This is a genomic window from Bosea sp. RAC05 (assembly GCF_001713455.1).
In the GTDB taxonomy this organism is placed as follows: Bacteria; Pseudomonadota; Alphaproteobacteria; order Rhizobiales; family Beijerinckiaceae; genus Allobosea.
Genome location: NZ_CP016464.1, coordinates 4,594,049 through 4,819,405, shown reverse-complemented (window position 1 = coordinate 4,819,405; position 225,357 = coordinate 4,594,049). Strand labels below are relative to the sequence as shown.

The 225,357-nt window shown below is 68.5% G+C and carries 210 protein-coding genes, 3 tRNA genes, 3 pseudogenes and 1 riboswitch (2 of these 217 only partly in view); of the genes and pseudogenes, 106 read left to right on the top strand and 110 right to left on the bottom strand.

What is annotated here, in order from left to right:
• Together BSY19_RS26300 and BSY19_RS26295 are read right to left on the bottom strand one after the other, a co-directional pair.
• Positions 1-1,428, bottom strand: partial view of an ABC transporter substrate-binding protein gene (locus tag BSY19_RS26300; RefSeq protein ID WP_083247855.1) — the 5' portion only. The gene continues 546 nt to the left of window position 1, outside the view; 1,428 of the gene's 1,974 nt are visible here — the first part of the coding sequence; it begins with the start codon at positions 1,426-1,428; its stop codon lies beyond the left edge, outside the window.
• Complete coding sequence (locus BSY19_RS26295; RefSeq protein ID WP_069056747.1) at positions 1,428-3,305, bottom strand: ABC transporter ATP-binding protein; 1,878 nt, start codon at positions 3,303-3,305, stop codon at positions 1,428-1,430. Before BSY19_RS26295 ends, BSY19_RS26300 begins: the two co-directional genes overlap by 1 nt.
• A gap of 317 nt (positions 3,306-3,622) precedes the next feature.
• Here BSY19_RS26295 and BSY19_RS26290 point away from each other — a divergent pair, with 317 nt between their 5' ends.
• The 3 genes from BSY19_RS26290 to BSY19_RS26280 are packed head-to-tail and all read left to right on the top strand — an operon-like array spanning position 3,623 to position 8,701.
• Positions 3,623-6,358, top strand: a complete 2,736-nt coding sequence (locus tag BSY19_RS26290) for an ABC transporter ATP-binding protein/permease (RefSeq protein ID WP_069056746.1) — start codon at positions 3,623-3,625, stop codon at positions 6,356-6,358.
• Positions 6,355-6,804, top strand: coding sequence for a Crp/Fnr family transcriptional regulator (locus tag BSY19_RS26285; protein WP_069056745.1), 450 nt, complete (start codon positions 6,355-6,357; stop codon positions 6,802-6,804). The genes BSY19_RS26290 and BSY19_RS26285 overlap by 4 nt, the downstream gene beginning before the upstream one ends.
• A gap of 16 nt (positions 6,805-6,820) precedes the next feature.
• Positions 6,821-8,701 carry an adenylate/guanylate cyclase domain-containing protein gene (locus BSY19_RS26280; protein ID WP_069056744.1) on the top strand — a complete coding sequence of 627 codons (1,881 nt, stop codon included), beginning with the start codon at positions 6,821-6,823 and terminating at the stop codon, positions 8,699-8,701.
• A gap of 5 nt (positions 8,702-8,706) precedes the next feature.
• Here the strand turns inward: BSY19_RS26280 and BSY19_RS26275 are convergent, their stop codons facing one another.
• On the bottom strand, positions 8,707-9,309 hold the full coding sequence (locus BSY19_RS26275; RefSeq protein ID WP_069056743.1) for a hypothetical protein: 603 nt from the start codon (positions 9,307-9,309) through the stop codon (positions 8,707-8,709).
• Between the two features lie 26 nt (positions 9,310-9,335).
• Here BSY19_RS26275 and BSY19_RS26270 point away from each other — a divergent pair, with 26 nt between their 5' ends.
• The 7 genes from BSY19_RS26270 (at position 9,336) to BSY19_RS26240 (ending at position 17,002) form a co-directional block, all read left to right on the top strand.
• A complete protein-coding gene (locus BSY19_RS26270; protein WP_069056742.1) occupies positions 9,336-9,998 on the top strand; it encodes an SAM-dependent methyltransferase in 663 nt (220 codons plus the stop codon).
• Between the two features lie 83 nt (positions 9,999-10,081).
• Positions 10,082-11,296 (top strand): glycosyltransferase, encoded by a 1,215-nt coding sequence (locus BSY19_RS26265; RefSeq protein WP_069057409.1) that lies wholly within the window; start codon positions 10,082-10,084, stop codon positions 11,294-11,296.
• Positions 11,293-12,474 carry a glycosyltransferase family protein gene (locus BSY19_RS26260; RefSeq protein ID WP_150129744.1) on the top strand — a complete coding sequence of 394 codons (1,182 nt, stop codon included), beginning with the start codon at positions 11,293-11,295 and terminating at the stop codon, positions 12,472-12,474. The genes BSY19_RS26265 and BSY19_RS26260 overlap by 4 nt, the downstream gene beginning before the upstream one ends.
• Positions 12,475-12,653: 179 nt before the next feature.
• Positions 12,654-13,640 (top strand): cobaltochelatase subunit CobS, encoded by a 987-nt coding sequence (gene cobS, locus BSY19_RS26255; RefSeq protein ID WP_069056740.1) that lies wholly within the window; start codon positions 12,654-12,656, stop codon positions 13,638-13,640.
• A gap of 14 nt (positions 13,641-13,654) precedes the next feature.
• Entirely contained in the window at positions 13,655-14,071 is a 417-nt protein-coding gene (locus BSY19_RS26250) for a GNAT family N-acetyltransferase (protein WP_069056739.1), read from the top strand.
• Positions 14,068-15,969: a cobaltochelatase subunit CobT gene (cobT, locus tag BSY19_RS26245; protein WP_069056738.1), complete on the top strand. Its 1,902-nt coding sequence runs from the start codon at positions 14,068-14,070 to the stop codon at positions 15,967-15,969. The genes BSY19_RS26250 and cobT overlap by 4 nt, the downstream gene beginning before the upstream one ends.
• Positions 15,970-16,000: 31 nt before the next feature.
• Positions 16,001-17,002 carry an esterase-like activity of phytase family protein gene (locus tag BSY19_RS26240; RefSeq protein WP_069056737.1) on the top strand — a complete coding sequence of 334 codons (1,002 nt, stop codon included), beginning with the start codon at positions 16,001-16,003 and terminating at the stop codon, positions 17,000-17,002.
• A 158-nt stretch (positions 17,003-17,160) separates the two neighbouring features.
• On the opposite strand, the gene rpmB is transcribed toward BSY19_RS26240, so the two are convergent.
• Complete coding sequence (gene rpmB, locus BSY19_RS26235; protein ID WP_069056736.1) at positions 17,161-17,448, bottom strand: 50S ribosomal protein L28; 288 nt, start codon at positions 17,446-17,448, stop codon at positions 17,161-17,163.
• 277 nt (positions 17,449-17,725) lie between these two features.
• Between rpmB and BSY19_RS26230 the strand changes: the two genes are divergently transcribed.
• Positions 17,726-18,547: a DUF3108 domain-containing protein gene (locus BSY19_RS26230; RefSeq protein ID WP_171905210.1), complete on the top strand. Its 822-nt coding sequence runs from the start codon at positions 17,726-17,728 to the stop codon at positions 18,545-18,547.
• Between the two features lie 169 nt (positions 18,548-18,716).
• Here the strand turns inward: BSY19_RS26230 and BSY19_RS26225 are convergent, their stop codons facing one another.
• Entirely contained in the window at positions 18,717-19,061 is a 345-nt protein-coding gene (locus tag BSY19_RS26225) for a DMT family transporter (RefSeq protein ID WP_069056734.1), read from the bottom strand.
• A complete protein-coding gene (locus BSY19_RS26220; protein WP_069056733.1) occupies positions 19,058-20,242 on the bottom strand; it encodes a pyridoxal phosphate-dependent aminotransferase in 1,185 nt (394 codons plus the stop codon). The genes BSY19_RS26225 and BSY19_RS26220 overlap by 4 nt, the downstream gene beginning before the upstream one ends.
• A 285-nt stretch (positions 20,243-20,527) precedes the next feature.
• On the opposite strand from BSY19_RS26220, the gene BSY19_RS26215 reads away from it, so the two are divergent.
• From BSY19_RS26215 to denD, 6 genes are all read left to right on the top strand, one after another.
• Entirely contained in the window at positions 20,528-22,390 is a 1,863-nt protein-coding gene (locus BSY19_RS26215) for an IlvD/Edd family dehydratase (RefSeq protein ID WP_083247852.1), read from the top strand.
• Positions 22,391-22,604: 214 nt separating this feature from the next.
• Positions 22,605-23,444 carry an isocitrate lyase/PEP mutase family protein gene (locus BSY19_RS26210; RefSeq protein ID WP_069056732.1) on the top strand — a complete coding sequence of 280 codons (840 nt, stop codon included), beginning with the start codon at positions 22,605-22,607 and terminating at the stop codon, positions 23,442-23,444.
• Complete coding sequence (locus BSY19_RS26205) at positions 23,441-23,767, top strand: hypothetical protein (protein ID WP_069056731.1); 327 nt, start codon at positions 23,441-23,443, stop codon at positions 23,765-23,767. The genes BSY19_RS26210 and BSY19_RS26205 overlap by 4 nt, the downstream gene beginning before the upstream one ends.
• Positions 23,764-24,462, top strand: coding sequence for a GNAT family N-acetyltransferase (locus tag BSY19_RS26200; RefSeq protein WP_069056730.1), 699 nt, complete (start codon positions 23,764-23,766; stop codon positions 24,460-24,462). Before BSY19_RS26205 ends, BSY19_RS26200 begins: the two co-directional genes overlap by 4 nt.
• Positions 24,463-24,499: 37 nt before the next feature.
• A complete protein-coding gene (locus BSY19_RS26195; RefSeq protein WP_069056729.1) occupies positions 24,500-25,246 on the top strand; it encodes an SDR family oxidoreductase in 747 nt (248 codons plus the stop codon).
• Positions 25,247-25,277: 31 nt separating this feature from the next.
• Positions 25,278-26,261 (top strand): D-erythronate dehydrogenase, encoded by a 984-nt coding sequence (denD, locus tag BSY19_RS26190; RefSeq protein ID WP_069056728.1) that lies wholly within the window; start codon positions 25,278-25,280, stop codon positions 26,259-26,261.
• Positions 26,262-26,357: 96 nt separating this feature from the next.
• Here the strand turns inward: denD and BSY19_RS26185 are convergent, their stop codons facing one another.
• The 3 genes from BSY19_RS26185 to rplU all read right to left on the bottom strand — a co-directional run bounded on the left by BSY19_RS26185 (position 26,358) and on the right by rplU (position 28,222).
• Positions 26,358-27,011, bottom strand: coding sequence for a GNAT family N-acetyltransferase (locus BSY19_RS26185; protein ID WP_069056727.1), 654 nt, complete (start codon positions 27,009-27,011; stop codon positions 26,358-26,360).
• Positions 27,012-27,162: 151 nt separating this feature from the next.
• On the bottom strand, positions 27,163-27,429 hold the full coding sequence (rpmA, locus tag BSY19_RS26180; RefSeq protein ID WP_066723575.1) for a 50S ribosomal protein L27: 267 nt from the start codon (positions 27,427-27,429) through the stop codon (positions 27,163-27,165).
• 100 nt (positions 27,430-27,529) lie between these two features.
• Entirely contained in the window at positions 27,530-28,222 is a 693-nt protein-coding gene (gene rplU / locus BSY19_RS26175) for a 50S ribosomal protein L21 (protein ID WP_069056726.1), read from the bottom strand.
• Between the two features lie 339 nt (positions 28,223-28,561).
• Between rplU and BSY19_RS26170 the strand changes: the two genes are divergently transcribed.
• A tRNA-Ser gene (locus BSY19_RS26170) sits at positions 28,562-28,651 on the top strand.
• Positions 28,652-28,738: 87 nt separating this feature from the next.
• A complete protein-coding gene (locus BSY19_RS28545; protein ID WP_257785733.1) occupies positions 28,739-28,861 on the top strand; it encodes a hypothetical protein in 123 nt (40 codons plus the stop codon).
• Positions 28,862-29,021: 160 nt separating this feature from the next.
• On the opposite strand, the gene BSY19_RS26165 is transcribed toward BSY19_RS28545, so the two are convergent.
• Positions 29,022-29,927, bottom strand: coding sequence for a dihydrodipicolinate synthase family protein (locus BSY19_RS26165; protein ID WP_069056725.1), 906 nt, complete (start codon positions 29,925-29,927; stop codon positions 29,022-29,024).
• 525 nt (positions 29,928-30,452) lie between these two features.
• On the opposite strand from BSY19_RS26165, the gene BSY19_RS26160 reads away from it, so the two are divergent.
• The 7 genes from BSY19_RS26160 to BSY19_RS26130 all read left to right on the top strand — a co-directional run bounded on the left by BSY19_RS26160 (position 30,453) and on the right by BSY19_RS26130 (position 37,376).
• Positions 30,453-31,133, top strand: coding sequence for a DUF2161 domain-containing phosphodiesterase (locus tag BSY19_RS26160; protein WP_069056724.1), 681 nt, complete (start codon positions 30,453-30,455; stop codon positions 31,131-31,133).
• A gap of 85 nt (positions 31,134-31,218) precedes the next feature.
• A riboswitch (TPP riboswitch) is annotated at positions 31,219-31,344 on the top strand.
• Between the two features lie 106 nt (positions 31,345-31,450).
• Positions 31,451-32,530, top strand: coding sequence for a LuxE/PaaK family acyltransferase (locus BSY19_RS26155; RefSeq protein ID WP_210184402.1), 1,080 nt, complete (start codon positions 31,451-31,453; stop codon positions 32,528-32,530).
• 4 nt (positions 32,531-32,534) lie between these two features.
• Positions 32,535-33,986, top strand: coding sequence for an acyl-CoA reductase (locus tag BSY19_RS26150; RefSeq protein WP_069056722.1), 1,452 nt, complete (start codon positions 32,535-32,537; stop codon positions 33,984-33,986).
• Complete coding sequence (locus tag BSY19_RS26145; protein ID WP_069056721.1) at positions 33,976-34,737, top strand: ABC transporter ATP-binding protein; 762 nt, start codon at positions 33,976-33,978, stop codon at positions 34,735-34,737. Before BSY19_RS26150 ends, BSY19_RS26145 begins: the two co-directional genes overlap by 11 nt.
• The gene (locus tag BSY19_RS26140) at positions 34,734-35,483 is read left to right on the top strand and encodes an ABC transporter permease (protein WP_069056720.1); all 750 of its coding nucleotides are present in this window, start codon (positions 34,734-34,736) and stop codon (positions 35,481-35,483) included. The genes BSY19_RS26145 and BSY19_RS26140 overlap by 4 nt, the downstream gene beginning before the upstream one ends.
• 5 nt (positions 35,484-35,488) lie before the next feature.
• Positions 35,489-36,481, top strand: a complete 993-nt coding sequence (locus tag BSY19_RS26135; RefSeq protein ID WP_069056719.1) for an ABC transporter substrate-binding protein — start codon at positions 35,489-35,491, stop codon at positions 36,479-36,481.
• Between the two features lie 130 nt (positions 36,482-36,611).
• Complete coding sequence (locus tag BSY19_RS26130) at positions 36,612-37,376, top strand: SDR family oxidoreductase (RefSeq protein WP_210184401.1); 765 nt, start codon at positions 36,612-36,614, stop codon at positions 37,374-37,376.
• On the opposite strand, the gene BSY19_RS26125 is transcribed toward BSY19_RS26130, so the two are convergent.
• Positions 37,373-39,727: a xanthine dehydrogenase family protein molybdopterin-binding subunit gene (locus BSY19_RS26125; RefSeq protein WP_069056717.1), complete on the bottom strand. Its 2,355-nt coding sequence runs from the start codon at positions 39,725-39,727 to the stop codon at positions 37,373-37,375. The two genes, BSY19_RS26130 and BSY19_RS26125, sit on opposite strands and share 4 nt — an antisense overlap.
• A 398-nt stretch (positions 39,728-40,125) precedes the next feature.
• Between BSY19_RS26125 and BSY19_RS26120 the strand changes: the two genes are divergently transcribed.
• From BSY19_RS26120 to BSY19_RS26105, 4 genes are all read left to right on the top strand, one after another.
• The gene (locus BSY19_RS26120) at positions 40,126-42,324 is read left to right on the top strand and encodes a TonB-dependent hemoglobin/transferrin/lactoferrin family receptor (protein WP_171905209.1); all 2,199 of its coding nucleotides are present in this window, start codon (positions 40,126-40,128) and stop codon (positions 42,322-42,324) included.
• 108 nt (positions 42,325-42,432) lie between these two features.
• Positions 42,433-43,188 (top strand): hypothetical protein, encoded by a 756-nt coding sequence (locus tag BSY19_RS26115; protein ID WP_069056715.1) that lies wholly within the window; start codon positions 42,433-42,435, stop codon positions 43,186-43,188.
• Positions 43,181-44,053: a ChaN family lipoprotein gene (locus tag BSY19_RS26110; RefSeq protein ID WP_069056714.1), complete on the top strand. Its 873-nt coding sequence runs from the start codon at positions 43,181-43,183 to the stop codon at positions 44,051-44,053. The genes BSY19_RS26115 and BSY19_RS26110 overlap by 8 nt, the downstream gene beginning before the upstream one ends.
• A 9-nt stretch (positions 44,054-44,062) precedes the next feature.
• On the top strand, positions 44,063-45,793 hold the full coding sequence (locus tag BSY19_RS26105; RefSeq protein WP_069056713.1) for an ABC transporter ATP-binding protein/permease: 1,731 nt from the start codon (positions 44,063-44,065) through the stop codon (positions 45,791-45,793).
• Here the strand turns inward: BSY19_RS26105 and pgi are convergent.
• The 11 genes from pgi to proB all read right to left on the bottom strand — a co-directional run bounded on the left by pgi (position 45,772) and on the right by proB (position 56,944).
• Positions 45,772-47,400, bottom strand: coding sequence for a glucose-6-phosphate isomerase (pgi, locus tag BSY19_RS26100; RefSeq protein ID WP_083247851.1), 1,629 nt, complete (start codon positions 47,398-47,400; stop codon positions 45,772-45,774). The genes BSY19_RS26105 and pgi overlap by 22 nt on opposite strands.
• A gap of 121 nt (positions 47,401-47,521) precedes the next feature.
• Positions 47,522-48,277 carry a transporter substrate-binding domain-containing protein gene (locus tag BSY19_RS26095; protein WP_069056712.1) on the bottom strand — a complete coding sequence of 252 codons (756 nt, stop codon included), beginning with the start codon at positions 48,275-48,277 and terminating at the stop codon, positions 47,522-47,524.
• Between the two features lie 22 nt (positions 48,278-48,299).
• Entirely contained in the window at positions 48,300-48,812 is a 513-nt protein-coding gene (locus BSY19_RS26090; protein ID WP_069056711.1) for an RNA pyrophosphohydrolase, read from the bottom strand.
• Positions 48,809-50,032, bottom strand: coding sequence for a divergent polysaccharide deacetylase family protein (locus tag BSY19_RS26085; RefSeq protein WP_069056710.1), 1,224 nt, complete (start codon positions 50,030-50,032; stop codon positions 48,809-48,811). Before BSY19_RS26085 ends, BSY19_RS26090 begins: the two co-directional genes overlap by 4 nt.
• A 119-nt stretch (positions 50,033-50,151) precedes the next feature.
• Positions 50,152-51,480 (bottom strand): S41 family peptidase, encoded by a 1,329-nt coding sequence (locus BSY19_RS26080; protein ID WP_069057405.1) that lies wholly within the window; start codon positions 51,478-51,480, stop codon positions 50,152-50,154.
• Positions 51,480-52,808 carry a murein hydrolase activator EnvC family protein gene (locus BSY19_RS26075; RefSeq protein WP_236840455.1) on the bottom strand — a complete coding sequence of 443 codons (1,329 nt, stop codon included), beginning with the start codon at positions 52,806-52,808 and terminating at the stop codon, positions 51,480-51,482. Before BSY19_RS26075 ends, BSY19_RS26080 begins: the two co-directional genes overlap by 1 nt.
• Positions 52,809-52,843: 35 nt before the next feature.
• Complete coding sequence (gene rlmH / locus BSY19_RS26070; RefSeq protein ID WP_069056709.1) at positions 52,844-53,323, bottom strand: 23S rRNA (pseudouridine(1915)-N(3))-methyltransferase RlmH; 480 nt, start codon at positions 53,321-53,323, stop codon at positions 52,844-52,846.
• Positions 53,324-53,338: 15 nt separating this feature from the next.
• A complete protein-coding gene (gene rsfS / locus BSY19_RS27765; RefSeq protein ID WP_150129743.1) occupies positions 53,339-53,656 on the bottom strand; it encodes a ribosome silencing factor in 318 nt (105 codons plus the stop codon).
• A 163-nt stretch (positions 53,657-53,819) separates the two neighbouring features.
• Positions 53,820-54,425: a nicotinate-nucleotide adenylyltransferase gene (locus tag BSY19_RS26060; protein ID WP_069056708.1), complete on the bottom strand. Its 606-nt coding sequence runs from the start codon at positions 54,423-54,425 to the stop codon at positions 53,820-53,822.
• A gap of 35 nt (positions 54,426-54,460) precedes the next feature.
• Positions 54,461-55,702, bottom strand: coding sequence for a glutamate-5-semialdehyde dehydrogenase (locus tag BSY19_RS26055; RefSeq protein ID WP_069057403.1), 1,242 nt, complete (start codon positions 55,700-55,702; stop codon positions 54,461-54,463).
• A 117-nt stretch (positions 55,703-55,819) separates the two neighbouring features.
• Entirely contained in the window at positions 55,820-56,944 is a 1,125-nt protein-coding gene (gene proB / locus BSY19_RS26050; protein ID WP_442856680.1) for a glutamate 5-kinase, read from the bottom strand.
• 287 nt (positions 56,945-57,231) lie between these two features.
• Between proB and BSY19_RS26045 the strand changes: the two genes are divergently transcribed.
• The 7 genes from BSY19_RS26045 (at position 57,232) to BSY19_RS26015 (ending at position 61,998) form a co-directional block, all read left to right on the top strand.
• Positions 57,232-57,441, top strand: a complete 210-nt coding sequence (locus BSY19_RS26045) for a cold-shock protein (protein ID WP_069056707.1) — start codon at positions 57,232-57,234, stop codon at positions 57,439-57,441.
• Between the two features lie 151 nt (positions 57,442-57,592).
• On the top strand, positions 57,593-57,856 hold the full coding sequence (gene rpsU / locus BSY19_RS26040) for a 30S ribosomal protein S21 (RefSeq protein ID WP_066723523.1): 264 nt from the start codon (positions 57,593-57,595) through the stop codon (positions 57,854-57,856).
• 84 nt (positions 57,857-57,940) lie between these two features.
• Positions 57,941-58,321, top strand: a complete 381-nt coding sequence (locus tag BSY19_RS26035; protein WP_210184400.1) for a DUF6481 family protein — start codon at positions 57,941-57,943, stop codon at positions 58,319-58,321.
• 203 nt (positions 58,322-58,524) lie between these two features.
• Positions 58,525-58,842, top strand: coding sequence for a hypothetical protein (locus BSY19_RS26030; protein WP_069056705.1), 318 nt, complete (start codon positions 58,525-58,527; stop codon positions 58,840-58,842).
• Between the two features lie 288 nt (positions 58,843-59,130).
• Positions 59,131-59,691 carry a sigma-70 family RNA polymerase sigma factor gene (locus BSY19_RS26025; RefSeq protein WP_069056704.1) on the top strand — a complete coding sequence of 187 codons (561 nt, stop codon included), beginning with the start codon at positions 59,131-59,133 and terminating at the stop codon, positions 59,689-59,691.
• Positions 59,692-59,790: 99 nt separating this feature from the next.
• Positions 59,791-60,468, top strand: a complete 678-nt coding sequence (locus BSY19_RS26020) for a hypothetical protein (RefSeq protein ID WP_069056703.1) — start codon at positions 59,791-59,793, stop codon at positions 60,466-60,468.
• Positions 60,469-60,543: 75 nt separating this feature from the next.
• Positions 60,544-61,998, top strand: coding sequence for a S8 family serine peptidase (locus BSY19_RS26015; protein ID WP_069056702.1), 1,455 nt, complete (start codon positions 60,544-60,546; stop codon positions 61,996-61,998).
• Here the strand turns inward: BSY19_RS26015 and BSY19_RS26010 are convergent.
• Positions 61,987-62,448, bottom strand: a complete 462-nt coding sequence (locus BSY19_RS26010) for a YybH family protein (protein WP_083247846.1) — start codon at positions 62,446-62,448, stop codon at positions 61,987-61,989. The two genes, BSY19_RS26015 and BSY19_RS26010, sit on opposite strands and share 12 nt — an antisense overlap.
• A gap of 122 nt (positions 62,449-62,570) precedes the next feature.
• Here BSY19_RS26010 and BSY19_RS26005 point away from each other — a divergent pair, with 122 nt between their 5' ends.
• Both BSY19_RS26005 and BSY19_RS26000 read left to right on the top strand, forming a co-directional pair.
• Positions 62,571-63,725 carry a glycosyltransferase family 4 protein gene (locus tag BSY19_RS26005; protein WP_069056701.1) on the top strand — a complete coding sequence of 385 codons (1,155 nt, stop codon included), beginning with the start codon at positions 62,571-62,573 and terminating at the stop codon, positions 63,723-63,725.
• Complete coding sequence (locus BSY19_RS26000; protein ID WP_083247845.1) at positions 63,722-64,378, top strand: class I SAM-dependent methyltransferase; 657 nt, start codon at positions 63,722-63,724, stop codon at positions 64,376-64,378. Before BSY19_RS26005 ends, BSY19_RS26000 begins: the two co-directional genes overlap by 4 nt.
• Before the next feature lie 32 nt (positions 64,379-64,410).
• Here BSY19_RS26000 and BSY19_RS25995 read toward each other — a convergent pair whose 3' ends face one another.
• The 11 genes from BSY19_RS25995 to phnG all read right to left on the bottom strand — a co-directional run bounded on the left by BSY19_RS25995 (position 64,411) and on the right by phnG (position 73,410).
• Complete coding sequence (locus tag BSY19_RS25995; protein ID WP_069056700.1) at positions 64,411-65,925, bottom strand: globin-coupled sensor protein; 1,515 nt, start codon at positions 65,923-65,925, stop codon at positions 64,411-64,413.
• Between the two features lie 154 nt (positions 65,926-66,079).
• Positions 66,080-66,709 (bottom strand): transferase hexapeptide repeat family protein, encoded by a 630-nt coding sequence (locus BSY19_RS25990; RefSeq protein ID WP_069056699.1) that lies wholly within the window; start codon positions 66,707-66,709, stop codon positions 66,080-66,082.
• A 38-nt stretch (positions 66,710-66,747) separates the two neighbouring features.
• Positions 66,748-67,446: a DUF1045 domain-containing protein gene (locus tag BSY19_RS25985; protein WP_069056698.1), complete on the bottom strand. Its 699-nt coding sequence runs from the start codon at positions 67,444-67,446 to the stop codon at positions 66,748-66,750.
• Positions 67,443-68,582: an alpha-D-ribose 1-methylphosphonate 5-triphosphate diphosphatase gene (locus BSY19_RS25980; RefSeq protein WP_069056697.1), complete on the bottom strand. Its 1,140-nt coding sequence runs from the start codon at positions 68,580-68,582 to the stop codon at positions 67,443-67,445. Before BSY19_RS25980 ends, BSY19_RS25985 begins: the two co-directional genes overlap by 4 nt.
• On the bottom strand, positions 68,582-69,280 hold the full coding sequence (gene phnL, locus BSY19_RS25975; RefSeq protein WP_069056696.1) for a phosphonate C-P lyase system protein PhnL: 699 nt from the start codon (positions 69,278-69,280) through the stop codon (positions 68,582-68,584). Before phnL ends, BSY19_RS25980 begins: the two co-directional genes overlap by 1 nt.
• Positions 69,281-69,284: 4 nt before the next feature.
• Complete coding sequence (locus tag BSY19_RS25970; RefSeq protein WP_069056695.1) at positions 69,285-69,494, bottom strand: hypothetical protein; 210 nt, start codon at positions 69,492-69,494, stop codon at positions 69,285-69,287.
• Positions 69,491-70,297, bottom strand: a complete 807-nt coding sequence (phnK, locus tag BSY19_RS25965) for a phosphonate C-P lyase system protein PhnK (protein WP_069056694.1) — start codon at positions 70,295-70,297, stop codon at positions 69,491-69,493. The genes BSY19_RS25970 and phnK overlap by 4 nt, the downstream gene beginning before the upstream one ends.
• A complete protein-coding gene (locus BSY19_RS25960) occupies positions 70,294-71,226 on the bottom strand; it encodes an alpha-D-ribose 1-methylphosphonate 5-phosphate C-P-lyase PhnJ (RefSeq protein ID WP_069056693.1) in 933 nt (310 codons plus the stop codon). The genes phnK and BSY19_RS25960 overlap by 4 nt, the downstream gene beginning before the upstream one ends.
• Entirely contained in the window at positions 71,223-72,371 is a 1,149-nt protein-coding gene (locus BSY19_RS25955; protein WP_069056692.1) for a carbon-phosphorus lyase complex subunit, read from the bottom strand. The genes BSY19_RS25960 and BSY19_RS25955 overlap by 4 nt, the downstream gene beginning before the upstream one ends.
• Positions 72,371-72,973 carry a phosphonate C-P lyase system protein PhnH gene (gene phnH, locus BSY19_RS25950; RefSeq protein ID WP_069056691.1) on the bottom strand — a complete coding sequence of 201 codons (603 nt, stop codon included), beginning with the start codon at positions 72,971-72,973 and terminating at the stop codon, positions 72,371-72,373. The genes BSY19_RS25955 and phnH overlap by 1 nt, the downstream gene beginning before the upstream one ends.
• Positions 72,973-73,410: a phosphonate C-P lyase system protein PhnG gene (gene phnG / locus BSY19_RS25945; protein ID WP_069056690.1), complete on the bottom strand. Its 438-nt coding sequence runs from the start codon at positions 73,408-73,410 to the stop codon at positions 72,973-72,975. Before phnG ends, phnH begins: the two co-directional genes overlap by 1 nt.
• 88 nt (positions 73,411-73,498) lie before the next feature.
• Between phnG and phnF the strand changes: the two genes are divergently transcribed.
• Positions 73,499-74,251: a phosphonate metabolism transcriptional regulator PhnF gene (phnF, locus tag BSY19_RS25940; protein WP_069056689.1), complete on the top strand. Its 753-nt coding sequence runs from the start codon at positions 73,499-73,501 to the stop codon at positions 74,249-74,251.
• 142 nt (positions 74,252-74,393) lie between these two features.
• Here the strand turns inward: phnF and phnE (BSY19_RS25935) are convergent, their stop codons facing one another.
• The 5 genes from phnE (BSY19_RS25935) to BSY19_RS25915 form a co-directional block, all read right to left on the bottom strand.
• Positions 74,394-75,248, bottom strand: coding sequence for a phosphonate ABC transporter, permease protein PhnE (gene phnE, locus BSY19_RS25935; protein ID WP_069056688.1), 855 nt, complete (start codon positions 75,246-75,248; stop codon positions 74,394-74,396).
• The gene (phnE, locus tag BSY19_RS25930) at positions 75,245-76,126 is read right to left on the bottom strand and encodes a phosphonate ABC transporter, permease protein PhnE (RefSeq protein ID WP_069056687.1); all 882 of its coding nucleotides are present in this window, start codon (positions 76,124-76,126) and stop codon (positions 75,245-75,247) included. Before phnE (BSY19_RS25930) ends, phnE (BSY19_RS25935) begins: the two co-directional genes overlap by 4 nt.
• 75 nt (positions 76,127-76,201) lie before the next feature.
• Positions 76,202-77,119, bottom strand: a complete 918-nt coding sequence (gene phnD, locus BSY19_RS25925) for a phosphonate ABC transporter substrate-binding protein (protein WP_069056686.1) — start codon at positions 77,117-77,119, stop codon at positions 76,202-76,204.
• Positions 77,120-77,183: 64 nt separating this feature from the next.
• A complete protein-coding gene (gene phnC / locus BSY19_RS25920; protein WP_069057399.1) occupies positions 77,184-78,023 on the bottom strand; it encodes a phosphonate ABC transporter ATP-binding protein in 840 nt (279 codons plus the stop codon).
• A gap of 129 nt (positions 78,024-78,152) precedes the next feature.
• Positions 78,153-78,761 carry a TetR/AcrR family transcriptional regulator gene (locus BSY19_RS25915; protein WP_069056685.1) on the bottom strand — a complete coding sequence of 203 codons (609 nt, stop codon included), beginning with the start codon at positions 78,759-78,761 and terminating at the stop codon, positions 78,153-78,155.
• Positions 78,762-78,896: 135 nt separating this feature from the next.
• On the opposite strand from BSY19_RS25915, the gene BSY19_RS25910 reads away from it, so the two are divergent.
• Both BSY19_RS25910 and BSY19_RS25905 read left to right on the top strand, forming a co-directional pair.
• Positions 78,897-80,006, top strand: a complete 1,110-nt coding sequence (locus BSY19_RS25910; RefSeq protein WP_069056684.1) for an efflux RND transporter periplasmic adaptor subunit — start codon at positions 78,897-78,899, stop codon at positions 80,004-80,006.
• Positions 80,007-80,022: 16 nt separating this feature from the next.
• Entirely contained in the window at positions 80,023-83,109 is a 3,087-nt protein-coding gene (locus BSY19_RS25905) for an efflux RND transporter permease subunit (protein ID WP_069056683.1), read from the top strand.
• 125 nt (positions 83,110-83,234) lie between these two features.
• Here the strand turns inward: BSY19_RS25905 and pbpC are convergent, their stop codons facing one another.
• Complete coding sequence (pbpC, locus tag BSY19_RS25900) at positions 83,235-85,295, bottom strand: penicillin-binding protein 1C (protein ID WP_069057398.1); 2,061 nt, start codon at positions 85,293-85,295, stop codon at positions 83,235-83,237.
• Between the two features lie 214 nt (positions 85,296-85,509).
• Positions 85,510-90,771, bottom strand: coding sequence for an alpha-2-macroglobulin family protein (locus BSY19_RS25895; RefSeq protein ID WP_069056682.1), 5,262 nt, complete (start codon positions 90,769-90,771; stop codon positions 85,510-85,512).
• 224 nt (positions 90,772-90,995) lie between these two features.
• On the opposite strand from BSY19_RS25895, the gene BSY19_RS25890 reads away from it, so the two are divergent.
• From BSY19_RS25890 to BSY19_RS25875, 4 genes are all read left to right on the top strand, one after another.
• Positions 90,996-92,420, top strand: coding sequence for a serine protease family protein (locus tag BSY19_RS25890; protein ID WP_069056681.1), 1,425 nt, complete (start codon positions 90,996-90,998; stop codon positions 92,418-92,420).
• 124 nt (positions 92,421-92,544) lie between these two features.
• Complete coding sequence (locus BSY19_RS25885; RefSeq protein ID WP_069056680.1) at positions 92,545-93,546, top strand: tripartite tricarboxylate transporter substrate binding protein; 1,002 nt, start codon at positions 92,545-92,547, stop codon at positions 93,544-93,546.
• 107 nt (positions 93,547-93,653) lie between these two features.
• On the top strand, positions 93,654-94,121 hold the full coding sequence (locus BSY19_RS25880) for a tripartite tricarboxylate transporter TctB family protein (RefSeq protein WP_069056679.1): 468 nt from the start codon (positions 93,654-93,656) through the stop codon (positions 94,119-94,121).
• Between the two features lie 10 nt (positions 94,122-94,131).
• On the top strand, positions 94,132-95,637 hold the full coding sequence (locus BSY19_RS25875; protein WP_069056678.1) for a tripartite tricarboxylate transporter permease: 1,506 nt from the start codon (positions 94,132-94,134) through the stop codon (positions 95,635-95,637).
• Positions 95,638-95,685: 48 nt separating this feature from the next.
• Here the strand turns inward: BSY19_RS25875 and BSY19_RS25870 are convergent, their stop codons facing one another.
• Complete coding sequence (locus BSY19_RS25870; RefSeq protein ID WP_069056677.1) at positions 95,686-96,429, bottom strand: enoyl-CoA hydratase-related protein; 744 nt, start codon at positions 96,427-96,429, stop codon at positions 95,686-95,688.
• A gap of 191 nt (positions 96,430-96,620) precedes the next feature.
• On the opposite strand from BSY19_RS25870, the gene BSY19_RS25865 reads away from it, so the two are divergent.
• From BSY19_RS25865 to BSY19_RS25855, 3 genes are all read left to right on the top strand, one after another.
• On the top strand, positions 96,621-98,708 hold the full coding sequence (locus tag BSY19_RS25865) for a 3-hydroxyacyl-CoA dehydrogenase NAD-binding domain-containing protein (RefSeq protein ID WP_069056676.1): 2,088 nt from the start codon (positions 96,621-96,623) through the stop codon (positions 98,706-98,708).
• A gap of 47 nt (positions 98,709-98,755) precedes the next feature.
• On the top strand, positions 98,756-99,943 hold the full coding sequence (locus tag BSY19_RS25860) for an acetyl-CoA C-acyltransferase (RefSeq protein WP_069056675.1): 1,188 nt from the start codon (positions 98,756-98,758) through the stop codon (positions 99,941-99,943).
• An 84-nt stretch (positions 99,944-100,027) separates the two neighbouring features.
• Positions 100,028-100,996: a DUF808 domain-containing protein gene (locus BSY19_RS25855; RefSeq protein WP_069056674.1), complete on the top strand. Its 969-nt coding sequence runs from the start codon at positions 100,028-100,030 to the stop codon at positions 100,994-100,996.
• A gap of 15 nt (positions 100,997-101,011) precedes the next feature.
• Here the strand turns inward: BSY19_RS25855 and BSY19_RS25850 are convergent, their stop codons facing one another.
• A complete protein-coding gene (locus BSY19_RS25850; protein ID WP_069056673.1) occupies positions 101,012-101,701 on the bottom strand; it encodes a nitroreductase in 690 nt (229 codons plus the stop codon).
• A 118-nt stretch (positions 101,702-101,819) separates the two neighbouring features.
• On the bottom strand, positions 101,820-103,526 hold the full coding sequence (locus BSY19_RS25845; protein WP_069056672.1) for a lysine--tRNA ligase: 1,707 nt from the start codon (positions 103,524-103,526) through the stop codon (positions 101,820-101,822).
• A 165-nt stretch (positions 103,527-103,691) separates the two neighbouring features.
• Here BSY19_RS25845 and BSY19_RS25840 point away from each other — a divergent pair, with 165 nt between their 5' ends.
• Complete coding sequence (locus BSY19_RS25840) at positions 103,692-104,849, top strand: amidohydrolase (protein WP_069056671.1); 1,158 nt, start codon at positions 103,692-103,694, stop codon at positions 104,847-104,849.
• Between the two features lie 138 nt (positions 104,850-104,987).
• On the opposite strand, the gene BSY19_RS25835 is transcribed toward BSY19_RS25840, so the two are convergent.
• The 9 genes from BSY19_RS25835 to uxaC form a co-directional block, all read right to left on the bottom strand.
• Positions 104,988-105,818 (bottom strand): transporter substrate-binding domain-containing protein, encoded by an 831-nt coding sequence (locus BSY19_RS25835; RefSeq protein ID WP_069056670.1) that lies wholly within the window; start codon positions 105,816-105,818, stop codon positions 104,988-104,990.
• 55 nt (positions 105,819-105,873) lie between these two features.
• Positions 105,874-107,340: a mannitol dehydrogenase family protein gene (locus BSY19_RS25830; protein WP_069056669.1), complete on the bottom strand. Its 1,467-nt coding sequence runs from the start codon at positions 107,338-107,340 to the stop codon at positions 105,874-105,876.
• The gene (locus tag BSY19_RS25825; protein ID WP_069056668.1) at positions 107,337-108,617 is read right to left on the bottom strand and encodes a TRAP transporter large permease; all 1,281 of its coding nucleotides are present in this window, start codon (positions 108,615-108,617) and stop codon (positions 107,337-107,339) included. Before BSY19_RS25825 ends, BSY19_RS25830 begins: the two co-directional genes overlap by 4 nt.
• 3 nt (positions 108,618-108,620) lie before the next feature.
• Positions 108,621-109,154 carry a TRAP transporter small permease gene (locus BSY19_RS25820; RefSeq protein WP_069056667.1) on the bottom strand — a complete coding sequence of 178 codons (534 nt, stop codon included), beginning with the start codon at positions 109,152-109,154 and terminating at the stop codon, positions 108,621-108,623.
• A gap of 76 nt (positions 109,155-109,230) precedes the next feature.
• The gene (locus BSY19_RS25815) at positions 109,231-110,214 is read right to left on the bottom strand and encodes a TRAP transporter substrate-binding protein (RefSeq protein ID WP_150129741.1); all 984 of its coding nucleotides are present in this window, start codon (positions 110,212-110,214) and stop codon (positions 109,231-109,233) included.
• Between the two features lie 92 nt (positions 110,215-110,306).
• Complete coding sequence (locus BSY19_RS25810) at positions 110,307-110,648, bottom strand: cupin domain-containing protein (protein WP_069056665.1); 342 nt, start codon at positions 110,646-110,648, stop codon at positions 110,307-110,309.
• Entirely contained in the window at positions 110,645-111,403 is a 759-nt protein-coding gene (gene kduD, locus BSY19_RS25805) for a 2-dehydro-3-deoxy-D-gluconate 5-dehydrogenase KduD (RefSeq protein WP_069056664.1), read from the bottom strand. Before kduD ends, BSY19_RS25810 begins: the two co-directional genes overlap by 4 nt.
• Positions 111,403-112,251 (bottom strand): 5-dehydro-4-deoxy-D-glucuronate isomerase, encoded by an 849-nt coding sequence (gene kduI, locus BSY19_RS25800; RefSeq protein ID WP_069056663.1) that lies wholly within the window; start codon positions 112,249-112,251, stop codon positions 111,403-111,405. Before kduI ends, kduD begins: the two co-directional genes overlap by 1 nt.
• Positions 112,248-113,651, bottom strand: coding sequence for a glucuronate isomerase (gene uxaC / locus BSY19_RS25795; RefSeq protein ID WP_069056662.1), 1,404 nt, complete (start codon positions 113,649-113,651; stop codon positions 112,248-112,250). Before uxaC ends, kduI begins: the two co-directional genes overlap by 4 nt.
• A gap of 185 nt (positions 113,652-113,836) precedes the next feature.
• Here uxaC and BSY19_RS25790 point away from each other — a divergent pair, with 185 nt between their 5' ends.
• On the top strand, positions 113,837-114,580 hold the full coding sequence (locus tag BSY19_RS25790; protein ID WP_236840453.1) for a GntR family transcriptional regulator: 744 nt from the start codon (positions 113,837-113,839) through the stop codon (positions 114,578-114,580).
• 144 nt (positions 114,581-114,724) lie between these two features.
• Positions 114,725-116,113: an amidase gene (locus BSY19_RS25785; RefSeq protein ID WP_069057396.1), complete on the top strand. Its 1,389-nt coding sequence runs from the start codon at positions 114,725-114,727 to the stop codon at positions 116,111-116,113.
• Here the strand turns inward: BSY19_RS25785 and BSY19_RS25780 are convergent, their stop codons facing one another.
• The 3 genes from BSY19_RS25780 to BSY19_RS25770 all read right to left on the bottom strand — a co-directional run bounded on the left by BSY19_RS25780 (position 116,114) and on the right by BSY19_RS25770 (position 118,098).
• A complete protein-coding gene (locus BSY19_RS25780) occupies positions 116,114-116,674 on the bottom strand; it encodes a DUF4337 domain-containing protein (RefSeq protein WP_069056661.1) in 561 nt (186 codons plus the stop codon).
• A 76-nt stretch (positions 116,675-116,750) separates the two neighbouring features.
• Entirely contained in the window at positions 116,751-117,677 is a 927-nt protein-coding gene (locus BSY19_RS25775; protein ID WP_069056660.1) for a tyrosine recombinase XerC, read from the bottom strand.
• 70 nt (positions 117,678-117,747) lie between these two features.
• Entirely contained in the window at positions 117,748-118,098 is a 351-nt protein-coding gene (locus BSY19_RS25770; RefSeq protein ID WP_069056659.1) for a hypothetical protein, read from the bottom strand.
• 105 nt (positions 118,099-118,203) lie between these two features.
• Here BSY19_RS25770 and BSY19_RS25765 point away from each other — a divergent pair, with 105 nt between their 5' ends.
• The 7 genes from BSY19_RS25765 to BSY19_RS25740 all read left to right on the top strand — a co-directional run bounded on the left by BSY19_RS25765 (position 118,204) and on the right by BSY19_RS25740 (position 126,104).
• Entirely contained in the window at positions 118,204-120,390 is a 2,187-nt protein-coding gene (locus tag BSY19_RS25765) for a primosomal protein N' (RefSeq protein WP_069056658.1), read from the top strand.
• A gap of 239 nt (positions 120,391-120,629) precedes the next feature.
• The gene (locus BSY19_RS25760) at positions 120,630-121,199 is read left to right on the top strand and encodes a F0F1 ATP synthase subunit delta (RefSeq protein ID WP_069056657.1); all 570 of its coding nucleotides are present in this window, start codon (positions 120,630-120,632) and stop codon (positions 121,197-121,199) included.
• Entirely contained in the window at positions 121,199-122,728 is a 1,530-nt protein-coding gene (atpA, locus tag BSY19_RS25755; RefSeq protein ID WP_069056656.1) for a F0F1 ATP synthase subunit alpha, read from the top strand. Before BSY19_RS25760 ends, atpA begins: the two co-directional genes overlap by 1 nt.
• Positions 122,729-122,831: 103 nt before the next feature.
• Positions 122,832-123,701, top strand: coding sequence for a F0F1 ATP synthase subunit gamma (locus tag BSY19_RS25750; protein ID WP_069056655.1), 870 nt, complete (start codon positions 122,832-122,834; stop codon positions 123,699-123,701).
• 66 nt (positions 123,702-123,767) lie between these two features.
• Positions 123,768-125,234 carry a F0F1 ATP synthase subunit beta gene (gene atpD / locus BSY19_RS25745; RefSeq protein WP_069056654.1) on the top strand — a complete coding sequence of 489 codons (1,467 nt, stop codon included), beginning with the start codon at positions 123,768-123,770 and terminating at the stop codon, positions 125,232-125,234.
• A 69-nt stretch (positions 125,235-125,303) separates the two neighbouring features.
• On the top strand, positions 125,304-125,681 hold the full coding sequence (locus tag BSY19_RS27760; protein WP_150129740.1) for a hypothetical protein: 378 nt from the start codon (positions 125,304-125,306) through the stop codon (positions 125,679-125,681).
• Between the two features lie 9 nt (positions 125,682-125,690).
• Positions 125,691-126,104 carry a F0F1 ATP synthase subunit epsilon gene (locus tag BSY19_RS25740; RefSeq protein WP_069056653.1) on the top strand — a complete coding sequence of 138 codons (414 nt, stop codon included), beginning with the start codon at positions 125,691-125,693 and terminating at the stop codon, positions 126,102-126,104.
• Between the two features lie 56 nt (positions 126,105-126,160).
• Here the strand turns inward: BSY19_RS25740 and BSY19_RS25735 are convergent, their stop codons facing one another.
• Together BSY19_RS25735 and putA are read right to left on the bottom strand one after the other, a co-directional pair.
• Positions 126,161-126,541, bottom strand: coding sequence for a VOC family protein (locus tag BSY19_RS25735; protein ID WP_150129739.1), 381 nt, complete (start codon positions 126,539-126,541; stop codon positions 126,161-126,163).
• Between the two features lie 46 nt (positions 126,542-126,587).
• Complete coding sequence (gene putA, locus BSY19_RS25730; RefSeq protein ID WP_069056651.1) at positions 126,588-129,680, bottom strand: bifunctional proline dehydrogenase/L-glutamate gamma-semialdehyde dehydrogenase PutA; 3,093 nt, start codon at positions 129,678-129,680, stop codon at positions 126,588-126,590.
• Between the two features lie 130 nt (positions 129,681-129,810).
• Here putA and BSY19_RS25725 point away from each other — a divergent pair, with 130 nt between their 5' ends.
• On the top strand, positions 129,811-130,266 hold the full coding sequence (locus tag BSY19_RS25725) for an Lrp/AsnC ligand binding domain-containing protein (protein ID WP_257785732.1): 456 nt from the start codon (positions 129,811-129,813) through the stop codon (positions 130,264-130,266).
• Between the two features lie 22 nt (positions 130,267-130,288).
• Here the strand turns inward: BSY19_RS25725 and BSY19_RS25720 are convergent, their stop codons facing one another.
• Positions 130,289-131,296, bottom strand: a complete 1,008-nt coding sequence (locus BSY19_RS25720) for a TerC family protein (protein ID WP_069056650.1) — start codon at positions 131,294-131,296, stop codon at positions 130,289-130,291.
• Positions 131,297-131,590: 294 nt separating this feature from the next.
• On the opposite strand from BSY19_RS25720, the gene BSY19_RS25715 reads away from it, so the two are divergent.
• From BSY19_RS25715 to BSY19_RS25705, 3 genes are all read left to right on the top strand, one after another.
• Complete coding sequence (locus BSY19_RS25715) at positions 131,591-132,652, top strand: ABC transporter substrate-binding protein (protein ID WP_069056649.1); 1,062 nt, start codon at positions 131,591-131,593, stop codon at positions 132,650-132,652.
• A gap of 198 nt (positions 132,653-132,850) precedes the next feature.
• Positions 132,851-133,639, top strand: a complete 789-nt coding sequence (locus tag BSY19_RS25710; RefSeq protein WP_069056648.1) for an ABC transporter ATP-binding protein — start codon at positions 132,851-132,853, stop codon at positions 133,637-133,639.
• Positions 133,636-134,406, top strand: coding sequence for an ABC transporter permease (locus tag BSY19_RS25705; protein ID WP_069056647.1), 771 nt, complete (start codon positions 133,636-133,638; stop codon positions 134,404-134,406). The genes BSY19_RS25710 and BSY19_RS25705 overlap by 4 nt, the downstream gene beginning before the upstream one ends.
• A gap of 162 nt (positions 134,407-134,568) precedes the next feature.
• Here the strand turns inward: BSY19_RS25705 and BSY19_RS25700 are convergent, their stop codons facing one another.
• Complete coding sequence (locus BSY19_RS25700) at positions 134,569-135,186, bottom strand: J domain-containing protein (RefSeq protein WP_069056646.1); 618 nt, start codon at positions 135,184-135,186, stop codon at positions 134,569-134,571.
• Positions 135,187-135,316: 130 nt separating this feature from the next.
• Between BSY19_RS25700 and BSY19_RS25695 the strand changes: the two genes are divergently transcribed.
• A complete protein-coding gene (locus tag BSY19_RS25695) occupies positions 135,317-135,589 on the top strand; it encodes a BolA family protein (RefSeq protein WP_069056645.1) in 273 nt (90 codons plus the stop codon).
• 26 nt (positions 135,590-135,615) lie between these two features.
• Here the strand turns inward: BSY19_RS25695 and BSY19_RS25690 are convergent, their stop codons facing one another.
• From BSY19_RS25690 to BSY19_RS25680, 3 genes are all read right to left on the bottom strand, one after another.
• Positions 135,616-136,809 (bottom strand): MFS transporter, encoded by a 1,194-nt coding sequence (locus BSY19_RS25690; protein WP_069056644.1) that lies wholly within the window; start codon positions 136,807-136,809, stop codon positions 135,616-135,618.
• A gap of 40 nt (positions 136,810-136,849) precedes the next feature.
• Entirely contained in the window at positions 136,850-138,019 is a 1,170-nt protein-coding gene (locus tag BSY19_RS25685) for an acetyl-CoA acetyltransferase (protein WP_069056643.1), read from the bottom strand.
• Between the two features lie 140 nt (positions 138,020-138,159).
• Positions 138,160-139,062 (bottom strand): DMT family transporter, encoded by a 903-nt coding sequence (locus BSY19_RS25680; RefSeq protein WP_069056642.1) that lies wholly within the window; start codon positions 139,060-139,062, stop codon positions 138,160-138,162.
• A gap of 191 nt (positions 139,063-139,253) precedes the next feature.
• Between BSY19_RS25680 and BSY19_RS25675 the strand changes: the two genes are divergently transcribed.
• The 4 genes from BSY19_RS25675 to BSY19_RS25660 all read left to right on the top strand — a co-directional run bounded on the left by BSY19_RS25675 (position 139,254) and on the right by BSY19_RS25660 (position 144,220).
• Positions 139,254-140,843 (top strand): D-alanyl-D-alanine carboxypeptidase family protein, encoded by a 1,590-nt coding sequence (locus BSY19_RS25675; RefSeq protein WP_069056641.1) that lies wholly within the window; start codon positions 139,254-139,256, stop codon positions 140,841-140,843.
• Positions 140,844-140,898: 55 nt separating this feature from the next.
• The gene (locus BSY19_RS25670; protein ID WP_171905207.1) at positions 140,899-141,756 is read left to right on the top strand and encodes a DMT family transporter; all 858 of its coding nucleotides are present in this window, start codon (positions 140,899-140,901) and stop codon (positions 141,754-141,756) included.
• 30 nt (positions 141,757-141,786) lie between these two features.
• The gene (locus BSY19_RS25665; RefSeq protein WP_069056639.1) at positions 141,787-142,935 is read left to right on the top strand and encodes a CobW family GTP-binding protein; all 1,149 of its coding nucleotides are present in this window, start codon (positions 141,787-141,789) and stop codon (positions 142,933-142,935) included.
• Between the two features lie 133 nt (positions 142,936-143,068).
• A complete protein-coding gene (locus BSY19_RS25660) occupies positions 143,069-144,220 on the top strand; it encodes a GNAT family N-acetyltransferase (RefSeq protein ID WP_210184399.1) in 1,152 nt (383 codons plus the stop codon).
• On the opposite strand, the gene BSY19_RS25655 is transcribed toward BSY19_RS25660, so the two are convergent.
• Positions 144,192-145,808 carry an AMP-binding protein gene (locus tag BSY19_RS25655; protein ID WP_069057394.1) on the bottom strand — a complete coding sequence of 539 codons (1,617 nt, stop codon included), beginning with the start codon at positions 145,806-145,808 and terminating at the stop codon, positions 144,192-144,194. The two genes, BSY19_RS25660 and BSY19_RS25655, sit on opposite strands and share 29 nt — an antisense overlap.
• Before the next feature lie 153 nt (positions 145,809-145,961).
• Between BSY19_RS25655 and BSY19_RS28105 the strand changes: the two genes are divergently transcribed.
• Complete coding sequence (locus BSY19_RS28105; protein WP_171905205.1) at positions 145,962-146,135, top strand: hypothetical protein; 174 nt, start codon at positions 145,962-145,964, stop codon at positions 146,133-146,135.
• A 14-nt stretch (positions 146,136-146,149) separates the two neighbouring features.
• On the opposite strand, the gene BSY19_RS25650 is transcribed toward BSY19_RS28105, so the two are convergent.
• From BSY19_RS25650 to BSY19_RS25630, 5 genes are all read right to left on the bottom strand, one after another.
• Positions 146,150-148,138 (bottom strand): protein meaA, encoded by a 1,989-nt coding sequence (locus BSY19_RS25650; RefSeq protein ID WP_069056637.1) that lies wholly within the window; start codon positions 148,136-148,138, stop codon positions 146,150-146,152.
• 108 nt (positions 148,139-148,246) lie between these two features.
• Complete coding sequence (locus tag BSY19_RS25645; protein WP_171905204.1) at positions 148,247-149,122, bottom strand: aldose 1-epimerase family protein; 876 nt, start codon at positions 149,120-149,122, stop codon at positions 148,247-148,249.
• A 7-nt stretch (positions 149,123-149,129) separates the two neighbouring features.
• Positions 149,130-149,618 carry a DUF1178 family protein gene (locus tag BSY19_RS25640; RefSeq protein WP_069056635.1) on the bottom strand — a complete coding sequence of 163 codons (489 nt, stop codon included), beginning with the start codon at positions 149,616-149,618 and terminating at the stop codon, positions 149,130-149,132.
• Positions 149,619-149,682: 64 nt separating this feature from the next.
• Positions 149,683-149,940, bottom strand: a complete 258-nt coding sequence (grxC, locus tag BSY19_RS25635) for a glutaredoxin 3 (protein ID WP_066722841.1) — start codon at positions 149,938-149,940, stop codon at positions 149,683-149,685.
• A 77-nt stretch (positions 149,941-150,017) separates the two neighbouring features.
• Positions 150,018-150,782, bottom strand: a complete 765-nt coding sequence (locus BSY19_RS25630) for a ComF family protein (protein WP_069056634.1) — start codon at positions 150,780-150,782, stop codon at positions 150,018-150,020.
• Positions 150,783-151,021: 239 nt separating this feature from the next.
• On the opposite strand from BSY19_RS25630, the gene BSY19_RS25625 reads away from it, so the two are divergent.
• The 3 genes from BSY19_RS25625 (at position 151,022) to BSY19_RS25615 (ending at position 152,762) form a co-directional block, all read left to right on the top strand.
• Entirely contained in the window at positions 151,022-152,131 is a 1,110-nt protein-coding gene (locus tag BSY19_RS25625; RefSeq protein WP_069056633.1) for an alkene reductase, read from the top strand.
• A 137-nt stretch (positions 152,132-152,268) separates the two neighbouring features.
• Positions 152,269-152,343, top strand: a tRNA-Glu gene (locus tag BSY19_RS25620).
• Positions 152,344-152,450: 107 nt separating this feature from the next.
• Complete coding sequence (locus tag BSY19_RS25615; protein WP_069056632.1) at positions 152,451-152,762, top strand: hypothetical protein; 312 nt, start codon at positions 152,451-152,453, stop codon at positions 152,760-152,762.
• Between the two features lie 289 nt (positions 152,763-153,051).
• On the opposite strand, the pseudogene BSY19_RS28670 reads toward BSY19_RS25615, so the two are convergent.
• A pseudogene (locus tag BSY19_RS28670) lies at positions 153,052-153,146 on the bottom strand (HNH endonuclease); the annotation flags it as partial.
• Between BSY19_RS28670 and BSY19_RS27750 the strand changes: the two are divergent.
• The 10 genes and pseudogenes from BSY19_RS27750 to BSY19_RS25570 form a co-directional block, all read left to right on the top strand.
• Positions 153,128-153,265 (top strand): annotated as a pseudogene (locus BSY19_RS27750) (IS256 family transposase); the annotation flags it as partial. The pseudogenes BSY19_RS28670 and BSY19_RS27750 overlap by 19 nt on opposite strands.
• Before the next feature lie 395 nt (positions 153,266-153,660).
• Positions 153,661-155,172: an FAD-dependent oxidoreductase gene (locus tag BSY19_RS25610; protein WP_150129737.1), complete on the top strand. Its 1,512-nt coding sequence runs from the start codon at positions 153,661-153,663 to the stop codon at positions 155,170-155,172.
• A 72-nt stretch (positions 155,173-155,244) separates the two neighbouring features.
• Entirely contained in the window at positions 155,245-156,303 is a 1,059-nt protein-coding gene (gene dctP / locus BSY19_RS25605; protein WP_069056599.1) for a TRAP transporter substrate-binding protein DctP, read from the top strand.
• A 62-nt stretch (positions 156,304-156,365) separates the two neighbouring features.
• Positions 156,366-156,878, top strand: a complete 513-nt coding sequence (locus BSY19_RS25600; RefSeq protein ID WP_069056598.1) for a TRAP transporter small permease subunit — start codon at positions 156,366-156,368, stop codon at positions 156,876-156,878.
• Entirely contained in the window at positions 156,875-158,188 is a 1,314-nt protein-coding gene (locus BSY19_RS25595; RefSeq protein WP_069056631.1) for a TRAP transporter large permease, read from the top strand. The genes BSY19_RS25600 and BSY19_RS25595 overlap by 4 nt, the downstream gene beginning before the upstream one ends.
• A gap of 123 nt (positions 158,189-158,311) precedes the next feature.
• A complete protein-coding gene (locus tag BSY19_RS25590; RefSeq protein ID WP_069057392.1) occupies positions 158,312-159,097 on the top strand; it encodes an SDR family oxidoreductase in 786 nt (261 codons plus the stop codon).
• A gap of 19 nt (positions 159,098-159,116) precedes the next feature.
• Positions 159,117-159,887: an SDR family NAD(P)-dependent oxidoreductase gene (locus BSY19_RS25585; protein WP_069057391.1), complete on the top strand. Its 771-nt coding sequence runs from the start codon at positions 159,117-159,119 to the stop codon at positions 159,885-159,887.
• A 27-nt stretch (positions 159,888-159,914) separates the two neighbouring features.
• On the top strand, positions 159,915-160,877 hold the full coding sequence (locus BSY19_RS25580) for a dihydrodipicolinate synthase family protein (RefSeq protein WP_069056630.1): 963 nt from the start codon (positions 159,915-159,917) through the stop codon (positions 160,875-160,877).
• Between the two features lie 25 nt (positions 160,878-160,902).
• A complete protein-coding gene (locus BSY19_RS25575; protein ID WP_150129736.1) occupies positions 160,903-162,657 on the top strand; it encodes an oxidoreductase in 1,755 nt (584 codons plus the stop codon).
• Between the two features lie 35 nt (positions 162,658-162,692).
• Positions 162,693-163,295: a TetR/AcrR family transcriptional regulator gene (locus BSY19_RS25570; RefSeq protein WP_069056628.1), complete on the top strand. Its 603-nt coding sequence runs from the start codon at positions 162,693-162,695 to the stop codon at positions 163,293-163,295.
• Between the two features lie 110 nt (positions 163,296-163,405).
• On the opposite strand, the gene BSY19_RS25565 is transcribed toward BSY19_RS25570, so the two are convergent.
• The 9 genes from BSY19_RS25565 to BSY19_RS25525 form a co-directional block, all read right to left on the bottom strand.
• Entirely contained in the window at positions 163,406-164,278 is an 873-nt protein-coding gene (locus BSY19_RS25565; RefSeq protein WP_069056627.1) for a DMT family transporter, read from the bottom strand.
• Positions 164,279-164,705: 427 nt separating this feature from the next.
• A complete protein-coding gene (locus tag BSY19_RS25560) occupies positions 164,706-165,980 on the bottom strand; it encodes a TRAP transporter large permease (RefSeq protein WP_069056626.1) in 1,275 nt (424 codons plus the stop codon).
• Between the two features lie 12 nt (positions 165,981-165,992).
• Complete coding sequence (locus BSY19_RS25555; RefSeq protein WP_069056625.1) at positions 165,993-166,556, bottom strand: TRAP transporter small permease; 564 nt, start codon at positions 166,554-166,556, stop codon at positions 165,993-165,995.
• Positions 166,557-166,698: 142 nt separating this feature from the next.
• Entirely contained in the window at positions 166,699-167,706 is a 1,008-nt protein-coding gene (locus tag BSY19_RS25550; protein WP_236840451.1) for a TRAP transporter substrate-binding protein, read from the bottom strand.
• Positions 167,707-167,752: 46 nt separating this feature from the next.
• Positions 167,753-168,676: an amidohydrolase family protein gene (locus BSY19_RS25545; protein WP_069056624.1), complete on the bottom strand. Its 924-nt coding sequence runs from the start codon at positions 168,674-168,676 to the stop codon at positions 167,753-167,755.
• On the bottom strand, positions 168,673-169,590 hold the full coding sequence (locus BSY19_RS25540; RefSeq protein ID WP_069056623.1) for an NAD(P)-dependent oxidoreductase: 918 nt from the start codon (positions 169,588-169,590) through the stop codon (positions 168,673-168,675). Before BSY19_RS25540 ends, BSY19_RS25545 begins: the two co-directional genes overlap by 4 nt.
• Positions 169,591-169,799: 209 nt before the next feature.
• Positions 169,800-170,582, bottom strand: coding sequence for an enoyl-CoA hydratase (locus BSY19_RS25535; RefSeq protein WP_069056622.1), 783 nt, complete (start codon positions 170,580-170,582; stop codon positions 169,800-169,802).
• A complete protein-coding gene (locus tag BSY19_RS25530) occupies positions 170,579-171,772 on the bottom strand; it encodes a CaiB/BaiF CoA transferase family protein (RefSeq protein WP_069056621.1) in 1,194 nt (397 codons plus the stop codon). The genes BSY19_RS25535 and BSY19_RS25530 overlap by 4 nt, the downstream gene beginning before the upstream one ends.
• A 129-nt stretch (positions 171,773-171,901) precedes the next feature.
• On the bottom strand, positions 171,902-172,681 hold the full coding sequence (locus BSY19_RS25525) for a GntR family transcriptional regulator (protein ID WP_083247833.1): 780 nt from the start codon (positions 172,679-172,681) through the stop codon (positions 171,902-171,904).
• Positions 172,682-172,834: 153 nt separating this feature from the next.
• On the opposite strand from BSY19_RS25525, the gene BSY19_RS28455 reads away from it, so the two are divergent.
• Positions 172,835-173,284: a hypothetical protein gene (locus BSY19_RS28455; protein ID WP_069056620.1), complete on the top strand. Its 450-nt coding sequence runs from the start codon at positions 172,835-172,837 to the stop codon at positions 173,282-173,284.
• 19 nt (positions 173,285-173,303) lie between these two features.
• Here BSY19_RS28455 and BSY19_RS28665 read toward each other — a convergent pair.
• The 9 genes and pseudogenes from BSY19_RS28665 to BSY19_RS28610 all read right to left on the bottom strand — a co-directional run.
• Positions 173,304-173,504: pseudogene (locus BSY19_RS28665) on the bottom strand (ester cyclase); the annotation flags it as partial.
• A gap of 343 nt (positions 173,505-173,847) precedes the next feature.
• Positions 173,848-175,347, bottom strand: coding sequence for a hypothetical protein (locus BSY19_RS25515; protein WP_150129735.1), 1,500 nt, complete (start codon positions 175,345-175,347; stop codon positions 173,848-173,850).
• A 34-nt stretch (positions 175,348-175,381) separates the two neighbouring features.
• A complete protein-coding gene (locus BSY19_RS25510) occupies positions 175,382-176,131 on the bottom strand; it encodes an ABC transporter ATP-binding protein (RefSeq protein WP_069056618.1) in 750 nt (249 codons plus the stop codon).
• Positions 176,132-176,292: 161 nt separating this feature from the next.
• A complete protein-coding gene (locus BSY19_RS25505) occupies positions 176,293-177,648 on the bottom strand; it encodes a dihydroorotase (RefSeq protein ID WP_069056617.1) in 1,356 nt (451 codons plus the stop codon).
• Between the two features lie 13 nt (positions 177,649-177,661).
• A complete protein-coding gene (locus BSY19_RS25500; RefSeq protein ID WP_069056616.1) occupies positions 177,662-179,110 on the bottom strand; it encodes an amidohydrolase family protein in 1,449 nt (482 codons plus the stop codon).
• A complete protein-coding gene (locus BSY19_RS25495; protein ID WP_069056615.1) occupies positions 179,107-180,099 on the bottom strand; it encodes an ornithine cyclodeaminase family protein in 993 nt (330 codons plus the stop codon). The genes BSY19_RS25500 and BSY19_RS25495 overlap by 4 nt, the downstream gene beginning before the upstream one ends.
• Before the next feature lie 100 nt (positions 180,100-180,199).
• The gene (locus tag BSY19_RS25490) at positions 180,200-181,243 is read right to left on the bottom strand and encodes an ABC transporter substrate-binding protein (protein WP_069056614.1); all 1,044 of its coding nucleotides are present in this window, start codon (positions 181,241-181,243) and stop codon (positions 180,200-180,202) included.
• Between the two features lie 165 nt (positions 181,244-181,408).
• A complete protein-coding gene (locus tag BSY19_RS25485; protein ID WP_069056613.1) occupies positions 181,409-182,110 on the bottom strand; it encodes a class I SAM-dependent methyltransferase in 702 nt (233 codons plus the stop codon).
• Positions 182,111-182,168: 58 nt separating this feature from the next.
• Entirely contained in the window at positions 182,169-183,875 is a 1,707-nt protein-coding gene (locus BSY19_RS28610) for a serine/threonine dehydratase (RefSeq protein WP_335622315.1), read from the bottom strand.
• Positions 183,876-183,990: 115 nt separating this feature from the next.
• Here BSY19_RS28610 and BSY19_RS25475 point away from each other — a divergent pair, with 115 nt between their 5' ends.
• Positions 183,991-184,866, top strand: coding sequence for an HpcH/HpaI aldolase/citrate lyase family protein (locus BSY19_RS25475; RefSeq protein WP_069056612.1), 876 nt, complete (start codon positions 183,991-183,993; stop codon positions 184,864-184,866).
• Positions 184,867-184,991: 125 nt separating this feature from the next.
• On the opposite strand, the gene ppa is transcribed toward BSY19_RS25475, so the two are convergent.
• Positions 184,992-185,531: an inorganic diphosphatase gene (ppa, locus tag BSY19_RS25470; RefSeq protein WP_069056611.1), complete on the bottom strand. Its 540-nt coding sequence runs from the start codon at positions 185,529-185,531 to the stop codon at positions 184,992-184,994.
• 177 nt (positions 185,532-185,708) lie between these two features.
• Between ppa and BSY19_RS25465 the strand changes: the two genes are divergently transcribed.
• Positions 185,709-186,431, top strand: a complete 723-nt coding sequence (locus tag BSY19_RS25465) for a fused DSP-PTPase phosphatase/NAD kinase-like protein (protein ID WP_069056610.1) — start codon at positions 185,709-185,711, stop codon at positions 186,429-186,431.
• A 3-nt stretch (positions 186,432-186,434) separates the two neighbouring features.
• Here the strand turns inward: BSY19_RS25465 and BSY19_RS25460 are convergent, their stop codons facing one another.
• From BSY19_RS25460 to hmuQ, 3 genes are all read right to left on the bottom strand, one after another.
• Entirely contained in the window at positions 186,435-187,889 is a 1,455-nt protein-coding gene (locus tag BSY19_RS25460) for a hypothetical protein (protein WP_150129734.1), read from the bottom strand.
• Between the two features lie 135 nt (positions 187,890-188,024).
• Positions 188,025-188,558, bottom strand: a complete 534-nt coding sequence (gene hutX / locus BSY19_RS25455; RefSeq protein ID WP_069056608.1) for a heme utilization cystosolic carrier protein HutX — start codon at positions 188,556-188,558, stop codon at positions 188,025-188,027.
• Positions 188,559-188,568: 10 nt separating this feature from the next.
• Complete coding sequence (gene hmuQ, locus BSY19_RS25450) at positions 188,569-188,916, bottom strand: heme-degrading protein HmuQ (protein ID WP_069056607.1); 348 nt, start codon at positions 188,914-188,916, stop codon at positions 188,569-188,571.
• A 280-nt stretch (positions 188,917-189,196) separates the two neighbouring features.
• On the opposite strand from hmuQ, the gene BSY19_RS25445 reads away from it, so the two are divergent.
• The 5 genes from BSY19_RS25445 (at position 189,197) to BSY19_RS25425 (ending at position 193,966) form a co-directional block, all read left to right on the top strand.
• Positions 189,197-190,153 (top strand): heme/hemin ABC transporter substrate-binding protein, encoded by a 957-nt coding sequence (locus BSY19_RS25445; protein WP_150129733.1) that lies wholly within the window; start codon positions 189,197-189,199, stop codon positions 190,151-190,153.
• 163 nt (positions 190,154-190,316) lie between these two features.
• The gene (locus BSY19_RS25440; RefSeq protein ID WP_442856677.1) at positions 190,317-191,255 is read left to right on the top strand and encodes a FecCD family ABC transporter permease; all 939 of its coding nucleotides are present in this window, start codon (positions 190,317-190,319) and stop codon (positions 191,253-191,255) included.
• Positions 191,248-192,081, top strand: coding sequence for a heme ABC transporter ATP-binding protein (locus BSY19_RS25435; protein WP_069056604.1), 834 nt, complete (start codon positions 191,248-191,250; stop codon positions 192,079-192,081). The genes BSY19_RS25440 and BSY19_RS25435 overlap by 8 nt, the downstream gene beginning before the upstream one ends.
• Before the next feature lie 117 nt (positions 192,082-192,198).
• Complete coding sequence (locus BSY19_RS25430; RefSeq protein ID WP_236840450.1) at positions 192,199-192,729, top strand: L,D-transpeptidase; 531 nt, start codon at positions 192,199-192,201, stop codon at positions 192,727-192,729.
• A 229-nt stretch (positions 192,730-192,958) separates the two neighbouring features.
• The gene (locus tag BSY19_RS25425; RefSeq protein ID WP_150129732.1) at positions 192,959-193,966 is read left to right on the top strand and encodes a hypothetical protein; all 1,008 of its coding nucleotides are present in this window, start codon (positions 192,959-192,961) and stop codon (positions 193,964-193,966) included.
• Here BSY19_RS25425 and BSY19_RS25420 read toward each other — a convergent pair.
• Positions 193,963-194,910 (bottom strand): NAD(P)-dependent oxidoreductase, encoded by a 948-nt coding sequence (locus BSY19_RS25420; RefSeq protein WP_069057388.1) that lies wholly within the window; start codon positions 194,908-194,910, stop codon positions 193,963-193,965. The genes BSY19_RS25425 and BSY19_RS25420 overlap by 4 nt on opposite strands.
• 233 nt (positions 194,911-195,143) lie before the next feature.
• Between BSY19_RS25420 and BSY19_RS25415 the strand changes: the two genes are divergently transcribed.
• Complete coding sequence (locus tag BSY19_RS25415) at positions 195,144-195,461, top strand: DUF2853 family protein (RefSeq protein WP_069056601.1); 318 nt, start codon at positions 195,144-195,146, stop codon at positions 195,459-195,461.
• A gap of 95 nt (positions 195,462-195,556) precedes the next feature.
• On the opposite strand, the gene BSY19_RS25410 is transcribed toward BSY19_RS25415, so the two are convergent.
• Entirely contained in the window at positions 195,557-196,858 is a 1,302-nt protein-coding gene (locus BSY19_RS25410) for an SAM-dependent methyltransferase (protein WP_069056600.1), read from the bottom strand.
• A gap of 536 nt (positions 196,859-197,394) precedes the next feature.
• Between BSY19_RS25410 and dctP (BSY19_RS25405) the strand changes: the two genes are divergently transcribed.
• The 9 genes from dctP (BSY19_RS25405) (at position 197,395) to BSY19_RS25365 (ending at position 204,983) form a co-directional block, all read left to right on the top strand.
• On the top strand, positions 197,395-198,453 hold the full coding sequence (dctP, locus tag BSY19_RS25405; RefSeq protein ID WP_069056599.1) for a TRAP transporter substrate-binding protein DctP: 1,059 nt from the start codon (positions 197,395-197,397) through the stop codon (positions 198,451-198,453).
• Between the two features lie 62 nt (positions 198,454-198,515).
• The gene (locus BSY19_RS25400) at positions 198,516-199,028 is read left to right on the top strand and encodes a TRAP transporter small permease subunit (RefSeq protein WP_069056598.1); all 513 of its coding nucleotides are present in this window, start codon (positions 198,516-198,518) and stop codon (positions 199,026-199,028) included.
• On the top strand, positions 199,025-200,338 hold the full coding sequence (locus BSY19_RS25395) for a TRAP transporter large permease (RefSeq protein ID WP_069056597.1): 1,314 nt from the start codon (positions 199,025-199,027) through the stop codon (positions 200,336-200,338). Before BSY19_RS25400 ends, BSY19_RS25395 begins: the two co-directional genes overlap by 4 nt.
• A 90-nt stretch (positions 200,339-200,428) precedes the next feature.
• Positions 200,429-200,743: an NIPSNAP family protein gene (locus tag BSY19_RS25390; protein WP_069056596.1), complete on the top strand. Its 315-nt coding sequence runs from the start codon at positions 200,429-200,431 to the stop codon at positions 200,741-200,743.
• A complete protein-coding gene (locus BSY19_RS25385) occupies positions 200,740-201,567 on the top strand; it encodes an alpha/beta fold hydrolase (RefSeq protein WP_069056595.1) in 828 nt (275 codons plus the stop codon). The genes BSY19_RS25390 and BSY19_RS25385 overlap by 4 nt, the downstream gene beginning before the upstream one ends.
• The gene (locus BSY19_RS25380; RefSeq protein ID WP_069056594.1) at positions 201,564-202,370 is read left to right on the top strand and encodes an aspartate dehydrogenase; all 807 of its coding nucleotides are present in this window, start codon (positions 201,564-201,566) and stop codon (positions 202,368-202,370) included. Before BSY19_RS25385 ends, BSY19_RS25380 begins: the two co-directional genes overlap by 4 nt.
• A 49-nt stretch (positions 202,371-202,419) precedes the next feature.
• Complete coding sequence (locus BSY19_RS25375; protein ID WP_069056593.1) at positions 202,420-203,205, top strand: SDR family oxidoreductase; 786 nt, start codon at positions 202,420-202,422, stop codon at positions 203,203-203,205.
• Positions 203,206-203,226: 21 nt separating this feature from the next.
• A complete protein-coding gene (locus BSY19_RS25370; RefSeq protein WP_069056592.1) occupies positions 203,227-203,997 on the top strand; it encodes an SDR family NAD(P)-dependent oxidoreductase in 771 nt (256 codons plus the stop codon).
• A 23-nt stretch (positions 203,998-204,020) separates the two neighbouring features.
• A complete protein-coding gene (locus BSY19_RS25365) occupies positions 204,021-204,983 on the top strand; it encodes a dihydrodipicolinate synthase family protein (RefSeq protein ID WP_069056591.1) in 963 nt (320 codons plus the stop codon).
• Between the two features lie 46 nt (positions 204,984-205,029).
• On the opposite strand, the gene BSY19_RS25360 is transcribed toward BSY19_RS25365, so the two are convergent.
• The 6 genes from BSY19_RS25360 to BSY19_RS25335 all read right to left on the bottom strand — a co-directional run bounded on the left by BSY19_RS25360 (position 205,030) and on the right by BSY19_RS25335 (position 209,913).
• On the bottom strand, positions 205,030-205,761 hold the full coding sequence (locus BSY19_RS25360) for an amino acid ABC transporter ATP-binding protein (RefSeq protein ID WP_069056590.1): 732 nt from the start codon (positions 205,759-205,761) through the stop codon (positions 205,030-205,032).
• Positions 205,742-206,395: an amino acid ABC transporter permease gene (locus BSY19_RS25355; protein ID WP_069056589.1), complete on the bottom strand. Its 654-nt coding sequence runs from the start codon at positions 206,393-206,395 to the stop codon at positions 205,742-205,744. Before BSY19_RS25355 ends, BSY19_RS25360 begins: the two co-directional genes overlap by 20 nt.
• Complete coding sequence (locus tag BSY19_RS25350) at positions 206,395-207,102, bottom strand: amino acid ABC transporter permease (RefSeq protein WP_069056588.1); 708 nt, start codon at positions 207,100-207,102, stop codon at positions 206,395-206,397. Before BSY19_RS25350 ends, BSY19_RS25355 begins: the two co-directional genes overlap by 1 nt.
• 100 nt (positions 207,103-207,202) lie before the next feature.
• Positions 207,203-208,006 (bottom strand): transporter substrate-binding domain-containing protein, encoded by an 804-nt coding sequence (locus BSY19_RS25345; RefSeq protein ID WP_069056587.1) that lies wholly within the window; start codon positions 208,004-208,006, stop codon positions 207,203-207,205.
• A gap of 133 nt (positions 208,007-208,139) precedes the next feature.
• Entirely contained in the window at positions 208,140-209,120 is a 981-nt protein-coding gene (locus BSY19_RS25340) for a 2-hydroxyacid dehydrogenase (RefSeq protein ID WP_069056586.1), read from the bottom strand.
• Positions 209,121-209,154: 34 nt separating this feature from the next.
• Complete coding sequence (locus BSY19_RS25335) at positions 209,155-209,913, bottom strand: GntR family transcriptional regulator (protein ID WP_069056585.1); 759 nt, start codon at positions 209,911-209,913, stop codon at positions 209,155-209,157.
• A 199-nt stretch (positions 209,914-210,112) separates the two neighbouring features.
• Here BSY19_RS25335 and BSY19_RS25330 point away from each other — a divergent pair, with 199 nt between their 5' ends.
• Both BSY19_RS25330 and BSY19_RS25325 read left to right on the top strand, forming a co-directional pair.
• Positions 210,113-211,312 carry a mandelate racemase/muconate lactonizing enzyme family protein gene (locus BSY19_RS25330; protein WP_069056584.1) on the top strand — a complete coding sequence of 400 codons (1,200 nt, stop codon included), beginning with the start codon at positions 210,113-210,115 and terminating at the stop codon, positions 211,310-211,312.
• A gap of 7 nt (positions 211,313-211,319) precedes the next feature.
• A complete protein-coding gene (locus BSY19_RS25325; protein ID WP_069056583.1) occupies positions 211,320-212,087 on the top strand; it encodes an SDR family oxidoreductase in 768 nt (255 codons plus the stop codon).
• 100 nt (positions 212,088-212,187) lie between these two features.
• On the opposite strand, the gene BSY19_RS25320 is transcribed toward BSY19_RS25325, so the two are convergent.
• The 3 genes from BSY19_RS25320 to BSY19_RS25310 form a co-directional block, all read right to left on the bottom strand.
• Positions 212,188-213,030, bottom strand: a complete 843-nt coding sequence (locus BSY19_RS25320) for a glycosyltransferase family 25 protein (protein WP_069056582.1) — start codon at positions 213,028-213,030, stop codon at positions 212,188-212,190.
• A 79-nt stretch (positions 213,031-213,109) separates the two neighbouring features.
• Complete coding sequence (locus tag BSY19_RS25315; protein ID WP_069056581.1) at positions 213,110-213,826, bottom strand: FkbM family methyltransferase; 717 nt, start codon at positions 213,824-213,826, stop codon at positions 213,110-213,112.
• A gap of 252 nt (positions 213,827-214,078) precedes the next feature.
• Positions 214,079-214,153 (bottom strand) — tRNA-Gly (locus tag BSY19_RS25310).
• A 209-nt stretch (positions 214,154-214,362) separates the two neighbouring features.
• On the opposite strand from BSY19_RS25310, the gene BSY19_RS25305 reads away from it, so the two are divergent.
• The 4 genes from BSY19_RS25305 (at position 214,363) to BSY19_RS25290 (ending at position 218,075) form a co-directional block, all read left to right on the top strand.
• The gene (locus BSY19_RS25305; protein WP_069056580.1) at positions 214,363-214,902 is read left to right on the top strand and encodes a prolyl-tRNA synthetase associated domain-containing protein; all 540 of its coding nucleotides are present in this window, start codon (positions 214,363-214,365) and stop codon (positions 214,900-214,902) included.
• A gap of 77 nt (positions 214,903-214,979) precedes the next feature.
• Entirely contained in the window at positions 214,980-215,879 is a 900-nt protein-coding gene (trxA, locus tag BSY19_RS25300) for a thioredoxin (RefSeq protein ID WP_069056579.1), read from the top strand.
• A 16-nt stretch (positions 215,880-215,895) separates the two neighbouring features.
• Entirely contained in the window at positions 215,896-216,567 is a 672-nt protein-coding gene (locus tag BSY19_RS25295; RefSeq protein ID WP_069056578.1) for an LON peptidase substrate-binding domain-containing protein, read from the top strand.
• A 137-nt stretch (positions 216,568-216,704) separates the two neighbouring features.
• Positions 216,705-218,075: an MFS transporter gene (locus BSY19_RS25290; protein ID WP_069056577.1), complete on the top strand. Its 1,371-nt coding sequence runs from the start codon at positions 216,705-216,707 to the stop codon at positions 218,073-218,075.
• 117 nt (positions 218,076-218,192) lie between these two features.
• Here the strand turns inward: BSY19_RS25290 and BSY19_RS25285 are convergent, their stop codons facing one another.
• The 7 genes from BSY19_RS25285 to BSY19_RS25255 all read right to left on the bottom strand — a co-directional run.
• Positions 218,193-219,629, bottom strand: a complete 1,437-nt coding sequence (locus BSY19_RS25285; protein WP_069056576.1) for a homospermidine synthase — start codon at positions 219,627-219,629, stop codon at positions 218,193-218,195.
• 133 nt (positions 219,630-219,762) lie between these two features.
• Positions 219,763-220,590 (bottom strand): phosphodiesterase, encoded by an 828-nt coding sequence (locus tag BSY19_RS25280; protein ID WP_069056575.1) that lies wholly within the window; start codon positions 220,588-220,590, stop codon positions 219,763-219,765.
• A 174-nt stretch (positions 220,591-220,764) separates the two neighbouring features.
• Entirely contained in the window at positions 220,765-222,096 is a 1,332-nt protein-coding gene (locus BSY19_RS25275; protein WP_069056574.1) for an ABC transporter substrate-binding protein, read from the bottom strand.
• Positions 222,097-222,107: 11 nt separating this feature from the next.
• Positions 222,108-222,962: a carbohydrate ABC transporter permease gene (locus BSY19_RS25270; protein ID WP_069056573.1), complete on the bottom strand. Its 855-nt coding sequence runs from the start codon at positions 222,960-222,962 to the stop codon at positions 222,108-222,110.
• The gene (locus BSY19_RS25265) at positions 222,959-223,804 is read right to left on the bottom strand and encodes a carbohydrate ABC transporter permease (protein WP_069057387.1); all 846 of its coding nucleotides are present in this window, start codon (positions 223,802-223,804) and stop codon (positions 222,959-222,961) included. The genes BSY19_RS25270 and BSY19_RS25265 overlap by 4 nt, the downstream gene beginning before the upstream one ends.
• Positions 223,805-224,004: 200 nt before the next feature.
• Complete coding sequence (locus BSY19_RS25260; protein WP_069056572.1) at positions 224,005-224,541, bottom strand: GNAT family N-acetyltransferase; 537 nt, start codon at positions 224,539-224,541, stop codon at positions 224,005-224,007.
• 228 nt (positions 224,542-224,769) lie between these two features.
• Positions 224,770-225,357 carry the 3' portion of a type III PLP-dependent enzyme gene (locus tag BSY19_RS25255; protein ID WP_069056571.1) on the bottom strand. It continues 558 nt past the right edge of the window, so the window shows 588 of its 1,146 coding nt (coding positions 559-1,146); the start codon falls outside the window, past its right edge; its stop codon occupies positions 224,770-224,772.

The window sequence follows — 225,357 nt, the reverse complement described above, 5'->3', positions numbered from 1 at the left end:
GATGTCGGTCTCCTCGGTGCTCTCGCCGGCGGTCTCGATGGTGAATTCGAGCCGGCGCCCGTCCGGCAGCAGGCGGACGCCGTCGCGCGCGCGCTTGTCCAGACCGGCCTCGTCCAGCAGCCGCTCCGCCAGGGCCGGATCATGCTGCATCCACATCTTCGCATAGGCGGGATCATAGAGCGGGCTCTCGGGCAGGGCGGTGTTGCCGCTCTCCTTGGCGAGGCCGAAGAAGATGACGTGGTTGATGTCCTTGCGGTTGATCGCGACGGAGAGCGCCTTGCGGTAGCGCAGGTCGCGGTTGAGGTCGCGCCAGACGGGGTCGATGGCGTTCAGGTTCGGCATCAGGGCGAAATAGGAGCCCTCGGCCCGCTTCCAGAGCCGCACGTCGAAGTTCATCCGCTTCGAGGCGTCCTTCAGGAAGGTGTAGTTGTCGAAGCGCAGATAGCGCGCCTGCAGATCGGCCTCGCCGGCCGCCGTCTTGGCCGGCACCAGCGAATGGGTGCCCACCGTCAGCGTGACCTCGTCGACATAGGGCAGCTGCCGGCCGTTCTGGTCGATCCTGTGGAAGAACGGGTTGCGCTGGAAGCTGAACTGCTCGGCCGGCAGCGGCGTGGTGTTGCGCCAGGGATCGAGCGTGGGCAGGTCCGGGTTCTCGGGCCGGTAGGTGCGGGACAGGCGCTCGTGCAGCGCGCCCCAGTCGCGCACGCGGGCCTGCCGGACGCGCGAGCGCAGCGTCACCGGATCGGCGAAGTCGACATGGAACTGCTTCAGATAGCCCGAGGGCATGAAGATGTAGGTCGGTTGCGCGCCGGCGAGCGCCGGCAGGAAGATCGGGTTCGGCTTGGCCCAGCTGTAGCGAACCTCCGTCTCGCTCAGGACCTCGAAGACCGGGGGCTCGCCGCCGGCGAGCAAGGCCTGCGGCGGGCCGCCCGGGGAGAGGCGGCTGTTGTTGGCGACATTCACCCACCAGTAGCGGAAGTCCTCCGTCGTGAACGGAGCCCCGTTGGACCAGCGATGGCCGGGCCGCAGCCGCAGCGTGAAGATGCGCCCGCCCTCGACGTCGTAGCTCTCGAGCACGTCCGGGGCGATGTCGAGATTCTCATCATAGCCGACGAGCCGCGTGTAGCCGTAGAGCGTCATCATGCGGATGTCGCGCTGATCGCCCATCAGCATGCGCATGGTGCCGCCATGACGGCCCGGCATGCGATCAGGGCCGGAGACGTCGACGATGCGGGGCGCCAGCGGCACCCGCTGATCCACCGGCGGCAGCGAACCGGCCGCGACGCGCTCCGCCAGAGCGGGGCTGTCGATCAGCCGGGCCGGGCGGGCCGGCGCCGCGGCCACGGCGAGGCGCGGCAGGCCGGCTGCGGCGAGGGCGGCGGCGCCCGTCAGCAGGGCACCGCGACGGGTCGGGCGGAGCGGTCTCATCAGGCCATCTCCCGCATGTCGGCGCCCGGGCGGGCGAGCACGAAATGGCCCTCGCCGAGGGGCAGATGGGCGAGCGCCTCGCCAGCCGGATCGGCCCGGAACACCCGGCCCCAATGGCTGGAATCCGAGGCGCCGCCGGGAGCGACGAGCTTGAAGTCGAGCTTGCGGTCGAGGTCGGCGAAGGGCACCGAGCGCAGCAGCGCCTTGGTGTAGGGATGGACCGGGCGGTTAAACAGCGCGTGCCGCGGCGCGATCTCGACGATGCGTCCGTTCGCCATCACCGCGATCCGGTCCGCCATGTAGTTCACCACCGCGAGATTGTGGGAGATGAACAGGAAGGTCAGGCCGCGCTCGGCCTGCAGATCCTTGAGCAGGTTGAGGATCTGGGCCTGGACCGAGACATCGAGGGCCGAGACCGGCTCGTCGCAGATGATCAGGTCGGGGTCGAGCGCCAGCGCGCGGGCGATGCCGATGCGCTGGCGCTGGCCGCCCGAGAAGGAGTGCGGATAGCGGTTCAGGAAGCGGACGTCGAGCCCGACATCCTCCATCAGCGTCCGCACGCGTGCGGTCTGCTCGTCGCTGCCGCCCTTGCCGTGGACCGCCAGGGGCTCGCGCAGGATGCTCATCACCGTCATGCGCGGCGAGAGCGAGGAGACCGGGTCCTGGAAGATCATCTGGACGCGCGGGCGGAAGGCGCGCAGCGCCTCGCCCTCGAGCCCGAGCACGTCGACCTGCGCCTGTCCGTCGTCGAAGACGATGGACCCTGCCTGGGGCGTCACGGCGCGCATCACGATCTTGCTGACCGTGGTCTTGCCGCAGCCGCTCTCGCCGACGAGGCCGAGGCATTCGCCGCGCTGGATGTCGAAGCTGACATCGTCGACGGCCAGGACGGTCTGCTGCGTGCCCTTGCCGAAGAAGCTGCGCGAGCCGGTGGTGTAGGCCTTGCGCAGGCCGCGCACGCTGAGCAGCGGGCTGGCCTCTGAACCCGGCTGCGGCGCGGCGCGCGGCGTGGCGGGCGGCCGGGGCCTCGCCTCCCGCAGGGCCACGAGGCGCTCGCCCTCGGCCATGTCGAAATGCGGCGAGGCCTTGAGCAGGGCCTTGAGATAGGGGTGGCGCGGACGGCGGAAGATCTCCTCGACCGGGCCGCTCTCCATGATCTCGCCGTGATAGATGACGACGACCTCGTCGGCCATGTTGGCGACGACGCCGAGATCATGGGTGATGAGCAGGATCGCCATGCCCATCTCGGCCTGGAGATCGCGCATCAGGTCGAGCACCTGGGCCTGGATGGTGACGTCCAGCGCCGTCGTCGGCTCGTCGGCGATCAGCAGGGCCGGCTTGCAGATCAGCGCCATGGCGAGCATGGCGCGCTGGCGCAGCCCGCCGGAGAGCTCGAAGGGGTAGAGCCCGAAGGCGCGCGCCGGGTCCTTGAAGCCGACGCGGCCGAGCATGGTCTCGATCAGGCCGCGCGCCTCGCCCTTCGGCATCGGCCGGTGCAGCAGCAGCGCCTCCTCGATCTGGTTTCCGATTGTGTGCACTGGCGAGAGCGAGGACATCGGCTCCTGGAAGATCATGCCGATGCGGCCGCCGCGCAGGGCGCGGATCTCCTTGCCCTCGGCGGGCAGGCCGGCGATGTCGATCGACGAGCCGGGTTTCTCGGGATCGCGGAACAGGATTTCCCCGCCGGTGACGGCGCCGGCGCGCGGCAGCAGCCCCATGATGGCCTGCGAGATCACCGACTTGCCGGAGCCGGATTCGCCGACGAGCGCGACTGTCTTGCCCGCGGGCACGCGCAGGCTGACGCCCTTCACGACGTCGCGAGCGAGCCCGTGAATCGTGAAGCCGATGCGCAAATCGCTGATCCGCAGAATATCCATCAGCCGCCTTCGCCGGAACGCTCCAGCACCGCCTCACCTGACCCAACTGTTACTAGACGCGGAAAGGGCCGCTTTGCCAACGGGTTTCGGGCGCGTGCGTCATCGCGCCGGAGGTTGGCCGACGCGGATGACGGCGGCACAACGGCCCCGTGCCGCCGGGCGGACGGCGGGCGATCCGCGCGGGCGGCGCCAGCGCGGGCAGCCCTCCTGCGAACGGGGGACGACGCCGGATTGCGCTCCGCGCGTAGCTGGCACACATATGGAGGCCGCAGGTCAGGAGACGGGCGCGCCTCCCGGCGCGCCGGCAAGGATTCCCGTTGGAGACCAACCTCTTCCGATATGTCTGGGAGAAGAGCCGCGGCGAACAGATCATCGTCCTGCTCATCATCCTGGCCTCGATCCCGTTCTACTGGGCGTCCTTCGACGTGCCGAAGCGGATCGTCAACGATGCGATCCAGGGAAACGCCTTCAAGGACGGCAAGACCACCGCCACCCTGCTGGATTTCGGCCTGCATCTGCCGTCCTTCCTCGGCGGGGGAAGCGTCACGCTGTTCGAGGGGTTCCAGGTCGGCCAGTTCGGCCTCCTGCTCGGCCTGAGCGGCTATTTCCTGTTCCTCGTGCTGATCAACGGGGCGTTCAAATACGTCATCAACGTCCGCAAGGGCATTCTCGGCGAGCGGATGCTGCGGCGCATGCGCTACGACCTGTTCAGCCAGCTGATGCGGTTCCGCCCCGAGGAGATCCGGGCGGTCAAGCCGGCCGAAGTCGCCAGCATGATCAAGGACGAGGTCGAGCCGATCGGCGGCTTCGTCGGCGACGCCTTCATCCAGCCCGTCTTCCTGCTGACGCAGGCCCTGACCGCGCTGGTCTTCATCATGGTGCAGAGCGTCTGGCTCGGCTCGATCGCGCTGGTGATCGTGCTCGCCCAGGCCATCATCGTGCCGATCCTGCGGCGCGAACAGCTGCGGCTGGGGCGCGAGCGCCAGATCGCCTCGCGCCAGCTCGCGGGGCGGATCGGCGAGATCGTCGATGCCGGGCCGACCATCCAGGCCCATGGCGCGACCACCTATGTCCAGTCCGACATTTCGGGCCGGCTCGGCCGGCTCTTCGACATCCGCTACGCGCTCTACAAGCGGAAGTTCGCGGTCAAGTTCATCAACAACCTGCTCGCGCAGATCACGCCGTTCTTCTTCTACGCGATCGGCGGCTTCTTCGCCCTGCAGGGGCGGCTCGACATCGGCCAGCTCGTCGCCGTCATCGCCGCCTATCGTGACCTGCCGCCGCCGATCAAGGAGCTGATCGACTGGGACCAGCAGCGCAACGACGTGACGATCAAGTACGAGCAGGTCATCGCCCAGTTCAATGCGGACGACACGATCCAGCTGGACGAGCCGGGCGGCGTCGAGCGCCTGCCCGCGACCGGCGAGATCCGGCTCGACAGCGTCCAGATGCTCGACAATCGCGGCCAGCCGCTGCTGCTGCCGCTCTCGGCACGGCTGGCACGCCCGGGCCTGGTCGCCGTCGTCGGTCCGCAGGGCGGTGGCCGCGACGTGCTCGGGCGCATTCTCGGGCGGCAGGCCATGTCCTATTCGGGGCGCGTCATGATCGACTCGGCCCCGCTGGCGCGCATGTCGGTCGAGCGTGCGAGCCATCTCATCGGCTATGCCGGCAGCGAGACCGAGATCATCGCCGGCACGATCCGCGACAACATCCTTTTGCCCCTCAAGCGGCGGCGGCCGAGCATCCGCCCCGACGGCAAGCTCTCGGCGAGCGAGCATCGCCAGTTCGTGGAGTCGATCCGCTCCGGCAACACGCCGCTGCTGTTCGAGGCCGACTGGACCGATTACGAGGGCGCCGGCGTGGCCGACGAGGCCGAGCTGGCCGCGCGGCTCAGGGCCGTTCTCGACGTGCTCGGCTGCGCGGAAGACGTCTACGAGCTGGGGCTCGACGGCAAGGTGACCGCCTCCCTGCGCGAGGATGCGAAGGCGCAGATCGTGGATGCGCGCCGGGCCGTGGCGGAGGAACTGGCGGGCAGCAAGCTGACCGGGCTGATCACCCCCTTCGACCCCGAGCAGTACAACGCCAACGCCACGATCGCCGAGAACCTGATCTTCGGCGCGCGCACGGGGCCGCGCTTCGCCAACGAGACCCTGCTGTTCGAGCCCTATGCCCACGCCATCCTGAAGGCCGAATCGCTGGTCGAGCCGCTGGTCGAGGTCGGGTCGCGGATCGCGGGGACGGTGGCGGAAATCTTCGCCGGTCTGCCGCATGGCCATGCCCTGTTCGAGCGCTACTCCTTCGGATCGGGACTCGATTTCGACCGGCTGGCCGAACTCGCCGCGCTGCTCGAGAAACATGACATGCGCGGCCCGCTCGATGCGGTGGCGGAGCGCGACCTCGTCGCCCTGGCGCTGGGCTATATCGAGCCCAAGCACCGGCTCAACCTGCTCGACGAGCGCCTGCAGCGGCGCCTGCTGCGGGCGCGGGCGAGTTTCAAGCGCCATCTCCCCGCCGATGCGGCGGAGGACGTCGATTTCTACGACCCAGAGAAGGTGATGCTGGGCGCCAGCCTGCGCGACAACCTGATGTTCGGGCGAATCGGCCACGGCATCGCCGATGCGCGCAAGAAGGTGGCGATGATCGTCCGCAAGGCGCTGGCCCGGGCCGGCCTCGACGGAGATCTCTACCGCATCGGCCTCAATACCGATTCCGGGCTCAGGGGCCGGTTCCTGCCGACACGGCTCAAGCTCGCCGTGCCGCTGGCCCAGGCGCTCATCAAGGCACCGCAGATCGCCATCCTCGATGTCGGCGCCTTCCTTGCGACGTCGCCGGAGCCCGAGCAGGTGATCGCGCGGCTGCGCGCATATTGCGCGGAGATGACGCTGTTCCTGCTGGTCGGGGATACCCATCTGGTCAATGACATCCCGGTCCGGATCGTCTTCAATGGTCCCGCGGGGACCATCGAAAGCGGCGACGAGGCCGGTGACGAGCCGTTCGCCGCCCCTGCGCCGGGGCGGGGCGCCCGCAGCAAGCCGATGGAGGCGAGACCATGACACTCGAAGCCGACCTCGCCTGCCTGCGCCAGCTGCCGCTGTTTCGGGCGCTGCCGCCGCCCCGGCTCAAGCTCGTGGCGCTGATGGGCGAGAAGCTGCATTTCGACGCGGGGACGCAGATCATCGCCGAGGGCGAGGCCCCCGACGGAGTCTTCGTCATCCTCCACGGCCAGCTCGAGATCTCCCATGTCGGGCCCGACGGGACCGGGCCGCGGCTGCCGCTCAGCTTCGGCAGCCTCGTCGGCGACGTGCCGCTCCTGTCGGGGCGCAGCTTCGTCGGTGCCGTGACCGCCAAGACGGATGTGGCGGCACTGCGCCTGCCGAAGGATCTGTTCTTCGAACTGCTGGAGACGGTGCCCGATTTCAGCCTTGCGCTGACGAAGGACCTGGCGTCGCGGCTCTATCGCCTCGCCGATTTCACACTGCATGCGGAGAAGGTGCATTGACGATCGGGACCTCGCGATGAGCCTGCAGCAGACGGCGGGACGACGCGCCGGCATGGGCGCCGGCATGGAGCAGGTTTCGTCATGGAGCCGCGACATCCGCTTTGCCTCGGGCATGGTGCTGCTGTTCTTCGCGACCACGCATTTCCTCAATCATGCCGTCGGCATCGCCGGCGTCGCGGCGATGGAGCATGTGCAGGCGTGGCGCTACTGGCTCTGGCATTCCTGGGCGGGGACGGTCGCGCTCTATGGCGCGCTGATCGTCCACCCGTTCTTCGCGCTGCTGCGCGTGGCGCAGCGGCGCACCTTCAAGATGCCGGTGCGCGAGATGCTGCAGATCGCGCTCGGGCTCGCCATTCCGCTGTTTCTGATCGACCACATCGTCGGCACACGCGTGATGGGCAGCATCTTCCATCTCGACGAAAGCTATCCGGCCGTCCTGCGTCGCCTCTGGCCCGGCCTTGCCACCTCGCAGTCCGTGCTGCTGCTGCTGGTCTGGGCGCATGGCATCATCGGCCTGCATTTCACGCTGCGCTCGCGCGATGGCTACCAGCGCTGGCGCGACCCCTTCCTGCTCGCCGCGATCCTGATCCCGATCCTGGCGCTGATCGGTTTCGCGGTCGGCGGGCGAGAGGCGGGCCGCATGACGACGGCGCCCGACATCATCACCGACGCCCAGATCGTGATGTTCAACCAGAATGTGACCTGGGCGAAGACGATCTTCTACGGCCTCGTCGGCGGCTTCGTCGCCTTCGTCGGCATCCGCGAGATCCGTGTGCGGACGACGCGGCAGATCACCGTGCGCTTCGTCGGCCATGGCGTGCGCAAGCTCTCCCCCGGCGCGACCGTGCTGGAGATGTTCCGGCGGTTCGGGATTCCCCATGCGGCGCTCTGCGGCGGGCGGGCCCGCTGCGCCACCTGCCGCGTGCTGGTGCTCGACGGCGGCGACGGCCTGCCGCCGCCGGGGCCCAACGAGGCGAAGCTGCTGCGGCGGATCGCGGCGCCGGACCGGGTGCGGCTCGCCTGCCAGATCCGGCCGCGTGACGATCTCCAGGTGCAGATCCTGCTCGCCTCGCGCCTGAACCCGACGACCCCGGGCCAGGTTGAGACCGACGCCAATATCGGCAAGCGCGGCCTCACCGTGGTCGTTGCCGATCTGCGGGCCTTCTCGGCCCTGTCGGCGCGGCAATTGCCGCAGGAGCTGATCGGGCTCCTCAACCGCTTCTTCGACGAGATGGCGCAGGCGATCACCGCCCATGGCGGCCGCATCGACGCCTTCTACGGCGACGGCTTCATGGCCGTGTTCGGGCTCGAGGGCACGCCGGCGCGCAGCGCGCAGACGGCGATCGCGGCCGCCGCCGACATCGTGCGGGCCGTCGAGGCGCTGAACCGCGAATTCGGCGCGGCGCTGCCGCTGCCGCTGCGCATCGGCATCGGCATTCACAGCGGCCAGGCGATCACGGGCGCGGTCGAGAACGACAGCCTGGGGCGGCGCGACATCACGGTCGGCGAGACCGTGGCGGTGGCGGCGCAGCTCGAACTGGCGACGCGACGCGTGCTGGCCGACATCCTCGTCTCCGAGGACACGATCCGCGCCAGCGGCCGCAGCTATCGCGGCACGACGTCGCTCAAGATCACGATTCGGGGGCGCGAGAAGCCGCTCAGCGCGGTCGGCTTCGCCAGCGCTCCCGAACTCGCCGACGCGGTGGACGACAGCAGGGCGGCCGAGCCGACCCTGATCGAGGCGACGGTCGAGGCCGCTCAGGACGCCGTGGAGGCTGGCGCGGGTGGGGATGGCTTTGCCCCGGCGCCTGCTCCCGAGGCGCCGGCGCCGGTCAAGCCGCGCCGGACACCGCGCCGCAAAGCCGCGGAAAAGGCGCCCGACGATTCCGCGAGCTAGCGCCCTCAGGCCGGCCCATAGGCGAGAAGGTGGCGTTGGTGGAAGCCGGCCGCGCGCAGGGCGGCGTCATTGATCGTCAGCTCCAGGTCGATGGCCGGCGCGTCGCTCCGTGTCGCGGTGAGGGCGCCGATCTGGCCCTGCGCCCGTTCCAGCTCCCGCGCATAGTCGATCACCAGCACCGTGGCGCTCCCCGCCAGGGCGAGCAGCTCGGGCGACACCGCGCCCCGGCGGCCGAAGGGCTTGAGCGAGAGGCCGAGCAGGACCAGCGCATAGGGGCCGGGCGGCGCGAGTTCGACCTGCTGCAGCTTGGCGGCGATGTGGCGCAGCCGGCAGGGCGCGCCGTTCAGCGTGTCCGCCTCATGGGGTGGGATCTTCGGGTCGATGACGGTGACGCTGGCGGGCTGGTGCGTCAGGAAGCCGGTGATCGGCAGGCCGGCGCCGCCGATCTCGACGACATGGGGGCAGTGGCGCACCGCATGCGCCGCCAGCACCTGCCGCAGCCCCGCAGCGGCGGCGGCGAGATGCGGCAGGCGGGTGCCGGCGAGGGCGTCCGCATTGGGGCCGGCTCCGCTGGCCTTTGCGGGCGCGCTTGCATATGGTCCGGCCACCTTCGATCCCCGCTTTCCGAAACGACATGACGTCCGACGCGCCGCCCGACGCCTTCTATGACATTCTGCGCGGCGTCGCAGCCCTGACCGGCAACCGCGTCGTTGGCGATCTCGCGCGCCTCGTCGCCGACGGGATGCCGCCCGATCTCTGGATCGCCTTCAACCACAAGCAGATCGGCTCGAAACGCTGGCTGGTCGACGCGCTGGCGGAGGTTCTGCCGCGGCCGGACGGCCCGGTCTGGGTGCTCGGGGCCTGGTACGGCATCCTCGGCGCCCTGCTGCTCGACGATCCGCGTCTTGCGATCCCCGCCGTCGTCAGCGTCGATCTCGACCCGGGCTGCGCGCCCGTCGCCGAGCGGCTGAACCGCCGCCATCTCGCCGAGGGGCGGTTCCGCGCTGTGACCGCGGACATGACGACGCTGGATTTCGCCACCGAGCAGCCGCAGCCCGGCCTGGTGATCAACACGAGCTGCGAGCATCTGGCCGATGTGCCGGGCTGGCTCGCCACGCTGCCGCCGGGGCTGCCGCTGCTGCTGCAGTCGAACGACTATGTCCGCGAGCCCGACCATCGCAGCTGCGTGCCCTCGCTGGAGGCGTTCCAGGCGCAGGCCGGCCTCTCCGAGACGCTCTTCGCCGGGGCGCTGCCGACGAAGAACTATACCCGCTTCATGCTGATCGGCCGGCGATGACGGAGCCGCATCGGCCCGAAAAGGGGATCCCGATTTTCGGGCAGGCCGATGCGGCCGACAAGGCCCCTCGGATCGCGATCGCGATGAAGGGCTATCCGCGCCTGTCGGAGACCTTCATCGCGCAGGAGCTGCTCGGCCTGCAGCAGCGCGGCCTGCCCTTCGCGATCTGGTCGCTGCGGCGCCCGACCGATGCCGCGCGCCACCTGATGCACGACCAGATCACCGTGCCGGTGCGCTATCTGCCGGAATATCTGCACGAGGAGCCCGGGCGTGTGCTGCGCGGCGTGCTCGGCGCGCTGATGCGGCCCGGCCTGCTGCGGCTGCTGCCGGTCTTTCTGCGCGACATCGCCCGTGATCGCACGCGCAACCGCCTGCGCCGCTTCGGCCAGGCCTGCGTGATGGCGCGCGAGCTGCCGGCGGCGACCACGCATCTTCACGTCCATTACCTGCACACGCCGGCCTCGGTGATCCGCTACGCCGCCCTGCTGCGCGGCATCGGCTGGTCGTTCTCGGCCCATGCCAAGGACATCTGGACGACGCCGGACTGGGAGAAGCGCGAGAAGATCGCGGACGCCGCCTGGGGCGTGACCTGCACGCAGGACGGCCACCGCGAATTGCAGCGCCTGGCCGACCGGCCCGACAAGGTCGCGCTGGTCTATCACGGGCTCGATCTCGGCCGCTTTCCGGCGCCCCCGCCGCGCCCCCCGCGCGACGGCCGCGACCCGGCCGACCCGGTTCGCATCGTCACCATCGGCCGGGCGGTGGAGAAGAAGGGTTTTGATGATCTGCTGGCGGCGCTGGCGCGGCTGCCGGCCGGGCTGCACTGGCGGCTGACGCATATCGGCGGTGGCGAAAAGCTTAAGGCGCTGCAGGCTCAGGCCATAGCGCTGGGGCTCGGAGAGCGCGTGACCTGGGCGGGCCCGAAGGCACAGGGCGATGTCATCGCCGCGCTGCGCGAGGCCGATCTCTTCGTGCTGCCCTCGCGCAAGGCCGGTGACGGTGATCGCGACGGGCTGCCCAATGTGGTGATGGAGGCGGCGAGCCAGGCCCTGCCGATCGTCGCCACCGATTTCGCCGGGATTCCGGAGTTCGTGCGCGATGGTGTCGAGGGGCTGCTGGTGCCGCCCGGCGACGTCGCGGCCCTGGCACAAGCGCTCGCCGCTCTCGCGGAGGCACCGGACCGGCGGGCCGCGCTCGGCCAGGCGGCGCTGGCCCGGTTGACGGGCGCCTTCTCGGCCGCGGCGGGTCTGGACGGGATCGCGGCGCGGCTGCGCGCCTCGGCGGGGCTCGCGCCGTGAGCGTCGCGGGGGAGCCAGCGCGCGTCCTGATCTCGGTGACGCATCTGCTCGGCAGCGGCCACCTGGTGCGGGCGGCGCAGCTGGCGCGGGCCCTGGCCGAGTCTGAATTCGCCGTGACGCTGGCGAGTGGCGGGACGCCGCTGCGCGACATGACGGGCGAGGCCTTCGCCTTCGTGCAGCTGCCCCCGGTCAAGGTCGAGGGGCTGGATTTCCGCAATCTGCTGGACGAAGCGGGCACCCCGATCGAGGCGGGCCGGCTGGCGCGGCGCCGGGCCATGCTCGCCGCGCTGGCGACGACGCTGAAGCCCGATGTCGTCGTGACCGAGCATTTCCCCTTCGGCCGCCGGCAACTGGCGGAGGAATTCCTGACGCTGATCACCGCGGCGAAGGCTGCCAATCCGTCTGCGCTGGTGCTGGCCTCGGTGCGCGACGTGCTGGTGACGCCGCGCCCGGACCGGATCGCGGAGGCGGAGCAGCGTCTGTCCTGCCTGTTCGACGGCGTCCTCGTCCATGGCGACCGGAGCTTCCTGCCGCTGGAGGCCTCCTGGCCGGTTTCGCCAGCCCTGGCGGCGCGGCTGCACTATACGGGCTATCTGGCGCCGCCGCCGGTGACTGCACTCGCATCGGCCGATGGCGAGGGTGCGGGCGAAGTCGTCGTCTCGGGTGGCGGTTCGGCCGCCGCGCTGCCGCTGTTTCGGCTCTGCCTCGCGGCAGCGCGGCTTTGCGATCCCTCGCGTCGCTGGCGCATCCTCGTCGGCAAAGGCGTGGCGGAGAGCGATTTCGCCGCACTGCGGCAATCAGCCTCGCCCAACGTCACGGTCGAGCGCGCGCGAGCGGATTTTCCGGCCCTGCTGGCGCGCTCGGCGCTGTCGATCAGCCAGGCCGGCTACAACACCGTGCTCGACCTCGTCGCGGCGGGGCGGCCGGCGATCGTCGTGCCCTTCGACGAGGGCGCCGAGACGGAGCAGGCGATCCGGGCCGAGGCGATGGAAAAGGCGGGATTGGCGCGCTGCCTGAGGCTGTCGGGCCCTGAGCCGGCCCGCCCGGCCGATCTGGCGGCCGCGGTCACCGCCGCGCTGGCGACCGACGCGCCCGCGCGCCCGGCGATCGATCTCGACGGGGCGGGCCGGGTCGCCGGCCTCCTGAGACGCCTTCTGGCGGCGCGGGCGCACGGCTGACCATCCGACGGCGGCACGGCTCTTGCGATGCCCGGCATGCCTGCCGCGTAGTGCCGACCCGGCGCTTTGCGAATTGCCGGTCCCGGGCTTTGCCTCTAATTAGGGGTCATTGCCTCCCTCCTCGGTCGGCGTCGGGACAACCGGTCTTCCCCGGTCACGCTCCCACGCCCGGAGACTTGATGATGACAACGACGACTGCCGCCGGCCTGCCCGACATCAAGCTGTCGGTGCGCCAGACCTTCGGGATCGATTCGGATCTGGAGGTGCCGGCCTATTCGACGGCCGAGGCGCATGTGCCCGATCTCGACCCCGATTACCGTTTCGACCACGACACCACGATCGCGATCCTGGCGGGCTTCGCCCATAACCGGCGCGTGATGATCTCGGGCTATCACGGCACCGGCAAGTCGACCCATATCGAGCAGGTCGCGGCCCGCCTGAACTGGCCCTGCGTGCGCGTCAACCTCGACAGCCACGTCTCCCGCCTCGATCTCGTCGGCAAGGACGCGATCGTGCTGAAGGAAGGCAAGCAGATCACCGAGTTCCAGGACGGCATCCTGCCCTGGGCGCTGCAGAACAACATCGCGCTCGTCTTCGACGAGTACGACGCCGGCCGCCCCGACGTGATGTTCGTGATCCAGCGCGTGCTCGAGCAGTCGGGCAAGCTGACACTGCTCGACCAGAAGCGCGTCATCCGTCCCCACCCCGCCTTCCGGCTCTTCGCCACCGCCAATACGGTGGGCCTCGGCGACACGTCGGGCCTCTATCACGGCACGCAGCAGATCAACCAGGGCCAGATGGACCGCTGGTCGATCGTGACCACGCTGAACTACCTGCCGCATGACAACGAGGTCGAGATCGTGCTGGCGAAGTCGAAGCACTTCCAGGGCACGCCCGAAGGCCGCAGCGTGATCGACAAGATGGTCCGCGTCGCCGACCTGACCCGCAACGCCTTCATGAACGGCGATCTCTCGACGGTGATGAGCCCGCGCACGGTCATCACCTGGGCCGAGAACGCCGCGATCTTCGGCGATATCGGCTTCTCCTTCCGCGTCACCTTCCTGAACAAGTGCGACGAGATGGAGCGCACGCTGGTGGCCGAGTTCTACCAGCGCTCCTTCGGCAAGGAACTGCCGGAGAGCGCGGCCAACGTGGTCCTGAGCTGACGGTCGTCCCCGCCATGGCGACCCTCCAGCGCGAGACCGATGTCGCGGCGACGAGGGAGGCCGTGGTCGCGGGCTTGAGCGCCTACAACGCGGCCCGGGTCGGGCCGCGCAACAGCGAGCCGCTGGCGCTCAGCCTGCGCGACGAGGCCGGCGTCATCGTCGGCGGGCTGATCGGCGAGCTGAAATGGGAATGGCTCCATGTCGACCTGCTCTGGATCGACGAGGCCCATCGCGGCGCCGGCCATGGCGAGGCGCTGGTCGCGCTGGCTGAGACGACCGCGCGCGAGCATGGCGCGCGGGGCGTCTATCTGAGTACGATGAGCATCCAGGCGCCGCAGTTCTATCCCAAGCTCGGCTACAAGCCCTGCGGCGTGATGGAGGACTATCCCGTCGCGGGCCACCGGATCCACCATTTCGCGAAGGCGCTATGACCCTTTCCAATCGCAAGCCCGGCACGACCAAGGAAGCGCCAGCGGAGCCGCTGAAGCGGGCCATCTCCTCGACGATGAAGGCGATCGCCCGCAAGCCGGAGATGGAAATCGTCTTCGCGGCCGACAAACCCTCGCTCGTCGGCGAGCGCGCCCGCCTGCCGGAACCGCCGCGCAAGCTGACGGCGCAGGACGTCGCGATCCTGCGCGGCCATTCCGATTCGATGGCGCTGCGGCTGGCCTGCCATGACGCCAGCGTGCATCGCCGCGCCGCGCCGGAAGGCGACGCCGCGCGCGCCGTCTTCGACGCGGTCGAGCAGGCCCGCGTCGAATGCGTCGGTGCGCGGCGGATGGCCGGCATGGCCGGCAACATCACCGCCATGCTGGAGGATCGCTACCACCGCGGCGGCCGCTATGAGGAGATCACCGACCGCGCCGACGCGCCGCTGGAGGATGCGCTGGCGCTGATGGTGCGCGAGCGGCTGACGGGCCTGAAGCCGCCCAAGGCGGCGGAGAAGCTGGTCGATCTCTGGCGCGAGCAGATCGAGGCCAAGGCCGGCGCCGATCTCGACCGGCTGTCTAAGGCGGTCGAGGACCAGCGCGCCTTCGCCCGCACCGTGCGCGACATGCTGGCCTCGCTCGACATGGCCGAGCAGACGGCGCAGGGCGAGGACTCGGAGGAGGACGAGGACGACAAGGACCAGTCCTCCGACGAGCAGCAGCAGCAGGATGGCGAGGCCGAGCAGGAGAGCGCCGGCGAGCGCTCCGAGGTCGAGGTCTCCGACGACGCGACCGAGGAACTGCAGGAGGGGGCGACGGAAGCCTCCGACGCGCCCTCGGGAGACTGGGACGAGGAGGACGAGAACTCCGAGGCCGACGAGGCCGGCGAGGCGCCGCGCCCGCGCGAGAGCAAGGCCAACGACCGGCCGCAGACCGACTACAAGCCCTACACCCAGAAGTTCGACGAGATCGTCACGGCCGAAGACCTCTGCGACGCCGAGGAGCTGACGCGCCTGCGCGCCTATCTCGACAAGCAGCTGGCGCATCTCCAGGGCGTCGTGGCGCGGCTCGCCAACCGTCTGCAGCGGCGGCTGATGGCGCAGCAGAACCGCTCCTGGCAATTCGACCTGGAGGAGGGCGCGCTCGATCCGGCCCGCCTGCCGCGCATCATCATCGATCCCTATCAGCCGCTCTCCTTCCGACAGGAATCGGACGTCAATTTCCGCGACACGGTGGTGACGCTGCTGATCGACAATTCCGGCTCGATGCGCGGACGGCCGATCACGGTCGCCGCGACCTGCGCCGACATCCTGGCGCGGACGCTGGAGCGCTGCGGCGTCAAGGTCGAGCTGCTCGGCTTCACCACGCGGGCCTGGAAGGGCGGTCTCTCGCGCGAGAGCTGGCTGCAGTCGGGCAAGCCGGCCAATCCCGGCCGCCTCAACGACCTCCGGCACATCATCTACAAGGCGGCCGATGCACCCTGGCGGCGGGCGCGCAAGAATCTCGGCCTGATGATGCGCGAGGGGCTGCTCAAGGAGAACATCGACGGCGAGGCGCTGGACTGGGCGCACAAGCGCCTGCTGGCGCGGCCCGAGCAGCGCAAGATCCTGATGGTGATCTCGGATGGCGCACCGGTCGACGATTCGACGCTGTCGGTGAATTCCGGCAACTATCTCGAGCGGCATCTGCGCCACATCATTGCCGAGATCGAGACGCGCTCGCCGGTCGAGCTGATCGCCATCGGCATCGGCCATGACGTCACCCGCTATTACCGCCGCGCCGTCACCATCGTCGATGCGGAGGAGCTCGGCGGGGTGATGACCGAGAAGCTCGCCGAACTCTTCGAGGAGGATGCGGGGCTGAACGGCGGGCCGTCGCGCGGGCCGCGGCGGCGGACGTGAGGGTTATTGTTCCTTCGGGCGCTTCGTTGCGATGCGCCTGACCCGCCGTGCCGCGCTGGCCGGCCTGGGGGCGGTCGCCGCCGCCCGTCCGGCCCTGGCCGAGACGCCCGACACCAGCCGCATCCCCGTCGCCGTCTCGGCGCGGCCGATCGCCGCCTTCGAGCCGCGCAACCCCGAGAAGACGCGCTTCGGCCGTCTCGACTTCCGCAGCGGGCTCGTGCTCAGCGGCAGCCATTCGCGCTTCGGCGGGTTGTCGGGGCTGTGGCGCGGGCCGGGCGGAACCGATCTCGTCGCCGTCACCGACAACGGCTTCTGGCTGACGGGCACGCTCGCCTCGCGCAATGGCCGGCTGACCGGGCTCGAGGGCGCGGAACTGGCGCCGATCCTCGGCAGTTCGGGCCGGCCGCTGCACCGCTCGCGCTACTATGACACCGAGAGCCTGTGCATCGCCGACGGCATCGCCTATCTCGGCGTCGAGCGCACCCATGACGTGCTGCGCTTCGACTGGGCCACTGAGGGCGTGATGGCGCGGGCGCGGATCGTGCCGGTGCCGCGCGAGGTCAAGCGCCTGCCGGACAATCGCGGGCTGGAGGCGATCGGCGTGGTGCCGCCCGGGCAGCCTCTGGCGGGTGCGATCGTTGGCATCGCCGAACGCTCGGGCGCGGAAGACGAGCCGACGCTCGGCGTCATCCTCGGGCGCCAGCCGGGCTTGTTCAGGGTGATCAGGCATGGCGGCTTCGACATCACCGACCTCGCCTTCCTGCCAGACGGCGACCTGCTGTTGCTGGAGCGCTGGTATCGCGCGCTGCGCGGCGTCGGCATGCGGATCCGGCGAATCCCGGCCGCGAGCCTGAAGGCCGGCGCGCTGCTCGACGGGCCCGCCCTGATCGAGGCCGATCTCGGCCAGGAGATCGACAACATGGAAGGGCTGTCGGTCCATCAGGACGGCCTGAAGACCGTGCTGACCCTGATCTCGGACGACAATTTCTCGTTCCTGCAGCGGACGGTGCTGCTGGAGTTCGTTCTCGCCTGACGAAAGCCGTCATTGCGAGCGCAGCGAAGCAATCCTGGCGTCGTAGAGCGCGTCCATCTGGATTGCTTCGCTACGCTCGCAATGATGTCGCGCTGTCGCCCCCAACGAAAAAAGCGGCCTCGCGGCCGCTTCCTTCAGACCCGAAAAGGCTCGTCCGCTCAGGCGGTGGCGAGCTTCTTCTCGATGTCGCGCTTCAGCGTCAGGGCGCCGGTCGACAGATCGGAGGCCGAGGCCTTGATCAGGAAGGCGTCGAGGCCGCCACGATGGTCGACCGTGCGCAGGGCATTGGCCGAGACGCGCAGCCGCACGGAGCGGCCGAGCGCATCCGACTGCAGCGTGACGTTGACGAGGTTGGGCCGGAAGACGGTCTTCGTCTTGCGGTTCGAGTGGCTGACGAGGTGGCCGGTGAGGGTGGCCTTCCCGGTCAGTTCGCAACGGCGCGCCATGGTATCGTTCCCTAAATCCAACCGGCTGGCTCAAACAAAAATGCCGACACGCGACGTGCCGGACATGAGCACCGGAAGTCAAATTGAAGTCGCGGTTCCATAGCCAAGGCCGGGGGGGCCGTCAAGGAAAACCGCGTGCCGCCGCGCGGATAAGGAGCGCAATGTCCGCGTCGGCGTCGCCGCGGCATCTGGGCGCTCGCCAAACCCGGCGAAAGCGGTCACGATTCGGACCGATTCGCAGTGCATGTCGGCATGGCCTGCCGTCTGGAGGAATTGGATGAAACCCGCCATCGCATCGTCCCTGGGCGGGTGGATTCTCGCCGTCGGAGCCGCGACGCTCGGGCTTCCCGCGGCCGCCGCCTCGCTCGACGCGCGCTACGACGTGTCGTTGCTGGGGCTGACGCTCGGCACGGCGAACCTCACCGGCGGCATCGAGGGCTCGACTTACAAGCTCGACCTCACGGCTAAGCTCACGGGCCTGATCGGTGGCTTCACCGGCGGGCGCGGCTCGGGGGCCGCCAGCGGCAGCCTGAACGGCACGAAGCTCTCGCCGACCAGTTTCGCCGTCAGTTCGGCGAGTTCGAGCGAGAGCCGCACCGTGCGCATGGCGCTCGACAGCAACACCGTCGCGGCCGTCGAGATCGAGCCGCCGATCGATGCCAAGCCGGACCGCGTGCCGCTGAACGACGGCCATCGCCGCAACGTGATCGATCCGCTCAGCGCCTTCCTGATGCCGGTCGTCGGCAAGGGGCTGGCCAATGCCTGCAACCGGACGCTCCAGATCTTCGATGGCGCGGCGCGCTACGACATCAAGATGACCCAGGCGGGCACGCGCGAGGTCAAGCTCGAGGGCTATAGCGGCCCGGTCGCGGTCTGCCAGGTGCGCTATGTGCCGATCGCGGGGCATCGCTCGGAGCGGCCGAGCACGAAGTTCATGATCGAGAACCGCGACATCAGCACCTGGCTGGCGCCGGTCGCCGGGACCAATGTCCTGGTGCCCGTGCGGGTCTCGGTGAAGACGATGATCGGCACCGCCGTGCTCGAAGCCTCGAGCTTCAAGGTCGATCCGGGCATGACCGCGAGCACGGCCAGGAACTGAGGCGGCTGGCGCCGATCGCCGAGCTCTGCTGTCCGGAAACTCGCGTCATCCTGGGCAACCGAAGGTCGTCCCGGGATCCATCGTAAGACGCGACATCGCCCCAGGATGGATCCCGGCCTGCGCCGCTTCGCGGCTTGTCCAGGATGACGCAGACGGTTTGAGCCTCGCCTCAGTGCGCCGTCGATTTCGAGAAGAGATTGATCACCAGCACGCCCGCCACGATCAGCGCCATGCCCAGAATGGCCGGCGCATCGAGCTTCTGGCCGAACAGGATACGGGCGATGATGCTGATCATGACGATGCCGACGCCCGACCAGATGGCGTAGGCGACGCCGACGGGGATCGTCCGCAAGGTCAGGGTCAGGAAGTAGAAGGCGCTGAGGAAGGCGGCGAGCATGATCATCGTCGGCACGGGCCGCGTGAACTCGTTCGATGCCTTGAGCGCCGAGGTCCCGATGACCTCGCTGACGATCGCCGCCGCCAGGTAGAGGTAGCTGGCGCTGCCGAAGCTCATGCGGCCTTCGCGCTCTTGAGGAACGTGCCCATCCGCTCCAGCGCGCGCTCGATGTTCTCCAGCGAGTTGGCGTAGGAGAGGCGGATATAGCCCTCGCCATGGACGCCGAAATCCGGGCCGCCGATGGTGGCGACGCCGGTCTCCTCGAGGAGAGCGGAAGCGAGCTTCTTGGCCTTCCAGCCGGTCTGCGAGACGTTCGGGAAGGCGTAGAAGGCCCCCTTCGGCACGATGCAGGAGACGCCGGGCAAGGCGTTGAGCCCCTTCATCACCGCCTTCCGGCGCCGGTCGAACTCGGCCAGCATCATCGCGACCGCGTCCTGCGGGCCGGTCAGCGCCGCGAGACCGGCCCACTGGGCGGGTGCGTTGACGCAGGAATGCGAGTTCACCGCCAGCTTGCGGGCGTTGTCGTAGAGGGGCTTGGGCCAGATCGACCAGCCCATGCGCCAGCCGGTCATGGCATAGGTCTTCGACCAGCCGTTGAGCAGGATCAGCCGGTCCCGGATCTCGGGGTAGCTCAGCAGGCAGACATGCTGCTCGCCGTCATAGAGCATCTGGTCGTAGATTTCGTCGGACATGATCGCGACGTCGGGGAACTTCGCCAGCCCGGCGACGAGCTTGTCGACCTCGGCCTTGGGCGTGACGCCGCCGGTCGGGTTGGCCGGCGAGTTGACGATCAGCAGCCGCGTCTTCGGGGTGATCAGCGCGAGCGTTTCCTCGGCCGAGAAGGCGAAGCCGTTCTCCTCGCGGATCGGCACCGGAACCGGCGTCGCGCCGGTGTACTCGATCATCGAGCGGTAGATCGGGAAGCCGGGATCCGGATAGAGGATCTCGGCGCCGGGCTCGCCGAACATCAGGATCGCCATGAACATGGTGACCTTGCCGCCGGGCACGATCATTACGCTCTCGGGCGAGACCTCGACCTGGAAGCGCTTGTGCAGATCGGCAGCGACCGCCTCGCGCAGCGGCAGGATGCCGTTGGCCGGGGTATAGCCGTGATGGCCATCGCGCAGCGCCTTCACGGCGGCTTCGACGATGTGGTCGGGCGTCGGGAAGTCGGGCTGGCCGATGCCGAGATTGATGATGTCCTTGCCCTGGCGCTGCAACTCGGTGGCGCGCGCCAGAACGGCGAAGGCGTTCTCCTCGCCGATGCGGGCGAAGGCGGGGACGACATGGAGTGTCATGGCGGGCTTCCTCGGGATCGGTCGCGATGCGGCCCGCTCAGGGGGGCCTTGCCTTCTCTTGGCGTCAAACCGGCCCTGGCGTCAAACCGGATCGCCCGGCGACCGCCGCCGCCACTTGCGACATGATTGCATGCTGTATGCAGGCTGCGTAAATAGTATGACTATCGACCGGATCGGCTCTTGCCGCGCCGGGGACGATGGGCATGATGAGCCTGTCTCAGATTGGTAGAAGCAGAGATCGGCAAGCGGCCGCCAGTGTCCGCGCCGTGCGAGAGGAAGACGAGGATGGCCAAGACCCCGGACAGCAACACGCCGCGCGGCGATCGCCCGGCCGCGACGACGAAGAAGAAGGCGCCGCGCCGGATCAAGCCGGCGCAGCTGCGCTCGAAGGCCTGGTTCGACAATCCGGCCAATGCCGACATGACGGCGCTCTATATCGAGCGGACGATGAATTTCGGCCTGTCGCGCGATGAGCTGCAGTCGGGCCGGCCGATCATCGGCATTGCCCAGACCGGCTCGGACATCGCCCCCTGCAACCGCCACCATCTCGAGCTCGCCCACCGCGTCCGCGACGGCATCCGCGAGATGGGCGGCGTGCCCTTCGAGTTCCCGATCCATCCGATCCAGGAGACCTGCAAGCGGCCGACTGCCTCGCTCGACCGCAACCTGCAGTATCTCAGCCTCGTCGAGATCCTCTACGGCTACCCGATCGACGGCGTCGTGCTGACGACCGGCTGCGACAAGACCACCCCGGCGCAGATCATGGCCGCCGCGACGGTCGACATTCCGGCCATCGCCCTGCCGGGCGGGCCGATGCTGAACGGCAATTTCCGCGGCGAGCGCACCGGCTCGGGCACGATCGTGTGGAAGGCGCGCCAGATGATGGCGGCCGGCGAGATCGACTACAAAGGCTTCGTCGAACTCGTCGCCTCCTCGGCGCCCTCGGCCGGCCATTGCAACACGATGGGCACGGCCTCGACGATGAACTCGCTCGCCGAGGCGATGGGCATGACCCTGCCGGGCGGCGCCGCCATCCCCGCGCCGTATCGCGACCGCTACGAGATGGCCTATCTGACCGGCAAGCGCATCGTCGAGATGGTCTGGGAGAACCTGGTTCCCTCCAAGATCCTGACGCGCGAGGCCTTCGAGAACACCATCGTCATCAATTCGGCGATCGGCGGCTCGACCAATGCGCCGATCCACGTCAACGCGATCGCCAAGCATATCGGCGTTCCGCTCGACAACGAGGACTGGACGAAGATCGGCTACGATGTCCCGCTGCTGGTCAACCTGCAGCCGGCCGGCGAGTATCTCGGCGAGGATTACTACCGTGCCGGCGGCGTTCCCGCCGTGGTCGCCGAGCTCGTCGCCAAGGGCAAGATCAAGCCGGCGATCACCGCCAATGGACGCACGCTCGCCGAGAATTGCGAGGGCTTCTTCTCGGTCGACCGGCGCGTGATCAAGCCCTATGACGAGCCGATGAAGGCGCAGTCGGGCTTCCTCAACCTGTCCGGCAACCTGTTCGATTCCGCGATCATGAAGACCAGCGTGATCACGCCGGAGTTCCGCAAGCGCTACCTGGAAAACCCGAAGGATCCCAACGCTTTCGAGGGCCGCGCCATCGTCTTCGACGGGCCGGAGGACTACCACCACCGCATCGACGATCCGGCGCTCGCCATCGACGAGCACTGCATCCTGTTCATCCGTGGCGTCGGGCCGATCGGCTATCCCGGCGCGGCCGAGGTGGTGAACATGCGGCCGCCGGATTATCTCATCAAAAAGGGCGTCTCGGCGCTCGCCTGCATCGGCGACGGGCGCCAGTCCGGCACCTCGGGCTCGCCCTCGATCCTGAATGCCTCGCCGGAGGCGGCGACGGGCGGCGGGCTCGCGCTGCTGAAGACGGGCGACATGGTGCGCATCGACCTGACCAAGCGCACCGCCGACATCCTGATCTCGGATGAGGAACTGGCGCAGCGGCGCGCCGCGCTGAAGGCGGCCGGCGGCTACAAATATCCCAAGAGCCAGACGCCCTGGCAGGAGATCCAGCGCAAGATCGTCGGCGAACTCTCCGAGGGCATGGTGCTGAAGCCGGCGGTCAAGTACCAGAAGATCCACAAGAAATTCGGTGTGCCGCGCGACAATCACTGACTGGGTGCCTCGTCATGCTCGGGCTTGACCCGAGCATCTCCGGCAAGAGATTCTCGGGTCGGCGCATGCGCCGCCCGAGAATGACGTTGACGAGCGCCATTCCGCCTGCGCAACGGCGCCGATCCTGTTGCGCGCAGCGCCTGGGGCTGACAAGGCGGCGCTTTGCGGACACTATGCGCCTCCGGCTGCCAATGCGTCTCTGAAACGATTTAAAATGGCCTATTCCCCTCAGGTCGATGCCTTTCGCGCGCTCCACGAGTCCGGCTGCTTCGTCATGCCGAACCCGTGGGATCTCGGTTCGGCGCGCTGGTTGCGCGGGCAGGGCTTCAAGGCTCTGGCGACGACGAGCGCGGGCTTTGCCTTCACGCAGGGGCGGGCCGACCAGGACGTGCCGCGCGACATGATGCTCGCGCATATCGCCGAGATGGTGAAGGCGGTGCCCGACGTGCCGGTGAACGCCGATTTCGAGAATGGCTATGCCGACACGCCCGACGGCGTCGCCGCCAACGTCAAGCTCTGCGTCGCGACCGGAGTCGCGGGGCTGTCGATCGAGGACGCGACGGGGCGCGAGGGCGATCCGCTCTATCCGTTCGAACTCGCCGTGGACCGGGTCCGCGCCGCGCGCAAGGCGATCGACGAGACCGGTTCCGGCGTGGTGCTGACGGCGCGGGCGGAGTGCTTCCTGACCGGTCATCCCGAGGCGCAGGCGGAGTCGGTCCGGCGCCTCGAGGCCTATCGCGAGGCGGGAGCCGATGTGCTCTACGCGCCGGGCGCGCGAAGCGCCGAGCAGATCGCCGCGATCGTCGCCGCGGCAGGCGGCAAGCCCGTCAATGTCGTCGTCTTCGCCGATTTCGGCCTGACCGTCGCCGATTTCGAAGCCCTGGGCGTCCGCCGCCTGTCGACGGGCGCCGCCTCGGCGCGATCCGCCTGGGCGGGCTTCGTCGAATCGACCCGCCTGATCGTGGAGGGCGGCAGCTTCGCGGGTTTCGCTGGCAATGCGCCGTCGCGGCGGCTCGACCCGTTCTTCCGTGAAGACCTGAAGGCGCGCTCATGAGCCGGTCACTGCTGATCGCGCCGGCCTGGCTCGGGCAGAGCGGCCTCTGGACGCTCGACGCCAAGGGCCGCCGAAGCGCCGTCGATGCCGAGGATGTCGGGCTGAGCGAGGATCTGGCGGACCGGCTGGAAGCCTGGATGGACGCCTTCGACGCGATCTACGACGAGGATGCCGAGGCCCGCTCGCGCTTTCCCAGCGACGCCGAGCAGCGCGCCTGGGAGGCCGAGGGCCACACCATCACCGCGGCGGTCGCGGCCGAACTCGGCGCGGGGTGGTCGGTCTTCGCCGATCTCACCGGCTGGCAGGAGATGACGAAGCCATGAGCCATGCGACCCCGGCAGCCGACGGCAATCCCGTCCTGAACTGGACGGCGCCGCCCTTTCCGCCGGCGCGTGTGCTGGAGGGGCGCTACTGCCGGCTCGAGCCGATCGACCCCACCCGCCATCTCGACGACATCTGGGCCGTGAATGCCGGCCACGACCACATCTGGCAGTGGATGCCGGCGGATCCGCCGCAGACGCGCGAGGCCTATCGCGAGTTGCTGGCGATGATGGTGTCGAAGTCGGGCATCGTGCCCTTCGCGATCATCGACAGGGCCGACGGCAAGCCCAAGGGGCATCTCTGGCTGATGGAGATCAGGCCCGATCACGGCGTCTTTGAGGTCGGCTACATCACCTATTCGCCGGAACTGCAGCGGACCCGCGTTGCCACCGAGGCGATCCATCTTTGCGGCGGCTACGGTTTCGCGCTCGGCTACCGGCGCTTCGAGTGGAAGTGCAACAATTTGAACGAGCCGTCCAAGCGCGCGGCGCTGCGCTTCGGCTTCCGCTATGAGGGCCTTTTCCGCCAGCACATGGTGGTCAAGGGCCGCAACCGCGACACCGCCTGGTTCTCGATCCTCGACAGCGAATGGCCGGCGGTCAACGCCGCCTTCGAGGCCTGGCTCGATCCGGGCAATTTTGATTCAGACGGCCATCAGAAGGCGCGTCTCGAGAGCTTCAGGGCCGCGCAGGCCTGATGTCACCACCAAGAAACGCGAAGGCGAGGACAACAGCATGGCAGGACGTTTGAAGGGCAAGGTCGCGGTCGTCACCGCCGCCGGCCAGGGCATCGGGCGCGCGATCGCGGAGGCCTTCGTCGCCGAGGGCGCGACCGTCTGGGCGACCGACAAGGACGTCACGCTGCTCGAGGGCATTCCCAAGGCGAAGAAGCGCAAGCTCGACGTGCTCTCCAACAAGGCGGTCGAGGCGTTCGCGGCGAAGGTCGGGACGATCGACATCCTCGTCAACGCCGCCGGCTACGTCCACCATGGCACGGTGCTCGACACCGACGACAAGGCCTGGGATTTCTCCTTCGACCTCAACGTCACCTCGATGCACCGCACGATCAAGGCGTTCCTGCCGGGCATGCTGGCGAAGGGCGCGGGCTCGATCGTCAACATCGCCTCGGGCGCGGGTTCTGTCCGCGGCATCCCGAACCGCTACGCCTATGGCACGACCAAGGCGGCGGTGATCGGGCTGACCAAGGCGGTCGCGGCCGACTTCATCAAGAAGGGCATCCGCTCGAACGCGATCTGCCCGGGCACGATCCAGTCGCCCTCGCTTGACCAGCGCATCAAGGATCTGGCGACCTCGACCAAGACCACGGAAGCCGCCGCGCGGCAGGCCTTCATCGACCGTCAGCCGATGGGCCGGCTCGGCACGGCGCAGGAGATCGCCTGGCTCGCCGTCTACCTCGCCTCCGACGAGGCGAGCTACACCACCGGCCAGATCCATCTCGCCGATGGCGGCTTCGCTCTCTGAGCGCACAAGAACAACAACAGGGAGGAAGCCCATGCATATTCTCGTTCTCGGTGGGGCCGGCATGGCCGGCCGCAAATTCATCGAGCGTCTCGCCCGTGACGGCGCTCTCGGCGGAAAGCCGATCGCGAAGGTGACGGCGCAGGACGTCGTCCCGGCGCAGGCGCCCAAGGGCGCGGCCTTCGCTTTTGATGCCATCGTCTCGGATCTGTCGGTTCCCGGCGAGGCTGAGAAGCTGATCGCCTCGCGGCCCGGGCTCATCGTGCATCTGGCGGCGGTCGTCTCGGGCGAGGCCGAGGCCGATTTCGAGAAGGGCTACAAGATCAACCTCGACGGCACGCGCTTCCTGTTCGAGGCGATCCGCCTGACCGGCGACGGCTACAAGCCGCGGGTGGTCTTCACCTCGTCGGTCGCCGTGTTCGGTGCGCCGTTCCACGACAAGATCGGCGACGAGTTCTTCACGACGCCGCTGACCAGCTACGGCACGCAGAAGGCGATCTGCGAACTGCTGCTCTCCGATTATTCGCGCCGCGGCTTCTTCGACGGGCTCAGCATCCGCTTCCCGACGATCTGCGTGCGGCCGGGATCGCCCAACAAGGCGGCGTCGGGCTTCTTCTCCAACATCATCCGCGAGCCGCTGAACGGCATCGACGCGGTGCTCCCCGTGTCGGACCAGGTGCGCCATTGGCACGCCTCGCCGCGCTCGGCCGTCAATTTCCTGCTCCATGCCGCGACCATGGACCTGGCGGCCGTCGGTCCCCGCCGCGCGCTGAACATGCCGGGCTATTCCTGCACGGTGGCCGAGCAGATCGAGGCGCTGCGCAAGGTCGCGGGCGACGGCGTCGTGGCGCGCATCAAGCGCGTGCCCGATCCGGTGATCGACAAGATCGTCGAGGGCTGGCCGCGCAATTTCGACCCGCAGCGGGCGATCGCACTCGGCTTCAAGGCCGAGTCGAGCTTCGACGAGATCATCCGCATCCATATCGAGGACGAACTCGGCGGGACGTTCGTGAAGTAGGTCGAACTGTTCGTCATGCTCGGGCTCGACCCGAGCATCTCCTGATCGAGATTCCCGGGTCGGCGCAGAGCGCCGCCCGGGAATGACGTGGAACGCTTACGCCGGGCAGGGTTCGCACGGCGTGTCGATGGCGACGGAGGGCTCGATCTCCGGCGCATGGGTCCAGCCGCTCGTGCCCCAGCTCTTCAGCGCCGCCCAGGTCGAGCGGTCGAGCCGGTACTGCTCGCAGGGGAAGAGGCCGCCGCGGGCCGGCAGAGACTTCAGGAACGAGCCCTCGGCGCGGAAGCCCGACTTCTCCAGCACGCGCTTGGAGGCGGGGTTGATGACGCGCGCGTCGGCCTCGATCGCCTTGATCTCGCTCAGCGAGAACACGGTATCGATCAGCGCCTGGGTGGCCTCCGTCGCCAGCCCCTTGCCCCAATGGCCCGTGCCCAACCAATAGCCGATGAAGGGCACGCCCGTGGCCTGGCGATGCGCGCCGATCATGCCGATCAGCTCGTTGGGCTTGGACCGCGGCGTGATCGCCAGCACCAGATGTTCACCCAGCGCATTGCCCTTGCGCATGGCGAAGATGAAGGGCTCGACCGCATCCACGGGGTAGGGATGCGGGATCGAGGCCGTCATCTCGGCCACGGCTTTCTCCCCGGCCTGACGCAGGATGGCGGAAGCGTCCGCCATGCGCGGCCAGCGCAGCCAGAGGCGGCGGGTCTCGAGCCGGAAGACATCGTCGCGGGTCAATTCGGGGAACATCGGGTCTCTCCGTCGGCGCAAACGAAAAAGGGAGCTGGGATTTGGTCCCACCTCCCTTTCGCTGACCTTGGGTGACCCCGTAGAGGGCTGGACCCCTGATCCGTTCCGGTTCGATGGAACCGGCGGATCGGAGAAGTCCCTATCCGCCGTCTTATTCTGCGGCCTCTTGGGCCGGGACTACGTTCACGAAAGCTCGGCCGAGTTTCGTCGTGAATCGGACTCGGCCGGCCGTGGTCGCAAAGAGGGTATGGTCTTTGCCCATGCCGACATTGACGCCGGCATGCCAACGGGTTCCGCGCTGGCGGATGATGATGTTGCCCGGAATGACGGCCTGGTCGCCGAACTTCTTCACGCCGAGGCGCTTGCTTTCGGAGTCGCGACCGTTGCGGGACGAGCCGCCTGCCTTTTTGTGAGCCATAACGCCCTACCTCAAAACTGATGTGGTCTCTCTAACCCGAATCGGCGGCAAAAGCCAGCCGGTTCGGGCGGGGAAGCGAAAACGGGACTGACGGGAGGCGTCAGTAGTCCTCGCCGGAAGCCAGCTCGGCCTGGTCGGCCTTGGCCCGCGGGGGCTTGCCGGCCAGGAGCTCCTTGGCCTGCACGACCCACTCCTCGCGGGTGGCGCGGCCGCGGAGCTTGAGCTCCTCGTCCCACTTGGCGACGTCGGCCTCGGTCCAGGCGGCGATGTCGTTCCAGGAGGTGATGCCGGCGGCGCGCAGCTTCTTCTCGATGGTCGGGCCGACGCCCGAGATCAGCGAGAGGTTGGAGGCGTCCAGCGCACCGGCCTCGGCCTTGGCGGCCTTCGGAGCCTTCGCGGCGGGCTTGGCCTTGGCCTCGGCAGCGCCGGCCTGAAGCGCGACGGCCGAAGCCTCGCCCTTCTTCATCTCCGGCTTCTTGCCGCCGGTGAGAATGTCGGTGATGCGGATGACCGTCAGCTCGGCGCGGAAGCCACGCTTGCGCTTCGAATTCTGGCGGCGACGCTTCTTGAAGGCGATGACCTTGTCGCCGCGAGCCTGCTCGACGATCTCGGCGGCAACCGTGATCTCGGAGAGGGCCTTGGCGTCGAGCGTGGTCTTCTCGCCGTCGGTGAGCATCAGCACGGTGTCGAAGGCGACGGTGTCGCCCGGGTTGCCTTCGATCTTGGCGGTGGTGATGCGATCGTTGGCGGTCACGCGGAACTGTTTTCCGCCGGTCTTGATGACTGCGAACATTTTATCCTCCATGTTCGGCCCCGCCCTGTCACGGCCTCGACGAGGCGCATGCGGGACGGCTTTTTGGCAGTCGTTACGGGTCAGGGTTCGCTCTCGAAGGCCCCGGCTCGCGCAGGGCGAGACGAAAGGGCCAAAAGAGATCAGGCGCGGGTTTCCCCACGCCGGACGAGGCTCGATAGTCGCTGGGGTCGCAGAGGTCAAGCGAAAGCGTCGCGAACCCTGCCGAATGCGACGCGGCAAAGACGGCGCGGGACAGAATGCGTCCGGCGCGCGAGCGAAGGCTTGTTTTGGCCGAACGCCGCGTGTAGTAACCAGCCCGCTTCGACCGAAGGCGACCGCGGACAGGTGGCAGAGTGGTTGAATGCACCGCACTCGAAATGCGGCATACCCGCAAGGGTATCGGGGGTTCAAATCCCTCCCTGTCCGCCATCATCCCGCTCAGGGTATGATCCAAAAAGGAGTTCTGAAAAATCAGGGGCTTGCAGCCGCCCGAGTGGTGCACACGGGTGGTACGCAATGGCTCTCGCAATGTCGCGCCCCTGGAAGCATCCCAAGACCGGAATCCACTGGTTTCGCAAGCGCGTCCCGGGCGCGCTCGGCGCCCTGATCGGCAAGACCGAGGAGAAGCAGAGCCTCTGAACCCGAGACCCGTCCGAGGCCAAGCTCGAACAGGCGGAGGTGTTCGTCGCCGTCGAGACGCGCCGGGCCGACCTGAAAGTCGGCCCGCGTTCGCTGAGCGAGCGCGAGGCGCAGAAGGTCACCCGATCCGCTCACGACACCTGGCTCGCCCGCGATCCGATCAGCCGAGGACTCGATAGGGCCCGAGACGCGCCGCATGGCGCTGGACGAGGTCGAGGCCGAACGCAGTGGGGCGCAGCGCCGGCGCCCGGTCATGGATCTCGATGCCGGCGCGCGCGCCGAACAGGCGCTTGCCGTAGCAGATCAGGCTTTCAAGGGACTGCATGATGAAGACCGTCGTCGCCAGCATCTCGCGGTAGGCGGCTTCGGCGCTCTCCTCGTTACCGGCGTTGAGCCGCGCATGCGCGGCCAGTGCATAGTCGATCGTATCGGGGGCGAGGATCATCCCGGCGCAACCGGCACGAAAATTATCGATCAGTTCGAGGCCGCCGCGGCCGTTCATGACCGGCAGTTGCCCATCCGTCGCCTCGATCAGATGCCGGATCTCCACGACCGAACCCTCGCCCTTGACGAGGCAGATATTCGGATGCTGCGCGACCAGCGCGCGAATGTCATCGGCGGAGAGGCCGCGCCCCATATAGGCCGGCGCGTTCTGGATCGCGACCGGCAGCGACGTCGCCTCGGCGACGCGCCCGAAGAAGCGGATGTACTCTGCCGCGCCGAAGCTTCCGACCATCGGTGGCTGCAGGATCACCCAGTCGGCCCCCGCCGCCTCGGCCGCGCGGACCTGCTCGACCTGCTCTGCGACCGACGAACCGAAGATCGTGAAGGCCAGTGGTACGCGCCCGTTCGTATCCTCGGCGACCCACTCCATCACCATTCGCCGCTCGGTTACGCCGAGCTTCGAGACCTCGGTCGCGAGCCCTAGAGCCGCCATCCCGTGGACGCCGAGCCCGAGACAGATCTCGACCTGCTTGCGCATCGCCTCGCGGTTCAGCCGCTCCTGCGCATCGAACAACGCATAGACGATCGCGTGAATGCCCGTGAATGGCGGCTTGAAGTCCATCTCGTTTCCTCCCCGTGGTTCAGCATTGAGGCGCGACCCTACCGCAGGTGGCGTTTAAGTTATTCAATTAAAACGGTTATCGTCACTGAGACAGCGGTCACGATCGGCGCCGCTCGTGATCCCTCTCTGAACGGTGATAGGCCATCCATGTCAGCGGGTTAAAGGCAGAATTCGTGGGGTCAATCTTTGGCGCTTCGTCACAGTCTACGAGCCCAACCGGGGTTGAGTGCGGGCCCTGTGAACCCGCCTGGGTCCGCTGGACGACAGGTCACAGGACTGGTACACGCGATCAAAATCTGCGGCTCTCAAGTTATTGAATTTATTGATCTCTCTGGAGAATTTTGACAATCCCTCCCGGTCCGCCACTTCCCCGCCGCCGAAGGATTTTCCAGGATACCTCAGGCGAGTCGCTGCCGTTCCGGACGGCGAGCTTTTGCCGTGCACCCTCTTCAGGGCCGATGGCGCTGCGGTCTCGGCGGCTCTGCCACCGCCGCGGCTGCATGACAGTTGTTTAGAGGGTCTTCCGTGGAAACGTCGCTCTACCTGCCGGTTAAGGCGTTCCTCGAGGCGCTGGGCTACACCGTCAAGGGCGAGGTCGGGCCTTGCGATCTCGTCGGGGTGCGGGCCGGCGACCCGAGCGTGGTGGTGATCGGCGAGCTCAAGCTGACCTTCAATCTCGAGCTGATCCTGCAAGGCGTCGACCGCATGAGCATCGGCGACGAGGTCTGGCTGGCGGCGCGGCTGTCGGCCCGGGGCAAGGGCCGCGAGAGCGATCCGCGCTACCGCAATCTCTGTCGCCGGCTCGGTCTCGGGCTGCTGGGGGTCGCCGCATCCGGCCAGGTCGACGTGCTCGTGTCCCCGGTTGCACCGACGCCGCGCAAGGACCCGAAACGGCGGTCCCGTCTCGTGGATGAACACCGGCGTCGCCAGGGCGATCCCGTCGTTGGCGGCGGCACGCGCCGACCGGTGATGACCGCCTATCGCCAGCAGGCGCTGGCCTGCGCGGCGGCAATGGTGGAGGGGCCGCAACGGCCGCGCGACCTCAAGCCGACCTGCCCGGACGCGCAGAAGATTCTGCACCGCAACGTCTATGGCTGGTTCGAGACAACGGGTCGCGGCGTCTATGCGTTGACCGCGGCGGGGCGGGATGCGCTCGCGACATGGCGACCGGCGCTGCAATCCGGGGCCGCTTCCGCAGCCGAATGACGGATCGGCTCGCCGGTTTCGTGGCGGCCGGCGAAGGTCCCGTGACGCTTCCTTGACAGCGGGGCGGGCGCGCCATCATGGTGGCCGCTGTTCCAAGGGGTGCCTCGCGAGGAGGCTGAGATTCCGCCGGTCGGGCTTTTGTCCGACAGCGCGGTGACCCTCCGAACCTGATCCGGGTCATGCCGGCGTAGGGATGCGGGACATCGGGCGGCGCCACGACGCCCCTTTTCCAGGCTCACGCCGTCATTTTCGGATCGTCAGGCTTAAGGCCCGGCATGTTGCCGGGCGACGGGCCTTGCGGGAAGGCGCGAGCGGACGTGACGCAGAGCGAGATCATCGAGGCCCTGCTGGCCTTCATCGAGCAGGACGACGCGTCCGAGGCGGCGTTCGAGCGCATGGCGCTGGCCGTCTTCGCTTATCAGTTCGCCCACAACGCACCCTATCGGTGCTTCGCGATCCAGCGCGGGCGCACCACGCTCACCGTCCGCAGCTGGCGCGACATTCCGGCCGTGCCGATCAGCGCCTTCAAGACCCTGACTCTGAGTTGCACGCCGCCCGAGGCGGCCGTGCGCATCTTCATGACCAGCGGCACGACGCAGGGCGGGGTGCGGGGCAAGAGCCACCACCCGACAATGGCCGTCTGGGACCGCTCGATGCTGGTGAATTTCCGCCGCCGCTTCATGGCCGGGCGGGAGCGCATGGCCATGGGCATCCTCTTCCCCGACGAGCAGGCGATGCCGAACTCCTCGCTGGCGCGTTACCTGGCTCTGGCGAAGCAGGAATGTGGGACGCCTGACAGCGAAGGCTTCATCGGTGCAGACGGGCTCGACCTGCCGCGGCTTATCGCGGCGCTGGAGCGGGCGCAGGCCTCGGGCGAGCCCTATGCGCTGCTCGGCGCGAGCTTCAGCTTCGTGCATCTGCTCGACGCGCTGGCGGCGCAGGGACGGCGCTTCGCGCTGCCTGCCGGTAGCCGCATCCTCGACACCGGCGGCTTCAAGGGCCAGTCGCGCGAGATGACGCCGGATGCCTTCTACGACGCGCTGTCGGCGGCGCTCGGCGTGCCGCGCGAGGCTTGCATCAACATGTACGGCATGACCGAACTCAGCACGCAGTTCTATGATGACGGCAATGCGACCTGCCCGCCGGTGAAGTCCGGCCCGCACTGGATCCGCAGCCGCGTGGTCGATCCGGTCAGCGGGCGCGACCTGCCGGAGGGAACGACCGGCGTGCTGGTCCATCACGACCTCGCCCATTTCAACTGTGCCTCCGCGATCCTGACCGAGGATGCCGGCGTGATGGTCGAGGGCGGCTTCCGGTTGCTCGGCCGCGTCGACGGTGCCGATTCCAAGGGCTGTTCGGTGGCGGTCGAGGAATTCCTGCGGGCGGCGCGGGGCTGAGGCGGTGATCGAGACCGCGGGGCATCTGCCGGGGCTGCCGGCCGGCGAGGTCGCCTGGCGGACGCTGGACTTCAGCGCCTGGGGCGAGCGCGTGCAGGTGCGGGTTCCGGAGCTGACCACGGCGCAGGCCGGCGCGCTCGCCAGCCATGTGCGCGAGCAGGCGCGGACCTATCTCAGGACGCTGCCGGTCGCGCAGATCGTCGCGACGCTGGACGCCGCCATCGCCCGGCTGCTCGACCGGAACGATCCCTGGCGGCGGCGGGCGGAAGCCGTCTTGCCCATCGTCACCGGCTATGACCGCGAGAGCGTTCGCCTTGGGCTGTCGGGCTATCTGCGCAGCTTCCGCGCGCCGCAGCTGCAGCGCTTCCTGGCCGAGGATTTCGCCAACCCGGCCGTGCTCGACGGTTTCCAGCCGGCGATGAAGGGCGGCTTCACGCGCGCCCAGGGGCCGCAGCTCCTGCTCCATATCTGGGCGGGGAACGTGCCGGGCCTGTCGCTCTGGAGCCTGATCTGCGGGCTCCTGGTCAAGGCGGGCACGGTCGGCAAGGTCGCGAGCGCCGAGCCGCTGTTGGCGGGGTGGTTCGCGCAGATCATCGCCGAGATCGACCCTAGGCTCGGCCAATGCCTGGCGGTGGTCTGGTGGAAGGGCGGCGACGCGGAGGCGGAGCGTGCCTGGCTGAACCAGGCCGACACGATCGTCGCCTATGGCGGCAATGACGCGCTGACGGCGATCCGCGAGCGGGTGCCGGTGACGGCGCGCTTCCTCGCGCATGGGCACCGGATCGGGTTCGGGCTGATTGGTGCCGAGGCGCTCGACACGCGCCGGGCCGGGCCGCTGGCGCGGCTCGTGGCGCAGGATGTGGCGCGCTGGGAGCAGCAGGGCTGCTACTCGCCGCAGATGCTGTTCGTCGCCCGGGGCGGGGCGGTCTCGCCACGCGAATTCGCCGAGCGCGTCTCGCAGGAGCTCGGTGCGCTGCGGCTCCGCCATCCGCGCCGCGCGCTCTCGGTGGCGGAGGCGGCCGGCGTTGCCGCCTGGCGCAGCCGCGAAGAGATGCGCGGCTTCGACGAGGACGGGACCGTGGTGCTGGGCGAGGCCGGCGATGGCTGGAGTGTGGTCTTCAACGATGCCGCCCAGCCACTCGCGCCGAGCGCGCTCAACCGCACGCTGAAGATCGTCGCCGTCGACAGCCTCGATGCGGTGCCGGCGCTGGTTTCGCCCTCCCGCGCCTATCTGCAGACCGCGGCGGTCGCGGCCTCGCCGCGCGAGCTGTTCCGCATCGCGGCGCTGCTAGGGGACGCGGGCGTCACCCGCATCTGCGGCTTCGGGGCGATGGCGGCCCCCGAGGCCGGCTGGCACAATGACGGGCGCTTCAACCTGCTCGACTTGGTCAGGCTGACCGAGATCGAGCAATCGGCCGAACGGGCCGCCGACGACCTGGCACCCTATGTCGAGTGAAGCCTACCCCGACGCCTTCGTCGCCCTCGAGGCGGTGGATTTCGGCTATGGCGCAGAGGCCATCGTCGACGGCGTCGACTGGGCGATCCCGCGCGGGGCGTTCCATTGCCTGGTCGGGCGCAGCGGCAGCGGCAAGACGACCCTGCTCAAGCTGGCGGCCGGCCTGCTGGCGCCCCGGCAGGGGCTCGTGCGGATCGACGGCGTGACCCTCGACGGGCCGGGGCCGCGGATCGGTTTCGTCTTCCAGCAGCCGACGCTGCTCGACTGGCTCAGCGTTCTCGACAACGTCCTGCTGCCGCTCTCGCTGAAGCGCAGCGTGGGCGAGGCGGATCGCGAGACGGCGCGCGCTTTGCTCGACCGGGTGGGCCTGTCGGCCTTCGCGGCGCGGCATCCCGCCCAGCTCTCGGGCGGGCAGCAGAGCCGGGTCGCGGTGGCGCGGGCGCTGATCACGCAGCCGGCCCTGCTGCTGCTGGACGAGCCCTTTGCGGCGCTCGATGCGCTGACGCGCGAGGAGCTCCAGGACGATCTGCTGGCGCTGTGTGCGCTGCAGGCGACCACGGTACTCTTCGTCACCCATGACATCGGCGAGGCGGTCTATCTCGCCGACCGGGTCGCGATCATGGCCGGCGGGCGGCTGCACCACGACCTCGCCATCGACCTGCCGCGGCCGCGCTCGCGCGAGCTGCGCTATGGCGCGGCCTTCAACGCGCTCTGCCGCGAGCTGCGTCAGGCGATGGATGCCGCGCCATGAGGGAAAGGCTGGCCTCGGCGCTCCTGCTCGTCGCCCTGCTCGCCGGCTGGGAGGCGTGGTGCCGTCTCGGCCGGGTCCCGGCCCTGATCGTGCCGGCGCCGTCTTCCGTCTTCGCCACGCTGTGGAGCGAGATCGCCAGCGGGCGTCTGCTGCCGCACCTCGCCGTGACCGCGACCGAAATGACGCTCGGGCTGGCGCTGGGCTGCACGGTCGGGCTGGCGACAGGAATCCTGCTGGCGGAGGCCCCCGTGCTGCGCCGGCTGCTCCATCCCTACATCGTCGCGAGCCAGGTCGTGCCGAAGCTCGCGCTCGGCCCGCTCTTCATCGTCTGGTTCGGCTTCGGCCTGACGCCGACCATCGTGATCACGGCGCTGATCTGCTTCTTCCCGCTGATGGAAAACACGCTGACCGGGCTGTCTCAGGTCGATTCCGGACGGCGCGAGCTGTTCCGCATGCTGGGCGCGAGCCGTCTGCAGACGCTGCTGCGGCTGAAGCTGCCCGGTGCGCTTCCGGTGATCCTCGCGGGGTTCCGGGTCGCGGTCGTGCTGGCGCTGGTCGGCGCCGTCGTCGGCGAGTTCATCGGCGGCCGGGCGGGGCTCGGCGCCTCGATCATCGCCGCCCAGAGCGTGATGGATTCGAGCCTGATGTTCGCGCTCTTCATCGTCATCACGCTGCTCGGCATGGCTTTCTACCAGGCGGCGCTCCTCATCGAGCGGCTGCTGCTGCGCCACCATCTGAAAGGGTAAGTCCGATGTCCCAACATTCCCGCCGCCATTTGCTGGCGCTGCTCTGGACCGGCCTGATGGGTGCGCTGAGCCTTGGCACCCTCCACGCCCAGCCGCTCGACAAGGTCACCGTCGCCGGCTGGAGCCAGCCGATCAGCGAGATCACCAATCTGCTGGCCGAGCCGGACAAGGGCTTCTTCCGCGCGAAGGGGATCGATCTCGGCTATGTGCCCGGAACCGGCGGCGGCTCGGCGATCCAGAACATTCTGTCGGGCCAGGCTGACATCGCCTTCACCGATCCGGCGGCGCTCTATCTCGCGCTCGACAAGGGCGAGAAGCTGGTCGCGATCTACAACATCTATCCGCAGAACGTCTTCAACGTGGTCGCGCCGAAGGCGAAGGGCATCCGTACGGCCGCAGACCTCAAGGGCAAGCGCATCGGTGTCTACTCGCTGTCCAGCGGTACGCGCCAGAACCTGCAGGTGCTGCTGCACCAGGTCGGGTTGACCGAAAAGGACGTCACCGTCGAGGTCACCGGCCTGCTCAACTTCGCGCCGCTGATCCAGGGCCAGGTCGACGCCACGGCCGCGACCGACACCGGGCTTCTGGTCGCGAAAATGAAGGGCCTGCCGGAGGTCGACGTCATCGAGGTCAAGGACCATCTCAACCTGCCGAGCGACATCTTCGTGGTGACGCAGGCGACCTACGAGGCGAAGAAGCCGCTGCTGAAGCGCTTCCTTGCCGCCTATCGCGACAGCGCCGCCTGGATGATCGCGAGCCCCGAGGAGGCGGCGAAGCTCGCGGTGACGCGTGCGATCAATGGCCGCGACGAGGCGCTCAATCTCGAGATCATCAAGCTGCGCAACATCTCGACGGTGTCGCCGACGACGCAGGCGAAGGGCCTCGGCCATTTCGATCCGGAGCTGCTGCAGAAGGGCGCCGACACCTTCCATTGGCTCGGGCTGATCGGAAAGCCGATCGATATGAACCAGGTGGTGAAGACGGATCTGATTCCTTGAGAGTCTTCGTCATTGCGAGCGCAGCGAAGCAATCCAGCGCTTCGCAAACCCAACTGGATTGCTTCGCTGCACTCGCAATGACGGTGCGGGCCAGCGCAGTCCCTGGAGAACAGGCGAGGGAACGGGTATGATGTTCCGCGACCAAGTGATCCTCGTCACCGGGGCGAGCCGGGGCATTGGCGCGGCCATCGCGAAAGCCTTCGCCGCGGAGGGCGGGCTGGTCTTCGTCAACTACCGCAGCAGCGACGCCGCGGCGCAGGCCGTGGTCGAGGCCTGCCGGGCGGCGGGCGGGCAGGCGGTGGCGATCGCCGCCGACGTCACCGATCCGGAGGCGGTCGCGGGGATGCTGGCGCGGATCGCGGAGGAGGCGGGCCGGCTGGATGCCGTCGTCAACAACGCGTTTGCGCCTTATGTCTTCGACCCCGACCATCGCGCGCGCTTCTGGGAGACGCCCTGGTCGGCCTATCAGACGCAGGTCGATGGCGCGCTGAGGGCGACCTACAATGTCTGCCAGGCGACCCTGCCGCTGATGCGCCGGCGCGGGCGCGGTGCCATCGTCAACATGGCCACCGATCTCGTAGCGCGGCCGAGCCTCGCCTATCACGACTACACCACCGCCAAGGCGGCGCTGATCGGCTTCAGCCGCAACCTCGCGACCGAGCTCGGGCCGCTCGGCATCCGGGTCAACTGCGTCGCGCCGGGGCTGGTCTGGCCGACCGATGCGAGTGCCCGGACGCCCGAGGCGGTCAGGGAGATGCTGATCGCCCAGACGCCGCTGGGGCGGATCGCGACGCCCGAGGACGTGACCGGGCCGGTGCTGTTCCTGGCCTCGGAGGCGAGCGGCTTCGTCACCGGCCAGACATTGCATGTCGATGGCGGGCTGGTGATGGCCTAAGGCTTCGCCGCCCGCGCATCCCGGATCGCGCGCCAGACCCTCGCCGGCGTTGCGGGCATGTCGAGATGCGTCACGCCCAGCGGGCGCAGCGCGTCGAGGATCGCGTGGATCACCGTCTGCGGCGCGCCGATGCAGCCGGCCTGGCCGGCGCCCTTGACGCCGAGCGGGTTGGCGCGCGTCGGCACCTCGACCATCTCCAGGTCGAAGGCGGGCAGGTCGGCGGCGCGCGGCACGGCATAGTCCATGAAAGTCGCGCTCAGGAGCTGGCCGGAGCCTTCATCGTAGAGCGCCTCCTCCATCAGCGCCTGGCCGATGCCCTGCGCCAGACCGCCATGGACCTGCGCCTCCGCCAGCAGCGGGTTGATCAGCGTCCCGTAATCGTCGACCGCGACATAGCGTTCGATCGCGACGGCGCCGGTGTCCGGATCGATCTCGACCTCCGCCGCCTGCGCGCCGTTGGGAAAGGTGAAGACGTCGCAGCGGTTGTCGCCATGGCCTTCCAGCGGCGCGCCGCTGCTCTCCGCGAGATGGGCCGAGATGGCCAAGAGGTCGATCTCGCGCGGCAGGCCGTCCGCTGAAGGCTCGCTGCGGAAGCGGCCTTCCGCGAAGGAGAGGCTGTCGGCCGCGACCTGCAGCAGCTGCGCGGCGACGGGCCTGGCCTTCGCGAGCAGATCGTCGGCCGCCATCAGCAGTGCCGTGCCGCCGAGATGCAGCGAGCGCGCGCCGCCATGGCCGCCGCCGCGCGGGACGGACGCGGTGTCCCCCTGGACGAGCGTGAAGCGCTCGACCGGCATGCCGAGCCGGGCGGCCGCGAGCTGGGCGAAGCTGGTCTCGTGACCCTGGCCGTTGGAATGGGTGCCGACCGCCATGGCGATCTGGCCGTCCGCCCCGACCCGCAGCCAGGCCTCCTCGTCGGGGCGGCCACGCGAGGTTTCGAGGAAGCAGCCGATGCCGAAGCCGCGCAGCTTGCCGCGCTTTCGGGCGGCGCGCTTGCGTGCTGCAAAGCCGGCCCGGTCGGCCGCCGCCAGCGCCCGCTCGAGGTTCTCCGGAAAGGTGCCGCTGTCGATCACCATGCCGAAGGCGGGACGGCGGTAGGGGAAGCTGCGGATGAAGTTGCGCCGGCGCAGTTCCGCCGGATCGATCCGCAGCTTATGGGCAGCGGCTTCGATCAGCCGCTCGATCAGATAGTTCGCCTCGGGCTTGCCGGCGCCGCGATAGGCGTCGATCGGGGCTGTGTTGGTGAAGACGCCTCGGACATCCATCGCCATGGCGGGGATGTCGTAGAGCCCGCCCATCGCGGCGGCGGGGGCGTTGGTTCCGCTGCCGGGACCGAGCGAGGAGACATAGGCGCCGAGATTGGCGATCGTCTCGACATCGAGCGCGAGAAAGCGCCCGCGCCTGTCGAGCGCCAGCCGCGCGGTGCTGAGATTGTCGCGGGCATGGGCGCCGCCGGTGAACTCCTCGATGCGCTCGGCGCTCCAGCGCACCGGCCGGCCGAGCCGCCGCGCGGCCCAGAGCACCAGCGCATATTCGGGATAGGTGACGTTCTTCATGCCGAAGCCGCCGCCGACATCGGGCGCCGAAACCCGGATGCGGTCGAGCGGCAGGCCGAAGACGCCCTGCGCCAGTTCGCGGCGGATGTCGTGGACCGAGGCGCCGCTGATCTCGAGGTGGTAGCGGTCCGCGCCGGCGTCGTAACGGCCGATGGCGATGCGCGGCTCGAGGGCCGCGGCGACGATGCGGTTGTTGACCAGATCGCAGCTCACGATGTGGGCGGCTTTCGCGAAGGCGCGCTCGACGGCGGCGGGATCGCCGCGGCGGAAACGGAAGGCGATGTTGCCCGGCGCCTGCGGCCAGAGCTGCGGCGCGTGCCCGTCGGTCGCGCCGCGCAGATCGGTGACCGCCGGCAGGATGTCGTAATCGATGCTGATGTGCTCGCAGGCCTCGCGGGCCAGCGCCTCCGTGTCGGCGACGACGAAGGCGACGGGTTCGCCGACATGGCGGACATGGTCGCGCGCCAGCGGCCAGCGCGGCGGCACGATCAGCGGCTCGACGGTGGCGACGATGATCGAGGTCGGCAGAGGAGCAAGGCCGTCGAGATCGGCGGCGGTGTAGACGCCGTGCACGCCGGGCAGGCTCGCCGCGGCGGCGGTGTCGATCGCGCGGATGCGGGCATGGGCATGGGGTGAGCGCAGCATGACGGCGGCGAATTCGCCCTCCGGGGCGCGATCGCCGAGGTAATCGCCGCGCCCGGTGAGGAAGCGTGCGTCCTCCCGCCGCCGCAGCGAGCGCGGGTCATCGAGGGTCGGTTGGCTCCTGGTGCCTTCGCCGGCGGTTCTCGCTTCCGTCATCGCCCACCCGTCCCGCCCGGCCCGAAGCGCTGTCCCGTCGGGCCGCCCGGCGCTCAGCCTGCCTTCGTCGCGACAGAGGACGCCGGCCCGTCCGCGTCAAGCGGGAACGCTGTGACCGTCAGAGCGGTGCATTCGGCAGCGGATCGCGGGACGCGACGAGCGGGCAGGCATCGGTTTCAAGTCAGAAATAGAATGATCGCAATCTGGCATCATTTTTGATCGATGATCGTCTTTGTCATGTTCTGGAAATAGAAAAATTATATAATTCATTCAGCAACACTATTTATATTGAGAGTCTATTGCGACTCATCATAGACAGTTCCGAATGGGACTGGAGTTTTGCAATGTGTAGAAATTCAAATCTGCTTTATGGGTCGGCTTTGCTGGTCTTTTCCTGCTTGCCGAATGCCGGCCGCGCACAGTCGGCCGCCGAGTCGACCCGGCCTGCCGCGATCGAGCTCGATCAGATCACCGTCACGGCGACCCGTGGCGAGAAGCAGGTGCTCGACGTGCCCGGCACGGTCAGCATCATCTCCCGCCAGGAACTCGACGAGCGCATCACGCGCGACATGCAGGATCTGGTGCGCTACCAGCCGGGCATCAGCGTCAACCGCCAGACGACGAGCACCGATCCCTTCGCCAATTTCGTCGGCTTCACCATCCGGGGCGTCGGCGGCAACCGCGTCCAGATGCAGGTGGATGGGGCGCGCGTGATCGAGCGCGTCACCGACGGTAACCGCGATTTCGTCGATCTGCCCTTCCTGAAGACTGTCGAGATCGTGCGCGGGCCGGGTTCGGTGCTCTGGGGCGCGGATGCGCTCGGCGGCATCGTGGCCTATCGCACGCTCGATCCGCAGGACCTGCTCAAGGGCAAGGACAAGCCCTATGCTGTGCGCCTGAACAGCGCCTATGACAGCCTCGACCGTTCCTTCGTGAAGACGGGCGTTGCGGCCTTTCGTTTCTCGCCGCTGCTGGAAGGAATCTTCGGCGTCAGCCAGAAGACCGGGCACGAGGCGAAGCTGACCAAGGCCCGCGCCGATGGCGGCCGCTGGGGCTGCCCGGTGCCGAGCACGCGTTTCCTCGGCTGCAACCAGCTCAACCCGCTCGACACGACGGTCTGGAACGCCTTCGGCAAGCTCGTCTTCAAGCCGAACGGCGACCATACCTTCAAACTGACCGGCGAATACTATGACAGCGATTCGACGGTGAACCAGCTGCACGACTACAACGTCGTCAGCAGCGGCATCCGCAACGGCGCCTATATCCGCAGCCAGGCGAAGTCCCGCAAGCGGATCGCGCTTGAGCACGAGTGGGATGTCGGGGCGAGCTTCCTCGATTCGATCCGCTGGCAGGCCTCCTACTCGCCCCAGAGCCGCACCTTCGTCAGCAACCGCCTGCAGACGCTCGCCAATGGCCAGCAGCGCTTCACCCGCGGCCTGCATGACTACCAGGAGCAGTTCTCGCAGCTCGACATCCAGGCGAAGTCGAGCTTCGCGCTGGGCCCGAGCTTTCACCGCCTGACCTATGGCTTCCAGGGCGACATCACCCGCACCGACTACAAGCGTCAGGACGACGTGCGCAATCTCGCGACGAATGTGCTGACCACGACGGTGGCGGGGGGCTTCAACTTCGCCAATGCGACGACGACGCGGGCCGACATCTATCTCCAGGACGAGATCGAACTGCTGCAGGGCCGCTGGACGATCACGCCCGGCATCCGCTACGCGACCTACACCATCGATCCCAGGCTCGGAGCCGGCTATGTCGTCGTGCCCGGCAAGGAGCCGCGCGAACTCGACTCGCAGAAGGTCATCCCGCAGATCGGGACGATCTTCAAGCTGAACGAGACCTATTCGCTCTACGGGCGCTATGCGGAGGGCTTCAAGATGCCCACCGCCGAGCAGCTCTACACCTCGCTGCCCGCGTCGACCTACAACCTGATCCCGAATCCCGATCTGCGGCCGGAGAGTGTGCGCTCCTATGAGGCGGGCGTTCGCGGCCAGTTCGCCGAGGGCTGGTTCTCGGTCGGCGTCTTCCACGCCCGCTACAAGGACTTCATCCAGTCGCTCTACCAGATTCCCGGGACGGTCGATTATACCTACCGCAATGTCTCGCAGGTGCAGATCTCGGGCATCGAGGCCTCTGCGGAGTACCGGCTGCACGAGCGCTGGCTGCTGAACGCGTCGCTGAGCTACCAGTATGCCGACCAGCGCGTCACCGTCGGGGCGGCCAAGACGCCCTTCGACGTCAACCCCTTCAAGGCCGTCACCGGCGTCAAGTACCTGATGCCGGAATACGGGCTCGAGGCGGAGGTGATCGGCACCTTCGCGGGCGGCGCCAACCGGGCGAGCACGACGGACACCTTCAAGCAGGGCGGCTACTCGGTCTTCGACGCCTATCTGAACTGGAAGCCGACCTCCTTCGTCACCCTGCGCGGCGGCGTCGAGAACATCTTCGACAAGCGCTACTTCGCCAATCTCGTCGGCGGCTCCTACACGAAGACTCCGTCTTTGGTCTCTGTCGCGGCGAGCAACCCGCTCGAACTCCAGACCGCGCCGGGGCGCACCTTCAAGCTCGCGGCCTCCGTCGAGTTCTGAGCCCCGTTTCCCGTCAGGCTGCCGCGCCGCGCCACATCCGGTGCGGCGGCCCCGCGACGCTGCGCCCGAGACCCGCAGCGTCGCCCCCTCTTTCGGAGCATCGCCCCAATGACCACCGCCGATTCCCTGCGCGAAGCCCTGTCGCAAAGCCCGGCCGAAATCCTGCCCCTGCTCACCGACATGGGGCGCGTGATGCTGAGCGCACGCCGGCAGGGCGCCATCCATGAGCGGATGGGAGCCGTGCAGGGCGTGACGATCGACGCCGACAAGGCCCGCCTCACCGGCGAGTGCCATGACAGCGTGATTGACCTCGCGGTGGTCACGCGGATCGTCGTCGACCGTTCCGGCCGGATGCGCGACAAGGTCCTGCCCAAGCTCGAATGCCAGGATGCGGCGGGCGAGACGCTGTTCAGCCTGATCGGCCTCGAAGGGCTCGAGCCTTTCGACGCTGCGCTGGCGCCGCTGGGGGCGGGGGCGCCGCTCGAGCCGGTGCTGCGCGAGGCGCCTTCGAGCGGGGCCCAGGATGTTGCGCCGGAGGATCTCGGCGCCGCGACCTTCGCCGCCATCCTCGCCAATGCTCTGCCGATCGCGATCGATTTCGAGCGGCCAGGGCTGTTCCAGCACTGGCTCGGCCTGCTGCCCGAGCCGAAGCCCTCGATGGGCTTCGTCAACGTCATGCAGGGCGACTTCCATCTGCATCTCCAGGCCGGGACGGTTGCCAGCTGGGCGCGGCACCAGCTGGAGGCCGACGTGGTGCTCCGGGCGCTCGATGCGGAGGGTCGCGAGACCGGGCTCAGCCTGCGCGGCCCCGCCGCCGCCTTTGCCGAGGTTCCGGGCGTGCGGGAGCCTGCCGCGCATGGCTGAGGCGGCGCGGGCCCTGGTTGTGCATCCGCGGGGCACCTGGCTGTGCCCGCAGAGCGGCGCGGTGCTGGAGCAGGGGGCCCTGCTGCGCGCCCTGGCGGGGCGCAGCGTCGTCCTGCTCGGCGAGACGCATGACATCGCCGAGATCCATCGCTGGCAGCTCCATGTCGCGGCCTTCCTGCACATGCTGAGGCCGCAGATGGCGATCGGCTTCGAGATGTTCCCGCGCCGCGTACAGGGCGTTCTCGATGCCTGGGTCGACGGCCTGATGGACACCGGCACCTTTCTGGAGCGCAGCGAATGGGCGCAGGTCTGGGGCTTCGATGCCGCGCTCTACCTGCCGCTGTTCCATTTCTGCCGCCAGCAGCGCGTCCGGATGCTAGCGCTCAACTGCCACCGCCCCCTGGTGACGCGGGTCGGGCAGGTCGGCTGGGAGGCGATCCCCGTCGCGGAGCGCGACGGGGTCACGCCCGCGGCCCCGGCGACCGAGGCCTATCGCGCTTATCTCGAGCGGCTGATGGGGGGTGTCCGCCCGGTGCCGGGCGGCGAGGCCGGTTCGCCGGTGAGCGACCGTTTCCTGCGCGCCCAGCAATGCTGGGACCGGGCCTTCGCCTGCGGCATCGCCGAGCATCTGATGCGGGCGCCCGATGACCTCGTGATCGGGATCATCGGCCGCGGGCATCTCGAATTCGGGCATGGCACGCCCCACCAGCTGCGCGACCTCGGCATCGCCGACAACGCGGTCCTGCTGCCGACGAGCGAGGACGCCCATGATCCGGCCGCGATCGCGGGCATCGCCGATGCTCTCTTCCGCCTCGACGTGCCCGAGCCGCCGGCGCCGCGCCGCGAACGGCCCAGGACGGGCTGAGGTGTCGCGATGGCCGTGGTCCGTCACATCGCCTGGCTGGCGAAACTCTGCGTCGCCGGACCGGGCGGCCTGGTCGGCCTCGCCCAGTTCGTCGCCATCGCGGTTCTCGGGCTGATCGGCGTGAGGGTCGGCGTCGCGCTGATCGCCTGGAACGCCGACTTCTACAACGCCCTGCAGGCCCGCGACGTCACCGGAGTTCTCGCGCAGATCAGGGTCTATTTCGGCCTGACAGCTGTCACCGTCGCGCTGCATCTGGCTTCGACCTATCTGCGGCGGCAGCTGCAGATCCGGTGGCGCCATGCGTTGACGCAGGCCGCACTCGATCGATGGTTTGCCGGCAAATCGTACTGGCATCTGCGGGATAGGAGCGAGGACGGGCTCGACAATCCCGACCAGCGCATCGCCGAGGATTGCCGCATCTTCGTCGACAAGCTGACCGACGAAGCGCTGGAGCTGATTTCCAAGATCGTCGGGCTGGTCTCCTACGTCGCGATCCTGTGGTCGCTCTCGACCTTTCCGCTCGCCTTCGCCTTGGCGGGGTTCTCCGTCGAGATTCCCCGTTACATGGTCTGGGCGGCGCCCCTCTATGTCGCCCTCGCCACGCTGATCACGCATGGCCTCGGCGCGCCGCTGAAGCGGCTCGAATTCGAGCAGCAGCGCCGCGAGGCCGATTTTCGCTTCGCGCTGAGCCGGCTGCGCGAGCATGTCGAGCCGGTCGCGCTGGCGGGGGGCGAGGCGGCGGAGCGCAGCGTGCTGTCGCGGCGTTTCGCGGCGCTAGCGGCCAACTGGCATCAGCTGGCGCGGCGCGAGGTCATCCTCGGGCTGTTCTCGCGGCCCTATTTCCAGACGGTGCTGACAATCCCGATGTTCCTGGCGCTACCGGCCTATCTGGCGGGCCGCCTCAGCTTCGGCGGGCTGATGCAGATCCGCTCCGCGTTCCAGACCGTCGTGACGACGCTGTCCTGGTTCATCTTCTCCTACAAGGACCTGGCGCAGCTCGCCGCGACGGCGAGCCGGCTGCGGCACTTCCTGGCGGCGGCCGAGGCGGCGCCGTCGGACGGCATGGCAGGCCCCCGGATGGCCGAGGGCACAGCCTTCCGCACGCATCGTCTGCGCCTGTCGACGCCGGAAGGGCGCCCGCTTGCGCTTCTGCCGGAGCTGGAGATCGGGGCCGGGGACTGCTGCTGGATCGTGGCGCCCTCCGGTTTTGGCAAGAGCACGCTGGTCAAGGCGCTGGCCGGCCTCTGGCGCCATGGCGAGGGGGCGATCGAACGCCCGACCGGCCCGGTCGCCTTCGCGTCGCAACAGGTCTACCTGCCGCTCGGGAGCCTGGAGGCGGCGCTGGCCTATCCGGCGCTGCCGGAGGCGTTCAGCGTGGCGCAATACCGGCAGGCGCTCGCCGCCGTCGGTCTGGACGCGCTCTGGACAACCGACGAGCCGGCCTGGCAGCGCCTCCGCCAGGGGCTCTCAGGCGGGGAGCGCCAGCGGCTGGCCCTGGCGCGGCTGCATCTGCACCGGCCGGACTGGGTCGTCCTGGACGAGGCGACCTCGGCGCTGGATGCCGTCGCGGAGCGCGAGGTGCTGGCGGGACTGCGGGCGGCGTTGCCGGATGCGGCCTTCATCATCATCGCGCATCGGGCACCGCAGGGGATCGGCCCCTGCCGGACGCTGCGGCTCGCCGACGATGGAGGGGCCGATGCGTCACCCCTCGCGCAGGATCAGGAGCTGGCCGTGAGATAGCGCGCGAGGCCGGCGGTCGAGGAATCATGGGCCTCGGCGGGCGCCTTGCCCTCGATGACCGGCAGCAGCGCCGTCGCCAGCTCCTTGCCGAGTTCGACGCCCCACTGGTCGAAGGCGTTGATGCCCCAGATCGCGGCCTCGACGAAGACGCGGTGCTCGTAAAGCGCGATCAGGCGGCCCAGCGTGAAGGGGTCGAGCCGGCGATAGGCCAGCGTGATCGAGGGGCGGCTGCCGGGGAAGACCTTGTGCGGCGCCAAGGCCTCGATGTCGGCAGCCGGCAGCCCCTGCTTCGTCAGCGCGTCGCGCGCCTCCTCCAGGGTCCGGCCCTTCATCAGGGCCTCGCTCTGGGCGAGGCAGTTGGCGAGCAGCAGCCGGTGCTGATGCGCCAGTTCCGGCTCATGCCCCTCGGCTGCGACCATGAACTCGCAGGGGATCGTGTCCGTGCCCTGGTGGATCAGCTGGTAGAAGGCATGCTGTCCGTTGGTTCCGGGCTCGCCCCAGACGAGCGGGCCGCTCGGCCGCTCGACGGGCGAGCCGTCCTTGCGGACGCGCTTGCCGTTCGATTCCATGTCGAGTTGCTGGAGATACGCTGGCAGGCGCAACAGGCGCTGGTCGTAAGGCAGGATCGCCCGGGCCTGATAGCCGCAGATGTCGCGATGCCAGATGCCGATCAGGCCGAGCAGGACGGGCAGGTTTTGGGCGAGCGGGGCGGTGCGGAAATGCTCGTCCATGGCATGGGCGCCGGCGAGGAAGGCGCGGAAATGCGCCGGCCCGACCGCGATCATCACCGGCAGGCCGATGGCGGACCAGATCGAGTAGCGGCCGCCGACCCAGTCCCAGAAGCCGAAGACGCGATCGGGTGCGATGCCGAAGGCGCCGACCTTGTCGAGCGCCGTCGAGACCGCGGCGAAATGGGCGCCGACCGCGGCCTCGCCGAGCGCCGCCGCGATCCAGCGGCGCGCGGTTGCGGCATTGGTCATGGTTTCGACCGTGGTGAAGGTCTTGGAGGCGACGATGAAGAGGGTGCGCGCCGGGTCGAGCTTCGCCAGCGTGTCGGCGATATGGGCGCCGTCGGCATTGGAGACGTAATGCAGCCGCTGGCCGTCATGATAGGGCGCCAGCGCCAGCGTCGCCATGGCGGGGCCGAGATCCGAGCCGCCGATGCCGATGTTGACGACATCGGTGAAGCGCGCGCCGTCGGAAGCGGCGATCGTGCCGCCGCGCAGGCCTTCGGCAAAGGCCGCCAGCTTGTCCAGCGTGGCGTGAACGTCCGGCACGACGTCGTGGCCGTCGAGCAGCACGCGGCTGCCGGCGGGAGCGCGCAGGGCGGTGTGGAGGACGGCGCGATGTTCGGTGGTGTTGATCGCCTCGCCGGCGAACATCGCATCGCGCTGGCCGGCGAGACCCGTCGTCTCGGCGAGCGTCAGAAGCAGCCCGAGCGTTTCGGCCGTGACGGCGGTCTTCGAATAGTCGAGCAGGAGATCGTCGAGGCGGGCCGAGAACTGGGTGAAGCGGGTCGCGTCCTCGGCGAAGAGGCTCCGCAAGGGGCGGGCTTGCGTGGCGCGACGATGCGCGGCCAGCTGTGCCCAAATCTCGTCCTGCACCATCACGCTCCTGTTGGCCGCGACGCCCGAGGCGTCGCCGCTCCGGCAACCCGCCAAGCATCCACGGGTTCCGGCCGTGCGAAATTGGGCGTTGGCGCGGATGGCTGCAAGCCCTGCCGCCTCATCAGGCGACACTCAGCCCGTTCACGCCATGGTGGCGGATGCGCTCGGCCACGAAGCCCGATGCGATCGCCGCCGCGACGAACCGGCCGAGCCAGGCGACGGCTTCCTCCGTCAGCTCATCCTCCCGGCGGGGGACGCCGATGGCCTGCTGGACCGCCATGAAGCGACCCTCCAGCAGGCGCGAACCCGGCAGCGCGGCGGCATCGTCGACCAGCCGCATGCGCAGGCCGGCCAGAGCCTCCAGCCCGCGATCCCGGAAATCGGCGAGCGTCTCGTCCATGGTGGCGGTCCGCTGGATGTCGGCATGGCGGATGTTGCGGTCGAGCCAGAGGCCATAGGCGGTCCCGCCCGTCACGGCGATCCGCACGCCAGGGGCGTCGACGGCGGCGATCTTGGTCAGAGGCGAGCCGGCAGGCACGAGATAGGTCGCCTCGATCTGCGCATAGGGTGCCGTGAAGGCGATGGTCTCAGCGCGCTGCGGTTCGGCGCCGATCAGGCCGATATCCCATTCGTCGCGCCCGGCCGCATCGGCCAGCAGCGCCGGCGACGCGTAAGGCACGCGCTGCAGCGTGACCTCGAGGCATTGCGCGATCGCCGTGGCCATATCGGGCGAGACGCCGGCCGGGCCGCCATCGGCGGAGCGGGCGGAGACGAGGAGGAAATTGGAGAGGTTGATGCCGGCCCGCAGGACGCCGCCGGGAGCGAGCCGTTCGCGCAGGGCCGCAGAAACCGGCCCGGGATCGCCTTCGAACCTCATGGTGCTCTCCGTCACACGCCGTTCAGGCCGCGGCGAAGGGCGAAAACAGCGCCGCGACCTCGCGGTAGACCCCCTGCTTGAAGGGGATGATCAGGGCGGGGGTCCGTTCCAGCCGCTCCCAGCGCCAGGCGTCGAACTCGGCCTTGTGCCCGCCGGCCGGCGTCGCGATGTCGATCTCGCTGTCGGGGCCGGTCAGCCGGAAGGCGAACCATTTCTGGGCCTGGCCCCGCCAGCGGCCCTTCCAGGCCTGCTGGCCGATTTCCAGCGGCAGGTCATAGGCGAGCCAGCCAGGGCTCTCCGCGAGCAGCGAGACGGAGGTGACGTTGGTCTCCTCCTGCAGTTCCCGGGTCGCGGCCTGAAGCGGCGTCTCGCCGGAATCGATGCCGCCCTGTGGCATCTGCCATTCATGGCCGGGGGCGACATGCTCGCGCAGAGACTTGTTGGCGCGGCGCCCGACGAAGACCAGTCCGTCCGCATTGAAGAGGGCGAGCCCGACGCAGGGGCGGTAGCCGTCGGGCGGCCTGTCGCTGATCATCTGAGGGATCCGGTGGTCTTCGGGCTGCGCAGTCCGCGGGCGGCGCTGATCGGGACGAGAACAATGCCCTTGGCTTCGAGCGTCTGGACCCAGCGGGCGATCCGCTCGATCGAGACCGGCAGGGCGCTGGCGCTGATCACGGCGACGCCCTGGTCGCGGGCCATCGCCTCGATCGCCGCCAGTTCCTTGTCGATGGCCTCCGGCCGGGCGACGTTGTCGACGACGCGGTCGATCTTCAGGGCCGGGATCTGCGCGCGCGCCGCCGATGAGGCGAGCAGGCTGCGGGCCGAGGAGCCGTCATCGACGACCATGAGGCCGCGCCCGGCGAGTTCGCGCAGGATCGGCGTGAGCGCCGTCTCGTCGGATGTCAGGCGGCCGCCGAGAAAATTGACGATGCCGACATAGCCGGTGAAGCGACCGAGCGCCCAGTGCAGGCGCTCGACATTGTCCGCCGATTTCGGCCCGGTCAGCAGGGTGTGCGGGCCTGGATCGCTGTCGGGATAGTCGAAGGGCTCCATCGGCAGCTGCAGGAAAACCTCGTGTCCCTCGCCGCGGGCGCGCTGCACGGTGCGATCGAGTTCGGCGCCATAGGGCGCAAAGGCGAGCGAGACCTGACCCGGCAGCTTCGCGATGGCGTCGCTGGTTCCGGTCGGGCTGATGCCGAGGCCGCCGACGAGGATGGCGACGCGTCCGTTGACCTTGCCGGCAGGGGGTGGTCCGGCCGGGCGGGCGTAGACCTGCGCCGGCGTCGCGCCATCCAGGCCGATCTTCGGCAACAGCCCGAAGCGCGAGCGCTCGACGAGCCGGCTGTCGGGCGCGGTGGCGAGCTTTACCGTGGCCGCGTTGTCGGGAATCGTGATCACGATCGCGCCGGGAACGTCGGATCCGGGACGCACCACGGTGACGCCGGCTTCGCTCTCGAGCTGCCTTGCGCTCGATTGCGGGCGTGCGGTCGCGGCGGGGTCGGTCTGGGAGGCGACCGGAAGCCCCGAGGGCAGCGCGGAGGCCGGAGCGGCCCGCTGCTCGATCCGGGCCGTCGCCATGGGTTCGCCGCCGTCGGGATCACGCCGGATCGCGACGAGGAGCAGGATCGAGACCCAGACGAGGCCGACGAGCCCCGCAAAGCCAAAGGCGATCCAGCGCCCCCAGGGCTTGCCCTTCGACGCGGTCAGGCCCTGGCCGAGCGGCTTGTTGAGCTCAGTGAGCGGCGTTCCGGCCAAACGAAGCCGTCCTCAAGCTTGCGACGGGGGCCCGAATCAGTGGCCCGCAAGGCGGGAGTCTGTCAGATTCCGACCCGATCAGACAGCGCCTCGCGCAGCTCTTCGTATCGTCCCCCGGCTCAGTTGGGTTTGGTCGCCGGAACCTGCGGCGCCGCGGCATCCTTCTTGACGCCACGGATCTGGTTCAGGGCGGCGATCAGCTGGGTGTCCTTGGTCGGATCGTTGGGGACATAGGAGGCCGAGCCGGACTGCTCGTCCTTGCCGTCGCCGGCCTTGAGGTGACCCTTCAGGGCCGCCTCGCCCTTGTTCTCGGCGAGCTTGTCCTTCAGCTCGGCCGGGATGTCCTGCACGACCTCGATATCCGGCGAGATGCCCTTGGCCTGGATCGAGTTGCCCGAAGGCGTGTAGTAGCGGGCCGTGGTCAGCCGCAGGCCGCCATTGCCGGCCAGCGGGATCACGGTCTGGACCGAGCCCTTGCCGAAGGAGCGCGTGCCCATGACGGTGGCGCGCTTGTGGTCCTGCAGGGCGCCGGCGACGATCTCGGCCGCCGAGGCCGAGGAGCCGTTGATCAGGACGACGACCGGCTTGCCCTTGGTGAGGTCGCCCGCCTTGGCGTTGAAGACCTGAGTCTCCTCGGCATTGCGGCCGCGGGTCGAGACGATCTTGCCACGCTCCAGGAAGGCGTCCGAGACCAGCACGGACTGGTCGAGACGGCCGCCGCGGTTGTTGCGGAGGTCGATGACGTAGCCCTTGATCTTGTCGACGCCGATGTCGGCATTGACCTTGTCGATCGCCTTGCGCAGGCCCTCATAGGTCTGTTCGCTGAAGGTGCCGATGCGGATATAGCCGACATCGCCCTCGACGCGCTCCTCGACGGCCGGGACCACGATGGTCGTGCGCGTCAGGGTGAACTCCAGCGGTTCGGGCTTGCCCGGGCGATCGACCTTGAGCTTGACCTGGGTGTTGATGATGCCGCGCATCTTCTCCACCGCCTGGGTCAGGGAGAGGCCTTTGACCTCCTGCCCGTCGATCTGGCTGATGATGTCGTTGGCCAGGATGCCGGCCTTGAAGGCGGGCGTGTCGCGGATCGGCTTGGCGACCTTGAGGACGCCGTCCTCCATCGTGACCTCGATGCCGAGACCGCCGAACTGCCCGCGCATGTCGGTGTCCATGTCGCGGAAGGACTTGGCGTCGAGATAGGAGGAGTGCGGGTCGAGCGAGGAGACCATGCCGTTGATGGCGGCCTCGATCAGCTTCTGCTCGTCGGGCTTCTCGACATAGTCGGTGCGGATCTTCTCGAAGATGTCACCGAAGAGGTTCAGGCTGCGATAGACCTCGGCGGAGGCCGCGACCGCGCTGGTGGAGGTCAGCAGGCGCGTCTGCGTGACCATGCCGGTCAGCCCCGCTCCGAGCACGGCTCCGGCGAAAACGAGAGAAACCTTGCGCATCATCCGCGAACCTTTTCGCCAAGCGGTTTCGTCCACCACGGCGCCGGGTCGACCGACATGCCGTCTTTTCTGAACTCGATATACAGAACCGGCTGGCCGGTTCCCGAACCCACGATCGTCGCCGCAGCTTCCGACGTTTCGCCCATCACCGCAACCGGTTCCCCCGCGAGGACGAACTGGTTCAGCGCCACATCGATCCGCTGCATCCCGGCGAGCAACAGATAGTACCCCCCGCCGGCGTTCAGGATCAAGAGTTGCCCGAACGAGCGGAAGGGACCTGCATAAACGACCCAAGCGTCCGAAGGCGCCGAAACTAGGGCGCCGGGTCGGGTTTCCAGCGAAATGCCGCGTGTCGTGCCGCCGGCACCGTCCGCATCGCCAAATCCACGCAATTGTGATCCCGCCACCGGCAGCGGCAGCAGGCCGCGGGCTTCGGCGAAGGCGATCTTGGGGCTGAGGCGGGCGGGATCCCGGAAGGCCAGCGCGGCCATGCGCTGGCGCTGCTCGCGCGTTTCGGCCTCCAGCGCCTGGCGCGCGGCGTCGGCCGCGCGGTTGGCGACGGAAATCTCCTTTTCCATGCGCTCGACGAAGTCGCGCAGGCTGCGGGCCTTGGCGGCGAGTTCGCCGTCCTGCCCCCGCTGCGCCTCGGCGTCGCGCGACGCGCTGGCCTCGCGCATGCGCCGGGCCTCGACCAGGGAGGCGAGGCGCTGGCGCTCGCCGGCGAGCTGCTCGAGCTCCCCGGAGATGGCCTTGCGCTCCCTCGCGATGCCCTCCCGCAGGCGGACGAGCTCGGCGAGGTCGGTCCCGAGCACCTCGATCTCCTGGCGCAGATCGGGCACGACGGCGCCCAGCAGCATGGAGGCGCGCACCGCCTCGAGGATATCCTCCGGGCGCACCAGCACGGCGGGTGGCGGGCGCCGCCCGATCCGCTGCAGCGCGGCCAGCACCTCGGCGATGAGGCCGCGCCGCCCTTCCAGCGAGCGACGGATGGCCGCCTCGCTGGACTGCGACAGCGACAGCCGCTGTTCGAGCCCGCTGACACGCTGCTCGGCCGCCTGGGCGCGGGCGGTCGTGTCGAGCAACGCCTTGTTGAGGGCGGCGCGGTCGGCGCGAATGCCGGCGATCTCCGCCTCCAGACGGGCCCGTGCCTCGGCATTGCCGGCGAGCCGCTCCTCGATCGTCTTGAGTTCGGCCTCCCGCGCCTGCTTCTCGACGAGCTTCTGCATCGCCTCGCGGGCCAGGACGTCGGGATCGGGCGCCTGAGCATCGGCGGCGGTCGGCGCCGCGGCGACCGCAAGCGCCAGCAGCAGGGCGCGCAGCAGCGGCATGCCGGCGGGTCTGCGAATCAGGGGCCGGGCGGCGCTCATGCGCGATGATAGGGGTGCCCGGCCAGAATCGTCATCGTCCGATAGAGCTGTTCGAGGACGAGGACGCGGACGAGCTGGTGCGGGATCGTCAGGGCGCCGAAGGCGAGCGTCAGCCCTGCGGCGGCACGCAGCTCGGCCGCCAGCCCGTCCGCCCCGCCGATGACGAGGTTGACGGAGGCGGTTCCGGCGTCGCGGGCGGCGCCGATCCGCGCCGCGAAGGCATCACTGCCGAGGCTGCCGCCGCGCTCGTCGAGCGCGATGACGAGGCCGGGAGACAGCTTCGCCGTGATCGCGGCCGCCTCGTCGCGCTTGCGCTCCTCGGCCCTGCGGCCGCGGCTTTCGGCAATTTCGACGATGTCCGGACCGGTCAGCCCGAGTCCGCGCCCCAAGGTCGCGGCGCGCTCGCGGTAACGCTCGCAAAGCTCCCGTTCCGGCCCGTCCTTGAGACGGCCGACGGTGATCACGGCGAGGCGCATCGGCTGGGCCGCCCGTCAGCCGACCAGACGCTCGTTGGGCCTGTCGGCGCCCCACATCTTCTCGAGATTGTAGAACTGGCGGACTTCCGGGCGGAAGACATGGACGATGATGTCGCCGGTGTCGATCAGCACCCAGTCGCAGGCCGGCATGCCCTCGACCTTCGGCGCCGGCAGTCCGGAGCCCTTGATCGCCTCGACCAGCGCATCGGCGATGGATGCAACATGGCGGTTCACGCGGCCGGTGGCGATGATCATCGCATCGGCCAGCGAGGTCTTGCCGACGAGGTCGATGACGGTGACGTCTTCGGCCTTCATGTCTTCGAGAACATGCATTGCAAGGGCGATGCTGTCGGCGGAGGGGTTCTCCGGCACAGCGGCCTGGGGAAGCGGCTTGGGCTCGGCTTCGCCACGGGTTGAAAGGGTCAGATCCGTATCCTCACGGGTTCGGGCGCTCTTGGCGCGATGCGATGCAAAATACGCCGTGTCGGCCTGAAATTCAATCGCGTTCGGCCTGCTGGCGCAGCATCGTCGAGGAGAGCTCCGAGCGGCGACCATGCAGGAAGACCCAGGCGGGCGGCTTCGTGAGGGCGAGCGCCGCCCCCTGGCTTTCCGAAATCCGCCAGCGCGAGAGCCAGTTGGCGGCCGGAGAGGCCACTGCGCTGTGGGTCGATCCGGGGCGGTCGATCACGGCCATCGGCATCATCCGGGCGATGGCGCGCCACTCGTTCCAGCGATGGAAGCTGGCGAGATTGTCGGAGCCCATGATCCAGACGAAGTTCACGCCGGGGCAGCGGCGCTTCAGCGCGCGCAGCGTATCGGCGGTGTAGCGGGTGCGCAGCATCGCCTCGATGCCGGTGACGTGGATCTTGGAATGGTCGGCGAGCTTGCGGCCGAAGCGGATGCGCTGCGCCAGCGAGGGCAGCGCCGTGTTGTCCTTCAGCGGGTTGCCGGGGGTCACCAGCCACCAGATCCGGTCGAGCTGGAGCCGGCGCAAGGCGGTCAGGCTCGCCATGCGGTGCCCGTCATGAGCCGGGTTGAAGGTGCCGCCGAACAGGCCGATGCGCAGGCCGGGCGCATGCGGCGGCAGGCGCAGGTGTTCCATCGTCTCGTGGGGGCGCGTCGCCGCGGGATCGGAGGTCACGGGCGGATCTGGCCGTTGCCGTGGACGCGGTACTTGAAGGAGCAGAGCTGCTCGACTCCGACCGGGCCGCGGGCGTGCATGCGGCCGGTGGCGATGCCGATCTCCGCGCCGAAGCCGAATTCCCCGCCATCGGCGAACTGGGTCGAGGCGTTGTGCAGCACGATGGCCGAGTCGATCTCGGCGAGGAAGCGGCCGGCAGCGGCCGCATCGGCGGTGACGATGGCGTCGGTGTGGTGCGAGCCATAGCGCTCGATATGGGCGATGGCTTCGTCGAGCCCGGCCACGACCTTCACAGCGATGATGCGGTCGAGATACTCGGTCGCCCAGTCCGCCTCGCTCGCCGCCTCGGCCCGGGCCGCCGCGGCCTGGGTGCGGGCATCGCCGCGCACCGCACAGCCGGCCTCGATCAGAGCCGTCACCAGCGGCTCCAGATGCGTCGCCGCGCAGGCCTGGTCGACCAGCAGCGTCTCGGCGGCACCGCAGACGCCGGTGCGCCGGAGCTTGGCGTTGAGCACGATCTCGCGGGCCATGGCGAGGTCGGCCGCGGCATCGACATAGACATGGCAGTTGCCGTCGAGATGGGCGAAGACGGGAACGCGCGCATCGCTCTGGACGCGGGCCACCAGGCTCTTGCCGCCGCGCGGCACGACGACGTCGACGTTGCCGTCGAGGCCCTTGAGGATTTCGCCGACCGCGTCCCGGTCGCGCGTCGGCACGAGCTGGATCGCATCGCCGGGCAGGCCGGCCGCCTCCAGGCCCTCGCGCAGCGCGGCCGCGATTTCGGTGGCGGTGCGGAAGCTGTCCGAGCCCGCGCGCAGGATCGCGGCATTGCCGCTCTTCAGGCAGAGCGCGCCGGCATCGGCGGTGACGTTGGGACGGCTTTCGAAGATCACCGCGATGACGCCGAGCGGCGTCGCGACGCGCTCGAAGCGCAGGCCGTTGGGCTGCGTCCAGGTCGCGAGCACGCGCCCGAGCGGATCGGGCAGGGTGGCGACGCTGGCGACGGCCTCGGCCACCGCGGACAGGCGGGCGGGATCGAGCAGCAGGCGGTCGATGAAGGCCGGGGTCTGGCCGGCGGCCCGGGCCTCGGCGAGGTCGAGCGCATTGGCCGCGAGAATCGGAGCCTGACGGGTGCGCAGCGCCGCGGCCATGGCGACCAGTGCGTCATTGCGCTGCGCGGTGGTGGCGAGCGCGATCACGCGCGATGCGGCGCGGGCGCGCCGTCCGAGCGCACCCATGAGAGCGGCCAGATCCGGTACCCGTCCGTCCTCGCCGGCGGGCCTCTCGCTCGAGACCACGCGGAGCGCCGCTTCGCTCGTCATTTCCACCCTGCCCGACGCCATCTTGCCGCAACCTTAGACCACACCGAGCGCCATGTCGTCCCGGTGGATCATCTCGGCCCGTCCCGGATAGCCCAGGATGGCCCCGATGTCGCGCGAGGCCTTGCCGAGGACGAGCGCCGCTTCGCCGGCATCATAGGCCACGAGGCCGCGCCCGAGCAGCCGGCCGTCGGGGTCGCGGATCAGCACGGCGTCGCCGCGGGCGAAGTCGCCTTCGATCCGGCTCACGCCGACGGGCAGGAGGCTCGCGCCGCCGGCCAGCGCGCGCGCCGCGCCGGCATCGACATGCAGCGTGCCGCGGGGCTCCAGCGAGCCGGCGATCCAGGTCTTGCGCGCGGTGGCGGGGGTCGAGGCTGTCAGGAACCAGGTGCAGCGCGCCCCGGCGGCGATGGCGGCGAGCGGGTTCTTTGCCCGCCCGTCGGCGATGAGCATATGCGTGCCGCCGCTGGCGGCGATCTTGCCGGCCTCGATCTTGGTGCGCATGCCGCCGCGCGAGAGCTCGGAGGCGGCGCCTCCCGCCATCGCATCGATCTCCGGGGTGATGCGCTCGACCAGCGGGATATGACGCGCCGACGGGTCTCGTGCGGGCGGGGCGGTGTAGAGCCCGTCGATGTCGGAGAACAGCACGAGCAGATCGGCGCCGGCCATTGTGGCGACGCGGGCTGCGAGGCGGTCGTTGTCGCCATAGCGGATCTCGGTCGTGGCGACCGTGTCGTTCTCGTTGATCACCGGCACGGCGCGCAGGTCGAGCAGGCGGCCGAGCGTGGCCCGGGCGTTGAGATAGCGCCGGCGCTCCTCGGTATCGGCCAGGGTCAGCAGGATCTGGCCGGCCGTGAGGCCATGATGGCCCAGCGCCTCGGCCCAGGTGCGGGCGAGCGCGATCTGGCCGACGGCCGCCGCGGCCTGGCTCTCCTCGAGGCGCAGCGGCCCGGAGGGCAGGGCGAGCACGGTGCGCCCCAGCGCGATCGCGCCGGAGGAGACGACGAGCACATCCGCACCGCGCTGGTGCAGATCGGAGAGGTCCTCCGCCAGCGCCGCCAGCCAGGCCTGGCGCAGGCGGCCGCGCTCGCGATCGACGAGCAGGCTCGAGCCGACCTTGACCACGATGCGGCGGAACTGATGGAGCGACGGCGTCTGCACGGACAGGGGAACCCGCGGGGTTGGCGATTGCGCTGCCTGCCTCTTGGCGAAAAGCGCGTCATTGTAAAGCGCGTGGCCGGGAGGGCAGGGGCGTCGCCTGCGCATTCGCGCGGCAGTTGCATTGACATTGCCTGTTCGAGCGCCCATATGGGGCCTGTCGATATTTAGGCCGAACGACTTGGCCCCGCGCATTCCTTGCGCACGCTGACGACCTTCCCGCTAAAACTTCGAAAAACGGCGCGCGAAATCCGTCTCGCGCCATCAATAATACCGTGAAAGGGTTCGTCATGAGCGCCGGTACAGTCAAGTGGTTCAATTCGACCAAGGGTTTCGGTTTCATCCAGCCGGATGACGGCGGGCAGGACGTGTTCGTCCACATCAGCGCCGTCGAGCGTGCTGGCATGCGTGATCTCCAGGAAGGTCAGAAGATCTCCTACGAGCTCACCCAGGACAAGCGTTCGGGCAAGATGTCGGCGGATCAGCTCCGCGCCGAGTGAGACGATCGCCGCAGCGGCCGGCCAGGACAGCAGGAGGGCGACCACGGATGTACTGGCGCCCCCGTTTCCCGGTCTGAGCCGTAGCGGCGTGACGAAGGGTCGGTCCTAGTGCCCGGCCCTTTTTTCCATTCTCGAACCGCAGGAGTGACAGATGCAGGTTCTCGTTCGCGACAACAATGTCGATCAGGCCCTCCGCGTCCTGAAGAAGAAGATGCAGCGCGAAGGCGTCTTTCGCGAGATGAAGCGCCGTTCGGCCTATGAGAAGCCGTCCGAGAAGCGCGTCCGCGAGAAGGCCGATGCGATCCGGCGCGCCCGCAAGGTCGCCCGCAAGCAGATGCAGCGCGAAGGCCTGATCGCCGCGCCGAAGCCCAAGCCGCGCCCGGTGCGCGCTGGAAGCGCACCCGCGCCGCGCTGATTTCGATACCATTCGGGCGCATTTTGGATTATTGCGCCCTCGCGGGCCGGAATGCGCCCGTCACAACCCGAGAGAAGGCCAGCCTTGAAGAACCCGAACGACCGCAGCTTCACTGATCGCCAGGCCAATTCCGCGGCCGCCAAGAAAGCGCTCCTGGAGCGTTTCAAGGCGAGGCCGGGTCCGGATGACCCGATCATGCAGCAGCGACGCGCGGAACGCGAAGCCGTCGCCGCCGCCCGCGCCGAGCGCGAGGCCGAGAAGGCCGCCATACGCGCCGAGCAGGAGCGCCTCGCCGAGATCGAGCGCCTGCGCCTCGAAGAGGAAGAGCGCATCGCCGAGATCGCCCGCGAGGCCGCCCGCAAGGCCGAACAGGCGAAGCGCGACGCCGAGCGTCCGCGCAAGGTGCTGCTCGAGGCCGTGCAGTACGCCCAGATGCGCGCTGCCGGCAAGGGCGGTCGCCGCTGACGGCCCCCGCACCGGGCACCGCCCGGTGATGCTGAAGGGTCTCTCGCGGCCGTGTCGCGGCTGAAGGCTCCGCAGTCCAGGTCCGGCGGGATTCCCGAGCGAGTCCCGCAGCCATGACATGCCGCCCAATGGGGCGGGTCGCTCCGTGCCGCCCGGCCGGATCGTGAACCCGCTTCCCGCCGCCGATACGGGAGTGAGCCGCCATGGCGACGCGAGGCCTTTCATCCGACGAGATCAAGCTGCGTGCGCAGCGCGCCTTTGAGAAGGCCGATGCCCGCAAGCAGGAGGCCTCACGCGCCATGGAGGCCGAGCAGGTCGAGCGCGAGGCGATTCTGCAGAAGACGGTCCGCCTGAGGGCGCTGCGTCTGGCCAAGGAGGCCGCCGATGCCGAGACGGCGGCGATCGTCGCCGCCGAGCAGGCGCGCATCAAGACCGAGGCCGCCGATGCCAAGGCCGCCGCCAAGGCCCTGAAGGCCGCCGAGACCGCCAAGCGCGCGACCAAGAGCCGGGCCAAGGCCTGACGACCGCCTTCGGCCGCCCCTTAGGCGGCGCTCGTGCCGGGCGGGAACCGGTGCGCCCTTGCGACGTCGTCACGCCGTTTCCCAAGCAGCACCGTGGCGGCCTGCGCCGCCCTGCCGGCATCGCACAGGATGCATGGGCCGCGCCTCGCGATTATGGCTTCCAGTTGACCCGCGCCCTCATTACCGTATGAAAAATTGTCGCAGGCAGATTTATCTCGCCGCCGATTGAACCTTCTCCACGCTCGCTGCGACCAACCCTCGCGAGCCGGATGTCAGGCCTCGAGGTCAATGCATACGGAATCCGACGAAGACCTCGTCAAGCGGATCGCCGGAGGCGACCGACTCGCGATGAAGGTGCTGTTCTCGCGGCACCAGACACGGGTTTATCGTTTCGCCCAGCGCCTGCTGCGGGACGAGACGATGGCGGAGGATGTGACCGGTGACGTCTTCATGGACCTCTGGCGTCAGGCGGACCGGTTCGAGGCACGTTCCTCGGTCACGACCTGGCTGCTCACCATCGCGCGCAACAAATCCTACTCGGCCCTGCGCAAGCGGCGCGATGCCGGGCTGGACGACGACTTCGCCGCCAGCATCGAGGACGAATCCGACGATCCCGAGGTCGTGGTGCAGAAGCAGGACAAGAGCCTGGCGATCCGTGCCTGCCTCGCCAAGCTGTCCCGCGACCATGCCGAAGTCATCGACCTCGTCTATTATCACGAGAGCTCGGTCGAGGAGGTCGCCAGGATCGTCGGCATCCCCGAGAACACGGTCAAGACACGCCTCTTCCACGCCCGCAAGAAGCTGGGCGAGCTGCTCAAGGCCGCCGGCGTCGACCGGGGCTGGCCCTGAGAGGGGGCCGCGGAAGCGGCTTTCACGGACCGAATTGCCGATGCCTTCCACCCTTCATCCGCTCCCGCTGCGTCCCTCGAGCGATCCTGGAGTCCAGTCATGACCGACGCCATCGCGACCGATCCCAAGCGGGCCGAACTCGAGCTGCTGCTTCCGTTCTACGCCACTGGCCGGATCTCGGCGGCCGACAAGGCGCGGGTCGAGGCGGCCCTGGCCGCTGATGCCGAACTGGCGCTGCGGCTCGACATCATCCGCGACGACATGGCCGAGACGACGCTGCTGAACGAGAGCCTCGGGGCTCCCTCGCCGCGTGTTCTCGATCGTCTCATGGCGGGCGTGGAGGCCGAGCCGCGCCGGCAGGGCCTGCTCGCCAGCGCCAAGGGCGGGTTCATGACTTGGCTCGGCCAACTCCTGGCGACCCAGCCGCCGCGCCGACTGGCCTATGCGGGCGCTGCGGCCTGTGCGCTGATCGCCCTGCAGGGCGTCGCGCTGACGGGAATCCTGCTGCGCGAGCAGACCGGTTTCGAGACCGCCTCCACCGCCCCGCAATCCTCCGAGCGCTATGTCCTGCTCAGCTTTGCGACGGATGCGCGCGCCGGAGACATCGCCTCCTTCTTCAAGCGCTACGAGGCGTCGGTCGTGGATGGGCCGCGCGCCAACGGTTACTTCAAGGTGCGTGTCGGCGATGCGTCGCTGACGCAGGCCCAGGTCGATGCCATCGCCGCCCGGATGAAGGCCGAGGCGGCGATCGTGCGCTTCGTCGCGCCGGCGCCCTGAGGCGGCGGGGCGGTGACGGGCGGGCCTGCTTCTGATATGCCGTCGCTGCATCGGAGCGCATCGGGAGAGCGCATCATGACGTTGCCTCGTTCCCTGCTGACCCGCGCCGTCTCGGCCCTTCGGCTGGCCGCAGGCGGCGGCTTCGCGCTGATGCTCGTGCTGGCCGCCGGGCCGGCCGGGGCGCAGCAGCCGGCGCCGGGCGCGACCCCGCCCGCAGGCGGCGCGGCCAGCCCGCCGACGCGGGCGATCACGGTGCCGCCTCCGGCCTGGCGGGTGCCCAATGTCTTCGGGGGGCCGGCCGCGTCGCGCACGGTCGTCCCGGCCGCGGACGAAACCCGCTTCGTGCCGGGCGAGATTCTGTTCGAGCTCGCGCCCAATGTGCAGGCGGAGACCGTGCTGCGCCGCTATGGCGCCACGCTGATCACCAGCCGGCGTGTCGAGCTCGCCGGGACCACGATCATCCGCGCGCGTCTGGCCGAGGGGCGCGACCTGCGGGACGTGCTGACGCAGATGGCCAGCGACAACGCCATTGCCGGCGCACAGCCGAACTTCACCTTCGAGCTGCAGCAGGACCTGGCCCAGCCCGTCAGCACGACGGCCTCGGGCGGGCGCTCGGACATCCCGACGCTGCGCCTCTCGGACCCCGCCGCCGTCCGGCCGACGCCCGCGCCGCGCCGCGAGCTGCCGCCGCAATATGTCGCCGACAAGCTGCGGCTCGGGGAGGTCCACAAGCTCGCCCGCGGCGCGACGATCCGGGTCGCCGTGATCGACTCGGGCGTCGATGTCGCCCATCCCGAGCTGCGCGGCGGCGTCGCCGGTCTGTTCGACGCGCTGGGCGAAGACTATGTGCCGCATGCCCACGGCACCGCCATGGCGGCGGCGATCGTGGCGCAGGGGCAGTTGCAGGGCGTCGCGCCCGGCGCGCGGCTGCTGGTCGGCCGGGCCTTTTCAGGCCGTGCCGGTTCCGGCTCCGCCAATGGCACGAGCCTGCAGATCATGTCCGCGATCGAGTGGGCCGTGAACCAGGGCGCGCGCGTGATCAATCTCAGCTTCGCCGGCCCGGAAGACCGCCTGCTCTCGCGCGGGCTCGCCGGCGTGGCGGCGAAGGGTGTGGTCGCCGTCGCCGCGGCGGGCAATGCCGGGCCCAACGCCGCGCCGCTCTATCCCGGCGCCGATCCCAACGTCATCGCGGTCACGGCCACCGATGCCGACGACCGGGTGTTCCGTCAGGCCAATCGCGGTGCCTACATCGCCGTGGCGGCGCCGGGCGTCGACGTGATCGCGGCGGAGCCGAACGGGCGCTACGCCTTCTCGTCGGGAACCTCGATCGCGGCCGCGCATGTCTCGGGCCTCGTCGCCCTGATGCTGGAGAAGCGCCCGGATCTCGACCCCGCCGGGGTCCGTCGCCTGCTCAGCGAGAGCGCGGTCGATCTCGGCTCGAAGGGGCGCGATCCCGTCTATGGCGCCGGCCGCGTCGATGCGGCGGCCGCATTGTCGCGCGTCGCGCCGCTCACCGCGTCACGCCCCTGAGACCACTGCGAGGCGCGGCGCCGGCTCGTATTGCTGCTCCAGCCGGTTGGCATGGCGATGAAGCAGGCGCCAGCCACCCTCCTCGAAACGGAAGACATGGGTCACCCGGTTGGTCCAGCGTGTCGGTACCTCCGTCCCCGGCAACAGCACCTCGAACACCTCGATGTCGGTGACGAGCGCGAGCTCCGTTCCCACCACGGTGGTAACGTTCTCATGGCTGACCGTGCCGCCGCGGAACTGCCGGGCCGCCCAGTCCCAGCGTTGCGAGATCGCCGCCCAGCCCTTCTCGTATCCGCCCCAGCCATACATGCTGGTGGCATCGTCGGCATGGGAATAGAGCGCCTTGATCGGACTGACATCGCCGTTGGCGACATGGCTCAGGGCCGAGCGCAGGCCGGCCAATGCGGCGGGAAAGGCCTTCGCGGCCGGTGTTTGCAAGCTCTCGTCCATTATCGTCTCCCGTCGCAGCGCAGCCTAGCATGGCCGCGGGCTCCCGGTTCAAGCGCCGGGCCCACGCTTGCGCTGCAAGGCACCGCTTGACCTTCGGCCCGGCATCGGACTGATGTCCGGCCATGGCCCGACCCAGACTTCTCTTCGTCGCGACCGAAGACTGGTTCTTCGCGTCGCATTTCCTGCCGATGGCGCGGGCGGCGCGCGAACTGGACTTCGACGTCGCCGTGATCGCGCGCGAGCGCAACCACCGGCGCGTCATCGAGGCGGCGGGCGTCCGGCTGATCGCGCTGGAGGCTGAGCGTCGCAGCCTCGACCCGCGGGCGCTGCTTCGCCAGGTCAAGGCGCTGCGGGCGCTGATCGAGCGGGAGCGGCCCGACATCCTGCATTGCATCGCGCTCAAGCCGATCGCGCTCGCGGGCCTCGCCGGCCGTCTGGCCGGGGTGCAGCGTCGAGTCTATGCGCTGACGGGGCTGGGCTTCCTCGGCGCCAAGGAGGGGCTGGCGGCGGCCGCGGCGCGGATGGCGGCGATCGCCTGGCTGCGCGGCGCGATCGACGGCCCGCAGGTGCGCTTCCTGTTCGAAAACCCCGACGATCCCGTCACGCTCGGGCTCGATCCCGCGGATGCGGCCAAGGTCGCGATCGTCGGCGGCGCCGGGGTCGATCCGCTGATCCTGATGCCGGAGCCGATGCCGCCGGCGCCGCCGCTGAAGGTCGCGCTGGTGGCGCGGCTGCTCTGGTCGAAGGGGGTCGATCTGGCGGTCGAGTCGGTCCGGTTGGCGCGGGCGCAGGGGGCACGGGTCGAGCTGACGCTGCACGGCGCGCCCGACCCCTCGAACCCCAAGGCCATTCCCGAGGAGACGCTGAAGCAATGGGCGGCGCGGCCGGGGATCGACTGGGCCGGCCCGACCCGCGACATCGAGGGCGTCTGGCGGCAGCACCATCTCTGCATTCTGCCGTCGCGCGGCGGCGAAGGGCTGCCGCGCACGATCCTGGAGGCGGCGGCCTGTGGCAGGCCGATCCTGACCACGGACGTTCCGGGTTGCCGCAGCTTCGTGCGCGACGGGCAGGACGGCATGGTGGTGCCCGCCAACGACGCCGCCGCCCTGGCGCAGGCGCTGATCGTCCTGTCGCGCGCGCCGGCGCTGGCCGAGCGCATGGGGGCGAGCGCGCGGGCCCGGCTGATCGACGGACATACCGAGCGCGACGTCATGAACGCCGTCAAGGCGCTGTATCGCAACCTGCTCGCCCGCCCGACGACGGACATCGCCGCGTGAGCGTGCCGGCGCTCGACCGGCGCGGCTTCATCCTCCAGCACACCCGTCTGCTGCCCGTGCCGCATGCGCCCGAGATCGCGCTCCATGTCGCCGATGAGGCGACCGAACTCTGGCAGAAGACCGAGGACGAGCTGGCGACGATCGGGCTGCCGCCGCCGTTCTGGGCTTTCGCCTGGGCGGGGGGCCAGGCGCTGGCGCGCCACCTGCTGGACGACCCCGCGATCGTGCGCGGGCGGCGGGTGCTCGACTTCGCCAGCGGCTCGGGGCTGGTGGCCATCGCCGCCGCCCGCTGTGGCGCGCGCCTGGTCCAGGCCTGCGACATCGATGCCTTCGCGGCGGAGGCGATTGCGCTCAACGCGGCGGCCAATAACGTGACGGTCGCCGTCCGCCTCGAGGATCTGGTGGGGCGTGACGAGGGCTGGGACGTCGTCTGCGCCGGGGACGTCTGCTATGAGCGGGCGATGGCCGAGAGCGTCGTCGCCTGGCTGGCGCGGCTGTCGGCGCGCGGAGCGGTGGTCCTGATCGGCGATCCCGGCCGCAGCTATCTGCCGAAGGACCGGCTTGAGGCGCTGGCGAGTTACGCCGTGCCGGTGTCGCGCTCGCTCGAGGATGCCGACATCAAGCACTCCACTGTCTGGCGCTTGAAGGGATAGGCCGGCGCCGAGGCGCCGGCCACTGGTGGTGCTCAGGCGGCCCGACGGCGCGACGCGTGCAGCGCCACGACCTGCCCGTCCTGCGAGGTCCGGAAGCTCGCGATCAGCCGGTTGAGCTGTTCGATCTGATCGAGAAGGGTCTTGGACGAGGCGGCGCTCTGCTCGGCGAGCGCGGCGTTCTGCTGGGTGATCTCGTCCATGTGGCTGACCGTCTGGCTCATCTCTTCGATGCCGTTGGCCTGCTCGCCAGAAGCGCTGGCGATCTCCTGCACGGTCGAGGAGACGGCGGCGGACGCCTCGACGATCTGCTCCAGCGTGCCGCCGGCGAGCCGCACCAGCTTCACGCCCTCCGTCACCTCGGCGTCCGAGGAGGCGATCAGGCCGGTGATGTCCTTCGCCGCGTCGGAGGAGCGCTGGGCCAGGGCACGGACCTCCGCGGCGACGACGGCGAAGCCGCGCCCGGCATCGCCGGCGCGGGCGGCTTCCACCGCCGCGTTGAGGGCCAGCAGATTGGTCTGGAAGGCGATTCCGTCGATGACGCTGGTGATCTCGGAGATCTTCTTCGAAGCGTCCTCGATGCGCGACATCGCGTCGGTGGCGTTCTTGACGATATCGCCACCGGTTCGGGCGATCTTGGTGGCGTCATCGGCGAGCGCGACCGAGCGCTTGGAGGCCTGCGACGAGGTCTTCACCGAGGCGGCGAGTTCCTCGGTCGTGGCCGCGCTTTCCTCGAGAGCCGAGGCTTGCTGCTCGGTCCGCATCGACAGGTCCGAGGCGCCGGAGTTGATTTCCTGCGAGGAGGCGGCGATGGCGGCCGAGTTCGTCTTGATGGTGCTCACCAGCTGCTCGATGCGTGCGACGGCCTCGTTGAAGTTGTCGCGGATCGCGCCGTATTCCTCGGGGATGTTCTGGCCGATGCGGAAGGTGAGATCGCCATTGGCCAGCGCGGCCATGGCCTCGCTGACGGAGGCGACCGCCTTTTCGCGCTCGGCGGCCAGGGCTCGCTCGGCAGCCTTCGCCTGCTCCTCGACCTTGAGGCGGGCCGCTTCGGAGGCCTCCAGGTAGACGGAGATCGCGTAGTCCATGTCGAGCAGGGCGGCCTTGACCAGGGCGCTGATTTCCGCGGCCCGATCGGTGGCGCCGGCGACCTTGCCGCCGAAGCGCGATTTCGGCCAGCGCGCGATCAGAACATCGGTGATGATCTTCTCGAGGATCAGGGCATAGCCGCCGATGTACCAGCGCGGTTCGAGCCCGATCCGGGCGTGGATCTCGCCGACCTTGGTGACGGCGGCGACGTAGCTCTGGTCGAACTGGCCCTTGGCGATCCGGTCCCAGTGCGAGGACTGGCGCTGCTGGGCGCCGTCGATCTGCTTCTCGCTGGAGAAGAAGCGCTGCGTCTCCGGATAGCTGCGCAGCTGCTTGTAGAAGGTTTCGAGCGCGCCCGGCAGAGCCGCGACGATGTCGTCATGCATCCCCTTGATCTGGTCGCGGGCGCGGCCATCGAGCTGCATGAAGGAAAGGCGGCTGGCGAGGTTATCAGACGACATGGGGAGCTCCTGCGACCCGCAACACCATGTACTGGTGCTCCACCATATGGAACGTGTCCTTAGTTAACGAAGGATCAATGCCGCAGCTTATTTTTGAGCAAGTCTCGCGGAACGGTCGTGTTTCTCTGCGTCATTCGTCTAAGGACTAGGCAGATCAGGCGCCCGAGGTCTCGTAACGGTCAAGGAACGCCTCGACCGGCAAGGCGCGGAAATCGGCAAGTGCCTTGCGGAGATGCAGGTGGTCCCAGTCCCACCAGCCGAGCGCCATCAGCCGCTCTGCGACCTGTTCGGGGAAGCGGCGGCGGATCGGCCGGGCCGGGTTGCCGGCGACGATGGTGTAGGGTGCGACGTCCTTGGTGACGATCGCGCCGCCGGCGACGACGGCGCCCGTGCCGATGCTGCGGCCGGGCAGGATGATGGCGCCGTGGCCGATCCAGACATCGTGGCCGATGGTCACCGGCGTCGAGCGGCGCCATTCGAAGAAGGCGGCATCGTCCTCCGCATCCTCGAAATAGGCGCTGGCGCGGTAGGTGAAATGCGACTGGCTCGCCCGCTGCATCGGGTGGTTGCCGGGATTGATCCGGGTCATCGCCGCGATCGAGCAGAACTTGCCGATGGTCGTGTAGATGATGTTGGAATCGTTCACGACGTAGGAGTAGTCGCCCATCGTCGACTCGACGAAGGAGGTTCGCGCCCCGATCTCGGTGTAGCGCCCCAGCGTCGCCTCCCGGACGACCGCCGTCTCATGGATCACCGGTTCGAGCCCGAGCTTCTTGGCGGCCATGGGGTGTCTCCGTCCTGTGGGGGTCGCCGGCCCGGTCGTCAGCGGCCGAGCGGAAAGGCGTCGATGATGCGGAAGCGGCCGGCCCGGTCGTCCTGCCGGAACAGAGCGAGGCGGTCGATGGCGACCGGACCCGCGGGGACGGCGCGCGCATGGGCCTCGGCCAGGGCGGCCGCGACGGCGGGAGCCTCGTCCGCCGGGAGCGCCCCGGTCAGCGTCATGTGGAAGCGGAAGGCGTCACCGACATAAGGATAGCCATAGGCTTCGAGATGGGCGCGCTCGGCCGGGGTCAGCGGGCTGGCAAGGCGCCGCGCCAGATCGGCCTGTCCCAGCGGCGCGCGAAACGGCTCGAAGGCCTGGACGACGCCGAAGGCCAGCGCCTGCAGCGCCGGGCTCGGCTCGCTCGGCGTCAGCGCGACGAAGCGGCCGAGCGAGGTGACTTTGAGGCCGGCCAGAGGCACCGCCGTGCAGCCGAGCGCGATCTGCCGGGCGAAGGCCCGCAATTCACCCTCGCTTCGACCGCCAGCCAGTTCGAAGGGCGCCTTCAGCGTCGCGTGAAAGCCGTAGCGGCGTGGCTCGGCGGTGCGGTCCGGCCAGAGCTGCGCGTCGCAGCCGGGCGGGACAGTGAAGGCGATCTCCTCGCCCGTGAAGGCGTCGTAGCCCAGCGTCGCGCAGCCGAAGCGCCAGAGCGCGCTGTCGACGGCGGGCGCGTAATAGAGGGCGTAGCGCGTACCGCTCAAAACGCGCGCTCGCCCTTCGACCAGACGGCCGCGATCACGGGCGTCGGTCCCAGCGCCCTGAAGCGGACGAGATCCGCCCGCAGCCCGGTCTTGAGATGGCCGCGATCCTTCAGGCCGAGGATGTCGGCAACCTTCCAGGTGACCATGCCCATGGCGTCGGGCAGACCGAGTCCATGGTCGTTGTGGAGCTTGAGCACGGCCTGGAGCAGGCTGGCGGGCACATAGTCGGAGGAGAGGCCGTCGAGCAGCCCCTTCTCGGCCAGTTCGGAGACCGAGACGCCGCCGGAATGCGAGCCGCCGCGCACGACGTTCGGCGCGCCGGCGATCGTCGCGAGCCCGCGCTGCTTGGCGGCGGCGGCGGCCTCGACCGTGGTCGGGAATTCCGAGATCACCGCACCCGAGGCGAGGCCCTCCTCGACGTGCTCGATCGTGGTGTCGTCATGGGTCGCGATCGGGATGCCGCGGGCGCTGAAGAGCGCGACCACCGCCTGCCAGTTGCTGGAGACATTGGCGGCGCCCTCCTGCTGGCGGGTGGCGACGTCCTCCTCGAACTCGGCCTCGGTCTTGCCGTTGCCGACGGCATAGGTCCGCAGGTGCTCGATGTTGCGCCACTGGCGCTGGCCCGGGGTGTGGTCCATCAGCGAGACCAGCTGCACGAGCGCATCGTCCTGATAGGGCTCGATGTCCCTGAGCAGGTCGGGGCTCGTCAGCTCGCAGCGCATGTGGATGCGGTGGTCGATGCGGAAGACGCCTTCCGCCTGGCCCTGGGCGAGCGAGGTCATGACATCGGCGAAGATGTCCTTGCGGTAATCCTTGGCGGAGAAGGGCGTGCCGGCGCAGATCGCGTCATAGACCGTGGTCACGCCGGCCGCCGCCATCTGCGCGTCATGGACCAGCGCGGCGGCGAGCCCGTTCGGCCAGAAGACCTTGGGCCGCGGCATGAAGTGCTTTTCCATGTTGTCGGTGTGCATCTCGACGAGGCCGGGCGCGACATAGTCGCCGCCCGCGTCGACCGCCCCCGGCAGCGACGAGAGCCCCTGGTCGACGGCCGTGATGACGCCGTTCTCGAAGGCGATCGTGCCCGTGACGATCTCGTCCTCGAGGATCAGGCGGGCATTGGTCAGAACGGTCTGCATCAGGCGGCCTTCCGGAAAGCGGTGATGTCGAGATAGCGCGTCGCGACCTTCTCGCGCACGGCCTCGTCGTGGAAAATCCCGACGATGGCGGAGCCATTGGTACGGGCTTCCGCGATCAGTTCGACCACGACGTCGCGGTTGGCGGCGTCGAGCGAGGCGGTCGGCTCGTCGATCAGCATGATGGCGGAGGGGTCGACGAAGGAACGCGCGATGTTGACGCGCTGCTGCTCGCCGCCGGAGAAGGTCGCCGGGGCGAGGTTCCAGAGGCGCTCGGGCAGGTTGAGCCGGGCGAGCATCGCCTTGGCCCGTTCGCTCGCCTGATCCGGAGAGATGCCGCGCGCCAGAAGCGGGTCGCGCACGATGTCGAGCGCGCTGACGCGCGGGATCACGCGCAGGAACTGCGAGACGAAGCCGAGCGTGCGGCGGCGGATGTCCAGCACCGTGCGCGGAACGGCGGTGACGATGTCCACGGGACGGCCCGCATGGGTGATGTGGATATGGCCCGCGCTCGGCAGGTAGTTGCCGTAGAGGATGCGCAGCAGGCTCGACTTGCCGGCGCCGGATGCGCCCGCGAGCACGAGGGCCTCGCCGGCCTCGACGCTGAAATTGACGTCGTCGAAGACGGGCAGCCGGACGCCGCCCTGGTTGTGCAGGGTGAAGGCCTTGGTGACGTTCTCGACGCGAATCATCGTGGTCATGGGATCAGGCCTTGGAGGGTGGCGGTGACGCCGGCGTGACGGGCGTGCGTTGGGTGGTCGAGGTGTTCCGCGGCGGAGCGGCCTTGGCCGGCCGGCCCAGCAGGGTCCGTTCGACATCCAGCCCGCTCGGCTGCCGGTCCGCCTCGCCGGAGACGGGGCTCGGGACGGCCCGAGCGCCGAAACCCGACCATTGGGGCTGGATGAAGCCGCTCATACGGTCAGCACTGCCGAGGTGAGGAGCTGCGTGTAGGCGTGGTGCGGGTCGTCGAGAACCTGATCCGTCAGGCCCTGCTCGACGACATGGCCGTCCTTCATCACCATCAGCCGGTCGGTGAGAAGCCGCGCCACGGCGAGGTCGTGCGTGACGATGATCGCCGCCAGGCCGAGATCGCGGACCAGCACGCGCAGCAGGTCGAGCAGGCGGGCCTGGACCGAGACGTCGAGGCCGCCGGTCGGCTCGTCCATGAAGACGAGGCGGGGTTCCGAGACGAGCACCCGGGCGATCTGCAGGCGCTGCTGCATGCCGCCCGAGAACTGGCGCGGCCGGTCGTCGATGCGGGCACCGGCGATCTCGACGCGGGCGAGCCAGTCGAGCGCGCGCTCGCGGATCTGGCCGTAGTGGCGGTCGCCGCGGTCCATCAGCCGTTCGCCGACATTGCCGCCGGCCGAGACATCCATGCGCAGGCCGTCGCGCGGGTTCTGGTGGACGATGCCCCAGGCGGTGCGCATCAGCTGCCGGCGCTCCTGCTCGGGCACCGAGTAGATGTCGAGCGGCGCCGACCCGCCGCGGAACAGCACCTCGCCCTCGTCGGGACGGTCGATGCCGGCGAGGCAGCGCAGCAGGGTCGATTTGCCGGAGCCGGATTCGCCGACGATGCCGAGCACCTCGCCCGGCCAGAGGTCGAAGGAGACGCCCTCACAGCCGATGCGCTCGCCATAGAAGCGCGAGACGCCGGCGGCGGAGAGCAGCGGGGCGGGTTCGAGGACGGTGTCGGGTGGGGAGACGTGGAGGGTCATGACGTGCTCTCCTCGCTGGCGACCAGCCCGCTCGCCGCCGCATCGCCCAGCATCGCGCCGCGATGGCCGGCGGCGCGACGCGTCTCGCAATGGTGGCTGTCCGAGCAGACGAACATTCGGCTGCCCTGGTCGTCGATCACGACCTCGTCGAGATAGCTGTCGGTGGCGGCGCAGAGCGCGCAGGGCTCGTTCCAGCTCTGGATCCGGAAGGGGTGGTCCTCGAAATCGAGGCTGCGCACGCTGGTGTGGGGCGGGAGCGCATAGATGCGCTTCTCGCGGCCGGCGCCGAAGAGCTGGAGCGCCGGCGACATGTGCATCTTCGGGTTGTCGAATTTGGGGATGGGCGAGGGCGCCATGATGTAGCGGCCGTTGATCATGACCGGATAGTCATAGGTCGTCGTGACCTCGCCGAAGCGGGCGATGTTCTCGTAGAGCTTCACCTGCATCAGCCCGTATTCGGCCCAGGCGTGCATCTTCCGCGTCTCGGCCTCGCGCGGCTCGAGCTTGCGCAGCGGTTCCGGCTGGGGGACCTGGTAGACCATGATCTGACCGGCCTGGAGCGGTGCCTCGGGGACGCGGTGGCGGGTCTGGATGATCGTGGCCTGCTCGGTGGCTTCCGTGGTGCGGGCGTCGGCGGTCTTCTCGAAGAAGCGGCGGATCGAGACGGCGTTGGTGGTGTCGTCGGCGCCCTGGTCGATGACCTTCAGCGTGTCCTGGGGCCCGATGATCGCCGCCGTGACCTGGATGCCGCCAGTGCCCCAGCCGCGGGCGAGCGGCATCTCGCGCGAGCCGAACGGCACCTGATAGCCCGGCACGGCCACGGCCTTGAGCAAGGCGCGGCGGATCATCCGCTTCGTCTGCTCGTCGAGATAGGCGTAGTTGTAGGCGGGGCTGGCGTCGTCGCCCGGCAGGGTCTGGTGAACGGTCATTCCGCGGCCTCCGGCAGCGTCTCGGGTTCGGCTGCGAGGCGCGCCTCGCGCTCGCGGCGGATGCGGCGGATCAGTTCGAGCTCGCCCTGGAAGTCGACATAGTGCGGCAGCTTCAGATGCTCGACGAAGCCCGCCGCCTCGACATTGTCGGAGTGGTAGAGGACGAACTCGTCCTGCTGCGCCGGGTACTCGGCCGCCTCGCCGAATTCGCGGGCCTTGAGGGCGCGGTCGACGAGCGACATCGACATGGCCTTGCGCTCGCTATGGCCGAAGGCCAGGCCGTAGCCGCGGGTGAACTGCGGCGGAACGTCCTTTGAGCCGGCAAACTGGTTGACCATCTGGCATTCGGTCAGGGTGATCTCGCCGAGATCGACCGCGAAGCCCAACTCCTCGGGCACGAACTCGACCGAGACCTCGCCGACGCGGATCTCGCCGACGAAGGGATGGTTGCCGCCGAAGCCGCGCTGGACGGAATAGCCGAGCCCGAGCAGGAAGCCCTCGTCGCCGCGCGCCATCGCCTGCAGGCGGACGTCGCGGTCGGCCGGGAAGGAGACCGGCTCGCGGGTCAGGTCGAAGGGGCGAGGGTCGCCCTCGGGCGCAACCTCGGGCTCCATCAGCCCCTCGGCGCCGAGGATGTCGGGCACGCGGGGCATGTGGGCGTCGAGGGGGGCGTGAAGGCCGTCATGCTCGGGCTCGAGCCGGGCATTGCCTGCCGCATCCAGGCCTGATCCGCCTTCGTTGTCCATCAGCGCGAAATCGAACAGCCGGTGGGTGTAGTCGTAGGTCGGGCCAAGCACCTGCCCACCGGGCAGATCCTTGTAGGTTGCCGAGACGCGGCGGCGGATCGCCATCTTCGCGGTGTCCACCGGCTCCGACGAGCCGAAACGGGGCAGGGTGGTGCGATAGGCACGCATCAGGAAGGCGGCCTCGATGACGTCGCCCTGCGCCTGCTTCAGAGCCAGCGCCGCGAGATCGGCGTCATAGAGCGAGCCTTCGTTCATGACGCGCGCGCAGGCCAGCGCCTGCTGCTCGCGGATCTGGGCGACGCTGATCTCCGGAACGGCCGCGTCGCCGCGGCGCGCTTCCGCGACGCGCTCATGGGTGGCGAGGATGGCGGCTTCGCCGCCTTTGACCGCGACATACATCAGGCCGCCCCTCCGATTTGCGTGGAGCGCGGCAGGCCGATGACGCTGTCGCCATGGGCCAGCAGCAGATCGACGCCGAGCGGGTAGGCGGCGTTGTTGGCCGCGACCTCGGCCCAGAAGCCCGGCCGCAACCCCGCCGGGGCGATCTCGCGCCGGGTCGCGATGCCGGGGCCCGAGAGGGTCACCGCCTCGCCGCCGTGGAAGGCGGCGCATTGCACGATGATCGTCGTCGACCGATCGGGGAACTGGTCGTTGCCCGGATCGAAATCCGTCAGCCGCGGCGCCGGTGCGGCACCGTCGATGACGGCGAAGGCGGCCCGGCGCGGTTCCTCGACGAGGGCCGCTCCGCAATGGAAGCGCAGCCAGGCGCCGGCCGGGCCGTCGCGCAGCGCAGACGGCAGCCAGATCGGCGTCTCGTAATCCGCCAGCGTCAGGAGGGCGGTCGCCGTCGCCGCATGCAGTCCCTCGGGCGGCGCGATGCCGCCACTGATGACCTGCCGCGTGCCGGGCTCCGACAGGGCGCCGAGCAAGGCGCGGAAGGCGGCCTGGGACTGGAAGACGGGGTCGGTGAAGCCCGCGCCGATGAGGGTGTCGGCCGCCATCACGCGCCCCTGACGAGAGTGAAGAAATCGACCTTGGTCGCGGCGGCCTGGCGCGAGGCGAGCTCGCGAGCCGCGCCCTGGCGAGCGGCGAGGTCACTGACGGCCCTGTGCAGGGGCGAGGTCGCCTCCTCGCGCTGGAGCCGGGCGTCGAGGATGGCGGCGAGGCGCGCCTTGCGGGCGTCGCGACCCAGCGCATAGGAGAAGCCCATCGGCCCGTCGGAGAGCCTGACGACGCAGCGCGTCACGGTCGCCTCGCCGAGGTTAAAGCGGCGGCCGGCGCCCCCGGCGCGGCCTTCGACCATCACCGTTCCGGTCTCGGGGGCCTTGAGCAGCTCGTGGCGGGGCAGCTCTGGCCCGACCAGTTCGGCGATCTCTGCCCGGCTGGCGCGGGCGAGGATCGCCATCCAGCGCTGCCTGTCGATGGTCGGTGCCGTCATCGTCGCCTGCCGTCTGGCTGTTGGTGAATGTCTAGACTATAATAGGGTGCCTACCTAGAAAGGTCTATACATTTTGAATGACAGTTTTTTGACCGAAGGTCCGGGCGCCGATGCCGGTGCGGCCGACAGCGGGACCGCCTGGCGCCGGATCGCCGACGATCTGTCCGCCGCGATCGCCCGTGGCGACCATGCCACCGGCGACACGCTGCCGGCGGCCACCGCGCTCGCGGAGCGCTATGGCGTGCATCGCCACACGGTGCGCCAGGCGTTCCGGCATCTGGCCGAGCAGGGGTTGGTCACGGTGTCGCGGGGGCGCGGCACGCAGGTGAGTCCACGGCGTGTCGCCTACCCGCTCGGCCGGCGCGTCAGCATGCGGGCCAATCTCGGCCGGCTCGGGCTCGTCGGCTCGAGCCGCATGCTGTCGGCCGCGCAGGTCGAGGGGGAGGCGGAGACCTGCGCGACCCTCGGGCTCGAGGACGGCGCGCGGCTGTGGCGCGTCGAGGGGTTGAGCCTGGCCGACGGCACGCCGATGGGCACAGGCACGCACTGGCTGTCGGTCGCGCGCTTTCCTGAATTCGATGCAGCTTTTCGCGAAGGCGGAGCCTCGATGACAGCGGCGCTGAAGGCCTATGGCATCACCGACTATGTCCGCCTGTCGACGCGGCTGACGGCCCGGCTCGCCAGCGAGCGCGAGGCCGAACTGTTGCAAGTCGAGCCGGGGGCGCCGGTGATGGTCTCGGTCGCCGTCGATGCGCTCCCGGACCTGACGCCGATTCATCTGGTCAGCAGCGTCTTCGCCGGCGAGCGCATGGAGATGGTGGTCGAACCCTTCGCGGAGTGACGGGCAGGCGTATGGCGCCTCCTGTCATTCCGGGGCGGCCCTCTGGGCCGAACCCGGCCGGAGCGCCAACCCGGACGATCTCACCGCATCGTGGGTTCCGGGTTCCTTGCTGTGCAAAGCCCCGGAATGACACGCGTTGGCTTCAGGTCGCGCGCTGGCCGATGATGGCGAAGCGCAGCTTGGCCGAAATGAAGTCGATCGCGGTGACGGCGGCGAGGATCAGCAGGATCAGGAAGGAAACCTGCTGCCATTCGAGCGTGCGGATCGTCTCGGCGAGATAGAGCCCGATGCCGCCGGCGCCGACGATGCCGATGATGGTCGAGGAGCGGGTGTTGGATTCGATGTAGTAGAGCACCTGGCTCGCGATCACCGGCAGGACCTGCGGGATCAGGCCGAAGCGGATCTCGTGGAGCTTGTTGCCGCCCAGCGAAGTGACGCCCTCGACCGGCTTGCGGTCGGCGGATTCGATGGCTTCCGAATAGAGCTTGCCGAAGGCGCCGATGTCGCTGGTCATGATGGCGAGCATGCCGGCAAAGGGTCCCAGGCCCACGACATTGACCCAGATCAGCGCCCAGATCAGCGCATCGACGCCGCGCACCGTGTCCATCGAGCGACGTGCCAGGAAATGGACGACGCGGTTGGCGACGACGTTCTTGGCGGCGAGGAAGCCGAGCGGAAAGGCGAGGATCGCGGCCAGAATCGTGCCGAGGAAGGCGATGGCGATGGTCTCGATCAGGGCCTTGAAGAAGAGCATGCCCCGCGCCCACGAGCCGGGATCGGGCGGCAGCATCAGCACGACGAAGGTGCCGAGATTGCCGAAGCCGCCGACGAGACGCCAGAACGAGACCTCCAGGGTCGATAGCCCGTAGACGAACAGGCCCACGAGACCGACGACGACGGCGATCGTGGTCAGGCGCGTGCGCAGCGAACCGTCGATCGCGGCCTTGTGACGTTCGGCCAGCGCGGCGCGGTCGGAGGCGGAGAGGGCGAGGGTCATTTGCCTTGCTCCAGGCTGAGCAGCGCGTGGCGCAGGCGCTCGGTGCCGTAGTCGATCAGCATGACGGTGACGATGATCAGCAGCAGGATCGCGCTGACATCGGTGAAGTAGAACTTGCGGATGGCCTCGATCAGATCCTGGCCGATCCCGCCGGCGCCGACGAAGCCCATGATCGAGGCGCCGCGGACATTGATCTCGAAGCGCAGCAGCGAATAGCTGGCGAAGTTGGACAGGACCTGCGGCACCACCGCATAGCGGATGACCTGCCACCAGCCGGCCCCGGTCGCGGTGAGGCCGTCGACCGGCTTCATGTCGATGTTCTCGACGACCTCGGAGAACAGCTTGCCCATCGCGCCCATGGTGTGGATCGCGATGGCGAGCACGCCGGGCAGGGGGCCGAGCCCGAAAGCGATGACGAAGATCAGCGCGAACACGAGTTCCGGCACCGTGCGGCAGAATTCGAGATAGCGCTTGGTGACGAAGCGCAGCCAGCCCGACCGGCCCAGATTGGCGGCCGCGACGAAGCAGAGCAGGAAGCCGCCGACAACGCCCAGAACGGTGCCGGTATAGGCGATCAGGATCGTCTGCCAGAGCAGCTTGAGCCAGCCCTCGAGCCCCCAGAACCACTCCGCCATATCGGCGCCGAAGGTCGCGAACCGAAGTGTCGGCATCGTGTCGAGGATGTATTTCGGGAAGCGCCAGACGTTCTCGAAGAACTTGACCGGGTTTGCTTCCGAGCCGATCGCCGCGGCCACCACGCAGGCGGCGAAGATCGCGACGCCGATCAGCGTCTGCCGGCGCTTCACCGCCATCTCACGCCGGTAGAGATCGGCATGGGCGAGGATCGTCGGATCGTTGCGGTCGATCGCGAGGGTCATGTCGGGATGGGTCCGTCAGCCAAGGCGCAGGCGGGCCCCTCTCGCACAGCGAAAGGGACCCGGGCGGTCAGGCGGTCAGCTGCGCTTCTTGCGGAGGTCGTCGACGAACTTCTGGAGTTCGATGGTGACGTTGTAATCCTCGTGCTTCATCGGGGCGAAGCCGGGGGACTTGCCGTCGGACAGCTTGTCGAAGGCGGCCTTGTCCTTGGTCTGCATCTCGAAGAAGGCCTTCGAGATCGCGGACTTCAGCTCGGCGGGCATCGACGTCAGCATGGCGTAGGGCGAGCCGGGGATCTTGTCCGACTTGAAGACGATCTTGAAATCGTCCTTCTTGACCATGTTCTTGTTGGCCATGCGCGACAGGTTGGAGTCCTGGTCCGAGTTCCACCAGTTGAAGCCGATGTCGCAGGTGCCCTGCTGCACGGCCATGACGGCGTTCTCGTGGCTGCCGGCATTGACCATCTTGCTGAAGAACTTGTCCGGCTCGATTTTCATCTTGGCCATGGAGTACAGCGGCACGTTGTTGCCCGAGGTCGAGTTGGGGTCGACGAGGCAGAGGTTCTTGCCCTTGAAGTCTTCCAGCTTGGTGCCCGCCGCATCCTTCTTGGCATAGGCGACAGCGTAATAGCCGGTCGAGCCGTCGAAGGCGCGCAGGGTCGCGAAAGGCTCGACGCCGCCGTTCGAGACGGTCCAGGCGCGGACATAGGAGGAGGGACCATACTCGCCGATATGGATGTTGCCGGCGCGCTGACCTTCGATCACGGCGGCGTAGTCGTTGGCGACGCGGACCGTCACCTTCACGCCGAGTTCCTTGGTCAGATAGGCCGCGAACGGCGCATAGCGCTCGGTCACGCCCGAGGCGTTCTCGGCGGGAACCACGGCGAAGACGAGTTCGGGGTACTTCGCCTTCCAGTCCTGCGCGAAGGCGGGAGTGGCGAGCGCGGCGGCCAGGCCGGCAGCGGCGAGCGTCAGGCTTTGACGACGGGTCAGCATGGGGTGCTCCTGGTGGATGGTGGGTCTGCGGGTGTCCGGTACCCCGACGGTCCGGGGACGGATGTCAGGCGGCGGTCTGCCTCGCGCGCTCGGCGTCCTGCTTGGCGCGCTGCGCCTCTTCGCTGGCGATCGCCTCAAGCTGGTCGAGGGCTTCGGCGCCGGCATCCTTGGCCTCGATGCCGTAGAGCTTGGCCGCGACCTCGCTGGTGAGCTGGTGCGGCGGGCCGTCGAAGACGACCTTGCCGGCTGCCATGCCGATCAGCCGGTCGCAGTATTTCGACGCGATATCGAGGTGATGCAGGTTCGAGACGACGGTGATGCCGTCCTCGCGGTTGATCCGGAACAGCGCATCCATCACCACCTGGGTGTTGCGCGGGTCGAGCGAGGCGATCGGCTCGTCGGCGAGAATGATCTGCGGCTCCTGGACGAGCGCGCGGGCGATGGCGACGCGCTGCTGCTGGCCGCCGGAGAGGGTTTCGGCGCGCTGGGCGAGGAGATGGCCCATGTCGAGACGCTCGAGGGCCGCGATCGCGCGGATCTTGTCGTCGCGGGAGAAGCTCTTGACCAGGGTCAGGGCGGCGGAGCGGTGGTTGAGCCGGCCGAGCAGGACATTGGTGAGGACGTCGAGGCGGCCGACGAGGTTGAACTGCTGGAAGATCATCGCCGTGTCGCGGCGCCAGCGGCGGAGCGCCGCGCCCTTGAGGGCGGTGACGTCGCGGTCGCCGGAGACGATGCGGCCCTCGCTGGGGTCGGCGAGGCGGTTGAGCATGCGCAGCAGGGTCGACTTGCCCGCACCCGACCGGCCGATGATGCCGACCATCTCGCCCCGGGGGATGGAGAGCGTGACGTTGTCGACCGCGGCGTTGGTGCCGAAGCGCTTGGTCAGGCCTTCGATGCGCAGCATGATCGCGGTCCCGCGTTCAGGGGCGAGCATGAGTTTGGCCCGAGGCAGGTCATGCCGCCGGGCTCACGCTCTCTGATGACGGACTGCTAACCAGAGCAGATGACAGACAGGTGACGGCTGTCGTGACCGTCAGGCGCCGCGCAGGAGCAGATCGACGCAGTCGCGGACATAGGCGGCGCGGAGGTCCGGCGGCGTCTGCTCGACGTTCATCAGGGCCCGATGCTGATGGAAGCCGCGCAGCATTCCGACGAACTGCTCGGCCAGCACCCGGGTGCGTGCCTGGTCGAGTGGCCGGACGAGGCCATCACCGAGATGTGAACGCTGCAGCAGAAGGGCCGAGAGGTCGTCGATGATGCGCATGGCCCCTGCTTCATAGGCCGCTCGGCCGAGGTCGGGGAAGCGCGTCGCGGCGCTCATGACGAGGCGGTGGAGATCGAGGGAATGCGGGTCCAGCATCATCGTCAGCGTCTCCTCGCCGAGCCTGACGAGGGCGCTGCGAAGGTCCGTTTCCGCGATTGGTCGACGCAGCGGAATCGTCAGCTTTTCAGCGAGTTGCGTGCAGATCGCGCGGAACAGCGCGTCCTTGTCGGCGAAGTGGCTGTAGATGGTCTGCTTGGAGACGCCGGCCCGCTGCGCGATCTGGTCGAGCGTCACGCGCTCGTAGCCTTCGGCGAGGAACATGTCGGACGCGGCGCGGATGATCGCGCGGCGCTTGTCCGGCCGCGCTCTGGACGGCAAGCATCTTGCTTCCGTCGCGCTGGAAGCAGAAGCTTCCGGGTCGGCAGGATCTGTCACGGTGCTGCCCATCGGGCCCCTTATCAAACTGGACCGTCCAGTCTAGAATAGTCACGTCGTATTGGAGCGTCCAGTTCAATGAAGCGGTTTGTCTATCTGCTCCTGCTCGTCGGCCTCGTGGGCGGTGGCTACTACGGTTATCGCCACTACGAGAAGATGAAGGCTCCGCCCCAGGCGGCGGCCCCGGCTGCGCCGCGTCCGGCCGTGCCGGTCGAGGTGGCGAAGATCGAACGCGGGACCGTGAACGAGGAGGTCGAGGCGCTGGGCACGCTCGCCGCCGACGAGTCGGTGGTGATCGCGCCGGAGATCGCGGGCCGGGTCATCGCGCTGGGCTTCAAGGAGGGCGAGCGGGTCGAGAAGGGTCAGGTGCTCGTCAAGCTCGACACCGCGATCCTCGACGCCGAACTCAAGCAGCAGCAGGCCGATCTCGGACTGGCGCGCGACACCTTCGAACGCAACCGCTCGCTCAGCCAGCGCGGAGTCGGCACGCAGGTCGCTCTCGACGAGGCGACCGCCAAGCTCGCCTCCGCCGAGGCGCGGGTGCAGCTCTCGAAAGCGAAGCTCGCCCAATCGACGCTGGTCGCGCCGTTCAACGGCGTCGTCGGCCTGCGCGCGGTCAGCGTCGGCGACTTCGTCGCCGTCGGCAAGCAGCTGATCACGCTCACCAATATCGATCCGATCAAGGTCGACTTCCGCGTGCCCGAGATTTTCCTGGCCCAGGTCAAGCTGGGCCAGACGATCAGCCTTAAGGTCGACGCGGTTCCCAACAAGGACTTCCAGGGCCAGATCTTTGCGGTCGATCCCGTCGTCGACATCAATGGTCGCGCGATCCGGCTGCGCGCCACCGTGCCCAACCGCGACCTCGTGCTGAAGCCGGGTCTCTTCGCCCGTGTCACCATCGTCGTCGACCAGCGTGAGAACGCGATGCTGATCCCCGAGTCCGCGGTCGTGCCGGACGGCATCGGCAAGGTCGTCTTCATCGTCGAGAACGGGAGGGCGAAGCGCGTCGCCGTGGAACTCGGCAAGCGCCTGCCCGGCAAGGTCGAGGTTCTGAAAGGTCTGACGCCGCAGATGCAAGTGGTCAGTTCCGGGCAGATGCGGCTGCGGGACGGATCCAACGTCTCGATCAAGAACGCTCCGCCGCCCGTTCAGACCAGTGCCCTGCCCGTCGCGCCGACGAGCCCCTGAGCCGAGTCCCCGAACCATGAGCCTCTTTGCCCTCTTCGTTCGCCGGCCGGTCCTGTCGACCGTGCTGAGCCTGCTCGTGCTGCTGATCGGCGCGGTCTCCTACACGCGCCTCACGGTGCGCGAATACCCGAACATCGACGAGCCGGTCGTCTCGGTGCGGACCGACTACACCGGGGCCAGCGCCGAGATCATCGAAACGCAGGTCACACAGATCCTCGAGAACTCGATCGCGGGTATCGAGGGCATCGAGATCATCTCGTCGACGAGCCGGCAGGAACGCAGCTTCATCTCCGTCCGCTTCCGTCCGGACGTCGATCCCGATGTCGCAGCGTCCGACGTGCGCGACCGCGTCAGCCGCGTGCGCGGGCGCATGCCGACCGAGATCGAAGAGCCGATCATCGCCAAGGTCGAGGCGGATGCGCAGCCCATTCTGTTCCTGTCGCTGATCAGCAAGCGTCACAACCCGCTCGAACTCACCGACTTCGCCGATCGCTTCATCACCGACCGCGTGCAGAACATCACCGGTGTGGCCGAGGTGCAGATCCGCGGCGAGCGGCGCTATGCCATGCGCATCTGGCTCGATCGGGCGCGCATGTCGGCCTACAACATCACCGTCCAGGAGATCGAGGCTGCGGTCCGCGCCCAGAACGTCGAAATTCCGTCCGGCCGCATCGAGAGCAACAACCGTGAGTTCACGGTCCTCTCCCAGACTGGTCTGACGACGCCCGAGCAGTTCCAGCAGATTGTCGTCAAGGATGTGAGCGGTTTCCCGGTCAAGCTGCGGGACGTCGCGAAGGTCGAACTCGGCGCTCTGGCCGAGCGCAACGCCGCCTGGTTTTCCGGCAATCCCTCCGTGACGATCGGCATCGTCAAGCAGGCCACCGCCAACCCGCTCGACGTCTCCAAGGGCATCCGCGCCGCACTGCCGGAGATCATCGACGATCTGCCGGACGGGATGACGATCGCGACCTCCTATGACAGCTCGGTCTTCATCGACCGCTCGATCCAGGCCGTCTACAGCACGATCCTCGAGGCGGTCGTCCTCGTCGTCCTGATCATCTTCATCTTCCTGCGCTCGCTGCGCGCGACGCTGATCCCGCTCGTCACCATCCCGGTGTCGCTCGTGGGCTCGTTCGCGCTGATGTATGCCTTCGGCTTCACGGTCAACACGCTGACGCTGCTGTCGATGGTGCTGGCGATCGGCCTGGTCGTCGACGATGCCATCGTCGTGCTGGAGAACGTGCACCGCCATATCGAGGACGGCATGGAGCCCAATGCCGCGGCGATCCGCGGCATCAACGAAATCGCCTTCGCGGTGGTGGCGATGACGCTGACGCTGGTCGCCGTCTATGCGCCGATGGCGTTCTCGACCGGCCGCACGGGCAAGCTCTTCATCGAGTTCGCGCTGACGCTGGCGGGGGCAGTGCTGGTCTCGGGCTTCGTCGCGCTGACGCTGACGCCGATGATGTGCGCCAAGCTGCTGAGGCACAATGAGAGCCATGGCTGGCTCTACAACCTGCTGGAACGCGGCTTCAATGGCCTCTCGCGCGGTTACCGGGCCTCGCTGCGCGGCGCGCTGGCGATCCGCCCGGTGATCGTGCTGCTGGCGCTCGGCGTCGCCGGCGGCAGCTATTTCTTCTTCACCAGCCTGCGCTCCGAGCTGGCGCCGGTCGAGGACCGCGGCAGTTTCACCGTCATCGGCGTGGCCCCCGAGGGCGCGACGATGAACTTCACCTCCGAATATGCGCGTCGGGCCGAGGAGTTCTTCAAGCGCTTCCCGGATGTCCAGACCAATCTCGTCATCGTCGGCTTTCCCGACGTGACGCGCGCGCTCGCCTTCGCCCGTCTCAAGCCCTGGGAGGAGCGCAACACGAAGCAGCAGGACATGGTGGCGGAGATCAACCGCAGCCTGTCGCAGGTGCCCGGCATCCGCCTGTTCGCGACCAATCCGCCCTCGCTCGGGCAGGGCGGCGCCAACAGCAAGCCGGTCGAGTTCGTGCTGCGCTCGTCGGAGCCCTACGCGCAGATCAAGGACTATGTCGACGCGGTCATCGCCGAGGTGGCCGGTTCGCCGGTGCTGACCAACATCGAGTCGAACCTCATCCTCGACAAGCCGCAGATCAAGGTCTCGATCGACCGGCAGCGCGCGGCAGATGTCGGCGTCGGCGTTGACGTGATCGGGCGCACGATGGAGACGCTGCTGGGTGGGCGGCAGGTGACCCGCTTCAACATGAATGGCGAGCAGTACGACGTCGTCATCCAGGTTGGCGGCGAGGACCGCAACACGCCGCAGGCCCTGCAGTCGATCTACCTGATGGGCCGGGGCGGCGCGGTGGTTCAGCTCTCCAGCCTGGTCAAGATCGAGGAGACCGTCGCGCCGAAGGAGCTGATCCGCTTCAACCAGCTGCGCGCGGCCACCATTACCGCCGTTCCCGCGCCGGGCTATTCGCTCGGCGATGCGCTGACCGTGCTCGAGCAGGCGGCATCCCGCGTCCTGCCGAAGACGGTGCAGATCGACTATTCCGGCCAGAGCCGCGAGTTCAAGCAGTCCGGCGCCTCGATCGCGATCGTCTTCCTGCTGGCGCTGGGCTTCATCTACCTCGTGCTGGCGGCGCAGTTCGAGAGCTTCATCGACCCCGTGGTGATCATGGTCTCGGTGCCGCTCTCGCTGACCGGTGCATTGGCTGCGCTGTACTTCACGGGCGGAACGATGAACGTCTACAGCCAGATCGGGCTGATCACGCTCGTCGGCCTCATCACCAAGCACGGCATCCTGATCCTGGAGTTCACCAACCAGCTCCGGGAGGAGGGCAAGGAGATGATCGACGCGCTGGTCGAGGCGGCCGAGCTGCGCCTGCGCCCGATCCTGATGACGACGGGCGCGATGGTTCTGGGCGCGGTGCCGCTGGCGCTCGCGACCGGTGCCGGTGCCGAAAGCCGCTCGCAGATCGGCTGGGTCATCGTCGGCGGCATGAGCTTCGGCACCTTGCTGACGCTCTATGTGGTGCCGGTCGCCTATTCCTATCTCGCGACCAAGAAGCGCTCGGTGCATGGGCATGTGGTGAAGGAGACGCCGGCGGCGCATCCGCAGCCGGCGGAGTAAGCGTTTCCGCGTCATTCTCGGGCGAAGCGAAGCGCAGACCCGAGAATCTCAGGCCGCGCTGGCACGGTCGGGTCGTTCACGAACCCTGAGATGCTCGGGTCAAGCCCGAGCATGACGTACAGCTGCTACTGCAGGCGCACCGAGACGCTTTCGCTGGCGCCGGTGCCGTCGATCACCGAGATCCGCAGGAAGCCCTTGCCCGGCGGTTGCCAGACCGCTTCGCGACGCCGTGTCGGGCTGAGGATCGGGGCCCCGTCGACGAGCCAGGTGTAAGGCGGCGCGCCGCCCGCGACCTTGAGGTTGAGCTCGGGCCTGCCGTCGGCGGCTGAGGCGGAGAGATCGATTCGGGCGCCTTCGGGCGGGAAGGCGAGCCTCAGCGACGGCGTCGTCATCGCGGCCACGGTCTTGGGCACGTCCTGGCGCAGATGGCGCAGCGGCGGCGGCAGATGGGCCGATGTCGCGACGATGCTGTCGGGCGGCTGCGGGAAGGGGCGCGGATCCAGCCCGAGGCGGGCGAAGGCGTCGAACAGGATGGGCGCCGCGACGACGCGCCCGACGAGGCCGGGCACGGCGCCGTTGTCGGCGCGGCCGACCCAGACGCCGATCGTATGCCTGCGGTCGAATCCGACCGCCCAGGCGTCGCGATAGCCATAGGAGGTGCCGGTCTTGAAGGCGATGCGGCCGGGCACGGCATTGAGCGGCGGCGGGGCGCCGAGCAGCGTGTCGGCGACATACCAGGCGGCGACGGGTTCGACGAGGCGCGGCGAGGGCGCCCCCCCATCCTCCGCCCGCACCTTCAACGGCGCGACATCCCCACCCCGCGCGAGCCCGACATAAAGGCGCGTCAGGTCCTGCAGGGTGATGCCGAGACCACCGAGGCCGATGGCGAGGCCGGGCGCGCCACCTTCCCGGGGCATGGCGACGGCAACCCCGGCATCGCGCAGCCGCGACAGAAAGCGCTGCGGGCCCAGCGCCGAGAGCAGTTCGACCGCCGGCACGTTGAGCGACAGCTGCAGCGCCTTGCGGGCCGAGACCATGCCCTGGAAGGTCATGTCGAAATTCTCAGGCACGTAGAGACCGTAGCGCGCCGGCCGGTCCTCCAGCATCGTCTCGGGATGGGCAATGCCGTTGTCGAAGGCGAGCGCGTAGATGAAGGGCTTCAGCGCCGAGCCCGGCGAGCGCAGCGCCCGCGTCAGGTCGAGCGAGCCGGCCCGCTCGGCGGCGAAATAATCGACACCGCCGACCGAGGCGCGGATCTCGCCGGTCTCGTTGTCGACGGCGAGGATGGCGATCGAGACCTGGGGGCTGAGGCCGAGGCTGCGGTCGCGGGCCAGCGCTTCCAGCGCAGCCTGCAGCCGCGCATCGAGGCTCAGGCGATGGCTGCGGGCGGCCGGTGCTTCGGCCACGACCTGCTCGGCGACATGGGGAGCGAGGTTCGGAAAGGGCTTGCGCGCCGTGGGGATTGGCTCGTCCCGGGCGGCCGCGACCTCGGCAGCCGTGGCGAGGCCGGCCTGTTCGACGCGCGCCAGCACACGGTCGCGGGCCTTGCGGGCGGCCTCGACGAAGCGGTCGGGCCGGCGCGTCTCGGGCGATTGCGGCAGGGCGACGAGGAGGGCGGCCTCGGCGGTCGAGAGGCGCTTCGGCTCCTTGCCGAACCAGGCGAGGCTGGCAGCCCGCAAGCCTTCGAGATTGCCGCCGAAGGGGGCGAGTGTGAGGTAGAGGTCGAGGATCTCCGTCTTGGTGAAGCGCCGCTCCAGCTCGACGGCGCGCACCGCCTGGCGGAGCTTGGCGCCGAGGCTGCGCTCCTCGCGCGGCTCCAGCAGGCGCGCGACCTGCATGGTCAGGGTCGAGCCGCCGGAGACGATGCGGCCGTTCCACAGCATCTGCCCGGCGGCGCGAACGAGCCCGAGCGGGTCGATGCCGGCATGGCTGTCGAAGCGCCTGTCCTCAAAGGCCTTGAGCATGGCGAGGTAGCGCGGATCGACGTCGCCCGTGCCGACCGGGAGCTTCCAGCGGCCGTCCGCGGTCAGGAAGGGGCGCAGCAGCCGGCCCTCGCGGTCGAGCACCACGGTCGAGCGCTCGCTCGCGGCCGCGAGGTCGAGCGGCGGGAGGTTGGCGGCGTAGTGGAGGAGCGTGGCGGTCGCGGTGGCGAGGAGCAGGGCGAGGGTTGCGGCTGCGATCTTCAGCGTGCGGAAGCGAGCGGGCGCTGACCCCTCCCCCTCGTGGGGAGGGGCAGGGGTGGGGGGCGCAAAGGCAAGATCGTCCTTTTCTTCGCTCCCTGAGCGCCGATCCAGCGCATCATTCGTGAGCCGCTCGCCTGGCGGGACGCCCCCCACCCCCAGCCCCTCCCCACGAGGGGGAGGGGAGGCGCCTGCGCCGGACACGGGCGAGCTCACGCCTTCACCGCGCCGAGGCGATGTCCACCGTGCCGAAGCCGGTCCGCCCGAAGTGGTCGGGGCGGTACATGTCCTCGATGACGGCGGCAGGCGCCACATAGCGCCCGGGCGAGACGGCGCGGGCGATGTAGGCGACCGTGTAGACGAGCTTCTGGTCGTTACCGCCCGAACGCTCGAAGGCGGCGACGTAGCGGTCGTCGCGCGCCTCGGTATGGACCGGGTAGACCTCCTGCTTCAGCCAGTCGAGGCCGGCGACAGACGCGCCTTCGGTCAGGTTGGCGTTCTCGATCTCGAGCCCGGCGGGGACAGGATCGACGAGGAGCAGCCGGCCAAAGCGGCTGGCCGGCTCGGTGACCGTGAGCGCCACGACATAGCGCTCGTTCTGGCGCAGCCGGGCCGGGTCGGCCTTCTCGCCCTTCATCGTGTAGATCACGCGTTCCAGTCCGAAGCCCTGGTTGAGGGCGGGCTCGGCGCCGGTCGGAATGCCCGCGACGGTGATGACCGCCTGGGCGGTCGCGGCGGCGGGGTTGGCGACCGTCAGCGGCTTCTGTTCCAGCGCCGCGGCGGAGAGGGTGCGGTAGAGCGGCCCCTTCCGCTCCGTGCCGTCGACGGTCAGCGTCATGCCTTCGGCATCCTTCGCCATCGCCTGGGCGGCGAGCACCATCCAGGCCTGCTCCTGCGTCGAGGTGGAGCGGGCCGCGTTGCGGGCGCCGTCGAGGATCGCGGCGGCGCGGCCGATCTCGGCCCGGTCACCGGCCGATTCCGCGATCAGCGCGAGAACCGCGGCGCCGTCGCGCAGGCGCGAGCCGTAATCGGGCCGCGACAGGCCGTCGTCGCCGCGCTCCTGCAGCCCGGCCAGCGCGCTGACGAAGGCGGCGCGGCCGCGGCCGCGATCGCCGAGCGCCGAGAGCGCTGCACCGATCTGGGCACGGGCCATGGGTGTGGCGAAATCGGCGAGCTTGTTGTCGGCGAGGTAGCGCAGGTCGCCCATCACCGGGCGGCCGTTGCGGGCGAGCACATAGAGGGCATAGGCGATGCCGGCCGCCTCCTCCTTGACGATGTCGCCGGTGTTGACGACCTGGTTGCGCAGCCGGTCGAGCGCGAGGTTGAAGGCGGTCTGCGGCACCGGGAACTGGCGCTCGCGGGCCCGCGTCAGGAAGTCCGCCGTGAAGGCGTCGAGCCAGAGATCGTCGCCGCCGACGCCCCAGAGGCCGAAGGAGCCGTTGGCGCCCTGGCGGGCGAGCACGCGCTCGATCGCGGTCTGCACTCGCTCATCGGCATTGGCGTCGAGTGCGAGATGCTCGAGCGAGGCGAGCCGGTTGACATGGAGCAGCGGCATGGCGCGGCTCACCGTCTGCTCGGTGCAGCCATAGGGGTAGCGGTCGAGCGCCTTGAGCAAGGCGGGCACGTCGAGCGAAGCGAGCGGCGAGACCGAGACCGAGACCTGGCCGGAGCCGGGCACGAGATCGGCCAGGAGATCGGCCGAGACGGTGATCGCGCCGCCATTGCCGGGGATCGGGCGCACGATCCGGCGGGCGATCGTGGCCGCGGAAGGCTGCACCCGGACGGCGAGGTTCTGCACGGTGCCGACGCCGCCGGGACCGCTGATGCGGACATCGAATTCGGCACGGCCGAGGCCGGCGGCGGTGACGGGGATCGTCATCTGGGCCTTGGCCCCGGCGGCGAGCTGGATCGTCCGGCGGGTGGCGTCGGTCGGCACCAGCACCGGGCCGCGAATGTCGAGATCGACGAGATAGGGGCCGGCCGGGCCCTCGACATTGTCGATCTGGAGATGGAAGCGCGACTGGTCGCCGATGGCGAGGAAGCGCGGCAGCGTCGCCTGCGCGACCACCGGATCGCGCACGATGACCTCCGTGCTGGCCTGGCCGGTGCGGCCGGCCGACCATGCGACCGCCATGACGCGCAGCGAGCCGTTGAAGGCCGGCAGCTCGAAATCGACCTTCGCGATGCCGTCGGGGCCGACCTTGACCACGCCGGAATAGCGGGCGACCGGCTCCTGCGTCGGCTTCTCGCCTTCGAGGGAGGGCGCGGCGTCGCCGCCGCTGCGGATCGCGCCGCGCGTGCCCTGCATGCCGTCGATCAGATAGCCATAGAGGTCGCGCAGCTCGTGCCCGATCTGGCGCTGGCCGAAGAAGAACTTGCTCGGATCGGGGCTTTCGAACCGGGTGAGGTTCAGGATGCCGACGTCGACGGCGGCGACCGTGATGAAGGCCTCCTCGCCGGCCTGGGCGCCGGTGACCTTCACCGGCAGCGACAGCGTCGAAAGCGGGCGCACGAGAGGCGGGGCGCCGAGATCGAGCGCCAGCGTGCGGCTCTCCTTGCCGATCGAGAACCAGGACAGGCCGATGGCCCGGCCGGGCAGGCGCTTGGCGGCGGCGTCCATCGGCCGGTGGGCGAGCACGACGAGATAGGCGCCGGCTCCCCATTCGGCCTTGACCGGAATGCTCGCGGTGGTGCCGCCGGTGGTGCCGCCGGTGGCGATGTCGATGGTGCGGAGATCGACAACGCGATCGGTGATGACCGCGAGCGTCGCCTTGCCGGCGAAGCGCGGGCTGAGGCGGACATTCAGGCTTTCGCCATCCGCGTAAGCCGCCTTGTCGATGATGACATCGAGCACGTCGGGCGTGTCGGCGGTCTTGTCGGCCTCGTAGCCGACGCTGAAGGAGACAGAGGTTTCGGTCGCGTCCGGTCCGTCGGCGGCGACGTCGAGCCGGTAGTTGCCCCATTCGACGGGCGCGGCGATGCGGGCGGGCGCGGCCTCCGTGACCGCGACCTCGCCATCGGCGACGCGGCGGGTCGACTTGACGCCCTCATAGTTCCAGCGGCCGTCCTGGAAGAACCACTGATAGTTGCGGGTGACCTTGGACAGGGTCCATTTCACGCCGACCCTCGCGAGGCGGCGGCCGTCGCCATTGGCCATGATGACGTCGAAGGTCGCGGTCTGGCCGTTGCCGAGTTCGCCGTCCTTGAAGGCCTTGCGCACGCCGATGGCGGCGCCCTTGGGCACGATCGGCAGGGTGACGGAGCGGGCGATGGCGCGCCCGCCGGGTTCGCCGACGCGGATGGTGAACTCGGCCTCGAGCGGGCGGTTGGTCTCCGGCTGCGCCACCGGGTTGGCCACGGTGACCTTGCCGGCGGCGTCGGTCGTGGTGCTCTCCTCGAATTCGGACTGGACCGGCTCGAAGGCCTCGTCGGTGAGGCCGACCTGATAGCCGGCGAAACCCGGAATGGCCGACTGGCCGGCGGCCCGGATCGTCATCGAACCGGTCACGTCGAGGCCTGAGCCCGGCGCCCCGTAGAGATAACGCGCGCTGACGTCGATCTCGGCCGGCTGGCCGGCCTGCAGGACGGGCGCCTTCGGTGACAGGGTCAGTTCGAGCCGCTCGGGAACGTAGTCCTCGACGAGGAAGGAGACCTCGCCGATCGCCGGGCCCTTGGGATCGGCATAGGCCTGGACGCGCCAGGTGCCGGTCGCGGCGCCTGACAAAAGCGGGATCGAATGGGCGCGCCCGCCGGCGCCCTGGTCCTCGACCTGGCGGCGGCGATACTCGACGCCGTCGGGCCGCTTGACGACGAGTGTCAGCGGCAGACCGGTGACGGCGGCGCCGCGGGCATCGCGCAGCAGGGTCGTGAGATAAACCGTCTCGCCGGAGCGGTAGACGCCGCGCTCGGTGTAGAGATAAGCGTCCAGACCTGCCGGGGCGACGCGGCCCTTCACGCCACGGTCCGAAAGATCGAAGGCCGTCTGCTTCAGGTCGAGGAAGCCGTAATCCTCGGCGAGCGAGGCGGTGACGAGGCCGGGCGCATTGCCGCCCTGGCCCTTGGCGAGGCCGGCATCGAAGCGGGCATAGCCGTTGGCGTCGGAGCGGAGCGTCGCCAGCACCTCGTTGTTCTTCGCCAGCAGGCGCAGCTCGGCATTGGCGACGGGCGCTGCGTCGGAGAGCGAGCGCACCAGCACATGCACGCCGTCGGGGCCGGAGAAGGAGGTCAGGCCGAGATCGGAGACGACGAACCATTGGGTTGCGCGCGTCGTCCCGTCGTCATAGTCGCCATCGCCGTCGGATGGCGCGGGTGCGCGGCCGCCGCTCGCCCTGGCGAACATCACATAGACGCCGGGTTTCAGCGCGCCGACGGCCTCCACCACCGGGAAAGCGGTGACGACGTCCTTGTTCAGCTCGGATTTGACCTCCATCGAGCCGGTCCAGACGCGCTGGCCCTTATCGTTTTCGATCTGCTTCGACTGATAGGCGCCGAGCTGGCCGAGGAAATCCTCGGAATGGACCGAATTGATCAGGTTGCGGTCGCCGATGCGCATGACCTCGAGGTCGAGCCTGTCCGCATTGACGGAGACGACCGGCACGCCCTGCTGGCCGGTGCGCGGCAGGACGTAGTTCTTGCCGGTGAAGCGCACCGAAGGGGTGCGGTCGCGGACATAGACCTCGTAATCGGCGGATTTCAGCAGCTTCTCGTCGGGGATCGCCGAGGGCACGCCCTGGCGGATGACGAAGCCGTAGCGCTCGCCATGGCGCAGGCCATCGACGCAGATCTGGCGGTCCTCGGCGGTGACGGCGAAATCGCCCTTGCCGCCGGAGATGGCGACGTAAGGGGCGAAATCGATACGGCCGCGCGCCAGCGGTTCGGAGAACTCGAAGCAGGCGCGCGGGCTCGCGGCATCGGCATCGACCTTGTTGCCGGTCAGGCGGAAGCCGCGCTGCTCGCGCAGGCCCTCATAGGCGGTGCGCAACGAGGCGTTGTCGACGAGATCCAGGCTGAGGCGATAGGTCGTCAGCGCCGGGCGCCAGAGTTCGTTCTTCTCGAAGATGCGGGCGAGCAGGCCCAGCGAGGCGGCTTCGTCATTGCGGCTCGTGGCGCGCTGATAGGCGAGATAGGCGGCGCTGATGGCGCGCTCGCGCAATTCCCAGCGCTCGCGATAGTCGCGCGGCTCGATGGCGTTGGCGGCGCGCGCCATCAGGCGCCAACCGGCCGCGCTGGCGGGCTCGGCGACGACGGCGGCATTGGCCTGGGGCAGGGCGGCGCGGGCATCGCCCCGGGCGAGTGCGGCCTCGCCGGCTCGCACCAGATCGGCGGCCGAGCGGGCGCCGGCGGAGACCTCGCGCTTGAGGCGCTCTTCGAGCCGCTGGCCGTCGGCGGCGAGGTCGTTGCGGACATAGGCCTTCTGCGCGAAGGCGGGGTGGGCGGCGAGGCTCAGGCCCAGAACCAGCGCGAGGCGGGGCAACAGGCGCATGGGCATTTCCTCCAGATGACGTCCCGCATTCCGGCTGCCCAGGGCCAAGACCGGATGACGGGTGTGGTCGCGGCGGCAGGCTATCACCGGCGTCGATTGGCGCAATCCGAAAGCGCGCGGCGAGCGGGCGGGCGGCATTGGCCGGACCGCGATGCGCTGCCGGAATCGCTTGCAGGGGCTGTCGATCTGACGCTCAATGCCGGCCGTCGGGGTGGGAGGCGATCATGAGAGCCCGTTCGTTGCGTCTGATCGTGTCTGCGGCGCTGATGCTGCCTGTCTGCGCGGCGCTGTCCGCCGGGGCACTTGCACAGGCCCCCGCCCCCGCGGCCAATCCGCAGCTGGCCGCGGCCCAGGCCGGTTTCGAGAGCCTGCCCGAGCCGGAGCGCCGGGCGATCCAGGCCGATCTGATCTGGAGCGGGCACTTCAACGGTGCCGTCAGCGGCAGCTACGGGCCGCTCACCTTCCGTGCGATCAACGCCTTCAAGGCCGGCAAGGGCGCGGCCGACGGCATCCTGACCTCGGCCGAGCGGCGCAGCCTCGCCCAGGCGGCGCAGGCGGCGCGCGAGGCGGCGGGCTTCCGCGTGATCGCCGACGAGCGCACGGGCCTGCGCATCGGTATCCCCATGGCGGTCCTGCCGAAACGGGACGTCTCGCCGTCGGGCAGTCGCTGGCAGAGCGCCGACGGCAAGATCACGCTGGACACTTCGGCGACGCCCCCGGGGGAAACGCTGGAGGCCGTCTACGAGAAGGCGACAGCGCCGACGCCGAACAATCCGGGCCGCAAGATCACCTACAAGCTGCTGCGGCCGGATTTCTTCGTCGTCACCGGCGAGACGCCGACCGGCAAGTTCTACCGCCGCCTCGCCGCCGGCCCGACGGGACTGCGCGGCTTCTCGATCGGCTACGACAAGGCGCTGTCGGGCACCGTCGACAAGCTGGTGATCGCGATCGCGTCGAGCTTCGAGCCTTTCCCGAGCGGTCCGTTGCCCGGCGCCTCGGCCGTGGCGTCCGTTCCCGCGGCTCCTGTGGCGGCGACGGCTGCCGCAGTCCTCCAGCTTCGTCCGACGCAACGCCATGGCGTCGCCGTGGCGCTGGCCGATCGCGTCGTGGCGACGGCCGCCGCCGCCATCGAGGGCTGTCGCGCGTTGCAGGTCGCAGGCCGGCCGGCCCAGCTGCGCGGGACGGTCCAAGGCGGCCTCGTGCTGCTGGAGGTCCAGGGAGGGGCGGCGCTGTCGGTGCCGCCGCTGCGCCGGGAGGCCCTCACCGAGGGCGAGCCGCTTCTCCTGCTGGCCTTCGGCGACGAGGGCGGGCGGCGCGTGTCCCTCGCCCTGCCCGGGCAGGGCCTGACGATCGGATCCGGTTCGGTCGTGTCGGCGCCGCTCCAGCCCGGGCAGGCCGGCTCTCCGGTTTTCGACCGGCAGGGGCGGCTGGCGGGGGTCGTTACCGGCAATCCGTCCGACAAGGTGCTCGTCGCCGGCGTGGCGCCCCAGCGCAGCTACGCCGTGGCCGACGGGAGCGCACTGCAGGATCATGCGGCCAGGAACGGGCTGACGCCGCGGGCCGCCGTGGCGCCCGGCCGGGACCTCAGCACCGGTGCCATCGTCGAGACGGTGGCGGCGTCGGTCCTGCCGGTCGCCTGCGCCTTGTAGAAATTGCTGCCAAGGCAGTTGTCTCTGCCGCGACAATCGGTTCAGATGCAACCGTCCACGCAAGAGCGCCCCGTCGACGATGAGGAGCGCTCAGTGATTAAATCGATTTAGGGAGAAGAATCGAATGAGCGACATCATCAGCAGGCGCAGTGTCCTCGCCGGGGCGGCCGCCGTCGGCGCATCGGGGCTCATCGCAGCCCCCGCCATCGCTCAGGCCAAGTGGCCGAGCCGTCCCGTCACCCTCGTCTGCCCCTGGGGTGCAGGCGGCGGCACAGATGCGACCGCGCGCATCATCGGCGCGATCCTCGAGAAGAATCTCGGCCAGCCCTTCAACGTGGTCAACCGCACCGGCGGTTCGGGCGTCGTCGGTCATTCGGCGATCGCGACGGCTGCGCCGGACGGCTACACGATCGGCATGATCACGGTGGAAATCACCATGATGCACCATCAGGGCCTGACCGAGCTGAACCCCACCAGCTATACCCCGCTGGCGCTGATGAACGAGGATCCGCCGGGCGTTCAGGTCAAGGCCGACTCGCCCTACAAGGACATCAAGGCCCTGGCTGACGCGATCAAGGCCGCGCCCGAGGGCAAGTTCAAGGCCTCTGGCACCGGCCAGGGCGGCATCTGGCATCTCGCGCTGATCGGCTGGCTGCAGGCCATGGGCCTGAAGCCGAATCATGTCGCCTGGGCGCCCTCCAACGGCGCGGCCCCGGCAATGCAGGATCTCGCCGCCGGCGGCATCGACATCGTCACCTGCTCGGTGCCCGAGGCCCGCGCCATGATCGACGCCGGCAAGGCGAAGTCCCTCGCCATCATGGCCAAGGCGCGCAACCCGCAGTTCAAGGACGTGCCGACGCTGAACGAGACGCTCGGCATCAACTACTCCGTCGGCGCCTGGCGCGGCATCGCCGGGCCGAAGGGGCTGCCGGATGCCGTCCAGGCGACGCTGATGACGGAGCTCAAGAAGGCCTTCGATTCGAAGGAGTTCCAGGACTTCATGAACGCGCGCGGCTTCGGCATGACCTATCAGGACCAGAAGGGCTTCGCGGCCTTCATGGCCGAAGGCGACAAGGCAATGGGCTCCGCCATGAGCGCGGCCGGCCTCGCGAAGAAGCCGGCGTAACGGTTCCGACGACAGCGACAGCGACCGCGCGCCGCGCGGTCGCTGTCTCGCCATCGGCATGGCGTCGACCCGCCGTGCCGAATTCCCATATCGAGAGAGTCTGTCCGATGCGCTTCAATGACGCCGTCGTCGGCACCGCGTTCCTGCTGCTCGCAGGCGCGATGATCGCGATGACCTTCACCTTTCCGCCGTTCCCCGGTCAAAAATACGGGCCGAGCCTGTTTCCGCGGATCATCGGGGGTGGGATCATCGTCTTCTCGGTGCTGCTGATGCTGCGCGAACGGCGCAGCGGCGGGCGCCCGCTGCTGGTGCTCGACGACTGGGTCCGCCGCCCGCAGCGTCTGGCCTCCTTCGCGCTGATGCTGGCGGCGATGGTGTTCTATCTTCTCGCCTCCGAACCGCTCGGCTTCATGCCGACCGCCTTCCTGATCCAGCTCGGCCTGTTCCTCTGGTTCGGGGTACGGCCGGTCATGGCGGTGGTGGTGGCGGTCGTGATGACGATCGCGGTGCAGTACTTCTTCGGCAGCCTCATGCGGGTCCCGCTGCCGCGCGGCATCCTCGACAGCGTGCTTTGAGGAGACCGGCATGACCGCGATTTCCACCGCCTTCGGGCTGGTCTTCGATCCGACCGTTCTGGCGGTCATCATGGGGTCGGCGCTCTTCGGCATGTTCGTCGGGGCGATGCCAGGCCTGACGGCGACGATGGCGACGGCGCTGCTGGTGCCCGTGACCTTCTTCATGGCGCCGGTTCCGGCGCTCGGCGCGATCGTCACTGCGACGGCGATGGCGATCTTCGCGGGCGACATCCCCGCCGCGATGCTGCGCATGCCGGGCACGCCGGCCTCGGCCGCCTATGCCGACGAGAGCTATGAAATGACCAAGAAGGGTCAGCTCGATCTCTGCATGGGCGTCAACCTGGTGTTCTCGGTGCTGGGTGGCATCTTCGGCGTCATCATCCTGATCGTGCTGGCGCCGGTGCTGGCCGAGGTCGCGATCAACTTCTCGTCGTTCGAATATTTCTGGCTGGCCTGCCTCGGCCTCACCTGCGCGGTGTTCATCGGGACAGGCGATCCGCTGAAGGGCCTGCTCTCGCTGTTCATCGGGCTGGCGATCGGCTGTATCGGCATCGACCCCGCCGCAGGGCAGCCGCGCTTCACCTTCGGCAATGTCGATCTTCTGTCCGGCATCAACTTCATCCCGACGCTGATCGGCATGTTCGCGGTTTCGGAACTGCTGCGCGGGGCCGTGACGATGGAGAAGGGCGGCCATGTCATCGCCCAGGCCGTCGGCAGCCTGATGACCGGCGTCGGTGGCGTGTTCAAGAAGTACTGGTTCAACTTCCTGCGCGGCTCGACGATCGGCACCGTCATCGGCGCCCTGCCGGGTGCGGGAGCCGACATTGCGGCCTGGGTGTCCTACGCGGTCTCGAAGAAGACGTCGAAGGAGCCGGAGAAATTCGGCACGGGGCATATCGAGGGCATCGTCGATTCGACGTCGGCCAACAACTCCGCCCTTGGGGCCGCCTGGATTCCAGCGCTCGTCTTCGGCATTCCCGGCGATTCCATCACAGCCATCGTCATCGGCGTGCTCTATATGAAGGGGATGAATCCCGGCCCGAGCGTGTTTCTGCAGACGCCGGAACTGATCTACGCCGTCTTCATCATCTTCATCCTGGCCAATCTCCTGATGTTCCCGCTCGGCTGGGCGGCGATCAAGTCGGCCAAGCAGATTCTGCGCGTGCCACGCAACATCCTGCTGCCGATCATCCTGATCTTCTGCATCGTCGGCTCCTACGCCATGACGAACTCGCTCTACGGCGTGGTGCTGATGGTCGCGATGGGCGTGTTCGGCTGGCTGCTGGAAGAGCACGGCGTGCCGGTCGCGCCGCTGATCCTCGGGCTCGTGCTCGGCGAGATGCTGGAGCAGAACTTCATGTCGTCGATGATCAAGGCGGACGGATCGCTGATCGGCTTCCTGTCGCGGCCGATCGCTGGCGTGCTCGGTGTCGCGACGCTGGGCCTATGGGCCTTCATGATCTGGAAGGCGCTGCCCTTCGGCGCCTCGCGAGCGGCGGTGGACGCGAAGGCCTGACGTCTTCGCGGTGACAGGGTCGGGATGGCGCAGGCCTCCCGACGGATCTCAGCGCTTGAGGAAGGCCGCGAAGGCGGCCTGGGCCTCGGCCGAGCGGAGGCGCTCGCCAAAGTGGCGCGCTTCCGTAATCAGCGTCTCTGCGACGCTTGCCGCCTGGCCGCGCTTGAGCAGCATCTTGGTCAGCGCGACCGATTGCGGCGGCAGCGCCGCCAGTGCCTTGGCCTTGTCGAGCGCAGCCTCCAGCGCCTTGCCCTCGGCGAGGACAGCGTTCAGCAGGCCCGCCTCCAGCGCCGCCTGCGGGCCGAAGCTCTCGCCCAGCATCAGCAGCTCGGCCGCGCGCTTGGAGCCCGCCGCGAGCGGCAGCAGATAGCTGGACGCGCCCTCGGGACACAGCCCGAGCGTGACGAACGGCATGCGGAACATGGCGCCGGCCCCGGCGAAGGCGAGGTCGCAATGCAGCAGCATGGTCGTGCCGATGCCGACGGCGAACCCTTCGACCGCTGCGACGACCGGCTTCGTCGCCGTCGAGATCGCACCGAGGAAATCCATCGCGACGCGGGCGCCGTCATCGGCGGAAGCGGCGAAATCGCGGATGTCGTTGCCGCTGGTGAAACAGCCGCCGGTGCCGGTGACAAGGATGGCGCGGATGTCGGCATCGGCTTCCGCCGCGGCGAAGGCCGCGATCAGGCCGAGATAGCTGGCGCGGTCGAGTGCGTTCTTGCGCTCGGGCCGGTTCATCGTGATCTGCAGGACGCCGGGCGCCACGGTTTCGGTCAGAACGGCGCTGGTCATCCCCGGATCTCCATCCCTCAAGCCCGGCCGGGTCCCATGGATCGACGCTCCCGGGCCCGGCTCTCGGAGGCAGGCTTGGCATGGCGCTTCGCCGGGGGTCAAGCGTGCGGCCTGCTTGACAAAGGGGACCTCCGCCATGTCCTCCTTCGCCCTCGACCGGCCGCGCCCCAGCGCCGGCACAGCAGGGACGCATGCCTATGGAGACCGTCCGGCTCGCCCGTCAGGGCGAGATCGCGATCGCGACGATCGACAGCCCACCCGTCAACGCGCTCGGCCAGGCCCTGCGGGCGGGCCTCGCCCGCGTCATCGCGGAGGCGGGCGCCGATCCGACGGTGAGCGCCATCGTGCTGGCGGCGGCGGGCCGCGCCTTCATCGCCGGGGCCGACATCAGCGAGTTCGGCAAGCCGCCGCTCGCGCCCTACCTCCCCGACGTGCTCGATGCGATCGAGGCCTGTCCGAAGCCGGTCGTCGCGGCGATCCAGGGGGCTGCGCTCGGCGGCGGCCTCGAGGTCGCGCTCGCCTGCCATGGTCGCGTCGCGGCGCCGGCCGCATCGCTCGGCCTCCCCGAGGTCAAGCTCGGACTCATCCCCGGTGCGGGCGGCACGCAGCGCCTGCCGCGGCTGATCGGGGCGGCGAAGGCCTTCCCGATGATGCTCTCGGGCGAGCCCGTCAATGCCGGCAAGGCGCTGGAGCTCGGGCTGGTCGATGCGGTGACGGGCGAGGATCTTATCGTGGCCGCCGTCGCGCAGGCGCGCACGCTGGCGGGCCGGGGCGCGCCGCTGCGCCTCAGCGAGGCCCGGACAAAGCTGACGGCGGCCGATCGCGCGGCCTTCGAGGCGCTGGCCGCGGATGCGATGAAGAAGTCGGCGGATCTGCCCAACGTTGCGGCCTTGATCGAGTCCGTGCGCGGGGCCTTCGATCTCGGCTTCGCGGAGGGGCTCGCGGTCGAGCGGGCGCTGTTTTTGAAGCTCGTCGCCGATCCGCGCTCGGCTGCGCTGCGCCATGTCTTCTTCGCGGAACGCGAGATCGCCCGCGTCCCCGGCATCGGCGCCGAAGTGAAGCCGCGCCCGATCGCGAAGGCGGCGGTGATCGGCGCCGGTACGATGGGCGGCGGCATCGCGATGTGCTTCGCCAATGCGGGCATCCCGGTGACGCTGATCGAGCAGGAACAGGCGCAGATCGACAACGGCATGAACCGGGTCGCGGCGATCTACGAGATGTCGGTCACGCGCGGCTCGCTGACGCCGGAGAAACGCGACGAGCGCCTGGCCCTGATCACGCCCGCGGTCGGTCTCGCGGCTGCCGCCGAAGCCGACATCGTGATCGAGGCTGCCTTCGAGGAGATGGGCGTCAAGCAGCAGATCTTCGGGGCGCTCGACGGCATCGCCAAGCCTGGCGCGATCCTGGCCAGCAACACCTCCTATCTCGACGTGCCCACCATCGCGGCGGCGACGAAGCGCCCGCAGGACGTGCTGGGGATGCATTTCTTCAGCCCGGCCAATGTGATGAAGCTGCTCGAGGTGGTCCGCCCCGCGGGCGTGGCCGAGGATGCGGTGGTGAGCGCGATGGCGCTGGGCCGCCGGCTCGGCAAGGTGCCGGTCGTCGTCGGCAACGGCTTCGGCTTCGTCGGCAACCGCATGCTGGAGGCCCGCACCCGCGCGACCGAGCGGCTGCTGATCGCGGGTGCGCTGCCGCACGAGGTCGATGCGGCACTGACCGGCTTCGGCTTCAAGATGGGCCCCTGCGCCATGGCCGATCTCGCGGGCAACGACATCGGCTGGCGCTCGCGCAAGGCGCGCGGCAAGACGGCCGCCGTGGCAGACGCGATCTGCGAGGCCGGCTGGTTCGGCCAGAAGACCGGGCGCGGCTATTTCCTCTATCCGGAAGGCGCCCGCAGCGGGCAGCGCGACCCCGAGGTCGAGGCGCTGATCGCGCGCATCTCTGAAGAGCAGGGCGTGACGCGGCGCCGCTTCACCACCGAGGAGATCCTGTCGCGCCTGCTCGACCCGATGGTGAACGAGGGCGCGCGAATCCTGGAGGAGGGCATCGCGGCGCGGCCGGGTGACATCGATGTGATCTGGCTCAACGGCTACAACTGGCCGGCCTGGCGCGGAGGGCCGATGTACTGGGCCGATACGGTCGGGCTCGGCGCCATCGTCGCGCGGCTGGAGCAGTTGGTGGCGGAAACCGGCGACGGGACGCTGCAGCCGGCGCCGCTGTTGCGCCGGCTGGCGGCCGAGGGCAAGGGTTTCGCCGATCTGAAGACGCAATCCGCCTGACCGGCGCGATCGCCCCACTCACAGCACAAGGCAGGGAAGAAGCCTCCATGACCGAAGCCGTCATCGTCTCCACGGCGCGCACGCCGATCGGCAAGGCCCATCGCGGGGCCTTCAACCAGGTCCGCGGGGCCGACATGGCGGCCCATGCGATCCGGCATGCGCTGGAGCGCGCCGGCGTCGAGCCGGAGGCGGTCGAGGAGGTGGTGATGGGCTGCGGCTATCCGGAGGCCGCGACGGGGCTCAATGTCGCGCGCCATGCCGCGCTGGTCGCGGGGCTTCCCGTCCAGTCGGCCGGCGTCACCGTCAGCCGCTTCTGCGCCTCGGGTCTGGAGGCGATCGCCCATGCGGCGCGGCGCGTGGTGATGGACGGGGTGCCGGTCGCCGTCGGCGGCGGCGTCGAGTCGATCTCGCTGGTGCAGCCGGTGACCCGGCGCGACCTCGCCCAGAACGACTGGCTGCTCGCCAACAAGCCGACGATCTACACGACGATGATCGAGACCGCCGACATCGTGGCGCAGCGCTACGGCATCTCGCGGCAGGCCCAGGACGAGTTCTCGCTGGCGAGTCAGCAGCGCACGGCCGCCGCCCAGGAGCGCGGCCTGTTCGACGACGAGATCGTGCCGATGAGTGCGGTGATGGCGGTCACCGACAAGGCCACCGGCGAGGTCAGCCAGAAGCCCGTGACGCTGACGAAGGACGAGGGCAACCGCGCCGACACTACGCTGGAGGGGCTGCTCAAGCTCAAGCCCGTGCGCGGCGAGGACCAGTTCGTCACCGCCGGCAATGCCAGCCAGCTCTCGGACGGCGCTTCGGCCAGCGTCGTGATGTCGGCGGCGGAGGCCGCGCGGCGCGGACTTGCCCCGCTGGGCATCTTCCGCGGTTTCGCCTCGGCCGGCTGCGAGCCCGACGAGATGGGCATCGGCCCGGTCTTTGCCGTGCCGCGCCTGCTGGAGCGCAACGGGCTGAGCGTGTCCGATATCGATCTCTGGGAGCTGAACGAGGCCTTCGCCTCGCAGTCGCTCTATTGCCGCGACCGGCTCGGAATCGACCCGGCCAAGGTCAACGTCAATGGCGGGGCGATCGCGATCGGCCATCCCTTCGGCATGAGCGGGGCGCGTCTGGTCGGCCATGCGCTGCTCGAAGGCCGCCGCCGCAAGGCGCGCTATGCGGTGGTGACGATGTGCGTCGCCGGCGGCATGGGCTGCGCCGGCCTGTTCGAGATCAACCAAGGCTGAACCAAACCGGCGCTGCCGCGTCTTGTTGACGGCGCGGTGGCGGCGGATGATCTGCCGCGCCGCCTTTCACGATGGAGACGAGACGTGGCTTCGGGATTGTTCGCGCTGCTCGACGACATCGCCGGTATCGCCAAGGTCGCGGCATCCTCCGTCGACGACGTCGTCGCGCAGGCGACCAAGGCCGGCACCAAGGCGGCCGGCATCGTCATCGACGACGCGGCGGTGACGCCGCGCTATGCGGTTGGCTTCGCCGCCTCGCGTGAACTGCCGATCATCTGGAAGATCGCGCTCGGCTCGCTGAAGAACAAGTTGCTCTTCCTGCTGCCGGGCGCGCTGATCCTGGCGCTGGTCGCGCCCTGGCTGATCACCCCGCTCCTGATGATGGGCGGCGTCTATCTCTGCTATGAGGGCGCCGAGAAAATCCTCGAACTGGTCGTGCCGCACGCAACCGCGATCCCCGCGGCGGCGGGCCAGGCCGTGCTCGATCCCAAGCTGCTCGAGGAGCAGAAGATCGCCGGTGCGATCAAGACCGACTTCATCCTCTCGGCGGAGATCATGGCGATTACGCTGTCGACCGTCACGACATCCTCCTTCCAGATGCAGGCGATCGTGCTGGCGTTGGTCGGGATCGGCATCACCGTGCTGGTCTATGGCGCCGTGGCCCTGATCGTGAAGGCCGACGACATCGGGCTGGCGCTGGCCAGGCAGCCCTTCGCGCCGGTCCGTTGGTTTGGGCGGGGTCTGGTGATCAGCATGCCGCATTTCCTGACCACGCTCAGCGCGGTCGGGACGGCGGCGATGCTCTGGGTCGGCGGCGGCATCATTCTCCACGGGCTGGAGACGTTCGGCCTGACCGCGCTCGGTCATGCCAGCCACGCCGTTGCCGCTGCCGTCGCCGCGATGCTGCCGCTGGGCGGTGTCCTGGAGTGGCTGACGGGGGCGGTGTTCTCGGCCCTGTTCGGCCTGATCGTCGGTGGCATCGCGATCGTGGCGATGTATTCCATCGTGCAGCCCATCATGAAGGGCCTGCGCAAGACCCGCCAACCGGTTTGAAGCCGCCCGCTGCCCTCAGTCGAGCCAGGTCGTGAAGCCCTCGACCGGCTCGCGCTCCGCGACGAGGCCGTTCTGGGGTGCCGCCGGGTCGGCATGGCCGATGGCGATGCCGCAGACGACGATTTCGCTGTCAGGGATGGCGAGTTCGCGCCGCACCACCGGGTGGAAGCGCGCGAAGATCGCCTGCGGGCAGGATTGCATACCGTGGCCCTGCGCCGCGATCAGCAGGCTCTGCAGGAACATGCCCAGATCGATCCAGGAGCCGATCTCGAGATCGCGGTCGACCGTCAGCATCAGTGCGACCGGCGCGTCGAAGAAACGCAGATTGGCGGCGCTCTGGCGCTTCATGCCCGCGATATCGCCCTTGGCGACGCCGAGCAGGCCGTAGAGATCCCAGCCGACCTTGCGGCGGCGCGACTGATAGGGCTCGCGGAAGGTCTCGGGGTAGTAGCGGTACTCCTCGGACTGGACGAAATCGGGATCGTCCAACGCCGCCAGCAGGGCGCTCTCCAGCCGCGCTCGCACCTGGGGGCCTATCACGCGCAGCTTCCAGGGCTGCATGTTCGTGCCGCTCGGCGCCCGCGCCGCGACCTCGATCAGCCGGTGCAGCAGGGCAGGATCGACCGGCGTCGGCAGGAAGGCGCGGGTGGCGCGGCGGGAGGTGATGGCGTGCTCGACGGCCTGGGCTTGGGCGGCGGTGGTCATTCAGGCTCCCGTATGCAGCGCCGACGTTTTCCGTCATTGCGAGCGCAGCGAAGCAATCCAGGAGGATAGGCGCAAGGGCCTGGATTGCTTCGCTGCGCTCGCAATGACGGGGAGGGGGTTATCCCTTCCGCGCCTCAATGAACGCCGCGTGTTCCTCGACCAGCCCACCAGCCAGCGCCTTGGCGATCAGGGCGCGGGTGTTGGCGAGGCCGTAGATCGCGGCGAAGGAGCCGAAGCGCGGGCCCTGATCCTCGCCGAAGAAGACCTGGTAGATCGCCTTCCACCAGTCGCCGGAGACGCCGGGCCGCTCGGGCGTGGCGTTCTTGGCGGCGAGGTTCTGGTACCGCGGGATCGCGCGGGCGACATCGAGCGCCGTGTCCTGCACCATCTCGGCGGTGGCATCCGCCGGCAGGGCGGCAAGCGCGGCGTCGAGCGCAGTGAAGGCCGCCACCTCGGTCTCGTCGGCGAGGCGGTAGTTCTTTGCCGGCTTCACGAAGTCGCGGAAATAGGCGATCGCATAGCCGACCAGCGCGTCGAGCCGCGGATGGGTCTGCGGCGAGATGCCTGGCGCATAGCGCTGGAGGAAGCCCCAGAGCACCGCCTTGTCCTCGGAATTGGCGACGGCGACGAGGTTCATCAGCAGGCCGAAGGTGATCTGCGCCCGCGAGACGTTGTCGCCTTCGCCGGTGGCGATGACTTCCGGCTGCGGCGGCTCGCCGTGGTGGAGGTGCCAGACGGGATTGCCGAGGCGGTTCTTCCAGTCCTGGCGCTCATAGCCGCCGAGGAACTGCAGGTATTCGTCGACCGCGCGCGGGATGACGTCGAAATGCAGCTTCTTGGCTTCGCGCGGGCGCTGGAACATGTAGAGCGCCAGGCTCTCCTGCGGGCCGTATTCGAGCCATTGCTCGATGGTCAGGCCGTTGCCCTTCGACTTCGAGATCTTCTGGCCCTGCTCGTCCAGGAAGAGCTCGTAGTTGAATCCCTCGGGCGGGGTGCCGTCGAGCGCGCGCGCGATCTGCGAGGAGACCTTGACCGAGTCGATCAGATCCTTGCCCGCCATCTCGTAGTCGATGCCGAGCGCGACCCAGCGCATCGCCCAGTCGGGCTTCCACTGCAGCTTGACCTGGCCGCCCGTGACGGGCGTGACGAAGCGCTCGCCGGTTGCCGGATCGGTCCAGGCAATGGTGCCGGCCTCGATGTCGCGCGCCTCGATCGGCACCTGCATGACGACGCGCGTCACCGGGTGGATCGGCAGGAAGGGCGAATAGGTCGCCGCCCGCTCCTCGCGCAATGTCGGCAGCATGATCTTCATCACCGCGTCGTAGCGCGCCAGCATCTTCAGCAGCGTCGCGTCGAACTCGCCGGCTCGGTAGCTGTCGGTCGAGGACTTGAACTCGTAGTCGAAGCCGAACTGGTCGAGGAAGGCGCGCAGCCGCGCATTGTTGTGCCGGCCGAAGGAGTCATGCGTGCCGAAGGGGTCGGGCACCTCGGTCAGCGGCTTGCCGATATTGGCAGCGAGCAACGCCTTGTTGGGGACGTTGTCGGGCACCTTGCGCAGCCCGTCCATGTCGTCGGAAAAGGCGATCAGGCGGGTGGGCACGGCACCATCGGTCAGAACCTCGAAGGCATGGCGCACCATCGAGGTGCGCGCGACCTCGCCGAAGGTGCCGATATGGGGCAGCCCCGAGGGGCCATAGCCCGTCTCGAAGATGACCTCCTTCTTGCCCGATTTCTCGATCCGCGCGACGAGCTTGCGAGCTTCCTCGAACGGCCAGGCGGCCGAACGCTGGGCGGCGTCCACAAGGGCGGGGTCGAAAACGGGCATCGGGAGTGGTGTCCTCTCCAGGTTCAACGCGAAAATGCGAGGCAGGGGCTTTCGCAGATTGCGAAGGGGGGCGTCAATGAGTCGGACGGGATGCGTCTGGAGCAGTTGTCGAATGGCGTGCCGGGTATAGGCTGCCGCCGACACGCCTTCGAGAGGACCGCCGCCTTGGATCGCCATCTGCACGACACCCTGACCGCCTGGCGACGCCATCTCCACGCCCATCCGGAACTCGGGCGGCAGGAGCAGGAGACGAGTGCCTTCGTCCAGGCGAAGCTGACCGAACTCGGCGTGCCCTTCACCGCCGGCATCGGCGGCCATGGCGTGGTGGCGACGCTGAGGCGAGGCGGCTCGGAGCGCTCGGTCGGCCTGCGCGCCGACATGGACGCGCTGCCGATCCTCGAGGCGAACGACCTGCCCTATAACTCCACGCGGCCGAACGTCATGCATGCCTGCGGCCATGACGGGCACACCACGGCGCTGCTCGGCGCGGCCGCCCTGCTCGCCCGCGACGAAGGCTGGAGCGGCACCGTGCAGTTCGTCTTCCAGCCGGCCGAGGAGGGCGCCGGCGGCGCTCAGGCGATGCTCGCCGACGGCGTGATCGAGCGCTTTCCGATGGAGCGCATCTTCGCCCTGCACAACTGGCCGGGGCTGGAGGCGGGCACCATCGCCGTGCATCGCGGTCCCGTGATGTCCGAGCCCGGCCGCTTCAAGATCACGCTGCACGGCACGGCGGGCCATGCGGCGCTGCCGGAGACGACACGCGACCCGATCGTCGCCATGGGGCATCTCATCGTCGCGCTGCAGACGATCGTCTCGCGCAACATCGATCCGATGCAGTCGGCGGTCGTGTCGATCGGCCAGGTGCATGGCGGCTCGGCCTCGAACCAGATCCCGACCAGCGTCTTCATCGAAGGCACCTTCCGCACCTTCGTGGCGGAGGTGCGCGAGCGTCTGCTCGGGCGCATCCGCGCGATCGCGCAGAACATCGCTGCCACTTTCGAGATGGAGGCGGAGGTCGAGACGATGCATGGCGCCGCCACCATCAACACGGCGGCGGAGGAGGAGATCGCCGCCGCGGCTGCGCAGGCGGCCGGGGTGGGGCTGCGGCGTGATCTCAAGCCCAGCACGACCGGCGAGGACTTCGCCCATTTCCTGCAGCGGCTGCCGGGCGCCTATGTCTGGATCGGCAACGGCCCGGTGCGCGACGGCGGCGAACTGCACAACGACCGCTACGACTTCAACGACGCGATCCTGCCGGCGGCGTCCGGCTGGCTGGCGGCGGTGGCGAAGCAGGCGCTCAGCGCGAACGCGCCGGCGAAGTGACAGCAACCGACCAACGCTCGCCGTCATGCTCGCCCTTGTGGCGAGCATCCACGTCTTGAACACCGCACGGGACGAGGGAAGGCGTGGATGGTCGGGACAAGCCCGACCATGACGCAAGAGGCCGTATGATTGCCGGCGTCAGAACGGGCTCACCGGGAAGAACCGCAGATAGAGCCGCGCATAGGTGCCGTCGTCCCAGAGCGACTGCAGCGCGTAGTCGAGGGAGCGCTTGAGCGGCGCCTCGTCCTTGCGCAGGAGGAAGGCGACGCCCTCGCCGAAATAGCGGCTTTCGAGGAAGGGCCCGCCGGTGAAGGCGAGTTCGCTGCCGCCGCTGCCGGCGAGCAGCAGCGAGAGTGCGACGCCGTCGCCGAAGACGAATTCGGCGTCGCCGCTGCGCAGGGCCGTGATGGCGGCGGCGAGGCTTGCCGCCTCGCGGCGCTGGACGAAGGGCAGAAGCCGTTCGAGATAGGCCTGATGCGCCGTGCCGGCGACGACGGCGACGCGCTTGCCCTGCAGGGAGCGCGTGTCGAGTTCGGCCTGGGCGTTGCCGCGGGTGGTGGCGAAGCGGGCCGAGCCGCGGAAATAGAGATGGCTGGCCGCAAAGCGGGCGCGGATCGGTGGTGTCAGGTTCAGCGCCGCAGCCAGAACGTCGCCGCGGCCCTCGGCGAGCGAATCCAGCAGCGTGTCGAAACGGCGGGCCTGTACGGTGCAGGTCCAGCCGAGCTTCTCGCAGGCGGCCCGCGCCAGTTCGACCGAGAAGCCGGTCAGGCCGCCATCGGGCCCGGCGAAATGCAGCGGCGGGTATTCGTCGTCGGTCAGGAAGCGGATGACGCGGGGCGGGCCGGGCTCGGGTCGGTCGAGCCGGATGCGCGGGTCCCAGAAGTTCGGCACGGTGACGCGCGACTGCGCCAGCGCGGCCGGCGCGGCGAGCGTCAGCAGGGCCAGCGTGAGGAGGACGGCGCGGATCATGCGCGCATCTGGCGCGAGGGGGCGGGCGGGATCAAGGGGGTCCCCGCGCGCTCGATCAGAGCGCGGCCACCGTCGCCTTCGCGCCCTTGTCGAACAGCGCTGCGAGATGCCTCTCGACGGCCTGCGTGAACCGCGGCTCGCGCGGCAGGTCGGCGCCGAAGATCGCCTCGATGCCGAACAGCGACCGGCTGAGCGCCATTGCGTCGCGGCCGGCGGTCCTGGCCTTCTCCGCGAAGGTCACGGCCAGCGGGTCGCGAACGTCGATCGTCGCGCCCCTTTCGTCGGTGCCGGAGACATAGCGCATCCAGGCCGCGACACCGAGCGCGAGATGGTCGATCGGGGCGTCCTGCCTGAGGCGGTCGCGGATCGTTCCCAGCAGCCGCTGCGGCAGCTTCTGAGAACCATCCATGGCGATCTGCCAGGTGCGATGGCGGATGGCGGGGTTGCGGAAGCGGGCGAGCAGCGCCTGCGCATAGTCGGAGAGGACGACACCCTGCGGCGCGGGAACGGTCGGGATGATCTCCGCCCAGAGACCTTCGAGGAAGCGCGCCAAGACCGGGTCGCCACTGGCTTCAGACACCGTCTCGTGGCCGGCGAGATAGCCGAGATAGGCGAGGCTGGAATGCGCGCCGTTGAGCATGCGCAGCTTCATGAACTCGAAGGGCGCGACCTGCGAGACCATCTGGGCTCCGACACGCTCCCAGGCTGGGCGGCTGGCGGCGAAGACGTCCTGGATCGCCCATTGCCGGAAGGGCTCGCCGATCACGGGCGCGGCGTCCTCCAGCCCGATCAGGCCCGCGACCTCGGCGATGTCGGCGTCGGTCGTGGCCGGTACGATGCGGTCGACCATTGTCGCCGGGAAGGCGCCGTTGGCTTCGATCCACTGGCTCAGGCCATCATCGCTCAGCGCCGCGAAGTCGCGCACGAGGCCGCGCAACACGCCGCCGTTGTGGGGGAGGTTGTCGCAGCTCAGCGCCGTGAAGGGGCCGAGCCCGGCGGCACGACGCGCCTTCAGGGCGGCGACGATGAGGCCCACCGCCGAACGCGGGGTGTCCGGATGGGCGAGGTCGTGGACGATGTCGGGATGGTCGGCCTTGAGCCGGCCGGTGGCGGGGTCGTGGCAATAGCCCTTCTCGGTGACCGTCAGCGAGACGATCCGCGTATCGGGGGAGGCCATGCGCGCGATCAGCGCGGCCGGGTTCTCCGGCGCGACCAGCACCTCACCGAGGCAGCCGATGAGGCGCAGGTCGGGCCCGGTCGGAGCGCGCTTGAGCAGGGTGTAGAGCCCGTCCTGCGGCGCCAGCCGGTCGCGCTGGTCGGGCCGCTGCAGGCTCGCGCCGGTGACGCCCCAGGCGCCGAACTCCAGCTCCAGCGCGTCCTCGGTGTACTCGCAGAGATGGGCGCGGGCGAAGGCGCCCAAACCGAGATGGACGATGCCCGGCGTCAGCCGCGCGCGGTCATAGGCGGGGCGGCGGACCGCCTCGCTGAGGGCGGAGAGGGTGCTCTTCGTCAGTCGTGTCAACGGAACATGCCCGGCAGCCAGAGGGAGAAGGCCGGGACATAGGTGATCAGCAAGAGCACGGCAACGCTGGCGCCGTAGAACGGCCAGATCGTCTTCATGGACTCGCTGATCGAGACCTTGCCGATGGCGCAGGCGACAAACTGGACCGAGCCGACCGGCGGCGTGTTGAGCCCGATGCCGGCGTTGAGGATCAGGATGACGCCGAAATGCACGGGATCGACGCCGATCGCCTTGACCACGGGCAGGAAGATCGGCGTGCAGATGATGATCATCGGCGCCATGTCCATGAAGGTGCCGAGCACCAGCAGGATGACGTTGATCATCAGCAGGATGACCAGCGGGTTGTCGGAGATCGCCTGCATCAGCGCGATCGTCGCCTTCGGCACCTCGAGGAAGGCCATCAGCCAGCCGAAGGAACTCGCTGCGCCGATGATCAGCAGCACCATGGCGGTGGTGCGCACCGCGCCGAGCGTGGCGTGGGTGAAGCCTTTGAAGTCGAGCCCGCGATAGACGAAGATCGTGATCAGCAGCGCGTAGATCACCGCGATGCAGGACGATTCCGTCGCGGTGAAGACGCCCGAGCGGACACCGCCGAAGATGATGGCGATCAGCAGCAGGCCGGGCGTCGCGGCGACAAAGAGGCGCGCGACCGTCAGGAAGCCCGGGAAGATGTCGGCCGGATAGCCGCGGTTCACCGCGACGGCCCAGGCGGCGACCATCAGGGCGATGCACAGCATCACGCCGGGCACGACGCCCGCCGTGAACAGATCGGCGATCGAGATCGTGCCGCCGGCGGCCAGCGAATAGATGATCATGTTGTGCGAGGGCGGGATCAAGAGCGCGATGATCGCGGCGTTCGCGGTGACGTTGACGGCATAGTCGGGCGCATAGCCGCGCTTGACCATCTGCGGGATCATGATGCCGCCGACGGCGGAAGCGTCCGCCACGGCCGAGCCGGAGATGCCGCCGAAGAGCGTGCAGGTGATGACGTTGACCTGGCCCAGCCCGCCGCGCAGATGCCCGACCAGCGAGGAGGCGAACTGGATCAGGCGGTCGGCGATGCCGCCGCGGATCATCAGGTCGCCCGAATAGATGAAGAACGGGATCGCCAGCATGGCGAAGGCGTTCATGCCGGTCGACATCTGCTGGAAGATGACGACGGGCGGGATACCGATGTAGAGCACCGTCGCCATCGAGGAGAGCCCGAGGCAGAAGGCGACGGGCACGCCCATCAGCAGGAGCGCGGCGAAGGAGGTGAAGAGGATCGTGATGGCCATCGCTCAGGCCTCCCCGCCAAGACCGTTGGCGTTCAGCGGCATCGGCGCGAGCTTCTCGCCGGTGAAGAAGAGCAGGAGCTTCTCGATCGAGAACAGCGCGATCAGCGCGCCGCCGGCGATGATCGGGACATAGTCCCAGCCCTTCGAGATGCCGATCATCGGCAGGCGATCGCTCCAGACCTTGGCGGCGAGCTCGGTGCCATACCAGACCATGGCGAAGGCGAAGAGCGTCACCAGCACCTCGTTGGCGACGATGAGGACGCTCTTGGGCGTGCCGCGCAGGTAATGCAGGCCGACATCGAAGCCCATATGGTCGAGCTCGCGGACGCCGACGGAGCCGCCCAGCAGGATGAACCAGAGCATCAGGAACAGCGAGGCGGGCTCGCCCCAGGTCGGCGTCGCGTTGAGGACGTAGCGGCCGAACACGGTCCAGGCGACGATCGCGGTCATGGCGATCAGCCCGAGGCCGGCTGCGAGCAGGGCGACCAGGCTGAGTCGTGAATTGATGCGCGTGAGCATCCGGGCAAAGCCGCTCATGGACAGGTCCTGACAGTGGGCGGGAAACGAAAACGGGCGGCGGGAGGCCGCCGCCCGTAGAGCGAATGGGGCGGGACTACTTGACCGCCTGGATCTTCGCGACGAGGTCCTTGAGGGCCGCGTCGGTGACGAACTTGTCGTAGACGGGCTTCATGGCGTCGATGAAGGGCTGCTTCTCGACCGCGTTGATCACCGCGCCGCCAGCCTTGACCTTGGCTTCCGAGGCCTTCTCGCGGGCGTCCCAGAGCTCGCGCATCTTGGCGACGGACTCCTTGGCGGCGGCCTTCATGATCTCCTGGTCTTCCTTGGAGAGCTTGTCGAAGCTGCGCTTGGACATGACCAGCACTTCCGGCGAGAGCGAGTGCTCGGTCAGCGAGTAGAACTTCGAGACCTCGAAGTGCTTGGTCGACTCGTAGGACGGCCAGTTGTTCTCGGCGCCATCGATGACGCCGGTCTGCAGGGCGGAGTAGACCTCGCCGAAGGCCATCGGCGTCGCATTGGCGCCGAGCGCCGAGACCAGCGCGACGAACATGTCCGACTGCTGGACGCGGATCTTCATGCCCTTCATGTCGGCGGGCGTGTTGATCGGGCGCTTGGAGTTGTAGAAGGAGCGCGAACCGGAATCATAGAAGGCGAGCCCGACGAGATCGTGCTTTTCGAACTCCTTGAGGATCGAGTCGCCGATCGGGCCGTCCATCACGGTGCGCATATGCGCGACCGAGCGGAAGATGAAGGGCAGGGACGGCACGTTGGTCGCCGGGATCAGGTTGTTGAACGGCGCCATGTTGATGCGGTTCAGGTCGATCACGCCGAAGCGGGTCTGCTCGATCGTGTCCTTCTCGTTGCCGAGCTGGGCCGAGTGGAAGACGTTGATCTTGATGCGGCCCTTGGTGCGCTCCTCCAGCAGCTTGCTGATGTGGCGGACAGCCTCGACCGTCGGATAGTCGGTCGGGTGGATGTCGGTGGACCGCAGGACGGTCTGGGCGGCTGCGGGAAGCGCGACCGACGCCAGCATGGCGGCGCCCGCGAGCAGGCCGAAGGTCCTCTTGGTAATGCTCATGATGGTTCTCTCCCGATATGGTTCGCCGGCTTTTCCCGGTCGTTCTTGCCCTTCGATGGGCGCCCTGCCAGGTCATCCCGGCAAGGCGTGTTTCAGACGAATTCCTTCCGCATCGGCGTGAAGGAATCGATCAGCTGGCCGGCCTCGACCGCGGTGACGCCGTGGACGAGATCGGCCGGGACGAAGAAGGTGTCGCCGGCCGTCAGCCGCTGGGTCTGTCCGTCGATGGTGACGTCGAAGACGCCGCTCTCGACGTAGGAAGCCTGGCGATGCGGGTGCTGGTGCGCCTTGCCGACGGCACCGGCCTCGAAGACCACCCGCACCACCATCAGATCCTCGCCATAGGCCATGATCTTGCGCTTCACGCCGGGCTCGGTCGGCTCCCAGGCGATCGCGGCGTCCTGCTGGAAGAAGGAATTGAGACGCGTGGTCATCGTGCGAGCCAGCCTCCGTCGACGGGGATGATGGCGCCGTGCATGTAGGCGGCGGCGTCGCTGGCGAGGAACACGGCGGCGCCGCCGATGTCCGAGGGCTTGCCCCAGCGGCCGGCAGGAATGCGCGCCAGGATCGCCTGGTTGCGGTCGGGGTCGGCGCGGAGCGCCTGCGTGTTGTTGCTCTCGATGTAGCCCGGGGCGATGGCGTTCACATTGATGCCCTTCTGCGCCCATTCGCAGGCGAGCAGCTTGGTCAGGCCGGCGAGCCCGCTCTTGCTGGCGGTGTAGGAGGCGACGCGGATGCCGCCCTGGAACGACAGCAGCGAGGCGATGTTGACGATGCGGGCGCCGCGTCCGGCCTCGACCGCCGATTTTGCGAAGGCCTGGGCCAGGAAGAACGTCGCCTTGAGGTTGACGTTCATCACCTCGTCCCAGTCGCTCTCGCTGAAATCGAGGGCGTCGGCCCGGCGGATGATGCCGGCATTGTTGACGAGGATGTCGAGCGGGCCGGCGAGACCTTCAGCCTGCGCGATGACGCGCGGCGCGATGCCCTGCTCCTGAAGATCGACCTTGAGGGCATGAGCCGTTCCGCCGGCCGCCGCGACCAGCCCCAGCGTCTCGTTCAGGTCCGAGCGCCCGGCGGCCACCACCGTGGCGCCCGCTTGCGCCAGCGCCAGCGCGATGCCCTGGCCGATGCCGGTATTGGCGCCGGTCACCAGGGCTCCGCGGCCGGTGAGGTCGAAGGGCGAGGCCATCAGCGCAGCATGTCCACGGGGGCGGGGTCCATGTCGGTGAACTCGACATTGTCGCCGGCCATGGCCCAAACGAAGGCGTAGTTCGAGGTGCCGCAGCCGCAATGGATCGACCAGTTCGGCGAGATCACGGCTTGCTCGTTGGCGACGAGGAGGTGCCGGGTCTGTGTCGGCTCGCCCATGAAGTGGAAGACGCGGTGGGCGGGGTCGAGATTGAAGTAGAGATAGGCCTCCATCCGCCGCGTATGGGTGTGGCAGGGCATCGAGTTCCAGACCGAGCCGGGCTCCAGCGCCGTCATCCCCATCACCAGCTGGTTCGTGCCGGTGGTGTTGGGCATGATGTATTGCCGGATGGTGCGCTTGTTCGAGGTCTCCGACGAGCCGAGATGGATCGTGTTGGCGTCGTCCTTGCGGATGAGCTGATGCGGTGCCTCGCGGTGGGCGGGCGCGCTGGTCAGGTAGAACTTGGCGGGGTTGGCGGCATCCGCGCTGGCGAAGGAGACGTCCTTCGCGCCGAGCCCGACATAGAGGGCGTCGAGATTGGGCAGATCGAAGGCCTGACCGTCCACCGTGACGCGGCCGGCGCCGCCCAGGTTGATCACGCCGAGCTCGCGCCGGGCCAGGAAGAAGGGCGTGCCGGTCGGCGCGAAGGGGGCGAGCGTCAGCGCGGCCGCCGCCGGCATCGCGCCACCGACGATCATGCGGTCGTAGTGGCTGTAGGTCAGCGTGATCTCGCCCGGAACGAAGATGCGCTCGATCAGGAAGTCGGCGCGCAGGGTCTCGGTGTCGTAGCCGCGGACATCGCGCGGATGCGCGGCCTGGCGTTCGTCGGTCGTCTTGGGGGCGGTCACAGGCGATAGGCCTCCTTGGCCAGTCGGTAGGCGAGGTCGTGGGCGACCTCGGCCGCCTCGTCCTCGCCGAGGCGGTGCTCGGCGACGAGCTTGGCGAGATAGGTGCAGTCGCAGCGGCGGGCGACGTCGTGACGCGCGGGAATCGAGAGATAGGCGCGGGTGTCGTCGTTGAAGCCGACCGTGTTGTAGAAGCCGGCCGTCTCCGTCGTCAGTTCGCGGAAGCGCAGCATCGCCTCGGGCGCATCGAGGAACCACCAGCCCGGCCCGAGCTTGAGCGCCGGATAGTGGCCGGCCAGCGGGGCGAGTTCGCGCGAATAGCTGGTTTCGTCGAGGGTGAAGGCGATGACCGTGAGGTTGCGCTCGTTGCCGACCGCGTCGAGCAGGGGCTTCAGCGCGGCGACGTAGTCGGTCTGGCGCGGGATGTCGGCGCCCATGTCGCGCCCGAACTGCGCGAACAGCGAGGCGTTGTGGTTGCGCGACGAGCCGGGATGGATCTGCAGCACGAGCCCGTCATCGAGGCTCATCTTCGCCATCTCGGTCAGCATCTGGCCGCGGAAGAGATCGGCGTCCTCGGCCGAGGCCTTGCCAGCGACGACCCTGGCGAAGAGCGCCTCGGACTCGGCCTTCGAGAGATTGGCGGTGCGGGCGGTGGCGTGGCCATGGTCGGACGAGGTGGCGCCGCGCGCCCGGAAGTAATCGCGGCGCTTGCGATGGGCGGCGAGATAGCCGTTCCAGCTCATCACGTCCTCGCCCGTCAGGGCGCCGAACTGCTCGAGATTGGCGGCGAAGCCTTCGAACTCGGGATCGACGACGCTGTCGGGGCGATAGGCGGTGACGACCTTGCCGCCCCAGCCCGACGCCTTGATCATGTCGTGCCACTTCAGATCGTCGAGCGCGCCCTCGGTGGTCGAGATCGCCTCGATCTTGAAGCGCTCGAACAGCGCGCGCGGCCGCAGCTCGGGCTCGCCCAGCTTCTCGGCGATCCGGTCATAGAGCCGGTCGGCGTTCTCCGGCGACAGCCGCTCGTTGATGCCGAAGACCGAGGAGAGCGCGTGCTCGAACCAGAGCCGGGTCGGCGTGCCCCGGAACAGGAACCAATGTTGGGCAAAGAGGCGCCAGACCGCGCGCGGATCGGTCTCGACCGGCGCGCCATCCTTGCGGGGGATGCCGAGCTGCTCCAGCCGCACGCCCTGCGAATAGAGCATCCGGAAGATGTAGTGGTCCGGCTTGACCAGCAAGGTGGCGGGATCGGGGAAGGGCTGGTCCTCGGCAAACCAGCGCGGGTCGGTGTGGCCATGCGGCGAAATGATCGGCAGATCGCGAATCCCGGCATAGAGCCGGCGCGCGATTCCGCGCGTCACGGGGTCCGCGGGAAACAGGCGATCATCATGCAGCAACATCGGGTCCGGGCGCTCCCATCGGATCGGCCGGCGGACCATAGGCGCGACGGTGAGGCGCGGTCAATATACTAATATACTAGTACGTCACAGATAGTCGTGCTATCCGCCGGAAGGCGCAGTCGCCATGCGGCAGGCGCATCCTTCCGGCAGGGCCGCCCGGCCCGCCGGCCCAGCGAGGCAAGGCGATGTCGCAGGTCACGATCCCGCCGAAAGTGAGTGTCGATCCCATGCGCCGCGAGCGGCGGCGCCAGCCCCTGGGCGGCATTCCGGCCGGCCGCTCCACGGCGGCCTCCATGGTGCAGGACGAGCTGAGGCGCGCCATTCTGGCGATGGAGATCGTGCCGGGCGCCGCACTGGTCGAGAAGGAGCTGACCGCGCATTTCGGCATGAGCCGGACACCGGTTCGCGAGGCCCTGATCCGTCTGAAGGAGGAGGGGCTGGTCGAGATCTTCCCGCAGGCCGGAACCTTCGTGGCGCGGATCCCGAGCGAGGCGATTCCCGAGGCGGTGTTCATCCGGCAGGCGCTCGAATGCGCCACCGTCGATCTGGTGGCGCGCATTGCGGCGCCCGAGGCGATCAGCCGGCTCGACGCCACGATCGCCCGCCAGCACGAGGCCTTCGAGGCGAGCGACCAGGAGGGCTTCCATCGCGCCGACGAGGAGTTCCACGAGGCCCTGGCCATGGTCGCCGGCTATCCCGGCATCTGGAAGATCGCGCATGCCGCCAAGAGCCAGATCGACCGCTGCCGGCGCATGACGCTGCCGGTGCCGGGGCGCATGTCGATGGTCATCCGCGAGCATCTCTCGATCGTCGATGCGGTCCGCCGTCATGACGGCCCGGCTGCGGTCGCCGCGATGCGCAAGCATCTGGGCACGCTGCTGCCCGACCTGGTGCATCTGCGGGCGGAGCATCCGGACTACTTCGCCTGAGGGGCCAGGCCCGGCGCGGGGCTTGCTTGGCGTCGCGATGCGGCCAGGTCCGGCGCGGGTTGCGCTGTGCGACCATGCCGTGTCCGATCAGCCGTGGCATGGATGATCGCCATGCCGCGCCCCTGCCTGCCGAGGATGATGCCGATGCCCAGCCCCGCCGATCTCAGCGCCGCCGAGCTGTTGCAAGCCTACCGCACCAGGGCGCTCTCGCCGGTCGAGGTGGTGGAGGCGGTCATCGCCCGGATCGAGCGATGCGAGCCGCAACTCAAGGCCCTCTATGCCTATGATCCCGAGACCGCACGGGCTGCGGCGAAGGCCTCCGAGGCGCGCTGGATGAAGGGGCAGGCGCTGCCGCTCGACGGCGTTCCGGGCACGATCAAGGAGAACATCGCCACCCGGGGCACGCCGATGCCGATCGGCACCGCCGCGCGCGACCTGTCGCCCATGCTGGAGGATGCCCCCGTCGCCGCGCGGCTGGGGGAGGCGGGCTTCGTCATGCTCGCGAAGACGACGATGCCCGATTACGGGATGCTGTCCTCGGGCCTGTCGAGCTTCCACGAACTCGCCCGCAATCCCTGGGATGTGACGACAAACCCGGGCGGCTCCTCGGCCGGGGCCGGGGCGGCGGGCGCGGCCGGCTATGGGCCGCTGCATGTCGGGACCGATATCGGCGGCTCGATCCGGCTGCCGGCCGGCTGGTGCGGGCTGGTCGGGCTGAAGCCGAGCTTCGGGCGCGTGCCGATCGACCCGAGCTATTACGGCCGCGTTGCCGGACCGATGACCCGCACCGTCACGGACACCGCCCTGATGATGCGCGAGATCTCGAAGCCCGATGCGCGCGACGGCATGAGCCTGCCGCCCCAGGAGATCGACTGGCTGTCGCTCGAGATGGACGTGAAGGGGCTGCGGATCGGCCTGCAGCTCGACCCGGGCATCGGCATCCCCGTCGAGCCGGAGACGAAGGCGGCGATCGAGGCCGCGGGCCGGGCCTTCGCCGCGGCTGGCGCGATCGTCGAGGAGGCGCCGGCCTTCATGACGCGGGCGATGCTGGACGGGCTCGACGATTTCTGGCGCCAGCGCGCCTGGGCCGAGATCGGGGCTCTCCCGACAGAGAAGCAGGGCAGGGTTTTGTCCTACATCTTCGCCTGGGCCAATGTCGGGGAGTCGCTGTCGGGCCTTCGCGTCTACAACGGCATGAGCCAGATGCTGGCGATCAAGCAGGCGGCGCTGAAGCAGAGCGCGCCGTTCGACTTCGTGCTCTCGCCGGTCGCGCCGGTTCCGGCCTTTCCGGCCGATTATGCCTCGCCGATCGACGATCCGCGCGAGCCCTTCGAGCACATCGTCTTCACGCTGCCGGCCAATATGTCCGACCAGCCCTCGATCGCGGTGCCGGCCGCCATGACGGCCGGCGGCCTGCCGATCGGCCTGCAGATCACGGGGCGGCGCTTCGACGATCTCGGCGTGCTGCGGCTGGCGCGCGCCTGGGAACGGCTGCGCCCGCCGCTGCCGGCTTACCCCGGCGCGGGCGCCTGATCAGAACAGCAGGCGCGGGGCGAAGAGCGCCAGCGCCATGAAGACCAGCGAGAGCGCGCCGAGGCCGCCCGCGGCATAGGCCAGCACGCCGACGCCGGTGATGATCGAGGCCGAGGCGACGACGATGCCGATCTGCAGCAGGCCCGAGGCGATCTCGAAATTCTCGCTGCGGGCCTTCTGGTCATCGCGGACCTGCTCGGTCGCCTTGGCGCGGGCCATGAGCTCCTTGCGGCCCTCCTGCGTCTCCGGCTCGGATTCGTAGCGGGCGACGGTCGCCTTCCAGCCGTCGATGCGCTTCTGCAGGCGCTCGCGGGTGGCGGGATCGGTCGTGGCGGCGAGATCGATCTCCATCGCCTCGGCGGCGGTGCGGACGGTGGTGCCGCGAATGGTCTTGGCCTGGAAGAAGGACCAGAGATTCGATGCGTCGATGTTCTTGGCGATCGATTCGTTCTCCGCCTGCTTGCCGCCGATTTCCGACAGCGAGAGCAGCAGCGCCAGCACCGCGATGAGCAGCGCGATCTTCTTGTTGCCGCCCTCGGGCGGCTCGATGTGAGCAGACACGAATCACCCCCAAGGCCGTGGCCGTGCGTCTTAGGCGATGCCTCAACGGCAACCAAGCCGGCGGAGGAGGTTGGGGTCAGCGTCCCGCTTGCGGATGGGCGGCGTCATAAGCCGCCATCAGCCGGGCGGAGTCGACGCGGGTGTAGATCTGCGTCGTCGAAAGCGAGGCGTGGCCGAGCAGTTCCTGGATGGCGCGCAGGTCGCCGCCGCGGCCGAGCAGATGGGTGGCGAAGGAGTGCCTGAGCGCGTGCGGCGTCGCGGAATCCGGCAGGCCGAGCGCACCGCGCAGGCCCTCGACGGCAAGCTGGATGATGCGCGGCGAGAGCGGGCCGCCCTTGGCGCCGACGAAGAGCGGGCCGTCCGGCGGCAGGCGCCAGGGGCAGAGCGCGAGATAGCCGGCGATGGTGTCGACCACGACGGGCAGGACGGGGACCATGCGGGTCTTGCTGCCCTTGCCGATCACGGTGAGCGTGTCGCCCGCATGGGCGGGCGCCTGCGCGCGGGTCAGCGACAGCGCCTCCGAGATGCGCAGGCCGCAGCCATAGAGCAGCGACAGGACGGCGGCGTCGCGGGCGAGGATCCAGGGATCGCGCACGTCGCCGGCGCGCGTCTCGGCCTTTGTGACAGCGCGCGCGGCCCGTGCTTCCAGCGGCCGGGGCAGGGCCTTGCCGATGCGCGGCCCGCGCGTCGCGGCGAAGGCGGCGGCGGTCAGCCGGCCCGTGCGCTCGCCGAAGCGGGCGAAGGAGCGCAGTGCCGCGAGCTGGCGCATCAGCGTGCGGTTGCCGACCTCCTCGCGCCGGCGGCGGCCGAGGAAGGCGCGCAGATCCGCCGGCTTCAGCGCGGCGATGTCGGCGACGCTCGGGGCGCCGCCGAGATGCTCGGTGAGGAAGGCCGCGAACTGGCGCAAATCACGGGAATAGGCCTCCAGCGTCTTCGGCGAGAGCCGGCGCTCATGGGCGAGATGGTCGAGCCAGGCGCGGGCGAGGGGGTCGAAATCGGTCATGGAGCGGCCTGTGCCTCGGGTCGACCCGGAGCATGACGGCGCAACCTTAACGCCTCGCGAAGCGGCGGCCTCAGCGCTTCGGACAGGCGAAGGGCATGAAGGTGCTGGCCATGCCCTGGTTCATGCCCATGACGACCATGACATTGGCGAGGTTCAGCTCCTCGGCGCTGCGCGGGCACACCTCGCCCTTGATGCTGCAGCCGGAGGCGAGAAAGGCCTGGTGCGCGTCGAGGAAATCGGGGCTCAGCCCCTTGCGCCCGAGCTTCGACAGCGCCTCGCCATAGGCCTTGGTGTAGCGCTCGCATTTGATCGCGGGCCAGTTTTCGGGCGGCGCCGGCTGGGCGTGCCCGGGGAGGGCGGAGGTGGCGATGAGGGCGGCGCCGAACAGGAGGGCCCTCGGGAGGTGTGGGGAGACAGGCATGGGCGGGCTCGGATCTGCAGCCGGGAGGGCGGCAGACATCATGCGATCGCGGCCCGGATAAGGCAGGCGGTTGTCGCCATGGCGGGCAGGGGCTAGGCACGGGCGATGAGCGGCGAAGCGGATCGGGCGGAGGATGGCGGCACCGTCGAGGTGCTGATCCCGCTCGCGCTCGACCAGGCCTATAGCTATGCGGTGCCTGATGGGCTCGTGCTGTCGCCCGGTGATGTGGTTCAGGTGCCGCTCGGGCCGCGCCAGACGGTTGGCGTCGTCTGGGAGCGTGGCGCGGGGCGCGGCGGGAATCTCAAAAGCGTCACCGCCAGGCTCGACATGCCGCCGCTCGACGGCGCGCTGATGAAGCTGGTCGACTGGGTCGCCTGGTACACGCTGGCGCCCAAGGGATCCGTGCTGGCGCTGGCGCTGCGGCGGCCTCCCGAGGATGGGCCGGAGCGCCCGCGGCTCGGGGTGCGGCTCGTCGGTGCGCCACCGGCGCGGATGACGCCAGCGCGGGCGCGGGCGATCGCGGCCGCGGAAGGCGGACTGCTAACCGCCAAGAGCGCGCTCGCCGAGGCGGCTTCGGTCAGCGCCGCCGTGATCGATTCCCTGGTCGATGCCGGGACCTTCGCGGTGGAGCCGCTGCCGCGCGAGGCCGTGGCGGCGATGCCCGATCCCGACCATGCCCGCCCGGCGCTGTCGGAGGATCAGGCGGCCGCGGCGGCGGCGCTCGTCGCCTCGGTCAAGGCCGCGACCTATGGCGTGACGCTGCTCGAAGGCGTGACCGGCTCCGGCAAAACCGAGGTCTATTTCGAGGCGGTCGCCGAGGCCGTGCGGCTGGGCCGCCAGAGCCTGATCCTGATGCCCGAGATCGCGCTCACCGCGCAGTTCATCGACCGGTTCGAGGCGCGTTTCGGGGTCCGGCCCGGGCTCTGGCATTCGGCGGTGACGGGCCGCAGGCGCGAGCGCCTGCAGGCTGCGATCGCCAGCGGCGAGGCGAAGGTGGTGGCGGGCGCGCGCTCGGCGCTGTTCCTGCCCTACAAGGATCTCGGCCTGATCGTCGTCGATGAGGAGCACGAGGCCGCCTACAAGCAGGAAGACGGCGTCGCCTACCACGCCCGCGACATGGCGGTGGTGCGCGGCCGGATCGAGAATGCGCCGGTCATTCTGACCTCGGCGACGCCCTCGCTCGAAACCCGCGTCAACGCCGAGCGCGGGCGCTACACCCATCTCAAGCTGCCCGAGCGCTTCGGCGGGCGGACGCTTCCGACGCTGGGCCTGGTCGATCTGCGCCAGGACAAGCCGCCGCGCGGGCGCTGGATCTCGGACACGCTGGCCAAGGCCATGACCGCCAATCTGGAGGCCGGCGAACAGTCGCTGCTGTTTTTGAACCGGCGCGGCTATGCACCGCTGACGCTGTGCCGCGATTGTGGGCACCGCTTCCAGTGCCCGAACTGCTCGGCCTGGCTGGTCGATCACCGTTTCCGCCGTGCGCTGGTCTGCCACCATTGCGGGCATGTCGAGCGTCGGCCGCATGAATGCCCGCAATGCCATGCGCAGGACAGCCTGAGCGCCTGCGGTCCGGGCGTCGAGCGCCTGGCCGAGGAGGTCGCGACGCTGTTCCCTCAGGCGCGCGGCATCGTCCTGTCGAGCGATTTCCCCGGCGGCACCGAGCGGTTGAAGACCGAGCTGATGGCGGTGGCGTCGGGCGAGTTCGACATCGTCATCGGCACGCAGCTCGTCGCCAAGGGGCACAACTTCCCGGGCATGACGCTGGTCGGCGTGATCGATGCCGATCTCGGCCTGACCTCGGGCGATCCGCGCGCGGCGGAGCGCACCTTCCAGGTGCTGCGCCAGGTGACGGGCCGGGCGGGCCGTGGCGAAAGGCCGGGCCGGGCGCTGCTGCAGACGCATGACCCGACCCATCCGGTTCTCAAGGCGCTGATCTCCGGCGATCCGGAGCGGTTTTATGCCGCAGAGACGGCGTCGCGCGAGGCGGCAGGCCTGCCGCCCTTCGGGCGGCTGGCGGCGCTGATCGTCTCGGCCAACCACCAGGCGGAGGCGGAGGCGCATGCCCGGGCGCTGGCGCGCTGTGCCGAGCCGCCCGACGGTGTCGTCGTGCTCGGCCCGGCCGAGGCGCCGCTCGCCGTGCTGCGCGGGCGCCACCGCATGCGGCTGATCGTCCGGACGGCGCGCGACGTGAACCTGCAGGATTATCTGCGCGCCTGGCTCAGGCGGGCGGGCAAGCCCAAGGGCTCGGTGCGGGTGGCGGTCGATGTCGATCCGCAGAGTTTCCTCTGAGGCGGCGCGCCTGGCGCGGGTCTCGTCCGGCGGCGGCGGAAAAGACAGACAGAACCGCGCCTTCGATCGGCATCAACGGATTGCGCGCCCCAAAACCACATGCTAGTGCACCGCCACATTTAGGTCGCGAAGCCGTCTTGCCGGGTTCACGTCCGTGATACATCGCAGCGCCGGGACCTTGCACTCCGCCTTCTCCCGAAGGCCGCCGGGGCGGTCCCATGAAACGAGAGATTTGACGCGTGGCTGAAGGCGGATCGCAAGGATCACTGGTTTCGGGCGTGGCCGGTCGCTACGCCACGGCCCTGTTCGAGCTGGCCAGCGAGGCCAAAGCCATCGATGCCGTCAACGCCGATCTCGACAGCTTCTCGGCGATGCTCGCCGAAAGCGAGGATCTGCGGCGCCTCGTCGGCAGCCCCGCCTTCTCGGCCGAAGAGCAGACCGGTGCGATCAAGGCCGTGCTCGCCAAGGCCGGCATCTCCGGAATCGCCGGCAATTTCATCGGCCTCGTCGCCAGCAAGCGCCGCCTGTTCGCGCTGCCGGGCATGATCGCCGCCTACAAGGCGCTCGTCGCCGAGGCCAAGGGCATCGTCAGCGCCGAGGTCACGCTGGCCGAGACGCCGGCGGCCAAGCGGGTCGACGAGATCCGCGCCGCGCTCGCCGCCGTCGCCGGCAAGGATGTTGATGTCGCGATCAAGATCGATCCGTCGCTGATCGGCGGGCTCGTCGTGAAGATGGGCTCGCGGATGGTCGACGCCTCGCTGAAAACCAAGCTCAATTCAATTCGTCTTGCCATGAAAGAGGTCGGCTGATGGAAATCCGCCCCGCTGAAATCTCCGCGATCCTGAAGGCCCAGATTTCGAACTTCGGGTCCGAAGCCTCCGTCACCGAGGTCGGTCAGGTCCTGTCCGTCGGCGACGGCATCGCCCGCGTCTACGGCCTCGACAAGGTCCAGGCCGGCGAGATGGTCGAGTTCGAGAGCGGCGTGCGCGGCATGGCGCTCAACCTCGAGAGCGACAATGTCGGCGTCGTGATCTTCGGCTCCGACCGCGAGATCAAGGAAGGCCAGACGGTCAAGCGCACCGGCGCCATCGTGGACGTGCCGGTCGGCAAGGAGCTGCTCGGCCGCGTCGTCGACGCGCTCGGCAACCCGATCGACGGCAAGGGCCCGATCAAGGCGACCCAGCGCGCCCGCGTCGACGTCAAGGCGCCCGGCATCATCCCGCGCAAGTCGGTGCACGAGCCGATGGCGACCGGCCTGAAGGCGATCGACGCCCTGATCCCGATCGGCCGCGGCCAGCGCGAGCTGATCATCGGCGACCGCCAGACCGGCAAGACCGCCGTGGCGCTCGACACGATCCTGAACCAGAAGGCCAACAACGAGACCGGCGACGAGAGCCAGAAGCTCTACTGCGTCTATGTCGCGATCGGCCAGAAGCGCTCGACCGTCGCCCAGTTCGTGAAGGTGCTCGAAGAGCGCGGCGCGCTGGAGTACTCGATCGTGATCGCCGCCACCGCCTCGGACGCGGCGCCGATGCAGTTCCTGGCGCCCTTCGCCGGCTGCGCCATGGGCGAGTATTTCCGCGACAACGGCATGCACGCCGTGATCATCTATGACGACCTCTCCAAGCAGGCCGTCGCCTACCGCCAGATGTCGCTGCTGCTGCGCCGCCCGCCGGGCCGCGAGGCCTATCCGGGCGACGTGTTCTATCTCCACTCCCGCCTGCTCGAGCGCGCGGCGAAGATGGGCGAGGATGCCGGCCTCGGCTCGCTGACGGCGCTGCCGGTCATCGAGACGCAGGCGAACGACGTGTCCGCCTACATCCCGACCAACGTGATCTCGATCACCGACGGCCAGATCTTCCTCGAGACCGACCTGTTCTATCAGGGCATCCGCCCGGCGGTGAACGTCGGCCTCTCGGTGTCGCGTGTCGGCTCGGCCGCGCAGACCAAGGCGACCAAGAAGGTCGCCGGCAAGATCAAGGGCGAGCTCGCGCAGTATCGCGAGATGGCCGCCTTCGCGCAGTTCGGCTCGGACCTCGACGCCGTCACGCAGCGCCTGCTCAACCGCGGCGCTCGCCTGACCGAACTCCTGAAGCAGCCGCAGTTCTCGCCGCTGAAGATGGAAGAGCAGGTCGTGGTGATCTATGCCGGTGTCAACGGCTATCTCGACGCGCTGCCGGTCGCCAAGGTCCGCTCCTTCGAGGACGGGCTGCTGGCGCTGGTGCGCGGCAAGCATGCCGACATGCTGGCCGAGATCGGCAAGTCCAAGGATCTTTCGGACGCGAACGCCGCGAAGCTGAAAGAGCTCGTGACCGACTACGCCAAGTCGTTCTCGTAAACGTCATCGCGAGCGCGGTGGAGCCTTCGGCTCCGCTGCGCAGTTGCTCTGGATTGCTTCGTCGCCGCGCCGCGCGCCATGACGGGTAGAGGGTCAAGACCGGATGCCGTCCCTTAAGGACCTACGAAACCGCATCGCTTCCGTGAAGGCGACGCAGAAGATCACCAAGGCCATGCAGATGGTCGCGGCTGCGAAGCTGCGCCGGGCGCAGGCGGCGGCGGAAGCCGCCCGTCCCTATGCCGAGCGCATGGAGACGGTGCTGGCGAATCTCGCCGCCGGCGTGACCGGCTCGAGCGCGCCGCGCCTGATCGCCGGTACGGGCTCCGACAAGGTGCATCTGCTGCTGGTCTGCACGGCCGAGCGCGGCCTGTGCGGCGCCTTCAACTCCTCGATCGCCCGTCTCGCCCGCGACAAGGCGCTGGCGCTCAAGGCCGAGGGCAAGACGGTCAAGATCATCTGCGTCGGCAAGAAGGGCTACGACCTTCTGAAGCGTCAGTTCGAGAAGGACATCATCGAGCTGATCGACCTGCGCTCCTTCAAGCAGGTCGGCTACGCAAATGCCGAGACGATCGCCCAGAACGTGCTGTCGCGCTTCGCGGCCGGCGAGTTCGACGTCGCGACCGTGTTCTTCTCGAAGTTCAAGTCGGTGATCTCGCAGCTCCCGACCGCCCAGCGCATCATCCCCGCCGAAATCCCGGCCGGCACCAAGGCGACCGAGGCGGTCTACGACTACGAGCCGGACGAGGGCGAGATCCTCGAGACGCTGCTGCCGCGCAACCTCACCGTCCAGGTGCTGCGCGCGCTCCTCGAGAACGCCGCCTCCGAGCAGGGCGCGCGCATGTCGGCGATGGACTCCGCCACGCGCAACGCCGGCGAGATGATCAAGAAGCAGACGCAGCTCTACAACCGCTCGCGCCAGGCGATGATCACCAAGGAACTGATCGAGATCATCTCCGGCGCGGAAGCGCTCTAACCGCCTGAATTGAGGCCGGCGCGCCGGCTTTGTCGACACGCTGAACGCGAATCCGAGGTTATCACCATGGCCAAAGCCGCTACGAAGAAGACCGCCGCCGCCGAGAAGCCCGCCAACACCGGCACCGGCCGCATCGCGCAGGTCATCGGCGCCGTCGTCGACGTCCAGTTCGACGGCGTGCTGCCGGAGATCCTGAACGCGCTCGAGACGACCAATCTCGGCAACCGCCTCGTCCTCGAGGTCGCCCAGCATCTCGGCGAGAACACGGTCCGCACCATCGCGATGGACTCGACCGAAGGCCTGGTCCGCGGCCAGTCGGTGACCGACACCGGCGCCCCGATCGCGGTTCCGGTCGGCGACGAGTGCCTCGGCCGCATCATGAACGTCATCGGCGAGCCGATCGACGAGGCCGGCCCGATCATGACGACCGCCACCCGCGGCATCCACCAGCCGGCTCCGTCCTACGCCGAGCAGGCGACGGACGCGCAGATCCTGGTCACCGGCATCAAGGTCGTCGACCTGCTGGCTCCCTACGCCAAGGGCGGCAAGATCGGCCTGTTCGGCGGCGCCGGCGTCGGCAAGACCGTGCTGATCATGGAGCTCATCAACAACGTCGCGAAGGCCCATGGCGGCTATTCGGTGTTCGCCGGCGTCGGCGAGCGCACCCGCGAGGGCAACGACCTCTATCACGAGATGATCGAGTCGGGCGTGAACAAGAAGGGCGGCGGCGAGGGCTCCAAGTGCGCCCTGGTCTACGGCCAGATGAACGAGCCGCCGGGCGCCCGCATGCGCGTCGCCCTGTCGGGCCTGACCGTCGCCGAGGACTTCCGCGACAAGGGCCAGGACGTGCTGTTCTTCGTCGACAACATCTTCCGCTTCACGCAGGCGGGCTCGGAAGTGTCGGCTCTGCTCGGCCGCATCCCGTCGGCGGTGGGCTATCAGCCGACGCTGGCGACCGACATGGGCAACCTGCAGGAGCGCATCACCACCACCAACAAGGGCTCGATCACCTCGGTGCAGGCGATCTACGTCCCCGCCGACGACCTGACCGACCCGGCGCCCGCGACCTCCTTCGCCCACCTCGACGCCACGACCGTGCTCTCGCGCTCGATCGCGGAAAAGGGCATCTACCCGGCGGTCGACCCGCTCGACTCGACCTCGCGCATGCTCTCGGCCGACATCGTCGGCGCCGAGCACTACGGCGTGGCGCGTCAGGTCCAGCAGATCCTCCAGCGCTACAAGGCGCTGCAGGACATCATCGCGATCCTGGGCATGGACGAGCTCTCGGAAGAGGACAAGCTGACGGTCGCCCGCGCCCGCAAGATCGAGCGCTTCCTGTCGCAGCCCTTCTTCGTCGCGGAAATCTTCACCGGTTCGCCGGGCAAGCTGGTGGCGCTCGAAGACACCATCAAGGGCTTCAAGGGCCTGGTCGAGGGCAAGTACGACCATCTGCCGGAAGCGGCGTTCTACATGGTCGGCTCGATGGACGAAGCCATCGAGAAGGCCCAGCGCCTGGCGGCCGAAGCGGCCTGATCGAGCATGTCTCTGTGGGAGGTAGCCGGGCCTATCTTTGCAGATAGTAACGGCTGCCTCTGCGAGATCGTGATCGAACCTGTCAGCGAGCGGGACTGGAACGTGTTCCTGTCATCGATCGTGGATACGGAATGGCCGATCAGGTTCGAGCGAAATGGCCATGTTTCGCGGCTTCCCAGTGTTGTTTCAGCTGTCAAAGACGAAGAAAACTCAGTTGTTCTGCGGATTGCCCCTGGAAATCTGGATTGCAATTGTGTCTTCAACCAGATTGATGAAATCGCTCTAAGCTTCGACCCAGCAGATTTTCGTAGTCCCGAACGGTTTTCGGAATTAGAGCGACTTATGCTTTGGCTCTCGCGGTTATTCGGGAAAGCTGCCTCCGTATATCTGAATAGCTGGCGCGAGCATGTCTTGTTCGAGCTAGACATGACGGCGACGCCGCAATAGGAGAGCTAGATGGCCACCTTCAAGTTCGAACTCGTCTCGCCGGAGCGCATCCTGTTCTCGGGCGAGGTCGTCAGCGTCATCGTTCCCTCGATCGAGGGTGAGATGACGGTGCTGGCCGGCCATGCGCCGCTGGTCGCCACGCTGAAGACGGGCATCGTCTTCGTCCAGACGACCGGCAACAACGGCAAGGAATTCTTCGTCAATGGCGGTCTCGTCGAGATCAACGCCGCCTCGACGACGATCCTGGCGGAGCAGGGCCGCTTCCTCGAGGACGTCAACGCCGCCGTGCTCGACCAGGAGATCCTGAGCGCCGAGACCAAGCTGACGGGCTCCCAGGACGAGGACGAGAAGAAGCGCCTGCACGACACGCTGGTGCAACTGCGCGAGTTCAAGCACGTGTTCGAAGGCCGTAAGGCGGCCTGAGCGCCACGACAGCCTGAGACGATCAGAGGGGCCGCGCGAGCGGCCCTTTTTCGTTGTCAGGCGTAGCTGATGAACTCGAGCAGGGAGCCGTCGGGATCGCGGAAATAGACGCTGGTGCCGGCGCCGCCGCGGCCAAAGCGCGCAACGGGTCCGAGTTCCACCGGCACATTGCGGGCGGCCAGATGCGAAACTGCGTCCGCGATTGGCCCGTCCCAGCGGAAGCACAGATCGCTTCCGCCGGGCGGAACGGGGAGCCTCGCCTTCGGCTCCGGCTGGAGCCCCGGCCCGTGGCAGTTCAGCTGCGCGGCGCCGATCCGGTAGACGAAGCCCGCCCCGTTCGGGACCACGGTGGCCCCGAGAACATCCCGGTAGAAGGCGTTGGAGCGATCCCAGTCCGAAACGTGGATGACGCAGTGGTCGAAGCTGATCGCGTCCATGGCCATCTCTCGTTGAACTCGTCCGGTGCCGTCGGCGAGCTTTCGCCTACTCCCCCATCGCGATCAAGCTGGCATTGCCACCGGCGGCGGCCGTGTTAACCGTCACCGTCTGCTCCGTCGCGAAACGCATCAGGTAGTGCGGACCGCCAGCCTTCGGCCCGGTGCCCGACAGGCCATGGCCGCCGAAGGGCTGCACGCCGACGACGGCGCCGATGATGTTGCGGTTGACATAGATGTTGCCGGTCGAGAGCCGGCTGGTGACCTGCTCGATCGTGGTCTCGATGCGCGAATGGACGCCGAGCGTCAGGCCGTAACCGGTCGCCTCGATGTCGCGGATGACCGTGTCGAGTTCGCCGGCCTTCCAGCGCACGACATGCAGGATCGGGCCGAAATGCTCACTTGCGAGGTCGGCGACGCGGCCGAGTGTCACGACATGCGGCGCGACATAGGTCCCGCCGAGGGCGGGCGCCTGCCCGGCCCAGCTGACGCGGCCGAGCCGGCGCATGGCGTCGATATGGCTGTCGAGGCGGTGCTTGGCGGCGCCGTCGATGACCGGGCCGATATGGGTGTCGATCCCGCGGGGGTCGCCGAGCTTCAGCTCGCGCGCGGCGCCGGTGATCATCTCGATCATCTTGTCGGCGACATCGTCCTGGACGACGAGCAGGCGCAGCGCCGAGCAGCGCTGGCCAGCCGAGCGGAAGGCCGACATCACGACATCGTCCGCGACCTGTTCGGCCAGCGCCGTGGCATCGACGATCATGGCGTTGAGACCGCCGGTCTCGGCGATCAGCGGAACGATCGGGCCGTCCTTGGCCGCGAGCGCGCGGTTGATCGCGCGCGCGGTCGTGGTCGAGCCGGTGAAGGCGACGCCGGCGACATCCTTGTGCGCGACCAGGGCCGCGCCGACCGCGCCGTCGCCCGGCACGAGATGCAGGGCGGACGTGGGGATGCCGGCCTCGTGCAGCAGCCGCACGGTCACGGCCGCGATCAGCGGCGTCTGCGGCGCCGGCTTGGCGACGACGCTGTTGCCGGCGACGAGCGCGGCGGCGATCTGGCCGGCGAAGATCGCGAGCGGGAAATTCCAGGGCGCGATGCAGAGGAAGGCACCCCGTCCGCGCAGGATCAGGCGGTTGTCCTCGCCGGTCGGGCCGGGCAGCACGGTGGGCGTCGCGAGCTTGGATTCCGCCTCGGCGGCATAGTAGCGGCAAAAATCGACCGCCTCGCGCACCTCCGAGACGGCATCGTCGAGCGTCTTGCCGGCCTCGGCCTGGAGCAGGGCGAGCAGCAGGCCGCGACGCGCCTCCATCAGGTCCGCGGCCTTGCGCAGAGCGGCCGCGCGCGTGCGGGCCGGGGTGGCGTTCCAGGCTGGGAAACCGGTCTTCGCCGCCGCCATGGCGCGCGCTGCCGTAGCCGAGTCGGCCTCGGTAACGCGGCCGATGACGTGGTTGTCGATCGGCGAGCGGACATCGCGGGCCGCGCCCCCCGCGCTCGCGCCGTCGATGATCGGCGTGGCCTCGGGGAAGGGCTTGGCGGACGCCGCCGCGATCTCCGCCAGCAGGGCCTCGAGGCTGTCGGCATGGCCGAGTTCGACGCCGGCCGAGTTCTTGCGGGACGGGCCGAAGAGATCGGCCGGCAGCGGGATGCGCCGGTGCCGCGCCGCGCCGGGCTGGCCGATGATGTCAGCCGGCGGCACGAGAAGCTGCGCCACGGGCACGTCGGGGTCGCCGGAGACGCTGACGAAGGAGGAGTTGGCGCCGTTCTCGAGCAGGCGCCGCACCAGATAGGCGAGCAGGTCCTGATGGCCGCCGACCGGCGCATAGGTCCGGCAGGCGAAGCCCTCATGGCCGGCGAGCAGCTTTTCATAGAGCGCTTCGCCCATGCCGTGCAGGCGCTGGAACTCGAAGCCCTCGGACGACCCCGCCATCTCGGCGACGGTCGCGACCGTCTGGGCGTTGTGAGTGGCGAACTGGGGAATGATGCGCGGGCGAAGCGCGAGCAACTGGGCGGCGCAGGCCTCGTAGTTCAGGTCGGTCATCGCCTTGCGGGTGAAGACCGGATAGTCGGGCAGGCCGCGCTCCTGGGCGCGCTTCAGCTCGGTGTCCCAATAGGCGCCCTTGACGAGCCGCACCATCATGCGCCGGCCATGGCTCTCGGCGAGCGCGCCGATATGGTCGATCACGGCCGAGGCGCGCTTCTGATAGGCCTGGATGGCGAGGCCGAAGCCGTCCCAGTCCGCCAGGGAGGGATCGGCGACGACGGCGTCGATGATGTCGAGCGAGAGTTCGAGCCGGTCGGCCTCTTCGGCATCGATGGTGAAGTTGAGGTCGTAGCGCTTGGCCTGCTGCGCCAGGGCGATCACCTTCGGCGTCAGCTCGGCCAGCACGCGGGCATGATTGGTGGCGTCGTAGCGCGGATGCAGGGCCGAGAGCTTGACCGAGATGCCCGGCCGGTTCGGCAGCGGCGCGTTGCCGGCCGAGCGGCCGATGGCGTCGATCGCCGCCGCATAGGAGGCGAAGTAGCGGTCGGCGTCGGCCTGCGTCCGGGCGCCTTCGCCGAGCATGTCGAAGGAGTAGCGGTAGAGCTTGCCGCTCTTCGAGCCGGCGCGCTTCAGCGCCTCCTCGATGGTCTGGCCGAGCACGAAGTGGTTGCCCATGACGCGCATGGCCTGGCGGGTGGCGGTGCGCACCGTCGGCATGCCCAGCCGCTTGGCGAGGCCGCCGATGATGCTGGTCGGCGTCTCGCCGGGCTGGATGACGCGGGCGGTGATGCCGAGCGCCCAGGCCGAGGCCGAGACCAGGAAGGCGTCCGATTTCGATTCGTGATGGGCGAAGTCGCCCTGGCCGAGCTTGTCCTCGATCAGCCGGTCGGCGGTGGCGGCATCGGGCACGCGCAGGAGCGCCTCGGCCAGCACCATCAGGGCCAGGCCCTCGCGGGTCGAGAGCGAATACTCCCGCAGCAGCTCCTCGATGCCGCCGAGTCCGACCTTGCGGCTGCGGATCGCGTCGATCAGCCCGGTCGCGCGGGCGTCGATGCGGGCCTTCGCCGCCGGTTCGCGGCGCGCGCCGGCCAGCAACCACGCGGCGATCTCGCCGTCGTCCTGCGCGAAGGGGACACGAAAGGGCGGGAGAAGGGCGGCCATGAAGGGGCTCCGAACCGATGCAGCGGATGATCTGAAGAATCATCCGGCCGAGGCCTCATATCAATTGGCTGTTTTGGCGAAGAGGCCGTATCTTGTTCGGCCAAAGCAGCCTCTTGCCGAGATTCATCCCGTGCTCGATCGAACCGACCGCCGCATCCTGTCGCTGATTCAGGGAGACGGCCGCATGGCCGGCGTGGAACTGGCCGAAAAGGTCGGGCTGTCGCCGACGGCGGTAGGGGAGAGGCTGAAGCGGCTGACGCGCGAGGGCTACATCACGGGCTATCGCGCGACGCTGGACCCGCTCAAGCTCGGGCTCAACCTGCTGGTCTTCGTCGAGGTCTATCTCGACAAGACGACGCCCGACGCCTTCGAGCGCTTCGCGGCGGCGGTGAAGCGGGCGCCGGAGGTTCTGGAGTGCCACATGGTGGCCGGCGGGTTCGACTATCTGGTCAAGACCCGCGTCGCCGACATGAACGCCTATCGCCGCTTCCTCGGGGAGGTGCTGCTGGCGCTGCCGGCGGTGCGCGAGACGCGCACCTATGCGGTGATGGAGGAGGTCAAGACCGACGGCGCGCTGCCGCTGTGAGCCGCGCGCCGTCGGGTCGGTATCAGTCCGCGTGCGGCGCCGCGTGAGCCTGGCCGCGGGTCTTCCAGAGCGAGAAGACCACGCCGCCGAGGATCAGGGCCAGCGTCACGCCCAGCGAGATCGCGGGGTCGACCTTGCCGAAGATCTGGTTCCAGAAGATCTTGCCGCCGATGAAGACCAGCACCAGAGCGAGCGCCGTCTTCAGGTATTCGAAGCGGTGGACCATCGCGGCCAGCGCGAAATAGAGCGCGCGCAGGCCGAGGATCGCCATGATGTTGGCGGTGAAGACGATGAACGGATCCGTCGTGATCGCGAAGATCGCCGGCACCGAGTCGACCGCGAAGATGAGGTCGGCGATGTTGATCACCACCAGCGCCAGGAACAGAGGCGTGGCGTAGATCAGCGTGCGGCCGGCCGCATCCGCCTGCCTGACGAAGAAGCGCTCGCCATGCAGGGTGTCGGTGACGCGCATCCGCTTCTTGAAGAAGACGATGAGCTTGTTCTTCGACATGTCCGGCTCGGCCTCGGGCACGACCAGCATCTTGATGCCGGTCGCGATCAGGAAGGCGCCGAAGATGAAGAGGATCCAGTCATACTGCTGCACCAGCGCCGCGCCGATGCCGATCATCAGGCCACGCAGGATGATCACCGCGATGATGCCCCAGACCAGCGCGCGGTACTGGTAACGCCGCGGGATGGCGAAGAAGGTGAAGATCAGCGAGATGACGAAGACGTTGTCGATCGACAGCGCCTTCTCGATGAAGAAGCCGGTGAAAAAGGTGACGCCGGCATGGGTGCCATCAGTCGTCTTGAGGTTGCCGGTCTCGAAGGCCCACCAGACGACGGCGCCGTAAAGACAGGCGAAGCCGATGTAGAAGGCCGAGAGCCTGAGGCTCTTGGCGATGCCGATTTCATTGTCGCCACGATTGAGCAGGCCGAGGTCGAAAGCGAGAAGCGCGAAAACGATCGCGAGAAAGCCGCTCCACATCCAGAGCGGCTTGCCGAGCCAGTCGGCAAGCAGAAGTTCCATGTCCGGGCGCCTATGGTTTGCGTTGATGTCGAAGGCGGTTCCGACATCGCGGCCACGTCATCCAGACATGCTCCGCCAGAGGGGCCCGGTACCACCGATGAGCCAGATGGGAGCGCCGATCCGCTTCGACAAGGGCAGCGCAACAAGATTCTGCCATGAATTTGCCGCAGCGCGCCTCCCGCGCTCCGATTGCCGCTTGACCGGCGACGCCGCTCCTTCAGTGTGGGAGCCGGCCGGCATGAAGATTGCTGAGGCCCGCCGACCACAGAAATCGAACCCATCAAGGAGATATCGATGCCCGCCCCGACCTGCCCGCCCGTCTTCGGACGCCTGCGCTCCTGCGCCGGGCGCCTCGTTCTCGCCGCCGGGTTCGCCGCCGCGCTGGTCGGGTTCGCTCCAGTCGCACAGGCCCAGACGCCGGTGCGCTTCACGCTCGACTGGCGCTTCGAGGGGCCGGCGGCGCTGTTCCTGATGGGCATCGAGAAGGGCTACTTCAAGGCCGAGGGGCTGGACGTCACCATCGACACCGGCAACGGCTCGCGCGAGGCGATCCCGCGCGTCGCCTCGGGCACCTATGATGTCGGCTTCGGCGACGTGAACTCGCTGATCCGCTTCCGCGACGAGAACCCGACCATCGACCTCAAGGCGGTGATGATGGTCTATGACAAGCCGCCCTTCTCGATCGTCGGGCGCAAGAGCCGCGGCATCACCGCCGATGTGAAGAGCCTCGAGGGCAAGAAGTTCGGCGCGCCGGCCGCCGATGCGGCGTTCGCGCAATGGCCGATCTTCAAGGCGGTCAACAAGCTCGACGACAGCAAGATGCGGCTGGAGAATGTCGGCTTCCCGGTTCGCGAGCCGATGCTCGCCTCGGGTGAGGTCGATGCCGTCTTCGGCTTCGCCAACTCGTCCTTCATCAACCTGAAGTCGCGCGGCGTGCCGGTCGACGACATCGTCGTGATGCTGATGTCTGATTACGGCGTCGAGCTCTACGGCAACGTCATCATGGTCTCGCCGAAATTCGCGGCCGAGAAGCCCGACGCCGTGCGCGGCCTGCTGCGCGCGCTCACCAAGAGCGTCAAGGACACCGTCGCCAATCCCGAACTCGGCGCGCAGCTCGTGATCAAGCGCAATGACGTCGCCAAGGTCGAGGTCGAGCTCGAGCGGCTGAAGATGACGCTGGCGCAGAATGTGATGACGCCCTGGGTCAAGGCCAATGGCTTCGGCGGCATCGACAAGGCGCGCTGGGCCAAGGCGCTCGACCAGATCGCGCTGACCTTCACCTTCAAGGACAAGGCCAAGGCGGGCGATGCCTTCACCGACGCCTTCCTGCCGGCCTCGGCCGAGCGGGTGTTCTGAGTTTCCGCAAGACGGATCCTCAAGAAGACCGACCCTCAACGGTCATCCCGGACAAGCCGCATCAGCGGCGCCGATCCGGGATCCATGCCTGAACCGTTCCGGCATGGATCCCGGGTCTCCGCGGAGTTCATCCTTGGGCCGATCGACGATCGGACCCGAGGGCTCCGCCCGGGATGACGGCGCTTGGAAAGAGCCCGATTGACCGCCTTCGTCGAACTTCACGATGTCACCCATGTCTATGGCGGCGGCGATGGTCCTCCGGCGGTCGCCGGCCTGTCGCTGAAGGTCCGCGAGGGCGAGTTCGCCGCGATCGTCGGTCCCTCGGGCTGCGGCAAGTCGACGATGATGAAGCTCGCGACCGGGCTGCAGCGGCCGAAGGCCGGCAGCGTGATCGTCGACGGACGTGAGGTCGCCGAGCCGATCAAGATCACCGGGATGGCCTTCCAGAACCCGGTCATGCTGCCCTGGCGCACCACGCTGCAGAACCTGCTGCTGCCGCTCGAGATCGTCGAGCCGCATCGCTCGCGCCTGCGCGCGAACAAGGCCGAATATGTCGCCCGCGCCGAGATGCTGCTGGAGACGGTGGGTCTCAAGGGCATGGGCTCGAAATTCCCCTGGCAGCTGTCGGGCGGCATGCAGCAGCGCGCCTCGCTCTGCCGCTCGCTGATCCACGAGCCGAAGCTCCTGATGCTGGACGAGCCCTTCGGTGCGCTCGACGCCTTCACGCGCGAGGAACTCTGGTGCGTGATCCGCGACCTGCATGCCCAGCGCGGGGTCACCGTCATCCTGGTGACGCATGATCTGCGCGAGGCGGTGTTCCTGGCCGATCGGGTGTTCTGCATGTCGGCGCGGCCCGGCCGGATCATCGCCGAGCGCGAGATCGGCTTTGCGCGGCCGCGCGATCTCGACGTGACCTACACGCCCGAATTCGCCGAGATCGTTCACGAACTGCGCGGGCATATCCGCGAGGCGAGGGCCGTGGCATGACCCGCTCGACCTGGCTCAAGCTCGCGCCCTATCTCTTCACCTTCGCCTTCTTCGCGATCTGGGAGATCGCCTGTCGCGCCTTCGCGATCTCGGCCTTCATCCTGCCGCCGCCCTCGGCGATCTGGGCGGCGCTGGTCCAGTACCAGAAGCCGCTCTACACCAACGCCTTCCACACGCTGTGGATGACGTCGCTGGGCTTCGGGCTGTCGATCCTGTTCGGGCTGGCGCTGGGGCTGCTGGTCGGCTCCTCGAAGCTGATCTATGCGGGGCTCAATCCGCTGCTGGTCGGCTTCAACTCGATTCCGAAGGTCGCGGTGGTGCCGATCCTGGTGATCTGGTTCGGCGTGGGCTGGCTGCCGCCGGTGCTGACCGCCTTCGTGATCTCGTTCTTCCCGATCGTGGTCAATGTCGCCACCGGGCTCGCCACGATCGAGCCGGAGACGGAGGACGTGCTGAAGGCGCTCGGCGCCAGCCGCATGGACATCATGACCAAGGTCGGCATCCCGCGCTCGCTGCCCTATCTCTTCGGGGCGCTGAAGGTGTCGATCACGCTGGCCTATGTCGGCTCGGTCATCGGCGAGCAGAACGCCTCCAACCTCGGCCTCGGCAACCTGATCACGCGCGCCTCGGCCGATTTCAACGTGCCGCTGATCTTCGCCGCGCTGATCGTGCTGGCGGTGCTCGGCGTCTTCCTGGTCGCGATCGTGGACATCGTCGAGAGCCGGATGACCGGCTGGGCCAAGCGCTCGCAGCTCGGCAACGCCTGAAAGTCCGCTCCAAACGCTACTGCAGCGGCCGTCTGACGCGGCCTTCTGCGCTTCCGGTGCTCACGGACTGGTGTCCGCTCCGCTCCGGTTCTCGAGGGCCGCGCCAGTCGTCTCGCAGCAGCGCGTTTTAATGCGGCCTTTGAAAGTTCTGTCTGTCGCGGGTCAGACCATGCCGGTGGATTTCAGCTGCTGATAGGCCTTCAGGATTTCCTGGAGCGTGCCCTCGCGCGAGCGGTCGCCGCCATTGGCGTCCGGATGGAAGCGCTTCACCAGCTCCTTGTATTTCGCCTTGATCGCGGCGGCGTCGGCATTCTCGTCGAGGCCGAGCGCCTCCAGCGCCTTGCGGGCGACCACGCCGACGCGCGGCTCCGGCTGCGACGCCGTCTGCGCCCGCCGCGCGCCGAAGATGTTGAAGGCGTCCTGGACATCGGGCTGCTCGGTGCCGCCCGCGGCCCGGCCGCGCTGCGCCATCCGCGCCGCCTTGGAGTTGACGCCGAGCTTCCAGGTCGGCCGGTGCCCGATGGCCGCATCCTTGGCGTAAGCCGCCAGCGCGTCGTCATCCATGCCGGCGAAGTAGTTGTAGGTGGCGTTGTAGGCCTTCACATGCTCCAGGCAGAACAGGAAGAACTTGCCTTCGCGGCCGCGTCCCTGAGGCGCGCGGAATTCGCCCGGCCGCTTGCAGCCGGGGTGGTCGCAACGCGGCGCATCGCCTTCCTCGACCGCTTCCGCTTCGGAAGGGCCGATCCTGATGCGGTCGAACAGGCGCGAGTTGAAGTTCATGGTCGAACGGTTATGAGACTCAGGAAGCGAACCGGCAAGTGCGACGCAGCATGCGTCTGCGGGGCTTGACGGCACGGGCAGGAACACAGGGCTGAAGCCCGACGGACTCCGTCAAAAGGGTGGCGCGATCATGACCGGAATGGCTGAACGGATCGCCAACAAGCTCGAGCAGGCGCTCGCGCCGCTGCATCTGAACGTGATTGACGAGTCGCACCAGCATCAGGGCCATGGCGGCTGGCGCGAGGGCGGCGAAACCCATTTCAGGGTCGAGATCGTCTCAGCGGCCTTCGCCGGCAAGAGCCGGCTCGATCGCCACCGGCTGGTCAATGGCGCCCTGGCGCAGGAATTGGCCGAAAGCGTCCACGCGCTGGCGATCGCCGCGCGGGCGCCGGGCGAGGGCTGAAGACTCACCCTCGGGAGACTCCGCCCTCAGGCTTTCGGCCGCTCGGGCGTGAAGGCATAGATCGCCGCCGAAGCCAGGAGGAGCGCGGCGAAGGCCCAGTGCAGATGAGCGAAGGTCGTGGCCGCGTCGAGGCCGGCGGCGCGCTGGCTGGCGATGAACCAGCCGGAGCCGGACTGGGTCAGGGCCGCGCCTGCGATGAAGAGGAAGTTCACGGCCGTCATGCCGCGGCCGAGCAGATGCGCCGGGAAGAACAGGCGCGCATGCGCCATCAGGATGGCATAGGTGAAGCCGACGGCGCCGATCAGCGCGAAGAGGGCGACGGCGAGGACCGAGGAGCCTGCCCCGAAGGCGGCCAGCAATGCAAAGCAGCCTGCCGTGCCGATCGTGCCCCAGAACACCAGCGGCTTGATCCGTCCGAGCGCCTTTTCGAGCCCGCCATAGATGAAGGCGCCGGCCACCATCGTCAGCGCCATCGCGGTTGCGGCGTTGCCGGCCGAGACGGCGTCGAAGCCGTGGACGCCGGCCATATACGGGCCGACCCAAAGTCCCCGTGCGGTGGCGAGGATCGCATAGGCCGTCAGCGTGATCGGGGCGAGCAGCCAGAGCGGCCGCAGCTTCAGGATGCTGGCAAGGCCGGCGAGAAGCCCCTCCGCCTTGCCCGAGGCGCTCTCGGCGCGGACAGGGTCGCGGATCAGCAGCGCGGCGAACGCGGTGGCGATGAGAAAGCAGCCCGCCATGACGAGCATGGAGGGGCGCCAGCCGAAGCGGGCGGCGGCGATGGCCAGGGGGGCGGCGCCGACGAGGTTGCCGAGCGATCCCAGCCCGATGAAGACCGAGGTCAGGAAGGCGAAGCGGCCGGGCTCGGCCGTCCGGGCGAAGAGGAAGAGGCTCGCCATGAAGATCGGTGCGCAGCCGATGCCGATCAGCGCCATCGCCAGCGTGCCCGACAGCGCGCCTGTGGCCTGGGCGAAGAGAAAGGCGCCGGCGCTGCCCACCGCCATGGCGGCGGTGACGGTGCGGCGCGGACCGAGCCGGTCGAGCGCCCAGCCGATCGGGAACTGCGCAATCGCGAAAGTGGTGAACCAGGCCGCGCCGAGCAGCCCGAATTCACGCGGGCCGATGGCGAGATCGCTCATCACCGGCCCGGCGATGACGCTCAGGAACGACCGGTAGAAGATCGACAGGAAATAGGCCGGCAGCAGCGCGAAGAAGACGATCAACGGAGGATCAGCCTTTGGGCCGAAGCGGGCTGGAAGCGGATCACTTGATCCGCTCGAGCACCGAGACGTAGTTCGCCACCGCAGAACCGCCCATGTTGAAGATGCCGCCGAGGCGCGCATCCCTCAGCTGCATGCCCTCCGGGGCCTCTCCGACGAGCTGCATCGCGCTGAGCACATGCATGGAGACGCCGGTCGCACCGATCGGATGGCCCTTGGCCTTGAGGCCGCCGGAGACGTTGACCGGCAGCTTGCCGTCCTTCTGCGTCCAGCCCTCCTTGATGGCGCGGGCGCCGTCGCCTTCGCGGGTCAGGCCCATGGCCTCGTATTCCAGCAGCTCGGCGATGGTGAAGCAGTCATGCGTCTCGACGAAGGAGAGGTCGTCGAGCGTCACGCCTGCCTGCGCCAGCGCCTGCTGCCAGGCGCGCGTCGCGCCCTCGAAGCGCAGGATGTCGCGCTTGGAGACCGGCAGGAAATCCTGGACATGGGCCGTGCCACGGAAGCCGACGGCACGGCGCATGGTCAGCGCGGTCTCCTCGTCGGCCAGCACGAGCGCGGCCGCGCCGTCGGAGACCAGCGAGCAGTCGGTGCGCTTCAGTGGGCCGGCGACATAGGGGTTCTTCTCGCTCTCCTCGCGGCAAAAGGCGAAGCCGAGGTCCTTGCGCATCTGGGCATAGGGGTTGTCGACGCCGTTCTTGTGGTTCTTGGCCGCGATCATCGCCAGCGCGTCGGACTGGTCGCCATGGCGCTGGAAATAGGCGGCGGCGATGCCACCGAACACGCCGGCGAAGCCGCCCTGGGTCGCCCCTTCCTCGGGGAGGTAGGAGGCCTTGAGCAGGTTCTTGCCGATCTCGGGGCCGGGCGTCGTGGTCATCTGCTCGACGCCGACGACGAGCACGATCTTGGCCGCGCCGGCCTTGATCGCGCGCACGCCCTGCTGCACGGCGGCCGAGCCGGTGGCGCAGGCGTTCTCGACCCGGGTCGCCGGCTTGAAGCGCAGGGCGGGATCGGCCTGAAGGACGAGCGAGGCGGTGAAGTCCTGCGCCGAGAACCCGGCGTTGAAATGCCCGAGCACGATCTCGTCGACCTGGTCGGCGGTGATGCCGGCATCGATCAGCGCGTCGGTCGTCACCCGCACGATCAGGCTTTCGATCGTCTCCGCATCCTGCTTGCCGAACGGCGTATGGGCCCAACCGACGATCGCAGCGCTCATGACTTCTCTCCCTGCCGACATTCTCAGGCGTTGACCGACTTTGTCGTCTCATGTGCGCCCGCCATCCGCGCCTCGCAAGCGGGCAGGAGCGCATTTCCGGCGTGCGTGGAAAGAGGGACCATGATGCGGAACGGTTGCGGCTAGAGCGCCGTCATCAGCAGGAGCGCGACGCCGCCGACGATCATCGCCATGCCCGCCATTTCGCGCCGGCTGGTGCCCTCGGCGAAGATCCGCCGCGAGGCGATCTGCGCCAGCGGCACCTCGATCAGTGCGAGCGTGCGGACATTGGCCGCGCTCGTCAGCGAGAAGCCGATGAACCAGCACTGCGAGGCTGCCGCACCGAGAAAGCCGGCCGACAGCGACTTGCGCCAATTGCGCAGGCTGGAGATCAGCGCCGGGCGGTTTGCGGCGAGCATGTAGAGCGTCAGGGCCAACGTCTGGAGAAACAGGCCGAGCGCCAGGATCGTGGTCGCGCGGATGAAGAAGCCGCCCTCCGGCAGGGCCTGGATCGCGCCGCGATAACCGATCGCCGAGAAGGCGAAGAAGGCCCCGGCGCCGACGCCGAGCAGGGCGGGCCGCAGCCCGGCGCGGGTCAGTTTCTCGCCCGGTTTCCACGACACCACGACGACGCCGGCGGTGGCGATCAGAACCGCCAGGAACTTCAGCGGCGTTAGCGCGTCGCCCAGCAGAAGCGCGCCGAAGATCGCGACCTGGACCGGCTCGGTCTTGGTGTAGGCGGTGGTCACGGCGAAGGAGCGCTCGCGCATCGCCGCCAGCATCAGGGCGGTGGCGGCGATCTGGGTGAGGGCACCGCCCACCGTATAGGCCAGCGCGCCGGTTCCGATCTCGGGTGGCAGGCGCCCCGCCACGGTGCAGACGATGACGAGGAAGACCACCGCGAAGGGCAGGCCGAAGAGGAAGCGCACCTGCGTCGCGCCGACGACGCCGATGATCTCGGTCAGCGAACGCTGGGTGAGGTTGCGCGCGGTCTGCAGCAGCGAAGCGGCGATGGTCGCGGGGATCCAGAGAAGGGCGAGGCTCACGCGGCAGATCCGGGCGGTCGAGGGGGTTTCCCGCTTGTGAACCCTCGGCGGCGACTAGGCAAATCGCTCCGCTGGGGGTAGGTATGCGTGCCAGGGCGGGACGATGTGCCGGCCGTCTCGAAAATGCCGCACGCGTCGCGTTGAACCCCCTTGCCTTCAGCCCTCGTCAAGCCAGGTTCAAGACCCGCCCGATGATCGTCTCCCGCCTCACCGCCGCCCTCGTCTTCGGTTCCGTGCTGGTCGGACCGGCCCATGCCGGCACCAGCCTCGTGATCGATGCCGCCAGCGGCGCGGTGCTCTCGGCAGAGAATGCGGGCCAGCCCTGGCATCCGGCCTCGACGACCAAGATGATGACGGCCTATCTCGCGCTCAAGGCGGTGCGCGACGGGCGCCTCGGGCTGGAGACCGCGATCCCGGCCTCCAAGCTGGCCGCGGGCCAGCCGCGGGTGAAGGTCTACATCAAGGCCGGCCAGGAGGTCACGCTCGACAACGCCCTGCGGATCATGATGGTGAAGTCGGCCAACGACATCGCCTATGTGATCGCCGAGGGCGTCGGCGGCGATGTCGGGCGCTTCGTGGCCATGATGAACGCGGAGGCCGCGCGGCTCGGCATGCGCGACAGCCATTTCGTCAATCCCAATGGCTGGCACCATCCCGACCAGCAGACCAGCGCGCGCGATCTCGCGATCCTCGCCATGGCGCTGATGCGCGAGTTTCCGGACTATTCGGATTACTGGAACACGCCGGCCGTCCAGCTCGGCAAGCAGGTGCTGAACAACACCAACGGGCTCGTCGGCCGCTATCCCGGCGTCGGCGGCATCAAGACCGGCTATGTCTGTGCCTCGGGCTTCAACGTCGTCGCCACCGCGACGCGTGGCGGGCGCACGCTGATCGCGGTCGTGCTCGGCGCGCTGTCCGGCACCGAGCGCACGATCAAGGCGGCGCAGCTGCTCGACGATGGCTTCTCGAAGTGGGGCGGGGGCGGATACACCGTCGCGTCGCTGCCCTCGCAGGGCGGGCGCGCCAGCAGCATCTGCGGCGATGTCCAGCGCAAGGGCGGCGGTGTCGCCCTCGCCGACGATGCCGACAGCGCGGGACCGATCGCGGCGCAAGCCACCGGCATCGGCGGCAACGCTGATGATGGCGGGCGCTTCGCGAGCGCCTCAACGCCGGCCTATGCCAGCTCTTCATCGGTCCTGACGCGCCTGCCCTCCGGCAGGGTCTCGCTCGGCCCGCGGTCCGAGGCCATTCCCGTTCCGGTCGCCTTCGGCCGCACGCCGGCCTCGGCCAACGCGCCGCTCGCCGCCAATGTCAGTGGCGGCGGCGACAGCCGGGTCGCGCGCGGCGCACCCCCGGTGATCAACCCATCGGCGCCGGTGGCCGCCGGGCTCTTCGGAGCCCAGGGCAGCGGTATCTTTGCCGATCGCGGCCGCACGCCCTCGACCAATGGCGCGATTCCGGGCGCGACCACGGCCTTCGCGCCGAGCGATCCCGAGGTGGCGCAGCCCTCCGGTACGGGCGGCCCGCTGCGGCTGCAGGGGGCCGTGCAAACCGGCGCGGCCGCGCCCGCCAGCCTGCGCGCCGGGGCCGCTGCGGGTATCAAGCCGCAGCCGCGACCACCCGCGAAGCCGCTGCTGGTCAAGCCCTCGGCCAAGGCGACGCCGGCGACGGCCGCAACGAAACCGGCGCAGGGCAAGCCCGCCCAGGCCGCCGCCAAGCCACAGCCGGTGAAGCCCGCGGCGAAGCCGAAGGCCAAGACCAAGCCCAACGACGACGCCTGAGCATGACGTCTTGACAGCCGATCCGGCTCAGTCCGCCCGGCGGCAGGGGATGTTCATGGCGCTGGCTTCGGCCGCGGCCTATGGCACGAACATCGTCAGCGCACAGATCGCCGGTCAGGCCGGCTTGAGCGGGCCGCTGCTCGTTTTCTATCGCGTCTTCATCATGCTCGCGCTGGTGGGACTGGCGCTGCTGATCTGGCGCTCCTCGCTTGCCGTCCCGCGCTCCGAGCGTCGCGCGCTCCTGCTCTTCGGGGTGATGAGCGCGCTGGTCGGCTCGGCCTATCTCTCCTCCGTCGCCTTCCTGCCGGTGACGGTCGCAGCCGTGGTGTTCTTCACCTATCCGGTGCTGATCGTGCTGGCCGAGCCCTTCGTGACGCGCATTGCCTTCCGGCCGGAGCGTCTGCTTGCGGCGCTGGTGGCCTTCGTCGGCGTCGCGCTGGTGGTGGGGCCGGATTTCCATGGGCTCGATCCCCGCGGCCTCGTTCTGGCGCTGCTCGCCAGCCTCGGCGCCGCCACGCAGTTCTTCGCCGGAGCCGCCCTGACGCGCACGCCGCTGACGGCCCGGCTGTTCTGGTCGCATGTGCTGATCCTGCCGGTGACCGCGCTGATCCTGGTCGTCACCGGCGGCTTCCAGTCGCCGGCCGCCTTCGCGCTGGCGCCGCTGGCCGCGGCGGTGACGATCGGCGGGTATCTGATCGGCTTCCTGCTGCAGGTCTCGGCGATGACGCGGATTTCGCCCGGGGCGGCCGGCCTGGCCTACTGTGCAGAGCCGGTCTGCGCGGTTTTGATCGCTGCGGTGGTGCTCGGCGAGCGGCTGGGGCCGCTGCAATATCTCGGCTGCGCCCTTGTCGTCGTCACGCTCGTCATTAATGTAACATTAGAACATATGCGGCGCCCGACAGCGCCGGCCTGAAACCCTGCGTCCGAGGCGAGTGCCGTCGTCATGTCCCTTTCGCAAGCCCGTCCCGAGCCGCTGCCGCTGACCCTGCTGACCGGGTTCCTGGGCGCGGGCAAGACGACCCTGCTCAACCGCCTGCTGAAGGATCCCGCGCTCGCGCAGACCGTCGTGATCGTCAACGAGTTCGGTGAGGTCGGTCTCGACCACCTGCTGATCCAGGGCGTCGAGGACGGCATGATCCTGCTCGATTCCGGCTGCCTGTGCTGCACGATCCGCGACGACCTGATCGTGACGATGGAAGATCTGCTGCGGCGGCGCGACAATGGCCGCATCAGCCCGTTCAGCCGGGTCGTGATCGAGACGACGGGCCTCGCCGACCCCGCGCCGATCCTCAACGTGCTGATCAACCACCCCTATCTCGCGATGCGCTTCCGGCTCGACGGCGTGGTGACGCTGGTCGATGCCGTCAACGGCATGGCGACGCTGGACGCGCATGAGGAGGCGCGCAAGCAGGTGGTCGCAGCCGACCGCCTGGTGCTGACCAAGGCGGATCTGGTGGATGGCCTGGCCCAGCTGGCACCGTTGCGGCAGCGCCTGGCGCTGCTCAACCCCGGCGTCGCCGTGCTCGGCCCACAGGCGGCCGCCAGTTCGCTCTTCGGCGCCGGCCTCTACGATCTGGCCCTGCGTCCGGCCGAGATCGGCCAGTGGCTGGCGCGCGAAACCCTGCCGGGCGAGCGGCCGCAGCACGCTCACGACCATGGCGAGCACCATCATGGGCACCATCACGATCATGGGCACGACCATGCCCATCACGGCCATGACCATCACGACCACCATCACCACGACGTCAACCGGCACGACGCCAGCATCCGCGCCTTCGCGCTGACGGCGGACAGGCCGATCCAGCAGGCCACGGTCGATCTGTTCTGGACGCTGCTGCGTTCGGTGCACGGGCCGAAGCTGCTGCGCATGAAGGGGCTGGTGCAGGTCGCCGAGCACCCCGACCAGCCGCTGCTGCTGCATGCCGTGCAGCAGATCCTGCATCCCCCGGTGATCCTCGAGGCCTGGCCCGACGACGACCGCCGCTCGCGCCTCGTGCTGATCGTCAAGGACATCGAGGAGAGTGTGGTGCAGCGGCTCTGGGCCGCCTTCCTCGGCCAGGCCGCTCAAGCCGGGACCGCCGTCAGCGCCTGAGCCGCGGGCTTCGGCCCCGATCTTGAAGCGAACCTCCAGATCGGTCGCGAGCGAGGCTGAAACTTGCCGATTCGGCACAGCCTCGCTCCAGATCGACCCAGCGCGGCGGAGGCAGGATCGCATGGATCGGGTCATGGCGTTGAGGGGGGCACCCTCGATGGGCGCGGAGAGCCGGGCGGCGTCGGTGGCGCCACACCAGCCGGAGCAGCCCATCGTCCTCGAAGCCCGGCCGCTGGCGGCCTGCGGCGAGATTGCCGGCGCCTGGGCGCATCTGGCCGGGCGCGCGCTCGAACCCAACCCGTTCTACGAGCCGGGCTTCCTGCTCGCGGCCGCGCAGCATCTCGTCGCCTTCCGGGAGGTCATGGTCCTGCTCGCCTGGCAGGGTGCCGAGGACGGGCCGCAGCGGCGCCTGCTCGGCTTGGTCCCGGTCTTTCCCCGGAACGGCTTCTTCCTGCCGGATGCGCTGATCGGCCTCAGCGACCGGCGCGTCGCCCATGGCGCGCCGCTGCTCGACCGGCAGAGCGCGGGCGCCGTCATCGAGGCCCTCCTCGCGCCGCGCCGGCAGCGCCTGCTCGATGGGCGCGGGCTCGTTCTGCGGGCGATCGAACGCAACGGGCCCCTGGCCGCGACCTTGCGCGAACTGGCCGAGACCGGCCGCCTCGGCGTCTCGTCGCTGCCCGCAGCCCCGCCTGCGCCGGCGCTGCCCCGCTCCGCCGCCTCGCTGGCGGCGCCGAAGGGAGCGGGCGGGCTGAAGCTCGTCGAACCGCGCTCGCAGGCCGCCCTGCGCGATGCCGTCGAGATCATCCTGGCGATGGAGGCGTCCGGGCCGCGCGGCCGGAGCGGCGCTGCGACGCTGCACGACACGCGTGAGGTCGGGTTCCTGAGGGCCATGACCCGCAGCCTCGCGCGCGGCCGGCAATGCCGGGTCGGGCTGCTGATGCAGGAGGAGACGCCGGTCGCGGGCGCGATCGTGATCGGTCGGGGCGCGCGGAGCTGGCTCTATCTCGGCGTCGAGGATGAGGCGATGGCCGGGCGCGAGCCGCTGCGGGACCTGCTCGCCGCCATGCGCAGGGCGATGCCGGCCCGCCGCATCTTGCTGCCGGCAGGCCTGCCCGCCGATGAGGACGGCCTCCACTCGCTCGGCGACGTCGCCCTCTCGGCCTCCAGCGCGGCCGCGCCGCGCGACCTCGCCGGCCGCGCGCGGGACGCGATCCGGCGCTCGCTGACGCGGCTTCCGCTGATGGGTCGTTCCGGGGTCAAGCCTCCGCGCGCAGGAGCCGCCTGACGATCTTGCCGGTGGTGGTCATCGGCAATTCGTCGCGGAAGGCGATCTCGCGCGGATATTCATGGGCGGACAGCCTGCGGCGAACGAAGTCCTGCAGCTCGGCCGCGAGTTCGGGCGTGCCGCGCAAGCCCTCCTTCAGCACGACGAAGGCCTTGACGATCTCCGTGCGCAGCGGGTCCGGCTTGCCGACGACGGCGGCGATGGCCACCGCGTCATGCCGCAGCAGGCAATCCTCGATTTCGCCCGGGCCGATGCGATAGCCCGAGGAGGTGATGACGTCGTCGTCGCGGCCGACGAAGCGGACATAGCCGTCCGCATCCTGCACCGCCTGATCACCGGTCTTCATCCAGTCGCCGACGAACTTGGCCTGCGTCGCCGCCTCGTTGCCCCAGTAGCCCAGGAACATGACCGGGTCGGGCCGGCGCACCGCGATCTCGCCCTGCTCGTCGGGCGCGCAGACCGACCCATCGGGCCGGATGATCGCGACCTCGTGGCCCGGCACAGCCTTGCCGATGAAGCCCGGACGGCTGACGCCGATGGCGGCGCAGGAGGCCAGCACGAGGTTGCACTCGGTCTGCCCATAGGCCTCGTTGATGGTCAGCCCCAGCGCTTCATGACCCCAGGCCAGCGTCTCCGCGCCGAGCGCCTCGCCCGCGGCGGCAACCGTGCGCAGCCGCAGCGCGAAACGCTCGCGCGGGCGCTCGACGCTGCGCAGCATCCGCAGCGCCGTCGGCGGCACGAAGGCGTTGCGGATGTGCAGGTCGGCCATCAGGCGGAAGGCCTCTTCCGGCTCGAAGCGCGTCACGGGCCGCGCCACGACCGCGACGCCGAAATGCAGCGCCGGCAGCAGCATGTTGAGCAGGCCGCCGGCCCAGGCCCAGTCGGCCGGCGTCCAGGCCAGGTCGCCTTGCTGCGGCAGGAATTCATGCGGCATCTGCACGCCCGGCAGATGGCCGGCGAGGACGCGGTGGCCATGCAGGGCGCCCTTGGGATTGCCGGTGGTGCCGGAGGTGTAGATCATCAGGGCCGGATCGTCCGGGCCTGTCGCCGCGACCGTGCCGTCGGGCCGGGCGTCTGCGAGCAGGGCGCTCCAGTCGAGCGCATCGCCATCGGCGCCGTCCGTCGAGATGGTCAGCGAAAGCTGTGGCAGCGGCTGCGCGATCTGGCGACGCTTGGCCAGCCCCGGCGCGTCGGTGACGAGGACCTTCGCGCCGGAATCCAGCAGCCGGTAGGCCAGGGCATCCACGCCGAACAGGGCGGCCAGAGGCACGGCAATGGCGCCTATTTTGTAGGCAGCCAGATGCGCGGTCAGGACGCAGCGGCCCTGCGGCAACAGGATCGCGATACGGTCGCCGGCCTGCACGCCGCGCCGGCGCAGCCCGTCCGCCAGCCGGTCGGACGCTTCGCGCAAGGCACCGAAACTGACCGGCGTGACCCGCCAGTCTCGCGAAACCTCGATGATCGCAGGGCGGCTGGCGTCCAGCGCCGCCCATCGGTCGCAGACCTCGGTCGCGATGTTGTAACGGGACGGGATCTGCCAGCGGAAGGCGCGGCGCAGCGCCTGGTGGTCGCGAAGGTCGGGAAGGATCAAGGCTATGGTCCGGGGGAAGGCGCCAAAATAGGCAGGAAGTGCGGTGTTGTCACCGTCAGCGAGCACGAGGCTGCCTCGCCATCCGTGCGGGGGCATGGCAGGCTGCGACGTAAGGAGAGGCTGGGCTGCCCGGCGGAACGAGACCGATCAATGCAGGATGCCGCCGCTTTCCTGGCCATCATGGCCGTTCCGCTGATTGTCGTCATCGCCATGGTCCGCCGCGCCGCGCGCTCGGGGGAGGCCTCGACGAGTGACGATGGCGGCGGCGGCTGGTTCTCGGGCGATAGCGACGGCGGCGGGGATGGCGGCGGCGGAGGTGACTGAGGCACGGGGCACGGTCAGGGCCGGTCCTTGGCCGCGAGTCCCGCGACGTCGGCGATGATGCCGTCGAGCTCGAAGTTCTTCGGGGTGTAGACGGCCGCGACGCCCATGTTGCGCAGCGCGTTCTCGTCGTCGGGCGGGATGATGCCGCCGACGACGACGGGCACGTTCATGCCGGCGACGCGCAACCGGGCGGTGACGTCGCGCACCAGCGGCAGATGTGAGCCCGAGAGGATCGAGAGCCCGATGATGTCGGCCTGCGTCTCCTGCGCCTGGGCGACGATTTCCTCTGGCGTCTGGCGGATGCCGCCATAGCTCACCGCCATCCCCGCGTCGCGGGCGCGCACCGCGATCTGCTCGGCGCCGTTGGAGTGGCCGTCGAGACCGGGCTTGCCGACGAGGAAGCGCGGCGTGCGGCCGAGCTTCTCGGTGGCGCGTGCCACCGCGGCCTTGACGGTGGCGAGTCCTTCATTGCTGCCGAGCTTGGTTGTGTCGACGCCTGTGGGGGCGCGATATTCGCCGAAGATCTCGCGCAGGGTCTGCGCCCATTCGCCGGTGGTGACGCCGGCCTTGGCGCAGGCGATCGAGGCCGGCATGACGTTGCGCCCCTCCTTTGCCGCGGACGAGAGCTCGCCGAGCGCCGCCTGTGCGGCGCTGGCGTCGCGGGCGGAGCGCCAGGCCTTGAGCCGGCCGATCGCTTCGAGCTCGACGGAATCGGGCACGGTCACGACGCTGCCCTCGCCGGCCGAGAGGGGGGACGGTTCGCTGCTGGTGAACTTGTTGACGCCGATGACGATCTGCTCGCCGCGCTCGATCGCCTCGATACGGCGCGCGCCGTTCTCGACCAGCGCCTGTTTCATGTAGCCGGTCTCGATGGCGGCGAGCGCCCCGCCCATGGCGTCGATCGTCGCCAGCTCGGCCAGCGCTGCCGCCTTGAGGTCGGCCACCTTGGCGTCGATCACGGTCGAGCCGTCGAAGATGTCGCCGAATTCGAGCAGGTCGGTCTCATAGGCCAGGACCTGCTGCATGCGCAGCGACCACTGCTGATCGAAGGGACGCGGCAGGCCGAGCGCCTCGTTCCAGGCCGGCAACTGCACGGCGCGCGCGCGGGCCTTCTTCGAGAGCGTCACCGCCAGCATCTCGATCAGGATGCGGTAGACGTTGTTCTCGGGCTGCGGCTCGGTCAGCCCCAGCGAATTCACCTGTACGCCATAGCGGAAGCGGCGCATCGCTTCATCCGCGACGCCATAGCGGCCGAGCGTGATCTCGTCCCACAGCTCGACGAACGCCCGCATCTTGCAGAGCTCTGTGACGAAGCGCATCCCGGCATTGACGAAGAAGGAGATGCGGCCGACGAGCTCGGGGAACTCCGCCGCCGAGACCTCGGGCCGGGCCCGGATCGAATCCAGCAGCGCGATCGCGGTCGCCAGCGCGAAGGAGAGCTCCTGCACCGGCGAGGCGCCGGCTTCCTGCAGATGGTAGGAGCAGACGTTCGTCGGGTTCCATTTCGGCAGTTCACGCGTGGTGAACACGACGATGTCGGTGGTCAGCCGCATCGAGGGGCGCGGCGGGAAGACATAGGTGCCGCGCGAGAGGTATTCCTTGACCAGGTCGTTCTGCGTCGTGCCCTGCAGCGCCTTGCGGTCCGCCCCCTGCTCGTCGGCCACCGCGATGTAGAGCGAGAGCAGCCAGGCCGCCGTCGCGTTGATCGTCATCGAGGTGTTCATCTGCGCCAGCGGGATCTGGTCGAACAGCGCCCGCATGTCACCGAGATGGGCGATGGGCACGCCGACCTTGCCGACCTCGCCGCGCGCCAGCACATGGTCGGGGTCGTAGCCGGTCTGGGTGGGCAGGTCGAAGGCGACCGAGAGGCCGGTCTGCCCCTTGGCGAGGTTGTTGCGGTAGAGCTTGTTGGATTCCGAGGCGTCGGAATGGCCCGCATAGGTGCGGAAAATCCAGGGCTTGTCGCGCTTCGCCGACGGGCCGGCGGGGTCGATCGCGTTCATGCCGTTCCACCCTCTTTTCAGAGCAATCTCAATGTTGCACTGCGGCGAGAATAACGCCAGAGGGGCGGGGAAGTCGCTTGCGACCTTCGGATGAGCGCGAAAGGCGCCTCAGGCGGGTCGTTCGACGCCGAAGGTCGCGGTCAGCGTGAAGCTGCGCACCTCGCCCGGGGCGAGCACGATCGCGCCGGCGCGCCGGTCGAGCGGCTCGTCGGGATCGGCCGGCGAGGTCAGGCCGTGCCAGGGCTCGATGCAGATGAAGGGGCCGTTCGGCTTGGTCCAGATGCCGAGTTGCGGCAGGTCGGCGAACCCGAGCGCGATGCCGGGGCGGCCATCCGCACCATACCAGGCCTGGCTGCCCGCGCCCCCCGGAATGATCAGCGCATCGTCGGCGAAGAGCTGATGATCGAGCGTGAGCACGCCGTTGACGAAGGCGGTGGGGTGGAGGTCGGGCGCGCGCAGGCCCTCCGCGTCGAGCCGCTGATGGCCGGGACTCGCGCCATTTCCGAGATGGATGCGATGTGCCAGCCCGGCGCTCTCCGGGAGCGGCCAGGGGAAGGCCGGGTGATAGCCGAAGCAGAAGGGCATCGGCGCCGCGCCGGGATTGGCGACCCGCGCCGTCATGGCGAGCGAGGACCCCTCGAGCCGGTAGCTCATGTCGAGGATGAAGGCGAAGGGATAGGCCGCGCGCGTCCCGTCGTCGTCGGTGAGCCGCAGCGTGCAGGAGATGACGTCCTGCGCGACCGCCTGGAACCGGGCGGTGCGGGCGATGCCATGGCTCCGGATCGGGTAGCGCGCGCCGTCGATCAGCACCTGTCCGCCCGGATGTTTGCCGATCACCGGAAAGAGCAGCGGCGAGCGCCCGGCCCAGATCGCCGGATCGCCGCTCCAGAGCCAGTCGCGGCCCTGTGCGTCCCGGACGGACTGCAGTTCCGCCCCGAGCGGGGCGATCTCGACGGCCAGGGTGTCGTTGCGCAGGCTGATCATCGGCGCATCAATGCCCGGCATCGGGCAGGCGCGGCAGTGGCATGAACTCGACGCCTTCCTCATGCAGCATGCGGGCGTCCTCCAGGCTGGCCTCGCCATAGATGGCGCGGCTGTCGCTCTCGCCGTGATGGATCTTCAGGGCCTCTTCCGCAAAGCGCGGCCCGACATGCTCGGCATTCTCCGCCACCTGCCGATGCAGCTCCGCGAGCATCTGGCGGAGCGCGATCTCCTTCTCGCCCATCAGCGCGACAGGGGCGGCCTCGGGCGCGGCCGCGGCGACCGCCGGGCCGGCTGACGGCGCCGGTGTCTCGATCATCGTCTTGCCGCGGTCGGTGCGGGCGACATGCGGCGCCATGATCGCGCGCTCGACCTTGATGCTGTTGCAGACCGGGCAGGAGACGAAGCCGCGCCTGGCCTGTTCCTCGAAGCTGGCGGAGGTGGCAAACCAGCTCTCGAAGTCGTGGGCCTGCTCGCAGATGAGGGCGTATTTGATCATGGCGCGATGGCAGGCTGACGGCCTGACGTGCCGCCGGAACCGGACGTCGTGGGAGGACTGGCGCTCACGCGGCCAGCAGCTTGTCGAGTTCGCCGCGCGCGTCGAGCGCGTGGATGTCGTCGGAGCCGCCGACATGCGTCTCGCCGATGAAGATCTGGGGAACCGAGGTGCGTCCGCCGGCCCGGGCGGTCATCGCCTGGCGCAGCTCCGGCTTGCCGTCGACGTCGATCTCGTCGAAGGCGACGCCCTTCTTCGTCAGCAGCGACTTGGCGGCCTTGCAATAGGGGCACCAGGAGGTGGTGTAGATGGTGACGGGAGGCATCGCGCGGGGTCCATCGGGTTGGGGCTGAGCCCAATGTAGGGGCTCGTCATGGTTTCGTCACCGGGCGAAACGTCCGGTCAGGTGCCATCCGAGACGACGCGCGCGAAGGTCAGGATGTCGACCGTGCGCGCCCCGCCGCGCAGCAGCGCCCGCGCCGCGGCATTGCCGGTCGCGCCCGTGGTCAGGACGTCGTCGACCAGCAGCACGCGGCGGCCCTCGATCTGTGGCCGCGCCGCCGGCAGGACCCTGAACGCACCCTGGAGATTGTCGGCCCGCTGCGCCCGCGTCAGCCCGACCTGCTGGCGCGTGCGCTTGACCCGCGTCAGAGCCAGCGGCGCGAGCGGCACAGCCGATCCGCGCGACACCACCTGCGCCAGCGCCGCCGCCTGGTTGAAGCGCCGGCTCCAGAGCCGGAACCGGTGCAGCGGCACGGGGACGATCACATCGGCGTCGGGCAGCAATTCGCGGCCGGCCTGGATCATCATCCGCCCCATCGTCAAAGCGAGGTCGGTACGGTCGCCATATTTCAGCCGGTGGACCAGTTCGCGGGCCTTGCCGTCGAAGCGGCAGACGGCACGGGCGCGCGCAAACACCGGCGGATCGGCGATGGCGGCCGGCGAGACAATCCCCTCGCCGAGATCGACGGCGAAGGGCGTGCCCAGCCGCTCGCAATAGGGCCGCTCGATGAAGCGCATCTCGCCCCAGCAGGTCGGGCAGAGGGCCTGTGCCTCGCCCGTTGCAGCCTGGCAGGCGATGCAGGAGGGCGGGTAGACGATGTCGACGGCGGCCCGCAGACCGGCTCCGAGCCAGCCTGTAGCGGGCCGGACGACGTGCTGCAGCATCCGGCGGGAGATGGTTTGTTTCGCCTCGGAGGCGCCGGGGAGAGGATCGTCGTCGAGGGCTGGGGCCGTGGCGGCGGGATCGTGTCGTTCACGAAAGCCTGATGTCCCGGCCCTGTCATGCTGCATTGCAGCACCTATCTTGAGGGCGTCCGACCGTCGGGGCCGCCGCATCGCCTGCGCCGCCCCGGACGGCCTCCCTTTCTGTCGGCCGCGCCGCGGCCCCTCCGAGGACCACCCCCATGACCCGATCCGATCCGTCCCACCCGACGCTGTTTTCGCCGTTGCGCCTCGGCGACATCGATCTCGCCAACCGCGTCGTCATGGCGCCGCTGACGCGCAATCGCGCGACCCATGGCAATGATGCGCCCAACGCGCTCAATGTCGAGTATTATCGCCAGCGCGCCGGCGCGGGCCTGATCATCTCCGAGGCCACGCAGATCTCGCAGCAGGGCCAGGGCTATGTCTGGACGCCCGGCATGTACACCGCCGAGCAGGTCGCCGGCTGGAGGGCCGTGACCGACGCCGTCCATGCCGAGGGCGGCAAGATCATCGCCCAGCTCTGGCATGTCGGCCGCATCAGCCATGTCTCGCTGCAGCCCGGTGGGCAGGCGCCGGTCGCCCCCTCCGCCATCCCCGCCAAGGGCAAGACCTATGTCGAGAGCGGCTTCGTCGACGTCTCGGCGCCGCGCGCGCTCGCGCTGGAGGAACTGCCGGGGATCGTCGCCGACTATGTGAAGGCGGCCGAGAACGCCAAGGCCGCCGGCTTCGACGGCATCGAGATCCATGCCGCCAATGGCTATCTGCTCGACCAGTTCCTGCGCGACGGCACCAATACGCGCAGCGACGCCTATGGCGGCTCGATCGAGAACCGCACGAGGCTGACGCTGGAGGTGGTCGATGCGGTGGTGAATGTGTTCGGGAAGGGGCGCGTCGGCATCCGCCTGTCGCCGGTCACGCCCGCCAACGATGCGCGCGACAGCGACCCGCAGCCGCTGTTTGCGCATCTCGTCGCCCGGCTGGACGAGGCAGGGCTCGCTTTCATCCATGTCATCGAGGGCGCGACGGGCGGGCCGCGCGACTTCCTGCCGTTCGACTATGACGCGCTGCGTAAGGCCTTCCGCGGCGCCTATATCGCCAATAACGGCTTCGACCGCGCCTCGGCGATCGAGGCGGTCGCGAGCGGGCGCGTCGATGCGGTCGCCTTCGGCCGGCTCTTCATCGCCAATCCCGACCTCGTCGACCGGCTGCGGCGCGACTCAGCCCTGAACACGCCCGAGCCCTCGCTGTTCTATGGCGGCGACGGCAAGGGCTACACCGACTATCCGACGCTGCAGGACGCGGCGGCCTGACGACCGGCCTCGCCCGCGGCGATCCGTCTACCGGGAGGGGGCGCATCTCGGCGCCCCCTTCGCAATTTTCAGCATCGCCGTGCAAAAACAGTTGCAGGCGGGCAGCGGTGCGATTAAACAGCAGCCCTTGCCGCGCTGCTCCCATCGTCTAGCGGTCAGGACGTCGCCCTCTCACGGCGAAAACTGGGGTTCGATTCCCCATGGGAGCGCCACTGCGCGCGCTTTTCATTGAATTTTCACGGTTTTTCTGCGATTGTCAGCCCGTTCGGCGCTGGCTGGTTAGAATGCTGGTTAGAATCGGCCTTCGAGCGAGGTGCCGATGGGCCGCTTCAACAGCAATGGCAATCCGTTCCTGATCGAGCACCCCGAGGGTGGGTTCACCTATTTCCGCAATGTTCCGCCCCGGTTGAAGTCCGTCCTGTCGGGTGAGGTCAAACTCCCTTGGAATGGGGCGAGGCGGTCCATTGGTGGACGAGGGACAATTAAGATCGCGCTGGGGACCCGCGATCTCCAGCTGGCCCGCAAGCGCTGGCTCGACGTCCATCCTCAGGTGGAAGGTCACGTGGAAGCGGCGACGCTGCGAACGATGCAGACCGCCAGGCCTATCGCTGTTCGGGCGGTATCGGGGTGACCTGAGACCCTGATCCCCGTTCAGATTTGAGTAGAGTCCGTCACACAATGCGACGGACAATGCGCCCCTCACGATTTACGGAAGAGCAGATCATCGGGATGCTGAAATAGCTGTGCTGGACTCGAATTTTCCGAGAGCGGCGCGCGGGGAGGGTCGGTGCCCATAGGCGGGGCCGGGATCAGAAGCATGGTCTAACCAATCGGGAGTCAAAGCCGCCCCGCCGCTTGGCAAATTGCGCGCAGCGGTTGTGTCGCTGATGGTGGCGTCGATGTGGATGCTGAGGTCATGAGAGAGGCCGATCGAACATCCAATGAGCCGTTCCCGATAGTGCGATGCCATTGCTGAGCTGTCCGGGCCGCTTGCCACGACTGGCCGAGAAGACGCTTACTGCCGTAATCCAGAAGGCCTGAATCTCGGGCATTCCGACCGGCTCGGCCGACGATCTGGTCAAGGCTCTTGGGATGAGCTGCATCTCCAAGAGCCGGGTTTCGCGGTTCTGCGCCCCTTTCGGTCAATGCGGGAAAGTGCCTGTCGGGGAGGGGAAATTGGCCCGGCCAAAGCCGGCATCGTGGTGTCCCCGCGAAGCGACACCATCATCAGGGACACGACCTCTCGAAACACGTAGCAATGCCTTCGAGGATGGAAGGATGCGGTGCGAGAGGCTCCTCGATGGCATGGCGCCGTGCCTTGATCCTGCTCGACAGGTGCGATGTTCCCGGCGGTGACTGGGCTCCAAGGCGCGGCTGGAACAGGTCCCAGCCTGGCCAGTATGGCCGAAAACCCCACGCCTCGGCGATGCCGGTTCATTCGATTTTCAAAGACGGAAACGACACGGCTTCATAGTTGACTGCCCACTGCGATCCTGCATACTGACCTGCAGGTCAGTAAGGAGCGTGACGTGAGTCAGCCTGTATTCGATCTGATTGTGGTGGGCGGCGGCGGCGCGGGCTTGATGAGCGCTCTGGCCGCAGCGCGACACGGTCGATCCGTGCTGCTCCTGGAAAAGGCGGCCGAGCTCGGCGGCACCACCGGCCTTTCCGTTGGTACGGTCTGCGCGTCCGGGACGCGGCTGCAGCGCGAGATGGGCATCGACGACGATCCCGATGCGCATTTCGCCGATCTCGACGCGTTTGTCGGCCCGCTCAGCAACCGCGATAATCTCGCTCTGCGCCGGATCCTGGTCGACGAGGCGCCCAAAACCATCGCGCTGCTGGAGGAGGTGGGCGTCACCTTCATGGGACCACTCTCGGAGCCGCCGCACCGCGTGCCGCGGCTCCACGCCATCATCCCGCATTCGCGCGGCTTCATCGTCCACCTCGAAAAGGCGTGCAAGGCGAGCGGAGTCACGATTCGCACGAACCAGCCGGTCAGCTCGCTGATCTATCGGGACGATAGGGTGCGCGGCGTCGTCGTTGGCGCGGATCGGGATGCAGATGGAGCCACGCAGGTCCATGCGCGGCTCGGCGTGATCCTGGCTTCGGGAGACTTCAGCTCGGCTCCGTTGGACTTCAAGCGGCGTTACATGAACGGGCCGCTGCTGGACATCGGCGGCATCAATCCGGCCAGTACCGGCGATGGGCAGGCGATGGGCGAGACAGTCGGCTCCGAGGTCTTGAACGGCGATCTGGCCTGGGGACCGGAGATTCGGTTTGCGGCGCCGCCGCGCCCGAGCCTGATCGCACGCTTGCCGACGAGCCCCTGGTTTGCGCGGCTCGTGCTGGCGGCCAAGAAGCACCTGCCGGATGCGGTGGTGCGCCCGTTCCTCTTGCGGTTCGTCACCACCTATCTCGCGCCGTCGCATGGTCTCTTCCGCTCCGGCGCGATTCTGGTCAACCAGCGCGGCGAGCGTTTTTGCGACGAATGTGCGCGTCCCCAGGATGAGATCGGGCGCCAGCCGGGGCAATCGGCCTTCATTATCTGCGACCAGGTGATCGCCGGGCGTTTCGAGACCTGGCCTAATTTCGTCTCGACCGCGCCGGGGGTCGGCTTTGCCTATCTCTCGGACTATGCCCGCTCGCGACCCGATCTCTACACCACGGCGCCGACACTGCTGCAGCTTGCCGTTAAGATCGGCGTGCCGCCCGACAGCCTGGCCGCCAGCGTCGCCTCGCACAATGCCGCGCTCGGCAACGGCGATCCGGCCGGCGCGCGCCTGCCGATCGTGAAGGGGCCGTTCGTCGCGCTCGGCCCGGCAAGGTCCTGGATCGTGTTCAGCGAGGGCGGCCTCCGGATCGACACCGACTTCCGGGTGCTCGATCGTGGCGGTGTCGCCATCCCCGGGCTCTACGCCGCCGGCTCTGCCGGGCAAGGCGGTGTGCTCCTGGAAGGTCACGGCCACCATCTCGCCTGGGCCTTCACATCGGGCCGGCTCGCCGGCCGCAATGCCGCCACGGCTGCACTGCCCGACTGACGTCACCCGATGCAAGACGGGCCGGGCCAACGACAAGAACCACGCTCAACCACAGAGGGAAAGGCCGAAACCATGACCGGATTCAAGACTGTCGCCGCCGCGCTCGCCACCGTGGCGGGCCTTGTGCTCGGCGCGCAGGGCGCGCTGGCGCAGAACAAGATGGAACTCAACATGGCGACGCCCTGGGCGGGCGGGCACTGGCTCGACATCGGCGCGAAGAAATACGCCGAGAACGTCGAGCGCATGACCGAGGGGCGGATCAAGATCAACGTCTTCCCGGCCGGCGCGCTCGGCCCGGCGCTGAAGGTCACGGAGACCGTCCAGAAGGGCGTCGCCGACATGGGCCACAGCTGGCCGGGCTATGACTGGGCGGTCGATCGCACGGGCGCGATCTTCTCCGGCTGGTCGGCGGGGCCCAACCCCGAAGAGATGATGATGTGGCTCTACAACGGCGGCGGCGCCGATCTGTGGAAGCAGTGGCGCAAGGAGAAGTTCGACGTCGTCGCCTTCCCCTGCGGCGTGCTGGAGACCGAGTTCTTCATGCATTCGCACAAGCCGATCCGCACCGTCGCCGACATGAAGGGGCTGAAGCTGCGGACCTCGTCCTCCTGGGCCGAGATTGCGCCGATGCTGGGCGCCTCGACGGTCGTGCTGCCGGGTTCCGAGGTCTTCAGCGCGCTGGAGCGCAAGGTGGTCGACGCCATCGAGTGGGGCGGCCCGGGCAGCAACCTGTCGGAAGGGTTCCACAAGGTCGCCAAGTACATCATCATGCCGGGCCTGCATGCGCCGTCGGGCGCGCATGACTGCATCTTCAACAACGCGACCTGGGCGAAGATCGGCGACAAGGACAAGGCGCTGCTCGAACTCGCCGGCCGCCTGACGGTGCTCGACACCTATCTCGGCTACGCCAAGAGCGACCTCGACGCCTACAAGCAGATCAAGGCCAGCAACATCGAGGTGATCCAGGTCGATCCGAGCCTGACCGCTGCCGTGGTCAAGGCCTCGGGCGAGTGGGCCGACAAGCAGGCGGCCTCGAACGCCTGGTTCAAGAAGGCCTATGACAGCCAGAAGGCCTTCATGGCCAGCGTCAAGCCGCTGAGCGAATTCCGCTTCGCCATCGGCTCGCGCTGATCCCTCGCCCACGGCGGCGGCCTTGATGGTCGCCGCCGCGGGCCTCCCGGTGCGAGGTCGTCATGCCCATCGTTCGCTTCATCAACCTGCTCTCGCTCTGGTCGGGGCGCGTGGGCGCTGTCGTCGTCGTCCCGCTCGTTCTCGCCATGGTGTTCGAGGTCGTCAGCCGCTACGCCTTCGCCGCGCCGACGCAATGGGCCTTCGAGCTCAGCTACATGATGATGGGGACGATCTTCCTGCTCGGCCTGTCCTATGCCGTGCTGACGGACCAGCATGTGAACGTCGATTTCATCCACCAGCTTTTGCCCCGTCGCGCGGTCGCGACGATCGATGCGGTCGGCTACCTGATCATGGCCGGCATGCTGGCCTGGCTGACCAACGCGCTCGTCGGAAACGTCGCCAGCGTCTACCGCACGGGCGAGGGCACGGGGCTTTCGGCCTGGAACCCGCCGATCTGGCCGTATCGCGTCATCTATGTGATCGGCTTTGCGCTCTTCAGCCTGCAATGCTTCGCCAAGGCGATCGAAAACCTGCTGGTCGTCTTCGGCCGTGCGACGGAGAGCCCGGCCCGATGACCGCCCAGACCGTCCTGTGGATGTTCCCGGCCCTGCTGGGGCTGATCTTCCTCGGCTTCCCCGTCGCCCTGTCGATGATGATCGCGGCGCTCGGCTTCGGCCTGATGCGCTTCGGCGGCACGCTCGTGCACCAGTTCGCGCAGCGCATCGACGATCTCTCGACCAATTATGTGCTGGGCGCGATCCCGCTCTTCATCTTCATGGGCTCGATCCTGGAGCGGGCCGGCATCGCGGAACGCCTCTTCGACGCGCTCTACATGTGGACACGGCGCCTGCCCGGCGGGCTCGCCATCGCGGCGCTGCTGATGTGCACGATCTTCGCCGCCGCGAGCGGCGTCGTCGGTGCGACCGAGACGCTGGTCGGCATGCTCGCGATTCCCGCCATGGTGAAGCGCCATTACGACAACAAGCTGATCGCCGGCACGATCTGCGGTGGTGGATCGCTCGGCACGATCATCCCGCCCTCGGTTCCCGTCGTCGTTCTCGCGCCGATCGCGACCCTGCCGATCGGCGACCTGCTGGCCGGCATCCTGATCCCCGGCCTGACGATGTCGGCCCTGTTCATCCTCTACATCGTGATCGCCTGCGGGCTGAAGCCATCCCTGGCGCCGCCGGAGAAGGACCCCGATCCGCGCAGCCTGGGCGAGAAGATCAGGTTCACGCTGGTGGCGCTGGTGCCGCCGGGCTTCCTCATCTTCACGGTGCTGGGCACGCTGTTCACGGGCATGGCGACGCCGACCGAGGCCGCCGCCTGCGGCTCGCTCGGTGTTCTGCTGCTGGCGATCGTCTACCGGCGCATGACCTGGCGCCTGCTCTTCCAGGCCTCGCTGCAGACCGTCGGGCTGACGGCGATGATCCTCGCCATCATCCTGGCGGGTGGCATGTTCTCGGGGGTGTTCTTCGCCTCCGGCGGCATGGCGGCGACCAAGGGCATTCTCGACGCGCTCGGCCTCTCGCCCTGGTCGGTCGTCGCGGCGATCCTGTTCGTCGTCTTCATCCTCGGCTTCATCGTCGACTCGATCTCGATCATCCTGATCGTCGTGCCGATCGCGATCCCGCTGGTGAAGAGCTTCGGGCTCGATCCGCTGTGGTTCTCGGTGGTGATGCTGGTGATGCTGCAGACGGCCTATCTGACGCCGCCGATGGCGCCCTCGATCTTCTACCTGAAGGCGATCGCGCCACCGACGATGCGGCTGCAGGACATGTACTGGGGCGTGATCCCCTTCATCATCTGCCAGGTCGTCGTGCTGCTGCTGCTGCTGTTCTTCCCCGCCATGGCGACCTGGATGCCGAAGGTCATGTATGGCTAGCAGCCGCGAAGCCCGCGCCCGCAACCCGCAGGCGGGGCCTCGGAGGAGGGGGGGCTTGAAGAAGGGCGAGGATCGTGGCACTTACAGACACGTAAGTCAGCCGCGATCGAGATGATGGATGACATGAAACTGGCAGGCAAGATCGCAATCATAACCGGTGCGGGGTCCGGCATCGGCCACGAGGCCGCCAAGCTGTTCGGAGCCGAGGGCGCGACCGTCGTCGTCGCCGACCGCAACGAAGCGGCTGCCCGGGCGGTGGCCGACGAGATCGTGGCGCAGGGCGGCCATGCCACAGCCCTGCGGGTCGATGTCGCCAGGGAGGCCGAGGTCGAGGCGATGATAACGAGCACCGTCGCCGCCCATGGCCGGCTCGATATTCTCGTCAACAATGCCGGCTACGGCTTCGCCGGCACGGTGGTGACGACCTCTGAAGCCGACTGGGACGCTCTGATGGCGGTCAACGTCAAGGGCGTCTTCTTCGGCTGCAAATATGCCGTCCCGGCGATGGCGCGCCAGGGCGGCGGCGCCATAGTCAACACGGCGTCGGCGGCGGCCCATATCGGCATCCATGACCGCGCCGCCTATGTCGCCTCCAAGGGCGCAGTCGCCGCCCTGACGCGGGCGATGGCGATCGACCATGTCGAAGACGGCATCCGGATCAACGCCGTCGCGCCCGGGACGATCGAATCCCCGTATTTCACCGAAATCCTCAAGGCGCCGGGCGCGGCACAGCTGCGCCGTGGGCTGGAGGAGCGCCAGGCCATGGGGCGCCTGGGCCGGCCGGTCGAGATCGCGCAGGCCATGCTCTGGCTCGCCAGCGACGACGCCTCCTTCTGCACAGGTACGGTGATGACGGTAGACGGCGGCTGGACCGCGCAGGGCGACCGCAAGGTCAAGAGCCAGAGCTGACGGACGAGCATCGATGGGCATGTATGGACTTCAAGGACGCAAGGCGATCATCACCGGCGCTGCCCACGGGATCGGCAGGGCCATCGCGGCCCGGCTGCTGGCCGAAGGCTGCGACGTCGGGATCTTCGATATCGACCGGAATGCTGCGGAGGCCGCCGCGGCGTCACTGCGCGCCACCGCCGGCAAGGTCGTGGTCGCGGCTGGAGACGTCTCGAGCAAGGCCGATGTCGAGGCCGGCATCGGGGCGTTGATGGACGAGCTCGGGCCAGTCGACATCCTGGTCAACAATGCCGGCATCTGCCGCATCGGAAAAGTTCTGGACACCAGCGACGCCGATTGGAACGCCACGTTCGGCATCAACGTCAACGGCCTGTTCCATGTCACGCGCAAAGTCGCACCGCAGATGGTGGCGCGGCGCTCGGGCGCGATCGTCAACATGGCGTCCTGGATGGGTAAGTCGGGCGTCGCCGCCTACGGCGCCTATTGCGCCTCGAAATTCGCGGTGGTGGCCCTGACCCAGGCGCTCGCCTGCGAACTCGGCGAACATGGCGTGCGCGTTAACGCGGTCGCGCCCGGCCTCATCGTCGAGACCAAGATGCGCGATGAATCGGAGTTGCTGCGCGCCAGGCAGGGCCTGCCTGGCTCCCGTGACCGCGCCCGCGACATTCCGATGCGCCGCGCCGGCGTGCCCGACGACATCGCCAAGTCGGTGGCCTATCTCGCCTCGGCGGAGGCCGACTACATCACCGGTGAGACGATCAATGTCACCGGCGGTCTGTGGAACGACTAAGCTCACGCAACCAACAGGAGCATCTCCATGTCTCGCTTCAAGGATTTTCGCCCGGCCGGCGTCATTCCCGCCACGCTGCTCGCTCTCAACGAGGATATGAGCATCGACGAGCGGCAGACCCGCAAGCATCTCCGCGATTGTGCGCTCGTCGACGGCGTCTCCGCGGTGACCGTCAACGGCCACGCCTCCGAGGTTCACGCCTGCAGCTTGGACGAGCAGCGCCAGATTCTGGCGGCTTCGCTGGCTGAGGTCGGCGACGCGGTGCCAGTGATCAACGGTGTCTACGCCGACGGCTCGATCGAGGCCGCGCGCATCGCTGCGATGGCAGAGAAGGAAGGAGCTTCGGCGCTGCTGGTCTTCCCGCCCAACAGCATGGCGATGGGCGGGCATCTGCGCCCGGAAATGGCGATCGCCCATTATCGCCGCATCGCCGACGCGACCGACCTGCCGATCATCGCCTTCCAGTATCCGATGGCGAGCCATCTGGGCTACACTTTCGACACCTTGCTGGCGCTGTTTGATGCGGTTCCGACCATCGCCGCGATCAAGGACTGGTCGAATGACGTCATGCTGCATGAGAAGCATGTCCGCACCTTCCAGAGTCTGCCGCGCCCGGTGAACGTCCTGACGACGCATTCCTCCTGGCTGATGGCCTCGCTAACGCTCGGCTGCAATGGCCTGCTCTCCGGCTCAGGCAGCGTCATCGCCGACCTGCATGTCGCGCTGTTCCGCGCCGTGCAAGCGGGCGATCTCAAGGCGGCGCAGGCCGTCAACGACCGGATCTACCCGCTGTCGCAGACCTTCTATGCCCCGCCCTTCCTCGACATGCACAATCGCATGAAGGAGGCTCTTGTGCTGCTCGGCAGGCTCGACAAGGCGATCGTCCGCCCGCCGCTGATGAAGCTCGGTGAAGCCGAGATCGCGCGCATCCGTAGGGCGCTCGAAGAGGCCGGAATTGGCCGCGACGGCGCGCGGAAGCTGGCGGCCTGAGCGCCGCGCAAGCGAGGCCACCACCATGCGCGACAGCAACCAGCCACGGCTGTTCGGCCCGGCTCGGATCGGTCCGGTGACGCTGAAGAACCGCGTCATCATGGCCCCCATGACGACGCGCAAGGCGGATGCGGAAGGCTTCGTCACCGAAGCTGGCATCGCTTATTACAGGGCGCGCGCGCAAGGCGGAGTCGGGCTGGTGACGGTCGAGATGGCTGCACCGGAACCGGCGGGCAAGCATCGCAATTTCGAGCTCGGCCTGCATGACGAGCGCTTCCTGCCCGGCCTCGCTCGGCTGGCCTCGGCCATTCATGAGGCGGGGGCCAAAGCCGCGATCCAGATCGGCCACGGCGGCGGCCATACCCGGATCGACATCGCCGGCGTCACCCCGATAGCCCCCTCGGCGATCCCGCACAGCGTGCAGGAGGGGCATACCGAGGTGATCGTTCCCGAGGCGATGAGCCTGGCGCGGATCGCGCAGACCGTGCGCAGCTTCGCCGAGGCCGCGCAGCGGGCGGAACGCGCCGGCTTCGACGCGGTCGAGATCCATGCTGCCCATGGCTATCTGATCTCGCAGTTCCTAAACCCGATCGAGAATCGCCGCGACGACGCCTATGGCGGCCTGCTCGAGAACCGCGCCCGCTTCACGCTCGAGGTGACACGCGCCGTCAAGGCCGCCGTTCCGGGGCTGGCGGTGATCGTCCGCATCAATGGCGATGACTTCTTCGAGGGCGGCATGACGCGCGACGAGGCGGTGACGCTCGCGGCCTGGGCGGCGCAGGCCGGCGCCGATGCGATCCACGTCACCGGCGGCCACTATCGCTCGCAGCCGACGGCCGCGATCATGATCCCGCCTATGGCGACAGCGAAGACGCCGTTTCTGGGCTTTGCCGAAGCCGTCAAGCGCAAGGTGTCGATCCCGGTCGTCAGCGTCGGCCGGTTTGGCGATCCGGCCGAGGCCGCGCGGGCGATCGCCGCAGGCAAGGTTGATTTCATCGCGCTCGGCCGGCCTCTGCTCGCCGATCCCGACTGGGTCGCGAAGGCAGAACGCGGCGAGGAGGTCCGGCGCTGCATCGCCTGCAACACCTGCGTCGACGGGATGCGGGAAGGCCGCCAATTGCATTGCCTAGTCAATCCGCTGGCCGGCCGGGAGGCGCATCTGCCGAGGCCCGTGCCCTTGTCCAGTGGCCGGAAGATCGCCGTACTCGGCGCCGGCCCGGCCGGGCTCAACTATGCCTCGCTGATGGCCGAGAGCAACGCGGTCACAGTCTTCGAGCGCCGGCGCGAGGCGGGTGGCGCCTTTCGGCTGGCGGGCCATGCGCCGCTATTCCAGGGCGTCGCCGCCAATCAGGCGAGCCTGAATGAATATCTCGCGGCGCTGCAGCGGACCTGCCTGGAGCGCCGGGTCGAATTGCGCACCGGCATCGACGCGCTCGCGGATCCGGCGACGCTGCAGGGCTTCGACCATGTCGTGATCGCAACTGGCGCGCGCTACCGCGCCGGAGCCGGCGGCCTGGTCGCCTGGCTGCTGCGTGCCGGCCTGACGCGACGTTGGCCGCTGCGGGCGCTGGCTGCCGATCCCGCCTGGCGCGACTGGTTTTATCGAAGGGCCAGGCAAGCCACCGGCGACGCCATCGCCGCCCGGCTGAGGGGGCGCGGCCTTTCGGTCGAAATCATCGGGGATGCACGGGTCGCCGGCAAGAGCGAGGCGGCTATCGCAAGCGCGTTCATCGCGGCCTTCGGGCCTCTGGACGGCATCGAGGTGGCGCGTCATCTGTAGACGGGGCTGACTCGCCGCATCATTGGAGTACCCGCATGAAGGACGAGATCAAGAGCATATCTCTTGAGCTATTGCTGCGCCACGGCTTTCAGGGGTTCCGGTTTCGCGACGTTGCAGAGATGCTGAACACGACCCGCGCCAACATCCATCATCATTACGGTAACAAGCTCAATCTCTGCGAGGAGGTCATCGTCGACTATGTCGCGGAGACGCTGGCGAACTGGGAGACGAACTGGCGCAGCGGGAAGAGCTTCGCGGACAAGATCGAAGGCATGATGGAGTCGAACCGGCAGCGCTATCTGCGCTATAACCCGACCGGCAAGACCGCAAATCCCTGGAGCCTTATCGGGCGCATGCGGCTGGAGGGCGATGTGATCGGTCCGCGCGCCAGCGCAGCACTGGCCGATTTCGGCGTCAGGCTCGACAATCTCATCAAGGCCGGCATCGATCAGGCGATTGCGGCCGGCGAGCTCTCGAAAGAGATTCCGCGCGACGACATCGCGCTGCAGCTCGTCGCAATCGCCAACAGTGCCGGCCCGATCACGCAGGATGGCGGCAATTTCGACCGGCTCCAGCAGCTCTACCGCTCATTCAATCGGATCGTCCATCACGCCTACGGCACGAGGCTCAAGAGCTAGCACCGGCCCAATAGCCAGCACGGCGCTCCGGTCGATCCTTCATGCCCGCGGGTCCGGGCGGCCGCTTACTGCGGACTCCAACTCCAACCAAGGGATGGGTGAGCAAGACCTCAAACGGCCAAGCGCGGGCGCTCGATCCAGACGTTGGACAAGCCTGCCAAGACAACGATCGCGGCTCCAAGCAGCGTCGTCCAGGATAGTGCTTCGCCGAAAACGATGACGCCGAGCGCCGAGGCCGTCACGAGCTGGAGATAGGCAAATGGCTGTAGCTGGCTCGCCTGCGTGCGCTGATAGGCCCGTATCAGAAGGAAATGCCCGAGCGCGCCGGAGACGCAGAGCAGCGCCATCCAGCCCCAGTCGGTTATGGCCAGCGGCCTCCAGACGAAGGGGGCGGCGAGGCTCAGCAGCAGGCCCGGCACGATGCCGGTATAGAAGAAGCTGGTCTGCGGGCTGTCATGACGCGCGACCAGCCGGGTCAGGATCGAATAGGTCGCAAAGATGCTTGCGGCCCCCAGCACGATCAGGGCAGCGGGGGTGAAGACGCCGGCACCTGGCTGAAGGATGATGAGGACGCCGACGGCGCCAGCCGCGATGGCGAGCCAGCGCGCCGGAGGCACCGCTTCGCCGAGCACCAGTGCGGCCAGAACCGCGACGAGCAGCGGATAGCAGGCGAAGATCGCGTGGCTCTCGACAAGCCCGATCCGGACGAAGCCTTCGATCAACAGGACGAGTTGGGCGACCAGCGTCAGGCCGCGCAGGACCTGGAGTGCCGGGTGACGCGTTGCGGCCACGGCCCGCAGTCCGCCTTCGGCCCTTGCACTCAGGGCGAGCACGAAGAGGGCGAAGAACCAGAACCGGATCGTCAGAACCAGAACGATGCCGTATCGCGCCGCCAGATGGCGGGACAGGGCATCCTGTGCGCCAAAGACGATCATCGCCAGCACCATCAGGCCGATGCCACTGCGTCCGCCTCGCCCCATCATTTGAGAATTCCTCAACGCGAAAGCCCCGCCATCACCGGCGGGGCATCGCTACGCGAGCCGGCCAAGGCTCATGACTAGCACGAGCGAATGCGCGCGATAGCCTGCCAGAAGCGGCGTAGTGCCCAGGCTGCTAGGCAGGAGGCCTTCCACGCGCTGGGTGGAACGCAGTCATGGCGTGGCCGCGCCTTCTGGCTTGGCTCGATGCCTTGTGCGCTTGGGGCAGCTTCAGCGCGACGCTTGCTGGAATGATCTCGGTCTCCGACCAGAACTGATGGCCGCTGCCGGGTTCATGAAACATCCAATCTCGGTGTCCACGAAACCGGCAGCAGGCCATTTTGCAGCAGGGAGCCTCTGACTGGCTGCGAAGCTGTACAAGGTGAGCGACGTCTGGTGGACGAAGATGTCGTCGCTCTTCTCGCGCAACCGATCAGCGCAGCATGCGTGGCAGCCAGAGAGTCAGGTCGGGCCAGAAGGTGATGATCGCGAGTGCGCCGAACAATGGGATGTAGAACGGCATGACGGCCCTCAGCACCGCGGGCATCGACGTCTTGGCGATGTCCGACAGAAGGAACAGCGCCAGTCCCATCGGGGGCGTCAAGATTCCAATCATTAGATTGAACACGAAGACGATGCCGAGATGCACCGGGTCGACGCCGGCCATGACGAGTGGCGCCGTGATCAGCGGCGCGACCAGCAGCGTCGCCGTCGTGCTGTCGAGGAACATGCCGACGACGATCAGAAGCAGGTTGACGATGATCAGGAGAACGATCGGGTCTGTCGATATCGAGAGCAGGCTGCGCGTGAAGGTTTGCGGCAATTGCTCGACGGTCAGGATCCAGCCGAACAAGGCCGCGGCCGAGACGATGATCAGCACCGCTGATGTCGTCTTCACCGTATCGAACAGGGCAAAGCGCAGCCGAGGCCAGGTGAGACCGCCATAGAAGACCATCGCGATCAGCAGGATGTAGGCGACCGTAATCGAGGCGGCCTCTGTCGGGGTAAAATAGCCGCCCAGCATGCCGCCGATCAGCAGGAGCGGCGTCATCAGCGCTGGGGCCGCCGGCCAGAAGGTGGTCCAGAGTTCGCGAAACGTCGGCCAGCGCTTCGAGCGCGGATGATCGTGGCGCTTGGCGAGCCAGGCCACAGTCGCCATCAGCAGGGCGACATAGAGCAGCGCCGGCATAATGCCGGCGACCAGCAATTGCACGATCGAGACGCTGGTCGCCGAGCCATAGATGATCAGGGGGATCGAGGGCGGAAAGATAGGTCCAACGACAGCGGACGCGCCGGTGATGGCCGCCGAATAGGCGCGGGTGAAGCCCGCCCGCACCATGGCGCGGATTTCGATCCGACCCAAGCCGCCGATATCGGCAAGCGCCGCTCCAGAGGTGCCCGAGAAGACGAGCGAACCGATGACGTTGACCTGCGCCAACCCGCCCGGGACGCGGCCCCCCAGCGTGTGGGCGAAGCGGTAGATGTGGCTGGTGATGCCCGCCTGGTTCATCAGGCTTCCGACGAAGATGAAGACTGGAACAGCCACCAGCGGGAAGGAATCCAGCGCATAGGTCATGCGCTGCGCGATCAGTTCCAGCGGGAACCCCGACAGCATGACATAGAGCAGGGCCGGAACCGCGATCGCCACGACGACCGGAAAGCCGAAGATGAACAGCGCCACGAAGGCGAGGATGATGGTGATCGCCATGATGATCCGCCCTCAGTGCTTCATCTCGTCGGGCAGATCGAGCTCGTCTTCGGGCTCGTGCTCCTGGGGGAAGGTGACGTACAGCGGCCGCCCCTGGATCGCCTTGGCGGTCTGGATGGCGCATTCGAGGGTGCTCATCGCAAAGCTGATGCAGGCCGCCCCCAGAAAGATCCAATAGGGAATCCCCAGTGTCGGGGTCGAGTTGTCGAGATTGCCGCCGATGGCGACGAAGCTGGCGAGCGTGATCGCCGCGAAGGTCGCGGTTGCGGCAATCGCGCCGGTGATCTTCGCCGTACGCACGACACCGCCCGGCAGCATCGAGACGATCTCTTCCATCCTGATATTGGCGCCGGCGGAAATGACATAGGGCAGTGCCAGGAACACCGCGCAGATCAGCATGAAGCGCGCCAGTTCCTCGACGCCGATGATCGGCGTGGCGAAGATTTCGCGCGACACCACCTGGATGAAGGGCAGCGACACCATGGCGATCAGCATCGCCAGGCTGCCCCAGCGGAACAGCCACCGCATCGGCTCGACTGCGCGGTCGATCCGATAGGTCCGGCTGTCGACGGTCACCGGGACAGGAACGTTTGGGGCTGTGGCGGAGCTTTGCAAGAGGCCTCTCTTCGCGGGATGGAGGAGCGGGCAGCGGGGCTCGGCCGGACCGAGACCGACGCATAAAGGCGAAAGCCGGGGCGTGGCGCCCCGGCTTTCGGTGTCACTTCATGGCGCTGATGCGCGCGATGATCGGTGCCCAGGTCGGGAAGTCGGTGTTGACCTGCGCGCTCACGGATTTGCGGAACTCGTCGACCTTGAGTCCGTCCTTCTCGGTGATGAAGGTCATGCCCTTCTTCTTGAGCTCGTCGATCAGCTTGACCTCGGCCTCGAGCCCGAGCTTGAGAGTCTCCTCGCCAACCTCGGCCGCGACGGCGGCCACGACGGCGCGGTCCTTCTCCGGGATCGACTGCCAGCTGCGCTCGTTGATGAAGACCGGCAGCACGTTCTGCATGTGCCCGGTCAGCATCACATGGCTCTGAACCTCATAGAGCTTGTTGGCGTTGATCATGGTGAGCGGATTTTCCTGGCCGATCACCATGCCGGTCATCAAGGCGGTCGGTAGTTCGGCGACCTCGACCGGCGTCGGCACCGCGCCCATGCCCTTGATCATCGTCGTCCAGAGCTGCAGCGGGACGCCCCGGAATCGCTTGTCCTTGAGATCGGCGGGCGAATAGACCGCCATCTTCGCCGTCATCTGGCGTGCCCCGCGATAGAGCCGGCCGACGATGCGGATATTGGCCTGCTTGACCAGCTTCTCCGACATCTCCTTCATGATCTCGGAATTCGCCGGGTCGGTGGCCATCATCGCATGCGTGCCGTCGCGATAGATGAAGGGCGCGGCGAAGGCTGCCATTTCCGGCATCAGCCGCGACAGCGAAGCGAATTCGTGGTGGGCGAGCGAGATCGCGCCGCTGCGGACGCCGTCGACCGTCTCCTGCGCGCCACCAAGCTGCGAATTCGGGAAGACCTGAACCTTGACGCGACCTTCCGTGCGCGCCTGAACCCGCTTGGCGAACTCCTCGGCGTACCAGTACTGGATGTCGCCCTCCGAGCCGACATGGGCGTAGCGCAGCGTCACCTGGGCTGCCGCCGGGGCTGCGAAACCCGCCGCGAGCGCCAGCGCTGCGACCATGCTTTTGAGCGTCTGCCTCTTGTTGATCGTGGTCATCGGTTCCTCCTCGGTTTTTTATGGTGAGCTTTGTCGGTCCGGCAGCTCATAGCCGGTAGATGCGCCGGGCGTTGTCGTGAAACAGCCGGTCGCGGTCGCTTCCAGGCAAGCTCGCCGTCGCGGCGAGAAAGCCCGAGAAGATCGTATCGAAATCGCCGACCAGACTGTCGACCGGGAAGTTGCTGGCAAACATCGTCCGGCCCAGGCCGAAGATGGCGAGCGCATCGCGGATGACCGGGCCATTGGTCGCGACCGTCCAGGGTCGGCCCGGCAGGCCGAGGCCGGAGATCTTGAGCGCGATATTGGGCTGCGCCGCCGCCCGCTCCAGGGCCCGCCGCCAGGCCGCCAGCGCTTCGGGGGAGCGATCGGCGGGCAAGCCGGTGTGGTTGATGATAATCTGCGTCGCGGGGAAATCCTTCGCCAGTTCGGCGGCCGCATCGAGATGCCACCAGGGCGTCTGCAGGTCGAAGGACAGGCCGTGTCGCTCGAGCAGGGCATAGCCCTGGCGCCAGGCCGGATCGTCCATGGAGCCAGCGGCGCCACGCTTCGCCTCGGTCGGCCCGGAGGCTGCCGCGGGCTTGTGCCGGATCCCCCTTACGATCGACACGGCGGCATGGGAGGCGAGCAGCGTCGCGGCACCAGACGCGGCCAGGTCGCACCAGGCGACGACGACCGAGGGCAGCCCTTCCGCCTTCGACACCGCCGCGACCCACCGGCTTTCCTCTGCCGCCTTCTCACGCGCCCATTCCGCCTCGACATAGACGGAGGCCACGACGGGCCATCCAGCGAGATCCGCGCGATAATCCACAGGCATGTAGTCCCGGCAGATGGCCGAGTAATCGCCGTAGCGGAAAGGCACCCGCTCATGCTTCAGCCAGGGCAGATCGTTGGCGAGGTCCCAGACGTGATGATGCGCGTCGATGACGGCGCGCGGTCGGGGGGGAAGGGTGGGCCTCGCCTCGGCGGTCATGGCTTGCCCGCTGCCCGCTGTGCCGCATCATGCTCGTAGAGCTTCACGACAGCCGCCGAATCCGTCATCTCGTGGCCGAGTGCGACATAGTCCTTGTAGCGCTGCACGCCCTCCTCGATGACCTTGAGATCGAGCCCGAGATCGCGCGAAAAGGCGGAGACCGCCTTGAGATCCTTGAGGAGTTGCCGGGCATAGCTCGATGGGGGCTCGAAGGCGCGCTGCTGCATCTGCGGATAAAGCCGCTGCAGCAGACTGGAATCGGCGTGGCCGCCGGCCAGGCATTGCGGCAGGCGCGCGGCATCGATCCCAGCAGCCTCAGCCAGCATCAGCGCCTCGGCCATCACGACATAGCCTGTGCCAACGATCGCCTGGTTGATGATCTTGGTGGTCTGGCCGGCCCCGACCGGCCCCATCAGAGTGACGTTTCCGGCCATCTGGTCGAGGATCGGCTTGGCCTTCGCGAAATCGGCTTCCGACCCGCCCGCCATCACGGTCATGCCCCCGGTGCGGGCGAGCTGTGGGCCTCCGGAGACCGGAGCATCGATCCAGCCCGCGCCGGTCAGGCTCGCCAGCTTGGCAGCCACCTGGCGGGTGCCCTCGGGATCGGCGGTCGAGAAGTCGATAACCATTGTCGGGCCACGACCGGCGGCCGCGACGCCGTCCTCGGCCAGGATGCAGCGTTCGACCGCGGCCATATGCAGGACACAGAGCATGACGATGTCGCTCGCCGCCGCGACGTCAGCCGGGCTCCCGGCTGCCACCGCGCCCTGCGGCACGACGGTGCCGAGCCGCTCCGGCTCGAGGTTCCAGACGGTGACGGAGTAGCCGAGGTCGAGCAGGCGCCGCACCATGGCTTCGCCCATGATGCCGATGCCGATGAACCCGATGCGGGGCAGGGCGGTGGTAGCGCTCATGCGGGCGCCCTCCCGTTACGGCAATGAGCGCGGGTTGCATGCCAGGACTCTCGCCCGATGCTGGTTTCAGTCATCGATTTGGCTCCTTTTGGCCCGGCGGGTCTCGGGATGACAATCTTGCATGCCAGATTTGAGATGTCAGTGGATTGCGCGGCCCGAGGGCTTGGAGGGTGATGTCAGAGGTCGGCTTCGGTCGGCGCGCCGTTCGCTCAGCGCCCGGTCCAGGTCGGCAGCGCCTTGGTCTTGGCCAGGAACTCTTGGACGCCGCGGCGGAAATCGTCGCTGCCGTAGACCCTGTCGATCAGCGCATCGACGTCCGGGAGGGAGTCCAGCGTCATGCGCCGAAGCGTCTCCTTGGTGGTGCGGGTGGTCAGCGGTGCGTTCTCGGCGGCGCGACGGCACAGAGTCTCGATCTCGGCGTCTATTGCATCGCGCTCGACCACGCGCAGCAGGAACCCGCCGGCGAGCAGGTCCGGCGCCGTGATGATCTCGCCCAGCAGCACCATGCGCCGCGCCATCGCCACGCCGATCGCGCCGCCGATGCGCGCGAGGCTGAGCGCAGACAGGCAGTTGCCCAAAGTGCGGCCGATCGGCGAGCCGAAGCGGGCATCGGGCGTGGCAATGCGGAAATCGCAAGCCGCCGCGATGTTCAACCCGCCTCCGACAGCCCAGCCGTCGACGACGGCGATGGTCGTGACCGGAATGGCGTCGAGCGCGCGCATGCAGTCGTCGATCTCGCGCTCATAGGCGATGCCGTCGGCGCCGCTCGTGAACGTGGCGAAGCCCGAGATATCGGTGCCCGAGACAAAGGCCTTGCCGCCCCTGCCGCGGAAGACCGCGACGCGGATGGTCGGATCGTCGGCAATGGCGCGCGCAGCGTCGCGCATGTCCAGCCACATCTGCTTCGTCAGGGCGTTGAAGGCCTGGGGATTGTCGAAGCGGATATGGGCGACGTCGCCGACCGTCTCGTAAACGATACGCGGAGCTGTCATCGCGCCACCGCCGCCGTCTTGCGCCCCGGCCCGATCAGCCCCTTGCGCGTCAGCTCTTCGCGGATTTCGTCGCCATGCTGGTTCAGCAGAGGCGGCGGCAGGCGGATTTCCTGGGGCGTGCCGCTGAGCTTGACCGGGAAGCCCAGAGCCTTGAACTCGCCCTCGACCGGATGCGGGATGGTCTTGACCATCTCGCGCGCTACGGCCTGTTCGCTTTCCACGGCCTCGGCATAGTCGAGAATCGGCGCGGTCGGCACACCGGCCCCGATCAGCGCGTCGATCCAGTCCTGCTTGGTGCGGCTGCGGAAGGTCGGCGCCATCACCTCGATCAGCGCGATGCGGTTGATGATGCGATTGGCGTTGGTCGCGAAGCGCTCTTCCAGTTGCAGTTCCTCGCGCCCGATCGCCTTGATCAGCTTGAGCCACAGCCCCTGATTGGCGGCGCCGATGACGAACCAGCCATCCGATGCCTCGACCGCCTGGTAGGGCGCCGACATGCGGTTGGCCGATCCGATCGGGATTGGCGAGCGGCCGGTGCCCCAGAGTTCGGTCGTCTCCCAGACCGAGAGCGCCAGCGCCGCCTCGAACAGCGAGGCGTCGATGAACTGGCCGACATTGGAGGTCTGGCGGCCGATGATCGCGCTCAGGATCGCATAGGCGCTGAACAGGCCGGCACCGAGATCGGCGACCGGAATCGAGTTCTTGGCCGGCTCCATGCCGGGAAATCCGTTGGAACTGAGCACGCCCGAGACGGCCTGCGCCATCAGGTCGAAGCCGGGGCGTTGCGACCAGGGGCCGGTCTGGCCGAAGCCGGAGATGCTGGCATAGACCAGGCGTGGATTGATGGCGCGCAGCGTCTCGTAATCCATGCCCAGACGCGCGGCCACGCCGGGGCGGGCATTCTCGACGAGGACGTCGGCCGTCTGCACCAGCCCGTAGAGAACGTCGCGGTCCTCTTCCTGCTTGAGGTCGAGCGTGATGCTGCGCTTGTTGCGGTTCAGCGCCAGGAAGCCCGGGCTGTCGGTGCCCTTCAGTCTGAACCCCATCGACAGGCGGGTCGAATCGCCGGTGCCGGGCGGCTCGATCTTGATGACGTCGGCGCCCATATCCGCCAGCAGCATGCAACAAAAGGGGCCCGCCATCACCTGCGAGATGTCGAGCACGCGAATGCCCGCGAGTGGCAGCGCCATCGGATCAACTTCTCCCAAGATTGGCGCTCTGCCGGAGCAGGAGCCGCCATCCGCATTTTCGCGGCCTTATTGAGCTGACGTCTCTCGATGCTCAGCTAGTGTATGCGACATTCTGTATATCCTATAGGATTAGGCGTAGCTATCACCGGTGTCAATCCGGCGCGGCGGGGCGCTGGCGGGGTTGGGCAACGCTTCGTCACGATGATCCAGCGCGGTCGCCATGCGTTGGCGCGACGCTTCGAGATGGGTGCGCATTGCGGCCTCGGCCGCATCGGGGTCGCGGGCCAGCAGGGCGCTCACGATGGCGGCATGCTCCTGAAGCGCCCGTTCGGGAGCGTTGGTGCGAAACAGGAAGCGGAAGATGTGCAGATGGACGTGTAACCCCTCGATCGTTTGAGCGATGAAGCGGTTGCCGCTGGCGCTGGCGACGAGGTGGTGCAGTCGCGCATCACCTTCGGCGAACTGCGCATAGTCGGTCTCGTCGCCACCGGCGATCCGAGCCATCTGCTCGGACAAGGTCGTCAGCGCATCGAAACTCTGCTGGTTGCTGCGCAGCGCGGCGAAGGCCGCCGCCTGCGGCTCGATCAGAAGCCGCATTTCGAACAGGTCGTCGATCTCCGGCCGGGTCAAAAGCTCGGCGGCCCGGAACCCGACATTGGGAATCTTGTAGGCGAGCTTTTGGGCTTCGAGCAGCGTCAGCGCCTCGCGGATCGGCGTCGGCGATATCTGCAGATCGCGCGAAAGCGCTTCGATCCCGATATGGGCGCCAGGCGCGATCTTCATCGTCACGAGCATCGACAACAGTTGCTCATAAGCGAGTTCGACCAGCGATTTGGGATAGGCAAGCGGTTGCTCTCTCAGCGTGACGAGGCGGGAAAAAGCGGGCGACGCGGGTGTCTTGGCGACCATCGACGCGAACCTCAGGGCACAATTCTATAGGATATTGGCTTTCCCTTCGCGCTCCAACCCCGTTCACGCGGCGGCCAGGCCGGTCGCATCGTCGTCTCGGTCGCATCCGGGACCTGACGCCAGCGCGCCGTATCCTGGGAGACCGCGCAGGTCATGTTCGTCATCGGGCTCGCCGCGCTCTTCGGCTGGATCCTGGTCCAGCAGCAGATCGCGACTGCAGTACTGGCCTCGCTCCTGACGCTGTCCTCCGAGCCCGGGGTCATCCTGCTCGTCATCAATCTCGCGCTGCTGCTGTTTGGGATGATCGAGACCTGGCTTGACTCCGAGACCGGGCTTGCGATGAACGCCCACCCTGGCCCGGCCTGGCTGGCGCGTATGCCGGAGCGTTTCCGCTTCATCGACGGCGGCTATGAGGCGACCTGGTCAGACATGCTCGATATCGTCGAATCAACGTGTCATGCGATGGACGCTGTCGCGCGATTGGTCGGCGGATCGAAACGATGCTGGGCCGCGCCGCGTCCTGGCAGCGCGACCCCGGGTGGCAATCCGAGCGGCCGACAGGTTTTGCGGCGACGTCGACGAAGGGCTGTGGCAGCCCCTTGACTCCGAGCTGGATCAAGATGCGTGGCCAATCGCACTGGTCCCAGTGCTCGTCGAGCTGGCCGTCCTTGACCGACCAAAGATCGATCACGTCTAACTCGACCTTCTGGCTCTCTGGTTCGATATCGAGGAAGCCCGGCCCGGTCAGCGTACCTGTCGAGGACCAGCGGGTGACGACGCGGTCGGTGGCGGCGAAGACACCGTGCAGCTTGAAGCGCGCATCGGGCTTCGGCGAGTGTGCCTGTCCTGCTGTCGGTTGGGACGACGGTCAGGCAGGGTTCGAAGGCGGGTGATCTGAGTGGTTAGAATTATGGTGACAACGATGGTTAGAATGGGAGCCCGATTTGATCCATAAGTCGCTCTAAGCTACTGGATTCTATAATGTAGCTAGACTGCGGTGCGTTTACCCATGGGAGCGCCACCTTCCTGTGGCCTGGCGCGGTCTTCCCATATCGATCACAAATCCATCAGATGACGAGCGAGCGTCGGTCTTTGACGCCCGCCGTGCGTCGGGCTGACTTTATCGTTCGGGCGCGCCTTGTCCGGGCATCCCGATGGATCCCGGCTCAGGCTGCCGCGCGTGGGCGCGCCGCATACAGCACGCCCATGGTGGCCGCGGCCAGGAGCGCGCCCAGCATCGCGGACAGGTAGTCGCCCGCCAGCAAGGGCCAGAGCCCGACCGCGACCATCATCAAGGCCAGAAGCTCCATGAGTGTCACGGCGATGGGGCTCTTCATGCGCCGTCTGATCATGCCGGTTCGCGCCAGTCTCGGCTGATGCCAGAGGTTGACGCAGATGCCGCAGGCGATGGCGCATGCGACACCGAGCAGACTGACCAGACCGGCCCAGCCATCGAACACCAGCAGGAGGATCAACGGCGGCGCGGCGAAGGTGGCGGCAAGCCAGGCGATGGCACCAAAACGGGCGCGCTGTCGCAAGCGTGGGTCCAGCGGTGCGGTCAGGGCCAGGTCGGCGGCGTCGTCTGCCGACATCGCGATCCAGGTCAGGCCCCCGGCGATCTGGCCACACAGAACGATCAGGACCGGCACGAGCGCCGAGGCATCGTCTGCCCCGCTCGCGACCCGGTAGACGGTCACGACGGCGATCGGGATCAGAAAGATGCACTGCATCAGGATCTGCGACAGCAGCCACGGATCACGCAGGATGATGCGCCGTTCCTTGAGCATCAGCACCGCCACGGGTGACGATCCGAAGGAGGCGCGACTGCGCCTGGCGCGGGGTGGGGCTGCCGCTGCCGATCCTGCGGCGAGGACCGCATTGCGCACAAAGCTCTCGGCCAGGCCGATGAACATCAGCACGGCCATCAGCGCCGCGCCGGCCGCCACGGCGAGGAGGGCCACGAGATCGCCCGTCACGGCGCGGGCCGGCAGCATCGCCAGCTGCCAAAGGAGAGACTGCGGGTTGGCGACATAGTCCGCGACGAGGGCGTCCTTGGGGCCTGGCCCGAAGATCGCGTCCCACTGCACCATCACGAGCACCAGCAGGCCGGCGAGCGCCGCCGCCACCTGCGCCGCTACGCGCGTGCTGCGGATGCCGATCAGGCGCACCAGGCCCATGGCCAGTCCGATCGCGATGGCCGTCGCGCCGAGCGCGAGGGCCAGGATCAGCGGCAGGCCGGCCAGCCAATGAGGTCCGCGCTGCAGCGCCAGCAGGATCAGGATCGGCGCGCCATAGAGACCGGTTTTCGCGAGCGTGAAGCCAAAGACGTTGAGAGCCCTGACCAGCAGCACCGTCTGCGGAGGCAGGGGCGCGGAGAACATCAGGTCGTAGTCGCCGCGCGCGTAAAGCGCATAGGCGGCGGAATCGAGCGCGGCCGAGATCATCAGGACGAACAGGAAGGCCAGATTGATCGTCAAGGTGATCTGAAGGCGCGGATCGGCGGGGTCCAGTGCGCCGGCCGTCATCAGCAGAAGCTGCGACACGCCGAAAATGATCGTGCAGATGACAGCCAGCACGCCCGCGATGCGCCAGGGACGCATGGCCGTTTTCGGGCCTGCCATGTCGGCAATGCCGCGGACGGCCAGGCGGGCTTCGAGCGCCAGCACGGCGCGGGTTGCACCGGACAAAAGAGCCGTCATCTCAGGCTGCCTCGCCGCGCGCGACGACATCGAGGAAAACATCCTCCAGGGTCGAGCCCTGGGAGGCGCCGCCATCGCGCAGCTCGGCCATCGTGCCCTCGCAGACCAGACTGCCATTGCGAATGATGCCGATGCGGTCACTCAGCCGTTCAGCGACCTCGAGAATATGCGTGGTGAGGATCACGGTCACGCCGGTCGCGACACGGTCCTGGAGCAGGTCCTTCACATGGCGCGCCATCGATGCATCGAGGCCCGTCAGCGGCTCGTCGAGGATCAGCAGCTCGGGCTCGTGGATCAGAGCGCCAGCCAGAGCCACCTTCTGGCGCATGCCCTTGGAAAAGCCCTCGCAGCGCTGATCGGCCACGCGGGTCAGCTCGAGGGTCTCGAGCAGGGCGTCGCGGCGCTGCTTTGCGGCCCTGGGCTCGACCTGCCAAAGCCCGGCGACGAAATCGAGATACTCGACCGGCGTGAGCTTGTCATAGACCATCGGTTCATCGGGGAGCCAGGCCACCACGCGCTTGGCCGCAACCGGGTCCCGCAGGCGGTTGATCCCGCAAATGCTGATCTCGCCCGCATCGGGAGAGAGCAGCCCCGCGACAATCCTGAGCGAGGTGGTCTTGCCCGCCCCGTTCGGACCCAGCAAGGCGTAGAGCTCACCGCGCCGTATCCTGAGATCAAGGCCGTTGACCGCTGTGAAGCCGCCGAAGCGCTTCACCAGACCGCGGACGACCAGCGCATCATGGCCACTCATTCGAACGCTCCCATCATTGTGGGGCGTTATGCGGCATCGCTGGTGACGTTCGGGTTAAACTGACATGTCCCATCTCGTCGATGTTCGGGAGCCAAAGCGGTCGCATCGCCGGGATCTATGCGGCACGCCGCTCGACGGCCGCGGCCGTGCGGCTTCGGGGATCAGGCCGTGCGCAGGGCGCGTCCCGTGCCGGGCGGGGCGATGACCTGCCCGTCCTGCGCCACGCAGGTTCCGCGCAGAAAGGTCATCGCGGCGCGGCCCTGGGTTTTGCGGCCCTCGAAGGGCGTGACCTTGCCCATGGACTGGAAGGTGGCGCCGCGGATCGTCTCGCGGTGGTCGAGATCGAGCAGGACGAGATCGGCATCGGCGCCCACCATCAGCGCGCCCTTGCGGGGCCAGAGCCCGAAAGCGCGCGCCGGTGCCTCGCAGGCGAGGCGGACGTAATGCTGCAGCGTCAGCCGACCGGCGGCGACCTCCGTCAGCATCAGGCGCATCGAGGTCTCGACGCCCGGGAAGCCCGGCGAGGTCTCCCAGATCGAGGCGCGGTGCTTTTCCTCGACCGGGTGCGGCGCATGGTCGGTCGAGATCATGTCGATGGTGCCGTCGAGCAGGGCGGCCCAGAGCGCCGCGGCATGGCCGGCCTCGCGCACGGGTGGCTTGACCCGCAGCGCATTGCCGCCGGCACGCTCCGCATCGTCCATGCTCAAGAGCAGGTAATGCGGGCAGGTCTCGGCGGTGATGGCGACGCCACGCCGCTTGGCCGCCGCGATCACCGGCAAGGCGTGCCCGCAGTTCTCATGGGCGATATGGATCTTGCAGCCCGTCCATTCCGCAAACAGCGCGATCCGCTGCACGGCCTCGACGGTGGCGATGTCGGCATGCTGGGCGAGATGGGCGGCGAGATCGTCGCGGCCGGCGGCCTTCAGCTGCGCGCCGCGCCAGTTCAGGATCGGCGTGTTCTCGGCATGGACGGTGCAACGCAGGCCGGTCTGGCGGATCAGGGCCAGCGCATCGAGCACGGCGCCGTCGTTCGGACAGGGCACGAGCGGGTTGTCGCTGCCGAGGAAGAGCTTGAAGGCGCTGGCGCCGGCCTGCGCCATCGGCTGCAGATCGCCGAGATTGGCTTCGCCGACATAGCCGTAGACGCCGAAATCGACATGGGCTTGGCGGGCGGCGATGGCGATCTTCTCGCGCACCGCGGCGGCATTTGCCGTCGGCGGGTTGGTGTTGGGCATGTCGAAGATCGTGGTGACGCCGCCGACGGCTGCGGCGGCGGTGGCCGTCGCCCAGGTCTCCTTGTGCGAGAAGCCGGGCTCGCGGACATGGGTGTGGACGTCGAGCGCGCCGGGGATGAGCGGGCGCCCGCCGGCCTCGATTACCCGGCGCGCGGGGGGCATCGCCTCGCTGCGGCCGATCGCGACGATCCGGCCATCGTCGACCGCGACGGCGCCGTGGCGGCTGGCCTCGGGGGTGACGAGCAGCGCATCGCGGATGACGAGGTCGACGGTCGCGCTCATGGGTCGGCCTTGCTCATGGGACGGCTTTGGCGATCGCGTCGGCCGCCGCGAAGAGATCGGCGTTGCGGGCCCTCAGGCTCGCCTCCATCGCCTCGATCTCGCCGAGGACGGCTGGCGCGTCGAAGGTCGTGATGCGGCCCTGGTCGAGCACGACGCGTCCGTCGACGATCGCGGTCGTCACCGCCGCCCCGGTTTCGGCGAAGACAAGCTGCGAGGCGGCGTCGTTGAGCGGGCGCCACCAGGGCGCGTCGAGACGGTAGAGCACGATGTCGGCGAGTTGCCCGGGCGCGATCTCGCCGAGCCGGCCAGATAGGCGCAGCGCGCGGGCCCCCTCCACCGTCGCCATGCGCAGGGCGTCGCGGGAGGTGACCCATTGGCGGCGGTCGGGCAGGTCGGACCGATGCAGCAGCGCGGCGGCGCGCATCGCCTCCTGCATGACGAGGTTGTCGTTGGCGCCGGAGCCGTCGGTGCCGAGCGCGATCGACACGCCCGCCGCCAGCATCTCCGGTGTCCGCATCCGCCCCGTGCCGATCCGGGCATTGCTCTCGGGATTGTGGACGGCGATGGCCTGGCGCTGCGCCATCAGGGCGATGTCGGCTTCGTCGAGCCAGATCGCATGGGCGCAGGACCAGCGGTCGGAGAGGATGCCGAGGCGCTCGAGATGGGCGAGCGTGCTCTCGCCATAGCGCTCCCGCGCGATCCGCGCCTGGGCCTTCGTCTCCAGCAGATGCGTGTGGATGGGCAGGTCGTGGCGCTGCGCCAACTCGGCGCAGAAGAGCAGCGCCTCGTCGCTGCAGCGGTCCGGGTTGGAGGGGGCGGGGCAGAGCCCGATGCGGCCCGAGCGGCCGTGCCAGCGGGTGATGAGATCAGGCATCTGCTCGCGCAGCTCGGCGAGCGGATGCGGCGCCAGCAGTCCGGAGCCGCTGACGAGGGCCGTGACCGAGGCCGGCACCTCGATGCCGGCGGGGATGATGTCGGAGAAGACCCCGTCGAAGAAGCGCATGGCCAGTGTCGTGCGCAGGCCGGTCTCCTCCCAGGCTGCGAGCACGGCGTCCATGTCCGCCGTGCTGAAGCGCTGTCCGGGGAAATGGTCGATCAGCGCGGTCGTGCCGGTCGTCAGCATCTGGGCGGCACAGAGCAGCACGGCGAGGCGGATCTCGTCGGGCGTGCGGCGCGAGGTGTGGGCCTGCGTCAGCCACATGAAGGCGGGGTGGCTGAGCCCGTCGGCGAAGCCCGACATCGTGCCCGACTGCGAATGCATGTGGGCGTTGATCAGGCCGGGCGCTGCGAGCAGGCCGCTGCCGTCTATCTCGCGCGTGATGCTGCCCGGCGGCTGCGGCGGCACTTCGCCGACGGCGACGATGGTGTTGCCGCGGATCAGGATGTCGCCCAGGGGCGTGTCCTGCGCGGCCGCACCGGCCAGGATGCGCGCACCGCGGATCAGGAGCGTCGCTTCGGTCATGGCGCCCCCTGCAGGTCGACCGGCGTGCCCAGGCCGCGGGCCAGCGCCTTCGTCACCAGGGCGTCTGCCAGCAGCACGTCCTGCAGCGGCAGGCCCATCGACTTGAAGACCATGACGTCGGCGCCGGGGCTGAACGGCAGCGCGCGCTCCGGCAGCGCGCCGATCTCGCCGCGGATGCGGGCGGGGTCGAGCGCGCCCGAGGCCTGCGCCCGGACGAGATCGCCCGCCTTGGCGAAGGCGTCCTTGCGAGCGTCGAGATAGATGTCGGCCCGGCGGATCAAATCGTCGTCGGCCTCGCGGGCGCCCGGGTGGTTGGCGCCGCCGAGCACGATGCAGGCGCCCGGCCGAACAGCCTTGCCCGGGAAGACGGGCTCCTCCGAGGTCGTGACGGTGACGACGATCTCGCTTGCGGCGACCGCCTCGGCGGGCGTCGCGTCGGTGACCAGTTCGACATCGGCCAAAGCGGGCTCGCCGGCCAGGGTCGCGGCGAGGGCCGCCAGGCGCTGCGGCGAACGGCCGACCAGATGCAGGCGAGTCAGCGAGGGCCGCGCGATCTTGAGATAGAGCGCTGTGAGCGGGGCGCTGCGGCCGGCGCCGAAGAGGGTCGCGGTGGCGGCGGCGGGGGCGGCGAGCCGGTCGATGCCGGCGGCGAAGCCCGCTGCGGTGCGGTGCTCGTTGAAGAGCCCGGCGGAGATCAGGGCCCGCGGCTCTGCCCGACTCCAGTCCCACAGCGTGAGCAGGCTCGCCCAGTGGCGTGGGGCGTCGGGCCCGTCCGGATAGGCATGGACGTTGCTCTTGATCGTCAGCGTCTGCGGCCCGGCGCTGCCGGTGAGCAGCAGGCAGCCACGCCGGGGATCGTCCGCCCGCAGGTCGCCGCGCAGCGCTTCGCCATGGCCCGCCGCCGTGAGCCGGAAGGCCTCCGCCGCCAGCGCGACCGCTTCCGCAGGGTCGACGAGGGCGCGGATATCGGCCTCGCTCAGCACGATCATGTCGGGCTCATCGGTTCGCGGGGCTGCCGGTGGGCGCAGGAGCCGGGCGTCCTCGCGGCACGCCCGGCCCGGCATCGATCATCGCTCGGCTGGCGCGCACTCAGCTCTTGGGCGCCGGCATCTTGCGCTCGGCCTGCGGCGGCAGGAAGGAGCGGTTGAAGACCTCCTCGACCTTCGGTGTGCTCTTCAGATCGAAGGCCTCGCGGATCTGGGCGATCGCTTTGGTCATGCGCTCGTCGGAGACGTCGCCGGCGCCGAGCTTTTCGGTTTCGGGCGTCAGCATATGGGCCTTGTAGGTGAACTCGATGCGCTTGGCCTCGATCTCGGCGTTCACCGTGGGCTCGACGCGGTTCATCACCTTGCCGCCCTCGGCCGGGTTGACGGCGAGTTCGAGCATCGCCTTGTTGATCGCCCGAACCAGCCCGGCGACGGCCTTCGGATTCTCCTTGATCAGCTTCTGCGAGACCATCACGCCGTTCGAATAGGATTCGATGCCGTGGTCGGAATACATGATGAACTTGTAGTCCTTGTCGGGATTCAGCTTCATCCCGATCAGGTTCATGTAGGAGGTGACGGTGAAGACGAAGCCGCCATCGACCTGGCCCTGGACCATCATCATCTCCTGGACGGAGGGGGTGATGTTGACGACCTCGACCTTGCTGGCGTCGATGCCGTTGAGCTTGGCGAAGATCGGGAACAGGCGGTGCGTCGCGGAACCCGCCGGCGAGGTCAGCTTGCGGCCTTCGAGGTCCTTCAGCGTCTTGATCGGCCCATCCGCCTTGTGGATGATCGCGAAGGGCGCCTTGTTGTAGATCATGTAGACCATCACCGGCTGTTCGCCGGGCTTGTTCACGGCCTGCTGGATGATCGCGTTCATGTCGCCGAAGCCGGCGTCATAGGCGCCGCCCATGATGCGGGTCACGGTCGCGGCCGAGCCGTCGCCCTGGTCGATCGTGACGTCGAGCCCCTCGGCGGCGAAATAGCCCTTCTCCTTGGCGTAGAAGTACCAGGAGTGGACGCCCTGATACTTCCAGTCGAGCGTGAAGCGGATCTTGGTTGGCGCCTGCGCGAGGGCCGGCGAGGCGAGACCGACCAGCGCGCCGAAGGCGGCTGCGAGCGAGGCTTTGAGAAACTGGCGGCGCATGGCGACTCCTTCGGGGGTTGACGCAGGCTGCCCGGGCGGCGATGCGGCCGCGGTCGATCACGACCGGCATGGCGCGCCGCCAGGTGACGTCACGCTAGGCGGAAGCGACCGTTGCCGTCTTGTGCTGAGTTCTTGCCGCGACGGTGCAAAAAATGCACCGGTCGATCAGGGGCCCGCGGCGGGACGCTTGAGATGGTGCAGGCGCATCGGCTGGCGCAGCCGGTAGCCGCCCTTCACATATTCAGCCAGCGTGAAGAAGCGCTTCATCACCCGCTCCCGCTCTTCGAGGGCCTTATCGCGCAGCGACGGGTCGAGGGCGACGATGTGGTCGATGAAGTCGGCGACGGTGGTGTAGGCTTCGATGCGGTCGTATTCGCTCGTCGCGACCAGAAGAAGCCGTCCTTCCTTGATCGCCGCCGCGATGGCGTCCTGCGCCTCGGCCCGGATCTGCGTCTTGTCCTCGATCGGGCGCATCGAATTGAAGAACGTGCCTTCCGGCAGCGGTTCGACCACGATGATGTCGCTGCCCGGCTCGACGATCCGCGCGGCCTCTGCCAGCGCGGTCGCCATGCCCGCTACCGGGATATGGTGCAGGCTATCGACGAAGAGCGCGGCATTGACGGCCCCGTCGGTGAAGGGCAGGCGTTCCGCGTTGGCCTGGCGCAGGATCGCGGACGGTGCCGTACGGCGCGCCTCGGCGAGGGCTTCGGCATCCGGATCGATGCCTGCGACGCGGGCCCCCGCCTCGGCGAGCCCCGCGAGCAGAGCGCCGCGTCCGCAGCCGATATCGACGATCCGGCGCTGCTCCAGCGGCGCGAGGATCGCCTTGATCACCCTGAGTGTGTCGTCGACGGGACGTTTGATCATCAGCGCAGTCTAACCCTTGGTCAGCGCTCCCGCGCAACCCCTCTGCCGCCTTCTCGTCTCAACCCACCAGCGCGGCGAGCTTGCCAAGATCGACATTCGCGCCGCAGACGAGGACACCGAGCCGCTCGCCCGGTGTCGGCCGGTAGGCCCCGCAGAGCAACGCACCCAACGCGGCCGCGCCGCCGGGCTCGACCGCCAGGCGCAGATCGCGCCAGAGCGTCACCTGCGCCTCGGCGATGGCGCTGTCAGGCACGAGCACGACATGGTCCACCGTGTCCTTGCAGACGGCGTGGACGAGCGGGCCGACATTGCGGGCGCCGAGCGAGTCGGCGGCGATCGAGGCGACATCGACCTGCACCGGCCCGCCCGCCTCGAGTGCGGCCTGGAGCGCGCGCGAACCGGCCGGCTCGACGCCGACGACCTTGACCTTCGAGCCTGCGAACCAGGCGGCGATGCCTGAGATCAGCCCGCCGCCGCCGACAGCGACGAGGACGGTGTCGAGATCGGGCTCCTGCTCCTGCCATTCGCGGCCGAGCGTCCCCTGTCCGGCGATGGTCTCCTTGGCCGCGAAGGGGTGGATCTTGAGGGCGCCGGTCTCGGCCACGAAGCGGTCGCAGGCGGCTTGCGCGTCGTCATACTGCGCGCCGCCGATCACGACCTCGGCGCCGAAGCGACGGATCGCCTCGATCTTCGGGGGAGGAGAGATCTCGGGGACGAAGATCGTCGCCTTGACGCCGCGGGCGCGGGCCGCATAGGCGACCGCCGCGCCATGGTTGCCGCCCGAGGCCGCAGCCACGCCGGCGGCGGGCAGGTCCAGCGAGAGCAGATTGTTGAAGGCGCCGCGCGTCTTGAACGAGCCGGCATGCTGCAGGCATTCGAGCTTCAGCGAGATGTCGGCTTCCGAGCCGAAGGCCCCCGTGCCCAGCCGCATCACGGGGGTGACGCGGGCGTGGCCGACAATGCGCTGCGCGGCCGACTCGATCATCGGGCGCGGGACGGGGTTCTCGGTCATTGTGGTATCCTGTAGCGGCGGGCGATCGGGCCAATAGGTCCAGATCGCGACGGGTATGCCGTGGCTATCGCGTCCCGGCGGCTCGGGGAAGGGGCGTCCGCGCCCGGCGGCGATGTGCGTGGCGACGATCAGGGCTGCGAGCGCATCGAGGGCGTCGTCGGCGCCCGCGCCTCTCGGCGGGCGGGCATGGACGGTCTCCCGCGGGAGACCCTGCGCGATCAGGAGGGCGCGCCGCTCGGCCATGCCGGCCTCGTTGATGCGACCCTTGATCTTCTTGGGATGGGCGAGGGGGCTGCCGCGCATGGTGGCGAAGGCGAGTTCAGGGTGGACCTCGCGGAGGCGCTCGCGCAGCCCCGTCTCGGCCCGCAGAAGCGCGTCGATTTCGCGGATCCGCGGAAACAGGTGGAAGCCCTGCTTCGACACCTTGCGGGGCGGCTGCGAGGTGGCGAGCGCCTGCCTGCAGGCCTCGCCGTAATCGTCGGATTCGACGGCCGCCCGCGACGGGATCGAGAAGACGGAGGACTGGCGCTGGCCGAGCCAGGGGCGCACCAGCTGCTCGGGGCCACGGCCGGAGCCCTCGATCCGGTCGGGCAGGCCGATCGGCATGTCGACCGCGATCAGGGCGGGCGGCGTCGCCAGGAGGTCGCCGAAACGGGCCACGACCCGCAGCGTCGGCGCCGTCCCGGCGGCGAGGTCGAGGCAGGCCGCCACCCAGCCGGCCTTGCAGCCGTCGACACCCGCGATCCAGCCCATCGTCCAGCCTTCCTCATGCGACCTTCGCAGAACTGACGTTGCCGGCGCTTCGCGTCTAGTGTGCGGTGCAGCGACGATTGGCCGGAGGCTGGACCTCCGGAGCCGGGAGACAGCCATGACGACGATCCGCCCCCGCCGCAGCGTGCTCTATATGCCGGGCTCGAACGCCCGCGCCCTCGAGAAGGCCCGCGAGATCGCCGCCGACGCCCTGATCCTGGACCTCGAGGACGCGGTCGCGCCCGAGGCGAAGGCGGCGGCCCGGGATCAGGTCTGCGCGGCGGTCAAGGCCGGCGGCTATGGCCGGCGCGAGCTCGTGATCCGCACCAACGGTGTCGACACGCCCTGGTTCGGCGATGATCTCGCGGCGGCCGTCGCGGCCGATCCCGATGCGATCCTGATCCCGAAGGTCTCGACGGCGGAGACGCTGCAGCAGATCGACGCGACGCTGGACGGGCTGAAGGCACAGCCGGGCCTTCGGGTCTGGGCGATGATCGAGACGCCGCTCGCCATCCTCCAAGCCGAGACCATCGCGCGGGCGGCACGTGATCCCGGCAGTCGCCTCGCCTGCTTCGTGCTGGGAACCAACGACCTCGCCAAGGAGACGCGGGCCCGCTTCGTGCCCGGCCGGGCGCCGATGCTGCCCTGGCTGACCAGCGCGATCCTCGCCGCCCGGGCGCATGGGCTCGACGTTCTCGACGGCGTCTACAACGACCTCAAGAACGAGGACGGGTTCCGGGGCGAATGCGAGCAGGGGCGCGATCTCGGCTTCGACGGCAAGACGCTGATCCACCCGGCGCAGGTCGGCACCGCCAACGCCGTCTTCGCCCCCGATGAAGCCGAACTCGCCCAGGCGAAGGCGATCATCGCGGCCTTCGCGCTGCCGGAAAACCAGGGCAAGGGCGCGATCCAGCTCGGCGGGCGCATGGTCGAGCTGCTGCATGCCGAGATGGCGAAGCGGGTGGTCGCGCTGAGCGAGGCGATCGGGGACTGACGCAGCCGCTCCCTCGCATGAGGGCTGACGTGCTGCCCAACGAGAAAGGGCCGCTGGCGCGGCCCTTTCCCTGATCCGTCTGCCAAGGCAGGCGGCCTCTCCCAGGAGGCTGAGAGGTTCCTGCCTCAGCCGGCCTTCGCCGCCTTGGCGCGCTCCATCGCCTCGACGATGAGCTGCTTGGCCTTGGTGGCGTCGCCCCAGCCGGTCAGCTTGACCCATTTGCCGGGCTCGAGATCCTTGTAGTGCTCGAAGAAGTGCTGGATCTGGTCGAGCGTGATCTTCGGCAGGTCGGTGTAGTTGTGGACGTTCTCGTAGCGCTTGGTCAGCTTGGGGACCGGCACGGCGATGATCTTCTCGTCGCCGCCGCCCTCGTCCTCCATCATCATCACGCCGATCGGGCGCACCGCGATGTAGGAGCCCGGAATCAGCGGGCGGGTGTTGGCGACGAGCACGTCGCAGGGATCGCCATCCTCCGACAGCGTGTGCGGAATGAAGCCGTAATTCCCGGGATAACGCATCGGGGTGTAGAGGAACCGGTCGACGAAGAGCGTGCCGGCCTCCTTGTCCATCTCGTACTTGATCGGCTCGCCGCCGATGGCCACCTCGATGACCACATTGACTTCGTCAGGAGGGTTCTTGCCGATGGAGATGGCGTCGAGGCGCATGGAGTGGAAACCTGTCAGGATGGGAAACGCGGGTCTTATGAGGGTTCGCGCGGCAAACGCCAAGCCCGACCTTGGCCCTAGCCACGGCCGCGGCGATTTGCGCAGGGGGCCCTCCGCTGCTATCGGGCGCGACATGACACGCCATTCGAGCCGCCGCTCGCCGCGCAGGGCGCGCCCATGCTGAGCCGCCTGCGCCCGGACGAGGAGCGCTATGCCAGGCGCATGGCGCGGATCGCCCGCTGGGACCGCCCGATCGAGAGCCGCGGCCAGCGCCTGCGCGCCTGGGCCAACATGCTGCTGGTCGACCACGGCATCTTCCGCCTCGCCTATCTCAACGCGCATCGCGTCACGCCGAAGCTGTGGCGGGCGGCGCAGCCCGCGCCGGGGCAGATCGCCTGGTTTGCGAGCCAGGGCGTGAAGACCATCGTCAATCTGCGCGGCGGGCGTGAGCACGGCTCCTGGCCGCTGCAACGGGAGGCCTGCGAGCGCCACGGCATCGCGCTGGTCGATTTCGTGCTGCGCTCGCGTGGCGCGCCCGATCGCGAGACCATCCTCGGTGCGGGCGAGTTCTTCGCCTCGCTGCAGGAACCGGCGCTCGTCCACTGCAAGTCGGGCGCGGACCGGGCCGGCTTCTTCTCGGCGCTCTATCTCCTGATCCATGAAGGGCGTCCGCTCGACGAGGCGACGCGGCAGCTGTCGCTGCGCTATGGTCATTTCCGTTTCGCCAAGACGGGCATCCTCGACGCCTTCTTCGACGCCTATCGTGTCGAGGGCGAGGCGAAGGGCCTCCCCTTCCTGGACTGGGTCCGCGACGTCTACGACCCGGCGCGGCTGGAGAGCAGCTTCAAGCCCGGGCTGCTGTCGTCCCTGCTGGCGGACCGGCTGATCCGACGCGAATAGGGCTCAGCCCGCCGCTGGACGCGCGCCGGACGCGCTGTCCGGGATGGTCTCCCGCTCCTCGCCGCCGAGCCAGACGAGCAGGACGTGGGCGAGGGCGCGGCCGACCGAAATGAAGCCCACCGCATAGAGCAATTCGCGCGAGAGGTTTCCGAACCAGAGGATCGTCGCGACGATCGCGACCAGCGCGATCGCGTGGGACGCCAGTTGCCAGGCCGTGGTCCGCGAACTCGCGGCGATGTCGTGCAGCGGGTTGAACAGCGCGATGCCGGCATAGAACAGCGTCATCACGGCAATCACCTCGCCCAGGCCGGACCATTTGCTGCCATCGAAGATGCTGTCGAACTGGTGCGCGCCGATGGCGATGGGCAGGAAGACGCCGATGGCCGCCGCAGCGAGGCCGAGCATGGCCCAGCGGATCCAGGACCGGCGCCCCGGCCCCGACTGGGCGCGCAGCCCGTTCATCACCAGCGGGCCGGAGACGGTTCCGTACATTTGCGTCGGCATGTCGAGCAGGCGCATCGCCAGCGCCACTTGCGCGGCGAGCAGCGGATTCTCGGCATAGGGGAGGGCCAGGAGCGGGGCCGTGGTGAAACCGAAGGAGAGCAGCGCCGAGGGCAGGAGGATGCGCGGCGCGTCGCTCCAGCGCGCGAGGCCCCAGGCCAGTCCGCGCAGCGACCAGAGGCGGGGATGCGCCAGCGTCAGGATGCTCCCGCTGCGGCGGGCGAGGATGTAGAGCGCTGCCGCGCAATGTCCCAGCGCGTCGGCGAGGAACAGCGCCAGCGCCTTGGGCCCGAACACGCCGATCAGCACCAGCATCAGCAGCGGCTGGACGATGGCCTGGACCAGATTGCTGTTGCCGATCGCCCGGAAGTCGCCCTCGGCCGTCGCCTCCGCCCAGAGCAGGCGCAGCACGATGCGGGCCGCCAGCGACAGGAAGAAGATCAGCCCGATGGCGGGCGGCAGCCAGCCCAGCTGGACGATCAGGAGCAGGGCGACTGCCGCCAGGCCCAGGAAGACGGCGCCGCTCGCCGATGCGAGCCTGAAGGCGAGGGCGAGTTCATAGCGCGCATTGCTGCGGAAAAAGACCGCCTCGAGCCGCATCAGCGCCGGGATCGAGACGAAGGAGGCGGCTGCGCTGAAGACCGCGAAGGCAGCAAAAATCGATGGCGGGCAGAAGTAGGCGGCAACGAGCAATCCCCAGACGGAGATCAGCCGCGCCTGGACGAAGCGCAGCCCGAGCAGCATCGCCGCGCCGACGCGTTGGCGAATGGCGGGGACCCGCGCGGCGAGGCCCCGGCCCTGGGCGAGCGACCGCGCGGGGCGACGGGGCGGGAAGCTGGCCCGTTCGAGTACGACGTGAGCGACCATGTCCATCCCCAAGGCTGGACCATCGGGCAGGCCGTCATCCCGCATGTTCTGGTCGCGGTCCGGCGAACCGGAGCCGATGTCGACAGTCACGATGGATAGGCCCTGGAGCAGGAAGGCTGCGCCGACATGGTTAACGCGCGGTGAAGATTCGCCATCTCAAACCAAAAAGGGGCCTGCGCCCGGGAGGCGGGCACAGACGCCAGGAATAGGGCCATCGGATGGCGGTCAGACGAATTTCGTCTTCAGCGCCTCGAAGCGGTCGAGCTGGTCGGGCAGCAAGGCGCGCTGGGCGTCCCGCCGGACGAACACCTTGAACATCACCTCGCCGTCGCCGTTGAAGAACTGCACCGAGCAGACGCGGCGGCTGGTGAGCTGGCGGTCGACGACATAGATCGCGGCGCAGTTGGACGCCTTGATGTGCCCGCCGATCGGGCTGTCGCCATGGATGTTGTAATAGCCATGGCCGAAGGAGCCGACCGGCAGCGCGCCCTCGCATTCGAGCACGATGTCGGGGGTGTGGACGAGGAACATCACTGTTCCCCAGGTCGCGAGCTCCTGCCACAGCGCCTCGAAGCGCTCGGGCGCGATCAGGACACGGCCCTCGGCGGGCATCAGCTCGAGCACGGCCCGCGTCGACAGGCCGGTTTCCTTGGCCACCGACTCGACCATGGAATCGGGCTTCTCCGCGAGCATCCGCCGTGCCCGGGCGAGAGGCTCCTCGCCCGCGGGGCCGGTTTCGATCGTCAGACTGTCCGACATGAGAGCGCCTTCACTCGGCCGCCTGGAGCGGGCGGCGGGGGTTGGTCTCGCTGAGGACGGTCTCGAAGCCCTCGAACTCCGGATGGCCCAGGAAGAGCGGCTGCTCGCGCTTCTCGCCGGCGTTGCGGTGGGACTCGCGGAACTGCTCCGACTTGGTCCAGGCGGTGAAGTCCGCCTTCGAGGCCCAGGTCGTGTGCGAGGAGTAGAGCGTGTGGTCGTCGCGCTCCGGGCCCTTGAGCAGGTGGAAGGCCATGAAGCCCTGCATCTCGTCGAGGCGGGTCTTGCGGGTCGCCCAGACGGTTTCGAACGCGGCCTCCTGGCCCTTGGCGACCTTGAAGCGGTTCATGGCGATGAACATCGGGATGGTCCTGTTCTCGGGTTCCGGTACCGCCGGGCCGTTGCATCGGCGCAGCGAAAGGCCTCTGCGGCGCGACATCCTGCACGATGTCGCGCCTCTCGTCGCGCCCTTGACCGCTTCTAGTAAACCTGAATATCAACGTCAACAACGCCGAGTTTAAGTTCAGTTTTGAATAATTAAAAACTGGCAATTACTTGGTCAATTCGATGGCTGTTGGCAACAGCGCCTGTCTTCGGCTTGTGCCGGGCGATCAGGCGCGCTGCCGGTGGGAGACCTCCTCATGCGAATGCGCGATATCCTCTGTCGAGAGCGACGCCGGATGCCCGGCCGGCGCGAACTCGCCGCGGCCCTCGGCCTCACCGCCCTGGTGGCCCTCAGCCCGTTGCTGCCGGGCGGCTTGATCGGGCCCGCTCACGGCCAGGCGCAGCCGCGCATCGTGTCGGTGGGCGGGGTTGTCACCGAGGTGATCTACGCGCTCGGATTGCAGGACCGCATCGTCGGGGTCGATTCGACCAGCCAGTTCCCGCCCGACGCGCTGCGCGACAAGGCCAATGTGGGCTATGTGCGCGCCCTGTCGGCCGAGGGCGTGCTCTCGCTGAAGCCGTCGATGGTGATGCTCGTCGACGGCGCCGGCCCGCCGGGCGCCGTCTCCCTGCTGAACGAATCCGGCGTCGGCATCGTGCGCGTCGCCGACGAGACGAGCGAGGCGGGCGTCAGCGCCAAGATCGAGGCGATCGGCCGGGCGCTGGGAGCGGCCGAGCCGGCCGCGCGGCTCGCGGCCCAGACGAAGGCGCGCTTTGCGGAGCTCGCCACCCTGCGCGGCAGCATCGCCAGGCCGCGGCGCGTTCTCTTCGTGCTGTCGCTGCAGAACGGGCGCGTGATGGTCGGCGGGCGCAACAGCTCCGCCGACGCGATCATCCGCCATGCCGGTGCGGTCAATGTCGCGGATGGCATCGAGGGCTACAAGACGATGACCGACGAGGCGATCATGGCCGGTGCGCCGGACGTCATCCTGATGATGAGCCACAACGTCAATCACGCGACGACGCCCGCTGAGCTTTTCGCGATGCCGGCCTTCGCCGAGACGCCCGCCGCGCGGCAGAAGCGTCTCGTCACCATGGACGGGCTCTATCTCCTGGGCTTCGGCCCGCGCACGCCGATGGCCGCGCGCGACCTGATGGCGGCGATCTATCCGGACGCCGCGGTGCCGCCGCTGAAGACCGCCAGCGCACCATGACGCTCGCCGCGCGCACGACGGCGAACCTGCCCGCCGGCCTTGCGACGCTGATCGCGGGCCGGCGGCGGCTGGCTCTGCTCGCCGGGGGGCGCTGACGCTGGGCTGCGCCCTGCTGGCGCTCGTCGCGATCGGCCAGGGCGCCATCGCCATCCCGCCCGCGCGGGTGGCCGAGATTCTCTGGGCCAGGTTCACCGGCGACGCTGCGCTGCTGGACGGACGCGACGTGCTGGTGGTCATGAACATCCGTGTGCCGCGCGTGCTGCTCGGCCTGCTGGTGGGGGCCGGTCTGGCGGTGTCGGGCGCGCTGATGCAGGGGCTGTTTCGCAATCCGCTGGCCGATCCCGGACTCGTCGGAGTCTCCGCCGGGGCGGGGCTGGCCGCGGCGGCGACGATCGTGCTCGGCGACCGTTTTCTGACGGGGACGCTGATGAAGCTGCCCTTCGCCGTGCTGCCCTTCGGGGCCTTCTGCGGCGGGCTGATCTCGACATTGGCGCTCTATCTCATCGCGACGCGGCAGGGGCGCACCTCGGTCGCGACCATGCTGCTCGCGGGCGTCGCGCTGGGCGCCCTGGCCGGGGCGATGACGGGCCTGCTCGCCTTCATCTCGGACGACCGCCAGCTGCGCGACCTGACCTTCTGGTCGATGGGCAGTCTCGGCGGGGCGAGCTGGACCAAGCTCTCCGCCATCGCGCCGATCATCATCCCGCTGCTGCTCGCCATGCCGCTGCTGGCGCGGGGGCTGAACGGGCTCATGCTGGGCGAGGCGGAGGCCTATCATCTCGGCATCCCTGTCCAGCGGATCAAGGCGCTGGCGATCCTGCTGGTCGCGCTGGCGGTCGGGGCGAGCGTCGCCGCCGCCGGGCTGATCGGCTTCGTCGGGATCGTCGTGCCGCATCTGATCCGACTCGCCATCGGGCCGGATCATCGGCTGCTGCTGCCGCTCTCGGCGCTGGGCGGCGCGATCCTGCTCGTCGGGGCCGACATCGTCGCGCGCCTGGTCGTCGCTCCTGCCGAATTGCCGATCGGCATCGTCACGGCGGCAATCGGCGCGCCGTTCTTCCTGTGGCTGCTGCTGCGCCGCTCGGGGCCGCTCGATGTCTGAGACCCCCGCCCGAGAGACCTTTATCGATGCCCGCAGCCTGAGCTTCCGGGCCGGCGGACGCGACCTCGTGCGCGAGGCCTCGCTGGAACTGGCGCCCGGGACGACGACGATCCTGATCGGGCCCAACGGCGCCGGAAAGTCGACCCTGCTCAAGCTGATGACCGGCGAGGCCAAGCCCTCGGGCGGCGAGATCCGCCTCGACGGCGAAGCGCTCGCGGCCATTCCGGCCTGGCGGCTGGCCTGCCAGCGGGCGGTGATGGCGCAGCATGCGCGGCTGGTTTTCCCCTTCTCCGTCTATGAGGTCGCGAGCCTCGGCGTCGACGGCATCGGCCGGGCGATGACGCGGCTGCGGCGCGACGCGCTGGTCGGCGAGAGCCTCGCGGCCGCAGGCGTGCTGGAGCTCGCCGGGCGGGCCTATCAGACGCTCTCCGGCGGCGAGCAGCAGCGCGTCCAGTTCGCGCGGGTGCTCTGCCAGATCGAGGCCGGGCGCAGTGTCGCCAGCCGGCAGGCGCTGTTCCTCGACGAGCCGATCGCCAGCCTCGACCTCTGCCATCAGCTCGCCTTGCTCGACATGGCCCGCGCCATTGCCGGACTCGGCGTCGCGGTGCTGATCGTGTTGCACGATCTCAACCTTGCAGTGACCTATGCCGATCACCTCGTGGTGATGGACCAGGGGCAGATCATCGCGCAGGGCGCCCCGGCGAAGACGCTCGACGATGCCCTGCTGCGCCAGGTCTTCAAGGTCGACCTCTCGCTCAGCCGGGCTCCGGCTCCCGGCCTGCCCTTCCTGCTGCCGCAGCAGCATCGGTTGACGCCGGCCGCCTGAGGCGGGGCCGATTCAGCGGCGATTCATCCTGAATCCAGCCTTCACCATATCGTTCAACCGCCGATTCAGGGGTGACACCCCAGCTTCCGCCCGGACTGTTCCGGAGGGAGAGAGGCCATGGCCCCAAGGCGCGCTGCGATGGAGATTGTTCTGGCTGCGGGGCTCGCCCTGCCGCTCTGGGCGGCCGCTGCCAGCGAGGGCGCGGCGCGCGAGGTGGTGCAGTCGCCCGACCCGCGCTATCGCCCGGGCACCATCGTGATCCGCACCAGCGAGCGCCGGCTCTATCTGGTGACCGCCCCGGGCGAGGCGATCCGCTACACCGTTGCCGTCGGCAAGGCCGGCAAGCAGTGGCGGGGCGTGAAATATGTCGAGGAAATGCAGGTCGATCCGGCCTGGTCGCCGCCGGCCTCGGTGAGGCGCGACAATCCGCGCCTGCCCGACGTCATTCCCGGCGGCTCGCCGCGCAATCCGATGGGCGCCCGCGTGATCGGGCTGGGCCCGGGTGGCGAGTACGCGATCCACGGCACCAACATGCCGGGCACGGTCGGCACCGCGGCCTCCTATGGCTGCTTCCGCATGCACAACCACGATGTCGCCGATCTCTACGACCGCGTCCGCATGGGCACGCCGGTCGTCGTGCTGCCCTGACGGCGCGCCATCAGGGCGTTTTCAATCGAAGCAGATACCGGTTCGCGGCAAGACGTCGTGTCAAGACGAGAGGCTGAGGAGTTCGAATGATCCAGCGAGATCGATCGCATCTCCTCAACCCCGATGCGCTGAAAACGACGCCTTTGCTGCAAGGGCTCGTCAATCGCAGGGCGCGAGACTGGGCGGAAGTGGCCCAGCGGAGGGTTTGGGCCGAGAGGGCGTCCTCGGCATGAACACAACGGGCAGCCCAGAAACGCCCGCATCGGCCGAGCCTCCGGCACCGGTCGGTGGCGGCTTGACCAACACGTCCGGTGCGCCCGGTGGTGGAGCGGCAAGGATTGGCAAGGTCGTGGTGACGGCTGCGCTGGTCGGATTCGGGCTCTACGCCTGCTCGGACCTCATGTTCGGGCGGATGTTGGGCGCGATCACCGGCACGACGCAGGATCCGCGCTCGGTGGGATGGGTCGGCATCGACAGTATGAAGCCGGTGCGCGCGACCCTGCGCCGGGAAGGCGGCGGAACGCTCGTATTCGAGGCGCCGGGCGCCTACTACATGGCGATCCCACGGGGACGGGCCTATCGCGCTGGCCAGGGCGAACAGGTGATGTTCTCTGTCTGGAGCCACAGTTTCGATCCCACCCGCGGCGTTTTAATGAGGTCCTGGCGCGATTGCACGCAAGGCGCCGTGACGCCCGACTGCGAAGACCGCGCCGAGGCCCAACGGCGCAGAGCGGCTGGCGAACAAGAGATTTCCATTGAGGTGGGCAACTGGCTGGCACCGCAGCAGCATTTGACGTTTCTTCCGCGGTGGCGCGAGCAGGCTGCTGCCGGCCATTGCACGCTGACGACCGACCCCGTCTCGGGCCTATGGGTCTTCGACGTTCCCGAGGCGCTTCGGCCCGAGCCTGGCTCTCCGCCGCAGGCCAACCCTTACCTTTGCGGGCAAGGCTTTGGGCCGCAAGGAATGCTCAACAGCAGGCGTCAGGCCAACAATTCATACAAACCATACTATGCCTCTCCGAGATATTTTATCAAAGAAAATCCTTATGAGTACGTTGTATTCTGCAGGGCGACGCATGATGACGAAGATACTTCAAATAAATGCACGCTGTACTCAGATTACAAAAAAATGAAATTTTCGATTGTGCTAAATTATAAAGAACGCGCCATTTGGGATAAGCAATATAGAAAAGCCATCGAGCTGCTGGATCGCTTCAACATCTCGTCGCAACGCTAGAGCGGCACGCCCGAGGGCAGGGGCTCGCCCGCGAAGAACGCGTCCAGATTGCGCAGCAACAGCGCCTGCTGGGCCGCCTGGGCGCTGTCGGCCATCGCGGCGATGTGCGGCGTGAGCACCGCATTGTCGAGGGCCTTGAGCCGGTCCGGCACGTTGGGCTCCGCCTCGAAGACGTCGAGCCCGGCCCCCGCGATCACGCCCTGCTCCAGCGCGTTGCAGAGCGCTTCCTCGTCGACGGCGATGCCGCGCGAGATGTTGACGAGATGGCCCTGCGGCCCGAGCGCCTGCAGAACCGCCGCATCGACCGCATGGCGGTTCTCCGCGCTGGCGCGCACCGCGACCATCAGCACGTCGGACCATTCCGCCAGCCCGATGAGGCTGTCCTCGTAGCGATAGGGCAGGTCCTCGCGCCGCGTGCGGTTGTGGTAGGCGATCTCCATGCCGAGCGCGGCGGCGACCGTGGCGATGCGGCCACCGATGGCGCCGAGCCCGTAGATGCCGAGCCGGCGGCCGCGCAGCCCGGGCACGACCGGCATCCGCTCGATGGCGTTGCCCTGCCAGCGTCCGGCGCGGATGAAGCGGTCGCCCTTGCCGATCTGGCGGACGCTGGCCAGCATCAGGCCGATCGCGAATTCCGCCACGGCATCGGCATTGGCGTCGGCCGCGTTGCTGAGCAGGATGCCACGCGCCCTGGCATGGGCCTGGTCGATCCCCTCGATGCCGGTGCCGTAGCAGGCGATCAGCCCGAGTTGCGGGAGCGCGTCGATCAGGGCTGCATCGGTGCGCCAGCCGCCGACCGTCAGCAGCACGCGGGCGGCCTGCGCACGCTGCGGCAGGGCCTCCGGTACGGGCCGCTCCATCGGGCCGAGCACGAGGTAGTCCTGCTCCAGCCTCGCGATCAGGGCGGCCGGCATCTTCGGGGCCATCAGGATGGTCGGCTTCATCGTCGTGTCGTCTCCGGTCGATGCTGCATCGCAGCATTCTCCGGGCGCGGGCTCAAGCGCCGCGATCGCGCGGGCGGCATCCGTTTTCCGCATCACGGTGGGCCCTGCCGTTGCGTCAAAAATTCTTCGCGGCGGGCCTGCGGCTATCGCAAGCCGTCTCAAAGCGCGTTAACGTTTGGACGCGCGACAGCAACAACCGGGCGCGGCGCCGCTCGGAGCAAGAGGGGCTAACGATGGATCATCTGGCCGACGTCAAGAAATTCGCCAAGAAGCCGCTCAATGAGGCGGCCTTCGCCGGCATGGCGAAGTCCTATGCGCTCGTGATGAGCAAGCCTGACACGCGCTATGTCGCCTGTTCAGACGCCGCCGAGCTGGAGCGCGTCCGCGAGAATTTCCTGAAGAAGAAGCTCGGCCTGAAGTCCGCCGACCTCGATGCCTCGATCAAGGCGATCTGCGAGCACATGAAGGCCGACAAGACGAAGTCGCGGCTGACCTTCTATTACCTGCTCGCCGAGCATTACGGGAAGCTCGACGCCTTCGTGAAGGCATAAGCTGGACGTCATTCTCGGGCGAAGCGAAGCGCGGACCCGAGAATTGCGATCAGGCGATGCTCGGGGCAAGCCCGAGCCTGACGCCCGCGAGGTCTCTAGCGATAGAGATCCGCCCGCGTCAGCGGCAGGCCCGAGGCGCCCTTGCGGCGCTTCGAGGCCAGCGTCTGGTTGACCAGCGCGCCGCCGCGTTCGAAGGCGAGCGAGCATCCGGCCAGATACAACAGCCACATCCGCGTCCGCTCCGGGCCGATCTCGGCCTCGGCCTGCGCCCGGTTGGCCTCGAGCCGTTCCCACCAGAGCCGCGTGGTGCGCTGGTAGTGCTCGCGCCATCCCTCGACGTCGTGGACCTCGAAGCCGTGGCGCTCGAGGTTGGTGATCGACATGCCCAGATGGTCGAGCTCGCCGCCGGGGAAGATGTAGCGCACCAGCGCGCGGTACTCGGCCGGCATCTTGTTGAAGGCCTTGTCGGTCTTCTTGGCGCGGCGCGAGATGGTGTGGTGCAGATAGAGGCCGCGCGGGCGCAGCAGCCGGTTCACTGCGCGGAAATAGTCCGGGTGGTTGCGGATGCCGACCTGCTCGAACATGCCGATCGACGAGATCTTGTCGAACTGGCCCTCCATCTGGGTGTAGTCGCGCAGATGCAGGGTGACGCGGCCGGTCAGCCCGAGCCGCTCGACCTTCTCCTGGGCGAGCTTGAACTGTTCCTCCGCCAGCGTCACGCCATGGGCCTCGACGCCGTAATGCTGGGCGGCGTGGCAGACCAGCGCGCCCCAGCCGCAGCCGATGTCCAGCAGGCGGTCGCCCGGCTTCAGGCGCAGCTTGCGGCAGATCATGTCGAGCTTGTCGCGCTGGGCGCGGGCGATGTCGCCATGGTCCTCGGTGAAGTAGGCGCAGGTATAGACCATCTCCTCGTCGAGGAAGAGCCGGTAGAAGGCATTCGAGACGTCGTAGTGATAGGCGACGTTCGCCTTGTTGGTCGCCGGCGCGCCGTCGCGGGCGATCTCGTCGCCCTTGCGGTGCTCGACGGCGCTGGGCGCCGCGCCGGGCGCCAGGATGAAGCGGCGGAACACGTCGAAGATCGCCGCCTTCGGGATGGTGCGGGCGAGACGCCCGATCTTGCCCTCGGGCCGCGCCGTCGCGAGATCGAAGATCGAGCCGTTGAGCAGGGCGATGCGGTCGCTGATATGCAGGTTCAGGAGCGTGTCGAGCTTCGGCTTGCGCATCAGGGCGGCGACGGCGCCGGAATCGCGGATGGCGATGGCGAGGCCGTCCTCGGGCCAGCCCGCCGGGACCCGGCTGCCGTCCCAGAGCCGGAAGCCGAGTTTCAGCCCCAGCTTCTCATGGGCCTGCTCAAGAAGATGCCGCAACGCGGCCAGACGCTTCTGCTCGATATCCATGCCGACCCCGCCCCCTGACAGCGCCCTGTTTGGCGGCGGCGAGCCCGATTGGCAACCCGGCGATGCACCCGCCCGTGGCGATCCGGCGCTGTTTTGCCGGGGTGGTGACGTGGCCTGCCCACGGTTGATCCCGATCAATCTTGCGGGGTGTCCAACGCCATGCTGATATATGACGGTTTGATGCAGCGGGCCGCTGGTACCGGGCTGCTGTTTCGATGAAGCTGGCGATCATCCCTCTTATGAGGGGTCGTTGCGGGTTTGTTGGCGCGATCCTTGCCTCGGCCGGGGTCAGGGCCGGAACATGTTTGTGCACGGCAATATATGAGTTGGTCCGTCCCTTTGCCGATATGGACAGGGGGCGGTGATGTCAGGCCGGCGGAGGAGGCGGCCGAAGATGGGGCGTGGCGCATGAGAGCCCACCCATGGCGAAGACCGCGACCTCGTGCCGGAACGAGCCACCAAGGCTGATCGGCACGGCAGGCCAAATGGCCTGCGGAACATCGAAGACCATCACAACAGAGGGAAAGGCCGAAACCATGACCGGATTCAAGACTGTCGCCGCCGCGCTCGCCACCGTGGCGGGCCTTGTGCTCGGCGCGCAGGGCGCGCTGGCGCAGAACAAGATGGAACTCAACATGGCGACGCCCTGGGCGGGCGGGCACTGGCTCGACATCGGCGCGAAGAAATACGCCGAGAACGTCGAGCGCATGACCGAGGGGCGGATCAAGATCAACGTCTTCCCGGCCGGCGCGCTCGGCCCGGCGCTGAAGGTCACGGAGACCGTCCAGAAGGGCGTCGCCGACATGGGCCACAGCTGGCCGGGCTATGACTGGGCGGTCGATCGCACGGGCGCGATCTTCTCCGGCTGGTCGGCGGGGCCCAACCCCGAAGAGATGATGATGTGGCTCTACAACGGCGGCGGCGCCGATCTGTGGAAGCAGTGGCGCAAGGAGAAGTTCGACGTCGTCGCCTTCCCCTGCGGCGTGCTGGAGACCGAGTTCTTCATGCATTCGCACAAGCCGATCCGCACCGTCGCCGACATGAAGGGGCTGAAGCTGCGGACCTCGTCCTCCTGGGCCGAGATTGCGCCGATGCTGGGCGCCTCGACGGTCGTGCTGCCGGGTTCCGAGGTCTTCAGCGCGCTGGAGCGCAAGGTGGTCGACGCCATCGAGTGGGGCGGCCCGGGCAGCAACCTGTCGGAAGGGTTCCACAAGGTCGCCAAGTACATCATCATGCCGGGCCTGCATGCGCCGTCGGGCGCGCATGACTGCATCTTCAACAACGCGACCTGGGCGAAGATCGGCGACAAGGACAAGGCGCTGCTCGAACTCGCCGGCCGCCTGACGGTGCTCGACACCTATCTCGGCTACGCCAAGAGCGACCTCGACGCCTACAAGCAGATCAAGGCCAGCAACATCGAGGTGATCCAGGTCGATCCGAGCCTGACCGCTGCCGTGGTCAAGGCCTCGGGCGAGTGGGCCGACAAGCAGGCGGCCTCGAACGCCTGGTTCAAGAAGGCCTATGACAGCCAGAAGGCCTTCATGGCCAGCGTCAAGCCGCTGAGCGAATTCCGCTTCGCCATCGGCTCGCGCTGATCCCTCGCCCACGGCGGCGGCCTTGATGGTCGCCGCCGCGGGCCTCCCGGTGCGAGGTCGTCATGCCCATCGTTCGCTTCATCAACCTGCTCTCGCTCTGGTCGGGGCGCGTGGGCGCTGTCGTCGTCGTCCCGCTCGTTCTCGCCATGGTGTTCGAGGTCGTCAGCCGCTACGCCTTCGCCGCGCCGACGCAATGGGCCTTCGAGCTCAGCTACATGATGATGGGGACGATCTTCCTGCTCGGCCTGTCCTATGCCGTGCTGACGGACCAGCATGTGAACGTCGATTTCATCCACCAGCTTTTGCCCCGTCGCGCGGTCGCGACGATCGATGCGGTCGGCTACCTGATCATGGCCGGCATGCTGGCCTGGCTGACCAACGCGCTCGTCGGAAACGTCGCCAGCGTCTACCGCACGGGCGAGGGCACGGGGCTTTCGGCCTGGAACCCGCCGATCTGGCCGTATCGCGTCATCTATGTGATCGGCTTTGCGCTCTTCAGCCTGCAATGCTTCGCCAAGGCGATCGAAAACCTGCTGGTCGTCTTCGGCCGTGCGACGGAGAGCCCGGCCCGATGACCGCCCAGACCGTCCTGTGGATGTTCCCGGCCCTGCTGGGGCTGATCTTCCTCGGCTTCCCCGTCGCCCTGTCGATGATGATCGCGGCGCTCGGCTTCGGCCTGATGCGCTTCGGCGGCACGCTCGTGCACCAGTTCGCGCAGCGCATCGACGATCTCTCGACCAATTATGTGCTGGGCGCGATCCCGCTCTTCATCTTCATGGGCTCGATCCTGGAGCGGGCCGGCATCGCGGAACGCCTCTTCGACGCGCTCTACATGTGGACACGGCGCCTGCCCGGCGGGCTCGCCATCGCGGCGCTGCTGATGTGCACGATCTTCGCCGCCGCGAGCGGCGTCGTCGGTGCGACCGAGACGCTGGTCGGCATGCTCGCGATTCCCGCCATGGTGAAGCGCCATTACGACAACAAGCTGATCGCCGGCACGATCTGCGGTGGTGGATCGCTCGGCACGATCATCCCGCCCTCGGTTCCCGTCGTCGTTCTCGCGCCGATCGCGACCCTGCCGATCGGCGACCTGCTGGCCGGCATCCTGATCCCCGGCCTGACGATGTCGGCCCTGTTCATCCTCTACATCGTGATCGCCTGCGGGCTGAAGCCATCCCTGGCGCCGCCGGAGAAGGACCCCGATCCGCGCAGCCTGGGCGAGAAGATCAGGTTCACGCTGGTGGCGCTGGTGCCGCCGGGCTTCCTCATCTTCACGGTGCTGGGCACGCTGTTCACGGGCATGGCGACGCCGACCGAGGCCGCGGCCTGCGGCTCGCTCGGCGTTCTGCTGCTGGCGATCGTCTACCGGCGCATGACCTGGCGCCTGCTCTTCCAGGCCTCGCTGCAGACCGTCGGGCTGACGGCGATGATCCTCGCCATCATCCTGGCGGGCGGCATGTTCTCGGGCGTGTTCTTCGCCTCCGGCGGCATGGCGGCGACCAAGGGCATTCTCGACGCGCTCGGCCTCTCGCCCTGGTCGGTCGTCGCGGCGATCCTGTTCGTCGTCTTCATCCTCGGCTTCATCGTCGACTCGATCTCGATCATCCTGATCGTCGTGCCGATCGCGATCCCGCTGGTGAAGAGCTTCGGGCTCGATCCGCTGTGGTTCTCGGTGGTGATGCTGGTGATGCTGCAGACGGCCTATCTGACCCCGCCGATGGCGCCCTCGATCTTCTACCTGAAGGCGATCGCGCCGCCGACGATGCGGCTGCAGGACATGTACTGGGGCGTGATCCCCTTCATCATCTGCCAGATCGTCGTGCTGCTGCTGCTGCTGTTCTTCCCCGCCCTGGCGACCTGGATGCCGAAGGTCATGTATGGCTAGCAGCCGCGAAGCCCGCGCCCGCAACCCGCAGGCGGGACCTCGGAGGAGGGGGGCAGCGCCCTCCAGAGCATAGCAAGAGCGAGACGAACGATGATCTACGAAGAGCGCGACTATCGCATCAAGGCCGGGAAGCTGGCCGAGTTCGTGAAGCTCTATGGCGAATACGGGTTGCCGCTGCAGAAGGAGCATCTGGGCACCTTCATCGCTTACTTCACCACGGAGATCGGCGAGCTCAACCATGTCGTGGCGCTGTGGAGCTACAACAGCCTCGACGAGCGCGCCGCCAAGCGCAAGACGATGCTGGCCGATCCGCGCTGGCAGGATTATCTCAAGCGCGTCGACGGGCTGATCGACATCCAGGATACGCGCATCCTGACGCCCGTCGCCTATTCGCCCCTGCAATGAGCGCCGCGATTCCGACCGGCACGCCCGGCGCCTTTTCCGTGACGACCCCGGACGGGGCGGTGCTGCACGCCTTTTCCGAGGGCGCGGGGCCGGCCTTGCTGCTCGTCAGCGGACTCGGCGGCACGGCGGGCTTCTGGAAGGGCAACACGGCGACGCTCGCGCGCTCCTCCCGCGTCATCCGCTTCGACCAGCGCGGCATCGGCGCCAGCAGCCGCGGCAGCGCGCCCTGCACGATCGACCAGCTCGCGCGCGACTGCCTGAGCGTGCTCGACGCGGCCGGCGTCGAGCGGGCCGTGCTGCTCGGCCATTCCACCGGCGGCTGCATCGGCCAGGCGCTCGCGCGGATCGCGCCGGAGCGGCTGGACGGGTTGATCCTCAGCGCCACCTGGCTGAAGCCGAGCCACTACATGAGTGCGCTGTTTGGAGCGCGGCGGGCCATTCTCGCCGAGAACCCGCAGGCCTATGCGGCCACCGCCGTACTGATCTCCTATCCGCCGGCCTGGCTGGAGGCGCATTGGAGCATCTATGAGGCGGCCATCGCGGCCGCGCCCGTCTCGGCGGACGCGCGCCAGGTCGTGCGCGAGCGCATCGACGCGCTGCTCTCCTTCGACGGCTCCGCCGACATCGCCGCGCTGACCCTGCCGACGCTGGTTCTGGGCGCGCGCGACGACATGATCGTGCCCGCCTTCCTGCAGGAGGATCTGGCCGCGGCCCTGCCCGGCGCCCGCAAGATCCTGCTCGACTCGGGCGGGCATTTCTTTCCGGTCTCGCGGCCCGACGCCTTTACCGCCCAGGTCGCGGAGTGGATCGGAGAGCTGGGATGAGCGCGCGCCGCGTCGTCCTGATCGGCTATGGCGCCATCGCCGCCGACATCGCCGCCGTGCTGCTCGCGGCGCGTGATCCCGGCTATGCGCTGGCCGTGCTGCTGCGGCCGGGTTCGTCGTCGGCCGGGCGGGTTCCGGAGGACGTCCCGATCCTGAGCGGCCCCGACGCGGTCGCGGCCTTCGCCCCCGATCTGGTGATCGAGGCCGCCGGCCATGGCGCGGTGCGCGAGAGCGTTCCGGGCTGCCTGGCGCTCGGCCTGCCGGTGCTGATCTCGTCGATCGGCGCGCTGCATGACGAAGCCCTCTACGCCGATCTCGTCGCGACGGCGCGCCGGGGCGGCGGGCGGCTCCTGCTGGCGTCGGGCGCGCTCGGCGGGCTCGACTATGTCCGGGCCGTGCGCCACGCCAGCCAACTCGACCTGCGCTATGAATCGCGCAAGCCGCCGGCCGCCTGGAGCAGCGAACTGCGTGCGCTCGGCCATGACCCGGCCGCACTGTCCCGGCCCGTGACGCTGTTTTCGGGCACGGCGCGCGAGGCGGCGGCGCGTTACCCGCAGAACCTCAACGTCGCGGCGGCGCTGGCGCTGGCGGGGCCGGGTTTCGAGGCGACCGGCGTCGACGTCGTCTGCGATCCCGCCGCCACCGGAAACACGCATCTGGTCAGGGTGAGCAGCGAGTTCGGGACCATGTCGCTCGAGATCGCGAACCAGCCGTCTCCGACCAATCCGAAATCGTCCTGGATCGTCGCGCAGGCCATTCTGGCGGCGGTCGATCAGCATTTTTCTCCCGTGGTGATGATGTGAGCGCAGAGCGCCGGGATCGTCACGGGGTCCTCGAAGGGAGGCCAAGGCCATGAAGCTCGACGGCAAGATCGCGATCATCACCGGGGGCGGCTCCGGCATCGGCCATGAGGCCTGCAAGCTGTTCGCCCGCGAAGGCGCGCGTGTGATCGTCGCCGACCGCGATGGGGCGGCGGCGCAGCGCGTCGCGGCTGAGATCGTGGGGCAGGGCGGCCAGGCGAGCGCCCACACCGTCGATGTCAGCCGGGAGGCCGAGGTGGCCGCGATGATCGCGAAGGTCGTCGCCGATCACGGCCGGCTCGACATCCTCGTCAACAATGCCGGCTACGGCATCGCCGGCACCGTGGTGTCGACCTCGGAGGCCGACTGGAACGCGCTGATGGCGGTGAACGTCAACGGCGTCTTCCTCGGCTGCAAGCATGCCATTCCCGTGATGGAGAAGCAGGGCGGCGGCGCGATCGTGAACACGGCCTCGGCCGCGGCGAATATCGGCATCCACGACCGCGCCGCCTATGTCGCCTCCAAGGGGGCGGTGGCGGCGCTGACGCGGGCGATGGCGATCGACCATGTCGCGGCCGGCATCCGCATCAACGCGGTCGCGCCGGGCACGATCGAATCGCCCTATTTCACCAAGATCCTGAGCGGCCCCGACGGCGCGGTGCTGCGTCGCGGCCTCGAGGAACGCCAGGCGATGGAGCGCCTCGGCCAGCCGATCGAGATCGCGCAGGCCATGCTCTGGCTCGCCAGCAATGATGCCTCCTTCTGCACCGGCTCCGTCATGGTCGTCGATGGCGGCTGGACCGCGCAGGGCGACCGCAAACCCAAAATCGAACGCTGACCCAAGACGCAAGGCTGACAAATGTATGGATTGAACGGCCGCAAGGCGATCGTCACCGGGGGAGCGCACGGCATCGGCCGGGCGATCGCGGCGCGGCTCGTGGCGGAAGGCTGCGAGGTCGGCCTCTTCGACCTCGATCGCGCGGCGGCGCAGGCCACGGCCGACGCGCTCTGCGCCGAGGGCGGCCGGGTCGTGGTCGCGGCGGGGGACGTCTCGTCGCGGGAGGATGTCGCAGCCGGCATCGGCGCGCTGAAGGCGGCGCTCGGCCCCATCGACATCCTCGTCAACAATGCCGGCATCTGCAAGGTCGGCAAGCTGCTCGAGACCAGCGAAGCGGAGTGGAAGGCGACCTTCGGCATCAATGTCGACGGGCTGTTCCACGTCACCCGCCAGATCGCGCCGGGCATGGTCGAGCGCCGCAGCGGCACGATCGTCAACATCGCCTCCTGGATGGGCAAGTCCGGCGTGGCGGCCTATGGCGCCTATTGCGCCTCGAAATTCGCGGTGGTGTCGCTGACGCAGTCGCTGGCGCTCGAGATCGGCGAGTACGGCATCCGGGTGAACGCGATCGCTCCCGGTCTGATCGTCGAGACCAGGATGCGCGATGAATCCGAGATCCAGCGTGCGGCCGAGGGGCTGCCGACGGCCAAGGACCGGGCCAAGACGATTCCGCTGCGCCGCGCCGGCCTGCCTTCCGACATCGCCGAGACGGTGGCCTTCCTGGCCTCGGACGAGGCAGACTACATCACCGGCGAAACGATCAGCGTCACCGGCGGCATCTGGAACGACTGACCCGCCGACAACAGGAGACGGACATGCCTCGCTTCAAGGACTTCCGGCCCGCCGGCGTGATCCCGGCGACGCTGCTCGCACTCCATGACGACATGAGCATCGACGAGCGCCAGACGCGCCGCCATCTGCGCGACTGCGCGCTGGTCGACGGGGTCAGCGCGGTCACCGTCAACGGCCATGCCTCCGAGGTCCATGCCTGCTCCTTCGACGAGCAGCAGCAGATCCTGGCGGCCTCCCTGGCCGAAGTCGGCGACCGGGTGCCGCTGATCAACGGCATCTATGCCGACGGCTCGATCGAGGCGGCGCGGCTGGCGGCGATGGCGGCGCGCGAGGGCGCCTCGGCGCTGCTGGTCTTCCCGCCCAACAGCATGGCGATGGGCGGGCAGCTACGGCCGGAAATGGCGATCGCGCATTACCGGCGCATCGCCGACTCCACGGATCTGCCGATCATCGCCTTCCAGTATCCGATGGGCGGCGGGCTGGGTTATCCGTTCGAGACGCTGCTGGCCCTGTTCGAGGCGGTGCCGACGATCGCGGCGATCAAGGACTGGTCGAACGATCCGATGCTGCACGAGAAGCATATCCGGACCTTCCAGGCTCTCGCCCGTCCGGTGAACGTGCTCACCACCCATTCCTCCTGGCTGATGGCCTCGCTGACGCTGGGCTGCAACGGGCTGCTCTCGGGCTCGGGCAGCGTCATCGCCGATCTGCAGGTGGCGCTCTGGCGGGCGGTCCAGGCGGGCGAGCTGAAGGCGGCGCAGGCGGTCAACGACCGCATCGTGCCGCTGTCGCAGGCCTTCTACGCGCCGCCCTTCCTCGACATGCACAACCGCATGAAGGAGGCACTCGTGCTGCTCGGCCGGCTCGACAGGGCGGTGGTGCGGCCGCCGCTGATGAAGCTGCCGGAGGCCGAGATCGCGCGCCTCAAGCAGGCGCTCGATCAGGCCGGCATCACCCGCGAGGGCGCCCTGCCACTGGCGGCCTGACAAGGGCCCGCTGGCGGCGCCCCCTGTCAGGGAGCGCCGCAGCGTCTCACTTCGAGCCGGCGCTGACGAAGTTGCGCAGCTCCGGCGTCTGCGGGTTGGCGAAGAGCTCCTGCGAGGGGCCGCTCTCCCAGATCTTGCCCTGGTGCATGAATACGGTCGTGCTCGCGACATTGCGGGCGAAGCTCATCTCGTGGGTCACGAGCAGCATCGTCATGCCGTCCTTCGCCAGCTTCTCCATGACCAGCAGCACCTCGCCGGTCAGCTCGGGGTCGAGCGCCGAGGTCACCTCGTCGAAGAGCATGACCTTGGGCCGCATCGCCAGCGAGCGGGCAATCGCGACGCGCTGCTGCTGGCCGCCGGAGAGGTTGTCGGGGTAGCTGTCGAACTTCTCGGAGAGGCCGACCTGCGCCAGCACCTCGCGGGCGAGCGTCTCGGCCTTGTCCTGCGGCACGTTCTGGGTGATGCGCGGCGAGAGCATGATGTTCTGCCCGACCGTCAGATGCGGGAAGAGGTTGTAGCTCTGGAAGACGATGCCGACGTCCTTGCGCAGCTCGCGCAGCTTCTTCGGATCCTGGTCGACGACATGGCCGGCCACCTCGATGCGGCCGGCATTGATCGCCTCGAGCCCGTTGATGCAGCGCAGCAGCGTGCTCTTGCCGGAGCCCGAGCGGCCGATGAGCGCGACGACCTGGCCGCTCTCGACGTTGAGAGAGACGCCCTTCAGGACCTCGAGGTCGCCGAAGCGCTTGTAGACGTCGTCAATGAGAACGGCTGGCATTCATCACCTTTTCGAGATGGCGGCTGAGCCGGGACAGCGGGAAACAGATCGCGAAATAGATCACCGCCACCAGCGAGAAGACCTGGAACGCCTGGAAGGTCGCGTTGTTGACGAGCTGCCCTGCGCGGGAGAGCTCGACGAAGCCGACGACCGAGACGATCGAGGTGTTCTTGACCAATTGAACGAGGAACCCGACCGTCGGCGGCAGCGAGATGCGCACCGCCTGCGGCAGGATGACATAGCGATAGGTCTGCGCCGGCGAATGGGCGAGCGAGGCCGAGGCCTCCCATTGCTGGAACGGCACGGACTGGATCGAGCCGCGCCAGATCTCGGCGAGATAGGCCGAGACGTAGACGGCGAGCGAGGCCGAGGCTGCCAGGAAGGGCGGCAGCTCGAGGCCGATGATCGAGAGCCCGTAATAGCTCATGAACAGGACCATGAGCACGGGGATGGACTGGATCACCAAGATGTAGACGGAGGCGAAGTTGCGGATCAGCGCGACCCGCGACAGGCGCATGATCGCCAGCGCCCCACCCATGACGCCGCCGATGGCGAAGGCGATCACGGTGAGCAGCAGGGTCCAGCCCGCCGCCCGGAAGATGAACATGGCCTCTGGCCAACCGAAGGTCTGCATCAGGCCGCCTCCGCCTTGGCATCGAGCCGGGCGAGGCCCGAAACCTGCGGGAAGAGCCGGCGGCCGAGCCAGAGCAGGAAGACCTTCAGCGAGAGCGCCATCACCAGATAGACGCCGGTGACGATGATGTAGGTCTCGAAGCTGCGGAAGGTGCGCTGCTCGACGAGCGCGGCGGCGCCCGAGAGCTCCTGCACCGAGATGAAGGAGCAGATGCTGGAAGCCAGCATCATCAGCACGAACTGGCTCGACAGCGCCGGCCAGACCCGCGCGAAGGCCGGCTGCAGCATGACGTACTGGAAGACCTGGCGGCGCGAGAGGGCCAGCGAGAGCCCCGCCTCGAGCTGGGACTTGTGGATCGAATCGATGCCCGCCCGGATGATCTCGGTCGAATAGGCGCCGAGATTCAGCGTCATCGTCAGCAGCGCCGCCTCGACGCCCGACATGCGGATGCCGAGCAGGGGCAGGCCGAAGAAGATCATGAAGAGCTGGATCAGGAAGGGCGTGTTGCGCATCAGCTCGACATAGGCGTCGACGACGATGCCGGCCCAGCGGCCCGCCAGCGTGCGCAGTGCCACCAGCAGCACCGCGAGCGTGCAGCCGAGCACGATCGCCGCGGCCGAGAGCCAGAGCGTCAGCACGATTCCGCTGATGATCAGGTCGGATTCGGCAAGGACAGGGTCGAACTGCAAGGAGGTCTCCTCCCCCATTCAGGGGCTGCGCCGGGCACGGGGCGCGCCGAACTGCGGCGCGACCCGCGGGTCATGAAAAGGCCGGCACGGAGCGATCCGCGCCGGCCCGGTGCAGGGATCAGAAGGTGGGCAGAGCCGGCAGCGGGCCGCCGACCCACTTCTCGGAGATCGCGTTCAGCTCGCCGTTCTGCTTGATGAAGTAGATCACGTTGTTGAGCCACTGCTTCAGCTCGTAGGCGTCCTTGCGGACGGTCATCGAGTTCGGCTGCATGCCGAAGAAGAACTTGACCTCGGTCTCGGTCTCGCCGCGGGCCTTGATGGCAGCATTGGCCTGGGCGTCGGGGCCGGCGATGGCGTCGACCTGGCCGGAGAACAGCGCCTGCATCGTGGTCGAGTCGTCCTCGAAGCGCAGGATGGTGAGGTTGAGTTCCTTCTCGCGGTTGACGAACTCGCGCTCGACGCTGGAGCCGCGGTTGACGCCGACCTTGCGGCCCTTCAGGTCCGCCCAGGTTTTGATCGGCGTGCCCTTCTTGGCGTAGATGCCCATCTGGAAGGCGCTGTAGGGGATGGTGAACATCACCGCCTTGGCGCGCTCGGGCGTCGGGGCCAGCGTCGCGACCAGGAAGTCGACCTTGTTGGCCTCGAGCGCCGGGATGCGCGACGGCGGGGTCAGCTGCACCACCTCCATCGGCAGGCCGAGATATTTCGCGACGAGGGCAGCGACGTCGGCGTCATAGCCGATGGCGTTGCCGGTCGAGTCGACGGAGCCGTAGGGCGGGGCGCCGATCAGCACGCCGATGCGGACCTTGCCGCGCTTGGTGATGTCGGCCAGCGTCTGGGCCGAGGCCTGTCCGGCGGCGAGCAGGCCGGCGCCGAGCGCGAGCAGCGTGCCGGCGATCTTGAGATGCTTCATCAGATTCATGGTGCCGTTTCCTCGTTGGGCTTTGGGATCAGATGTTGTTGCTCCGGCTTCGTGCGGCCGGTTTGCTCGGCGGTCTGGGTCGCTGACGCCGCGACGGAGGGCTGGCCGGCAGGCCTGCATCCCCTTCCTGGCTTCAGGCGCGCCCTTCCCGCACCACGTTGGTGAGCGCGGCGCCGGATAGGCACCGCTTGATGTTGTCCGCCATGGTTCGCTGCCGGCGGCTGATGGTGCCGCTGGTCCAGCCCGACATGTGCGGTGTCATTAAAACGTTTGAAAGCTCATGGAAAGGCAGTTTGGATGGCAAAATATTAGGCTCCCCGGCATTTGGGTAGCGATACCATGTGTCGATGACGGCTCCGCCGATACGGCGATCGCGCAGGGCCTCGAACAGCGCGGCCTCGTCGATGGTCGGTCCGCGGCCGACATTGAGGATCACGGCGCCGGGCTTCATCGCCGCCAGAGCCGCCTTGCCGACGAGGCCGGTGGTGTCGGCCGTCAGCGGCACGGAGACGACGAGCGCATCGACAGAGCCGCAGAAGGCCTCCAGTTCGTCGAGGCCGAAGGCGCGGTCGACGAGGGCCGACGTCGCGACCGGGCTGCGGTTGGCGACATGGACCGTCATCTCGAAGGCCTTGGCGCGCCGGGCGATCGCCTTGCCGATATGGCCGAAGCCGAGCAGGCCGATGGTCTGGCCCGCGATCTCGCCATGGACGCGCTCGGGCGAGCCGGCCCAGTAAGCCCAGTCGCCGCAACGCAGCCTGGCATCGGCATCGGTGAGCGGAATGGCGCGGGCCAGCAGCGCGCTCATCACATATTCCGAGATCGCCTGCTCGTGGCCGAAGCAGTTGCAGAGATGAGCCTGCGCCGGCAGCCGCGCGAGATCGACGGCATCATAGCCGGCGCCGGGGACATGAAACAGCTTCAGCCCGGCCGGCATGGGCAGGCCGGCATCGAACTTCACCCCGATGATCGCCTGTGCCGCGGCATAGGCCTCGCGGTCCGCCGGGCTCGCCAGGACATCGGGTAGGATGCGGATCTCGGCGTCGGGGCCGACGAGCTCTTCGAAGCCCTGGCTGAAGGAGGCGGCGTTCTCGCCGTGGAAGATGATGCGCATGGTCGGCTGGTCCGGTTCGAGCGGTTGAAATCCGTCAGGGGGCGAGAAGGGGTTCGACGCTGCAGTCGAGCAGCGAGGGATCGAGCCGCGCCTCCATCTCGTCGAACATGGTCTCGACGAAGGCGATGAGGGCGTCGGAGGCCGCGACCGCGCGCTCGACATGGCGGGTCGCGATCGCGTTCAGCACGGCGAGATGGTGGTCGATCGAGCCCGCGAGGCCCGGTGGCTCGGCCATATGGGTGTGATGGATGAAGCCGATGCGGCGGAAGAGCGTATGCAGCGGCCGCAGCGTGTGTTCGAGGAAGGGTTCGCCCGCTGCGGCCAGCACCATCTGGTCGATGCGCCGGTCGAGCGTGTTGAACTCGGCCAGGGTCAGCCCGTCGCGGCGCTCGCGCAGCAGGCGCTCCATGTGCAGCATCTGGTTGCGGTGGGAGGGGCCGGCCCGCTCGGCGGCGAGCCTGATGACGAAGCGCTCGATGTCGCGGCGCAGATGCAGCAGCACCCGCTCGCGCGCCAGGTCGATCGGCGCGATCTGCAGGCCATGGCGCGGGCGGATCACGATCAGCGTGTCGGCGGCCAGGCGGTTGACGGCGTGGTGGACCGGCGTCCTGCCGAAGCCGGTCATGTCCTGCAGATCCTGCATGGCGAGGAAGCGGCCGGGCGCCAGTTCGCACCGGACCAGCATCTCCTCGATGCGCTGATAGGCGAGTTCGAACAGGTTGACGCGGTTGCGCCGCGCGGGGGGCGCATCGTCCGCGCTCACCAGGGTCGGCCGGCCTGCGCGTTGCGCCATCTGCGTTCCTCCAACGAAGCTCGTTGACCTGGCTCCGATCGGCGGCAGACTAAACATATTGTGATATTTTACAAGCGGCCGTATGGTCGCGCTGTGCCATCGTGGCCGTCTCGTCGAGCGGCTGCGGCGGGCCGGCACTCATCAACGACGTTCAGCGGCTCGTGCCGTGGAAGAGCGTCCGCCGCCAGGGAGGCAGGCTTTGAAGATCACCGCCATCGAGACGCTGCGGACGGAGGAGTTCGCGAATGTGCTGTGGGTCCGGGTCCATACGGATGCCGGCATCATCGGGTTGGGCGAGACCTTCTATGGCGCGGGGGCAGTCGAGTCCCACCTCCATGACACGCTCGCGATGCGGCTGCTCGGCAAGAACCCGCTCCACATCGAGGCGCTGCATCGCGAGATGACCAACCTGCCGATGGCGCAGGCCTCGACCGGGGTGGAATCGCGGGCGACGTCGGCCGTCGACATCGCGCTCTGGGACGTGTTCGGCAAGGTCTGCGGCCAGCCGGTGCACCAGATGCTCGGCGGCCTGTGCCGCGACAAGCAGCGGATCTACAACACCTGCGCCGGCTACAATTATGTCCGCACGCATAACATCAAGCCGGTCTCGACCTGGAATCTCGGCGAGACCGAAGGCCCCTATGAGGATCTCGACGGCTTCATGAACCGGGCCGACGCCGTGGCCGAGAGCCTGCTCGAGAGCGGCATCACGGCGATGAAGATCTGGCCGTTCGATCCGGCGGGGATCGAGAACCAGGGGATGTCCATCACGCCCGAGCAGATGCGCCGGGCCTGCGAGCCCTTCGAGAAGATCCGCAAGGCGGTGGGCGACAAGATCGAGATCATGGTCGAGATGCACTCGCTCTGGAACCTGCCCACCGCGATCAAGATCGCTAGGGTGCTCGAGCAGTACAGCCCGACCTGGTATGAGGACCCGATCCGGATGAACTCGCCGCAGGCGCTGGCCGAGTTCGCCCGCTCGACCACCGTCTCGGTCTGCGCCAGCGAGACGCTGGGCTCGCGCTTTCCCTACAAGGACATGCTCGACCGCGACGCGATGCACATCGTGATGGCGGACCTGTGCTGGACCGGCGGGCTCACCGAGGGCCGCAAGATCGCGGCGCTGGCCGACACCTATCACCGCCCCTTCGCGCCGCATGACTGCATCGGCCCGGTCGGCTTCATCGCCGCGATCCACGCCTCCTTCAGCCAGCCCAACACGCTGATCCAGGAATCGGTGCGCGCCTTCTACACCGGCTGGTACAAGGAGCTGGTCACGACGATGCCGACGATCGAGAACGGCTATGTCCTGCCGATGGAAGGGCCGGGGCTGGGCGTCGAGCTGCTGCCGGCCGTCTTCGCGCGCACGGACCTGACCGTCCGCCGCTCCAGCCTGTGAGGATCAGATGACCAATCCCCTCTTCGATCTCTCGGGCAAGACCGCCCTCGTCACCGGCTCCTCGCGCGGGCTCGGCCGCGCCATGGCGGAAGGGCTGGCGGTTGCCGGCGCGCGCATCCTGATCAACGGCACCGATCCGCTGCGGGTGGCCGAGGCCGTGTCGCAGTTCCACGCCGCCGGACACAAGGCCGAGCCGGCGGCCTTCGACGTCACCGACGAGGCGGCCATCCTGCGCGCCTTCGCGGCCTTTGACGCGGCTGGCATCGCGGTCGACATCCTCGTCAACAATGCCGGCATCCAGTTCCGCAAGCCGATGGTCGAACTCGCCACGGCCGACTGGCAGCGCGTGATCGACACCAACCTGACCTCGGCCTTCATGATCGGCCGCGAGGCGGCCAAGCGGATGATCGCGCGCGGCCATGGCAAGGTCATCAATATCGGCTCGCTGACCAGCGAACTCGCGCGGGCGACGGTGGCGCCCTACACGGTCGCCAAGGGCGGCATCAAGATGCTGACGCGGGCGATGGCGGCGGAATGGGCCGAAGCCGGCATCCAGGCCAATGCGATCGGGCCGGGCTACATGATCACCGACATGAACCAGGCGCTGATCGACAACCCGAGCTTCGACGCCTGGGTCAAGGGCCGCACGCCGGCGCGCCGCTGGGGCAAGCCCGACGAGCTGATCGGCACGGCGGTGTTCCTGGCGTCGTCGGCTTCAGACTACGTCAACGGCCAGATCATCTATGTCGACGGGGGTATGTCGTCGGTGTTGTGAGGGGCGACGCAAAGGGCAGTGGGTGGGCTGTGTGAACCACGCCGGGTCTCCCGGAGGTTCCAACGCCCGGGTGTCCGTGTTGGTCGAGCACGGGTCGCAGTCAATCGACGTCCGCCGCGTCAAACGGCGGCAGCAGGGGGCAGCCGTCGTCGATGAGGAGCTGCCGCTGTGCGTGCAGGACTACGCCAAGTGCGCGATTGGCGTCCGTGACGCCTTCCAGCGGGACATAGCAGTCGCTGCGGAGCGACCAGTCGGGCTCGAAGACGGGCGGCTCGGTGTAGTGGGCCTCCAATTCATGTCTGCGCTCGATCAGGACAGTACTGATTTCATGATCGATGTGCCCATTCATGGGGAGCAGAGCCGGGATCAGCGTGCGGCAGGCGGCGGGCGTGATCAGATAGGCGAACGTCCCGTTGAAGAAGTAGATCCGCGCCAGTTCCGAGCCCTGGGGCCTCTCGGCCATGCCATTCATGATGGCGCGGCCGAGAAAAACGAGACCGGCCTTGGGCGGGATGGCGCCGAGGACGTTGCGGAATCGGTTCGCATCGAAACTCGCGGCTGGATTGGCATCGTCTTCGAAGACCAGCAGCCGCGGCAACTTGTTGGCGATCATCCACTGCCAGGTGGCGATATGCGAGAGGAAACAGCCGATCGCGGGCCGCGTGAGTGTGAAATGGCTCTGTGGGGCCGCTTCGATCTGTGCGGCCGGTTGGGCCAACAGGGGTTCAATGGCCTCCAACGACAGCCGGGCGCCCTCGACCGCTGGCACCTTGATCAGTTTGTTCAGTCCGATCGCGGCCATGCGCTTCGAGATGGCGTTCCACTTGTCCGTCCGATGCGGAAGATTGATCACAGCGACGGCCAGGTCGACGCCAACAGCCTGAGCACTGTCCCCATCGAACGCGATGTCCGGTTTGGGAACGAGCTGCAGCAGAGAGTCCATGTCTTGTTCGGTGCGAATTGGACCACAGTCCTCTTTTGATCGTCGTCATCGGACATGTCAGCGCGGAGACGTCCGCCTGTCACTGGAAAAAGAACGACATGTACTCACCTTTCTGGATCACTTCGAATTTGCGGCCCGCGATGGCTGTGAACAGGGTCCGGCTTGTGCCCTGCCCCGGGAACAGCCAGTCATGCGTCTCCGCAATGAGCAGATCGGTTCGATCGAGCCAGCCCGTGTGCGAGCGGAACAAGGTGTCTTCGCCACCCTCGATGTCGACCTTGACGATGAGATTGCGCGTGGCGCCATACCGCCGCATGAGGCCGTCGATGGTGACGGCGGCGATTGCGCCTTGCGCGCCGGCCTGGGCCTCCCGCACCCGATAGGCGAATTTTTCGGCATGGGGGTCCACCAACGCGAGGCCGGTTTCCCGGTCGTGCACTGCGGCTTCGACGATCTCGATCAGGGGATTGTGCTGCGTGTTCTTGCGCGCAAGCTGCGCGTTGTCTCGCGCGGGCTCGATGCCGACGATCCGCGCTGCCGGCAAATGCAATGCGAAATAGAGTGTGCTGAGCCCGATATTGGCGCCGCAATCGATGACGAGCGGGGTCTCGCCGGCGGCGATCAGCCGGTCATAGGCCGCGCGGATCCAGGCGAATTGCGGGGCGGTGCTGATGTTGAATTCTTCCGTGAGGAAGATCTGCTCGAAGACCGCGTAGTCGCTGGTGCCGTCGCGGATCCAAACCGGGCCGATGCGATCAACGTCAATGTGCCGTAGGGCCGGGGCGATCTCGGTCATGGGCTTACTCCTCACGTTGGGAGGCGCCGGAACGCCACTGGCAGAATGCCGGAGTTGAACACCCTGCGAGTCGGCGCCGAAGATCGACCCTATGAACTCTGCCCGCACGTCCTTGATTTGAATGCTCTAGACGGCATTCGAGGTGGAGTCACACTGCGGTGCTTCGAGATATCCGCCAGACCGCACGACCCCTAAACGCAAAAAGCGCCGGATGATCCGACGCTCACGAGCCTTGCTAATCTTTTCATGTCCTGGAGCGGGAGAAGGGATTCGAACCCTCGACCCCAACCTTGGCAAGGTTGTGCTCTACCCCTGAGCTACTCCCGCATCAGGACATCGGCGCGGCGTTTCCGCCGCGGAGGCCGGCTTATTGCCCCAAAGCGGCGCGCAGTGCAAGCGCCTTGTTGCGGCAATTTCATCTTTTCCCGGAAGCGCCGCGGAACGCGCCGATCCGGCCGCGCGCGGGCGCTTGTGGCGGCGTTTGCGGCGGGTTACGCAGCGCTCCAACGCTCTTTCGAGGCCGGGCCCGCCTTCCCATGTCGCAGAATATCGCCGCCGCACCGCTGACGCCCGAGCAACTCTGTGCGCATCTGACTGCGCGCGGGATCGCCTATGTGCGCGTCGATCACGAGGCGGTCTTCACCGTCGCCGAATCCCAGGCGCTGCGCGGCACGCTGCCGGGGCTACATTCCAAGAACCTGTTCGTGAAGGACAAGAAGGGCCGGCTCTTTCTGGTCTCGGCGCGCGAGAATGCGCGCATCGACCTCAAGCGCCTGCATGAGACGCTCGGCGCGAGCGGGCGGCTCTCCTTCTGCTCGGCCGAGGCGCTGATGGAGAAGCTCGGCGTCACGCCGGGCTCGGTGACCGCACTGGCGGTGATCAACGACCGGCAGGGCGCGGTCACGATGGTGCTCGACCGCAACCTCGCCACGGGCGAGCCGGTGAACTTCCACCCGCTGATCAACACCGCGACGCTCCGGCTCGAACTGGACGATCTGCTGGTCTTCCTGCGCGAGACCGGCCACGATCCGATGATCGTCGATTTGCCGGTTCCCGAAGATGGACAGAACGCCTGATCCTCCCCATCTATGGGCCGGCTGCGGGCGCGGCCGGACCACCCCGTTTCCGATATGCAGGCGATGAAGGACGACCCATGCTGGTCAATGGCGACACGGCCGAACAACCCGGCCTGATCAAGGACACGAGCACCCAGGGCTTCCGGCAGGATGTCATCGCGGAGTCGATGAAGCAGCCGGTGCTCGTCGACTTCTGGGCGCCCTGGTGCGGCCCCTGCAAGCAGCTGACCCCGGTGATCGAGAAGGTCGTCAAGGCGGCGCGCGGCAAGGTACGCCTCGTCAAGATGAACATCGACGAGTTCCCGGAGATTCCGGGCCAGCTCGGGATCCAGTCGATTCCGGCCGTCATCGCCTTCAAGCAGGGCCAGCCGATCGACGGCTTCATGGGCGCCCAGCCCGAGAGCCAGGTGAAGGCCTTCATCGAGAAGCTCGTCGGCACGATGGGGCCGGGCGCGACGGAGGAGCTGATCGCGGCCGCCAAGGCGGCGACGGAGGCCGGCGACGCAGCCGGCGCCAGCGAGCTCTACGCCCATGTGCTGGAGCTCGAGCCCGACAATGTCGCGGCGATCGCGGGCCTGGCCAAGCTGCATCTCGACATGGGTGATCTCGAAGGGGCGACCGGCATCCTCGGCATGGTGCCCGAGGCCAAGGCGGCCGATCCGGCCGTGGTGGCGGTGCGCGCCGCCATCGAGCTGGCGCAGCAGGCCGCGGCGCTCGGCGATACGAGCGAGCTCGAGGCGAAGGTCGCGGCCGATCCCAAGGACCACCAGGCGCGTTTCGACCTGGCGCTGGCGCTCAACGCCAATGATCGGCGCGAGGAGGCGGTCGATCATCTGATCGCCATCATCAAGGCCGACCGTGCCTGGAACGACGACGGCGCGCGCAAGCAGCTGCTGCAGTTCTTCGAGGCCTGGGGGCCGATGGACGAGCACAGCATGGCGGGCCGGCGCAAGCTCTCCACCCTGTTGTTCTCCTGAACGCGAGGAGCGGCCGATGGGCATGAACGCCGTCTATGAGGGGCCGGACGACTGCCCGGCCGTGGTGCCCGTGTTTCCGCTCGGAGGCGCGCTGCTGCTGCCCCGCGGGCAGATGCCGCTCAACATCTTCGAGCCGCGCTACATCGCCATGATCGATGACGCGATCCGCACGCATCGCGTCATCGGCATCGTCCAGCCGGAACCGGAGAGCGGCCGCCAGGCGGCGACGCCGGGGTTGCTGCAGGTCGGCTGCCTCGGCCGCATCACGCAGTTCGCCGAGACCGGCGACGACCGCTACATCCTGACGCTGACGGGCATCGCGCGCTTCCGCATCGCCGAGGAGCTGTCGGTGACGACGCCCTATCGCCAGTGCCGCGTCGGCTATGACGCGTATCTGATCGATTTCACGGCGCGCGCCGGAGAGGAGGCGGTCGACCGCAACGCCCTGCTCAAGGCGCTGCGCGCCTTCGCCAAGGCGAGCGAGCTCAAGATCGACTGGAAGGGCGTCAACGAGGCCCCCAACGAGGCGCTGGTCAATGCGCTCTCGATGATGTGCCCCTTCGGTCCGCGCGAGAAGCAGGCCCTGCTGGAGGCGCCGACCCTGAAGGAGCGCGCCGAGGTGCTGGTCGCGATCACCGAGATCGAGCTGGCGCGCAACGGCGGCGATCCCGAGACGACGCTGCAGTGAAGCGGGTGTCCGCCGCCCTCATCCTGAGGAGGCGCGGAGCGGCGTCTCGAAGGATGGTTCAGGAGGTTCCCGACGCCGCTGGAGCATCCTTCGAGACGCAAGGCTTGCGCCGTGCTCCTCAGGATGAGGGCTGAGCGGTGCAACCGACATCGTATCCCCCGCGGCGCGCGGTCACCGCCTGGCTGTTCTTCGACTGGGCGGCGCAGCCCTTCTTCACGCTGATCACGACCTTCGTCTTCGCGCCCTTCTTCGCTGCGGCGCTCGCCGCCGATCCCGCGCAGGGGCAGGCGCTGTGGGGCTATGCAACCGGTTTCGCGGGGTTGTGCATCGCGCTGCTGTCGCCGCTGCTCGGCGGTATCGCCGACCGGACCGGGCCGCGCAAGCCGTGGATCGCGGTGTTCGGCGCGATGCTGGTGCTGGGGTCGGGTGCGCTTTGGTTTGCCGTGCCGGGCTCGCCCTGGGCCGTGCCGATCGCGCTGTGCGGCTTCGTGCTGGCGACGATCGGGGCCGAGTTCGCGACCACCTTCAACAACGCGATGATGACGCGGCTGGTGCCGCCCGAACGGCTGGGTTGGCTCTCGGGGACGGGCTGGGCGATCGGCTATCTCGGCGGGCTGATCTCGCTCGCGCTGACGCTGGCGCTGCTGGCGGCCGACCCGCTCACCGGCAAGACGCTGGTGGGGCTGACACCGATCCTCGGGCTCGACGCCGCCGCGCGCGAGGGGGACCGTTTCTCCGGCCCGCTGACGGCGCTGTGGTTCGTCGTCTTCGTCGCGCCAATGTTCCTGTTCACGCCCGACACGGTGCGCTCGGGTCTCAGCCTGCGTGCGGCGGCGCAGGGCGGCGTCGGGCGCCTGATGGCGACACTGCGCGAACTGCCGCGGCTGCCGTCGCTCGGGCGCTTCCTGCTGGCCAACATGGTCTATCAGGACGCGCTGGTGGCGTTGTTTGCCTTCGGGGGCATCTATGCCGCCGGTGTCTTCGGCTGGCAGACGATCGAGATCGGCGTCTTCGGCATCCTGCTGACGGTGACCGGCACATTCGGCGCCTGGATCGGTGGCCGGGTCGATGATGCGATCGGCGGCAAGACGGTGGTGCTGGGGGCGATCGGCTGCCTGCTGCTGGCCTGCCTCGGCATCCTGTCGCTGGCGCCCGACCGGATCCTGTTCGTGGTCGAGGCGGCGCCGGCGACGCCCGGCGACGGCCTGTTCGGCTCGCTGCCGGAGAAGGTCTATCTGGGCCTGGGCCTGCTGATCGGGCTGGTCGCCGGGCCGCTGCAGGCCTCCTCGCGCAGCCTGATGGCGCGGCTGGCGCCGCCCGACCGCGTCGGCGAGTTCTTCGGGCTGTTCGCCCTGTCGGGGAAGGTGACGTCGTTCCTGGGGCCGACGCTGGTGGCGCTGGCGACGACGGTGTTCGCCAGCCAGCGCGCGGGGCTGGCCGTGCTGATCCTGTTCTTCCTCACCGGTGGTGCGCTGCTGGCGGGGGTGAAGGTGAAACGGGCGTTGTAGCGCCCGTTCGATCCGGCTCGTCATGCTCGGGCTTGACCCGAGCATCTCAGAAACCAGTGCCTTTTCGTCATGAGTTTCTCGGGTCGATGCTGCGCATCGCCCGAGAATGACGGCTGTTCACCGAACCAGAATGTTCCGGAACTGCCAAGGATCGCTCTCGTCGATGTCCTCCGGGAAAAGCCCGGGGCGACCGTCGAGCGGGGTCCAGTCGGTGTAATAGCCGTTGACCGGGCCGAGATACGGCATCTGGATTTCGAGGCAGCGGTCGAGATCCATCTCCTCGACCTCGACGATGCCGGCGTTCGGATTTTCCAGAGCCCAGACCATGCCGGCGAGCACGGCCGAGGTGACCTGCAGGCCGGTCGCGGTCTGGTAGGGGGCGAGCTTGCGGGTCTCTTCGGTGGAGAGCTGCGAGCCGAACCAGTAGGCGCCCTTGTCGTGGCCGTAGAGCAGCACGCCGAGCTCGTCGATGCCGTCGATGACCTCTTCCTCGTCGAGGATGTGATGCTCCTCCTGCGGGCGGCCGGCATTGCCGAACATCTCGTGCAGCGAGAGCACCGCGTCGTTGGCGGGGTGATAGGCGTAGTGGCAGGTCGGCCGGTAGATGGCCTTGCCGCTGTCGTCGCGCACTGTGAAATAGTCGGCGATCGAGATCGACTCGTTATGAGTCACCAGGAAGCCGTATTGCGGCCCCGGCGTCGGGCACCAGCTGCGGACCTTGGTCTCGGCGCCCGGCTGCATCAGGTAGATCGCCGCCTGCGAGCCGGTCTCATGAGTGCGGGCGTTCTCCGGCATCCACTTCTCATGGGTGCCCCAGCCGAGTTCGGCCGGCTGGACGCCCTCGGAGATGAAGCCCTCGACCGACCAGGTGTTGACGAAGACGCCAGGGGGCTTGGGGTTCTTCGAGCGCTGGGTGTCGCGCTCGGCGATATGGATGCCCTTGATGCCGACCTGCTGCATCAACGCGGCCCATTCCTCGCGGGTGGTCGGCTGCGGCACGTTGAGGCGCATATCGGCGGCGATGTTGAGCAGGCCCTTCTTGGCGAGCCAGGAGGCCATGCCGGGATTGGCGCCGCAGCAGGAGACGGCCGTGGTCGAGCCGGCTGGCCGCGCGCGCTTGGCGGCGAGCGTCATCTCGCGCAGGGCATAGTTCGAGCGCTCGCCCGGGCCCTTGGTCTCGTCGAAATAGAAGCCGAGCCAGGGCTCGTTGACCGTGTCGATATAGAGCGCGCCGAGGCTGGAGCAGAGCTCCATGATGTCGCGCGAGCCAGTGTCGCAGGAGAGGTTCACGCAGAAGCCCTGTCCGCCGCCGGCGGTCAGCAACGGCGAGAGCATGTCCTTGTAGTTCTCGAGCGTCACGGCTTCTTGGATGAAGCGGATGCCCCGCTCGTCGAGGAGGTGGCGGTTCTGGTCATCGGGCGCGATGACGACGAAGCGGCTCTTGTCGAACTTCAGGTGCCGTTCGATCAGCGGCAGCGTCCCGCGGCCGATCGAACCGAAGCCGATCATCACGATCGGGCCGGTGATCTCTCCATAGACGGGCCAGGTGCTCATTCTCGGGTTGTCTCCTTGGGAAAGGCGCTGTTGAGAGGGTGGCCGCGCGGAGCCACCCCGGCTCCTAGGGGGGAAGCGTCCCCCAAGTCAAACATCAACCGTACAAGCGGTCGCCGCTGCGTCCTCGTGAAGTCTAGTGGCTGCCGGGATAATCGGCGTCGAGCACGAAGGGGTAGGGGCCGGGCGAGCGCTCGACAAAGGCGGTGTGCGTGACGAAGCCGGCTCCCTCGCGGAAGGAATGGAGCAGATAGGCAGGCGGCTCCATGTGGAAGGTCGAGGGGCTGGCCTCTGACAGGTCGAGCGTCACCGCATGGGTCACGCTGGGCGCGATCTGGGCGATGGTGCCGGCAAAGCGCGTGACGATCGGGCGGTGGTGATGGCCGCAGAGGATGCGCTCGATGTTGGGGTGGCGCGCGACGATGGCCGCGAATTCCTGCGCACCGTCGAGGAGACGGATCGCATCCATGTGACGGATGCCGCACTCGAAGGGCGGGTGGTGCATGAAGATCGCGACCGGCTTGCCGTCGGCTTCCGTCAGCGCCTTGTCGAGGAAGGCGAGCCGCGTCGCGCAGAGCGCGCCGGCGCTCTTGCCCGGCAGAAGCGTGTCGAGGCCGATCAGCCGCATCGGGCCGAGATCCGCAGCGAACTGGACGAAGCCGCCGTCCAGCACCTGGCGGGAATCGAGCGCCAGCCCCGCGGTCAGCGTTTCGCGGCGATCATGGTTGCCTGGCACGACGAGGACGGGAATGCCGAGGCCATCAAGCATCGCGCGCAGGATGGCGTATTCCTCGGGCAGGCCGCAGTCGGTGAGGTCGCCAGTGATCACCAGCAGATCGGGGCGGGGCGAGAGCCTGGCGACGACATCGAGCGCGCGCTCGCTCAGCGCATTGGTCTCGGAGACGCGATAAGCGGGCTTGCCGCGCGGGCGGATGTGCAGGTCGGTGATCTGGGCGATGAGCATGGCGGTGTCCGGATGCGACCTCCCCGTCATGCTCGCCCTTGTGGCGAGCATCGACGTCTTGCGACGGCGAGGAGGAAAGACGTGGATGGTCGGGACAAGCCCGACCATGACGGTGGAAAGCGGTGAAGAGCGCCATGCCCGGCTCGAGGCCGGGCATGGCGATTGTTGCTGGCCTCAGTTCGTCGGCAGCTTCAGCGCGGTCTGCTCGACGTAAGGGCGCATGATCTCGTCGGCGCCCTTCTGGGCGGCGACGAGGGCCTCCTTCGGCGTCTTCTTGCCGGAGAGCACGGCCGCCAGCTCGTCCTCGATGGCCTTGCGGACGGGGACCGTCTTGTAGGTGGCGAACCACGGCTTAGCGACGGCGAGCTGGCTCACCGCGATGCCGGCGTCGGGGTTCTTGGCGAGGAACGCCTTCATCTCCGGCATGTCGTAGGCGGCCTTGTTGGGGGCAAAATAGCCGGTGGCGCGGCTCCACCAGCCGGACTTCTCCGGGCTCGTCATCCAGTTGATCAGCGTCCAGGCGGCCTTGCGGCGCTCTCCCTCGACGCCGGTCGGGATGACCAGCGAGGCGCCGCCGATCGGCACCTCGTTCTTCACGTTCTTCGGCACGAAGGCGACCTTGTAGGGGAACTTCGCGTTGGTGCGGATATGGGTCAGCGAGCCGGTCGAGAGCAGCATCATCGAGGCCTGGCCGGAGAGGAAGGCCGAGGAGACCGCGCCGCCCGCCTGGACGCCGGCCGGATGGACCTTGTGCTTGGCGATGAGGTCGGACCAGAAGGTCAGGGCGCCGAGCATGGAGGGGGTGTCGTAATAGACCTCGCCGCCGTAATCGACGTTGAACCACTGGCCGCCATTGGAATGGGTCAGGGCCTGCAGGATCCAGCCGCCGTAATCATAGTTGGAGGGCATCATCATGCCCCAGCGGGTGACGCGGTCGCCGTCGCGCTTGGTCAGCTTCTTGGCGGTGGTGACCAGCTCTTCCCAGTTCGCCGGCAGCTTGTCGGGATCGAGGCCGGCTTCCTTGAGATGGTCGGTGTTGACGTAGAGCAGCGGCGTCGAGTTGTGGAAGGGCACGCCATAGACCTGCCGGTCGAGCACGGCGTTGCCGTGCAGCGCGTCGAAGAACTGGCCCATGAACTGGTCGTTGGTCTTGCCGTCGGCCTTGATCAGGCCGTCCATCGCCTGGATCTCGCCCTCGATCTTCAGGTCGAGCAGGAAGTTGGCGGACATGATCACGGCGGCGGGCGGCTTGCCGGCCTTCATCGCGGCGCGGGTCTTGATCAGGGTCTCGTCATAGGAGCCGGTATAGACCGGGGTGGCCTTGATCGACGGGTTCTTCTCGTTGAACTCCTTGATCATCGCGGCCATGTCGCGGGCGAGCTGGCCGTCGACGGGGACGGGGAAGAACAGCTCGATCTCGGTCGGCGCCTGGGCGAAGGCGGGCGACAGCGCGAAGCTCGCGGCGAGCGCGGCGCCGGCGAGGATGTTGCGTCTGGTGGTCGTCATGGTGGCTTCCCTTACTTGATGCCGGAGGAGACGAAGGAGTTGACGAAGGCGCGCTGGAACAGCGCAAAGGCGATCAGCAGCGGTGCGCTGACCAGCAGGGTTCCCGCCGCGATCACGCCCCAGGCCTGCGCGCCCTCCGCCCCGCGGGTGAAGGAGGCGAGGCCGACGGTGAGCGGGCGCAGATCGGGCGAGTTGATCACCATCAGCGGCCAGAGGAACTCGTTCCAATGGGCGGTGACGGAGACGATCGAGAAGGCGACGAGCGAGGGCTTGGCCAGCGGCAGATAGATGAAGCCGATGCGCTGGAAGACGCTGGCGCCGTCGATCAGGGCGGCGTCCTCGAGTTCGCGCGGGATCGCCCGGAAGGCCTGGCGCATCAGGAAGGTGCCGAAGGCCGAGGCGAAATAGGGCGCCATCACGCCGAGCAGGCTGTCATAGAGGCCGAGCTTCGCGATCGTCGTCAGATTGGGGACGATCAGCACGACCGGAGCCAGCATGAGCTGGAGCAGGAAGAGATAGAAGCACAGCGTCCGGCCCGGGAATTCCAGCCTGGCGAAGGCGTAGCCGGCGAGCGTGATCGTGACGATCTGCACGGCGAGAATGCCAAGCGTGATGACGAGCGTGTTCAGCCCGTAGCGCGGGAAATCGGCCGAGGCCCAGGCCTCGCGGAAGTTGGCGAGCGTCGGGATGTAGGACGGAACCAGCGAGGCCATGCCGGCGCCAATGCTCTCAGGGTTGAAGGCGGCGACCAGCATCCAGAGGAAGGGCACCATCCAGAGGCCGGCGACCAGAAGCGTCGCTGCATAGCCGAGCTTCGGCGTGATCTCGCCGGTCGAAACGCCGGTGCTCATGGTGGTGGCGCTCATGTCTCCTTCTCCCCGAAGGAGCGTTCGAGCGTGCGCAGCGAGGAGGCGGTCACAGCGAGCAGCAGCGCCAGCATCACCAGCGTGCCGGCGGCGGCGCGGCCGGCGTCGTAGTTCTCGACCGCCTGCTGGTAGACATAAAACAGCAGCAGGTTGGTGGAGTCCGACGGGCCGCCCTTGGTCAGCACGAAGACATGGTCGACCTGCGTGACGACGTTGAGCAGTCCGATGACGAGCACGAAGCCGATGGTCGGCTTGAGATAGGGCAGGGTCACATAGCGCAGGCGCTGCCAGGGGCCGGCGCCATCCAGGATCGCCGCCTCATAGGCGTCCGCCGGCACCGCCTGGAGGCCAGCGAGGAAGAACAGCATGTAGTAGCCGGCGTTCTTCCAGATCGTCAGCGCCATGATCGACCAGAGCGCGACATCGGGATCGCCGAGCCAGTTGGGGCCGGAGAGGGCGAGCTTGGCGAGGTGGTAGTCGAGCAGCCCGACATTGGGCAGGAACAGGAACAGGAAGATCGAGGCCGCCGCGACCAGCGGGATCAGAACGGGCAGGAAGAACAGCGCGCGGAACAGCGCATTGACCCGGCTCGACCGCGCCAGCGCCATGGCGAAACCCAGCGCCAGGACGAGGCTCGGGATCACCGTCCCGAGCGCGTAGACGAGGTTGTTGGCCAGCGCCTTCCGGAAGGCGGGATCGGCGAAGAGCTTGAGGAAGTTCTGCGCGCCGACATAGGCCTGCGGGCCACCGACGCGGACCTGCCCGTGCAGCGACTGCCAGAGAACCTGGACGACCGGCCAATAGGTGAACAGCGCCAGGAACAAGAGCGACGGCGCCAGCATCGCGAAGGCGAGCACGGTCGACCGGCGCGGCCGCCAGCGCGGCGCACTCCATTCCCTTGCCTTGCCCGCCGTGAACACCGCCTGCGCCATGGACCTCCCCTTCGGCCGGGGTCATGGCGGGCGGGGACGACGGAGCGGCTACGTTTCGATGACGGATGCGTGACGGCCCCGGCGAAACGCCCGGGCCGTCGGGGTTATCCTCAGGCGGCGCGGCGCGCGGGCTCAGCGGCCGGCGTGGCCTCGGCCATGCGGCCGGTGGCGACGAGGATGCCGCTGGCGCCCGACAGCGCGCCGTCGCGCAGCTCAAGGCCGAGGAAGCGCTCGCGCTCGACTGGGCCGGGCATGGCGAGATCGCGGGTGAGATCACCCGAGAACCCGAAGCGCTCGTAATAGGCGGCGTCACCGACGAGCAGGACGGCGCCATGGCCGCGGCAGGCGGCGCGCCAGATCGCCTCGCGCATCATCGCGCGGCCGAGACCCTCGCCCTGCAGCTCGGGCGCGACCGCGAGCGGGCCGAGCAGGAGCGCAGCCTTGCCACCGGCCTCGACAGACCAAAGCCGCACCGTCGCGACGACGACGCCGTCGCGCTCGGCGGTCAAGGCCAGGCCATCAGCCGGCAAACGACCCTCGCGGAGGCGCTCGCTCGACTTGGCGGTGCGACGCTCGCCGAGGCAGCGGTCGAGCAGCGCCTCGCGGTCGGGGATGTCGGCAGCGACTTCGTCGCGGATCGTGATCATGACGCACCTCCGGCCGGAGCGCCTGCGCGCAGCAGACCTTCCCGGCGCCGCGCGAACGCGGCCACAGCAACTGGGATGTGGGAAAGGGGGTCCGGCGGGAGCCACGTCCGCCGCGCTTCCTTCTGGAGGCGCGGACGCTCCGCCCGAAACCGCGGGCGGCCTGTCGATGACGGCAGGGCGCTTCGCCGGACCCGATGGTGGAGGGGCGCCTTGCGGCGCCCCGTTTCGTCAGATGACGTACTGCTTCAGCGGCGGGAAGCCGTTGAAGGCGACGGCCGAATAGGTCGTCGTATAGGCGCCCGTGCCCTCGATCAGCAGCTTGTCGCCGATCTCGAGGCTGAACGGCAGCATGTACGGGGTCTTCTCGTACATGACGTCGACCGAATCGCAGGTCGGGCCGGCCAGGATGCAGGGCACCGTCGCATCGCCGTCGCGGGCGCTGCGGATCGGGTAGCGGATCGCCTCGTCCATGGTCTCGGCGAGACCGTTGAACTTGCCGATGTCGAGATAGACCCAGGCGACCTGGTCGTCCGCGGCCTTCTTCGAGATCAGGACGACCTCGGTCTCGATCAGGCCGGCATTGCCGACCATGCCGCGACCCGGCTCGATGATCGTCTCCGGGAGCTGGTTGCCGAAATGCTTCGACAGCGCCTGGAAGATCGCATCGCCATAGGACGGCACGCCCGGGATCGGCTTCAAGTAGCGCGCCGGGAAGCCGCCGCCGAGGTTGACCATCGACAGCGAGAGCCCACGGGTGGCGCATTCCTTGAACACCGCCGAGGCCGAGGCCAGGGCGGAATCCCAGGCGTTCACATT

Coding starts and splice junctions, on each gene's coding strand:
- BSY19_RS25960 (WP_069056693.1), bottom strand. CDS start 71,226: ATGACCGTTCACCAGACCCTGCCGGGCGACGACGCCAGCCCCGCCTAC.
- rsfS (WP_150129743.1), bottom strand. CDS start 53,656: ATGCATGTTCTCGAAGACATGAAGGCCGAAGACGTCACCGTCATCGAC.
- BSY19_RS26270 (WP_069056742.1), top strand. CDS start 9,336: ATGACGTCCGACGCGCCGCCCGACGCCTTCTATGACATTCTGCGCGGC.
- rpsU (WP_066723523.1), top strand. CDS start 57,593: ATGCAGGTTCTCGTTCGCGACAACAATGTCGATCAGGCCCTCCGCGTC.
- BSY19_RS25325 (WP_069056583.1), top strand. CDS start 211,320: ATGACCAATCCCCTCTTCGATCTCTCGGGCAAGACCGCCCTCGTCACC.
- BSY19_RS25340 (WP_069056586.1), bottom strand. CDS start 209,120: ATGCGCATCATCTTCCACGGCGAGAACGCCGCCTCCTTCAGCCAGGGC.
- BSY19_RS25890 (WP_069056681.1), top strand. CDS start 90,996: ATGAGAGCCCGTTCGTTGCGTCTGATCGTGTCTGCGGCGCTGATGCTG.
- BSY19_RS25365 (WP_069056591.1), top strand. CDS start 204,021: ATGCCTCGCTTCAAGGACTTCCGGCCCGCCGGCGTGATCCCGGCGACG.
- BSY19_RS25645 (WP_171905204.1), bottom strand. CDS start 149,122: ATGATCAGCCTGCGCAACGACACCCTGGCCGTCGAGATCGCCCCGCTC.
- BSY19_RS25990 (WP_069056699.1), bottom strand. CDS start 66,709: ATGGCCGCCAAGAAGCTCGGGCTCGAACCGGTGATCCATGAGACGGCG.
- BSY19_RS25565 (WP_069056627.1), bottom strand. CDS start 164,278: ATGATGGGGCGAGGCGGACGCAGTGGCATCGGCCTGATGGTGCTGGCG.
- BSY19_RS25345 (WP_069056587.1), bottom strand. CDS start 208,006: ATGAATCTGATGAAGCATCTCAAGATCGCCGGCACGCTGCTCGCGCTC.
- grxC (WP_066722841.1), bottom strand. CDS start 149,940: ATGCCTCCCGTCACCATCTACACCACCTCCTGGTGCCCCTATTGCAAG.
- BSY19_RS25550 (WP_236840451.1), bottom strand. CDS start 167,706: ATGACCACGATCAACAAGAGGCAGACGCTCAAAAGCATGGTCGCAGCG.
- BSY19_RS26005 (WP_069056701.1), top strand. CDS start 62,571: ATGGCCCGACCCAGACTTCTCTTCGTCGCGACCGAAGACTGGTTCTTC.
- BSY19_RS25335 (WP_069056585.1), bottom strand. CDS start 209,913: ATGGCGCAACGCGCAGGCCGGCCGACCCTGGTGAGCGCGGACGATGCG.
- BSY19_RS25585 (WP_069057391.1), top strand. CDS start 159,117: ATGTATGGACTTCAAGGACGCAAGGCGATCATCACCGGCGCTGCCCAC.
- BSY19_RS25415 (WP_069056601.1), top strand. CDS start 195,144: ATGGATCATCTGGCCGACGTCAAGAAATTCGCCAAGAAGCCGCTCAAT.
- BSY19_RS25770 (WP_069056659.1), bottom strand. CDS start 118,098: ATGCCTGTCTCCCCACACCTCCCGAGGGCCCTCCTGTTCGGCGCCGCC.
- BSY19_RS25875 (WP_069056678.1), top strand. CDS start 94,132: ATGACCGCGATTTCCACCGCCTTCGGGCTGGTCTTCGATCCGACCGTT.
- BSY19_RS25790 (WP_236840453.1), top strand. CDS start 113,837: ATGTCGCAGGTCACGATCCCGCCGAAAGTGAGTGTCGATCCCATGCGC.
- BSY19_RS26185 (WP_069056727.1), bottom strand. CDS start 27,011: ATGTTCCCCGAATTGACCCGCGACGATGTCTTCCGGCTCGAGACCCGC.
- BSY19_RS25670 (WP_171905207.1), top strand. CDS start 140,899: ATGGCGCTGGCTTCGGCCGCGGCCTATGGCACGAACATCGTCAGCGCA.
- BSY19_RS25910 (WP_069056684.1), top strand. CDS start 78,897: ATGAAGCGGTTTGTCTATCTGCTCCTGCTCGTCGGCCTCGTGGGCGGT.
- BSY19_RS25685 (WP_069056643.1), bottom strand. CDS start 138,019: ATGAGCGCTGCGATCGTCGGTTGGGCCCATACGCCGTTCGGCAAGCAG.
- BSY19_RS25505 (WP_069056617.1), bottom strand. CDS start 177,648: ATGAGCGCGACCGTCGACCTCGTCATCCGCGATGCGCTGCTCGTCACC.
- trxA (WP_069056579.1), top strand. CDS start 214,980: ATGCTGGTCAATGGCGACACGGCCGAACAACCCGGCCTGATCAAGGAC.
- BSY19_RS28610 (WP_335622315.1), bottom strand. CDS start 183,875: ATGGGCTGGATCGCGGGTGTCGACGGCTGCAAGGCCGGCTGGGTGGCG.
- BSY19_RS26045 (WP_069056707.1), top strand. CDS start 57,232: ATGAGCGCCGGTACAGTCAAGTGGTTCAATTCGACCAAGGGTTTCGGT.
- BSY19_RS25865 (WP_069056676.1), top strand. CDS start 96,621: ATGCCTATGGAGACCGTCCGGCTCGCCCGTCAGGGCGAGATCGCGATC.
- BSY19_RS25315 (WP_069056581.1), bottom strand. CDS start 213,826: ATGACCGAGATCGCCCCGGCCCTACGGCACATTGACGTTGATCGCATC.
- BSY19_RS26200 (WP_069056730.1), top strand. CDS start 23,764: ATGAGCCATGCGACCCCGGCAGCCGACGGCAATCCCGTCCTGAACTGG.
- BSY19_RS26285 (WP_069056745.1), top strand. CDS start 6,355: ATGACACTCGAAGCCGACCTCGCCTGCCTGCGCCAGCTGCCGCTGTTT.
- BSY19_RS28105 (WP_171905205.1), top strand. CDS start 145,962: ATGCAGGATGCCGCCGCTTTCCTGGCCATCATGGCCGTTCCGCTGATT.
- BSY19_RS25435 (WP_069056604.1), top strand. CDS start 191,248: ATGTCTGAGACCCCCGCCCGAGAGACCTTTATCGATGCCCGCAGCCTG.
- cobT (WP_069056738.1), top strand. CDS start 14,068: ATGACCCTTTCCAATCGCAAGCCCGGCACGACCAAGGAAGCGCCAGCG.
- BSY19_RS25765 (WP_069056658.1), top strand. CDS start 118,204: ATGAGCGGCGAAGCGGATCGGGCGGAGGATGGCGGCACCGTCGAGGTG.
- BSY19_RS26110 (WP_069056714.1), top strand. CDS start 43,181: ATGGCTGAGGCGGCGCGGGCCCTGGTTGTGCATCCGCGGGGCACCTGG.
- BSY19_RS25490 (WP_069056614.1), bottom strand. CDS start 181,243: ATGCGCCGCCAGTTTCTCAAAGCCTCGCTCGCAGCCGCCTTCGGCGCG.
- rpmA (WP_066723575.1), bottom strand. CDS start 27,429: ATGGCTCACAAAAAGGCAGGCGGCTCGTCCCGCAACGGTCGCGACTCC.
- BSY19_RS26075 (WP_236840455.1), bottom strand. CDS start 52,808: ATGCCGCTGCTGCGCGCCCTGCTGCTGGCGCTTGCGGTCGCCGCGGCG.
- BSY19_RS25380 (WP_069056594.1), top strand. CDS start 201,564: ATGAGCGCGCGCCGCGTCGTCCTGATCGGCTATGGCGCCATCGCCGCC.
- BSY19_RS25740 (WP_069056653.1), top strand. CDS start 125,691: ATGGCCACCTTCAAGTTCGAACTCGTCTCGCCGGAGCGCATCCTGTTC.
- BSY19_RS26115 (WP_069056715.1), top strand. CDS start 42,433: ATGACCACCGCCGATTCCCTGCGCGAAGCCCTGTCGCAAAGCCCGGCC.
- cobS (WP_069056740.1), top strand. CDS start 12,654: ATGATGACAACGACGACTGCCGCCGGCCTGCCCGACATCAAGCTGTCG.
- BSY19_RS25500 (WP_069056616.1), bottom strand. CDS start 179,110: ATGACCGAAGCGACGCTCCTGATCCGCGGTGCGCGCATCCTGGCCGGT.
- BSY19_RS25445 (WP_150129733.1), top strand. CDS start 189,197: ATGCGAATGCGCGATATCCTCTGTCGAGAGCGACGCCGGATGCCCGGC.
- BSY19_RS25600 (WP_069056598.1), top strand. CDS start 156,366: ATGCCCATCGTTCGCTTCATCAACCTGCTCTCGCTCTGGTCGGGGCGC.
- BSY19_RS25775 (WP_069056660.1), bottom strand. CDS start 117,677: ATGACCGATTTCGACCCCCTCGCCCGCGCCTGGCTCGACCATCTCGCC.
- dctP (WP_069056599.1), top strand. CDS start 155,245: ATGACCGGATTCAAGACTGTCGCCGCCGCGCTCGCCACCGTGGCGGGC.
- dctP (WP_069056599.1), top strand. CDS start 197,395: ATGACCGGATTCAAGACTGTCGCCGCCGCGCTCGCCACCGTGGCGGGC.
- BSY19_RS26055 (WP_069057403.1), bottom strand. CDS start 55,702: ATGGGTGCGCTCGGACGGCGCGCCCGCGCCGCATCGCGCGTGATCGCG.
- BSY19_RS25510 (WP_069056618.1), bottom strand. CDS start 176,131: ATGAGTGGCCATGATGCGCTGGTCGTCCGCGGTCTGGTGAAGCGCTTC.
- BSY19_RS25265 (WP_069057387.1), bottom strand. CDS start 223,804: ATGCTGGCGCCGTCGCTCTTGTTCCTGGCGCTGTTCACCTATTGGCCG.
- BSY19_RS26265 (WP_069057409.1), top strand. CDS start 10,082: ATGAAGGGCTATCCGCGCCTGTCGGAGACCTTCATCGCGCAGGAGCTG.
- pgi (WP_083247851.1), bottom strand. CDS start 47,400: ATGGTGCAGGACGAGATTTGGGCACAGCTGGCCGCGCATCGTCGCGCC.
- BSY19_RS25475 (WP_069056612.1), top strand. CDS start 183,991: ATGACGACGATCCGCCCCCGCCGCAGCGTGCTCTATATGCCGGGCTCG.
- BSY19_RS25675 (WP_069056641.1), top strand. CDS start 139,254: ATGATCGTCTCCCGCCTCACCGCCGCCCTCGTCTTCGGTTCCGTGCTG.
- BSY19_RS26135 (WP_069056719.1), top strand. CDS start 35,489: ATGTCCCAACATTCCCGCCGCCATTTGCTGGCGCTGCTCTGGACCGGC.
- BSY19_RS25545 (WP_069056624.1), bottom strand. CDS start 168,676: ATGACCGCCGAGGCGAGGCCCACCCTTCCCCCCCGACCGCGCGCCGTC.
- BSY19_RS25275 (WP_069056574.1), bottom strand. CDS start 222,096: ATGACGACCACCAGACGCAACATCCTCGCCGGCGCCGCGCTCGCCGCG.
- BSY19_RS25860 (WP_069056675.1), top strand. CDS start 98,756: ATGACCGAAGCCGTCATCGTCTCCACGGCGCGCACGCCGATCGGCAAG.
- BSY19_RS25350 (WP_069056588.1), bottom strand. CDS start 207,102: ATGGGGGAGGAGACCTCCTTGCAGTTCGACCCTGTCCTTGCCGAATCC.
- BSY19_RS25700 (WP_069056646.1), bottom strand. CDS start 135,186: ATGAACTTCAACTCGCGCCTGTTCGACCGCATCAGGATCGGCCCTTCC.
- BSY19_RS25785 (WP_069057396.1), top strand. CDS start 114,725: ATGCCCAGCCCCGCCGATCTCAGCGCCGCCGAGCTGTTGCAAGCCTAC.
- BSY19_RS25560 (WP_069056626.1), bottom strand. CDS start 165,980: ATGGCGATCACCATCATCCTCGCCTTCGTGGCGCTGTTCATCTTCGGC.
- BSY19_RS25395 (WP_069056597.1), top strand. CDS start 199,025: ATGACCGCCCAGACCGTCCTGTGGATGTTCCCGGCCCTGCTGGGGCTG.
- BSY19_RS25995 (WP_069056700.1), bottom strand. CDS start 65,925: ATGTCGTCTGATAACCTCGCCAGCCGCCTTTCCTTCATGCAGCTCGAT.
- BSY19_RS25970 (WP_069056695.1), bottom strand. CDS start 69,494: ATGAGCGGCTTCATCCAGCCCCAATGGTCGGGTTTCGGCGCTCGGGCC.
- BSY19_RS26125 (WP_069056717.1), bottom strand. CDS start 39,727: ATGACGGAAGCGAGAACCGCCGGCGAAGGCACCAGGAGCCAACCGACC.
- BSY19_RS25540 (WP_069056623.1), bottom strand. CDS start 169,590: ATGAGCGCTACCACCGCCCTGCCCCGCATCGGGTTCATCGGCATCGGC.
- BSY19_RS25820 (WP_069056667.1), bottom strand. CDS start 109,154: ATGAGCGGCTTTGCCCGGATGCTCACGCGCATCAATTCACGACTCAGC.
- BSY19_RS25880 (WP_069056679.1), top strand. CDS start 93,654: ATGCGCTTCAATGACGCCGTCGTCGGCACCGCGTTCCTGCTGCTCGCA.
- kduD (WP_069056664.1), bottom strand. CDS start 111,403: ATGGCCTCGCCCTTCGACCTCACCGGCCGCGGAGCCCTGGTGACCGGC.
- BSY19_RS25625 (WP_069056633.1), top strand. CDS start 151,022: ATGACCCGATCCGATCCGTCCCACCCGACGCTGTTTTCGCCGTTGCGC.
- BSY19_RS26095 (WP_069056712.1), bottom strand. CDS start 48,277: ATGAGGTTCGAAGGCGATCCCGGGCCGGTTTCTGCGGCCCTGCGCGAA.
- BSY19_RS25285 (WP_069056576.1), bottom strand. CDS start 219,629: ATGAGCACCTGGCCCGTCTATGGAGAGATCACCGGCCCGATCGTGATG.
- BSY19_RS25375 (WP_069056593.1), top strand. CDS start 202,420: ATGAAGCTCGACGGCAAGATCGCGATCATCACCGGGGGCGGCTCCGGC.
- BSY19_RS25595 (WP_069056631.1), top strand. CDS start 156,875: ATGACCGCCCAGACCGTCCTGTGGATGTTCCCGGCCCTGCTGGGGCTG.
- phnH (WP_069056691.1), bottom strand. CDS start 72,973: ATGGCGGCCGACACCCTCATCGGCGCGGGCTTCACCGACCCCGTCTTC.
- BSY19_RS25355 (WP_069056589.1), bottom strand. CDS start 206,395: ATGCAGACCTTCGGTTGGCCAGAGGCCATGTTCATCTTCCGGGCGGCG.
- BSY19_RS28545 (WP_257785733.1), top strand. CDS start 28,739: ATGGCTCTCGCAATGTCGCGCCCCTGGAAGCATCCCAAGACCGGAATC.
- BSY19_RS25260 (WP_069056572.1), bottom strand. CDS start 224,541: ATGATCACGATCCGCGACGAAGTCGCTGCCGACATCCCCGACCGCGAG.
- BSY19_RS26280 (WP_069056744.1), top strand. CDS start 6,821: ATGAGCCTGCAGCAGACGGCGGGACGACGCGCCGGCATGGGCGCCGGC.
- BSY19_RS25815 (WP_150129741.1), bottom strand. CDS start 110,214: ATGAGCATTACCAAGAGGACCTTCGGCCTGCTCGCGGGCGCCGCCATG.
- BSY19_RS25905 (WP_069056683.1), top strand. CDS start 80,023: ATGAGCCTCTTTGCCCTCTTCGTTCGCCGGCCGGTCCTGTCGACCGTG.
- BSY19_RS26195 (WP_069056729.1), top strand. CDS start 24,500: ATGGCAGGACGTTTGAAGGGCAAGGTCGCGGTCGTCACCGCCGCCGGC.
- BSY19_RS25370 (WP_069056592.1), top strand. CDS start 203,227: ATGTATGGATTGAACGGCCGCAAGGCGATCGTCACCGGGGGAGCGCAC.
- rlmH (WP_069056709.1), bottom strand. CDS start 53,323: ATGCGCCTCGCCGTGATCACCGTCGGCCGTCTCAAGGACGGGCCGGAA.
- BSY19_RS25845 (WP_069056672.1), bottom strand. CDS start 103,526: ATGCCCGTTTTCGACCCCGCCCTTGTGGACGCCGCCCAGCGTTCGGCC.
- BSY19_RS26145 (WP_069056721.1), top strand. CDS start 33,976: ATGTCGAGTGAAGCCTACCCCGACGCCTTCGTCGCCCTCGAGGCGGTG.
- BSY19_RS25385 (WP_069056595.1), top strand. CDS start 200,740: ATGAGCGCCGCGATTCCGACCGGCACGCCCGGCGCCTTTTCCGTGACG.
- BSY19_RS26060 (WP_069056708.1), bottom strand. CDS start 54,425: ATGGAACACCTGCGCCTGCCGCCGCATGCGCCCGGCCTGCGCATCGGC.
- BSY19_RS26220 (WP_069056733.1), bottom strand. CDS start 20,242: ATGACACTCCATGTCGTCCCCGCCTTCGCCCGCATCGGCGAGGAGAAC.
- BSY19_RS25885 (WP_069056680.1), top strand. CDS start 92,545: ATGAGCGACATCATCAGCAGGCGCAGTGTCCTCGCCGGGGCGGCCGCC.
- BSY19_RS25575 (WP_150129736.1), top strand. CDS start 160,903: ATGCGCGACAGCAACCAGCCACGGCTGTTCGGCCCGGCTCGGATCGGT.
- BSY19_RS25640 (WP_069056635.1), bottom strand. CDS start 149,618: ATGATCAAATACGCCCTCATCTGCGAGCAGGCCCACGACTTCGAGAGC.
- denD (WP_069056728.1), top strand. CDS start 25,278: ATGCATATTCTCGTTCTCGGTGGGGCCGGCATGGCCGGCCGCAAATTC.
- BSY19_RS26105 (WP_069056713.1), top strand. CDS start 44,063: ATGGCCGTGGTCCGTCACATCGCCTGGCTGGCGAAACTCTGCGTCGCC.
- BSY19_RS25360 (WP_069056590.1), bottom strand. CDS start 205,761: ATGCCAGCCGTTCTCATTGACGACGTCTACAAGCGCTTCGGCGACCTC.
- BSY19_RS26010 (WP_083247846.1), bottom strand. CDS start 62,448: ATGGACGAGAGCTTGCAAACACCGGCCGCGAAGGCCTTTCCCGCCGCA.
- BSY19_RS26165 (WP_069056725.1), bottom strand. CDS start 29,927: ATGGACTTCAAGCCGCCATTCACGGGCATTCACGCGATCGTCTATGCG.
- BSY19_RS26030 (WP_069056705.1), top strand. CDS start 58,525: ATGGCGACGCGAGGCCTTTCATCCGACGAGATCAAGCTGCGTGCGCAG.
- BSY19_RS26215 (WP_083247852.1), top strand. CDS start 20,528: ATGGCCAAGACCCCGGACAGCAACACGCCGCGCGGCGATCGCCCGGCC.
- BSY19_RS26015 (WP_069056702.1), top strand. CDS start 60,544: ATGACGTTGCCTCGTTCCCTGCTGACCCGCGCCGTCTCGGCCCTTCGG.
- phnE (WP_069056687.1), bottom strand. CDS start 76,126: ATGACCCTCGCGATCGACCGCAACGATCCGACGATCCTCGCCCATGCC.
- BSY19_RS25570 (WP_069056628.1), top strand. CDS start 162,693: ATGAAGGACGAGATCAAGAGCATATCTCTTGAGCTATTGCTGCGCCAC.
- BSY19_RS25735 (WP_150129739.1), bottom strand. CDS start 126,541: ATGGACGCGATCAGCTTCGACCACTGCGTCATCCACGTTTCGGACTGG.
- hutX (WP_069056608.1), bottom strand. CDS start 188,558: ATGTCGGACAGTCTGACGATCGAAACCGGCCCCGCGGGCGAGGAGCCT.
- atpD (WP_069056654.1), top strand. CDS start 123,768: ATGGCCAAAGCCGCTACGAAGAAGACCGCCGCCGCCGAGAAGCCCGCC.
- BSY19_RS26250 (WP_069056739.1), top strand. CDS start 13,655: ATGGCGACCCTCCAGCGCGAGACCGATGTCGCGGCGACGAGGGAGGCC.
- hmuQ (WP_069056607.1), bottom strand. CDS start 188,916: ATGTTCATCGCCATGAACCGCTTCAAGGTCGCCAAGGGCCAGGAGGCC.
- BSY19_RS25665 (WP_069056639.1), top strand. CDS start 141,787: ATGTCCCTTTCGCAAGCCCGTCCCGAGCCGCTGCCGCTGACCCTGCTG.
- ppa (WP_069056611.1), bottom strand. CDS start 185,531: ATGCGCCTCGACGCCATCTCCATCGGCAAGAACCCTCCTGACGAAGTC.
- atpA (WP_069056656.1), top strand. CDS start 121,199: ATGGAAATCCGCCCCGCTGAAATCTCCGCGATCCTGAAGGCCCAGATT.
- BSY19_RS25695 (WP_069056645.1), top strand. CDS start 135,317: ATGACCGGAATGGCTGAACGGATCGCCAACAAGCTCGAGCAGGCGCTC.
- BSY19_RS25400 (WP_069056598.1), top strand. CDS start 198,516: ATGCCCATCGTTCGCTTCATCAACCTGCTCTCGCTCTGGTCGGGGCGC.
- uxaC (WP_069056662.1), bottom strand. CDS start 113,651: ATGTTGCTGCATGATGATCGCCTGTTTCCCGCGGACCCCGTGACGCGC.
- BSY19_RS25850 (WP_069056673.1), bottom strand. CDS start 101,701: ATGACCACCGCCGCCCAAGCCCAGGCCGTCGAGCACGCCATCACCTCC.
- BSY19_RS26080 (WP_069057405.1), bottom strand. CDS start 51,480: ATGCGCAAGGTTTCTCTCGTTTTCGCCGGAGCCGTGCTCGGAGCGGGG.
- phnC (WP_069057399.1), bottom strand. CDS start 78,023: ATGCTGCGCATCGAAGGCCTGACCAAGCGCTTCGGCACCAACGCCGCG.
- BSY19_RS25295 (WP_069056578.1), top strand. CDS start 215,896: ATGGGCATGAACGCCGTCTATGAGGGGCCGGACGACTGCCCGGCCGTG.
- BSY19_RS26025 (WP_069056704.1), top strand. CDS start 59,131: ATGCATACGGAATCCGACGAAGACCTCGTCAAGCGGATCGCCGGAGGC.
- rpmB (WP_069056736.1), bottom strand. CDS start 17,448: ATGGCGCGCCGTTGCGAACTGACCGGGAAGGCCACCCTCACCGGCCAC.
- BSY19_RS25530 (WP_069056621.1), bottom strand. CDS start 171,772: ATGGCGCTGCCACTCGCGGGCATTCGCGTGCTCGACATCTCGCAGGTG.
- BSY19_RS26295 (WP_069056747.1), bottom strand. CDS start 3,305: ATGGATATTCTGCGGATCAGCGATTTGCGCATCGGCTTCACGATTCAC.
- BSY19_RS25280 (WP_069056575.1), bottom strand. CDS start 220,590: ATGCTCATCGCCCAGATCACCGACCTGCACATCCGCCCGCGCGGCAAG.
- BSY19_RS25955 (WP_069056692.1), bottom strand. CDS start 72,371: ATGTATGTCGCGGTCAAAGGCGGCGAAGCCGCCATCCTCGCCACCCAT.
- BSY19_RS25390 (WP_069056596.1), top strand. CDS start 200,429: ATGATCTACGAAGAGCGCGACTATCGCATCAAGGCCGGGAAGCTGGCC.
- phnD (WP_069056686.1), bottom strand. CDS start 77,119: ATGCTGACCCGTCGTCAAAGCCTGACGCTCGCCGCTGCCGGCCTGGCC.
- BSY19_RS25810 (WP_069056665.1), bottom strand. CDS start 110,648: ATGACCACGCGTCTCAATTCCTTCTTCCAGCAGGACGCCGCGATCGCC.
- BSY19_RS25270 (WP_069056573.1), bottom strand. CDS start 222,962: ATGAGCGCCACCACCATGAGCACCGGCGTTTCGACCGGCGAGATCACG.
- BSY19_RS25590 (WP_069057392.1), top strand. CDS start 158,312: ATGAAACTGGCAGGCAAGATCGCAATCATAACCGGTGCGGGGTCCGGC.
- BSY19_RS25650 (WP_069056637.1), bottom strand. CDS start 148,138: ATGAACGCGATCGACCCCGCCGGCCCGTCGGCGAAGCGCGACAAGCCC.
- BSY19_RS25705 (WP_069056647.1), top strand. CDS start 133,636: ATGACCCGCTCGACCTGGCTCAAGCTCGCGCCCTATCTCTTCACCTTC.
- BSY19_RS25580 (WP_069056630.1), top strand. CDS start 159,915: ATGTCTCGCTTCAAGGATTTTCGCCCGGCCGGCGTCATTCCCGCCACG.
- BSY19_RS26140 (WP_069056720.1), top strand. CDS start 34,734: ATGAGGGAAAGGCTGGCCTCGGCGCTCCTGCTCGTCGCCCTGCTCGCC.
- phnL (WP_069056696.1), bottom strand. CDS start 69,280: ATGACCACGATGATTCGCGTCGAGAACGTCACCAAGGCCTTCACCCTG.
- BSY19_RS26225 (WP_069056734.1), bottom strand. CDS start 19,061: ATGAGCTTCGGCAGCGCCAGCTACCTCTACCTGGCGGCGGCGATCGTC.
- BSY19_RS25485 (WP_069056613.1), bottom strand. CDS start 182,110: ATGATCAAACGTCCCGTCGACGACACACTCAGGGTGATCAAGGCGATC.
- BSY19_RS25825 (WP_069056668.1), bottom strand. CDS start 108,617: ATGGCCATCACGATCCTCTTCACCTCCTTCGCCGCGCTCCTGCTGATG.
- BSY19_RS25750 (WP_069056655.1), top strand. CDS start 122,832: ATGCCGTCCCTTAAGGACCTACGAAACCGCATCGCTTCCGTGAAGGCG.
- BSY19_RS25410 (WP_069056600.1), bottom strand. CDS start 196,858: ATGGATATCGAGCAGAAGCGTCTGGCCGCGTTGCGGCATCTTCTTGAG.
- BSY19_RS25835 (WP_069056670.1), bottom strand. CDS start 105,818: ATGATCCGCGCCGTCCTCCTCACGCTGGCCCTGCTGACGCTCGCCGCG.
- BSY19_RS26210 (WP_069056732.1), top strand. CDS start 22,605: ATGGCCTATTCCCCTCAGGTCGATGCCTTTCGCGCGCTCCACGAGTCC.
- BSY19_RS25305 (WP_069056580.1), top strand. CDS start 214,363: ATGTCGCAGAATATCGCCGCCGCACCGCTGACGCCCGAGCAACTCTGT.
- BSY19_RS25715 (WP_069056649.1), top strand. CDS start 131,591: ATGCCCGCCCCGACCTGCCCGCCCGTCTTCGGACGCCTGCGCTCCTGC.
- BSY19_RS25430 (WP_236840450.1), top strand. CDS start 192,199: ATGGCCCCAAGGCGCGCTGCGATGGAGATTGTTCTGGCTGCGGGGCTC.
- phnG (WP_069056690.1), bottom strand. CDS start 73,410: ATGACGGCACCGACCATCGACAGGCAGCGCTGGATGGCGATCCTCGCC.
- BSY19_RS26090 (WP_069056711.1), bottom strand. CDS start 48,812: ATGATCAGCGACAGGCCGCCCGACGGCTACCGCCCCTGCGTCGGGCTC.
- phnE (WP_069056688.1), bottom strand. CDS start 75,248: ATGACCCTCGCCCTCTCCGCCTCCGACCGCGCCGCGCTGGCCGAACGT.
- BSY19_RS26240 (WP_069056737.1), top strand. CDS start 16,001: ATGCGCCTGACCCGCCGTGCCGCGCTGGCCGGCCTGGGGGCGGTCGCC.
- BSY19_RS26230 (WP_171905210.1), top strand. CDS start 17,726: ATGAAACCCGCCATCGCATCGTCCCTGGGCGGGTGGATTCTCGCCGTC.
- BSY19_RS25615 (WP_069056632.1), top strand. CDS start 152,451: ATGGGCCGCTTCAACAGCAATGGCAATCCGTTCCTGATCGAGCACCCC.
- BSY19_RS25660 (WP_210184399.1), top strand. CDS start 143,069: ATGGCGTTGAGGGGGGCACCCTCGATGGGCGCGGAGAGCCGGGCGGCG.
- BSY19_RS25630 (WP_069056634.1), bottom strand. CDS start 150,782: ATGCTGCAGCACGTCGTCCGGCCCGCTACAGGCTGGCTCGGAGCCGGT.
- BSY19_RS25535 (WP_069056622.1), bottom strand. CDS start 170,582: ATGACAGCTCCGCGTATCGTTTACGAGACGGTCGGCGACGTCGCCCAT.
- BSY19_RS25425 (WP_150129732.1), top strand. CDS start 192,959: ATGAACACAACGGGCAGCCCAGAAACGCCCGCATCGGCCGAGCCTCCG.
- BSY19_RS25420 (WP_069057388.1), bottom strand. CDS start 194,910: ATGAAGCCGACCATCCTGATGGCCCCGAAGATGCCGGCCGCCCTGATC.
- BSY19_RS25465 (WP_069056610.1), top strand. CDS start 185,709: ATGCTGAGCCGCCTGCGCCCGGACGAGGAGCGCTATGCCAGGCGCATG.
- BSY19_RS25495 (WP_069056615.1), bottom strand. CDS start 180,099: ATGATCGTGCTGAGCGAGGCCGATATCCGCGCCCTCGTCGACCCTGCG.
- BSY19_RS25320 (WP_069056582.1), bottom strand. CDS start 213,030: ATGGACTCTCTGCTGCAGCTCGTTCCCAAACCGGACATCGCGTTCGAT.
- BSY19_RS25980 (WP_069056697.1), bottom strand. CDS start 68,582: ATGCAGACCGTTCTGACCAATGCCCGCCTGATCCTCGAGGACGAGATC.
- BSY19_RS25870 (WP_069056677.1), bottom strand. CDS start 96,429: ATGACCAGCGCCGTTCTGACCGAAACCGTGGCGCCCGGCGTCCTGCAG.
- BSY19_RS26130 (WP_210184401.1), top strand. CDS start 36,612: ATGTTCCGCGACCAAGTGATCCTCGTCACCGGGGCGAGCCGGGGCATT.
- BSY19_RS26020 (WP_069056703.1), top strand. CDS start 59,791: ATGACCGACGCCATCGCGACCGATCCCAAGCGGGCCGAACTCGAGCTG.
- putA (WP_069056651.1), bottom strand. CDS start 129,680: ATGGCCGCCCTTCTCCCGCCCTTTCGTGTCCCCTTCGCGCAGGACGAC.
- BSY19_RS25525 (WP_083247833.1), bottom strand. CDS start 172,681: ATGGTCGCCAAGACACCCGCGTCGCCCGCTTTTTCCCGCCTCGTCACG.
- rplU (WP_069056726.1), bottom strand. CDS start 28,222: ATGTTCGCAGTCATCAAGACCGGCGGAAAACAGTTCCGCGTGACCGCC.
- phnK (WP_069056694.1), bottom strand. CDS start 70,297: ATGACCCTCCACGTCTCCCCACCCGACACCGTCCTCGAACCCGCCCCG.
- BSY19_RS25720 (WP_069056650.1), bottom strand. CDS start 131,296: ATGGAACTTCTGCTTGCCGACTGGCTCGGCAAGCCGCTCTGGATGTGG.
- BSY19_RS28455 (WP_069056620.1), top strand. CDS start 172,835: ATGTTCGTCATCGGGCTCGCCGCGCTCTTCGGCTGGATCCTGGTCCAG.
- BSY19_RS25895 (WP_069056682.1), bottom strand. CDS start 90,771: ATGCGCCTGTTGCCCCGCCTCGCGCTGGTTCTGGGCCTGAGCCTCGCC.
- BSY19_RS26205 (WP_069056731.1), top strand. CDS start 23,441: ATGAGCCGGTCACTGCTGATCGCGCCGGCCTGGCTCGGGCAGAGCGGC.